The organism is Streptomyces sp. NBC_01304 (assembly GCF_035975855.1).
GTDB lineage: Bacteria > Actinomycetota > Actinomycetes > Streptomycetales > Streptomycetaceae > Streptomyces.
The window spans coordinates 5,559,195-5,789,880 of sequence record NZ_CP109055.1 but is presented as its reverse complement, the minus strand read 5'-3'; the positions used below and the strand labels follow the sequence as shown (position 1 = coordinate 5,789,880).

The 230,686-nt window shown below is 69.7% G+C and carries 206 protein-coding genes and 7 tRNA genes (2 of these 213 only partly in view); 117 read left to right on the top strand and 96 right to left on the bottom strand.

Translation table 11 applies throughout. The features are described from left to right. The 4 genes from OG430_RS25675 to OG430_RS25660 form a co-directional block, all read left to right on the top strand. Positions 1-76 carry the end of a MarR family winged helix-turn-helix transcriptional regulator gene (locus OG430_RS25675; RefSeq protein ID WP_327354953.1) on the top strand. Its footprint begins 431 nt before the window's first position, so the window shows 76 of its 507 coding nt (coding positions 432-507); its start codon lies off the left edge, out of view; it ends in the stop codon at positions 74-76. Positions 77-89: 13 nt separating this feature from the next. Next, complete coding sequence (locus tag OG430_RS25670; protein WP_327354952.1) at positions 90-2,564, top strand: MFS transporter; 2,475 nt, start codon at positions 90-92, stop codon at positions 2,562-2,564. 112 nt (positions 2,565-2,676) lie between these two features. Next, complete coding sequence (locus tag OG430_RS25665; RefSeq protein ID WP_327354951.1) at positions 2,677-3,498, top strand: YceI family protein; 822 nt, start codon at positions 2,677-2,679, stop codon at positions 3,496-3,498. A 9-nt stretch (positions 3,499-3,507) separates the two neighbouring features. Next, positions 3,508-3,975, top strand: coding sequence for a PPOX class F420-dependent oxidoreductase (locus tag OG430_RS25660; RefSeq protein WP_327354950.1), 468 nt, complete (start codon positions 3,508-3,510; stop codon positions 3,973-3,975). A gap of 64 nt (positions 3,976-4,039) precedes the next feature. On the opposite strand, the gene OG430_RS25655 is transcribed toward OG430_RS25660, so the two are convergent. From OG430_RS25655 to OG430_RS25620, 8 genes are all read right to left on the bottom strand, one after another. Beyond that, positions 4,040-4,819: a TetR/AcrR family transcriptional regulator gene (locus OG430_RS25655; RefSeq protein WP_327354949.1), complete on the bottom strand. Its 780-nt coding sequence runs from the start codon at positions 4,817-4,819 to the stop codon at positions 4,040-4,042. A 107-nt stretch (positions 4,820-4,926) separates the two neighbouring features. Then, entirely contained in the window at positions 4,927-6,468 is a 1,542-nt protein-coding gene (locus OG430_RS25650; RefSeq protein WP_327354948.1) for an MFS transporter, read from the bottom strand. Positions 6,469-6,679: 211 nt separating this feature from the next. Next, a complete protein-coding gene (locus tag OG430_RS25645; RefSeq protein ID WP_327354947.1) occupies positions 6,680-8,776 on the bottom strand; it encodes an ArnT family glycosyltransferase in 2,097 nt (698 codons plus the stop codon). Then, complete coding sequence (locus tag OG430_RS25640) at positions 8,773-10,218, bottom strand: bifunctional glycosyltransferase family 2/GtrA family protein (RefSeq protein ID WP_327354946.1); 1,446 nt, start codon at positions 10,216-10,218, stop codon at positions 8,773-8,775. The genes OG430_RS25645 and OG430_RS25640 overlap by 4 nt, the downstream gene beginning before the upstream one ends. A 25-nt stretch (positions 10,219-10,243) precedes the next feature. Continuing rightward, positions 10,244-11,809 (bottom strand): sensor histidine kinase, encoded by a 1,566-nt coding sequence (locus OG430_RS25635; protein WP_327354945.1) that lies wholly within the window; start codon positions 11,807-11,809, stop codon positions 10,244-10,246. Continuing rightward, positions 11,806-12,552, bottom strand: a complete 747-nt coding sequence (locus tag OG430_RS25630; RefSeq protein WP_327354944.1) for a response regulator transcription factor — start codon at positions 12,550-12,552, stop codon at positions 11,806-11,808. The genes OG430_RS25635 and OG430_RS25630 overlap by 4 nt, the downstream gene beginning before the upstream one ends. Positions 12,553-12,651: 99 nt before the next feature. Next, a complete protein-coding gene (locus OG430_RS25625; RefSeq protein ID WP_327354943.1) occupies positions 12,652-13,008 on the bottom strand; it encodes an antibiotic biosynthesis monooxygenase family protein in 357 nt (118 codons plus the stop codon). 131 nt (positions 13,009-13,139) lie between these two features. After that, positions 13,140-14,024: a DUF2797 domain-containing protein gene (locus tag OG430_RS25620; RefSeq protein WP_327354942.1), complete on the bottom strand. Its 885-nt coding sequence runs from the start codon at positions 14,022-14,024 to the stop codon at positions 13,140-13,142. 63 nt (positions 14,025-14,087) lie between these two features. On the opposite strand from OG430_RS25620, the gene OG430_RS25615 reads away from it, so the two are divergent. Next, positions 14,088-14,849, top strand: a complete 762-nt coding sequence (locus tag OG430_RS25615; RefSeq protein ID WP_327359222.1) for a GNAT family N-acetyltransferase — start codon at positions 14,088-14,090, stop codon at positions 14,847-14,849. An 87-nt stretch (positions 14,850-14,936) separates the two neighbouring features. On the opposite strand, the gene OG430_RS25610 is transcribed toward OG430_RS25615, so the two are convergent. Together OG430_RS25610 and OG430_RS25605 are read right to left on the bottom strand one after the other, a co-directional pair. Further along, positions 14,937-15,009 (bottom strand) — tRNA-Arg (locus tag OG430_RS25610). Between the two features lie 190 nt (positions 15,010-15,199). Next, positions 15,200-15,290: transfer RNA gene (locus OG430_RS25605), tRNA-Ser, on the bottom strand. 245 nt (positions 15,291-15,535) lie between these two features. On the opposite strand from OG430_RS25605, the gene OG430_RS25600 reads away from it, so the two are divergent. The 3 genes from OG430_RS25600 to OG430_RS25590 all read left to right on the top strand — a co-directional run bounded on the left by OG430_RS25600 (position 15,536) and on the right by OG430_RS25590 (position 20,997). Continuing rightward, the gene (locus tag OG430_RS25600; protein ID WP_327354941.1) at positions 15,536-16,006 is read left to right on the top strand and encodes an SSI family serine proteinase inhibitor; all 471 of its coding nucleotides are present in this window, start codon (positions 15,536-15,538) and stop codon (positions 16,004-16,006) included. Positions 16,007-16,202: 196 nt separating this feature from the next. Further along, complete coding sequence (locus tag OG430_RS25595) at positions 16,203-20,279, top strand: PAS domain-containing protein (RefSeq protein WP_327354940.1); 4,077 nt, start codon at positions 16,203-16,205, stop codon at positions 20,277-20,279. Between the two features lie 127 nt (positions 20,280-20,406). Continuing rightward, positions 20,407-20,997 (top strand): antibiotic biosynthesis monooxygenase, encoded by a 591-nt coding sequence (locus tag OG430_RS25590; protein WP_327354939.1) that lies wholly within the window; start codon positions 20,407-20,409, stop codon positions 20,995-20,997. Between the two features lie 216 nt (positions 20,998-21,213). Here OG430_RS25590 and OG430_RS25585 read toward each other — a convergent pair whose 3' ends face one another. The 9 genes from OG430_RS25585 to OG430_RS25545 all read right to left on the bottom strand — a co-directional run bounded on the left by OG430_RS25585 (position 21,214) and on the right by OG430_RS25545 (position 30,119). After that, positions 21,214-22,863, bottom strand: coding sequence for a long-chain fatty acid--CoA ligase (locus OG430_RS25585; RefSeq protein ID WP_327354938.1), 1,650 nt, complete (start codon positions 22,861-22,863; stop codon positions 21,214-21,216). 177 nt (positions 22,864-23,040) lie between these two features. After that, positions 23,041-23,649 carry a SigE family RNA polymerase sigma factor gene (locus tag OG430_RS25580; RefSeq protein ID WP_327354937.1) on the bottom strand — a complete coding sequence of 203 codons (609 nt, stop codon included), beginning with the start codon at positions 23,647-23,649 and terminating at the stop codon, positions 23,041-23,043. Positions 23,650-23,783: 134 nt separating this feature from the next. Next, entirely contained in the window at positions 23,784-24,647 is an 864-nt protein-coding gene (locus OG430_RS25575) for a DUF1906 domain-containing protein (protein WP_327354936.1), read from the bottom strand. 105 nt (positions 24,648-24,752) lie between these two features. Then, positions 24,753-25,919, bottom strand: coding sequence for a lipid-transfer protein (locus OG430_RS25570; protein ID WP_327354935.1), 1,167 nt, complete (start codon positions 25,917-25,919; stop codon positions 24,753-24,755). After that, complete coding sequence (locus OG430_RS25565; protein WP_327354934.1) at positions 25,916-26,359, bottom strand: MaoC family dehydratase; 444 nt, start codon at positions 26,357-26,359, stop codon at positions 25,916-25,918. Before OG430_RS25565 ends, OG430_RS25570 begins: the two co-directional genes overlap by 4 nt. Then, complete coding sequence (locus tag OG430_RS25560; RefSeq protein ID WP_327354933.1) at positions 26,356-27,441, bottom strand: acyl-CoA dehydrogenase family protein; 1,086 nt, start codon at positions 27,439-27,441, stop codon at positions 26,356-26,358. Before OG430_RS25560 ends, OG430_RS25565 begins: the two co-directional genes overlap by 4 nt. Continuing rightward, positions 27,441-28,394, bottom strand: coding sequence for a bifunctional MaoC family dehydratase N-terminal/OB-fold nucleic acid binding domain-containing protein (locus OG430_RS25555; RefSeq protein WP_327354932.1), 954 nt, complete (start codon positions 28,392-28,394; stop codon positions 27,441-27,443). Before OG430_RS25555 ends, OG430_RS25560 begins: the two co-directional genes overlap by 1 nt. Continuing rightward, positions 28,391-29,563, bottom strand: a complete 1,173-nt coding sequence (locus tag OG430_RS25550) for an acyl-CoA dehydrogenase family protein (RefSeq protein WP_327354931.1) — start codon at positions 29,561-29,563, stop codon at positions 28,391-28,393. The genes OG430_RS25555 and OG430_RS25550 overlap by 4 nt, the downstream gene beginning before the upstream one ends. Positions 29,564-29,807: 244 nt before the next feature. Next, entirely contained in the window at positions 29,808-30,119 is a 312-nt protein-coding gene (locus tag OG430_RS25545; protein WP_327354930.1) for a hypothetical protein, read from the bottom strand. A gap of 392 nt (positions 30,120-30,511) precedes the next feature. On the opposite strand from OG430_RS25545, the gene OG430_RS25540 reads away from it, so the two are divergent. Further along, positions 30,512-31,375, top strand: coding sequence for a bifunctional DNA primase/polymerase (locus OG430_RS25540; RefSeq protein WP_327354929.1), 864 nt, complete (start codon positions 30,512-30,514; stop codon positions 31,373-31,375). On the opposite strand, the gene OG430_RS25535 is transcribed toward OG430_RS25540, so the two are convergent. After that, positions 31,372-31,875, bottom strand: a complete 504-nt coding sequence (locus tag OG430_RS25535) for a cupin domain-containing protein (RefSeq protein WP_327354928.1) — start codon at positions 31,873-31,875, stop codon at positions 31,372-31,374. The two genes, OG430_RS25540 and OG430_RS25535, sit on opposite strands and share 4 nt — an antisense overlap. 105 nt (positions 31,876-31,980) lie before the next feature. On the opposite strand from OG430_RS25535, the gene OG430_RS25530 reads away from it, so the two are divergent. Next, positions 31,981-32,289, top strand: coding sequence for a hypothetical protein (locus OG430_RS25530; RefSeq protein WP_327354927.1), 309 nt, complete (start codon positions 31,981-31,983; stop codon positions 32,287-32,289). Positions 32,290-32,353: 64 nt separating this feature from the next. Here the strand turns inward: OG430_RS25530 and OG430_RS25525 are convergent. From OG430_RS25525 to OG430_RS25515, 3 genes are all read right to left on the bottom strand, one after another. Further along, positions 32,354-32,438 (bottom strand) — tRNA-Ser (locus OG430_RS25525). A 78-nt stretch (positions 32,439-32,516) separates the two neighbouring features. Beyond that, a complete protein-coding gene (locus tag OG430_RS25520) occupies positions 32,517-33,161 on the bottom strand; it encodes a hypothetical protein (RefSeq protein WP_327354926.1) in 645 nt (214 codons plus the stop codon). A gap of 191 nt (positions 33,162-33,352) precedes the next feature. Then, positions 33,353-34,948, bottom strand: a complete 1,596-nt coding sequence (locus OG430_RS25515; protein ID WP_327354925.1) for a S1C family serine protease — start codon at positions 34,946-34,948, stop codon at positions 33,353-33,355. A 178-nt stretch (positions 34,949-35,126) separates the two neighbouring features. Here OG430_RS25515 and OG430_RS25510 point away from each other — a divergent pair, with 178 nt between their 5' ends. The 3 genes from OG430_RS25510 to OG430_RS25500 all read left to right on the top strand — a co-directional run bounded on the left by OG430_RS25510 (position 35,127) and on the right by OG430_RS25500 (position 37,821). After that, positions 35,127-35,978 (top strand): glycerophosphodiester phosphodiesterase, encoded by an 852-nt coding sequence (locus tag OG430_RS25510; RefSeq protein ID WP_327354924.1) that lies wholly within the window; start codon positions 35,127-35,129, stop codon positions 35,976-35,978. Between the two features lie 116 nt (positions 35,979-36,094). Next, positions 36,095-36,709, top strand: a complete 615-nt coding sequence (locus tag OG430_RS25505) for an ATP-binding protein (protein WP_327354923.1) — start codon at positions 36,095-36,097, stop codon at positions 36,707-36,709. A 137-nt stretch (positions 36,710-36,846) separates the two neighbouring features. Then, positions 36,847-37,821, top strand: a complete 975-nt coding sequence (locus OG430_RS25500; RefSeq protein WP_327354922.1) for a DUF5926 family protein — start codon at positions 36,847-36,849, stop codon at positions 37,819-37,821. Between the two features lie 264 nt (positions 37,822-38,085). Here the strand turns inward: OG430_RS25500 and OG430_RS25495 are convergent, their stop codons facing one another. Both OG430_RS25495 and OG430_RS25490 read right to left on the bottom strand, forming a co-directional pair. Beyond that, entirely contained in the window at positions 38,086-38,706 is a 621-nt protein-coding gene (locus tag OG430_RS25495; RefSeq protein ID WP_327354921.1) for a hypothetical protein, read from the bottom strand. A gap of 139 nt (positions 38,707-38,845) precedes the next feature. Next, on the bottom strand, positions 38,846-39,511 hold the full coding sequence (locus tag OG430_RS25490) for a bifunctional DNA primase/polymerase (protein WP_327354920.1): 666 nt from the start codon (positions 39,509-39,511) through the stop codon (positions 38,846-38,848). A gap of 496 nt (positions 39,512-40,007) precedes the next feature. Between OG430_RS25490 and OG430_RS25485 the strand changes: the two genes are divergently transcribed. The 3 genes from OG430_RS25485 to OG430_RS25475 all read left to right on the top strand — a co-directional run bounded on the left by OG430_RS25485 (position 40,008) and on the right by OG430_RS25475 (position 44,210). After that, on the top strand, positions 40,008-41,504 hold the full coding sequence (locus OG430_RS25485) for a PP2C family protein-serine/threonine phosphatase (RefSeq protein WP_327354919.1): 1,497 nt from the start codon (positions 40,008-40,010) through the stop codon (positions 41,502-41,504). Between the two features lie 101 nt (positions 41,505-41,605). Then, positions 41,606-43,087 (top strand): aminopeptidase P family protein, encoded by a 1,482-nt coding sequence (locus OG430_RS25480; protein ID WP_327354918.1) that lies wholly within the window; start codon positions 41,606-41,608, stop codon positions 43,085-43,087. A gap of 121 nt (positions 43,088-43,208) precedes the next feature. Continuing rightward, a complete protein-coding gene (locus OG430_RS25475) occupies positions 43,209-44,210 on the top strand; it encodes a hypothetical protein (RefSeq protein ID WP_327354917.1) in 1,002 nt (333 codons plus the stop codon). Between the two features lie 42 nt (positions 44,211-44,252). Here OG430_RS25475 and OG430_RS25470 read toward each other — a convergent pair whose 3' ends face one another. Next, entirely contained in the window at positions 44,253-44,720 is a 468-nt protein-coding gene (locus OG430_RS25470) for an ATP-binding protein (RefSeq protein ID WP_327354916.1), read from the bottom strand. Positions 44,721-45,000: 280 nt separating this feature from the next. On the opposite strand from OG430_RS25470, the gene OG430_RS25465 reads away from it, so the two are divergent. The 9 genes from OG430_RS25465 (at position 45,001) to OG430_RS25425 (ending at position 55,023) form a co-directional block, all read left to right on the top strand. Beyond that, entirely contained in the window at positions 45,001-45,855 is an 855-nt protein-coding gene (locus OG430_RS25465; RefSeq protein WP_327354915.1) for a hypothetical protein, read from the top strand. 130 nt (positions 45,856-45,985) lie between these two features. Continuing rightward, positions 45,986-46,750, top strand: a complete 765-nt coding sequence (locus OG430_RS25460; protein ID WP_327354914.1) for a YcnI family copper-binding membrane protein — start codon at positions 45,986-45,988, stop codon at positions 46,748-46,750. A gap of 41 nt (positions 46,751-46,791) precedes the next feature. After that, on the top strand, positions 46,792-47,445 hold the full coding sequence (locus OG430_RS25455) for an SCO family protein (protein ID WP_327354913.1): 654 nt from the start codon (positions 46,792-46,794) through the stop codon (positions 47,443-47,445). Next, complete coding sequence (locus OG430_RS25450; protein WP_327354912.1) at positions 47,442-47,948, top strand: copper chaperone PCu(A)C; 507 nt, start codon at positions 47,442-47,444, stop codon at positions 47,946-47,948. The genes OG430_RS25455 and OG430_RS25450 overlap by 4 nt, the downstream gene beginning before the upstream one ends. Before the next feature lie 14 nt (positions 47,949-47,962). Next, positions 47,963-50,017 carry a copper resistance CopC/CopD family protein gene (locus OG430_RS25445; RefSeq protein WP_327354911.1) on the top strand — a complete coding sequence of 685 codons (2,055 nt, stop codon included), beginning with the start codon at positions 47,963-47,965 and terminating at the stop codon, positions 50,015-50,017. 8 nt (positions 50,018-50,025) lie between these two features. Beyond that, positions 50,026-51,306, top strand: coding sequence for an iron uptake transporter deferrochelatase/peroxidase subunit (gene efeB / locus OG430_RS25440; RefSeq protein ID WP_327354910.1), 1,281 nt, complete (start codon positions 50,026-50,028; stop codon positions 51,304-51,306). A 57-nt stretch (positions 51,307-51,363) separates the two neighbouring features. Beyond that, on the top strand, positions 51,364-52,299 hold the full coding sequence (gene pheA, locus OG430_RS25435) for a prephenate dehydratase (RefSeq protein WP_327354909.1): 936 nt from the start codon (positions 51,364-51,366) through the stop codon (positions 52,297-52,299). A gap of 616 nt (positions 52,300-52,915) precedes the next feature. Then, on the top strand, positions 52,916-54,193 hold the full coding sequence (serS, locus tag OG430_RS25430) for a serine--tRNA ligase (protein ID WP_327354908.1): 1,278 nt from the start codon (positions 52,916-52,918) through the stop codon (positions 54,191-54,193). Further along, positions 54,190-55,023 (top strand): HAD family hydrolase, encoded by an 834-nt coding sequence (locus OG430_RS25425; RefSeq protein ID WP_327354907.1) that lies wholly within the window; start codon positions 54,190-54,192, stop codon positions 55,021-55,023. The genes serS and OG430_RS25425 overlap by 4 nt, the downstream gene beginning before the upstream one ends. A gap of 29 nt (positions 55,024-55,052) precedes the next feature. On the opposite strand, the gene OG430_RS25420 is transcribed toward OG430_RS25425, so the two are convergent. From OG430_RS25420 to OG430_RS25410, 3 genes are all read right to left on the bottom strand, one after another. Then, positions 55,053-55,142: transfer RNA gene (locus OG430_RS25420), tRNA-Ser, on the bottom strand. Between the two features lie 255 nt (positions 55,143-55,397). Continuing rightward, positions 55,398-56,048 carry a rhomboid-like protein gene (locus OG430_RS25415; protein ID WP_327354905.1) on the bottom strand — a complete coding sequence of 217 codons (651 nt, stop codon included), beginning with the start codon at positions 56,046-56,048 and terminating at the stop codon, positions 55,398-55,400. 64 nt (positions 56,049-56,112) lie between these two features. Further along, positions 56,113-56,745: an NADPH-dependent F420 reductase gene (locus tag OG430_RS25410; RefSeq protein WP_327354904.1), complete on the bottom strand. Its 633-nt coding sequence runs from the start codon at positions 56,743-56,745 to the stop codon at positions 56,113-56,115. A 176-nt stretch (positions 56,746-56,921) separates the two neighbouring features. Between OG430_RS25410 and OG430_RS25405 the strand changes: the two genes are divergently transcribed. Further along, positions 56,922-57,602: a FadR/GntR family transcriptional regulator gene (locus OG430_RS25405; RefSeq protein ID WP_327354903.1), complete on the top strand. Its 681-nt coding sequence runs from the start codon at positions 56,922-56,924 to the stop codon at positions 57,600-57,602. A gap of 73 nt (positions 57,603-57,675) precedes the next feature. Next, entirely contained in the window at positions 57,676-58,950 is a 1,275-nt protein-coding gene (locus OG430_RS25400) for a CynX/NimT family MFS transporter (RefSeq protein ID WP_442816552.1), read from the top strand. 105 nt (positions 58,951-59,055) lie between these two features. Here OG430_RS25400 and OG430_RS25395 read toward each other — a convergent pair whose 3' ends face one another. The 5 genes from OG430_RS25395 to OG430_RS25375 form a co-directional block, all read right to left on the bottom strand. Then, complete coding sequence (locus tag OG430_RS25395) at positions 59,056-59,775, bottom strand: ABC transporter permease (RefSeq protein WP_327354902.1); 720 nt, start codon at positions 59,773-59,775, stop codon at positions 59,056-59,058. 15 nt (positions 59,776-59,790) lie between these two features. Further along, on the bottom strand, positions 59,791-60,702 hold the full coding sequence (locus OG430_RS25390) for an ABC transporter ATP-binding protein (RefSeq protein WP_327354901.1): 912 nt from the start codon (positions 60,700-60,702) through the stop codon (positions 59,791-59,793). Then, the gene (locus OG430_RS25385; protein WP_327354900.1) at positions 60,699-61,610 is read right to left on the bottom strand and encodes an ABC transporter permease; all 912 of its coding nucleotides are present in this window, start codon (positions 61,608-61,610) and stop codon (positions 60,699-60,701) included. Before OG430_RS25385 ends, OG430_RS25390 begins: the two co-directional genes overlap by 4 nt. Next, positions 61,610-62,725: an ABC transporter ATP-binding protein gene (locus OG430_RS25380; protein WP_327359220.1), complete on the bottom strand. Its 1,116-nt coding sequence runs from the start codon at positions 62,723-62,725 to the stop codon at positions 61,610-61,612. Before OG430_RS25380 ends, OG430_RS25385 begins: the two co-directional genes overlap by 1 nt. A 130-nt stretch (positions 62,726-62,855) precedes the next feature. Continuing rightward, a complete protein-coding gene (locus OG430_RS25375; protein WP_327354899.1) occupies positions 62,856-63,668 on the bottom strand; it encodes a hypothetical protein in 813 nt (270 codons plus the stop codon). Between the two features lie 238 nt (positions 63,669-63,906). Here OG430_RS25375 and OG430_RS25370 point away from each other — a divergent pair, with 238 nt between their 5' ends. From OG430_RS25370 to OG430_RS25350, 5 genes are all read left to right on the top strand, one after another. Continuing rightward, positions 63,907-64,767 (top strand): M24 family metallopeptidase, encoded by an 861-nt coding sequence (locus OG430_RS25370; protein WP_327354898.1) that lies wholly within the window; start codon positions 63,907-63,909, stop codon positions 64,765-64,767. Continuing rightward, a complete protein-coding gene (locus OG430_RS25365; RefSeq protein ID WP_327354897.1) occupies positions 64,764-66,548 on the top strand; it encodes an SDR family oxidoreductase in 1,785 nt (594 codons plus the stop codon). Before OG430_RS25370 ends, OG430_RS25365 begins: the two co-directional genes overlap by 4 nt. Continuing rightward, positions 66,545-67,492 carry a metal-dependent hydrolase gene (locus OG430_RS25360; RefSeq protein ID WP_327354896.1) on the top strand — a complete coding sequence of 316 codons (948 nt, stop codon included), beginning with the start codon at positions 66,545-66,547 and terminating at the stop codon, positions 67,490-67,492. Before OG430_RS25365 ends, OG430_RS25360 begins: the two co-directional genes overlap by 4 nt. A gap of 62 nt (positions 67,493-67,554) precedes the next feature. Then, entirely contained in the window at positions 67,555-68,490 is a 936-nt protein-coding gene (locus OG430_RS25355; protein ID WP_327354895.1) for a MerR family transcriptional regulator, read from the top strand. A 121-nt stretch (positions 68,491-68,611) separates the two neighbouring features. Further along, on the top strand, positions 68,612-69,154 hold the full coding sequence (locus tag OG430_RS25350; protein ID WP_327354894.1) for an RNA 2'-phosphotransferase: 543 nt from the start codon (positions 68,612-68,614) through the stop codon (positions 69,152-69,154). A 74-nt stretch (positions 69,155-69,228) separates the two neighbouring features. Here OG430_RS25350 and OG430_RS25345 read toward each other — a convergent pair whose 3' ends face one another. Continuing rightward, positions 69,229-69,942, bottom strand: coding sequence for a maleylpyruvate isomerase family mycothiol-dependent enzyme (locus OG430_RS25345; RefSeq protein ID WP_327354893.1), 714 nt, complete (start codon positions 69,940-69,942; stop codon positions 69,229-69,231). Between the two features lie 124 nt (positions 69,943-70,066). Further along, positions 70,067-70,780, bottom strand: coding sequence for an aquaporin (locus OG430_RS25340; protein ID WP_327354892.1), 714 nt, complete (start codon positions 70,778-70,780; stop codon positions 70,067-70,069). Positions 70,781-71,023: 243 nt separating this feature from the next. On the opposite strand from OG430_RS25340, the gene OG430_RS25335 reads away from it, so the two are divergent. The 4 genes from OG430_RS25335 (at position 71,024) to OG430_RS25320 (ending at position 78,113) form a co-directional block, all read left to right on the top strand. Continuing rightward, positions 71,024-72,886, top strand: a complete 1,863-nt coding sequence (locus OG430_RS25335; protein WP_327354891.1) for an HSP90 family protein — start codon at positions 71,024-71,026, stop codon at positions 72,884-72,886. Next, the gene (locus tag OG430_RS25330; RefSeq protein ID WP_327354890.1) at positions 72,883-76,008 is read left to right on the top strand and encodes a tetratricopeptide repeat protein; all 3,126 of its coding nucleotides are present in this window, start codon (positions 72,883-72,885) and stop codon (positions 76,006-76,008) included. Before OG430_RS25335 ends, OG430_RS25330 begins: the two co-directional genes overlap by 4 nt. A gap of 127 nt (positions 76,009-76,135) precedes the next feature. Further along, positions 76,136-77,080 carry an LLM class flavin-dependent oxidoreductase gene (locus OG430_RS25325; RefSeq protein WP_327354889.1) on the top strand — a complete coding sequence of 315 codons (945 nt, stop codon included), beginning with the start codon at positions 76,136-76,138 and terminating at the stop codon, positions 77,078-77,080. Between the two features lie 94 nt (positions 77,081-77,174). Next, positions 77,175-78,113: a Cof-type HAD-IIB family hydrolase gene (locus tag OG430_RS25320; RefSeq protein WP_442816551.1), complete on the top strand. Its 939-nt coding sequence runs from the start codon at positions 77,175-77,177 to the stop codon at positions 78,111-78,113. A 29-nt stretch (positions 78,114-78,142) separates the two neighbouring features. On the opposite strand, the gene OG430_RS25315 is transcribed toward OG430_RS25320, so the two are convergent. The 5 genes from OG430_RS25315 to OG430_RS25295 form a co-directional block, all read right to left on the bottom strand. Beyond that, on the bottom strand, positions 78,143-79,228 hold the full coding sequence (locus OG430_RS25315; protein ID WP_327354887.1) for a murein hydrolase activator EnvC family protein: 1,086 nt from the start codon (positions 79,226-79,228) through the stop codon (positions 78,143-78,145). A 103-nt stretch (positions 79,229-79,331) separates the two neighbouring features. After that, on the bottom strand, positions 79,332-81,071 hold the full coding sequence (locus OG430_RS25310; protein WP_327354886.1) for a GAF domain-containing sensor histidine kinase: 1,740 nt from the start codon (positions 81,069-81,071) through the stop codon (positions 79,332-79,334). Positions 81,072-81,144: 73 nt separating this feature from the next. Next, positions 81,145-84,687: a thiol reductant ABC exporter subunit CydD gene (cydD, locus tag OG430_RS25305; protein WP_327354885.1), complete on the bottom strand. Its 3,543-nt coding sequence runs from the start codon at positions 84,685-84,687 to the stop codon at positions 81,145-81,147. Positions 84,688-84,781: 94 nt separating this feature from the next. Then, positions 84,782-85,786, bottom strand: coding sequence for a cytochrome d ubiquinol oxidase subunit II (gene cydB / locus OG430_RS25300; RefSeq protein ID WP_327354884.1), 1,005 nt, complete (start codon positions 85,784-85,786; stop codon positions 84,782-84,784). A 16-nt stretch (positions 85,787-85,802) separates the two neighbouring features. Further along, positions 85,803-87,311, bottom strand: coding sequence for a cytochrome ubiquinol oxidase subunit I (locus OG430_RS25295; protein WP_327354883.1), 1,509 nt, complete (start codon positions 87,309-87,311; stop codon positions 85,803-85,805). A gap of 288 nt (positions 87,312-87,599) precedes the next feature. Between OG430_RS25295 and OG430_RS25290 the strand changes: the two genes are divergently transcribed. Then, positions 87,600-87,974, top strand: coding sequence for a cyclophilin-like fold protein (locus OG430_RS25290; protein ID WP_327354882.1), 375 nt, complete (start codon positions 87,600-87,602; stop codon positions 87,972-87,974). Between the two features lie 25 nt (positions 87,975-87,999). Here OG430_RS25290 and hisC read toward each other — a convergent pair whose 3' ends face one another. Next, entirely contained in the window at positions 88,000-89,079 is a 1,080-nt protein-coding gene (hisC, locus tag OG430_RS25285; RefSeq protein ID WP_327354881.1) for a histidinol-phosphate transaminase, read from the bottom strand. 384 nt (positions 89,080-89,463) lie between these two features. Between hisC and OG430_RS25280 the strand changes: the two genes are divergently transcribed. From OG430_RS25280 to OG430_RS25270, 3 genes are all read left to right on the top strand, one after another. Further along, positions 89,464-90,570 carry a LacI family DNA-binding transcriptional regulator gene (locus OG430_RS25280; RefSeq protein WP_327354880.1) on the top strand — a complete coding sequence of 369 codons (1,107 nt, stop codon included), beginning with the start codon at positions 89,464-89,466 and terminating at the stop codon, positions 90,568-90,570. A 196-nt stretch (positions 90,571-90,766) separates the two neighbouring features. Beyond that, the gene (locus OG430_RS25275) at positions 90,767-91,804 is read left to right on the top strand and encodes a metallophosphoesterase family protein (protein ID WP_327354879.1); all 1,038 of its coding nucleotides are present in this window, start codon (positions 90,767-90,769) and stop codon (positions 91,802-91,804) included. 183 nt (positions 91,805-91,987) lie between these two features. After that, on the top strand, positions 91,988-92,866 hold the full coding sequence (locus tag OG430_RS25270) for a hypothetical protein (protein WP_327354878.1): 879 nt from the start codon (positions 91,988-91,990) through the stop codon (positions 92,864-92,866). Positions 92,867-92,957: 91 nt separating this feature from the next. Here OG430_RS25270 and thiC read toward each other — a convergent pair whose 3' ends face one another. Further along, positions 92,958-94,760 carry a phosphomethylpyrimidine synthase ThiC gene (gene thiC, locus OG430_RS25265; RefSeq protein WP_327354877.1) on the bottom strand — a complete coding sequence of 601 codons (1,803 nt, stop codon included), beginning with the start codon at positions 94,758-94,760 and terminating at the stop codon, positions 92,958-92,960. 200 nt (positions 94,761-94,960) lie between these two features. Here thiC and OG430_RS25260 point away from each other — a divergent pair, with 200 nt between their 5' ends. Further along, positions 94,961-96,322: a YibE/F family protein gene (locus OG430_RS25260; RefSeq protein WP_327354876.1), complete on the top strand. Its 1,362-nt coding sequence runs from the start codon at positions 94,961-94,963 to the stop codon at positions 96,320-96,322. 65 nt (positions 96,323-96,387) lie between these two features. Here the strand turns inward: OG430_RS25260 and OG430_RS25255 are convergent, their stop codons facing one another. The 4 genes from OG430_RS25255 to OG430_RS25240 all read right to left on the bottom strand — a co-directional run bounded on the left by OG430_RS25255 (position 96,388) and on the right by OG430_RS25240 (position 98,596). Then, positions 96,388-96,825 (bottom strand): SsgA family sporulation/cell division regulator, encoded by a 438-nt coding sequence (locus tag OG430_RS25255; RefSeq protein ID WP_327354875.1) that lies wholly within the window; start codon positions 96,823-96,825, stop codon positions 96,388-96,390. A 101-nt stretch (positions 96,826-96,926) separates the two neighbouring features. Next, positions 96,927-97,640 carry an IclR family transcriptional regulator gene (locus OG430_RS25250; protein ID WP_327359219.1) on the bottom strand — a complete coding sequence of 238 codons (714 nt, stop codon included), beginning with the start codon at positions 97,638-97,640 and terminating at the stop codon, positions 96,927-96,929. 230 nt (positions 97,641-97,870) lie between these two features. After that, entirely contained in the window at positions 97,871-98,086 is a 216-nt protein-coding gene (locus OG430_RS25245; RefSeq protein WP_327354874.1) for a DUF5326 family protein, read from the bottom strand. Positions 98,087-98,278: 192 nt separating this feature from the next. Then, the gene (locus OG430_RS25240) at positions 98,279-98,596 is read right to left on the bottom strand and encodes a cupin domain-containing protein (protein ID WP_327354873.1); all 318 of its coding nucleotides are present in this window, start codon (positions 98,594-98,596) and stop codon (positions 98,279-98,281) included. 102 nt (positions 98,597-98,698) lie between these two features. Here OG430_RS25240 and OG430_RS25235 point away from each other — a divergent pair, with 102 nt between their 5' ends. The 5 genes from OG430_RS25235 (at position 98,699) to OG430_RS25215 (ending at position 102,481) form a co-directional block, all read left to right on the top strand. After that, on the top strand, positions 98,699-99,079 hold the full coding sequence (locus tag OG430_RS25235; protein WP_327354872.1) for a phage holin family protein: 381 nt from the start codon (positions 98,699-98,701) through the stop codon (positions 99,077-99,079). Positions 99,080-99,088: 9 nt separating this feature from the next. Further along, a complete protein-coding gene (locus tag OG430_RS25230; protein ID WP_327354871.1) occupies positions 99,089-99,616 on the top strand; it encodes a low molecular weight protein-tyrosine-phosphatase in 528 nt (175 codons plus the stop codon). Continuing rightward, positions 99,613-100,782: a cystathionine gamma-lyase gene (locus OG430_RS25225; RefSeq protein WP_327354870.1), complete on the top strand. Its 1,170-nt coding sequence runs from the start codon at positions 99,613-99,615 to the stop codon at positions 100,780-100,782. Before OG430_RS25230 ends, OG430_RS25225 begins: the two co-directional genes overlap by 4 nt. Before the next feature lie 237 nt (positions 100,783-101,019). Next, positions 101,020-101,925 carry a LysR family transcriptional regulator gene (locus tag OG430_RS25220; RefSeq protein ID WP_327354869.1) on the top strand — a complete coding sequence of 302 codons (906 nt, stop codon included), beginning with the start codon at positions 101,020-101,022 and terminating at the stop codon, positions 101,923-101,925. A 73-nt stretch (positions 101,926-101,998) separates the two neighbouring features. After that, positions 101,999-102,481: an NUDIX hydrolase gene (locus OG430_RS25215; RefSeq protein ID WP_327359218.1), complete on the top strand. Its 483-nt coding sequence runs from the start codon at positions 101,999-102,001 to the stop codon at positions 102,479-102,481. Between the two features lie 22 nt (positions 102,482-102,503). On the opposite strand, the gene OG430_RS25210 is transcribed toward OG430_RS25215, so the two are convergent. Further along, entirely contained in the window at positions 102,504-104,135 is a 1,632-nt protein-coding gene (locus OG430_RS25210; RefSeq protein ID WP_327354868.1) for a globin domain-containing protein, read from the bottom strand. Positions 104,136-104,526: 391 nt separating this feature from the next. Next, positions 104,527-105,159 (bottom strand): HAD family hydrolase, encoded by a 633-nt coding sequence (locus tag OG430_RS25205; protein ID WP_327354867.1) that lies wholly within the window; start codon positions 105,157-105,159, stop codon positions 104,527-104,529. Positions 105,160-105,283: 124 nt separating this feature from the next. Between OG430_RS25205 and OG430_RS25200 the strand changes: the two genes are divergently transcribed. Together OG430_RS25200 and OG430_RS25195 are read left to right on the top strand one after the other, a co-directional pair. Continuing rightward, a complete protein-coding gene (locus OG430_RS25200) occupies positions 105,284-105,820 on the top strand; it encodes a DUF2269 domain-containing protein (protein ID WP_327354865.1) in 537 nt (178 codons plus the stop codon). Between the two features lie 5 nt (positions 105,821-105,825). Continuing rightward, entirely contained in the window at positions 105,826-106,692 is an 867-nt protein-coding gene (locus tag OG430_RS25195) for a GNAT family N-acetyltransferase (protein WP_327354864.1), read from the top strand. Positions 106,693-106,787: 95 nt separating this feature from the next. Here the strand turns inward: OG430_RS25195 and OG430_RS25190 are convergent, their stop codons facing one another. Both OG430_RS25190 and OG430_RS25185 read right to left on the bottom strand, forming a co-directional pair. Further along, the gene (locus OG430_RS25190; RefSeq protein ID WP_327354863.1) at positions 106,788-107,210 is read right to left on the bottom strand and encodes a GlcG/HbpS family heme-binding protein; all 423 of its coding nucleotides are present in this window, start codon (positions 107,208-107,210) and stop codon (positions 106,788-106,790) included. A gap of 47 nt (positions 107,211-107,257) precedes the next feature. Further along, positions 107,258-108,472: an MFS transporter gene (locus OG430_RS25185; protein ID WP_327354862.1), complete on the bottom strand. Its 1,215-nt coding sequence runs from the start codon at positions 108,470-108,472 to the stop codon at positions 107,258-107,260. 161 nt (positions 108,473-108,633) lie between these two features. Between OG430_RS25185 and OG430_RS25180 the strand changes: the two genes are divergently transcribed. Both OG430_RS25180 and OG430_RS25175 read left to right on the top strand, forming a co-directional pair. Continuing rightward, a complete protein-coding gene (locus tag OG430_RS25180; RefSeq protein ID WP_327354861.1) occupies positions 108,634-109,092 on the top strand; it encodes a MarR family winged helix-turn-helix transcriptional regulator in 459 nt (152 codons plus the stop codon). 66 nt (positions 109,093-109,158) lie between these two features. Continuing rightward, complete coding sequence (locus OG430_RS25175) at positions 109,159-109,611, top strand: GNAT family N-acetyltransferase (RefSeq protein ID WP_327354860.1); 453 nt, start codon at positions 109,159-109,161, stop codon at positions 109,609-109,611. Between the two features lie 177 nt (positions 109,612-109,788). Here OG430_RS25175 and OG430_RS25170 read toward each other — a convergent pair whose 3' ends face one another. Beyond that, the gene (locus OG430_RS25170) at positions 109,789-111,210 is read right to left on the bottom strand and encodes a serine hydrolase domain-containing protein (RefSeq protein WP_327354859.1); all 1,422 of its coding nucleotides are present in this window, start codon (positions 111,208-111,210) and stop codon (positions 109,789-109,791) included. 89 nt (positions 111,211-111,299) lie between these two features. Between OG430_RS25170 and OG430_RS25165 the strand changes: the two genes are divergently transcribed. Together OG430_RS25165 and OG430_RS25160 are read left to right on the top strand one after the other, a co-directional pair. Continuing rightward, positions 111,300-111,971, top strand: coding sequence for a TetR/AcrR family transcriptional regulator (locus OG430_RS25165; protein ID WP_327354858.1), 672 nt, complete (start codon positions 111,300-111,302; stop codon positions 111,969-111,971). A 1-nt stretch (position 111,972) separates the two neighbouring features. Further along, positions 111,973-112,338, top strand: a complete 366-nt coding sequence (locus tag OG430_RS25160; protein ID WP_327354857.1) for a VOC family protein — start codon at positions 111,973-111,975, stop codon at positions 112,336-112,338. Between the two features lie 72 nt (positions 112,339-112,410). Here the strand turns inward: OG430_RS25160 and OG430_RS25155 are convergent, their stop codons facing one another. Both OG430_RS25155 and dnaB read right to left on the bottom strand, forming a co-directional pair. After that, positions 112,411-113,790 carry a GNAT family N-acetyltransferase gene (locus OG430_RS25155; protein WP_442816550.1) on the bottom strand — a complete coding sequence of 460 codons (1,380 nt, stop codon included), beginning with the start codon at positions 113,788-113,790 and terminating at the stop codon, positions 112,411-112,413. A gap of 41 nt (positions 113,791-113,831) precedes the next feature. Beyond that, positions 113,832-115,307 carry a replicative DNA helicase gene (dnaB, locus tag OG430_RS25150; RefSeq protein WP_327354855.1) on the bottom strand — a complete coding sequence of 492 codons (1,476 nt, stop codon included), beginning with the start codon at positions 115,305-115,307 and terminating at the stop codon, positions 113,832-113,834. A gap of 454 nt (positions 115,308-115,761) precedes the next feature. On the opposite strand from dnaB, the gene OG430_RS25145 reads away from it, so the two are divergent. Beyond that, complete coding sequence (locus tag OG430_RS25145; protein ID WP_442816549.1) at positions 115,762-117,117, top strand: MATE family efflux transporter; 1,356 nt, start codon at positions 115,762-115,764, stop codon at positions 117,115-117,117. 141 nt (positions 117,118-117,258) lie between these two features. Here OG430_RS25145 and rplI read toward each other — a convergent pair whose 3' ends face one another. The 4 genes from rplI to rpsF form a co-directional block, all read right to left on the bottom strand. After that, on the bottom strand, positions 117,259-117,705 hold the full coding sequence (rplI, locus tag OG430_RS25140; protein WP_327354853.1) for a 50S ribosomal protein L9: 447 nt from the start codon (positions 117,703-117,705) through the stop codon (positions 117,259-117,261). A gap of 18 nt (positions 117,706-117,723) precedes the next feature. Beyond that, complete coding sequence (gene rpsR, locus OG430_RS25135) at positions 117,724-117,960, bottom strand: 30S ribosomal protein S18 (RefSeq protein ID WP_006381652.1); 237 nt, start codon at positions 117,958-117,960, stop codon at positions 117,724-117,726. A gap of 45 nt (positions 117,961-118,005) precedes the next feature. Then, the gene (locus OG430_RS25130; protein ID WP_327354852.1) at positions 118,006-118,617 is read right to left on the bottom strand and encodes a single-stranded DNA-binding protein; all 612 of its coding nucleotides are present in this window, start codon (positions 118,615-118,617) and stop codon (positions 118,006-118,008) included. Positions 118,618-118,692: 75 nt separating this feature from the next. Next, positions 118,693-118,983 (bottom strand): 30S ribosomal protein S6, encoded by a 291-nt coding sequence (gene rpsF / locus OG430_RS25125; RefSeq protein ID WP_006604399.1) that lies wholly within the window; start codon positions 118,981-118,983, stop codon positions 118,693-118,695. Positions 118,984-119,263: 280 nt separating this feature from the next. Between rpsF and OG430_RS25120 the strand changes: the two genes are divergently transcribed. The 3 genes from OG430_RS25120 (at position 119,264) to OG430_RS25110 (ending at position 121,946) form a co-directional block, all read left to right on the top strand. Then, on the top strand, positions 119,264-119,578 hold the full coding sequence (locus tag OG430_RS25120; protein ID WP_327354851.1) for a hypothetical protein: 315 nt from the start codon (positions 119,264-119,266) through the stop codon (positions 119,576-119,578). A gap of 116 nt (positions 119,579-119,694) precedes the next feature. Next, positions 119,695-120,816, top strand: coding sequence for a lipid II:glycine glycyltransferase FemX (locus OG430_RS25115; RefSeq protein ID WP_327354850.1), 1,122 nt, complete (start codon positions 119,695-119,697; stop codon positions 120,814-120,816). A gap of 98 nt (positions 120,817-120,914) precedes the next feature. After that, positions 120,915-121,946, top strand: a complete 1,032-nt coding sequence (locus tag OG430_RS25110) for an alanine racemase (protein ID WP_327354849.1) — start codon at positions 120,915-120,917, stop codon at positions 121,944-121,946. A gap of 104 nt (positions 121,947-122,050) precedes the next feature. Here OG430_RS25110 and OG430_RS25105 read toward each other — a convergent pair whose 3' ends face one another. After that, entirely contained in the window at positions 122,051-123,556 is a 1,506-nt protein-coding gene (locus OG430_RS25105) for a glycosyltransferase family 87 protein (RefSeq protein WP_327354848.1), read from the bottom strand. Between the two features lie 128 nt (positions 123,557-123,684). After that, complete coding sequence (locus OG430_RS25100) at positions 123,685-126,003, bottom strand: transglycosylase domain-containing protein (RefSeq protein ID WP_327354847.1); 2,319 nt, start codon at positions 126,001-126,003, stop codon at positions 123,685-123,687. Between the two features lie 138 nt (positions 126,004-126,141). On the opposite strand from OG430_RS25100, the gene OG430_RS25095 reads away from it, so the two are divergent. The 5 genes from OG430_RS25095 to OG430_RS25075 all read left to right on the top strand — a co-directional run bounded on the left by OG430_RS25095 (position 126,142) and on the right by OG430_RS25075 (position 130,586). Then, the gene (locus OG430_RS25095; RefSeq protein ID WP_327354846.1) at positions 126,142-126,264 is read left to right on the top strand and encodes a hypothetical protein; all 123 of its coding nucleotides are present in this window, start codon (positions 126,142-126,144) and stop codon (positions 126,262-126,264) included. Positions 126,265-126,783: 519 nt separating this feature from the next. Beyond that, the gene (locus OG430_RS25090; RefSeq protein WP_327354845.1) at positions 126,784-127,464 is read left to right on the top strand and encodes a PadR family transcriptional regulator; all 681 of its coding nucleotides are present in this window, start codon (positions 126,784-126,786) and stop codon (positions 127,462-127,464) included. A gap of 50 nt (positions 127,465-127,514) precedes the next feature. Next, the gene (locus OG430_RS25085; protein ID WP_327354844.1) at positions 127,515-128,597 is read left to right on the top strand and encodes an inositol-3-phosphate synthase; all 1,083 of its coding nucleotides are present in this window, start codon (positions 127,515-127,517) and stop codon (positions 128,595-128,597) included. An 83-nt stretch (positions 128,598-128,680) separates the two neighbouring features. Beyond that, a complete protein-coding gene (locus OG430_RS25080; RefSeq protein ID WP_327354843.1) occupies positions 128,681-129,943 on the top strand; it encodes an MFS transporter in 1,263 nt (420 codons plus the stop codon). Between the two features lie 112 nt (positions 129,944-130,055). Continuing rightward, positions 130,056-130,586, top strand: a complete 531-nt coding sequence (locus OG430_RS25075) for an LppU/SCO3897 family protein (RefSeq protein ID WP_327354842.1) — start codon at positions 130,056-130,058, stop codon at positions 130,584-130,586. Between the two features lie 110 nt (positions 130,587-130,696). Here the strand turns inward: OG430_RS25075 and OG430_RS25070 are convergent, their stop codons facing one another. Beyond that, positions 130,697-132,142 carry a CCA tRNA nucleotidyltransferase gene (locus OG430_RS25070; RefSeq protein ID WP_327354841.1) on the bottom strand — a complete coding sequence of 482 codons (1,446 nt, stop codon included), beginning with the start codon at positions 132,140-132,142 and terminating at the stop codon, positions 130,697-130,699. Positions 132,143-132,325: 183 nt separating this feature from the next. On the opposite strand from OG430_RS25070, the gene OG430_RS25065 reads away from it, so the two are divergent. The 7 genes from OG430_RS25065 (at position 132,326) to trxA (ending at position 141,983) form a co-directional block, all read left to right on the top strand. After that, positions 132,326-134,653 (top strand): DUF6049 family protein, encoded by a 2,328-nt coding sequence (locus OG430_RS25065; RefSeq protein ID WP_327354840.1) that lies wholly within the window; start codon positions 132,326-132,328, stop codon positions 134,651-134,653. 47 nt (positions 134,654-134,700) lie between these two features. Next, entirely contained in the window at positions 134,701-136,866 is a 2,166-nt protein-coding gene (murJ, locus tag OG430_RS25060) for a murein biosynthesis integral membrane protein MurJ (protein ID WP_327354839.1), read from the top strand. Between the two features lie 129 nt (positions 136,867-136,995). After that, complete coding sequence (locus tag OG430_RS25055) at positions 136,996-138,717, top strand: serine/threonine protein kinase (protein WP_327354838.1); 1,722 nt, start codon at positions 136,996-136,998, stop codon at positions 138,715-138,717. A 28-nt stretch (positions 138,718-138,745) separates the two neighbouring features. Further along, positions 138,746-139,495, top strand: coding sequence for an RNA polymerase sigma factor SigM (sigM, locus tag OG430_RS25050; RefSeq protein WP_327354837.1), 750 nt, complete (start codon positions 138,746-138,748; stop codon positions 139,493-139,495). Beyond that, a complete protein-coding gene (locus tag OG430_RS25045) occupies positions 139,492-140,481 on the top strand; it encodes an anti-sigma factor family protein (protein ID WP_327354836.1) in 990 nt (329 codons plus the stop codon). The genes sigM and OG430_RS25045 overlap by 4 nt, the downstream gene beginning before the upstream one ends. 163 nt (positions 140,482-140,644) lie before the next feature. Then, positions 140,645-141,607, top strand: coding sequence for a thioredoxin-disulfide reductase (trxB, locus tag OG430_RS25040; RefSeq protein WP_327354835.1), 963 nt, complete (start codon positions 140,645-140,647; stop codon positions 141,605-141,607). A 43-nt stretch (positions 141,608-141,650) separates the two neighbouring features. Beyond that, on the top strand, positions 141,651-141,983 hold the full coding sequence (gene trxA / locus OG430_RS25035) for a thioredoxin (protein ID WP_327354834.1): 333 nt from the start codon (positions 141,651-141,653) through the stop codon (positions 141,981-141,983). A 108-nt stretch (positions 141,984-142,091) separates the two neighbouring features. Here the strand turns inward: trxA and OG430_RS25030 are convergent, their stop codons facing one another. The 9 genes from OG430_RS25030 to rpmH form a co-directional block, all read right to left on the bottom strand. Further along, on the bottom strand, positions 142,092-142,709 hold the full coding sequence (locus OG430_RS25030; protein ID WP_327354833.1) for a GNAT family N-acetyltransferase: 618 nt from the start codon (positions 142,707-142,709) through the stop codon (positions 142,092-142,094). A 305-nt stretch (positions 142,710-143,014) separates the two neighbouring features. Next, entirely contained in the window at positions 143,015-144,109 is a 1,095-nt protein-coding gene (locus OG430_RS25025; protein ID WP_327354832.1) for a ParB/RepB/Spo0J family partition protein, read from the bottom strand. After that, entirely contained in the window at positions 144,106-145,182 is a 1,077-nt protein-coding gene (locus OG430_RS25020; protein ID WP_327359217.1) for a ParA family protein, read from the bottom strand. The genes OG430_RS25025 and OG430_RS25020 overlap by 4 nt, the downstream gene beginning before the upstream one ends. A 253-nt stretch (positions 145,183-145,435) precedes the next feature. Continuing rightward, positions 145,436-146,152, bottom strand: coding sequence for a 16S rRNA (guanine(527)-N(7))-methyltransferase RsmG (gene rsmG / locus OG430_RS25015; RefSeq protein ID WP_327354831.1), 717 nt, complete (start codon positions 146,150-146,152; stop codon positions 145,436-145,438). 96 nt (positions 146,153-146,248) lie between these two features. After that, entirely contained in the window at positions 146,249-146,764 is a 516-nt protein-coding gene (locus OG430_RS25010) for a Jag family protein (RefSeq protein ID WP_327354830.1), read from the bottom strand. Positions 146,765-146,779: 15 nt separating this feature from the next. Then, the gene (gene yidC / locus OG430_RS25005; RefSeq protein WP_327354829.1) at positions 146,780-148,099 is read right to left on the bottom strand and encodes a membrane protein insertase YidC; all 1,320 of its coding nucleotides are present in this window, start codon (positions 148,097-148,099) and stop codon (positions 146,780-146,782) included. Positions 148,100-148,102: 3 nt separating this feature from the next. Continuing rightward, complete coding sequence (gene yidD, locus OG430_RS25000; protein ID WP_327354828.1) at positions 148,103-148,438, bottom strand: membrane protein insertion efficiency factor YidD; 336 nt, start codon at positions 148,436-148,438, stop codon at positions 148,103-148,105. Then, positions 148,435-148,806, bottom strand: coding sequence for a ribonuclease P protein component (rnpA, locus tag OG430_RS24995; protein WP_327354827.1), 372 nt, complete (start codon positions 148,804-148,806; stop codon positions 148,435-148,437). The genes yidD and rnpA overlap by 4 nt, the downstream gene beginning before the upstream one ends. A gap of 19 nt (positions 148,807-148,825) precedes the next feature. Beyond that, the gene (gene rpmH / locus OG430_RS24990; protein ID WP_052578310.1) at positions 148,826-148,963 is read right to left on the bottom strand and encodes a 50S ribosomal protein L34; all 138 of its coding nucleotides are present in this window, start codon (positions 148,961-148,963) and stop codon (positions 148,826-148,828) included. A 386-nt stretch (positions 148,964-149,349) separates the two neighbouring features. Between rpmH and dnaA the strand changes: the two genes are divergently transcribed. The 9 genes from dnaA to OG430_RS24945 all read left to right on the top strand — a co-directional run bounded on the left by dnaA (position 149,350) and on the right by OG430_RS24945 (position 161,985). Then, positions 149,350-151,296: a chromosomal replication initiator protein DnaA gene (gene dnaA / locus OG430_RS24985; protein ID WP_327354826.1), complete on the top strand. Its 1,947-nt coding sequence runs from the start codon at positions 149,350-149,352 to the stop codon at positions 151,294-151,296. A gap of 998 nt (positions 151,297-152,294) precedes the next feature. Next, positions 152,295-153,425: a DNA polymerase III subunit beta gene (dnaN, locus tag OG430_RS24980; RefSeq protein WP_327354824.1), complete on the top strand. Its 1,131-nt coding sequence runs from the start codon at positions 152,295-152,297 to the stop codon at positions 153,423-153,425. 136 nt (positions 153,426-153,561) lie between these two features. After that, positions 153,562-154,437, top strand: coding sequence for a phosphogluconate dehydrogenase (NAD(+)-dependent, decarboxylating) (gnd, locus tag OG430_RS24975; RefSeq protein WP_327354823.1), 876 nt, complete (start codon positions 153,562-153,564; stop codon positions 154,435-154,437). A 55-nt stretch (positions 154,438-154,492) separates the two neighbouring features. Next, positions 154,493-155,614 (top strand): DNA replication/repair protein RecF, encoded by a 1,122-nt coding sequence (gene recF / locus OG430_RS24970; protein ID WP_327354822.1) that lies wholly within the window; start codon positions 154,493-154,495, stop codon positions 155,612-155,614. Continuing rightward, positions 155,611-156,156, top strand: coding sequence for a DUF721 domain-containing protein (locus OG430_RS24965; RefSeq protein WP_327354820.1), 546 nt, complete (start codon positions 155,611-155,613; stop codon positions 156,154-156,156). Before recF ends, OG430_RS24965 begins: the two co-directional genes overlap by 4 nt. A gap of 287 nt (positions 156,157-156,443) precedes the next feature. Continuing rightward, complete coding sequence (gyrB, locus tag OG430_RS24960; RefSeq protein WP_327354819.1) at positions 156,444-158,507, top strand: DNA topoisomerase (ATP-hydrolyzing) subunit B; 2,064 nt, start codon at positions 156,444-156,446, stop codon at positions 158,505-158,507. A 41-nt stretch (positions 158,508-158,548) separates the two neighbouring features. Further along, positions 158,549-161,137 (top strand): DNA gyrase subunit A, encoded by a 2,589-nt coding sequence (gyrA, locus tag OG430_RS24955; protein WP_327354818.1) that lies wholly within the window; start codon positions 158,549-158,551, stop codon positions 161,135-161,137. Positions 161,138-161,154: 17 nt separating this feature from the next. After that, positions 161,155-161,808: a DUF3566 domain-containing protein gene (locus OG430_RS24950; RefSeq protein ID WP_327354817.1), complete on the top strand. Its 654-nt coding sequence runs from the start codon at positions 161,155-161,157 to the stop codon at positions 161,806-161,808. A 103-nt stretch (positions 161,809-161,911) separates the two neighbouring features. Continuing rightward, positions 161,912-161,985: transfer RNA gene (locus OG430_RS24945), tRNA-Ile, on the top strand. Between the two features lie 17 nt (positions 161,986-162,002). On the opposite strand, the gene OG430_RS24940 is transcribed toward OG430_RS24945, so the two are convergent. Next, on the bottom strand, positions 162,003-162,398 hold the full coding sequence (locus tag OG430_RS24940) for a DUF6344 domain-containing protein (RefSeq protein WP_327354816.1): 396 nt from the start codon (positions 162,396-162,398) through the stop codon (positions 162,003-162,005). Between the two features lie 316 nt (positions 162,399-162,714). On the opposite strand from OG430_RS24940, the gene OG430_RS24935 reads away from it, so the two are divergent. Continuing rightward, positions 162,715-162,843 (top strand): DLW-39 family protein, encoded by a 129-nt coding sequence (locus OG430_RS24935; RefSeq protein ID WP_010467770.1) that lies wholly within the window; start codon positions 162,715-162,717, stop codon positions 162,841-162,843. A 230-nt stretch (positions 162,844-163,073) separates the two neighbouring features. Then, positions 163,074-164,486: a hypothetical protein gene (locus OG430_RS24930; protein ID WP_327354815.1), complete on the top strand. Its 1,413-nt coding sequence runs from the start codon at positions 163,074-163,076 to the stop codon at positions 164,484-164,486. A gap of 15 nt (positions 164,487-164,501) precedes the next feature. Here OG430_RS24930 and OG430_RS24925 read toward each other — a convergent pair whose 3' ends face one another. Together OG430_RS24925 and OG430_RS24920 are read right to left on the bottom strand one after the other, a co-directional pair. Beyond that, a complete protein-coding gene (locus tag OG430_RS24925) occupies positions 164,502-166,049 on the bottom strand; it encodes a protein kinase domain-containing protein (RefSeq protein WP_327354814.1) in 1,548 nt (515 codons plus the stop codon). Positions 166,050-166,174: 125 nt separating this feature from the next. Beyond that, positions 166,175-166,723 (bottom strand): helix-turn-helix domain-containing protein, encoded by a 549-nt coding sequence (locus tag OG430_RS24920; RefSeq protein ID WP_327354813.1) that lies wholly within the window; start codon positions 166,721-166,723, stop codon positions 166,175-166,177. Between the two features lie 158 nt (positions 166,724-166,881). Between OG430_RS24920 and OG430_RS24915 the strand changes: the two genes are divergently transcribed. After that, a tRNA-Ala gene (locus OG430_RS24915) sits at positions 166,882-166,954 on the top strand. A gap of 168 nt (positions 166,955-167,122) precedes the next feature. On the opposite strand, the gene OG430_RS24910 is transcribed toward OG430_RS24915, so the two are convergent. Next, positions 167,123-167,896: a DUF5324 family protein gene (locus OG430_RS24910; protein WP_327354812.1), complete on the bottom strand. Its 774-nt coding sequence runs from the start codon at positions 167,894-167,896 to the stop codon at positions 167,123-167,125. A gap of 300 nt (positions 167,897-168,196) precedes the next feature. Here OG430_RS24910 and OG430_RS24905 point away from each other — a divergent pair, with 300 nt between their 5' ends. Beyond that, the gene (locus OG430_RS24905; RefSeq protein WP_327354811.1) at positions 168,197-168,730 is read left to right on the top strand and encodes a peptidylprolyl isomerase; all 534 of its coding nucleotides are present in this window, start codon (positions 168,197-168,199) and stop codon (positions 168,728-168,730) included. A 97-nt stretch (positions 168,731-168,827) separates the two neighbouring features. Then, positions 168,828-169,727 (top strand): rhomboid family intramembrane serine protease, encoded by a 900-nt coding sequence (locus OG430_RS24900; RefSeq protein ID WP_327354810.1) that lies wholly within the window; start codon positions 168,828-168,830, stop codon positions 169,725-169,727. 358 nt (positions 169,728-170,085) lie between these two features. Here the strand turns inward: OG430_RS24900 and crgA are convergent, their stop codons facing one another. Beyond that, positions 170,086-170,343 carry a cell division protein CrgA gene (crgA, locus tag OG430_RS24895; RefSeq protein WP_327354809.1) on the bottom strand — a complete coding sequence of 86 codons (258 nt, stop codon included), beginning with the start codon at positions 170,341-170,343 and terminating at the stop codon, positions 170,086-170,088. Between the two features lie 144 nt (positions 170,344-170,487). Between crgA and OG430_RS24890 the strand changes: the two genes are divergently transcribed. The 6 genes from OG430_RS24890 to OG430_RS24865 all read left to right on the top strand — a co-directional run bounded on the left by OG430_RS24890 (position 170,488) and on the right by OG430_RS24865 (position 175,042). Continuing rightward, complete coding sequence (locus tag OG430_RS24890) at positions 170,488-171,267, top strand: DUF881 domain-containing protein (RefSeq protein WP_327354808.1); 780 nt, start codon at positions 170,488-170,490, stop codon at positions 171,265-171,267. Positions 171,268-171,297: 30 nt separating this feature from the next. After that, complete coding sequence (locus OG430_RS24885; RefSeq protein WP_327354807.1) at positions 171,298-172,011, top strand: class E sortase; 714 nt, start codon at positions 171,298-171,300, stop codon at positions 172,009-172,011. A 31-nt stretch (positions 172,012-172,042) separates the two neighbouring features. Next, positions 172,043-172,231: a hypothetical protein gene (locus OG430_RS24880; RefSeq protein WP_327354806.1), complete on the top strand. Its 189-nt coding sequence runs from the start codon at positions 172,043-172,045 to the stop codon at positions 172,229-172,231. Next, the gene (locus tag OG430_RS24875; RefSeq protein ID WP_327354805.1) at positions 172,228-172,866 is read left to right on the top strand and encodes an aminodeoxychorismate/anthranilate synthase component II; all 639 of its coding nucleotides are present in this window, start codon (positions 172,228-172,230) and stop codon (positions 172,864-172,866) included. Before OG430_RS24880 ends, OG430_RS24875 begins: the two co-directional genes overlap by 4 nt. After that, positions 172,863-174,242, top strand: a complete 1,380-nt coding sequence (locus tag OG430_RS24870; protein WP_442816548.1) for a class E sortase — start codon at positions 172,863-172,865, stop codon at positions 174,240-174,242. Before OG430_RS24875 ends, OG430_RS24870 begins: the two co-directional genes overlap by 4 nt. A 65-nt stretch (positions 174,243-174,307) precedes the next feature. Continuing rightward, a complete protein-coding gene (locus tag OG430_RS24865; RefSeq protein WP_327354804.1) occupies positions 174,308-175,042 on the top strand; it encodes a class E sortase in 735 nt (244 codons plus the stop codon). A 121-nt stretch (positions 175,043-175,163) separates the two neighbouring features. Here OG430_RS24865 and pknB read toward each other — a convergent pair whose 3' ends face one another. The 6 genes from pknB to OG430_RS24835 form a co-directional block, all read right to left on the bottom strand. Next, positions 175,164-177,140 carry a Stk1 family PASTA domain-containing Ser/Thr kinase gene (gene pknB / locus OG430_RS24860; protein ID WP_327354803.1) on the bottom strand — a complete coding sequence of 659 codons (1,977 nt, stop codon included), beginning with the start codon at positions 177,138-177,140 and terminating at the stop codon, positions 175,164-175,166. A gap of 195 nt (positions 177,141-177,335) precedes the next feature. Then, the gene (locus OG430_RS24855) at positions 177,336-178,802 is read right to left on the bottom strand and encodes a peptidoglycan D,D-transpeptidase FtsI family protein (RefSeq protein WP_327354802.1); all 1,467 of its coding nucleotides are present in this window, start codon (positions 178,800-178,802) and stop codon (positions 177,336-177,338) included. Continuing rightward, positions 178,799-180,244, bottom strand: coding sequence for an FtsW/RodA/SpoVE family cell cycle protein (locus OG430_RS24850; RefSeq protein WP_327354801.1), 1,446 nt, complete (start codon positions 180,242-180,244; stop codon positions 178,799-178,801). The genes OG430_RS24855 and OG430_RS24850 overlap by 4 nt, the downstream gene beginning before the upstream one ends. Positions 180,245-180,266: 22 nt before the next feature. Continuing rightward, positions 180,267-181,763, bottom strand: coding sequence for a Stp1/IreP family PP2C-type Ser/Thr phosphatase (locus OG430_RS24845; protein ID WP_327354800.1), 1,497 nt, complete (start codon positions 181,761-181,763; stop codon positions 180,267-180,269). A gap of 75 nt (positions 181,764-181,838) precedes the next feature. Continuing rightward, positions 181,839-182,357, bottom strand: a complete 519-nt coding sequence (locus OG430_RS24840; protein ID WP_327354799.1) for an FHA domain-containing protein FhaB/FipA — start codon at positions 182,355-182,357, stop codon at positions 181,839-181,841. Positions 182,358-182,367: 10 nt separating this feature from the next. Then, positions 182,368-183,225 (bottom strand): DUF3662 and FHA domain-containing protein, encoded by an 858-nt coding sequence (locus OG430_RS24835; RefSeq protein WP_327354798.1) that lies wholly within the window; start codon positions 183,223-183,225, stop codon positions 182,368-182,370. Between the two features lie 340 nt (positions 183,226-183,565). Between OG430_RS24835 and OG430_RS24830 the strand changes: the two genes are divergently transcribed. The 4 genes from OG430_RS24830 to OG430_RS24815 all read left to right on the top strand — a co-directional run bounded on the left by OG430_RS24830 (position 183,566) and on the right by OG430_RS24815 (position 186,675). After that, positions 183,566-183,648, top strand: a tRNA-Leu gene (locus OG430_RS24830). Between the two features lie 332 nt (positions 183,649-183,980). After that, complete coding sequence (locus OG430_RS24825) at positions 183,981-185,348, top strand: DUF2252 domain-containing protein (protein WP_327359215.1); 1,368 nt, start codon at positions 183,981-183,983, stop codon at positions 185,346-185,348. A gap of 115 nt (positions 185,349-185,463) precedes the next feature. Then, positions 185,464-186,318, top strand: a complete 855-nt coding sequence (locus OG430_RS24820) for a J domain-containing protein (protein WP_327354797.1) — start codon at positions 185,464-185,466, stop codon at positions 186,316-186,318. Between the two features lie 27 nt (positions 186,319-186,345). Continuing rightward, a complete protein-coding gene (locus tag OG430_RS24815; protein WP_327359214.1) occupies positions 186,346-186,675 on the top strand; it encodes a rhodanese-like domain-containing protein in 330 nt (109 codons plus the stop codon). Positions 186,676-186,788: 113 nt separating this feature from the next. On the opposite strand, the gene OG430_RS24810 is transcribed toward OG430_RS24815, so the two are convergent. From OG430_RS24810 to paaA, 6 genes are all read right to left on the bottom strand, one after another. After that, complete coding sequence (locus OG430_RS24810; RefSeq protein WP_327354796.1) at positions 186,789-187,922, bottom strand: acyl-CoA dehydrogenase family protein; 1,134 nt, start codon at positions 187,920-187,922, stop codon at positions 186,789-186,791. A 164-nt stretch (positions 187,923-188,086) separates the two neighbouring features. Further along, the gene (paaE, locus tag OG430_RS24805) at positions 188,087-189,166 is read right to left on the bottom strand and encodes a 1,2-phenylacetyl-CoA epoxidase subunit PaaE (RefSeq protein WP_327354795.1); all 1,080 of its coding nucleotides are present in this window, start codon (positions 189,164-189,166) and stop codon (positions 188,087-188,089) included. A 70-nt stretch (positions 189,167-189,236) separates the two neighbouring features. Continuing rightward, positions 189,237-189,749, bottom strand: a complete 513-nt coding sequence (gene paaD, locus OG430_RS24800) for a 1,2-phenylacetyl-CoA epoxidase subunit PaaD (RefSeq protein WP_327354794.1) — start codon at positions 189,747-189,749, stop codon at positions 189,237-189,239. After that, positions 189,743-190,474: a 1,2-phenylacetyl-CoA epoxidase subunit PaaC gene (gene paaC, locus OG430_RS24795; protein WP_327354793.1), complete on the bottom strand. Its 732-nt coding sequence runs from the start codon at positions 190,472-190,474 to the stop codon at positions 189,743-189,745. The genes paaD and paaC overlap by 7 nt, the downstream gene beginning before the upstream one ends. Next, positions 190,471-190,761: a 1,2-phenylacetyl-CoA epoxidase subunit PaaB gene (gene paaB, locus OG430_RS24790; protein ID WP_327354792.1), complete on the bottom strand. Its 291-nt coding sequence runs from the start codon at positions 190,759-190,761 to the stop codon at positions 190,471-190,473. Before paaB ends, paaC begins: the two co-directional genes overlap by 4 nt. Beyond that, positions 190,758-191,771 (bottom strand): 1,2-phenylacetyl-CoA epoxidase subunit PaaA, encoded by a 1,014-nt coding sequence (gene paaA / locus OG430_RS24785; protein WP_327354791.1) that lies wholly within the window; start codon positions 191,769-191,771, stop codon positions 190,758-190,760. The genes paaB and paaA overlap by 4 nt, the downstream gene beginning before the upstream one ends. 233 nt (positions 191,772-192,004) lie before the next feature. Between paaA and OG430_RS24780 the strand changes: the two genes are divergently transcribed. The 3 genes from OG430_RS24780 to OG430_RS24770 all read left to right on the top strand — a co-directional run bounded on the left by OG430_RS24780 (position 192,005) and on the right by OG430_RS24770 (position 194,903). Further along, a complete protein-coding gene (locus tag OG430_RS24780) occupies positions 192,005-192,760 on the top strand; it encodes a DUF5819 family protein (RefSeq protein ID WP_327354790.1) in 756 nt (251 codons plus the stop codon). A 41-nt stretch (positions 192,761-192,801) separates the two neighbouring features. Beyond that, positions 192,802-194,094 carry an HTTM domain-containing protein gene (locus tag OG430_RS24775; protein ID WP_327359213.1) on the top strand — a complete coding sequence of 431 codons (1,293 nt, stop codon included), beginning with the start codon at positions 192,802-192,804 and terminating at the stop codon, positions 194,092-194,094. 107 nt (positions 194,095-194,201) lie between these two features. Further along, the gene (locus OG430_RS24770) at positions 194,202-194,903 is read left to right on the top strand and encodes a TrmH family RNA methyltransferase (protein ID WP_327359211.1); all 702 of its coding nucleotides are present in this window, start codon (positions 194,202-194,204) and stop codon (positions 194,901-194,903) included. 31 nt (positions 194,904-194,934) lie between these two features. Here the strand turns inward: OG430_RS24770 and paaN are convergent, their stop codons facing one another. Further along, a complete protein-coding gene (paaN, locus tag OG430_RS24765) occupies positions 194,935-196,629 on the bottom strand; it encodes a phenylacetic acid degradation protein PaaN (protein WP_327354789.1) in 1,695 nt (564 codons plus the stop codon). 177 nt (positions 196,630-196,806) lie between these two features. Between paaN and OG430_RS24760 the strand changes: the two genes are divergently transcribed. Both OG430_RS24760 and OG430_RS24755 read left to right on the top strand, forming a co-directional pair. Beyond that, positions 196,807-198,336 carry a 3-hydroxyacyl-CoA dehydrogenase gene (locus tag OG430_RS24760; protein WP_327354788.1) on the top strand — a complete coding sequence of 510 codons (1,530 nt, stop codon included), beginning with the start codon at positions 196,807-196,809 and terminating at the stop codon, positions 198,334-198,336. Next, entirely contained in the window at positions 198,333-198,923 is a 591-nt protein-coding gene (locus OG430_RS24755; RefSeq protein WP_327354787.1) for a TetR/AcrR family transcriptional regulator, read from the top strand. Before OG430_RS24760 ends, OG430_RS24755 begins: the two co-directional genes overlap by 4 nt. Before the next feature lie 28 nt (positions 198,924-198,951). Here OG430_RS24755 and OG430_RS24750 read toward each other — a convergent pair whose 3' ends face one another. Next, positions 198,952-199,494, bottom strand: coding sequence for an Lrp/AsnC family transcriptional regulator (locus OG430_RS24750; protein WP_442816547.1), 543 nt, complete (start codon positions 199,492-199,494; stop codon positions 198,952-198,954). Positions 199,495-199,695: 201 nt separating this feature from the next. On the opposite strand from OG430_RS24750, the gene pdhA (OG430_RS24745) reads away from it, so the two are divergent. The 7 genes from pdhA (OG430_RS24745) (at position 199,696) to OG430_RS24715 (ending at position 207,822) form a co-directional block, all read left to right on the top strand. After that, positions 199,696-200,844, top strand: coding sequence for a pyruvate dehydrogenase (acetyl-transferring) E1 component subunit alpha (pdhA, locus tag OG430_RS24745; RefSeq protein WP_327359210.1), 1,149 nt, complete (start codon positions 199,696-199,698; stop codon positions 200,842-200,844). Positions 200,845-200,897: 53 nt separating this feature from the next. Further along, positions 200,898-201,869: an alpha-ketoacid dehydrogenase subunit beta gene (locus tag OG430_RS24740; RefSeq protein WP_327359209.1), complete on the top strand. Its 972-nt coding sequence runs from the start codon at positions 200,898-200,900 to the stop codon at positions 201,867-201,869. Beyond that, positions 201,869-203,266 carry a dihydrolipoamide acetyltransferase family protein gene (locus OG430_RS24735; RefSeq protein ID WP_327354785.1) on the top strand — a complete coding sequence of 466 codons (1,398 nt, stop codon included), beginning with the start codon at positions 201,869-201,871 and terminating at the stop codon, positions 203,264-203,266. The genes OG430_RS24740 and OG430_RS24735 overlap by 1 nt, the downstream gene beginning before the upstream one ends. 98 nt (positions 203,267-203,364) lie before the next feature. After that, positions 203,365-204,258 (top strand): DUF6457 domain-containing protein, encoded by an 894-nt coding sequence (locus OG430_RS24730; RefSeq protein WP_327354784.1) that lies wholly within the window; start codon positions 203,365-203,367, stop codon positions 204,256-204,258. Beyond that, complete coding sequence (locus OG430_RS24725; protein WP_327354783.1) at positions 204,255-205,688, top strand: molybdopterin molybdotransferase MoeA; 1,434 nt, start codon at positions 204,255-204,257, stop codon at positions 205,686-205,688. Before OG430_RS24730 ends, OG430_RS24725 begins: the two co-directional genes overlap by 4 nt. Beyond that, positions 205,631-206,782: a potassium channel family protein gene (locus tag OG430_RS24720; RefSeq protein ID WP_327354782.1), complete on the top strand. Its 1,152-nt coding sequence runs from the start codon at positions 205,631-205,633 to the stop codon at positions 206,780-206,782. The genes OG430_RS24725 and OG430_RS24720 overlap by 58 nt, the downstream gene beginning before the upstream one ends. A gap of 62 nt (positions 206,783-206,844) precedes the next feature. Continuing rightward, positions 206,845-207,822 carry an NAD(P)H-quinone oxidoreductase gene (locus OG430_RS24715; RefSeq protein WP_327354781.1) on the top strand — a complete coding sequence of 326 codons (978 nt, stop codon included), beginning with the start codon at positions 206,845-206,847 and terminating at the stop codon, positions 207,820-207,822. 85 nt (positions 207,823-207,907) lie between these two features. Here the strand turns inward: OG430_RS24715 and OG430_RS24710 are convergent, their stop codons facing one another. Beyond that, positions 207,908-208,456 (bottom strand): hypothetical protein, encoded by a 549-nt coding sequence (locus tag OG430_RS24710; protein ID WP_327354780.1) that lies wholly within the window; start codon positions 208,454-208,456, stop codon positions 207,908-207,910. A 237-nt stretch (positions 208,457-208,693) separates the two neighbouring features. On the opposite strand from OG430_RS24710, the gene OG430_RS24705 reads away from it, so the two are divergent. Then, positions 208,694-209,239 (top strand): bacterial proteasome activator family protein, encoded by a 546-nt coding sequence (locus tag OG430_RS24705; protein WP_327354779.1) that lies wholly within the window; start codon positions 208,694-208,696, stop codon positions 209,237-209,239. An 85-nt stretch (positions 209,240-209,324) separates the two neighbouring features. On the opposite strand, the gene OG430_RS24700 is transcribed toward OG430_RS24705, so the two are convergent. Then, complete coding sequence (locus OG430_RS24700) at positions 209,325-209,513, bottom strand: helix-turn-helix domain-containing protein (RefSeq protein WP_442816546.1); 189 nt, start codon at positions 209,511-209,513, stop codon at positions 209,325-209,327. Between the two features lie 164 nt (positions 209,514-209,677). Here OG430_RS24700 and OG430_RS24695 point away from each other — a divergent pair, with 164 nt between their 5' ends. Further along, positions 209,678-209,986: a hypothetical protein gene (locus OG430_RS24695; RefSeq protein ID WP_327354778.1), complete on the top strand. Its 309-nt coding sequence runs from the start codon at positions 209,678-209,680 to the stop codon at positions 209,984-209,986. Positions 209,987-210,131: 145 nt separating this feature from the next. Here the strand turns inward: OG430_RS24695 and OG430_RS24690 are convergent, their stop codons facing one another. Beyond that, positions 210,132-211,799: a protein kinase domain-containing protein gene (locus tag OG430_RS24690; RefSeq protein WP_327354777.1), complete on the bottom strand. Its 1,668-nt coding sequence runs from the start codon at positions 211,797-211,799 to the stop codon at positions 210,132-210,134. A 368-nt stretch (positions 211,800-212,167) separates the two neighbouring features. Between OG430_RS24690 and OG430_RS24685 the strand changes: the two genes are divergently transcribed. Next, the gene (locus OG430_RS24685; protein WP_327354776.1) at positions 212,168-213,640 is read left to right on the top strand and encodes a protein kinase domain-containing protein; all 1,473 of its coding nucleotides are present in this window, start codon (positions 212,168-212,170) and stop codon (positions 213,638-213,640) included. A 115-nt stretch (positions 213,641-213,755) separates the two neighbouring features. Here the strand turns inward: OG430_RS24685 and OG430_RS24680 are convergent, their stop codons facing one another. Together OG430_RS24680 and OG430_RS24675 are read right to left on the bottom strand one after the other, a co-directional pair. Further along, positions 213,756-214,184 carry a pyridoxamine 5'-phosphate oxidase family protein gene (locus OG430_RS24680; protein WP_327354775.1) on the bottom strand — a complete coding sequence of 143 codons (429 nt, stop codon included), beginning with the start codon at positions 214,182-214,184 and terminating at the stop codon, positions 213,756-213,758. A 129-nt stretch (positions 214,185-214,313) separates the two neighbouring features. Then, positions 214,314-214,973 (bottom strand): response regulator transcription factor, encoded by a 660-nt coding sequence (locus OG430_RS24675; protein WP_327354774.1) that lies wholly within the window; start codon positions 214,971-214,973, stop codon positions 214,314-214,316. A gap of 324 nt (positions 214,974-215,297) precedes the next feature. Between OG430_RS24675 and pdhA (OG430_RS24670) the strand changes: the two genes are divergently transcribed. The 5 genes from pdhA (OG430_RS24670) (at position 215,298) to OG430_RS24650 (ending at position 221,858) form a co-directional block, all read left to right on the top strand. Beyond that, positions 215,298-216,506 (top strand): pyruvate dehydrogenase (acetyl-transferring) E1 component subunit alpha, encoded by a 1,209-nt coding sequence (pdhA, locus tag OG430_RS24670; protein ID WP_327354773.1) that lies wholly within the window; start codon positions 215,298-215,300, stop codon positions 216,504-216,506. A gap of 2 nt (positions 216,507-216,508) precedes the next feature. Further along, entirely contained in the window at positions 216,509-217,489 is a 981-nt protein-coding gene (locus OG430_RS24665; protein ID WP_327354772.1) for an alpha-ketoacid dehydrogenase subunit beta, read from the top strand. A gap of 10 nt (positions 217,490-217,499) precedes the next feature. Next, on the top strand, positions 217,500-218,990 hold the full coding sequence (locus OG430_RS24660) for a dihydrolipoamide acetyltransferase family protein (RefSeq protein WP_442816545.1): 1,491 nt from the start codon (positions 217,500-217,502) through the stop codon (positions 218,988-218,990). 117 nt (positions 218,991-219,107) lie between these two features. Continuing rightward, positions 219,108-220,103: a DMT family transporter gene (locus OG430_RS24655; RefSeq protein WP_327354771.1), complete on the top strand. Its 996-nt coding sequence runs from the start codon at positions 219,108-219,110 to the stop codon at positions 220,101-220,103. A gap of 36 nt (positions 220,104-220,139) precedes the next feature. Next, positions 220,140-221,858: a pentapeptide repeat-containing protein gene (locus OG430_RS24650; protein ID WP_327354770.1), complete on the top strand. Its 1,719-nt coding sequence runs from the start codon at positions 220,140-220,142 to the stop codon at positions 221,856-221,858. Positions 221,859-221,877: 19 nt separating this feature from the next. On the opposite strand, the gene OG430_RS24645 is transcribed toward OG430_RS24650, so the two are convergent. Beyond that, positions 221,878-222,858 (bottom strand): D-alanyl-D-alanine carboxypeptidase family protein, encoded by a 981-nt coding sequence (locus OG430_RS24645; protein ID WP_442816544.1) that lies wholly within the window; start codon positions 222,856-222,858, stop codon positions 221,878-221,880. Positions 222,859-222,987: 129 nt separating this feature from the next. Here OG430_RS24645 and OG430_RS24640 point away from each other — a divergent pair, with 129 nt between their 5' ends. The 3 genes from OG430_RS24640 (at position 222,988) to OG430_RS24630 (ending at position 226,709) form a co-directional block, all read left to right on the top strand. Further along, on the top strand, positions 222,988-224,436 hold the full coding sequence (locus OG430_RS24640; protein WP_327354767.1) for a M1 family metallopeptidase: 1,449 nt from the start codon (positions 222,988-222,990) through the stop codon (positions 224,434-224,436). Positions 224,437-224,509: 73 nt separating this feature from the next. Further along, complete coding sequence (locus OG430_RS24635) at positions 224,510-225,235, top strand: GntR family transcriptional regulator (RefSeq protein ID WP_327354766.1); 726 nt, start codon at positions 224,510-224,512, stop codon at positions 225,233-225,235. A 214-nt stretch (positions 225,236-225,449) separates the two neighbouring features. Continuing rightward, the gene (locus OG430_RS24630) at positions 225,450-226,709 is read left to right on the top strand and encodes an MFS transporter (RefSeq protein WP_327359207.1); all 1,260 of its coding nucleotides are present in this window, start codon (positions 225,450-225,452) and stop codon (positions 226,707-226,709) included. Positions 226,710-226,761: 52 nt separating this feature from the next. Here the strand turns inward: OG430_RS24630 and OG430_RS24625 are convergent, their stop codons facing one another. Next, positions 226,762-227,586, bottom strand: coding sequence for a maleylpyruvate isomerase family mycothiol-dependent enzyme (locus tag OG430_RS24625; RefSeq protein ID WP_327354765.1), 825 nt, complete (start codon positions 227,584-227,586; stop codon positions 226,762-226,764). A gap of 165 nt (positions 227,587-227,751) precedes the next feature. On the opposite strand from OG430_RS24625, the gene OG430_RS24620 reads away from it, so the two are divergent. Further along, a complete protein-coding gene (locus OG430_RS24620; protein ID WP_327354764.1) occupies positions 227,752-228,525 on the top strand; it encodes a carbon-nitrogen family hydrolase in 774 nt (257 codons plus the stop codon). Between the two features lie 252 nt (positions 228,526-228,777). Beyond that, on the top strand, positions 228,778-230,686 hold the 5' portion of the coding sequence (locus tag OG430_RS24615) for a lectin-like domain-containing protein (protein ID WP_327354763.1). The gene runs 278 nt beyond the window's last position; 1,909 of the gene's 2,187 nt are visible here — the first part of the coding sequence; it begins with the start codon at positions 228,778-228,780; its stop codon lies off the right edge, out of view.

Here is a 230,686-nt window from a genome sequence, read left to right as displayed (position 1 = left end):
GGCCCGCCACCACTCGGCCGCTCCCCACCCGGCGGCCCACCCCGACCCCCACCCGTACACCCGCGTAACGCAGTAAGAAGAGGAAGCCCATGGCAACGACCACACCAACCGGTGTGCGGGGCAGCCACGCCAAGCACGGAGGGCACGGCGGTCAGTCCGACGGCACGCCCATGACGCACCGCCAGATCATGGAGGCCCTCTCCGGCCTCCTGCTCGGCATGTTCGTGGCGATCCTGTCGTCCACCATCGTGTCCAACGCGCTGCCCGAGATCATCACCGACCTCGGCGGCGGACAGTCCGCGTACACCTGGGTCGTCACCGCGGCCCTGCTCTCGATGACGGCGACAACTCCCTTGTGGGGCAAGCTCGCCGACCTCTTCAGCAAGAAGCTGCTCGTCCAGATATCCCTGGTCATCTACGTCCTCGGCTCGGTCGTGGCCGGCCTCTCGCAGAACGCGGGCATGCTGATCGCCTGCCGTGTGGTGCAGGGCGTCGGCGTCGGCGGGCTGTCCGCGCTCGCCCAGATCGTGATGGCGGCGATGATCTCGCCGCGCGAACGTGGGCGCTACAGCGGCTACTTGGGCGCGACCTTCGCCGTCGCGACGGTCGGCGGTCCGCTGCTCGGCGGTGTCATCACCGACACCGACTGGCTGGGCTGGCGCTGGTGCTTCTACGTCGGTGTGCCGTTCGCGATCATCGCGCTGTTCGTACTGCAGAAGACGCTGAAGCTCCCCGTCGTGAAGCGCGAGGTCAAGGTCGACTGGGGCGGCGCGTTCTTCATCTCCGCGGCGGTCTCGCTGCTGCTTGTGTGGGTGACGTTCGCCGGTGACAAGTACGACTGGCTGTCCTGGCAGACGTACGCGATGGTCGGTGGCGCGATCGCGCTCGGCCTGCTCTTCATCCTGACCGAGTCCAAGGCCAAAGAGCCGATCATTCCGCTGCGGCTCTTCCGCAACAAAACGATCACCCTGGCCTCGCTCGCCTCGCTCTTCGTCGGTGTCGCGATGTTCAGCGGCACGGTCTTCTTCTCGCAGTACTTCCAGCTGGCGCGGGACAAGTCGCCCACGATGTCGGGCGTCATGACGATCCCGATGATCGGCGGCCTGTTCATCTCCTCCACCGTCTCCGGGCAGGTCATCACCAAGACCGGCAAGTGGAAGGCCTGGCTGGTCGCGGGCGGTCTGCTCGTCACGGCCGGCATGGGGCTGCTCGGCACCATGCGGTACGACACCGAGTACTGGCACATCGCGATCTTCATGGCCCTGATGGGGCTCGGCATCGGCATGATGATGCAGAACCTCGTGCTCTGCACCCAGAACCAGGTCGACCCCTCCGACCTCGGCGCGGCCAGCTCCGTCGTCACCTTCTTCCGCTCGCTCGGCGGCGCGGTGGGCGTCTCGGCGCTCGGCGCGGTCATGGCCCACCGGGTCACCGACTACGTCAAGGACGGGCTCGCCGACCTCGGTCCGAAGGCCGCGGCGCTCGGGCACGGCGGCACCGGCGGCGGGGGCATCCCCGACCTGGACGCGCTGCCCGCGCCGCTGCGTACGGTCATGGAGAGCGCGTACGGGCACGGTGTAGGCGATGTCTTCCTGTACGCGGCGCCGTGCGCGCTGCTCGCCTTCTTCCTGACGCTGTTCATCAAGGAGGTCCCGCTGCGGACCAAGGGCGGTCTCGCGCAGGCCACTTCGGCGGAGGAGGCCCCGGCCGCGGTTCCGGCTGCGGTCACTGCGGTGGCTGCCACCGTCGAGGCTCCGGCCGTCGCGGTCGCCGAGCCGGTCGCCCAGGAGCCGCCGGTCGTCTCCGGTACGCCGGTACGCGGTGTCGTACGCGGCGCCGAAGGGGCCCCGGTCTCCCGGGCCGCGGTCACCCTGATCTCGCTCGGCGGGCGCCAGTTGGGGCGGACGATCGCCCACGAGGACGGCGCCTACACGGTGGACGCGCCGAGCGCGGGCAGTTACGTCCTCATCGCCTCCGCCGACGGCTTCCAGCCGCAGGCCTCGACCGTCACGGTGGGCGATGCCCCGGTGGCGTACGACATCCTGCTCAGCGGGACCAGCGGTCTTGCGGGTGTGGTGCGGACCGTCGACGGAGCCAAGCCGGTCGTCGGGGCGATGGTCGTCGTCACCGATGTGCGCGGCGATGTGCTGGCCACCGGACAGACCGGTGAGCAGGGCGAGTTCGCGTTCGGCGAGCTGGTCCCGGGCCCGGTGACCGTCGCGGTCAACGCCGAGGCTCACCGTCCGCTCGCGCTGCCGGTCGAGGTGGCGGGGCAGGGCATCACCCGGATCGACGTCGGGCTGCAGGCCGGGGCGCAGGTCCAGGGCACGGTGCTCACCGCGGGCGGGCCGCTGGCCGATGCCCGGGTCACGCTCGTGGACGCGGCCGGCAACGTGGTCGCGACCGCGACGACCGGCACCGACGGGGCGTACGCCTTCACCGATCTCGACAGCGGCGAGTACACGGTCATCGCGACCGGTTACCCGCCGGCCGCGACGGCGCTCACGGTCTCGGGCCGAGGCGTCGACGGGCACGACATCGAACTCGCCCACCCGGACGAGTAGTTGGGACCCGGGGCCGGACCGTAGCGGAACGGCCCCGTAGGGAAAGGGGGCTCGGCGGGCAGGGGACGGCCCGCCGGGCCCCATTCTTTTTGGCCGGCAAGGAGCAGGGAACGTGGGAATTCAGGGCCGGATTCGGACGCGCGACGGCTGGGCCGTGCAGCATGCGGTGGTCACCCTGACCGATATGCGCGGCGCCCAGGTGCTGCGTACCGAGGCGGACGGGGACGGGGCCGTACGGTCCGATGCCGCGCTGCCCGCCGGACCGTACACGGTGATCGTCACCGCGGTCGGCTACGCCCCGCACGCGGCGACCGCGCTGGTCACGGCGAGCGGCAGGGCGCAGATCGGGGCGGTGACGCTGACCCGGCAGGGCGGGGCGGAGCTGCCGCCGCCGGGGGTGTGGACGCTCGACCCGGCGCATTCGTCGGTCGGCGCCGTGGCCCGGCATCTGGGGATCTCCAGTGTGCACGGGCGGTTCACGGAATTCGGCGGACGGATCGAGATCGCCGAGGACGTCGTCAACTCGCGGGTGGACGCGGTGATTTCGGCCTCGTCGATCGACACGGGCAACGGGATGCGCGACAAACACCTGCTGTCGGCGGACTTCCTGGACGTGGAGCGCTTCCCGGAGATCACGTACCGCAGTACGGGGCTGAGCGCGGCCGGGCCCGACCGCTGGACCGTGCACGGGGAGCTGGCGCTGCACGGGGTGGTGCGGCCGGTGGACCTCGATCTGGCCTACCTCGGCACGGGCGCCGATCCGTGGGGCGGGCTGCGGGCGGCCTTCCGTGCGACGGCCGAGCTGCGCCGGGAGGACTTCGCCATGAACTACAACCAGGTGGTGCAGGCGGGGATTTCGGCCATCGGGGCGACGCTCAGGGTGGAGCTGGACATTCAGGCGGTGCAGGGCGCTTCGCTGCCCGGCGCGGAATAGGGTGCCCGTATGGCTCCTCAGACTGCCTCCAACACCTCTGTCTCACTCGACCAGTTGCTGGATTTCGTACGTCCACGCCATCGCGCGATCCTGCTCACCAGGCGCGCCGACGGGAGCCCGCAGGGGTCGCCGCTGACCTGCGGGGTCGACGACTCGGGGCGGATCGTGCTGTCCACCTATCCCGAGCGCGCCAAGACGCGGAACGCGCGGCGCGACGAACGGGTCAGCGTGATCGTGCTGAGCGACGAGTGGAACGGGCCCTGGGTGCAGGTCGACGGGACCGCCGAGGTGATCGACTCCCCCGAGTCGGTGGAGCCGCTCGTCGAGTACTTCCGGAACATCTCGGGGGAGCACCCCGACTGGGACGAGTATCGCGAGGCGATGGTCAAGCAGGGCAAGTCGATCATCCGGATCACGCCGGAGCGGTGGGGGCCGGTGGCGACCGGAGGGTTTCCGGCGCGGCTCGCTCAGGAATGAGCGAGTCAGGTTCTTCAGGGCTGAGCGGGCCAGGTTCGTCCAGGGATGAGCGAGCCAGGTCCGCTCAGGACTGAGCGCCGTAGCGCGCCACCGTCGCGTCGATGCCGGCGATCAGTACGTCGAGGGCGAAGAGGAAGTCCTTCTCCCACATGCTCTGGACCGTGTCGCGCCTGCGCAGCTCCAGGACCTCCTTCATGTCCTCCAGGGTCTCCTCGAACCTGGGCTCCTCGCCGAACGCCGCCATCGCCTGGGTGTAGAACTCGTCCTCACTCATCCCCGACTCGGCGCAGCGCCGCTTGAAGTGCCCCTCGCTCGTGCCGAATCCGTACACGAACTGGAAGACCGCGGAGATCACGCCCGGCTGTCCCTCCGGCGGGATCCCGGTGTCGCGGACGACCCGCTGGACGGCGTGCATGAAGACCATCGCGTGCGGGCCGATGTTCAGGTAGTTGCCCATGATCGACGACACCCAGGGGTGGCGCACCATGATGTCCCGGTAGGAGGCCGCCAGCTGCCGCATCTCCGTACGCCAGTCCGGCGCATCCCCGGCGTCCGCCACCTCGACCTCGCCGAAGACCGCGTCCAGGGCCAGCTCGAAGATGTCGTCCTTGGTGTCGACGTACCAGTAGACAGACATCGCGGTGACGTTGAGCTCGGCCGCGAGTCTGCGCATGGAGAACTTGGCCAGGCCCTCCGTGTCCAGGAGCCGGATCGAGGTCGCCACGATCCGGTCCCGGTCGAGGCCCGCGGGCTGGCCGGCCTTGCGGTCGCGCGTGGCCTTGGCGCTGCCCAGCCAGATGCTGGACTGTGCCGGGTTCTTCGCGCGGTCGGCTGCCCTCACCATGGCGCACCTTCCTCGGATCGGTAGCGATCGGTAGCAGATGGGGTGGACGTACCGGAATATCCCGGTCCGCCCACCCCGATGCTAAGTGGCTCCGCTGAGTGACTTGTCTACGCGGTCTCGCCGGCCGGGGCCGGCTCGACCTCGCTCTTCGCTGAGTCTGCCCTCTCCGCGCGCTTCAGCAACGCGGCCGCGAGCAGGCCTCCGGCGAATACCGCCACGGCCCCGACCAGCTGGCTGGTCTGCAGCCCCGACGCGAAGGCGTCCTGGATCTCCTTCTTCTCGGCCGCGGTCTTCGCCGCCGCGAGGGCGGCGGGCAGCGAGGCCGCCCCGACCGTGACCAGGGCCGCGAAGCGCGCGTTCAGGACGGCGCCGAGGACCGCGACCCCGAGGCCGTTGCCGAACTCGGCGAGCGTGCCGTTGATGCCGCCGCCCACGCCGGCCTTCTCCGGCGGGATGGCGCTCATGATCGCGTTGGCCATGGCCGGCTGGGAGACCCCGATGCCCACGCCGAACAGGACCAGGCCGAGCAGCATGCCCGCGTAGGAGCCGTCCGTGCCGCCGCCGATGACGGCGATCGAGGTGAGGCCGGCCGCCACCGTGGTCATGCCGAGCACGACCGACTTCGGCGTACCGATCTTGACGACGATCTTCGGGCCGATTCCGCTGAGGTTGAGCGCCATGATGCTCAGCGCCAGCGGCACCATGCGCAGGCCCGCCTCCAACGGCTCGTACCCGAGGACGAATTGGAGGTGCTGGGTGAGCAGGAACAGCGAGCCGCCCATGCCGAAGACGACGAGCAGCGAGCCGGAGACGGCTCCGATGAACTTCTGGTTCTGGAAGAAGTGCATGTCGAGCATCGGGTACGGGGTCTTCAGCTCCCAGAACGCGAAGGCCGTGAGGACCACGATGCCGACGGCCGCCGAGACCAGGACCCGGGCGGACGTCCAGCCGTGCTCCGGGCCGCTGATGATCGCGAAGACGACGGACGCCATACCGATCGTGGAGAGGATCGCGCCGGGCACGTCGGGCCGGTCGCCCTCCGGGTTCTTGGACTCGGGGACCAGCTTGATCACCGCGACCAGGCCGATCAGGGCGACCGGGATGTTGATGAGGAAGATCGCGCCCCACCAGTAGTGGTTCAGGATGACGCCGCCGATCACCGGTCCGGCCGCGAAGCCGACCGAGCTGACGGTGACCCAGATCGCGATCGCCTTGACGCGGTTGCTCTCGTCGAAGATCTGCATCACGACGGCGAGCGTGGTGGTCATGAGCAGCGCCCCGCCGACGCCCATGCCCGCGCGGGCGGCGATCAACTGCCCGCTGGTCTGGGCGAGTCCGGCGCACAGCGAACCTATGCCGAAGAGCGCAAGGCCGATGCTGAGCATCTTCTTGCGGCCGTAGCGGTCCGCGGAGTTGCCCGCGGTGAGGAGGAGGCCGGACTGGACGAGCGAGTAGGCGTTGATCATCCACTGGATGTCGGCGGTGGACGCCTTGAGCTCGGTGGTGAGGGAGGGGATGGCGACGCTGAGGACGGTGTTGTCGAGCAGGACGGTGAGCTGGGCCAGGCAGATCACGCCGAGGATCAGCCAGCGCTGCGGGTGGCCTCCGGCGGTGCTTGTGGCTTGGCCTTCGGCGGTCGGCGCCGTCATTTCGCTCCTTGTACGGTGTACGGCTTGTGGTCGTCGTACACCGTACAAGGGTGTGCCATACGCTGTATAGCTGTTTTCTCCCCGCCCCGCCCCTTCCCGTAAGACTGCCGTCGGCTTCAACGACCGTCACTGATGTCCTCAAACGCCGGACGGGCTGACAAAGTCAGCCCGTCCGGCGTTTGAGGACAAGGAGGAAGGGGCGGGGTGGGGATTACTTCTTCTGCGTCAGGTCGTACAGCGTCGTCCCGTCGACAGTGACCTTCTCGAAGTTGGCCTCCACCCACGTGGAGATCGAAGAGTCGCCACCCATGCCCCCACCGCTCCCGGCGATGAAGTAGTGGATCTCCCCCGCGGCAACGTACGCCTTGAACTGCGCCAACGTCGGAGACGGATCGCTTCCGTTGAAGCCGCCGATCGCCATCACCGGCTTCTGAGTCGCCAGCTGATAACTCGCCGAGTTCTGCGAACCGATGGCCGCGGCCACCCAGGTGTAGTCGTCGGCGTCGGCGAGGAGTTTGGCCTTGGCCTTGGAGCCGACGGTGGCGCCGTTGAGGAGACCACTCATGCCTCCGCCGCCCCGCTTGGCCTGGCCCTGCTGCTGGGGCGGCTGCCCCATGCCCTTCGGGGGCCGGCCATTGCCCATACCCTTGCCGCCCTGCGGTGCGTTGCCCTGACCTTGGCCTTGGCCTTGGCCCTGGCCCTGGCCTTGCTGACCGGGCGGCTGCATCCCGCCACCCCCGCCACCGCCACCGGGACCGCCGCCACCGCCAGGCCCGCCCCGGCCCCCGGCCACCGTCGGCCCCGCCGTGACGATCGAGCCGGTGTGGGCCTCGCTCAGGGTCGTCAGGGTGTACGCCGCCGGGCCCGCCAGCGCCGTGAGGATCGCCAACCCCGCCGCGCCGAGGGCCAGTTGGCGGCCGAGCCGCGCCGCCAGCAGCACGCCGAGCGCCGCCACCAGGCCCGCCACGAGCACCGTCCAGCGCAGCCACGGCAGGTAGTCCGAGGACCGCCCGAGCAGGACGTACGACCAGTACGCCGTGCCCGCGACCGTACCGGCGAGGACCGCCGACACGGTGAAGCGCGACCTCTCCTCCCACAGCACCGTCGCCCCCATGCCGACCAGCGCCGCGATGTACGGGGCGAGTGCCACCGTGTAGTACTCGTGGAAGATGCCCTGCATGAAGCTGAAGACCGCGGCGGTCATCAGCAGGCACGAACCCCAGGCCAGGAACGCGGCCCGCGCCGTGTCCGTGCGCTTGGCCTTCCACGTCACCCAGAGCCCCGCGACCAGCAGGATCAGCGCGGCCGGCAGCAGCCAGGCGATCTGACCGCCGATGTTGGCGGACACCAGGCGGTCCCAGCCGGTCTCACCCCAGCCGCCGCCTCCGCGACCGCCGCCTCCGCCCCCTCCGACGCTTCCCGTCTCCTCGCCGTTGATGCGGCCGAGCCCGTTGTAGCCGAAGGTCAGTTCCAGGAAGGAGTTGTTCTGCGAGCCGCCGATGTACGGCCTCGACGACGCGGGCCACAGCTCGACGATCGCCACCCACCAGCCGCCGGCCACGACCATCGCGAGCCCGGAGAGCGCGAGTTGACCGAAGCGCCTCCGTACGGAAGTGGGCGCGCAGACCGCGTACAGGACGGCGAGCGGCGGCAGGATCAGGAACGCCTGCAGCGTCTTGGTGAGGAACGCGAAGCCGACCGCGACACCCGCCCAGAGCAGCCACTTGGTCCGCGCGTCCTCCAGGGCGCGCAGCACGCAGTAGACGGTGACCGTCATGAGGAGGGCGAGCAGGGCGTCCGGGTTGTTGAAGCGGAACATCAGCGCGGCGACCGGCGTGAGCGCGAACGCGGCCACCGTGAGCAGTCCGGCGGCGGCCGAGAAGCGCCGGCGTACGGCCGCGTACAGCACGCCCGCCGTCGCCACGGCCATCAGGACCTCGGGCAGCAGGATCTGCCAGGAGCCGAGGCCGAAGAGCCGTACGGACAGCGCCATCGGCCACAGCGCGGCCGGCGGCTTGTCCACGGTGATGGAGTTCGCGGCGTCGGACGAGCCGAAGAAGAAGGCCTTCCAGCTCTCGCTGCCGGCCTGGACGGCCGCCGAGTAGAAGGAGTTGGCGTAGCCGGAGGAGCTGAGGTCGTAGAGGTAGAGCACGGCCGTGACGAGGAGCAGGCCGAGGAAGGCGGGGCGCGCCCAGCGCGGGTCGTCCGGGCGGCCGCGCCACAGCCGTTGGGCCAGGCCCGACCTGCGGTGGACCGCAGGCGGGGAAGCCGTGGCGGGCGGGGCGGGGAGTGCGGTGGGCGTGGTCATCGTGCGGTCCTTGCGTCGTCGCGGGTGTCGTCGCGGGTGTCCTCGCGGGTGTCCTCGCGGGTGTCCTCGCGGGTGTCCTCGCGAGCCGAGCGGTACGGGCTCGCGGAGTCCTGGTCGTGGTCCTGGAGGAGAGCGGCGGTGGGAGCGGGGCTCTCGGTCCGCCGGTCCGGGAACACCCAGACCCGGAAGAGCAGGAAGCGCAGCACCGTCGCCGCGAGGTTGGCGGCGATCAGCACGGTCAGCTCGGTGGCGTGCGAGGGCGCCCCCGCCGCGGTCCCGAGCGCGGCGAGAGAACCGCTGGTCAGGGCCAGGCCGATGGCGAACACCACGAGCCCCTGCGCCTGATGGCGGACGGCCCGGTCCCGGCCGCGTACCCCGAAGGTGAGCCGGCGGTTGGCGGCCGTGTTCGCCACTGCTGACACCAACAGGGCACCCGCATTGGCCAGTTGGGCGCCGAGCCCCATCCGGAAGAGCGAGTACAGCGCGAGGTAGAAGAGGGTCGACAGGACCCCGACCACACAGAAGCCGACCAGCTGACGCGCCAACCCACCGGGCACACCCGGGAGTTGACGGTCGCGCGGATCGTCCCCGAAGGGCCGGGCGAGCCGGTCCAGGGGGAGGGCTCCGACGGCGAGGGCCTTGCCGACGCGCCACACACCCTTCAGGTCATCGGTCGCCGTCTTCACGATGTGCACGGTCGACTCCGGGTCGTCGACCCAGTCCACCGGCACCTCGTGGATGCGCAGGCCGGCCCGTTCGGCGAGCACGAGCAGCTCCGTGTCGAAGAACCACCCGGTGTCCTCGACCATCGGAAGCAGCCGCTGCGCCACATCGCGCCGGATGGCCTTGAAGCCGCACTGCGCATCGGAGAAGCGGGCGGCGAGCGAGCCGCGCAGGATCAGGTTGTACGTACGCGAGATGAACTCGCGCTTCGGCCCCCGCACCACCCGCGAACTGCGCGCGAGCCGCGAGCCGATGGCCAGGTCCGAGTGCCCGGAGATCAGCGGCGCGACGAGCGGGAGCAGCGCGTTGAGGTCGGTGGACAGATCGACGTCCATGTACGCGAGCACCGGCGCGTCCGACGCGGACCAGACGGTACGCAGCGCGCGGCCGCGCCCCTTCTGCTCCAGGCGGTACGTGGTGACCTCGGGGATCAGCGCGCTCAGCCAGGCGGCGATCTCGGGGGTGCGGTCGGTGCTCGCGTTGTCGGCGATGGTGATGCGGTGGCCGTAGGGGAAGGTGCGGACGAGGTGGTCGTGCAGCCGTCGTACGCACGATTCGAGGTCCTTCTCCTCGTTGTAGACGGGGACGACCACGTCGAGGACGACCGCTCGCGCGGCCTCGACGGGGAGGTGTTCCCGGTTCGGCAGGGACTCCGTGAGGGACTGCGTGAGGGACTCCGTGAAGGGCTCCCCGGTGGACGCAGAGGGTTCGCTTCGCATGGAACGACCCTCGTCAAGTGCCCTGTCACACCCGTGTGGTGAGCCTGTGGCCGTCCTGTGAGTGCCGCTCCGGTTGCTGAGTCGATTGCCGCGCCGGAGCGGACGATGGCAGGGCGACGGTGAAGACCGTACGGCCAGGGACGCTGTGCAGGCCGACGCCACCGCCGTGGGCGGTCACCACTGCCTGCACGATCGCGAGCCCGAGCCCCGTGGAACCGGCTGCTCTTGACCGCGACGCGTCACCGCGCGCGAAGCGTTCGAAGACGTACGGCTGCAGCTCGGCCGGAATGCCCGGCCCGTTGTCCTCGATTTCCAGGAGTACGTTGCCGCCGTCGCGCCGCACCCGGGCGGTGACCGTCGTGCCGGGCGGGGTGTGGGTGCGGGCGTTGGCGAGGAGGTTGGCCAGCACCTGGTGCAGCCGGGCCGCGTCGCCGTGCACCTCGGTGAACTCACCAGCTTCCGCGGGCAGTTCGAGGTGCCAGCGGTGGTCGGGGCCCGCGGCCCGTGCGTCGCTGACCACGTCGACGAGGAGCGGGGCGAGATCGGTGCTCTCGTACGAGAGCGGGCGTCCGGCGTCGAGCCGTGCGAGCAACAGCAGGTCCTCGACCAGGCCGGTCATCCGGTCGGCCTCGGACTCGATGCGGCCCAGCGCGTGCTGGGTCATGGGGCCGACCTCTTCGCGCCCGCGCCGGGTGAGTTCGGCGTAGCCGCGGATCGAGGCGAGGGGGGTGCGCAGCTCGTGGCTGGCGTCGGCGACGAACTGCCGGACGCGCGTCTCGCTCTCCTGGCGGGCGCTGAGCGCGGAGTGGACGTGGTCGAGCATGCGGTTGAGCGCGGCACCGACCTGGCCGACCTCGGTGCGCGGGTCGGCGTCGGGAACGCGTTCGTGGAGGGCGGGTTCGCCGCTGTGGAGGGGGAGTTCGGAGACTCGGGTGGCGGTGGCGGCGACTCGGCGAAGGGGGTGGAGGGCTACGCCGACCATGACGATGCCTGCGATCCCGGCGGCGACGAGTCCGGCGCCTGCGACGCACAGCTCGACCACGATCAGGGTGTTGACCGTATCGTCGGCGGCCTTCGTGGGCAGGCCCACGAGCAGCTGGCCGTCGGCGCCGCCCGGGGTGTACATCACTCGGTACTGACCGAGGCCGGGGAGCTCGACGCTGTGCGCATCACCGTCCTGGGCAACGGAGTTGAGGGCGGCCCGCTGGGCGTCGTCGAGTGGCGTCATCTTGAGCCGCGACCCGTCATCGGCGCGCTCCTCGCTGACCTCGGCCCGGCTCACCTTGCCGTCCGCCACGGTGGCGCCCACCGTGCCGAGCTCCTGCCCCAAGGCTATGAAACGCAAGGGGTCGCGGCCCTCCGACTGCTCGCCGGGCGGGGTCGGCTTCGGTTTCGGGTCGGACACCCTATGGACCACTTCGGACAGCCCGGCGTCCAACTGCCCGTACAAATACGACCGCAGCGCGACCGCCGTAACCGCACCGATCACCGCACAGACGACGGCGATCAGCGTGACGGCACAGACGACAAGCCGGGTCCGCAGCGACCGCGGCCGCCGCAGACCCGGCCGTCGGGTCGCGCGTGCGCTCATACCGCAACCGGCTCCGAAGCCGGCTCCGCGGACCTGATCAAATACCCCGCACCCCGCCGCGTATGGATCATCGGCTCCCGCCCGGCATCGATCTTCCGCCGCAGATACGAGATGTACAGCTCGACCACATTGGCCTTGCCGCCGAAGTCATAGCTCCACACCCGGTCGAGGATCTGCGCCTTGCTGAGCACCCGGCGCGGATTGCGCATGAGGTAGCGCAGGAGCTCGAACTCGGTCGCGGTCAGGTGGATGGAGCGCCCGCCCCGCGTCACCTCGTGGCTGTCCTCGTCGAGGGTCAGGTCCCCGACCACCAGGATGGATTCGCTCCGCTTGGCCGCGGCCCCGGACCGTCGGATCAGGCCGCGCAGCCGGGCCACGACCTCCTCCAGGCTGAACGGCTTCGTCACGTAGTCGTCGCCGCCCGCGGTGAGCCCGGCGATCCGGTCCTCCACGGCGTCCTTGGCCGTGAGGAAGAGAACCGGCACCTCGGGCAGCTCCCGGCGGATCTTGGTGAGCACGGTCAGGCCGTGCATGTCGGGCAGCATCACGTCGAGGAGTACGGCATCCGGCCTGAAGGCCCGCGCCTCCCGCACCCCGGCCGCACCGTCCGGCGCGGACCGCACCTCCCAGCCCTCGTAGCGCAGGGCCATGGACAGGAGCTCGGCGAGGGCTGCCTCGTCGTCCACGACGAGCACGCGGACGGGGGAGCCGTCGGGCCTCAGCAGCGGTTCAGTCGTAGTCATACGCCTCACCCTCGGGCGGAACCGTGAGAGCGAGCTTGCCCGAATCTGTGAATTCCCTGAGAAACGAATTCCCCGGGAAACGTCAGGCGGGGAGAAACGTCAGGCGGCGTCGCCGGGCCGCTCGAAGCCATAGCTCCGCTCCACCTTGCCTATGTGGCACGAGTAGCTCTCGTACCACTCGGCGCGGCCCTTCTTCTGGACGCGCTGGTGCTCCATGTTCTGCCGCCAGTGCCGGATGGCCTCCTCGTCCTTGAAGTAGCCGACGGTGATGCTGATCCCGCCCGGCGTCGTGGCGTTCTCGTGTCCGAGGTAGCCGGGCACGTCCTTGACCAGCTTGTTCATGAGTACGGACGCGTCGCCGTAGCCCCCGCCCTCGTAGGCCCGGGCATTCTTCACGGACGTGAAAACAACGGTGTAGTAGGGCGGTTCGAAGGCCGCCACAGGCTTGATCTCCATGTCCCCCACCCTCCGTGGCGGCCCGTTCACCTGTCCAGATCCCTTGGCCAAAGGGATCCAAGACTTGACCATTCGGTCAGCGAGGCCGGGTACGAGTCCGCGTCCGGGGCCGCGGTGGGCTCAGAACGGGCTCAGAACAACCCGCCCTGCACCGCACTCAGATCCACCACCGGCACACTCACCCCCGCCCCCGGCTGCGCCGCGCTCAACTCCCAGCCGCTCATCAGCCGCGTGTCGACCACCAACTCCCCGCCCCCTACCGGCGCCAGATGCAGATCCGGCCCGGCGGCCGCGAGCAGCCGCCCCGCGACCACCCCGCCGGCCACCAGCTCCCGCACCCCACCGGTCGTACCCCGCAGCGCGCCGAGCCCGAACTCGGCCGCATGGTCGGCCACTTGGAACTCCACGCGCTCCAACGACTCCGGCCACCCCACCAGCCCCGCCGTCCGCGCATGGCAGTCCCGCAGCTCGTCGGCCCACTCCGAGCGGGGCGGCAGCGCGGCCCTGACCTGCCGCTTCCTGGCGTACGGAATCCGGTCGGGCACCTTCAGCACGGCCCCCAGCAACTCCTCGGCCCGCCGGGCCGCCATCAACGGCCCCTGCCCCAGCCACGCGTACGCGACAGCCCCCTGCTCGTACAGCCGCGCCGGCCCCCGCTCCTCCCGCGTGATCCCCACCTTCACCAACCCCGGCCCGAACCACGCCAGATACACCGCGTACGGCCGCGGATCGTCGCCCGTCGTGTCGGCGGCCACGGAGTACTGCCGGTCGATCCGCGCACACTCGCCGCACTGCGCCCGCGTCCCGCGCGCGGGAACGGCCGCCGCCGTCGGACACGGCGTACGCCGTCCGCCCCGCCACACGCCCAGACAGCGCCGCTCCCCCTCGGCGCGAAAGGCCAGCTCAGTCCCGTACGACAGGCCACTGGCCCGCTCCCCGCGCCCGGCCCCCTGCCCGTACCAGCCGAGCTCGGGCCGCCCTTCGCCCCACCGCAACCCTGTGCACCACCACGTCATAAGTCCCAGAGTGGCCCACACCACTGACAACGCCCGTGCTCCAATCGGCACATGCATATGGATCTGGATCTTCAAGCCGTACGTTCCCTCTTCGACGACCAGCTCCGCCGCGATGCACAGGGCGCCGAGCGCACCGGCGATGTCGTGCGCGCCAACGGAGACGGCGGCGCCTGGACCGGCATCCTCTGGTCGGACCTCGACGAGTCCACCGCCGACGCGGCGATCGCGGCACAGCAGGCGCACTTCACGTCCCTGGGCCGCACCTTCGAGTGGAAGACCTACGCCCACGACCGGCCGGCCGACCTGCCCGACCGCCTGCTGGCCGCCGGGTTCGTCCCCGAACCCCCGGAGACCCTGATGGTCACGGACGTCTCGTCCCAGACCGGCACGCCCCAACTCCCGCCCGGCGTGCGCATCGTCGAGGTCGACGACCCGGCCGGCATCGACCTGATGGCGGCCGTCCACGAGGAGGCCTTCGGCACCAGCAGCGCCCGGCTGCGCGAGCAACTGCTTGCCCAGCTCGCCGAGGACCCCGGTTCGGTCCACTTCCTCCTGGCCATGGCGGGCGACAAGCCGGTCTGCTCGGCCCGCATGGACCTGCACACCGGCACGGACTTCGCGAGCCTGTGGGGCGGCGGCACCGCCCCGGCCTGGCGCGGCAAGGGCATCTACCGCGCCCTGATCACCCACCGCGCCGCCCTGGCCGCCGACCTGGGCTACCGCTACCTCCAGGTCGACGCCTCCGACCAGAGCCGCCCGATCCTGGAGAGGCTGGGCTTCGCCGCGCTGACGGTGACAACGCCGTACGTCTACGAGGTCGCGTGAGGGGAGGTCGCGCAGGCAAGTCCGCGTAAGCCGGAGCAGGGCAACGCGAAAGGCCCCCGGATGATCTCCGGGGGCCTTTCTTCGATGTGCACTCGGCAGGATTCGAACCTGCAACCTTCTGATCCGTAGTCAGATGCTCTATCCGTTAAGCTACGAGTGCTTGTCTTGCTGTCCCGCTTCGGTTCTTTCGTCCCGGTCGCGGCGACAGGAAGAACATTACATGACTGCCGCCGCCATGTGAAATCCGTTTGCCGCACCCCTTGTGAGCTGCGAAAACACCCCCTGGCGGCCATGATCACCAAGAACGACGAAGCCCCGGTCCATCAGGACCGGGGCTTCGGATCTTGCTGCGGAGGCGGAGGGATTTGAACCCTCGATGGGATGTAAGTCCCAAACCGCATTAGCAGTGCGGCGCCATAGACCGGACTAGGCGACGCCTCCAGCACACCTGCGCGAGCGCGTGGTGCGTTGCAGATGATGACACAGCCCAGCGGGCTGTCACCAATCGACCCCTACGGTACTAGGCAGGCCGGGGCCAGAGCAAAGCAGCTTTCTGCGGGCGCGCGAAGGCGCAACGTCCGGGCGCGCGGGGCGTTAGAGGCGGTAGGGCCGCGCTGCCATGCCGGGCGGCGGGGCCATCGGGCCACGAGGTCCGACCCGAAGTCGCTGAAGCCGCTGGAGTCGCCATGCTGCGCCGCCTTGCCGTCACCGTCGTCGCGTCCGCCGCCGCGCTGTCCGTCTCGCCGACGGTCGCGCAGGCCATGGACGCTCCGCTGCCCCTGTGGCCGATGGAGCAGCCCGACCACCTCACGGTCACCGCCGCGGAGACGGGCGGCCTCGGCGACGGAACGTACGAGCTGGAATGCGGGACCGACGGGAGCGCCGGCGGGACGCACCCCGATCCGGCGGCGGCCTGCGAGCGGCTCGCGCAGCTGGCGGGCGAGGGGGCCGATCCCTTCGCGCCGATGGGCGCGGACATGTACTGCACGATGCAGTACGGCGGGCCCGGCACCGCACACATCACCGGCAGCTGGCAGGGACAGCACGTCGACGCGACGTACGGCCGGAGCAACGGATGTGAGATCGGCCGGTGGAACACACTGGTCCCCGTGCTGCCCGAGGCCGGGCAGGGGCAGGGCGGGCACCCCGTCTGGTGAGGGCGGTTGCGCCCGGCGCAACGTATCTGTGACCGCGCACGCGCGAGGCGCTCACACCTCCTCCGTGCGACCTCCCTCTCATCCGGCGTCGCGAGCGCAACCCGTGCCCGTAGACTCCCTCCGTGACGCGCCACGGGCCGAGGGGTAACAGGGCCTCGGTGGTGGGCAAGGTGCGGTAAAGGGAGGATCCGTCGTCGTGAGCAGCAGGCCATCCCGAGGCGCTGCTCGCCTCGCAGCCATACTTGATGCCCTTCCGGACGCGCTGGTGCTCGTCAATGCGAACGGGACGGTCGTCAACGCCAACACCATCGCGCTCGAGACTTTCGAGGCACCAGGCACGGCGCTCGTGGGGCGGGGGCTGCTCGACCTGCTGCCCGAATTCGACTCGCGGCTGATCCCCGGCTCGATGCGGCGGCCCGACTCCATGGACGAGTTGGGGCGTACCAAGCCGCGGCGGATGACGGCCCGGCGCACGGACGGCACTGAATTCCCGGTCGAGGTCACCAGCGCGAACCTGGAGAACGGCCGCGACGCGTACGAGAGCCAGGGCTTCTCCGGCGACGAGCTCCTGATGCTCGTCGTACGCGATCTGACCGGGACCATGGACACCGAGGCCGAGCTGGCCCGTTCGCAGCGGCAGACCGAGATGATCCTGCGCGCGGCGGCGGAGGGTGTCGTCGGCACCGACACCGAGGGCCGGGTCGTCCTCGTCAATCCGGCGGCCGCTCAGATACTGGGTTACCGGGCGAGCGATCTCGGCGGCAAGGAGCTGCACCCGCTGGTGCAGCACTCGCGGTCGGACGGTGAGCCCTTCCCGTACGAGGAGAGCGCGCTCGCCGACACCCTGCGCTCGGGGCGCAAGCACCGGGTGCGCGGGCAGGTCCTGTGGGCGAAGAACGGCAGCCAGGTGCAGGTCGACCTGACCACGGCGCCGGTCCGGGACGGGGACCAGCTGGTCGGCGCGGTCCTCGCGTTCACCGACCGGCGGGCCTATGACGCCCTCGTCGAGGAGCACGCCACCGAGCTCGAGCAGCTGCGGGAGCGGCACGCGGCCGAGATCGCCCGCGCCGAGGAGCGGTACGCCGAGGACATCGGGCAGGCGAAGGAGCGGTACGCCGCGCTCGCCGAGCGCGAGACCGACCGGCACGAGGCCCTCGCATCGCGCCATGCCCAGCTGCTCGCCGTGCTCGACCAGTCGCTGCGCGGCCCGCTCGACGAGCTGCGCCGCGAGCTCGGCACGCTCGCCGCCGACCCGGCCGGCCAGCTGTGGCCCGAGGCCAACCAGGTCCTGCACCACCTGGCCGCCGGCTACGCCCGGATGACGACCCTCGTCGACAACGTGCTGAACTTCCAGCTCCTCGACACCGGGGAGCTGCAGCTGGCGAAGCAGCCCGTGCTGCTCGACGGTGTCGTGGCCGCCGGTGTCGACGGTGCGGTCGAGCTGATCGGGCCGGGGCGCGCCCAGTTCGCGGTGCACGCGCCGCCGATAGAGGCCGAGGTGGATGCCGGCCGGCTGGCCACCGCCCTTGCGCACCTGATCGCGGATGTCGCCGGGATCGACGCGACGGGCAACGCACGGGTGCCGGCCGGCGGCGGTTACGTCGACTCGACGATCGTGGTCGCCGCCGCCCAGCGCGGCGACGTCGTACGCATCGAGGTGCGCGGGCCGTACGCGGGCGGGGACCCGGTGCACGAGCCGATCGTGCGCGGGATCGTGCGCGCCCACGGTGGCGTGCTGCAGACGCATGAGGTGCCGGGGATCGGCGGCAGCGCCTATGTCCTGGAGGTGCCGATCGGCGCCGGGGCCGGGGCGGTCGCGGCACCGGCTCCGGGCGGGGCCGAGCTGGCCGTGCCGGAGCAGGGCGGGGCCCAGGGCAACGGACGGCGACGGGCGCGTCGGTCGTCGGTGGATTCGTTCCTGGACAACGAGGTCGGCGCGGGTGCTGCCACGGGCCCGTCCGCGGGTGACTCGTCCGGTGCGGCCGGCGATGCGACGGCCGGTACGTTGCCGGGCCCGGGTTCGTCCGCGGCCGTGGCCCCGGTCGCGCAGGCCGGCCCGGGGACCGATGACGCCGAGCCGCGCGGTCGGCGCAGGCGGCGGGCGGGCGCACCCGCGCAGGAGCCCGTCGAGGCCGCCGCCCCACAGGTGCCCGCCCAGCAGTCGGGCGACACGGACGGCGTCGGCGCCACCCTGGGCGGGGCGGGCGGCACCGGACGCAGGCGCCGCAGGCCCAGCGGCCAGGAGACCGCCGCACGGCAGGAAGGTGCAGATCAGCCGGCGCAGGGCTCGGTGGTGACCGCGGCCGAGCATGCCGCGGGGACCGGCGCGTCCAGCGCGCTCGGCGAGACCGTGCCGCCCCAGGGGATGCCGGTCGACGAGGCCGGTTCGGCGCCCGCCGGGCGCAGGGCGCGGCGCAATGACGGCGGGGCCGCGATGGCGCTGCCCGCGGCGGGGTCGGGCTCTTCCGGTGCCGAGGCCTCGGGCGCCGCCGCCGAGCAGCAGCCCATGGGCCGGCGGGCCCGGCGCGCGCTGGCCGTCGCGGCCGAGCGGGCCGCGGCGGAGGAGCCCCGCGAGGGGCGGACCGCCTTCGCGCTGCCGCCTGCCGAGGCCGATCGTGCCCCGGATGCACCCGACGCACCGGACGCCGCGGGTGCTTCGCATGCGCAGGCCGCCCGACTCGCCGAGCCAGTCGAGGCCCCCGAGCCCACCCGGCACGACGCCGCGTTCCAGGACCCGGCCGCCGATCACACTCCGCCTCAGCCGCACCCTGTGCAGGCCCCGACCGGGCGACGCAGGGCGCGTCCGGCGACCGATCTGGCCGGGCTTCAGGAGCAGGCACCGCAGGCTCAGGCACCCCAGGATCAGGTACCCCAGGATCAAGCACCGCAGGGCCAGGCACCGCAGGAGCCCGCCCCGGCTGCGGCTCCGGAGCAGAGCGGGAGCACCCAGGGCGAGCATCCCCAGACCGGGTCCACCCCCCAACTCCCACGCCCCGACCGCGCCCGTCTCGCCCAGCCGCTCCCCGCCGAGGCCACCACCTCGACGACCGGCGACAGCAGTTCCACGCAGGGCCGGGCGATCAGCGTGCGCACCCTGGGCCAGGGCGTCCCGTTCGCCCAGCACATCGCGGACCAGCAGCGCCGGCAGCCGGGCCCGCTCCCGCTGCAGGAGCGCGCCGCTGGCCACTCGACGTCAGGCGCCGGGATCCCCACCGGGCCCGGCACGAGCGGCGGTTCGGGCCGTCGCCGCAAGCTGGGCACGCGCCCCGGTGCCGATGACGCCGAGACCGCACAGCCCGGCCGGCCCACGCGGCCCGAGGCTCCCTCGGCCGACGCCACCGAGGCTCCGGCCGCCCCGCCGCAGCCGCAACCCCAGTCCCAGCCGCTTCCTCAGCCCCAGCCGCGCCCTGACTCCCCGCACCGCACCGAGGGCCGCTCCTACGCGATCGGCGCCCCGGACGAGGGAGCCGAGGGCCCCGAACCGCTGGACGGCCCGAACGGCGCGGTCGAGGTGGCCAATCGGCCCCAGCCGCGCCCGATGGACGACGAGCTGCCGCCCGAGCCGCTGGACAACCCGCGCCGCCTCCTGGTCTGGCCCGCGCCCGACATCTCCACCCAGCAGGCGCTCAGCGATCGCGGCTACCGCCCGGTGATCGTGCACTCGCGGGACGAGGTCGACGCGCAGATCGCCGCGTTCCCCGCCGCGCTCTTCGTGGACCCGCTGACCGGCCCGATCACGCGCACGGCCCTGCAGTCGCTGCGTCAGGCCGCGGTCGCCGCCGAGGTCCCGGTCCTGGTGACCGCGGGGCTCGGGCAGGCGACGCGCGAGGCGGCGTACGGCGCCGATCCCGCCGTACTCCTCAAGGCACTTGCCCCGCGCGACAGCGAGCAGCACCCGCCGCGGGTCCTGCTCATCGAGGAGCACGAGGAGATCGCGCAGGCGCTGACCGCGACCCTGGAGCGGCGCGGCATGCAGGTCGCGCGGGCCGGGGCGGACACGGACGCGGTGACGCTCGCGACCCAGATGCGGCCGAACCTCGTGGTGATGGATCTGCTGCAGGTACGTCGCCGCCGCGCCGGAATCGTCGACTGGCTGCGTGCCAACGGCCAGCTGAACCGCACCCCGCTGGTCGTCTACACCGCCGCCGTCGACCAGTCGGAGCTGCCGAAGCTGGCCTCCGGCGAGACGGTGCTCTTCCTCGCGGAGCGCTCCACCAGTCCCGAGGTGCAGTCCCGCATCGTGGACCTGCTGGCCAAGATCGGCACGAACTAGCTTTTGTTGTACGCGGGTTGGGGCGATGTTCCACGTGAAACGTCGCCCCCGCCGACGTACGCCCGTACGGACGGGACGTACGCCCGAATCCCACCCCTGCTGTGATCTAGGAGAAGCCTTGAAGGCCTTGTCGCGACCGAACGCCGCCCAGAACCCTGAGCAGGTGACGGTCCCGGCCGACAACGGCGAGGTGACCCTGCTGATCGCGCGGCAGGTGGAGCCGGGGTACGAGAAGGCCTTCGAGAACTGGGCGTACGGCATCCTCAACACCGCGGCGACGTTCCCCGACCACCTGGGGTACGGCCTGTTCCGGCCGTCGTCCGAGGGGGCTCCGTGGTTTCTGGTGCACCGCTTCCGCAATGCGGCCGCGTGTCAGCGCTGGCAGGAGTCGGCGGAGCGCGCGTCGTGGTTCGACCGCTGCGAGGGCCATCAGCACACGGAGATAGCCCGGCGTGAGCTGACCGGCATGGAGACGTGGTTCGCCAAGCCGGGCACGACACGGCCCGCGCCCCCGCGCTGGAAGATGTGCATCAGCTCGGGCATCGCGATCTTCCCGATCTCACTGTTCGGGAACGCGGTGATCGCACCGCATCTGACAGGGCTGCCGCTGGTGCTGCGTACGGCGCCCATCACGGTGCTCTTCAGCGTGCTGATGACGTACGTGGCCATCCCGGCCGTGACCAAGCTGCTGCGGGGCTGGCTGTACGGGAAGAGCTGAGAGCCTGTCTTTGAACCCCCGTCGTCCGCGCGGAGCGCGGGCGCAGCGGCGTTCGGTGCGTGCGATCGGCGTGCGGTGTGGCAGGTCATGTGGCGGAGCCACATGACCTGCCACACCGTGCGGCGAGCGTGCGTGCCGGGCGTCGGGGCGCAGGCGGGGGTTCAAAGACAGGCTCTCAGGCCCGGCTGCTGCACCGGGCCCCAGCCACCCTCGGGCTCAGAGCTCCGTGACGTCCAACTCCCCGTCCGCGTACTGCTTGCGAATGACCTTCTTGTCGAACTTGCCGACGCTGGTCTTCGGGACGGCGGGGATGATCGCCCAGCGCTCGGGCAGCTGCCACTTGGCGATCTTCTCGGCGAGGAAGGCCTTGAGCGTCTCGTAGTCCGCGCTCGCGCCCTCCTTCAGGACGACCGTGGCGAGCGGGCGTTCGCCCCACTTCTTGTCGGGGACGGCGACGACCGCGGCCTCGGCGACCTCGGGGTGCGCCATCAGCGCGTTCTCCAGCTCGACCGAGGAGATCCACTCGCCGCCGGACTTGATGACGTCCTTGGCGCGGTCGGTGAGGGTGAGGAAGCCGTCGGCGCTGATCGTGCCCACGTCGCCGGTCTTGAGCCAGCCGTCCTCGCTGAACTTGTCCTCGGGCTTGAAGTCCTCACCGCCCGCGCCGCCGTAGTAGGAGCCCGCGATCCAGGGGCCGCGAACCTCCAGCTCGCCGGCCGACTCGCCGTCCCAGGCCAGGTGCTCGCCGCCGGGGCCGACCAGGCGGGCCTCGACGCCGGCCGGGAAGCGGCCCTGGGTGAGGCGGTACGCCATCTCCTCGTCCGTGCCGACGACATGGGCCGGCGGCCGGGCGACCGTGCCGAGCGGTGACGTCTCCGTCATGCCCCAGGCGTGGCAGACCGTGGCGCCCAGCTCGTCGAAGGCCGCCATGAGGGCGGGCGGACAGGCCGAGCCGCCGATGGTCACCTGCTTCATGCAGCTGATGTCGCGGGGCTTGGCCCGCAGTTCGCCGAGCAGGCCCTGCCAGATGGTGGGCACGGCGGCGGCGTGCGTGGGGCGCTCGGACTCGATCATCTCGGCGAGCGGCGCGGGCTGCAGGAACCGGTCCGGCATCAGCATGTTGACGCCGGTCATGAAGGCGGCGTGGGGGAGTCCCCAGGCGTTCACATGGAACTGCGGGACGACGACCAGGCTGGTGTCGCCGTCGGTCAGGCCCATCGACTGGGTCATGTTGACCTGCATGCAGTGCAGATAGATGGAGCGGTGCGAGTAGACGACGCCCTTGGGGTCGCCGGTGGTGCCGGAGGTGTAGCACATGGCGGCGGCCTGGCGTTCGTCGATCTCGGGCCAGTCGTACGCCGTCGGCTTTCCGGCGATCAGCTCCTCGTACTCGTGCACCTGTACGTTCGCCCCGTCGAGCAGCGAACGGTCGCCGGGCCCGCTGACCACGACATGCTCGACCGGCGCGAGGTGCGGCAGGAGCGGCGCGAGCAGCGGCAGGAGCGAGCCGTTGGCGATGACCACGCGGTCGGCGGCGTGGTTGACGATCCACGCCAACTGCTCCGGGGGCAGGCGGAGGTTGAGGGTGTGCAGCACGGCCCCCATGGCGGGGATCCCGAAGTACGCCTCCACGTGCTCGGCGTTGTTCCACATCAGGGTGGCGACCCGCTGGTCGCCGACGACGCCGAGGTCCTCGCGCAGGGCGTGGGCGAGCTGGGCCGCGCGGCCGCCGATCTCGGCGTAGCTGCGGCGGTGCGGCTCGCCCTCTCCGGTCCACGTCGTGACCTGCGACGTGCCGTGGATGGTGGACCCGTGCCTGAGCAGGCGGGTCACGGTCAGCGGTACGTCCTGCATCGTGCTCAGCACGGCGTCCTCCCGGTGGGCGCTACGGAGCAGTAAGGGTGCGCCGATTCTCACCGCATACCAGGTGGTATGTCACTAGGCCGGGGCCACAAACCCTGCTTGGCCTCATGCAACGGCCCTGTGAGCCGCCACAAAAGACTCCGATCACAAAGACGCCGCCGAACAGAGTCAGCGCACGGGTCAGCGCACGGGAGTCAGCTCCGGGTCCTCGCGGAGCTTGCCGAGCGCCCGGGACACCGCGCTCTTGACCGTACCGATGGACACCCCGAGCACCTCGGCGGTCTGCGCCTCGCTCAGGTCCTCGTAGTAGCGCAGGACCACCATGGCGCGCTGCCGGGCGGGCAGCTTCATGATCGCTCGCCACATCGCGTCGTGCAGCACCTGCTGCTCGGCGGGGTCGGCGACCGGCACCGGGTCGGGCTCGGGCAGCTCGTCGCAGGCGAACTCGTCGACCTTGCGCTTGCGCCACTGTGAGGTGCGGGTGTTCAGGAGGGCGCGGCGTACGTAGCCGTCGAGCGCCCGGTGGTCCTCGATGCGCTCCCAGGCGACGTACGTCTTGGTGAGCGCGGTCTGCAGCAGGTCCTCGGCGTCGCACTGGTTCGCGGTCAGCGAGCGTGCGGTGCGCAGCAGCACGGGTTGGCGTGCCTGGACGTAGGAGGAGAACGAAGGGAACTTCGCGTGGCCCGTGGACTTGGTGAAGTTCGCGGGCTTCGCGAGGTTCGTGGAGGGGGCGGCCCCCGTGGCCGCCGTCGACGCAGTGGTGCAGACGGCCCCATTGAATCCGGTCATGGCTCAACGCTAGAAGCGGCCCCACCTTCGCGGATCGCCCCCAGGGACCGAACCGGAGTCCCCCTCAGGTTGTAGGAGTGGTGCTGGCCCCACCTCCTGAGGGTGGAGGAGGCGGGGCGCAACCCCTCGGGGGATTACCTGATACGAGCCACCGGGGCGTGCATCAGATTCTGGTCGATCACCAGGGCGCGGCCGCCGTGCGTCTCGCGGACATTGCCCATGAACTGGTGGATCCGGCGCTCCGGCTGCCAGGCGGCGCGGTGCAGCATGGGCTCGGTGTTCAGGTTGGGCTTGGTGCGCCAGCGGGCGAACCAGATGACCGAGGGCAGGTCGCCGAAACCGGCCCGGCGGGCCATTTCCATGTGCCGGATCCCGGAGTTGGCGCTGCTGTAGAAGCCGGGAATGTAGCCGTGCCTGCGCACTTCCCGATTCCAGGCGCGCACGAACCACAGGGTCGTCATGCGGCAGGACCGCTTCGTCAGCCGGTACGCCTCCATGTCCAGGTAGAGCGGGCTGCCGGGCTGGATCGCGAGCTTCTTGGCCTGCAGCACCGCGTCCCGCCCCTCACGGGTGCCCTGCCACCAGGGGTTGCGGCCGATGCGCACGGTCTTCTTGTGCTTGGCCGTGACGCAGGGCGGCTGCGAGCCGACGTAGGTGGGCAGCACCCGCCAGCCCATCTGTTTCACCGAGCGCATCCAGTCCGCGTTGAGCTGGGGCTGGTTCTTGCAGTGCCGGCCGCGGCCCGCGTAATAGACGCCGACGGCGCGGTACTTGCTCGCGCGCCAGGCCGACATGGTGGCGAGCGGCGGGGCCAGACAGGTGTCGAAGGCCCAGCCGTGGAAGGTCTCCGCCGCGGCCCGCGGGCGCTCGGCGGGACGGGCGTCCGCACCGGCGGACCGGGTGTCCGCGTCGGCCGGCTGCGCGATCGAGGGCGCGGCGAAGCTCACCAGGGCGAGCAGGGTCAGGGCGAGTCCAATGATCGGCCTTTTGCTGTACATAGGGTGAGTGAACGGGCCGAATCACCGCAGTCCGCCCAGACACGCCGCCCCGGGAGCCAGTTCAGCCTTCCGCGCCCCGGTCGCGGTCCCGGGCCGGCCCGGGGATCAGCCGTCCGCTCCCAGGATCAGCCCGGACGTGGGCACGCCCGTGCCGGCCGTGACGAGCACGCTGGAGGCCCCGGATATCTGGTTCACCGCGCTCCCGCGCACCTGTCGTACGCCCTCCGCTATGCCGTTCATCCCGTGCAGGTACGCCTCCCCGAGTTGCCCGCCGTGCGTATTGAGCGGCAGCCCCCGCGCGGCCACGAAGTCCGCGGCCTCACCCGGCTTGCAGAACCCGAACTCCTCCAGCTGCATCAGCACGAAAGGCGTGAAGTGGTCATAGAGGATGCCGACGTCGATGTCCGACGGGGAGAGCCCGCTGGTCCGCCACAACTGCCGCGCGACCACGCTCATCTCGGGCAGCCCGGTCAGGTCGTCCCGGTAGAAGCTGGTCATCCCCTCCTGCTTGCGGCCCGCGCCCTGGGCCGCGGCGGTGATCACCGCCGGTGCGTTCGGCAGGTCGCGGGCGCGCTCGACGCTCGTCACCACGATCGCCTGGCCGCCGTCGGTCTCCTGGCAGCAGTCGAGCAGCCGGAGCGGTTCGACGATCCAGCGGGACGCCGCGTGGTCCTCCAGCGTGATGGGCTTCTCGTAGAAGTACGCCGCCGGGTTGGTGGCCGCGTACATCCGGTCGGTGACCGCCACGTGCCCGAACGCCTCGGGCGTGAGGCCGTACGTGTGCAGATAGCGCTGGGCCGCCATCGCCACCCAGGACGCGGGCGTGAGCAGCCCGAACGGCAGCGACCAGCCGAGCGCCGCACCCTCCGCCGACGGCTCGCGGTGCTGCACCCCGGAGCCGAAGCGGCGCCCGGAGCGCTCGTTGAACGCCCGGTAGCAGACGACGACTTCGGCCACTCCGGTGGCCACGGCGAGGGCGGCCTGCTGGACGGTGGCGCAGGCCGCGCCGCCGCCGTAGTGAATGCGGGAGAAGAAGGAGAGGTCTCCGATGCCGGCGGCCTGGGCCACGGTGATCTCGGGGTTGGTGTCCATCGTGAACGTGACCATGCCGTCCACGTCCGCGGGGGTCAGCCCCGCGTCGTCGAGGGCCGACTGCACGGCCTCGACGGCGAGTTTGAGCTCACTGCGCCCCGAGTCCTTGGAGAACTCGGTGGCCCCGATGCCGACGATGGCGGCCTTCCCGCCCAGCGAGTCGCGGGTACGCACACTCATGACGCATCGCCCTCCGGGAGAGTCACCGTCACGGTGCCGGTGACGTGCTTGCCGATGCCGTTGGCCCCGACGACCTTGACCTGTGCGGTGATCCAGCCGGTCCCGGCGTCCCCGTCGACCTCGGTGACCGTGCCGGTCAACACCATGGTGTCGCCCGGGTAGTTGGGGGCGCCGAGGCGTATGGCGACCTTCCGGAGCGTGGCCGCCGGCCCGAAGTGGTCGGTGATGTACCGGCCGACCAGGCCGTTGGTGGTGAGGATGTTCATGAAGATGTCGGGGGAGCCCTTCGCCTTGGCGAGCTCCGCGTCGTGGTGCACGTCCTGGTAGTCGCGCGAGGCGATGGCCCCGGCGACGATCAGGGTGCGGGTGATCGGGACCTCCAGAGCCGGCAGCTCGTCCCCGGTCTGCGGCTTCTTCGTACCGGAACTGCTCACACTCATACGAGCTCCCCCTCCTTGGCGATCAACTGCCCCAGTTCCGCGAGGACTTCGGCGCCGCACCCGAGATAGGCGTCCAGCTGCCGCCCCCACAGGAAGTGCCGGTGCACCGGGTGGTCGAGGTCGGCTCCCATCCCGCCGTGCAGGTGCTGGCCCGCGTGCACCACGCGCTTGCCGGCCTCGGACGCCCACCAGGCGGCGGTGAGTGCCGCCCCGCGATGCCCCAGCCCCTCGTCACGACGCCAGGCGGCCTCGTACGCGGTGACCCGTATCGCCTCGGTGTCCATGTACGCGTCGGCGGCCCGCAGCAGCACCGCCTGCTTGGCTGCCAGGGGTTTGCCGAACTGCTCGCGCGTGGAGGTGTATTCGACGGCCCGGGCCAGCGATCCCGCGCACACCCCGGCCTGCAGTCCGGCGAAGGCGGTCCGGGCATCGGCGAGCACGGAGTCGTACGCCGCCGAGGAGTCCGGCGCCCCGAGCAGTTCGCCCGGCACCGCGTCGAGCACGAGCCGCCCGCCCGACCAGGGCGCCGTCAGCTCGACCGGCTCGATCCGCGCGTCCGCGGCCCGCACCATCCACAGACTGTGGTCGGCGGCCGCCACCAGCACGTGCGTGGCGTCCCGCAGCCAGGGCACCCAGGGCACCGCGCCCGTCAGCCGCGCACGGGAGTCGACCCCCGCGTCAGCCGCCAACTGCCCGCCAGAACCGTCCCGTTCGACCTGCACCGAGGCCCGCGCGGGCAGCGCCCCGGCCGCCACCGCCGTCCCGTCCAGGAACCCCGGCAGAAGCCGCTCCCGCTGCTCGGCCGTGCCGTGCGCGCCGACCGCGAGGATCCCGTACACCGCGTTCGCCGCGAAGGGCACCTGGGCGGTGGTGCGGCCCTGCTCCTCCAGGAGCAGCACGAGCCCGAGCAACCCGATGTCCTCGACGGCCCCCGAAAGCCCGGCCCCGCACAGCGCCTTCCACAGCTCGGCGTCCGTACCGGCCCCGCCTGCCGCGAGCCGCTCGGGCGTCGACAGGTCCCCGAATATCTGAGCAGCCAGCTCCTGCGCGGCGCTCTGCTCCTCAGTGGGGTGGAAGTCCATCAGCTCTCACTCCCCCGGAACACCGGAAGTTCCAACTCTTCGTCCACCCGCAGGAATTCGAGCCGCACCGGCATGCCGATCCGCACCTGGTCGTGCGGCACCCCGACCACATTGCTGATCATCCGCACGCCTTCCGCAAGCTCGATCAGGCCCACCGCATACGGCGGATCGAATGCCGGAAAGGGAGGGTGATGCATGACGACGTACGAGAAGACCGTCCCCTCGCCGCTCGCCTCGACGGTGTCCCACTCCTGCGATCCGCACGCGTTGCACCCCGGCAGCCAGGGCAGGCGCAGCTCGCCGCAGCCGCCGCACTTCTGGATGAGCAGCTTGTGCTGCCCGACGCCCTCCCAGAACCCGGCGTTGTCCCGGTTGATCACCGGACGCGGCCGCTGGGCAGGCTTCTTCCCCGGCCCGCCCGACTTCCCGGGCCCGCCCGACTTCCCGGGCTCGCCCGAGGCTTTCGGTTTCCGTTGCGCGGGCGCGTACTTGAGGATCCGGAACCGATGCGTACCGGCCGGCTCGCCCCCCGCCCTGACATCCATCCGCGTCGTCACGAAGTGCCCGGTCCCGAGCTTGGTCGTCTTCTGCTCCGACACCGACTCGATGACGGCGTCGAAGGTGATCGCGTCCCCGATCCGCAGCGGCCGCAGATACTCCTGCTCGCAGTCGGTCGCGACCACAGAGGTGTACCCGGCGCCTTCGAGCAGCGCGAACAGCTCGTCCTGCGCCTTCGACCGCCCCGCATGCCCGCCGAGCCCGCCCATCGTCCAGGCCTGCAGCATGGTCGGCGGCGCCATCGCCTCCGGTCCGGCGTAGGCGGGGTTGGCATCCCCCATCGCCTCGCACCAGTGCCTGATCATCGCCTCGTTGACCAGGTCCTTGCCCACGCCCGCCTCCGCGGCGGGCAGGCCCTCGAACTCCTTGAGCGCGTCCTGGAAGCCGTCACTCATCGCCGCACCTTCCTCATGCCGAGCCGCATCGTCGCGACGATCTCCCGCTGCACCTCGCTCACCCCGCCCCCGAAGGTGTTGATCTGCGCCGCCCTGTTCATCCGCTCCAGCTCGCCGTCCTCGGCTGTGTTGATTCCGAAGGCCCCCGGCGAACCGGCCCGGACCAGCCCGGCCTCCCCCACGATTTCCTGGCACATTCGATACACCTCGACGGCCGATTCGGTTCCCACGAACTTCACGCCGGAGGCATCGCCGGGGGCCAGCGTCCCGGCCCCCACATCCCCCACCAAACGCCAGTTGAGCAGGCGCGTTGCCGCAAGGCGGGCATGCACTTCGGCCAGCCTGGACTGCACCCAAGGCACGTCAACCGGGCGCTCGCCCGTCACCGGATCGGGTGTACGGGCGTGGGCAAGCGCACTCGCATAGCAGTCCTCGGCCTGCATCCCGATCGCGGCGAGCGCGACCCGCTCGTGGTTGAGCTGGTTGGTGATGAGGCCCCAGCCGCCGTTCTCCTCGCCGACCAGGTTCGAGGCGGGCACCCGGATCGAGTCGTAGTACGTCGCCGTCGTCGTGAGCCCGCCGACCGTCTCGATCGGCGTCCAGGAGAACCCCGGTGCGTCGGTCGGCACCAGGATGATCGAGATGCCCTTGTGCTTGGGCGCCTCCGGGTCCGTGCGGCAGGCAAGCCAGATCCAGTCGGCGTTCTGCGCGTTCGAGGTGAAGATCTTCTGCCCGTCGATCAGCCAGTCGTCGCCCTCGCGTACGGCCTTGGTCCGCAGCGAGGCCAGATCGGTCCCGGCCGACGGCTCGCTGTAGCCGATCGCGAAGACGATCTCGCCGGTCAGGATCCGCGGCAGGAAGTACTCCTTCTGCGCGTCCGTCCCGTACTTCATCAGGGTCGGACCCACGGTGTTCAGCGTGACCATCGACACCGGCGTACCCGCGCGGTACGCCTCGTCGAAGAAGACGAACTGCTCGTCGGGGCCGCGCCCCTGGCCCCCGTACTCGACGGGCCAGCCGAGCCCGAGCCGGCCATCGGCTCCGATGCGGCGGAGCAGCCGGCGCTGCTCGGCCGGATCCTCCACGCGCTCGCTCGGCATCACTTCTCGGAAGTACGCACGGAGTTCGGCACGCAGCTGCTGCTGGCGCTCAGTGGGGGCGAGGTGCACGGCGGCCCTCCCGGGACCTCGTACGAATCAGGGTTTCTGACTGTCCGTCAGATACGTTGCCGATGTCAAGGTCGACGACAGCCTGAAGCCAAGGTCACACGGGCCCGCACGAGATCCCTCGGTCGCGTCCGCGGACGGGCCGCGAACACGCCTGCGCGGCGGCACATTTCGTGCCGCCGCGCAGAGCTTCACCCACCCCTCGGGCCGGCCCCCTGGCTCCCCAAGTCCGGGGGGACCGCCCGGCTCACCAGAGTTCGCTGAAGTTGACCGCGATGTTCTCGTTCGACTGGGTGATGGCGGTGAAGCCGGAGCCGTTCACCTGCGCGTTGTTGTTCTGGTTCGAAGCACCGGAGCCGGTGGCCACGTTCTGGTTGGTGGCGTTGTTGCCGTTGTTGTCGTCGCCGACACCGCTGCCACTGACCGTCGCCACGCTCGTGTTCGAACCGTCGTCCGCGAATCCGCCGTTGTCGGCCTGGGCGACCCCGGCGAAGAGTGCTGCGGCGAGGGGCAGGGCGGAAGCGGCGGCGAGGATGCGGGCGGTACGGATGCTTGCCATGTGAATTCCTCCAGAAGCCCGGCCTTCGGTGCGGAAGGACGGGTAAGTGCGGCTGTTACCAAGGCAGTTGGCCGACCGCCTCGGCGATGTGCACGACGTCGCGAGTCCAGAGTTGCCCACCGAATCCCCGGCGAACCACCCCGGACGCCGCCTTTCCCTCGCAAGCGTGAGGATAAGTCGATAAACCCCCTCACTCGTCCAAAATCCCCAGCTCAGCCGCGTGCGACTCACCTGCGGGCACCAACTCCCAAGCCCCGCAAGGGAGGAAGCGTTCCGCCGCACTTTTCGGCCAAATCCTCTCGGCCACCGACTCGCCGCCGACTCGCCGACCCTTCGTACGGAGGAGGCGATTCCCTCTTCCCTTCTTCGAACATACGTACGAACATAGAGGCATGGCCACCTCCGACCGGCACGCCTCCACCCTGGCGCTCGCCCACGCCCTCTCCGCCGCCGAACGCGGTCTGGCCGTGATCCCGCTCTCCCGCAACAAGCTCCCGGCACTCCGCTCCCCGCACCACGACGACCCCGAGCCCGGCCCGTGCCACGGCGAATGCGGCCGCATGGGCCACGGGGTGTACGACGCCACGACCGACCCCGTCCGGATCCGCGCCCTCTTCGCCGCCACGCCCTGGGCGACCGGGTACGGCATCGCGTGCGGGCTGCCCTCGCACCACCTGATCGGCATCGACCTCGACACCAAGTCGGGGACCGACTCGACGGGCACCCTGCGCGAGCTCGCGCTGCGGCACCTGTTCACGATTCCGGACACGGTGGTCGTGCTCACCCCGAGCGGCGGCCGCCATCTCTGGCTCTCCGGCCCCCCGGACGTCGTCGTCCCCAACTCCGCGAGCCGGCTCGCCCCCGGCATCGACATCCGGGGCGCGGGCGGCTATCTGGTGGGCCCCGGCTCACGCACCGAGCACGGCGTCTACAGCACCGCCCCGGGCACCGCCCACCTGGCGCCCGCCCCCTGCCCCCGCGCCCTGCTCCGCCTCCTGACGCCCCCGCCGCGTCCGCGCAGCCCGGGTGCCGGGGCGGCCCCCCAGGGCGAGGGGCTGGTCCACTTCGTCCTCGGCGCCCGCGTCGGCCAGCGCAACACCCGGCTGTTCTGGGCGGCCTGCCGCGCGTACGAGAACGGCATCGGCGACTCCCTCGCCCCCGACCTGACCGCGGCCGCGGTCCAGACCGGCCTCACCGAACGCGAGGCCCAGTCCACGATCGCCTCGGCGGCACGCCTGACGGCGGGGCGCCCCTAGACCCCGGGCCCAGTCCCCGGGCCCTGGCCCTGGCCCTGGCCGGGCAGGAACGGCCGCAGCTCATCCACGAGTTGCGGCCACGCGGCCAGATCCTTCACCTCGGCGAACTCATGGTCGGCGTAGTCGAACCCGGGCGTGACCACCTCGGCCACCAGCCCCTGCCGGGCGCCCGCCACCAACTGCGAAGCCTTCCAATGCCCGCCGGGCACCAGCAAATACCGCTCGTTCTCCGCCCCGAGCAGCACACGCGTGAGCGCGCCGTCGGCGTCCACGGTGACGTACTCGATCGGCCCGCCGTCGAGCAGAAAGTGCAGGATGTCGCTGCGATTCCGGTGCAGTCGCCCCCGCGGCTGCTCCGCGGTGAGCAGGTACTGAATGGACGTGGCCAACGCCCGCTCCCCGTACGGCGTCCCGACCGCCCCCGACGCGGTGTACATCCGCCGGAAGTAGCCGCCTTCGGGATGCGGCTCTAGCTCCAGTTCGGTCAGCCAGTCGCGCATGGGACGGTGCTCCTCTCGGTGAACCGGGCAGTCGTTGCACACAACCCCACCCGACCGTCGTCGGTCTACGGTGCCGTGATCCGTATCCCCATGGCCCGTATCCCCGTGCCCCGACCCAACACGGACATCGGCCTCGCCGTCGCCGCCGGCGTCATCAACCTCTGGCTGTTCGGCTGGTTCTTCCTGCTCGGCCTCGACGGGGTCTGGGCCATCGACGGGTACTACGGCGGCCCACAGGACCCGCAGGCGGCAACGTACAAGTCAGATGCCCTCACCACTCTGTGGCAGGTAGGCGCCGCGGTCGCCCTGCCGCTGGCGGTGTTCCGCTGCGTCCGTGCGCTGTGCACCCACGCCGTGACACTGCTGCTCGCCCTCGCGGTCATCTCCCAGCTGCGTACGTACGGCACCGGGTGACGCGAACAGGGGTGCCGCGATCTTCGCGACACCCCTGTTGACCTGGCCCTTGCCGGGCCCACTGCGGTGGGTGTGGGATTTGAACCCACGGTGACTCGCGCCACGACGGTTTTCAAGACCGTTCCCTTAGGCCGCTCGGGCAACCCACCCACGCCCCGCTCACCTGCGGCGGAGCGGCTACAGCCTACCGGCCGCAGTCACCAGGGTGCCACGGGCCACAGAACGGCTCAGGCCCTGCGCCGGCGTACCGCCGTGACGACGATCCACAGGATCGAGGTGAAGCGGCCCAGCGGAAGCAGCAGCATGGCCGACTCGGTGGCGAAGGAGACGAGGGACAGCACCGCGAGGGAGGCCGCGACCGTGCCGAGGACCGTGGTCCAGCGCGGTGCCGTCGGGGCCAGCGCGCGGGTGCTCGCGGCGACCATGAGGCCGAGCAGCGGGACGTGCAACTGGCCGCCCGCGAGGAAGGTCAGGTAGTGCAGCGTGTGCAGGGCGCCGCCGGTGGCGTCCAGGGTCGGGATCGCCGCGTTGATCAGGCCCGAGGCGGCCAGCGCGACCGCCGCGGCCCAACCCGCCAGGCGGGCCCGCCGGTTGCCGGTCGATGCGGCGAAGAGCGCCAGCGGGACGGCGGCCAGCGTGTGCAGGATGCCCTGGAGGAGGACGACGCCCTGGTTGTCGGCGAAGTACGTCGCGGCCGCCGACTCGGAGTCGAGCGGCGAGGGGTAGACGCCCGTGCCGAGGAGACCGGCCAGCGCGATCCCGCCGACGAAGAGCGCGGCGAAACCGGCCCCGGCGAGCAGTCCACGACGGCCGGCCGTGGTTCCGGTGCGGGAAGCGGGTGCTGCGTGGGCGGAAGTCGCGGTGGTGTTCATGGCTTGCTCCTCGTCGTCGAGCTCGTCGTCGAGCGGACCAGTGCGTTGCCATGAACACTACGAACGAGGAACGGCCCGATCGTCGTACGGACAGCGGCCGTTGAGCTACTTCCCCGGGAGTACGCGACGTCCCGGGGAGTACGCCGCGCACTCCCCGGGACGACCGTCGCTCATGGGCTCGACCACTCAGTTCAGTTGCTCTCGCCCTTGCTGCCCAGGACCACGTCGACCGTGGTCTCGTCGCCACCGCGCTTGTACGTCAGCTTCACCGTGTCGCCCGGCTTGTGCGTCCAGATCTCGCTGATCAGGGTCGGGCCCGCGTCGATCACGCGGTCGTCGAGTTTGGTGATGACGTCGCCGGGCTTGAGGCCCGCCTTGTCCGCGGGGCCGCCCTTGACGACCGAGTCGGCGCCGGCGTCGTCGGTGATGCGGGCGCCGCCGGTGGTCTTCTCGTCCATGAGGACCGAGGCGCCGATCATCGGGTAGGTCGCCTTGCCCGACTTGATGAGCTCCACGGCGACGTTCTTCGCCTGGTTGATCGGGATCGCGAAGCCCAGGCCGATGGAGCCTGCCTGGGTGCCGCCCATGCCGCTGCCGGCGGACTGGATCGCGGAGTTGATGCCGATGACCGCGCCGCGCGCGTCCAGGAGCGGGCCGCCGGAGTTGCCCGGGTTGATGGACGCGTCGGTCTGCAGCGCGCTCATGTAGGAGCGGTTGGCGGAGGCGCCGTCGCTGGAGGCCACCGGGCGGTTCTTGGCGCTGACGATGCCGGTCGTGACGGTGTTGGACAGGCCGAAGGGGGCGCCGATGGCGATCGTCGAATCGCCGACGGCGACCTTGTCGGAGTTGCCGAGGGAGAGCGGCTGGAGGTTCGACGGGGCGTTCTTCAACTTCAGTACGGCCACGTCGTAGCCCTGGGCCTTGCCGACCACCTGGGCCTCGTACTTCTTGCCGTTCGAGAAGGTCGCCGACAGCTTGCCGCCGTCCGCCGCCGAGGCCACCACGTGGTTGTTGGTGAGGATGTGGCCTTCCTTGTCGTACACGAAGCCGGTGCCCGTACCGCCCTCGCCGCCCTGGCCGCTGCCCTGCGCGTCGATGGTGACGACGCTCGGCAGCGCCTTGGCCGCGATCCCCGCGACCGTGCCGGGCGCACGCTTGAGGTCGCCCGGGGTGTCGCCGGCGGAGACCGTCGTCGAGTCCGTGGAGTTGGCGTCGTTGCGCTCGGCCGCCCAGTAGCCGAGACCGCCGCCGACCCCGCCCGCGACGAGCGCCGCGGCGAGCACGGCCGCGACGAGTCCGCCCTTGCCCTTGCCGCCGCCGGAGCCCGGGCCGGGAGCGGGCTGCTGCTGGTAGGAGGCGCCCCATTCGTGGCCACCGCCCCCGCCGTCCGCGTACGAGGGCACGGCGGGCGGCGCGGGCGGCCAGCCGCCGACTCCCTCGGTCATGGGCGCGTCATGCCCTTCCGCGCCATGAGCGGCTGACGGCGCATCAGCGGCCGCAGGCACGGGCGGCAGCTGTGTGGTCGCATGCTCGCCCGCACTCGGCGCCCCGGCCGGCACGGCAGCCGTCGGGGCCACCGGAGGTGCCGGGGGAACAGGCGCGGGGGGTACAGGCGCCGGGGGTACGGGGGCAGCCGGAACCGCGGGCGCGGCCGGAACGTCGGCCCCGGCGGGGACCTGCGCATCCGGACGGGTCGCGTCGGGAGCGGCCACCGGAGGCACGGAAGGTGCGGACGGGGCAGGAGGAACCTCGGTGCCCTCGTTGGTGCCCTCGTTCTCGGTGCTCACAGCTCTCTCCTCGATCAGCAACTGCTCTGTCACGGTCACGGTGTGTGTGCAGCCAGCTTTTCCCACCGGCCGTCAGGGCACCATAAGCCGCACCTGTGCATCCGTCCGCCATCCTTTATGCCGGGCGAAACGGGCGCATCCGCTGATCCCCCGCAGGGTGGAGTGACACCATGACGCGGTGACCTCCGCACGACAGCACAAGCCGCAGCCCGACCCTGAGCACAAGCCCCGGGTAGTCGCCCACCGAGGGGCCTCGGACGATGCCCCCGAGCACACGCTGGCCGCGTACAAGAAGGCCATCGAGGACGGGGCGGACGCCCTGGAGTGCGACGTACGGCTGACCGCAGACGGCCATCTGGTCTGTGTGCACGACCGTCGCGTCAACCGTACGTCCAACGGCCGGGGCGCCGTCTCCGCCCTGGAGCTCGCCGATCTGGCCGCCCTCGACTTCGGCTCCTGGAAGGCCCGCCCCGAGGGGGAGGAGTCGCCCGACTGGTCCGAGGAGCGCCCGGGCCACCCGTCGGCCGACACCTCCGTCCTCACCCTGGAGCGCCTGCTCGAGCTGGCCGCGGACGCGGGCCGCCCGATCGAGCTGGCCATCGAGACGAAGCATCCGACGCGCTGGGCGGGCCAGGTGGAGGAGCGCCTGTTGCTCCTGCTCAAGCGCTTCGGCCTGGACTCGCCGCCCGCCGAAGGACCCTCGCCGGTCCGGATCATGAGCTTCTCGGCGCGCTCCCTGCACCGGGTGCACGCGGCGGCCCCGACCCTGCCGACGGTCTACCTGATGCAGTTCGTCAACCCGCGCTACCGCGACGGCCGCCTCCCCGAAGGGGTGGGCATCGCGGGACCCGGCATCCGGCTCGTGCGCAACCACCCCGCGTACATCGAGAAGCTGCAACGGGCGGGCAAGCAGGTGCACGTGTGGACGGTGAACGAACCCGAGGACGTCGAGCTCTGCACCCGGCTCGGCATCGACGCGATCATCACCAACCGGCCGCGGGCCGTACTGGATCAGCTCGGCCGCCCCTGAGCACCCCTGAATCGACCCTCGACCGCCGCCGAACCGCCCCTGAACCGCCCCTGAAAGCGCTCACGCCACTCACGCAGAGTGCACCGGCGCGTTCGGTCCGTATTCGATCGTTACGAGTGCGTCACCGCACGCGTGTTGGCCGGTTTCCGGTCCAGTCCATTGGGGCATCCACACCGTGGCGTGGGGCAAAGGAGGTCTCGGGGGTGGCGTTGGTGGTGGCACAGGAGGTGCCCGCGTCTTCGAGCATGGCCGTACCCCATGGCCCTGCGGGCGTGGGACTGGCCAGACATGAGATGCGCGATCAATTGCGTGTCAGCGGGGTATCGGATTCGGTCATTGATGATGCCGTTCTGATTCTTTCCGAACTACTCAGCAATGCCTGCCGCCACGGCAGGCCCTTGGGCAACGGGGCGACGGTCGGCGACGGCGACGTACGGGCCGCCTGGTGCGTGGACACGGCGGGCCGGCTCACGGTCGAAGTGACGGACGGCGGCGGTCCGACCCGTCCGGTTCCGGCCACCCCCTCGGTCACCGCGCGCGGCGGTCGCGGGCTCAACATCATCTCGGCGCTGGCTCAGGACTGGGGCGTACGGGACAGCGCGACCGGTGAAGTCACCGTGTGGGTACTGATCGCGAACGGGCACCACCGCGAGGATTTCGCTACGCGCGTTGCGGGCCCGGCGGCAGTGGCCGAGCTCGAGTTCGCCGATCCCTACGACGACTTGGGCTGAGCAAGACCTCGGGCCGACCACCGCCGAGTACCGGCGAGTGCCGCCCGAATACCGCGATCCTCGGCCTGAACCCCGGTGTACGCACGAGCGGCTAGGCTCGCGCCGTACTAGTGAGCCGTAACCGGGAGACAGCCACCATGGCCAAGAAGCGCCCCCATCCCAAGGCCAACACGGCCAAGAAGGCCCAGCTCGTCGACGGAGAGATCCCGGTCGTCGGCGCCCGCGAGCCCTGCCCCTGCAACTCCGGCCGCCGGTACAAGGCGTGCCACGGCCGCGAGGCCGCGCACGCCGTGACCGCGCTGGTGCACCGCCCCTTCGAGGGCCTGACCGGCGAGTGCGACTGGGTCGCCCTGCGCGAGCTGGTCCCGGCCGCGACCGTCGAACTCACCCTCAAGGACGGCCTGCCCGAGGGCGTGCCCTCCGTGACGCTCGCGACGGTCCTGCCGATGGCCTGGCCCGGCCTGCGCCGCGAGGACGGCGCCGTCCTCATCGGCCTGCAGAACGACACCTCGTCCGGCGACCTCAGCCGCGACCTGGCCGACAACCTGCAGCAGGCCCTGGCCACCGCCCCGGGCAACCCGGTGCAGGGCCGCCGCGCCCCGGCCGACGGCCCGCGCCTGCAGGACCTGCTCGACCCGAAGGCCGCTTTCGAGCCGGTCGTGCACAGCGGCTTCGAGTTCTGGGTGCCGGATTCGGAGAACGCCACGGCGGACGTCTCGGCCTCCCTGGAGCGGGCGAACGCCGCCGCGATCCCGACCGTCAAGCTCACCGGCGTCGACTCCGCCTACTGGTGCGAGACCCCGGACAAGAACCACCTGCGCTGGGTCATGCCGACCCCCGAGGAGGAGCTTCTCGACGCCCTCGCCCGGCTGAGCGCGGCCGGCACCTCGGGCCTCGGTGAAGGAACGCGCCTGGTCGGCTCGTTCCGCGCGCACGGCCTGATGGTTCCGGTCTGGGACCTGCCGAGCGAGATCCAGGCGGCGGACGTGGAAAAGCCGGCCGCCGAATTCGCCGAGCGCCTCGCGGCCGCGCTGGCCACCGACGCCCCGCTCTCCCCGGAGGAGCGTCGCGCCCGCGGCGGTCTCACCAATCGCCAGGTAACCCTGAACTGATCAATAAGGGAGGGGCAGGCGGGTACTTTCGGTCAACAAACGCTGGAGTTCGGACACAGGTCACAGATGGGAACGTATGACTCCGGTCACAACTCCCGGTTCGTGCAGGTAAATCCATGTCCGAATAGGCGAGATCGAATTTGCTAACTGCCGATCTCTTGTTACCGTTCTGGTAGCCCGGTCGCTGGTGCATCCCCCGTCGCCAGCGACCGGGCCCTTCCATTTCCTGGATGATCTTGAATCCGCCTCGGCGGATTTCCGCGCTCAACTCCCGCTCGTACGCACCGAGTTGCTCCCCGAGCGCAGCAGCAGCGCCGGCTCGTCGCCGTCCGCCTCTCCCTCCGCCGCGAACTCCGCCACCGCCGTGTACGCCTCCGCCGCGCCCCGCGAGGGCTCCCTCGGGGTCTCACAGGCGCCGGGCTCGTCGCCGGCCCCCACGACGCAGTACATCTGCACGGTGCGGCCTTCGGGGCCCATCAGGGTCAGCACCGAGCGGAGCTCCTCGCCGGTGGCGTTGCGGTAGTAGGTGCGCGCCCACGTGTCGTGCGCCTGGGACAGCACACAGGTCTGGGCCTCCACGCCGTCGGGCGAGGCGAGTTCCGGCCCGCAGCGCGCCGCGGTGGTCAGCCCGAGCCCGGAGAGCAGACCCGGCTCACGCCCCTCGGCCTTCTCCTCGACGGTCCCGGCAGGCTTGCTTTCGGCCTTGTCGTCGGTGCGTACGTCACCGTCGTCGCGTACGCCGTCGTCCTCGCGTGCGCCGCTTTGTTCGCGTACGCCGCTGTCGATACGCGTGCCGTGCAGCCCGGTGTCCCCCGCCGGCCCCGCGAAGGCTCCGGCCAGCGGGAGGAGGGCGGCGACCGCGACAGCGGTCGCGAGCGCCGTCAAGCGAGCTCGCTCCAAGGGACCCACCTGCTCATCCACCGGAAATCCGGGAAGGCCCGGGAACACCCGGGAGAAACGAAGGAGATGAGCCGAAAGGTTAGCGACGGATCGGGGCCCCAGGAGCGGCGCGCGCCGGGCGCCCCTAGAACTCGGGCGCGCTCACACCCGTACGAGTGAGGGTGTCGACAAGGACATCCACCACGGCCTCGACATCCGGCAGCCACGGCCGGCCCGAACCGGGCAGCGGCGCGCGCTCCCAGCGGACCTGGCCCTTGCCGGTCTCCGAGGGCGGCAGCACCAGATAGCCCCCGGTGCCGTGGAAGCGCAGCGACCCGGGCACCCAGTCCTGGGCGTACAGCAACTCGCCCAACTGCTCCATGGAGTACGGCGCGACGAGGAGGAACCACCGGTCGGGGGTCGCGACGACCGGGCCGAGCCGGACGCCCGCGCGGTCGAGGATCGTCAGTGCCTCCGCGGCGGCGACCGCGGGCAGGCTGATCGCGCACGGGCCCGGGGCGCCGGTGGCCAGGACGATCGGCGCGGTCGGCCGGTTGGTCCACCACCAGCGCACCATGCGGGCGTCGGTGGTCGCCGCGAGGAGACCGGGGTCGAAGGGGTGGGCGCCCGGGACCACGCACTCGGCGTCGGGACAGGCGCAGCCGGGGGAGCCGGTCTGCTTCGGGCCGACGCCGGGGAGTACCGGCCACTGCCAGGTGGTCGCGAAGGTCAGGGCCGCGCCGATCGGTTCAGGCCGCCCACCGAATCGCTTGGACAGGAGCCTGCGTCGCCTTCCGAGGATCTCGCGCATGAGCGCTCGTTCCTTTCCGTTGAAACGCAGAGACACTTCGGACACTTTGGGTCACATCACACCATGCGTGCGTCAGTTCACTGTGCGTACGGCGCTTCGCACCCCTGGCCCTGGACCTCGGGACATGGAAGTCCCCATCGGGCCGAGCACTGGCTGAGCTCCATTAAAGCCTGGCGGAGGGTGGCGCGTACCTGGCGTTTGTGTGCCAAGTGCGTATGCCTCGCGCGCTTGCTCACTGCTTCGCGCTGTCCCCCGTAGTAACCGCCACTGGAGAGCGGGGCGCGGTCGTCGCCGGTTAAGACGCCAGGGCCCGCCGCCAGGTTCCGGGGCTTTCCCAACTGCCCCTGTCCTCATACGACTACGTACCCACCACGACCGCTGTGACGCCGTGTTGAACGATGTCAGTCGACCGCAATAAACCCCTACTGCTGTCAGTTTTCGGCCAAGTCCCAATTCTCTCGGCTAACCCTTGGACACCAGCAATCTCAGCAGGACAATGCTGGACATTCACTCATCAGCCCGTGTAGATGTGGATCCATTGCTGGCGGCGCAGAATGACATGGGGGTTTGCGATGCTATTGGGCAATACGCACCGGCCGGAAAGCCGAACGCCATGAACGCTCCGCACCCAGGGAAAGTGGCCGGAATCGACTCAACGGTTCCCCCACCCGCGCACACTGTCGCGCCTGTCTCCACCCCCTCACCCGCCCCGGGAGCCGTCCTCCAGGACCGGCTCGCGGGCTGGGTCTCGGATCTCACCACCCTGCACGAACTCACCGAGCGGCTCGCCCGCACCGGCGCCCTCGACGACGCCCTGCACGAGCTGCTCCGCGCCGGTGCCGCCCTCGTCGGCGCCCGTCGCGGCCTGGTCGTGCTCGAGCCCGCCGACGGGCACGGGCCCAGCTCCACGGTCGGCCTGGGGCTCGCCCATGCGGATCTCGGGCACCTGGAGACGGTGCCGCGCACGGCCACCTCGTACGGGCAACTCATCGACAATCCGGTCGGACTGCCCGGCAGCGGCGCCGAGATCGCGCACGCCGACCTGCTCGCCGAGGACGGCCTCGACCCCCGCCACCGCGAGGTCGCGGCCCGGCTCGGCTACGCGGCGAGCTATGCGCTGGCCCTGTCCACCGAGTCGGCCGGGCGGCTCGGCGCCGTGGTCTGGCTGTACGACGAGCCGGCCGAGCCCGTCGAGCGCCAGCGCCATCTGGTCGGGCTCTACGCGCGGTACGCCACCGAGCACTTGGCCCGCCTCGTCGAGCTGGAGCGCGGCCGCACCAAGCTGGCCACCATCGCCGAGGAGCTGCTGCCCAGCCGGCTCGCCCGGGTCGCCGGCGTCCAGCTCGCCGCCCGGCACCGCACCGGGCCGCGCGGCGGCGGCGACTGGTACGACGCGCTGCCGCTGCCCGAAGGCGCGCTGGGTCTTGCCGTCGGGTCGGTCACCGGGGCGGGGCCGAGCGCGGTCGCGGCGATGGGACGGCTCAGGGCCTCGCTGCGTGCGTACGCCGTCATGGAGGGCGAGGACCCCGTCGCCGTCCTGTCCGACCTCGAACTCCTGATGCGGCTGACCGAGCCCGCGCGCAGCGCCACCGCCCTGTTCGCGTACTGCGAACCGAAGCAGCGCAAGATCGTGCTCGCCGGGGCCGGGCACGCCCCGCCGCTGGTCATCGGCGAGCGGCGGACCGAGTTCGTGGAGACCTCGCTGTCCGCGCCGCTCGGGATGCTCTCCTGCTGGGAGGCGCCCAGCGTGGAGCTGTCGCCGGAGCCGGGCGAGACGGTGCTGCTCTACACGGACGGCCTGCTGCACCGCACGGGCGATGCGATGGACCGGGCCTTCGGGCGGCTGCACGCGGCCGCCGCGAGCGTGCCGAAGTCGTTGCGCGACGACCCCGGATCGATCGCGGACCATGTGCTGCGGCACGTGCTGCCGGACGGGCTCGACGAGGCGGACAGCCAGGAGGACGTCGTGATTCTCGCGGCCCGCTTCGAGTAGGCGGCTGGGAATGCCGGGTTTCGCGTGACTTTGGCCATAGGTCTTAAGGCTCTGGGCCGCCTTCCGTACGGACATACGATGGAAGGCGGTCCAGTGTCGTTATGAGGAGGCAGACCGTGGCTGAGCAGCTCGAGAACCCGGAGACCCCGGAAGAAGCTGAAGAGCAGGAGCCGATCAAGCAGCGCAAGAACGGCCTGTACCCGGGTGTGTCCGACGAGCTCGCCGCGAGCATGGCCTCCGGCTGGGCCGACACCGAGCTGACCGATCCGCAGCCCATCGCCCAGGCCGAGCACACCGCCGCCCGCCGCGCCGCGCTCTCCGCGCGCTTCCCGGGCGAGCGTCTGGTGATCCCCGCAGGCAATCTCAAGACGCGCTCCAACGACACCGAGTACGACTTCCGCGCCTCCACCGAGTACGCGTACCTCACCGGCAACCAGACGGAGGACGGCGTCCTCGTCCTGGAGCCGGTGAAGGACGGCCACAAGGCCACCATTTACCTACTGCCGCGTTCCAACCGTGAGAACGGCGAGTTCTGGCTGGACGGCCAGGGCGAGCTCTGGGTCGGCCGCCGCCACTCCCTCACCGAGGCCGGGCAGATCTACGGCATCCCCGCCTCCGACGTGCGCGAGCTGCCCGCCGCGCTCGCCGAGTCGACCGGCGACACGCGCGTGGTGCGCGGCCACGACGCCGGCATCGAGAAGGCGCTGGCCGACAAGGTCACCGCCGAGCGCGACGAGGAGCTGCGGGTCTTCCTCTCCGAGGCCCGTCTGGTCAAGGACGCCTTCGAGATCGCCCAGCTGGAGCAGGCCTGCGCCTCCACCGCGCGTGGCTTCGAGGACGTCGTGAAGGTCCTCGACAAGGCCGAGGCGACCTCGGAGCGCTACATCGAGGGCACTTTCTTCCTGCGCGCCCGCGTCGAGGGCAACGACGTCGGCTACGGCTCGATCTGCGCCGCGGGCCCGCACGCCACGACCCTGCACTGGGTGCGCAACAACGGCGAGGTCCGCTCCGGCGACCTGCTGCTGCTCGACGCGGGTGTCGAGACCAATGAGCTGTACACCGCGGACGTGACCCGGACCCTCCCGATCAACGGCCGCTTCAACGAGCTGCAGCGCAAGATCTACGACGCCGTGTACGAGGCCCAGGAGGCCGGTATCGCGGCCGTGAAGCCGGGCGCCTCGTACCGCGACTTCCACGACGCCGCGCAGGCCGTGCTCGCCGCGAAGCTGGTCGAGTGGGGCCTGGTCGAGGGCCCGGTCGAGAAGGTGCTCGAGCTCGGGCTGCAGCGCCGCTGGACGCTGCACGGCACCGGCCACATGCTCGGCATGGACGTCCACGACTGCGCCGCCGCGCGCCGCGAGTCGTACGTCGACGGCACGCTGGAGCCGGGCATGTGCCTGACCGTCGAGCCCGGCCTGTACTTCCAGGCGGACGACGTGACGGTGCCCGAGGAGTACCGGGGCATCGGCGTCCGGATCGAGGACGACATCCTGGTCACCGAGGACGGCAACCGGAACCTCTCCGACCAGCTGCCGCGGCGCTCCGACGAGGTCGAGGCGTGGATGGCGCAGCTCAAGGGCTAGCCGCCGCTCGTACGTTGCCGAAGGCCGGGCTTCTCCCACTGGGGAGGGCCCGGCCTTCGTCATCTGCCCAACTCCCCGTACCCCAGCGGGCGTTGTCAGTGCGGTTGCCTACGGTGTCCGCATGAGCCGAGCGATAGCCGATACGCCGGAAGCCGAGTACGAGCTCCGCAACTGGATCTTCGACATGCCCGAAGTGCTGCGGGAGATGCGCGCCGAAGTACTGGACGAGGACTTCCCGTTCGACTTCGGCGTGGCCACGCTGGACGCGCTCGAGGCTCACATGCTGGACGAGTTCCCGTCGGCGAGCGACACGGTCTCGATGGACTTCCGCCCGACCCGGTGCGCCATGGCCTACCTCGGCGAGGTGCTGCTGAGCATCGCCGGCGGTCAGTGGGGATGGAACCGGCGCGAGGTGCGCGGCTCCGCCCGGGGACGTCCGGGGCATCCGGTGATCTGCCCCGACCCCGCGCTCGGCCTCAAGCCCACTGCCCCACTGCTGCTCATCACTTACGCCCGGGCCCATCGCACCGGGGGCGCTTTCGCCTGGGAGGCAGAGCGGCTGCGCCGAGCCGTCGCGGACTTGAAGGAGCAGGATCCGGACTGGGAGCCGGCCACGGTGCTCCACCCGGCCGAGGCCGAACGCAGGTCCGGGACGGACCATCCGGACCTGCTGCGGTGGCTCGACGAACGGGCACGGGCCTTCCCCGCCTGGGCCGAAGAGGCGGGCGCCCCGAAGCAGTGGGACTTCGGCCCCGACACCCTCGATCTGCTGGAGGACGTCGTCCGCGGCAGATTCGCCGACGACGAGTCGGTCGACGCGGCCAAGGGCAGCCCGTTCGTCCAGGGTGCCGTCTGGTACATCGGGGAGACCGTGCGCCGTCACCGGGACGGTGTGGTGTGGCAGTACCAGCCGGGGACGCCCTATACGAAGGCCGAGGACGCGGTCCTGTTCGGCCCGGGCGAATTCGGCGTCTTCAACACTCCGCTGCTCGGCCAGCCCGGGCTTCGGGAGGGCAACCGGGCGTACCCGCTGGGCATCCTGAACACCCTCTACTGGGAGTTCGACGACATCGACGAGCCCCTCGACGACCACATACGCGATCTCCTCGACGACTGGGCGTGACGCCCGCTCGCCAGGAGCTCGGGTCGTCCGCTCGCAAAGAGCTCAGGCGCTCACCAACGGCGCGTCCACCCGCCACTTGAGGATCTTGTCGAAGCTGACCACCGCTCCACCGCCCGCCGCCCCGGCCCGATTGCCGAACGACGCGTGGTCGGCCAGATCACGGATCAGGCCGAGGCCCCGCCCGTGCTCCGCCTCGTCCTGAGCCACCGGCCGTGCGGGCTGCCGCTCGCGGCCGCCGGGCGGGAAGCCGGGACCGGAATCGGACACCTCGATGCGGCACCGCTCACCCTCCAGGAAGGCGGTGACCCGGTACGCGCCGGACGGTCCGCCCTGCTGCGGGCCGCCGCCGTGCTCCACGGCGTTGGCGCAGGCCTCGGTGAGGGCGAGGGAGAGGTCGAAGGAAATGTCCGGGTCGACGCCCGCGGTCTCCATCGTGCCGAGCAGCAGCCGGCGGGCGAGCGGCACGCTCGCAGCCTCGCGCCGCAAGTGGAGAGACCACCAGATGCTCATGCTCCAGCCCCCCGGCTCTGCTGCATGCGGCTCGACATACCCCTACGTATTGCCGCGATGGGCCTTGCGTAAGCGCACAGTTGACGTGATGCCGCCCATACGGCGGACGCGCGGAGCGGGTCAGGAGAGGTAGAGGGCTCGGCCGTCCCCACCGAAATGTCCGCTGCATCCGCCACCACGTCGCCGGCAAGCCGCTGCCAAGCCGCCATCAACGCGACCTTCTGGACCTTGTGGACCTGCCGTATGGGCGGGGTAAGGCCAGTGCGATGATGACCCGGTCATGGCTGCCCCCCACATGCGAGACAGGCGCGCCGGAGGAGATCTCCGGCTGCTGCGGGCCGCGGTGTTCGCCGCGGTCTGCGTCGTGCTGTCCGCGGGGGGCCATGCCCTCGCCTCCTGCATGGCCGTCCCGCTGTGGACGCTCGGCGCCGGATTCGTCGTCGTCCTCGCCGTCGCCGCGCCGCTCGCCGGGCGGGCCCGGTCGATGCCCGGGATCGCCGGGGGCCTGGCGATCGGCCAGCTCGCGCTGCACGTCCTCTTCGGCCTCGGCCAGCACGGCGGCGCCGCCGCCGGGGGCTCCGCGGCGGACCTCTCCCTGATCGAGCGGGCCGCGCGCCTGCTGTGCGGGGCCGGTCCGGTCACCGTGGACCAGGCGCGGCGGACCCTGGTGGACGCCGGCCTGGAATCGGGCGGCGGCGCGCACGCGATGCACCAGCACGCGGGCATGGCAGGCATGGCGGACATGGCGGACATGGGCACCGGCCAGTCCGGCGACATGGCCGGTGCCCATGTCGCCGGCCAGAACATGGCGCTGCTGCCGGGCCTGCCCATGCTGCTCGGACACCTGCTCGCGGCACTCGCCGCGGGGTGGCTGCTGCGGCGGGGCGATCTGGCGCTGCTGCGGCTGACCGAGCTGTGGGCGTACGGAGTCACCGAGGGGGCGCTCGTACGTTCCCTGCGCGCTGCCCTGTCTCTGGTGCGTGCCTTGCGCGCCGGGCTCCCGTCGGTGCCCGAGCCCGCCCTCTGCACGCCGGGCGCCGCCCAGGGCGCACCGTCGAAGCCGCGTACCACCGTCCTCAAGGACACGGTGATCCGGCGCGGGCCACCCCCGTCCGCGTACGCACTCATCGCCTGACGCGGCGCGCCTCACTCCCCACGCAGTACGGAGACGCGGTGGCCGTGCGGGCCGGCATCCGCGTGCACGTCCCTGTGCACGTCCATCCGTACATCACCGTGTCCCACTGCTGAGAGTGGAGTGTTCTGCCATGTCTGTTTCGCGTACCAAGACCTCGCGCACCAAGGTCCGTCTCGCCGCCGCCGGCGTCGTCGCCGCGTCCTCCGTGCTGCTCCTGTCCGGACCGGCCTTCGCGCACGTCAGCGTCCAGCCGCAGGGTGAGGCCGCCAAGGGCTCGTACGCCACGGTCAACTTCAAGGTGCCGAACGAGAAGGACGACGCCTCGACCACCAAGCTCGAGGTCAACTTCCCGACCGACCACCCGCTCGCCTCCGTGATGCCGCAGCCGGTGCCGGGCTGGGACGTGAAGGTCACCAAGTCCAAGCTGGACAAGCCGATCGAGATGCACGGCGAGAAGATCGACGAGGCCGTCTCCAAGGTCACCTGGACCGCCGACGGCAAGGGCATCGAGTCGGGCACCTTCCAGCAGTTCCCGGTCTCCCTCGGCCAGCTGCCCGAGGACGCCGACCAGATGGTCTTCAAGGCCCTGCAGACGTACTCCGACAAGGAGGTCGTCCGCTGGATCGAGGCCCCCAAGGAGGGCGGCGAGGAGCCCGAGAAGCCCGCGCCCGTCCTGAAGCTCACCGAGCCCACCGAGGGCAGCCACACGCACGGCGCCTCCGACAAGGACGAGGACGCCAAGTCCGGTGAGGGCCACGACTCCGAGAAGACGGAGAAGGCCGCCGACACCAGCGACGGCACCGCCCGTGCGCTCGGCATCGCGGGCATCCTCGTCGGCATCGCCGGTGTGGCCTTCGGCGTCCTGGCCGGCCGCAAGCGCGGCGCCCAGAGCTGACCCGACGGCCACCCATCACCCCATATCTGGGAACATTTCACATGCGCAAGAAGACCCTGTACGCCGCCGCTCTGCTGGCCGCGGCGACCCTTTCCCTGTCCGCCTGCGGCTCCGGTGACGATGCCAAGAAGCCCCTCGCGGACGTCTCGGCCCAGTCCCAGGACAAGGCGGCGACGGTGCTCGACCGGCCGTTCGCGAAGCCGGACATGATCCTGACGGACACGCACGGCAAGAAGTTCGACCTGCTGGAGCAGACCAAGGGCAAGCCGACGCTGATCTACTTCGGCTACACACACTGCCCGGACGTCTGCCCGCTGACGATGAGCAACATCGCGCTCGCCAAGAAGAAGCTGTCCAAGGCGGACCAGGACAAGCTGCAGGTCGTCTTCGTCACCACCGACCCCGAGCGGGACACCCCCGCCGAGCTCGGCAAGTGGCTCAAGGCGCAGGACCCGTCCTTCATCGGCCTGACCGGCGAGTTCGCCACCATCAAGGCCAGCGCCCTCAAGCTCGGCATCAGCATCGAGGCGCCCGTGAAGGAGAAGGACGGCTCCGTCACCTCCATGCACGGCAAGCAGGTCTTCGCGTTCTCACCGAAGACCGACGAAGGCTACGTCTTCTACAACGGCGAAGAGACCACCGCCGACGACTACGCCAAGGACCTGCCGAAGATCATCAAGGGAGAAACCCCGTGAACCGCCGCACCACCCTCGTCGCCGCCATAGCCCTGACCGGGTCCCTGGCGCTGGCGGGCTGCTCCAGCTCCTCCGACGACGCCACCGGCACCAAGTCGAAGGAGACGCCCAAGGCGTCCGACCAGGCCGCCACCAAGCCCCAGTTGAGCGTCTCCGGCGGCTTCATGCCGGAGCCCACCATGCCCGACATGGCCGGCGGCTTCCTCACCATCACCAACAAGGGCGCGGCCGACAAGCTCACCTCCGTCACCGCCGACTTCGCCGGCAAGTCGGAGATCCACGAGACCGTCGACCAGAAGATGAAGAAGGTCGAGTCCTTCGACATCCCGGCCAACGGCGAGCTCAAGCTCCAGCGCGGCGGCAACCACATCATGTTCCTCGACGTGAAGAAGAAGCCGAAGAAGGGCGACAAGGTGACGGTGGAACTCCACTTCGCCAAGTCCGCCCCGATCAAGGCCGAACTCGAGGTCATGGACGCGACCCACAACCCGAAGAGCCACTGAGGGACTGAGAGTTGATGTTGACCACCGCTCCTCACCCCGGACATCCGGCACCGGTCCGCAGACTGCTCGCGCTGCTCCTCGTCGCGGCGGCCGCCCTGGGCGCGCTCCTCATGGGCGCGACTCCCGCGTCCGCGCACGCCGCGCTGACCGGGACCAGTCCGGGCCAGGGAGCGGTGGTCAAGCAGGCTCCCGACGTGGTCACCCTGCAGTTCTCCGAGAAGGTCGCGATGGGCAGCGCCGACTCGGTCCGCGTCCTCGACCCCAAGGGCAAGCGGGCCGACACCGGTGAGCTGCAGGACCTGTGCAGCGGCAACACCATCAAGTACGGGATCACCCTCCACAAGGGCCTCCCGAACGGCACGTTCACCGTGGCCTGGAAGGCCGTCTCGGCGGACAGCCACCCGATCTCGGGCGCCTTCAGCTTCTCCATCGGGGCCCCGTCCAAGACCAGCGTGACGCTGCCGGACCAGGAGGCGGGCGGCGGAGTCGTCGGCGCCCTGTACGGCACCGCGCGCTACCTCTCGTACGCCGGTTTCATCCTGGTGGTCGGCGGCGCGGCCTTCGTCCTCGGCTGCTGGCCGCGCGGCGCGGACGCCCGCCCCGTGCAGCGGCTCGTGGTCCGCGGCTGGCTCGTGCTGACCGGGGCGACCCTCGCGATGCTGCTGCTTCGCGGCCCGTACACGGACTCCGGGAAGCTGGGCGATGTCTTCGACATGGGCCAACTCGGGGACGTACTCGCCACGAAGACCGGAGCGGCCCTCGTCTCGCGACTGCTGCTTCTCGCGGCCGCCGCGCTGTTCATCGCGGTGCTCTTCGGGGCGTACGCGAAGCGCGAGGACCCCAAGGAGAAGAAGGACCTCACCTTCGGTCTGGCGATCGGCGGCGCGGTCGTCGCGGCGGGCATCGCCTCCACCTGGGCGCTGGCCGAGCACGCCTCGACCGGGATCCAGCCGCAGCTCGCGATGCCGGTCGACGTGCTGCATCTGCTGGCCGTGGCGGCCTGGCTGGGCGGTCTGACGGCGCTGCTCGTGGCGCTGTACCGGGTGCCGTCCATCGAGCGTTCGGCCGTACGCCGCTTCTCCCGCGTCGCCTTCTGGTCGGTGGTGGTGCTGGCGGCGACCGGGCTCTACCAGTCGTGGCGGCAGGTCGGCTCGTGGTCGGCACTGACCGGCACGGCGTACGGGCAGCTGCTGCTCGTGAAGATCGGGCTCGTCGCCGTCCTGGTCGGGGTCGCGTGGATCTCGCGGCGCTGGACCGGGCGGCTCACCGAGGAACTGGCGCCCGAGGCCGCTGCCGCCCAGGTGGTCGAGCAGCGTGCGTCGGCGAAGGCGCCGGTGACCGTGCCGGCCGGGGCCGAGAAGAGGTCAAAGGGCTCGAAGGCTTCGGAGGCTTCGGAGGCTTCGGAGGAGTCGAAGGACTCCAAGGGCTCGAAGGGGTCCGATTCCGAGGACGGCGACGGGGACGGGGACGGGGACGGGGACGGGGACGGGAACCCCCGGCGGGCCGCCCAACTCGCCCGCCAGGAAGCCGCACTGGCCAACGCCCGCAAGAAGCGCATTCGCGACGCCGACCCGGAGCGCTCCGGCCTGCGGCGTTCGGTGCTCACCGAGGCGGCCGTCGCAGTCGTCCTGCTCGCCGTCACCACCGTGCTGACCTCGACCGAACCGGGCCGCGCCGAGCAGCAGGAAGCCGGCGCCACCGTGTCCGAGGGCACGGCCGTGCCGAACCGCCCGCTCAGCCTCCAACTGCCCTTCGACACCGGCGGCCAGGACGGCAAGGGCACCGTGCGCATCGACCTCGATCCGGGACGTACGGGCAGCAACACCCTGCACGTCTTCGCCGAACGCCCGAACGGCAAGGGCTTCGACCTGCCCGAGCTCAAGGTCGCCTTCACGCTGAAGGCCAAGGACATCGGCCCGCTGCCGGTCACGCCCGACCACATCGCCACCGGACACTGGAGCGCCAACGGCGTGCAGATCCCGATGGGCGGCGAGTGGCAGATCTCGGTGACCGTGCGCACGTCCGACATCGACCAAGTGACCGTGGACAAGAACGTGAAGATCGGCTGACGCAGACCATGAACGACTCCAGCCCCGACTCCGCCCCGGACTCCAACTCTGTGGAAATCACGCGGCGCCGGCTGCTCGGCACCGTCGGCGCGGCGGGCGCCACCGGCCTCGCGCTCGGCGCGGTGGGCGGCGTCGCCGGGCATGCCGCCGCCTCCTCGCCGGCAGCTTCCGGCGATGCCCTGTCCTCCCTCGGCTCGACCGAGGTCGCCTTCCACGGCAAGCACCAGCCGGGCATCACCACGCCGCTGCACGCCCGCGGCCACCTGATCGCCTTCGACCTCGCGCCGTCGGCCGGCCGCAAGGAGGCCGCCGCCCTGCTGCGCCGCTGGTCGGCGACGGCCCGGCGGCTCATGGAGGGCCAGGTGAGCGCCCATGACACGGCGATCGCCCTGGACGCGGGCCCCTCCTCGCTCACCGTCACCTTCGGCTTCGGGCACAGCTTCTTCGCCCGTACCGGCCTGGAGAAGCAGCGGCCCACGGCCCTCGATCCGCTGCCGCCGTTCTCCTCCGACCACCTCGATGCCAAGCGCAGCAACGGCGATCTCTGGCTGCAGATCGGCGCGGACGACGCCCTCGTCGCCTTCGACGCCTTGCGCGCCCTGCAGAAGGACGCGGGTGAATCGGCCCGGGTGCGCTGGCAGATGAACGGCTTCAACCGCTCCCCCGGCGCGACGAAGCAGCCGATGACCGCCCGCAATCTGATGGGCCAGGTCGACGGCACCAACAACCCCAAGGAGTCCGAGAAGGACTTCAACGAGCGGATCTTCGTGCCGGACAACGTGCCGGACGCCGATCATCCGAAGTGGATGGCGGGCGGTTCGTACGCGGTCGTACGCCGTATCCGCATGCTCCTCGACGACTGGGACGGCCTCTCCCTCACCGACCAGGAGAAGGTCATCGGCCGCAAGAAGTCCGACGGATCCCCGCTCACCGGGGGCACCGAGACGACCGAGCCGGAGCTGGACAAGACGGGTCCCGACGGCAAGCTCGTCATCCCTTCGGACGCCCACGCCCGCATCTCGCGCCCGGACCAGAACGGCGGCGCCGCGATGCTGCGCCGGCCCTTCTCCTTCCACGACGGGATCGGGTCGGACGGGGTCCCCGACGCCGGGCTGCTCTTCGTCTGCTGGCAGGCGGATCCGCTGCGCGGCTTCGTCCCCGTGCAGCGCAAGCTCGACCGGGGCGACGCCCTGTCGAAGTTCATCCGGCACGAGTCGAGCGGCCTTTTCGCGGTGCCGGGCGGGCCGGGGGACGGGCAGTACGTGGGGCAGCGGCTGCTGGAGAGCTGAGGCCGGGGGCGTTTGCTTCGGGCTTCGCGATCACGTACGGCCCATTAGGGTGACGGTATGTCGGCGACGCGTTACACCTATCTCGGCCCCGAGGGCACCTTCACCGAGGCCGCCCTGCGCACGCTCCCGGAGGCGGCCACCCGGGAACTCGTCCCGATGGTGTCCGTGCCGGCGGCGCTCGACGCCGTACGCAACGGAGAAGCGGCGGCCGCGCTCGTACCGATCGAGAACTCGGTGGAGGGCGGCGTCACCGCGACCCTCGACGAACTCGCCACCGGCGAGCCGCTGATGATCTACCGCGAGGTGCTGCTTCCGATCGCCTTCGCGCTGCTCGTACGCCCCGGCACCAAGCTCTCCGACATCAAGACGGTCACCGGCCACCCGGTCGCCCAGCCCCAGGTCCGCAACTGGCTCTCGGCGAACCTGCCCGAGGCCCTGTGGGAGTCGGCCGCGTCGAACGCGGACGGTGCCCGCCTGGTCCAGGAGGGGCGCTACGACGCCGCCTTCGCCGGGGAGTTCGCGGCGGCGACGTACGGCCTTACGGCCCTGGTCACCGAGATCCACGACGCGGAGAACGCCGAGACCCGCTTCGTCCTGGTGGGCCGCCCGGCCCGGCCCGCGGCGCCGACCGGCGTGGACAAGACCTCCGTGGTCATCTGGCTCGGCGACGACCACCCGGGTGCGCTCCTGGAGTTCCTGCAGGAGTTCGCGGTACGCGGGGTCAACCTGGTGCTCATCCAGTCCCGCCCGACCGGCGCGGGCATCGGCAACTACTGCTTCGCGGTGGATGCCGAGGGGCACATCGCCGACCGGCGGGTGGGCGAGGCCTTGATGGGGCTCAAGCGGCTGTCACCGAAGGTGCGCTTCCTCGGGTCCTATCCGCGGGCGGGTGCGACGCAGGCCGATGTGACGCCGCTGCGTCGCGGTGTGCAGGACCAGGAGTTCCTGGCGGCCTCGGACTGGCTGGCGCGCGTTCAGGACGGGCGGATCTGAGCCGTCGTACGAGCCGTCGTACGGGCTCCGTCCAGCTCCCATCTGCAGTCCTACCTGCGGATTTTCACTGTCCACAGAAGTTATCCACAGGGCGACCTCTCGACCTGGGGACAAGTCGACAACAGAGCGCGACATGGTCGACAAATCGCTCTTGAGGCCCAAGTCCGTCCACAGGTGGACACGTCGCCCCTCGTCCACCTAATTCCTTTGATCAACTCTTTAGAGCGAGCCATTTCCACTCGAAAGTGGGTGTGAGATGGGTTTGGCTCGGGAATCCTTCGGCCTGCGCGTCCCATTTCGGAACGATCACTTCCGGCATCCACAGATCTTCCACACAGCCTGTGGATAACTCTCCGGAGCTGTGCATTCCTGTGGACAACAGAGCCCAAGTCCCTTGCCGCGCAAGGGGATGCGGTCAAGCCCGGAAGACGCGAGTGCCCCGATTCAGGGAATAGCGGCTTTAAATTGACGGGCGTACCGGATCGGGATCAGGCGTCCCCAACGGGGGTATTTCGCCGACCTTGATCAGGTTTATCGATTCCGGCAATTTGGACATAACGCCACGCAACGGAATAGTAAGTCGAGGGTCGGAAGCACACACCGGTAGCCTGGAGGGGTGATTGACCTTCGCCAGCTCCGTGAGGACCCCGACCGTGTCCGCGCTTCTCAGCGCGCCCGTGGAGAGGACGTCACGCTCGTCGACTCTCTGCTCTCCGCCGACGAGCGGCGCAGGTCGTCCGGCGTCCGCTTCGACGAGCTCCGCGCCGAGCAGAAGGCGCTCGGCAAGCTCATCCCCAAGGCCCAGGGCGATGAGAAGCAGGAGCTCCTGAAGAAGGCGGGCGAGCTCTCCGCCGCCGTGAAGGCGGCCGACGCCGAGCAGGACGAGGCCAAGGCCGAGACCGACCGGCTCCTCCTTCAGCTCGGCAACCTCGTCCACCCCGAGGTCCCGGTCGGCGGCGAGGAAGACTTCGTCACCCTCGAGAAGCTCGGCACGATCCGTGACTTCGAGGAGGAGGGCTTCAAGCCCAAGGACCACCTCGAGCTCGGCACGATCCTCGGCGCCATCGACGTCGAGCGCGGCGCCAAGGTCTCCGGCTCCCGCTTCTACTTCCTCACCGGCGTCGGCGCGCTCCTCGAGCTCGCCCTCGTCAACGCCGCGATCGCCCAGGCCACGGCGGCCGGCTTCACGCCGATGCTGACGCCGGCCCTGGTCCGCCCGCAGTCGATGGCCGGCACCGGCTTCCTCGGCCAGGCCGCCGCCGACGTCTACCACCTGGACAAGGACGACCTGTACCTGGTCGGCACGTCCGAGGTCCCGCTGGCGGCGTACCACATGGACGAGATCATCGACGCGGACAAGCTGCCGCTGCGCTACGCCGGGTTCTCCCCGTGCTTCCGCCGCGAGGCCGGTTCGCACGGCAAGGACACCCGGGGCATCTTCCGTGTGCACCAGTTCGACAAGGTCGAGATGTTCTCGTACGTCGCCCCGGAGGACGCGCAGGCCGAGCACCAGCGGCTCCTCGAGTGGGAGAAGCAGTGGCTGACCTCGCTGGAGCTGCCGTTCCGCGTGATCGACGTGGCTTCCGGTGACCTCGGTTCGTCCGCGGCCCGCAAGTTCGACTGCGAGGCGTGGATCCCGACCCAGGGCAAGTACCGCGAGCTGACCTCGACCTCGGACTGCACCGAGTTCCAGTCGCGCCGCCTGTCCATCCGGATGCGCGACGAGAAGAAGGTCCGCCCGCTCGCGACGCTGAACGGCACGCTGTGCGCCGTGCCGCGCACGATCGTGGCGATCCTGGAGAACCACCAGCAGGCCGACGGTTCGGTGCGGGTGCCCGAGGTGCTCCGGCCGTTCCTGGGCGGCCGCGAGATCCTGGAGCCGGTCGCCAAGTGACCTCTGCCCCTGCGGAGTCCGCCGCCGCGGAGTTCCCGTACAAGCTCGTCGCGACGGACCTCGACGGGACGCTGCTGCGCTCCGACGACACGGTCTCCTCGCGTACCCGTGACGCGCTCGCCGCCGCCTGTGCGGCGGGCGCGGCCCACATCGTCGTGACCGGCCGGGCGGTGCCCTGGACCCGGCACATCCTCGACGACCTCGGCTACGAGGGCCTCGCGGTGTGCGGGCAGGGCGCGCAGGTCTACCACGCGGGCGAGCACCGGCTGCTCACCTCCGTGACCCTGGACCGGCAGCTCGCGGGCCTGGCCCTGGCCAAGATCGAGGCCGAGGTCGGCCCGCTCGCGCTGGCCGCGAGCCGGGACGGCGTGGACGGCGAGGTCCTGGTCGGCCCCGGCTACCGCGTGCAGGAAGGCCCGCTCCCGGTCGTCGAGTTCGAGGACACGGCCGAGCTGTGGACGGCCCCGCTGAACAAGGTCTACGTCCAGCACCCCGGCCTCTCCGACGACGCCCTCGCCTCGGTCGTGCGCCAAGTGGCGGGCGATCTGGTGGGCGTGACGATGGCGGGCGCGGGCATCGTGGAGCTGCTGCCGCTCGGCCTTTCGAAGGCGACGGGCCTGTCCCTGGCCGCGCGCCGGCTCGGCGTGAAGGCGGCGCAGACGATCGCGTTCGGCGACATGCCCAACGACATCCCGATGTTCGGGTGGGCGGCGCATGGGGTGGCCATGGCCAATGCCCATGACGAGCTGAAGGCGGTCGCGGACGAGGTGACGGCCTCCAACGAGGAGGACGGCATCGCTGTCGTGCTGGAGCGGTTGCTCGCCGGCTGACGGTAGTTCGTGGGGCTGCTTCTCGTACGTGGAGGAGGGTGCGCGGGTCGAACGCGCGCGGGCTGTGACACCCGACCACGGCTTAGCAAGCCGGTGCCTTACCTCTCGGCCAACCCTCCAGGGAGGGGCGGCCCTGCGCGATGCGCATGAAAAGGCCGCCCCGGGCGGACCAAGAGGCGGCTTCGACGGAGTGCAATGACTACTCCGGAGCCTGCCGCCTCGGGCCGCCCTCTCGGGAACTCGACGTACTCTCGATGTCCGCAAAAAGCACGCCTCGCTCCTCTCCCAGTAGGTGGGCGACACACACGCATGACACACACGCATCGGCGTCGCTGACATGACTACTGTGCTCCCGCGCGGCAGCGCTGCGCCACCTATTTTTCGTACGCGCTTGCGCCCGCCTCGCGTGCCCGTCGCCCCCGCGTGAGCGGCCAGCAGGCAAACCCGATGGCAAGGGCGATCGCGTGCCCCAGGTCGGTGAAGGTCCCCCCGGTGGCGAGCGGCAGCCCGAAGAAGGCCACGACGACGGCCGCGTACAGCCACTTCCAGTGCCCGGGGACGAGATAGGTGAGGACCCCGGCCGAGGCGGCGAGGCCGTACGAGACGCCGATGTCGACGACGTGCATCATCCGCCGCGACGCGTCGTGGTTCTCGATCCGCGTCAGCACCACCTTCTGGCTGATGAGGGTCGCCGCGATGTGCGCCGTGGCGACGATCAGCATCCAGCGCAGGGTGCCGAGCCAGCGCTCCACGCGCGCGTGGAAGAACTCGAAGAGGACGATGTAGAGGGGCAGCGAGCCCGGGTTCTCGATCCAGAAGGCGCTGAGCAGCAGGGCTTGGCCGGGGTGCTTGTTGAGCTCGTGGAGGTTGCTGCTGTTGCGGTGCAGCAGATAGTGCTCGAGGCCCTCGCTGGAGAACTGGATGACGAGGCTCGTCACCAAGATGATCAACAGCCACGCGTGCGTGCCCGGCGACGAGCGCACCCAGCTCCGCACGGGCCGGGAGGGTTCGGGTGCGTACGTCACCCATTGATCATGACCCGTGCGGGGCGGGGGCGCCGGTTCAGGTGTGTCAGGTGTGTCAGGTGTGTCAGGCCTGCTCGGGCTTGGGCGGGACGACCTTGAAGTTGAAGTGGTAGCTGCCCAGGCCGTGGCCTACGCCCATGAAGAGCAGCGCCGCATGCTCCTGCCCCCGCGCGGTGCCGATCCCGCCCAGGTCGAGGCGCGTTTCCGGCGGCCAGCCCAGATCGCCCAGCAGCGCGCCGACCGCCTCCTTGGCCGCGGCGTCGTCGCCGGAGAGGAAGACCGTGCCGGGCTCCGGGAGGGTGCGCAGCGGGTCGACCATGACCACGCTGTCCATGGTGCAGAGCGTCTTCACGACCCTCACCCCGGGCATTGCCTTCTGCAGCTTCTCGCCCTGGCTGATGTCGAGGTGGGCGAGGTCCAAATCGGGGGTGAGGTCGATGGCGATGTCGAGGAGCACCTTGCCGGCGAGGGGTTCGGCGAGGGTGGGGAGGAGATCGAGCGAGGCGTTGCCGCCGGTGGCGTTGACGACGATCTCGCCGTGTGCGGCCGCCTCTTCGTGCGGGACCACGGGCAGGTCCAGGGCGTCGGCCCTGCCCTTCGGGTCGCGCGAGCCGAACATCACGTCGTGCCCCGCGGCGGCCGCTCCGGCCGCAACTGCCTTGCCCACATTGCCTGTTCCGAGGATTCCGATACGCATGACGTCGACGCTAGGCGGGTCCGTGCCCTGCGGGATCGGGCTCGGGGACCAGCCGGGGCCCGGTCCGGGGACGTAGGCCCGAGGTCGGTGCGTGCCGAGTTGCCTTGGCCGGAGCTCGGCGCGCACTGAGTTGTAGGATGACTGGGCAACCGGGCGAATCAGGAGTGGGGACACACATGGCGGCACTGCGGGCGGCGGGACGGCAGTCCCTGGTGGACACCGTCGTGGACCAGTTGCGGGACCAGCTCGCCCAGGGCGAATGGGCGGTCGGCGACCGCATCCCGACCGAGCACGCCCTCGCGGAGCAGCTCGGCGTCGGCCGCAACACCGTCCGGGAGGCCGTGCGGGTCCTGGTGCACGCGGGGCTGCTCGAGTCGCGGCAGGGCAATGGCACGTTCGTACGTTCCGTCGCCGATCCCGCGGCCGTGCTGCGCGGCATGCGGCACGCGGGCGCCCGGGACGTGACCGAGCTGCGGGTCGCCCTGGAAGCGGAGGCCGCCCGGCTCGCGGCCGCGCGCCGGGACACCCACGATCTGCTGCGCCTCAGGGCCGCCCTGACGACGCTGCGCGAGAAGGGCGACCGGGACGCGGACGCCGACATGGCGTTCCACCTGGCGGTGGTCGAGGCCACGCACAACGCCGCCTTCATCGAGGTGTACCGGTTCTTCTCGGCGCAGGTGCACGAGGTCCTCGTCAACGCCCTTGGCGACCACGAGATGCCGGCCGTGGACATCGAGGCCCACGAGGCGCTGGTGGCGGCGATCGAGGCGGCGGACCCGGTGGCGGCCGACGCGGCGGTGCGGGAGCTGTTGCGGGTGCCTTTGGAGGCGATCGCGGCGCTGGGCGAGGGGACTTGATGAGTCCCATGAGTCCTGGCCGCTGAACCTGGCCGCTGAACCACCCTCGTACGCACTTGAAAGGCCGCACCCCTTGTCACGCCCCGGCACCACCGACCAGCTGCTCATAGACACCGAGGCCGGCGTCCACGTCACACCCCAAGAGGCAGCTGGGCGGCGGCGGTTGCTCGCCCATCCCGTGCTGCTCTTGGTCGGCATCGTCCTTGCCTCGGTCAATATGCGGGCCGCGCTCGCGAGCGTGTCCCCGTTGGTGGGCGAGATCAGCGAGTCCTTCGGCCTTTCGTCCACCGCGACCAGCCTGGTGACCTCGGTGCCGGTGCTCTTCCTCGGGGTGGGTGCCCTGGTCGCGCCCTGGCTGGGGCGGCGCTTCGGGGTCGAACGGATGCTGCTGTGCGCGCTGTTGCTGCTCGCCGTCGGCATCGTGGTGCGGGTGCTGCCCTCGGCGGCCGCGCTCTACGGCGGCGGGGTCCTTGTCGGCACCGCGATCGCGCTGCTCAATGTGCTGATGCCGGGGCTGATCAAGCGGGACTTCCCGGACAAGGCCGCGGCGATGACCTCGGTCTACACGGGCGCGATGATCGCCGGTGCGACGGTGGTGGCGGCCGCGTCCGTGCCGCTGGAGAAGGCGTTCGGCGGGAGCTGGGAAGCGTCATTGGCCTTCTGGTCGCTGCTTGCCGTGGTGGCGGCGGTGGCGTGGCTGCCGCAGGTGCTGATCGTGCGGGGACGTAAGGGAGTCGCCGCACCTGCTGCTGCCGGGGGCCGGTCCGGGGTCTCCGGGCGGAGCATCTGGCGGTCGCCGCTCGCCTGGCAGGTCACCCTCTTCATGGGGCTGCAGTCGCTGTGGTCGTACGTCCTGATCGCATGGATGCCGACCATCCTCACCGATGGCGGGATGAGCCGTTCCACGGCCGGAGTGGTCTTCGCCTTCAACAACCTCATCCAGGTCGCGGGCGCCTTCGGGGTCCCGCTGCTCGCCGGGCGGATGCGCGGCCAGCGCCCGCTGGTCGCGCTGGTGACGTCGATGGTCGCGGCGGGCTATGTGGGCCTGATGGCCGCCCCGGTGTCCGGTGCCTGGCTGTGGGCGGCGGTGCTCGGGGTCGGGCAGGGCGGGGCGGTGGGACTCGCGCTGACCATGATCGTGCTGCGGTCGGGGGACGCGGTGACGGCGGCGCGGCTGTCCGGGATGGCGCAGACCGTGGGGTATCTCCTCGCTGCGGCAGGGCCGTTGGCGGCCGGCGCCGTCTATCAGGCGACCGGGAACTGGACGGTGCCGATCTCGCTCGTGTTGTGCGTGTGTGCGGCGGCGCTCGCGGTGGGGTTGCTGGCGGCTCGGGATCGTACCGTCTGATCCATCTGACACGTCTGACCCGGCTGCGTACGCACCACGCGCGCGTGCCCGTCGGGGGACAGGCACGCGCGCGTGGGGGTCAATTCGGCTCGGAGAGCCGGTGGTTCACTCGTCGCCGGCGATGGTCAGCGTGCGCAGCTTCTGGCCCGCGTACCAGGTGGCGAGACCCGTGACGGCGGCCAGGAAGATGACGGAAGTCGTCAGTCCGACATCGGACTTGACCAGGTCACCGCCCGCGACCCGCTCGGCGAGCGACAGCGCCCACTGCTGGATGCTGAGCGTCTTGGCGCCGTCGACCAGAGAACCGAACAGCGACTCCCAGATGAGGGCGTAGACCAGGCCGAACACCACGGCGTGCTTGGAGACCGTGCCGAGCAGCAGGAACACCGCGGCGTACGCGATCGAGGCGACCAGGGCCGCGATCGTGTAGGCGACGGCGATCTGCTGGCCGTTGCCGTTGAGGATCATGCCCGCGATGAACGTGGGGATCGCCGAGAAGGCCATGGTCACGGCGATGGCGACGGTCAGCTTGGTGAGGATGATCGTCGGGCGCTTGATGGGCTTGGCGAGCAGATAGACGACGGAGCCGTCGTCGATCTCCGGGCCGATCGCGCCCGTACCGGCGATGACACCGATCAGCGGCACCATCGTGGCGAGCGCGAACCCGCCGAGGACGTCGGCCGCGACCTGGTCGTCGGCGCCGCTGAAGCCGCGTACGGCGGCCGCGATGACGATCAGCAGGACCGGCAGCGTGAAGAGGATCAGCGCGCGGCGGCGGCCGAGCAGGGCCCGGTAGGTGAGCCGGGCGACTGTGGGGTCATACATGGTCGAAGGCTCCTTTCAGGCCGCGACGAGGTACGAGAAGACCGACTCGAGGGACTCGTCCGAGGGCGAGACCGTGAGGAGGCGGATGTGGTGCTCGCGAGCGACCTTCGGAAGGAGCTGCGTGAAGCGTCCGAAATCGACGGCCTGGATGCGCAACGCACCCTCCGCGAGGTCGACTTCGATGCCCGCCGTCGACGGGTCCGCGATCAGCGCGGCCGCGAGCGCGCGGTCGTCGCTGGAGCGGATCAGATAGCGGTGCGGGCGGTCCGTCATCAGGCGGCGGATGCGCCGGAAGTCACCGCTCGCCGCGTGCCGCCCGGCGACGATCACCTCGATGTGGGAGGCGAGTTGCTCGACCTCCTCAAGGATGTGCGAGGAGAAGAGCACCGTGCGGCCCTCGGACCCCATCCGGCGAAGGAGGTCCATGAGGTGCATGCGCTGGCGCGGGTCCATGCCGTTGAAGGGCTCGTCGAGGAGCAGCACCGACGGGTTGTGGACCAGGGCGGACGCCATCTTCACGCGCTGGCGCATGCCCTTGGAGTACGTCGAGATCTTGCGGTCCTGCGCGTACTCCATCTCGACCGTGGCGAGCGCCTCCTGTGCGGACTTCTTGCCCAGGCCCTGCAACTCGGCGTTGGCGACGACGAATTCGCGTCCCGTGAGGAAGTCGTACATCGCCTCCCGCTCGGGGACGAGGCCGATCTCCTTGTAGATCTGCTCGTTCTTCCAGATCGGCTGCCCGTCGAGGGTGACCGAGCCGGTGGAGGGGGCGAGGAAGCCGGCCATCATGTTGATGAGCGTGGACTTCCCCGCGCCGTTCGGGCCGAGCAGGCCGGTCACGCCGGGGGCGATCGTCATCGTGACGTCGTTGACCGCCACCACGTTGCCGAACCAACGCGAGGTGTGGTCGATGTTGATCGTGGTCACAGCCCGACCTTCCGGTAGCGGCGCATCAGTACTCCGTAGGAGCCGGCGATCAGCGCGATGACGACAAGGAGGTAGACGAAGCCGAGTCCGGTACCGGGGCCGTGGGCACCCGGGAAGGACGAGTCGGCGCCGAGGAATGCCGTCTGTACGCCGTCGATCAGCGTGATGGGTGAGAACAGGCCGATCCACGGCACGGCGTCCCAGGAGCCCTGTGCGTCGGCGATCGCCTGGATCGTCGAGACGGCGCCGTACGAGATCGTCATGACGGCGATGACGGCGGCGACCCCGAAGCCGCGGCGCGGCGTGAGCGCGGCCATCACCAGGCCGAGCCCGGCGAACAGCAGGGAGAGCAGAGCCACGGAGACCAACCCCTGAGCGAACCCCTTGGTCTGGTGCCCGAAGTCCATCTTGGCGAGCAGGGAGCCGACGTACAGGATGACCAGCGGCGCGGCGGTCAGCACGAACATGGCGGAGGCCATGGCGGCGAACTTGGCCACCACGTAGTCGACGCGTTCGATCGGCCGCGAGAAGTACAGCGGCACCGACTTGAAGCGCAGATCGCGCGAGACCGACTGCGGGGCCTGGGCCGCGAGGTACAGCCCGATGATCGCCTGGGTGACGATCGCGTAGCGCGTGTAGTCGAGCGGCAGGTCCTTGAGCTTGGTGGTGACGGCCACCGCGACCATGATCGCCGCGGGTACGCACATCACGGCGAAGAGCAGCATCGGCAGCACCTTGGACTTGGCGCTGCGGCCGAGTCCGTAGGAGCCGCGCAGGGACTGCGAGAAGAGCGAGCGACGGGCGTACGCGCGGCCGAGGCGGGGGCCTTCGTAGTCGCGGTAGCCGATGTTGTGGATCTGGGTCTGCGCGGGGCCCCGGCCCTGCGCGGGTGCGGTGTCGGCTGCCATCACCGGCCTCCTCCCTGCTGTGTCGAAGTTGTCGCGGCGGTCGTGGCTGCGTCCTGGGAGGCCGTCGCGGCTGCCTTCTTGGCATTCGCATGGGCCGCGGAGTTCGCGGCCCATGCGGCGGCGCGCTCCTGCGTCTCCCTGGCGGCCTGGCTGTCCTGGATGCCGTCCTGGACGTCGTGCGCCTGGTCGTCCCGGAACACCTCGGCGATGTGGTGCCTGCGCTGTTCCATGCGGACGAGTCCGAGGCCGAGTTCGGCGACGGTGTCGCGTACGACGTCGTACGTCTCCTCGCCGGTGGCCTCGACGAGCAGGATGTGCCCGGCGCCCGGCAGACCGTCCTCCACGCGCGCGTGGAGGGTGAGGCCCGCCTCCGTGAGGTGCTCCCGCAACGCCTGCGTACCGTCCGGATGCTTGTCCGTGTCGGTGACCTCGACCGCGAGGGTGCCCATGGTCTGGGTGAAGTCGCTGGTGGAGCTGGACCTGAGGAGCTTGCCGCCGTCGATGATGACGACGTGGTCGCAGGTGCGCTCCAGCTCGCCGAGCAGGTGCGAGGTGACCAGGACCGAGATCCCGAAGTCGGTGTGGATCCGGCGGATCAGACCGAGCATCTCGTCCCGGCCGACCGGGTCGAGGCCGTTGGTGGGCTCGTCCAGGAAGACCAGCTGGGGGTCGTGGACGAGCGCCTGGGCCAGCTTCACGCGCTGCTTCATGCCGGTCGAGTAGCCGCCCATGGGGCGGTACCGCTCCTCGTAGAGGCCGACGTGGCGCAGGGTGTCCGCGGTGCGCTCCCGCGCGGCGGCCGGCGGCAGCCCCGACATGCGCGCCATGTGGACGACGAACTCGGTGGCGGAGACATCGGGCGGCAGGCAGTCGTGCTCGGGCATGTACCCGACCCGCTCCCGGATGTCGGCGCCCTTGGTCGCCACGTCGAGGCCGAGTACTTCGGCGGTGCCCTCGGTGGCGGGGGACAGACCCAACAGGATCTTGATCAAGGTGGACTTGCCGGCTCCGTTGGCACCCACGAGCCCGGTCACACCCGGGCCGATGTCCACGGAGAGCCGGTCAAGAGCGGTCACCCTCGGGAACCGCTTGCTGAGGCTTTCGGTCGCGATCACAGTCACGTTTCGAAGGTAGTGGCGCGCACCACACCTGACGTCAGACCTGACGCCTGGATCCGCCTCCGACTTGCGGCGTACGGGCCCGTAGGGGTCCTCCTTTGGTCGGGGGTCCGCCCGGGGCCGGTTCTCAGCCGATGCCGACTTCCCAGTGGGGCTCCTCCTCGGCGCCCACGGCCTTCGCGAACTCCTTCATGGGGACGGTCTGCGAGGTGGGTGGCGCCTTCGGGGCGAACGGCTCGTCGAAGCGGTAGTCCAGGGTGTACGGCGCTCCGCTCCAAGTGGTGCGCATCGGGTAGGGCTTGCCGTCGAGGGCCACGTGGACAGTGCTGCGCGCGTCCTTCGTCGTCAGTTCGACCGGCAGCACCCGCACCCCGCGGACCGTGGTCGGCGTCTGCTTGGTGTAGCGGACCGAGTCGGCCTCCTCGGGGTCGCCGAGCAGGCCTTCCGTGTCGCACGGCAGAAGCAGCTTGTAGTAGGTGAAGGCGTCGGTGATCTCGTCGGCGATGTACTTCCCGACAAAGCGTTCGGCGGTGTCGGCGCCGTGGTCGCGCTCCAGCATCGTCCGGTCGGACCGGACCCAGATGCGCCGGTCGGACAGCACCATGGCCTCGGTCCTGCCGCGCTCTCCGAAGTCGTACTTGACCGTGCAGCCGCCGAACCCGGTGGCCATGACGACGTCGGAGGTGTAGGCGGGGGCCTTTTCCGAGGCCGCCTCCTTCGGCGTGTACGTCCGCCGCATCGTCTGCGCCGCGCCGATCGCCTCACGCGCGCGGTCGATCACGGACTTGCCGTCGAGCTTCTCCACACCGTTGGGCTCGTCCTGCGGAGCCTTGGACGCCGACGGAGCCGACTTCGGCTGTGCGCCGCGCTCCACACCGCACCCGGTCACGCCGAGCACAACGGTCAGCGCGGTGGCCGCGGGTATCCATCGAGTCCTCATAGCCAGAATTTAACTGGCCCTTACATCTGCCCGGACAGCCGAAAGCCCTGCGCGGCCGGGGCCAAGGGTCCCGAACTTGTCCACACCGGCCGGGTTTTCCACAGGAGCCTGCACGCCCCTTGACGCAGCCGCCAGGCATTGTCACATTCATCAGTGTCAAGTTACGACCGCGTAGCGCAAGGCCCCACCCGCAGAGCAGCAGAGCACGCAGCAGGCCGATCACGGGACGGACGGTGGCATGACCTCAGCAGTGGACCCATCGGTGGACACTGAACTCAGCGCGGAACTGCGGGGGTTCAGGGAAGTGCAGACCCTCGCGTACGAGTGCGCGGAAGCGGTCGCGGCGCAGCTCAAGCCCGGAGTCACCGAGCGCGAGGCGGCCCGCATGCAGCGCGAGTGGCTGCGCGAGCGCGGCGTGCGCGACTGGTTCCACCTGCCCTTCGCCTGGTTCGGGGACCGGACGGCGTTCGCGGGGTTCAAGGTGCCGCTGCAGTTCTTCCCGACCAACCGGAAGCTGGAGCCGGGGATGCCGTTCATCCTCGACATGGCGCCGGTCTACAAGGGATACACGGCGGACATCGGCTACTCGGGCTGCCTGGGCCTCAACCCCGTGCACGACAAGCTCCTCGCCGACCTGGAAGCACACCGTGAGCTGATCCTGCGCGAGGTGCGCGAGCGCCGGCCGCTGCGGGAGATCTACGAGAACGTCGAACGGCTGATGAACCGGCAGGGGTACGCCAACCGCCACCGCGCCTACCCCTTCGGCGTGATCGCGCACAAGGTCGACCGGGTCAAGCAGCGCCGCTGGTCACCGAATGTCTTCGGGTTCGGCACCCAGTCCCTGAAGGGCCTCGCGAGCGACGCGCTGCACGGCCACCGGGACGGCTGGTCGCCGCTGTGGAGCCCGTACAAATTCTCCGACCACCCGCCCCAGAAGGGGCTCTGGGCGGTCGAACCGCACCTCGGATTCCGGGGCACGGGCGCGAAGTTCGAGGAGATCCTGGTCGTCACCGACTCCAAGGACCCGGAGCAGAGCGCTTTCTGGCTGGACGACGATCTGCCGCATGTGCGGCGCTGGGCCGAGGAGAAGACCGCATGAGCTTGCTGCGAGGGGCGCGCGAGCGCTGGGTGCGTACCGGCGGAGTGGAGCTGTGTGTGGCCGAGTTGGGCGACGACACCCAGCCGACCGTGCTGCTCGTGCACGGCTACCCGGACTCCAAGGAGGTCTGGTCGAAGGTCGCGAACGCACTGGCGGAGCGCTTCCACGTCGTCCTGTACGACGTCCGCGGCCACGGCCGGTCCACGGCGCCCACCCCGCTGCGCGGTGGCTTCACCCTGGAGAAGCTGACCGACGACTTCCTGGCGGTGGCGGACGCGGTCAGCCCGGACAAGCCGGTGCACCTGGTCGGGCACGACTGGGGCTCGGTGCAGGCCTGGGAGTTCGTGACGGTCAGCCGCACGGAGGGGCGGATCGCGTCCTTCACCTCCATGTCGGGGCCGTCCCTCGACCACTTCGGGCACTGGATCAAGAAGCGCATGTCCCGGCCGACCCCGCGCAAGGTGGGCCAACTCCTCGGCCAGGGCGCCAAGTCCTGGTACGTGTACATGCTGCACACGCCCGTGCTGCCCGAGCTCGCCTGGCGCGGCCCGCTCGGCACCCAGTGGCCGAAGATCCTGCAGCGCTTCGAGAAGGTGCCGCGCGACGGCTATCCCACCCCCTCGCTGCCCTCGGACGCCGCGCACGGCGCGTGGCTCTACCGGGACAACGTACGGGCGAGGCTGCGCAAGCCACGGACGGACGCGTACGCGCACGCACCCGTGCAGCTGATCACGCCGACCGGCGACATCTTCCTGTCCCCGAAGCTCTATGACGAACTGGAGCTTTGGGCGCCGCAGTTGACCCGGCGCACCGTGTCCGCCAAGCACTGGGTGCCGCGTACCCGGCCCGACCAGCTGACCGCCTGGATCACGGACTTCGTGACGGCGAACGAAGACCTCGGCGACCGATCCGCGAAGGGGGCCGCAGTGGCCACGAAGAAGGCCGCCGGCAAGCACGCGGACCGGTTCGCCGGCCAGCTCGTCCTCGTCACGGGCGCGGCCAGCGGCATCGGGCGGGCCACCGCCTTCGCCTTCGCCGAGGCCGGGGCGCGGGTCGTGGCCGTCGACCGGGACGCCGAGGGCGTGGCACGTACGGCCGAGATGGCGCAGCTCATCGGCGCCCCACAGGCCTGGGGCGAGACGGTCGACGTGACCGACGAGCAGGCGATGGAGAAGCTCGCCGAGAAGGTCGCCACGGAGTACGGCGTACTGGACGTCCTGGTGAACAACGCAGGGATCGGCATATCCGGCTCCTTCTTCGACACCACCTCGGAGGACTGGAAGAAGGTCCTGGACGTCAATCTGTGGGGCGTCATCCACGGCTGCCGGATCTTCGGCAAGCAGATGGCCGACCGCGGCCAGGGCGGCCACATCGTCAACACGGCCTCGGCGGCCGCGTATCAGCCCTCCAAGGCGCTGCCCGCCTACTCCACCTCCAAGGCCGCCGTCCTGATGCTCAGCGAGTGCCTGCGTGCCGAGCTGGCCGGCCAGGGCATCGGGGTCTCCGCGATCTGCCCGGGCTTCGTCAACACGAACATCACGGCGACCACGCACTTCGCCGGCGTCGACGAGACCGAGGAGAAGCGCCGCCAGAAGAAGACGTCCCGGCTGTACGGCCTGCGCAACTACCCGCCGGAGAAGGTCGCCGACGCGATTCTGGGCGCGGTGGTGAAGAACCAGGCCGTCGTCCCCGTCACCCCGGAGGCCCGCGGCGCCCACCTCATGTCCCGCTTCACGCCCAGGGCCCTGCGAGCGATCGCCCGATTGGAGCCGCCGCTGTGAGCACGGAACCGGACACCACGGCGAACACCGAGGAACAGCACACCGAGGAGCACTACAAGATCACCCCGCGTCGGGTCTCCTTCGACTGGGACGAGACCCCGCTGCACTGGATACCGGACGAGCCCACCGCGACCCACGTGATCAACGTGCTGCATCTGCTGCTTCCGGCGGGGGAGCGCTGGTTCGTGAAGGTCTTCAAGGAGGCCCTGCCGCTCGTCACGGACCCGGTGCTCCTGAAGGACGTCAAGGGCTTCATGGGGCAGGAGGCCACGCACAGCGTGCAGCACGCGTACGTGCTCGACCACCTGGCCGCGCAGCAGCTCGACACGCAGCCGTACACCAAGTACGTCGACTTCCTCTTCGAGAAACTCCTGGGCGAGCAGCCGCCGTTGGGCGCACCGATACCGACGCAGGAGTGGCTGCGCTTCCGTCTGGCGGTCATCGCGGCGATCGAGCAGTTCACGGCGGTGCTCGGCAACTGGGTGCTGCACGCCGAGGGTCTGGACGAGGCCGGCTCGGACGAGGTCATGCTCGATCTGCTGCGCTGGCACGGCGCGGAGGAGGTCGAGCACCGCTCGGTCGCCTTCGACATGTACCAGCACTGCGGGGGCGAGGGCACCCAGCGGTACGCACGCCGGGTGGCCGGCATGGCGGTCACCGGGCCCGTGATGCTCTACCTGTGGGCCTGGGGCGCCGCCTATCTGATCCGGCACGACCCGCAGCTGGCGGGCCGGCTGCGCTACTCGCTGCGGGAGCACAACGCGGCCGTACGCAAGGGCCTGCTGCCCACCTGGAAGGAGATCGGCACGGCCATACCCCGCTATCTGCGGCGGTCGTACCATCCCTCGCAGGAGGGCTCGCTGCGCAAGGCCGTCGAATATCTGGCCCAGTCGCCCGCGGCCCGTGCCGCGGCGGGGGCCATCGGACGCGCGGCCATCGCGTGACGAACACGGCAAGGTGCAGCAGCCGCATGACGCACACGGCAGGGTGACGAAGGGCGGGGAGCGTGGGGTCGGTCACCGAATACCGCATCGAGGATCTGGCGCACAGCAGTGGCGCCACGGTCCGTACGATCCGCGCCTACCAGGACCGCGGGCTGCTCCCCCGCCCGGAGCGGCGCGGCCGGGCCAATGTCTACGGGGACGCGCATCTGGCCCGGCTCCGGCAGATCGCCGACCTGCTCGACCGCGGTTACACCCTGGCCTCCATCAAGGAGCTGCTCGAGGCCTGGGACGCGGGCCGGGGCCTCGGCGGCGTGCTCGGCCTGGTGGCGGAGGTCGACCGGCCGTGGACGGACGAGGAGGCGGACCGGATCACCCGGGCCGACCTGGACGAGAAGTTCGGCGGAAAACCGGATGACGCGGCGGTCGACGAGGCGGTCGAACTCGGCGTACTGGAACGGATTCCGGGCCGGGACGACGAGTTTCTGGTGCCCAGCCCCCAAGAGCTCGCCGTGGCAGTCGAGTTGCACGCGGCAGGGGTGCCGCTGAGCGCGATCTCGGGCCATCTGCGGGAGTTGAGGGTCCAGGTCGAGCACATCGCCTCGCGCTTCCTGGAGTTCACGACCGAGCATGTCTTCGCCCGCTATCTCGGTCACCTGCCGCCCACGGACGACGAGGCGGCCGAGGCGGCCACCTTGGTGCGCAGACTGCGCCCGCTCGCCCAGCAGACGGTGGATGCCGAACTGGCGCGTGCGATGCGGACGTTCGCCACCCGTCACCTCCAACAGCACCTCGGGGCACCGACTCCACCGCAGCCGCCCAGCGAGGAGGTTCCGGTTGCCTTGCCCGCGACAACAATCCAGGCGGTGCACAGGCTGGTTGGTCCGCACAAGGCCGCGGCCTTCATCGCGGCTGCCGCCGAACGGGAGGTGCAGTCACGGACGTTGGACGCACTCACTTCAAGTACGCTAAATGCCTCAAAAGTTGACGAACACCCCTAAATTGCCAAGGAGTTGTCCACAGAGTTTTCAATTAGCCTGTGGATAACCGGGGTTGGCTGTGGATCATGCCTAACTCCATTAAAAAATTGAGGAATTCATTCCTCCCGTGCACTCTGACGGGATGAACGAACAACGAACCGTGAGGGTCTCGAAGTACCTCTCGAAACATCTCCGGCACGAGCCGGAGCGCATCGGCCTCGCCCTCGACGCGGCCGGCTGGATCGGCATCGACACGCTCATCGCGGCGGCGGCCGCACACGGATTCCGCTTCACCCGCGCCGAGCTCGACCACGTGGTCGCCGCGAACGACAAGCAGCGGTTCGCGATCGACGGCGACCGGATCCGCGCCAACCAGGGCCACTCGATCGCGGTCGAGCTCAACCTGCCCCCGGCCACCCCGCCCGCGTACCTCTTCCACGGCACGGTCGCCCGGAACCTGGACGCGATCCGCACCGAAGGCCTCAAGGCCATGAACCGGCACGACGTACACCTCTCGGCCGACCGCGAGACCGCCACCCGGGTCGGCGCCCGCCGCGGCCGCCCCGTGGTGCTGAGCGTCGACGCGGGAGCCATGCACCGCGCCGGCCACGAGTTCCGGGTCAGCGCCAACGGCGTCTGGCTCACCGCCGCCGTACCGCCGAAGTACCTGCGCTTCCAGGCCTGAACCCCACGCGCGCGAGTGCCCGCGCTTCCAGGCCCGAGCCCCACGGACCCGCCCCCGCGGACCCGCCCCGCGGCTCACCGCAGCGTGAGCCACCGCACCCCGGCCCGTCGCGCCGCCACCCGCTCGACTGCGGTCATCGGAAGCCGCCCGGTCGCCTTGCGCAGCAGGGTCGTACGGTCCCAGCCGAGCACCAGCTCACCGGGAAGCAGCTCCCGGCCGAGCAGCAGCCGGCACACCACAGCGGCCGCCTCCCCGCTCGGCCACGGCGCGTGCCCGAGCCCCCACGCCACGTCGAAGCCGTGCACACACACCTCGACGACGCGCGTGAGCAGGAACTCGCCGAGCAGCATCGCCTCACCGGGCCGCGTGACGACCACCCTCGAGGCCGGCTCCCCGGCGCACCGCTCCACCACCGCCCGCCACACCCCGTCGAAGTGCTCGGCCAGCGCACGTCCGTCCCCGAAGCCGGCCGCGTACCGCTGTGGCGCATCGATCCCCACATCAGCGGCAAGCTCCACCGACCGCCCGTCCGGCGTGCAGGTGAAGCGAACGTCCTGCGCGTAGTGGTCGACGGCCGTGCTGAGTTCCCCCACGGCAACCGGAGGCGCCGCATCCAGCATCGCCCCCACCCGCTCCAACCCCGCCGTCAGATGCGCGAACACCTCCCGCACCGACCACGGCGGGCACGGGCTCGGCCGCTCCCACTCCGCCTCCGGCAACCCGCTGACCTGCTCGTACAGCCGCTCCGACTCGGCACGTAAGGCGCCGAGCACCACATCCCCACCCATACGTGGGAGCGTACGCAGCGCACAAGACAGCCGTGTAAAACGAGGCCTCCCCCGAACAACCCGACAGGTCCGACGCGCAGGTCTTACGCGCACAGGTCTTACGCGCAGGTCCTACGCGGAGGTCTTACGCGCTGGGCTCCGCCGCGTCATCCCCCCACGACGGCCCGAACAGCACCGCCGCGAGCCCGAGTCCGATCAGCCCGCCCGCCAGCTGCGCCAGCACGAACCCCGGCAGCGAGGCGGGCGAGATCCCGGTGAAGGAGTCGGTGAAGGCCCGCCCCACCGTGGCCGCCGGATTGGCGAACGAGCCGGACGACGTGAACCAGATCGCCGCCGCGATGTACCCCGCCACCGCGACCGGCACGAGCTGCGGCCGCCCGATCCGCGCCAGACCGTAGATCAACAGCACCAGCCCTGCCGTGGCCACGACCTCGCCGAGCAGCAGCCGTTCGCCGATCCGCTCCTGCGTCGACCACGCCACCTTCGCGCGCCCGAACATCGCCTCGGCGAGCAGCGCCCCGAGGACCGCGCCCGCGAGCTGCGCCCCTACATAGGTGGCCGCCTCCATGGCCCGCGGCCCGTTGCCGGCGCGCCGCCGCGCCCACCAGTCGGCGAGCGTCACCACCGGGTTGAGATGCGCGCCCGAGAGCGGGCCGAACAGCACGATGAGCAGCCCCAGGCCAATCGCGCTGGCAAGGGAGTTGGCGAGCAGCTGAACGCCGACGTCCTGGCTGAGCTTGGCGGCCTGGATTCCGGAACCCACGACGATGGCCACCAAGGACGCGGTTCCGATCAGTTCGGCGGCCGCTCTGCGGACCAACGGGGCAGGGGTGTGCACGGGCTCTCCTCTCGAGGAATCGGGATATGGCGGAAAATGTATTCCGTATCTCGGAATGGCGACAGAGGTGTCCAGGAAACAGTCCGGAAACGGTCCGGTCGGCGGGAACTGGCAGGAATCAGCCCCGGACAAATTTCCGAGGAGATTGTCAGTGCCTCCCCCTACGCTGTTCTCACTCGCGATCTGTGAGGGGGGAACCTCGCGATCGTCAACTGCTGCATGCGAGCCGCGAGGTGACACCCCATGACGTCCTCCGCCCCGTCCGGAACCGACTCCGACGCCACGTCCAACACCTTCCAGGTGGACCTGCGCGGTCTGGTCGACCTGCTCTCCCACCACCTGTACTCGAGCCCGCGTGTCTACGTACGCGAACTCCTGCAGAACGCCGTGGACGCCGTCACCGCCCGCCGCACCCAAGACCCCGAGGCCGTCATCCGCATCCGTCTGGCGGCGACCGGTGCGTCGGTCTCCATAGAGGACACCGGAATCGGCCTGACCGAGGACGAGGTGCACACCCTCCTCGCCACCATCGGCCGCAGCTCCAAGCGCGGCGGCGAGCACGGCCTGGAGAGCGCGCGGCAGGAATTCCTGGGCCAGTTCGGCATCGGCCTGCTCGCCTGCTTCGTGGTCGCCCGCCAGATCCGCGTCGTCACCCGCTCCGCCCGCACCCCTGAAGCGCCGCCGGTCGAATGGCTGGCCTCGGACGACGGTTCGTACACAGTGCGTACGTTGCCGGAGGATGCCAGGACCGAGCCCGGAACCACCGTCCACCTGGAGCCGCGCCCCGGTGCCGAGGAGTGGATGACACCCGCGCGGGTTGCCGAACTTGCCCGTGACTTCGGCTCCTTGCTGCCGTACGACATCACCTTCACCGGGCCGGACGGCAAGGAGGAGCCGGTCACCGACCGCCCCGCCGTCTGGGACCGCGAGCACCCCACCCCGGCCGCCCGCCGTGTCGCCCTGGCCGGGCACTGCGCGCGGACCTTCGGGTTCACCCCGCTCGACACCATCGACTTCGACCTGCCCGTCGCGGGTGTACGCGGCGTCGCGTACGTCCTGCCCGAGCCGACCAGCCCCGCCCACCGCGCGGGTCACCGCGTCTACCTCAAGGGCATGCTGCTCACGGACCACGCGGACAACCTGCTGCCGGACTGGGCGTTCTTCGTCCGCGCGGTGCTCGACACGGACACCCTGCGGCCGACGGCGTCACGGGAGAACCTGTACGACGACGACACCCTGGCAGCCGTACGGGAAGCACTCGGCACGCGCGTGCGGGACTGGCTCGCCGAGCTGGCCGCGGGGGAGCCGGAGCGGCTTGCCGCGTTCCTGCGCGTGCACCACCTGGGCGTGAAGTCCCTCGCGCGGCACGACGCCGAGCTGCTCGACCTGATGCTGCCCTGGCTGCCCTTCGAGACCAGCGACGGCCAGCTCAGCCTGGAGGAGTTCAGCGCCGCGCACCAGGACATCCACTTCACGCGCACCGTCGAGGAGTTCCGGCAGATCGCGCCCATCGCGGCGGCGCACGGCCTCGGGGTGATCAACGCCGGGTACACGTACGACGCCGATCTGCTGGCCCTGCTCCCCGGCATCCGACCCGGGATCAAGGTCAGCGAACTGGACGCGGGCGCCGTCACGGAGCGGCTCGACCCGGTGGACACGGCGGCCGAGTTCGCCCTGGCCGGCTTCCTCGCCACCGCGCGGGCCCGGCTCGACGCACAGGACTGCGACGTCTCGCTGCGCGCCTTCCAGCCGGTCACGGTGCCCGCACTGTTCCTCGACGACCGGCAGGCCAGGCAGGAGCGCGACCGGGCCACCGCGCAGGAGAACGCCGACTCCTTGTGGAGCGACATCCTCGGCTCGCTGCGTGGTTCGGCACCCCGCGCGAGGCTCGTCCTGAACCACAACAACCCGCTGATCAGGCGGATAGCGGCCCTCCCGGACGCCGAACTGACCGGCATGGCGATCGAATCGCTCTACGGCCAGGCCCTGCTGATGTCCCAGCGCCCGCTGCGCCCCGCCGACAGCACCCTGCTCAACCGGGCCTTCCTCGGGCTTCTGGAATGGGCGACCCACCCGACCACGTCCCCCGAGGAGGGCCCCCAGTGAGCACCCTGACCCCGGCCGAGATCCAGGAGGGCCTGGCCGAGAACGGCCAGGCGCCGTACGGCACCGCGCGCAACGTACGGGCGGAGGAACTCACCGCGGCCGCCGAGCGCTCCGGGGAGCCGGAGCTGCTCCGCCGCGCGCTGTTCGCCCAGATCGACGCCTATGAGTGGAGCGCCGAGCGCACCAAGCTGACGGTGCCGTTCGCGCGCCTCCTTCAGGAGTACGACCGCGATCCTGCGGCCTTCCCGGACTGGGAAGTGCACAGCCTGTTCTGGGACTTCAAGTGGGTGACGGGCTCGATCGTCGACACCCCGGACATCCCAGTGGCGGCCGTCGAGCGCTGGCTCGTCGACATGGAGCGTCGCTACCGGATCGCGGGATACAGCGAACGCACGGTGCGTCAGGCCGAGTTCTACCTCGCCGATGCCACGGGCGACCTGGCGCGGGCCGACGTCGCGATGGCCGGCTGGGCCGCCGCCGAGCGCGACCGGATGAGCGACTGCCACGCCTGCGAGATCAACGAGCTCGGCTATTACAAGGCGCTCAAGGGTCAGGACAGCGAGGCCATCGAGGTCTGGGAGCCGGTCCTCGCCGGCCGCAACACCTGCAAGGAGGAGCCGCACCGCGTCCTCGCCCAGTCCCTGCTCCCCCTGGTCCGGCTCGACCGCCTCACCGAGGCCCGCTCCCACCACCTGCGCGGCTACCGCCTGGCCCGGGGCGACGAGAGCCTGCTGCGCCAGATCGGCGAGCACATCGAGTTCTGCGCCCTGACCGGCAATGAGCCGCGCGGCCTGGAGATCCTTGCCGAGCACGCGGCCCATCTGCGGCCTCTCGCCGACGTCCAGGCCCAACTGGAGTTCAGCGGCGGCATCCTGGTCCTCCTGCGCCGCCTCGTCGAACTCGGCCACGGCGACCTGCCCGCCGTCCCGCTGCAGGGGGCGGCGGGGCGCACCGTGCGCGAGCTGTACGACCGGCTGTACGCGGATGCGTCGGCCATCGCGGCACGCTTCGACGCGCGGAACGGCAATGCGCACATCTCGGGTCGCTTCGAGGAGCGGATAGCCCGGCAGCCGCTCCTCGACGCACTGCCTTTGGGGGTACGCAGCTCGCAGTTGCCGTCCTCCGGCGCGCGCGGGGGCTCGGGCGTGCCCGGGCAGAGGCGCGGCACCGGTCTCCTGTCGGGTGCGGAGAAGACGGCGGGCCCGGAGAAGACCTCGGGCGGGGACGCCGGGCGCCTGACGGTTGTCGGTCTTGCCGAACTCACCGTGCGCGCAAGGTCGTTGCGGGACCAGGGCCATCCCGGTGCGCACGCCGTCTGGGAGCAGGTCGCCTCCCTCGCCGGGAGCGGGTCCGAGGCCGACCTCCGCCTCGCCGCCGACCTTCTGGAGCACCGCGCCCTGGCCACCGCACTCGCCGGTGACCCGGAGTGCCGCACCCTGTTCGCCGAGAGCCGGGACGCACACCGGGCGGCGGGGCAGCACGGCCGGGCCGTCCTCGCGGAGCTGCGGATCGCCACTGCCGCCGCCCAGTTCGGGGCCGAGCCCGCGGAGATACGGGCCCTCCTCGCCTCGGCCGTCCGCTCGGCCGAGGCGCTGGACGGGGCGGCCGAGCCGGATCGGGTCCGACGTGTCGCCTCCGCCGAGCTGACCCGTATCCGCTTCGAGGCGTTCCTGCGGGACGGCGAGAGCGCGGAGGGCGGTTCCGGCGCGCTGGAGGGACGGTCCCAACTGGCGGCTGAGCTGGCGGAGTTCATCGCGGCGAAGGACGGCGGCGACCACGCAGGCGACCTGGCCGTCCTGATCGCCGACGCCGAGGGCCTGCTGGCCCAGTGCGCCCTGCGCGAAGGCGACCAGGAGCTGGCCGAGCAGCTCCTGGCCTCCGCGGCGGACCGCACTATCGCCGCCCACCGCCCCTGGGAGGCCGCCGAACCGCTGGCCCGGCGCGCGGGACTGCTGCTCGGCCTGGACCGCAGCCGGGACGCCGAGGTCTCCGCCCGCGCCGCACTCGGCCACGCCGCCGAGCTGACCTCGCCGGACGAGCAGGCCTCGATCCGGCTCACCCTGGCGGAGGTCCTGCTGCGCCGCGCCGAAGAGGCCACGCAGGACGGGGCTGCGGCGGGCGGGGCTGCGGGGGACCAGTCTGCGAGGGACGGCGGGAGCGTCACGAAGGCGGTGGCCGAGGAGGCCGCCGGCCACGCCCTCGACGCCGCCCACTGGTTCGACCAGGCCGGACTCGGCCCGACCGGCGGCGCCCAGGCCCGCTTGGTCCTGGCCAAGGCGTATGCGGCGGCGGACCGTTCGGCCGAGGCCGCCGAGATCCTGCAGTCCGCCCTGCCCGACCTCATCGAGCTCGACGAAGGGCTCGGCGTGCAGGCCCGCGAGCTGCTCGGCGACCTGCTGCGCGGCCTGTACGACCTGCGGGGCGCGGCCGAGCAGTATCTGCTCGCGGCCGAGACCACCAAGAGCTGGGACGACCCCCGCCCGCAGGCGCACTTCGCCCATGGCGCCGCCGAGATACTCGGCCAGTCGGGCCGGACCGACGAGGCCGAGGCGGCCTACTCGCGCGCCCTGGAACTGTGGCGGCAGGCGGGCGACAACCCCGTCGGCGAGGTCCGGGTGCTGCGCTCCCTGGCCTGGCTGCGCACCCGCGACGAGGAGGGCTACCACCCGACCGCCGCCGGCGTGGCCCGGGCCCGCCCCCTGATGCACGAGGCCCTGACCGTCCTGGAAGGCGCCGACGACCCCCGGTTGCGCCATGAGCGGGCGCAGACCTGGGAGCAGCTCGCCGAGATCCTCTACGACTACGACGACGAGGAGGCGTACGACGAGGAGGACGAAGGCGTGGCCCTGGACCGCACGGAGGTGTGCCGCGAAGCGATATCCCTGTTCGACCTGGCGGCCGCCGAGTACGCCACGCTCGGTGAGGCCGGCCTGCAGGACCGTGCCTCCTGCCTGACCCGTGCGGCCTGGCTGGAAGACCAGGTGGGCCTCCGGGATGCCGCGGTTGCCCGCCTGACCGGGGTCATCGAAGAGCTCGAGCCGCACCAGGACGGCGCTGACTACGCCCGTGGCATGGTGCAGCGCCTGCAGTCCACCTTGAAGCACTGGTCCACCGGCAACTGACCCGGAGTCGGCCCGACCCCCACCGGGCCGGGCCGGCTCCGGCGCCCGCCTTCAGCCCGCACGGGCCTCTCCACCTCCTCCAACCTGCTCAAACGCACGGCCCTCACCCGCCACGTACGCTTGCACCATGCGTCTGAGCACCGTGATCCTCCCCATCCACCGCTGGCACGAAGGCGGCCGCGCCCAGTGGCAGCGCGCTGAGGAGCTCGGCTTCCACGCCGCGTACACCTACGACCACCTGGCCTGGCGCACCTTCCGGGACACCACCTGGTTCGGGGCCGTGCCCACGCTCACCGCGGCCGCCGCGGCGACCAGCCGCATCCGCCTCGGCACCCTCGTGACCTCGCCGAACTTCCGGCACCCCGTCACCCTCGCCAAGGACCTGGTCGCGCTCGACGACATCGCGGGCGGCCGGATCACCCTCGGCATCGGCGCGGGTGGCAACGGCTGGGACGCGACGACGCTGCGGGGGGTCGACGAGGCGCCCTGGACCCCGCGCGAACGGGCCGACCGCTTCGGCGAGTTCGTGCCCCTGCTCGACGATCTCCTGACCAAGCCCGAGGGCGTCACGTACGAGGGCGAGTTCTACACGGCGACCGAGTCACGCAACATGCCCGGCTGCGTCCAGCGCCCCCGGCTGCCGTTCGCCGTGGCCGCCACCGGCCCGCGCGGCCTGAGGCTCGCCGCACGGCACGGTCAGGCCTGGGTGACCACGGGCGACCCGAAGCTGTACGAGGCCGGGACCGCCGAGGCGCCCGCGCAGTCCGTCGAGGCCGTCCGCGGCCAGCTCGCCAAGCTGGAGAAGGCCTGCACCGAGGTCGGCCGGGACGTGGCCGACCTCGACAAGATCCTGCTCACCGGCTTCACCCCGGACTTCAACCCGGCCCTCGCCGAGCAGCTGGGCCACCACCCCATGGACTCGCTTGACGCGTTCGTCGACTTCGCGGGCCGGTACGCCGAGCTGGGCTTCACGGAGCTCGTGGTCCACTGGCCGGTCCCGGACCACGAGTTCGCGTCCGATCAGAAGGTCTTCGAGCAGATCGCGACCGAGGCCGCGGGGCAGCTGGGCTAACTGCTGCAGGAGGCGTGCAACCCCTGGGGCGATTGGGTCGGAACGGGCCACACTGCACTCAGATGTGCACCCTCCCGCACGCCCGTGCAGGCATATGCGGGACCATGGTGACGTGACTCGTGACGTGACTCCACAGACCGGACGTTCGGCCTCCGACCGTCCCGCGGCCGACCCCACGGCCCCCGTCGGCCCGGCCCCCGCACGCCCGACCCGGCTGATCGCCACCGACCTCGACGGCACCCTGCTGCGCGACGACAAGTCGGTGTCCGAGCGCACGATCGCCGCGCTCGCCGCAGCCGAGGCCGCCGGGGTCGAGGTCTTCTTCGTCACCGGGCGCCCGGCCCGCTGGATGGACGTCGTCAGCGATCACGTACACGGCCACGGGCTTGCGATCTGCGGGAACGGCGCGGCCGTCGTCGACCTGCACGGCGGCCCCGGCGCCCACCGCTTCGTCAAGGTCCGCCCGATGGAGCGCGAGACGGCCCTGACCGTCGTCGACATCCTGCGCGCGGCCGCCCCCGGCACGGCGTTCGCCGTGGAACGCACCGTCGGCATCGAGCACGAACTCGCCTATCCGCCGCTGATGTTCGACGCCGCGGGCACCATCGCCCCGGCCGAGAAGCTGCTCGCCGCGGACGCGGACCTCACGGACGAGCCGGTACTCAAACTCCTCGCCCACCACCCCGAGTTGACCCCCGACGCCTTCCTCGCCCTGGCCCGGACCGCCATCGGCGACCACGCCTCGGTCACCCGCTCCAGTCCCACCGCACTCCTGGAGATCGCCGGCCCGGGCGTCTCCAAGGCGAGCACCCTGGCCCTGTGCTGCGCGGAACGCGGCATCACGCCTGCCGAGGTGGTGGCCTTCGGCGACATGCCGAACGACGTCGAAATGCTGACCTGGGCGGGGACTTCGTACGCGATGGGCAACGCCCACCCGGACGTGATCGCGGCGGCATCGGGCCGGACCGTGGCGAACAACGAGGACGGGGTCGCGGTGGTGATCGAGCAGATCCTGGCCGGCCTCGAAGGTTGACGCCGCCGCAGCAGCGGCCAGGGCCGGAGCTAGAGCTTCACACCCCGCTCGGCCAGCCACTTCTTCGGATCGACCCCAGACCCCAAATCCGGCGTGAGCCGCATCTCGAAATGCAGATGCGGCCCCGTCGAATTCCCGGTCGTCCCCGCCTGCCCGAGCCACTGCCCGGGGCGCACCTTGTCCCCCTGGTCGACGGTCACGGCCGCGAGGTGCGCGTACTGCGAGTAGTAGACGTCCGCCTCCTTGCCGACGCCCCTCTCCTTGCCGCCCGCGTGCTTGACCACGATCTCGATCCCGAACCCCTGCCCGCAGGTCACCCGCACCACCCGCCCGGCTCCCACCGCCCGCACCGGCGCCCCGATGCCGACCGCGAAGTCCTGCCCGGTGTGCCGGTTGGCCCAGCGCTCGCCGGATCCGCCGAAGCCGGCGGAGAGTTCGTACTCCCCGGGCTCCACCGGCGCGACCCACGGCCCACGCGGCCGCCGTCCGGTCTCCTCGAGGCGTACGGCACCCCGGCACTTCCCCGCGGTGACCTGCCGCTCGGCCTCCCCCTCCAGCGTCCACCGGGCCTCGTCCAGCTTCTGCTCGATGCCCCGCTTCAACCCGGCCAGCTGCTTCTTGCGCTGATCGAGCGCATGCCAGGCGGCGGTCGCCCGCTGTTCGTCGCTGTCGAGCGCCTGGGCGGCCCGCTGGGTCTTGGTGATCGTGTTGTTCAGGGCCAGATCGGCCTGCCAGGCCGCGCGCTGACCTCGCATCAGGTCGTCCGGGTCGTCCGCCATGAGGAGTTGCGCGGTGTACGAGACATCGCCGCCGGTGCGGTATTGGGCGCGGGCGATCCGGCCCAGGTCCTCGTGCAGCGCGAGCAGTTCGCGGCGCTCCTTGGCCAGCAGCCGCTCCAGCTTCCGGGCGCGGGCGTGCTGCCGGGCGGCGGCACGGCGGCCGGCCTCGTACCGTTGCGTCGCCGCCGCGGCGTCCTCGTAAAGGCGAGCCACCTTGGCGCTGGTGCCGGGCCCGTCGGAGGCGGCCACCGGAGGTGCGCCGAGCCCCCCGACGGCGAGCACCGCGCACAGGACCGGCACGAGCGTGAGCAGGGTGTGGCGGGGGGCGCGGCGCATCTACGGATCGTGACCCGCCACCTCCCGCGGCGCCCGCATGCGGCAGGCATCCGGGTGCCCGTTGCCCCGTACGGCGCACGGACGCTGGGCCGAACAGGGGGGCTCAATGAGGGGCTTGCCACACCACCGTCGTACCGCCCTCGTCGTCCCCGATCCCGGGCCCGTACCAGCTGTCCCCGCCCAGCGACTCGGCCCGCCGCTTGAGGTTCTTCAGCCCGCTGCGCCGGCCGCCTTCGGGGATGCCCACACCGTCGTCGGCAACGGTGAGGCGTACGCCCGGTGTGCCGTCCGGCAGCTCGACGGACGCGTCGACCACGACCTCGATCTGCGAGGCCCGGGCGTGCCGGAAGGCATTGGACAGGGCCTCACGCAGGGCCGCGATGAGGTTCTTGCCGGTGAGCTCGCCGACCACGCTGTCGACGGCGCCGAGGAAGCGGTGCGCGGGCTTGAAGCCGAGCGGCACGGCGGCCATGTTGATCTCCCGCAGTACGCGCGTACGCAGCCCGGAAGGCGCCTCCGCCGGTCCCTGCTGGAGCGCGAAGATGGCGGTGCGGATCTCCTGGATGGTGACGTCGAGCTCGTCGACCGCCTTGCCGACGCCGACCTGCACCTCGGGCACGACCGACCGGCGCTGGGCGCTCTCCAGCATCATCCCGGTGGCGAACAGCCGCTGAATGACCAGGTCGTGCAGGTCACGGGCGATCCGGTCGCGGTCCTCGAAGACCGCGAGCCGCTCCCGGTCACGCTGGGCGTCGGCCATCATCAGGGCGAGCGCCGCCTGCGCCGCGAACTGCGAGGCCAGGATCTTCTCGGCCTCCGTGAAGGGCTGCGCGCCACGCGACCGCGGCGTGGCAAGGGCGCCGAGCACCCGGCCCCCGCTGTGCAGGGGCAGCAGCATGCTCGGCCCGAACTGCTGGGCGAGCGCGGTCGTCAGCCGGGGGTCGGTGGCCGAGTCCTCGATGAACACGGGCTCCCCGGCAAGCAGTTGATCCACCGCCGGCGACTCGGGCGGCATCACCATGCCGAGCGAGCGCGGCGGCCCGTCAGCGGCGATCGCCACGATCTCCAGTCCGCCCTCCTCGGCCGGAAGGAGCACCATGCCCACCGCCGAGTCGGCCAGCTTCCGTGCCTGTTCGGCGACGACCGAGAGCGCGTCGTCCGCGTCGGCGCCGGAGAGCAGCGCCGTGGTGACGGCCACCGAGCCGTCGATCCACCGCTCGCGCTGCCGGGTCGCCTCGTACAGCCGGGCGTTGCCGATCTGGATCCCGGCCTCGGTCGCGAGGACCTTCACCATGTGCAGGTCGTAGACGCTGAACCCGCCGCCGCCCTGCTTCTCGGTGAGATAGAGGTTCCCGAAGACCTCGCCACCGACCCGGATCGGCACACCGAGGAACGTACGCATCGGCGGATGGTTCGGCGGAAAGCCCACCGACCGGGCATCGGCCGTCAGATCGTCGAGCCGCAGCGTGACCGGGTCCCGGATGAGCGCGCCGAGCAGCCCGCTGCGCCCGTCGGGCAGATCGCCGATGAGCTCCCGCTCCTGCTCACAGATGCCGTGCGTGACGAAGTCGGAGAGCCCGTCGCCCTTGTCGTTGATCACGCCGATCGCGGCGTACTTGGCGCCCGTGAGGCTGGCGGCGGTCTCCGCGATGCGGTCCAGGGTGGTGTGCAGATGCAGCCCGCTGCCGACCGAGACCATGGCCTCGAGCAGCTGCGGAAGGCGCGCGGCCAGCTCCTCGGGCAGTGCCTGCAGGCTCCGCGCCGCCTGCTCTGCGGCGGCCGAGCCGGTCACGTCCCGCTCCGGGAAGGGGGGCGGGTCCTCGGGTACTGCGGGGGCTGACATGCCCTTGAGCCTAGTTAGTCCGATTTCCTGAGGAAAGTCGGGTACCGGGCAGTACGCCGCTCCTGCCCCCTTGTCAGTGGGTCGCGGCCAGCACCAGGTCCGCCTCCCGCTCCCGCTCGACCATGTCCCGCAGCGCCCCTTCCCGGGCGGCCAGCTCCGCGTACGTCCCGCGCTGCACGACCTTCCCCGCGCCCAGCACGATCACCTCGTCCACGGACTCGAGCCCGGCCATCCGGTGCGTGATCAGCAGCGTCGTCCGGCCTTCGGTCGCGGCCAGCAGGTCCGCGGTCAGCGCGTCCGCGGTGGCCAGGTCGAGGTGCTCGGCGGGTTCGTCCAGTACGAGGACGGGAAAGTCGGCGAGCAGCGCACGGGCCAGCGCGAGCCGCTGCCGCTGCCCGCCGGAGATCCGCGCCCCGTGCTCGCCCACGAGGGTGTCGAGGCCGTCGGGCAGCTCCTCCACCCAGTCGAGCAGCCGGGCCGCGGCGAGCGCCGCGCGCAGTTCACCGTCGCCGGCACCGGTCCTCGCAAGGCGCAGGTTCTCCCGTACGGAGCTGTCGAAAAGGTACGCGTCCTGGGCACAGAGCCCGACCATGCGGCGTACGTCGTCCCCGTCGAGCCGGGTCGCGTCGACGCCGCCCAGCGTATAGCTGCCGCCCTCCGCGTCCAGGAACCGGAGCAGCACCTGGGCGAGCGTGGTCTTGCCGGACCCGCTGGGGCCGACGACGGCGACGCGCCTGCCCGCGGTGAGCGTGAGGTCGACACCGGCGAGCGCCACGCGCTCCTGCCCGGCGTGGCGCGCGGCCAGGCCCCGCACCTGGAGCGGGAAGGGGCTCGCGGGTCCCGGCACGGGCCAGTCCGGCTCGCGTACCGGCTCCGGTGCGTCGAGCACCTCGGACACCCTCTCCATGCTCTTGCGCACCCGCTGCCGGTACTGCACCGCCAGCGGCAGCCCCGCCACCGCCTCGAACGCGGCGAGCGGCGTGAGCACGACGACCGCGAGCGCGACTCCGCTCAGCCGCCCGTCCCGCACGGCCCCGATCCCGACGAGCGCGGCGGCCACCACGGTGAGCCCGGTGACCAGGGCGGTGAGCCCGGCCCCGAGCGCGCTGGCGGTGGCGCTGCGCGAGGCAATCGCGGTGAGCTCCCGGTCCGCCTCCTTCACCTGCTCCGTACGCCGCTTCAGCGCGCCGGCGACCGTCAACTCGGCGGTCCCGGTGAGCAGATCGGTCACCCGGGTGGCGAGTACGCCCCGGGCGGGCGCAAGGCGCCGCTCGGCCCGCCGCGCCAGTGCCCCGCTCAGCAGCGGCACCCCGGCCCCGGCCGCAAGGAGCCCCACGGCAAGCACGGCGCCCGCCTCGGGCACCAGCCAGGCGGTGAACCCGACCGCTCCGGCCCCGACCACGACAGCCGTCCCGGCGGGCAGCATCCAGCGCAGCCAGTAGTCCTGCAGGGCGTCCACATCGCCGACGAGCCGGGCCAGCAGATCCCCCCGCCGCGCCTCCCGCAGCCCTGCGGGCGCAAGCCGCTCGAGCCGCCGATAGACGGCGACCCGCGTATCGGCCAGCATCCGCAGCACGGCGTCATGACTGACAAGCCGCTCGCAGTACCGAAACACGGCCCGCCCGAGCCCGAAGGCCCGCGTCGCGGTGACGGCCATCATCAGATAGAGCACGGGCGGCTCCTCGGAGGCCCGCGAGATGAGCCACCCCGAGGTGGCCATGAGCCCGACGGCACTGCCGAGGGCAAGGCTCCCGAGGAACAAGGCGAGCAGCATCCGCATACTGAGCCCGCCCTGCGCGCTCTTCAGGCGATCTGACGTTCCCTCCAGCCCCTCCGGCCTTCCCTTCAGGCGGTCTGACGTTCCCTCCAGCCCGTCCCGCCTTCCCCCCAGCCCGTCCGGCGTTTGAGGACGAGGCCGAAGGCCGACAGCGGGGTCTGGGGCGCCAGCCCCAGTTTCGGGAAGGGGCGGGACCGGGGCAGAAGAAGAACCCCCACCCACCCGCACCACACGATCAGCCACAGCCAGCAAGGCCGGCCGATGCACCACGAGAAGCACGGTCCGCCCACGCGCCAACCGCCGCACCGCATCCACAATTTCAGCCTCGGTAGCCCCGTCCAACGCAGCCGTAGGCTCATCGAGCAAGAGCACCGGCCGGTCGGCCAAGAAGGCCCGGGCCAACGCGATCCGCTGCCGCTGCCCCGCAGAAAGCCCCGCCCCGTCCTCCCCGAGCAAGGCCTCGACCCCACCCGGCAGAGCCGACACGAACTCCCAGGCCCCCGCCGCGCACAGCGCATCCCGCACCGCCTCGGCAGACGCATCCGGCCGAGCCAGCCGCACATTGTCCGCGATCGACCCGGCGAACAGATGCGCACGCTGCGGCACCCACGCAACGTGCTCGCGCCAGGCTTCCAACGAAACCGACGCCAGATCCACATCCCCGAGGCAAACCCGCCCCGAAGAGGGCCGCACAAACCCCAGCACCGCATTCAGCAGCGTCGACTTGCCCACCCCGCTGGGCCCGACGAGCGCGACGATCTCACCCTGTTCCACGTGAAACGACACATCCGAGACGGCCGCCGCATCCCGCCCGGGATACCGGACCGTCACCCCCTCCACGCTCAGGGCCCCGGCGGGCACGGCGCCTTCCCCACCCGCGGGCACCGGTGCCTCAAGGACCTCGAAGATCTCCTCCGCGGCCGCAAGCCCCTCCGCGGCAGCGTGGTACTGAGCCCCCACCTGGCGCACCGGCAGATAGGCCTCGGGCGCGAGGATGAGGATCACCAGGCCGACGTAGAGATCCAACTCGCCGTGCACGAGCCGCATCCCGATGGTCACCGCCACCAGCGCCACGGACAACGTGGCCAGCAATTCGAGGGCGAACGACGAGAGGAAGGCGATCCGCAGCGTCCGCATGGTCGCCTGCCGGTACTCCCCGGTGATCTTCCGGATCGAATCGGCCTGCGCCTTGGCCCGCCCGAACACCTTCAGCGTCGGCAGCCCGGCCACCACATCGAGGAAGTGCCCCGACAGCCGGGAGAGCAGCTGCCACTGACGGTCCATCCGGGCCTGTGTCGCCCAGCCGATCAGGACCATGAAGACGGGGATCAGCGGCAACGTCCCGGCGATGATCGCCGCCGAGACCCAGTCCTCGGTGATGATCCGTGCGAGCACCGCGACCGGCACGACGATCGCAAGCCCCAACTGCGGGAGATAGCGCGCGAAGTAGTCGTCGAGCGCATCGACACCCTTCGTGGCCAGCGCGACCAGCGACCCGGTCCGTTGACCACTGAGCCAGCCGGGCCCGAGCGCCCCCGCGCGCTCGAGCAACCGCCCCCGAAGCTCCGACTTCACCGCCGCACTCGCCCGGTGCGCCGCCAGCTCGGTGAGCCACGCGACGACACCGCGCCCGGCCGAGACGGCCGCGAGCAGCAGCAGGGGCGTCACCAACGAAGAGGCATCGAGCCCTCGTTGGAATCCCCCCACCACCACCTCGGCGATGAGCATCGCCTGAGCGACGACCAGGCCCGCCCCGGCCAGCCCGAGGACCACCACCGCGATCAGGAAGAAGCGAGTGGCTCGGGCGTACCGGAGCAGGCGCGGGTCGATCGGTTTCACGTGAAACAGCCCCTACCGAAATCGGGAAACGGATTCAGCGAGCACCGGCAGCGATATGACGGACTCAGCGGGCATGAGCAGCGATGTGACGGACTCAGTGAGCATCGGCGGCGATGTGCTGGGTGCCGATCCGCTTGCGGAACACCCAGTACGTCCACGCCTGGTAGAGCAGCACCACCGGAGTGGCGAGGCCTGCGCACCAGGTCATGATCTTCAGCGTGTACGCACTCGACGAGGCGTTGGTGACCGTGAGGTTCCAGTCCGGGTTGAGCGAGGACGGCATGACGTTCGGGAAGAGCGTCAGGAACAGCATGGCCACCGCGGCCGCGATCGTGACCCCGGAGAGCGCGAACGACCAGCCCTCGCGCCCTACCTTGATGGCCCCGATCGCACCGACCAGAGCGAGCACCGTGACGATCATCGCGACCAGGCTCTTGCCGTCGCCCTTGTCCACCTGGGTCCAGATCAGGAAGCCGAGGGCCAGGAACGCCGTGAGCAGCCCCAGGGCGAGCGCCAACTGCCGTGCCCGCACCCGGATGTCGCCCACCGTCTTGAGCGCGGTGAAGACAGCGCCGTGGAAGGTGAACAGGCTCAGCGTGACGAGCCCGCCGAGGATGGCGTACGGGTTGAGCAGGTCCCAGAAGTTGCCGACGTACTCCATGTTCTTGTCGATCTTCACGCCCCGCACGATGTTGGCGAAGGCCACACCCCACAGGACGGCCGGCAGCAGCGAGGTCCAGAAGATCGCGTGCTCCCAGTTGGTCTGCCAGCGCTCCTCGGCCCTCTTGTGCCGGTACTCGAAGGCGACGCCGCGGATGATCAGGCAGATCAGGATGAGCAGCAGCGGCAGATAGAAGCCGGAGAACAACGTCGCGTACCACTCGGGGAAGGCGGCGAAGGTGGCGCCGCCCGCCGTGAGCAGCCAGACCTCGTTGCCGTCCCAGACGGGACCGATGGTGTTGATGAGCACGCGCCGCTCCTGGCGGTCGCGGGCGAGCAGCTTGGTCAGGATGCCGACCCCGAAGTCGAAGCCTTCGAGGAAGAAGTAGCCGATCCACAGGACGGCGATCAGCACGAACCAGACGTCGTGGAGTTCCATATTCGGTCAGCTCCCTTCAGTACGAGAAGGCCATGGGCCGGTCGGGGTCACGGTCGTCGCCGCCGATCTTGGTGGGCGGGTTGAGGTCCGCCTCCGTGAGTTCGGGGGGTCCGGCCTTGACGTACTTGATCATCAGCTTGATCTCGATGACGGCGAGTGCCGCGTAGAGCAGGGTGTAGACCGTCATCGAGGTGATGACCTCGCCCTGGGAGACGCTGGGGGACACGGACTGGGCCGTCGTGAAGACCCCGAACACGGTCCACGGCTGGCGGCCCATCTCGGTGAAGAGCCAGCCCCAGGAGTTGGCGATCAGCGGGAAGAGCATGGTCCACAGGGCCACGATCCAGTACCACTTGGTGAACTTGGGGCTGAGCGCCTTGTTCTTGAAGAGGACCAGGTTCGGCACCTCGTCCTCACCCACCCGCATCGACTCGGGCAGCATGAACTTCTTGCGGGTCAGCCACAGCCCGAGCAGTCCGATGCCGAGCGAGGCCATCCCGAAGCCGATCATCCAGCGGAAGCTCCAGTAGGCGACGGGGATGTTCGGCCGGTAGTCGCCGGGCCCGTACTCCTCCTGCATCTTCTTGTTGAGGTCGTTGATGCCGGGGACGTGCTCGTTGAAGTTGTTGTGGGCGAGGAAGGACAGCAGCCCAGGCACCTCTATGGCGACCTTGTTGTGGCCGGCGGCGACGTCCCCGTACGCGAAGATCGAGAAGGGTGCGGAGTCCTCGCCGTCCCACAGGGCTTCGGCCGCGGCCATCTTCATCGGCTGCTGCTCGAACATGATCTTGCCGAGCGTGTCACCGCTGATCGCGCTGAGCAGTCCGCTGATGACGAGCGTGACGAGCCCGAGCCGCAGCGACGTCTTCATCACCGGCACGTGCTTCTTGCGAGCCAGGTGGTAGGCCGCGATACCGACCATGAACGCGCCACCGACCATGAAGGCGGCCGTCATCGTGTGGAACATCTGCGCCAGCGCGGTGTTCTGCGTCAGCACGTGCCAGAAGTCGGTGAGCTCGGCACGGCCCTTCTTCTCGTTGATCCGGTAGCCGACCGGGTGCTGCATCCAGGAGTTGGCCGCCAGGATGAAGTACGCCGACAGGATCGTGCCGATCGAGACCATCCAGATGCAGGCCAGGTGGATCTTCTTCGGCAGCTTGTCCCAGCCGAAGATCCACAGCCCGATGAAGGTGGACTCGAAGAAGAAGGCGATCAGCGCCTCGAAAGCGAGCGGGGCGCCGAAGATGTCGCCCACGAACCGCGAGTAGTCGGACCAGTTCATGCCGAACTGGAACTCCTGCAGGATGCCGGTCACGACACCCATCGCGATGTTGATCAGGAAGAGCTTGCCCCAGAACTTGGTGGCCCTGAGGTACTTCTCCTTCTCGGTCCGCACCCATGCGGTCTGCAGGCCGGCGGTGAGCGCGGCGAGCGAGATCGTCAGAGGGACGAAGAGGAAGTGATAGACGGTGGTGATGCCGAACTGCCATCGCGCCAGGGTCTCTGGTGCTAGAGCCAGGTCCACGTCGCAGGTCTCCTTACGTCGCCGTGGTCACAGCGGCAGTTTGCCCCTTTAATCCCATGCATCACTGGACCAAATAGGACACGCTTGTGAACGCGTTCACATTCACAAGCATTATGTCGCACACACTGTCGGGAACTTTCAGGGGGGTCCCTCTTTGCCGCTCACCCATAAGACGCACGGCGACGGCGGAATGTGACACCCCGTCCGCCACCCAGGGATCACCGGAGATCATCGAGGATCGCCGGGAACCCCTTCCCAAGAACTTCAACATCTTGTTGAATCCGCGGCATGCAGATCCGAATCTCCTGGCCCGCCGGGCACCTGACCGCGACCCTCGAAGACACCCCCACCACGCAGGCGCTGCGGAAAGCCCTGCCGATCTCCGCCTCCGCCAACACCTGGGGCGAAGAGGTCTACTTCGACACCGGCGTCAGCGTCGAACGCGAGGACGACGCCCAGCAGGTGGTCGAGCCGGGCACCGTCGCCTTCTGGACGGACGGCGACGCCCTTGCCCTCCCGTACGGACCCACCCCGATATCCCGGGGCGACGAGTGCCGCCTCGCAAGCCCGTGCAACCTGCTCGGCGCCCTCGACGGCGACCCGCGTCAGTTGGCCACCGTGCGAAACGGCGACCCGATCCGAGTGGAACTGGTCGCCGAATAGCACCGGTTGAGCCGAGCCCCGAGGGCTACAGCTCCTTGCGGAAGGCCTGGGCCGTCTGCAGGAAGAGGTCATTGGCCTCGGGCTCACCGATCGTGGCCCGCATGCCCTCGCCGGCGAACGGCCGCACGACGACCCCGGCCTTCTCGCAGGCGGCCGCGAAGTCGAGCGTGCGCTCCCCTAGACGCAGCCATACGAAGTTGGCCTGCGTCTCGGGGACCGTCCAGCCCTGCCCCCGCAACGTCTCGACCACCCGCGCCCGCTCGCCGACCAGCGAGCCGACCCGGCCGAGCAGTTCGTCCTCGGCACGCAGCGAGGCGACCGCCGCGTCCTGCGCGAGCTGGCTCACCCCGAACGGCACCGCGGTCTTGCGCAGCGCGGCCGCGACCGGCTCATGGGCCACCGCGAAGCCGACCCGCAGACCCGCGAGGCCGTACGCCTTGGAGAAGGTCCGCAGCACACAGACATTGGGCCGGTCCCGGTAGAGCTCGATCCCGTCCGGCACCTCGGCATCGCGGATGAACTCGCGGTACGCCTCGTCGAGCACCACCAGGACGTCGCCGGGCACCCGGTCCAGGAACCGCTCGAGCTCGGCCTTGCGCACCACCGTGCCGGTCGGGTTGTTGGGGTTGCAGACGAAGATCAGCCGGGTCCGGTCGGTGATCGCGTCGGCCATCGCGTCGAGGTCGTGCACCTCCCCCGGCGTCAGCGGCACCTGCACCGACTTCGCCCCGCTGACCTGCGTGATGATCGGGTACGCCTCGAAGGAACGCCAGGCGTAGATCACCTCGTCGCCCGGCCCCGAGGTCGCCTGGATCAGCTGCTGCGCGACACCGACCGAGCCGGTGCCGGTGGCCAGGTGCGAGAGCGGGACGCCGAAGCGCTCCGCCAGCTCGTTCATCAGGCCCGTGCACGCCATGTCCGGGTAACGGTTGAAGGACCCGGCGGCCGCCGTCACCTGCTCCATCACGCCGGGCAACGGCGGATAGGGGTTCTCGTTGGACGACAGCTTGTACGCCACCGGACCGCCGGCAGCAGCCGGCTTCCCCGGCTTGTACGTCGGAATGCCGTCCAGCTCGGCGCGCAGCTTCGGGCTCTTCTCGCTCACCGCAGGTCCTCCTCGGGCCACCCAGGTTCCGTTCGAATGCTGCTTACCTTATGAGGATTCCGGCCCGCTGCGAATGGCCTGAGGGCCTCGGTCTGCGGATCCAGGAGCGTGGGCGCCCGGGAAGGGGGGAGCGCTCATGAAGGTCCGCGCGCCGGTGGCTCGCGCCGTGGCGCGCATCACCCGTGAAGGTGAGTTGAGACCTCTCCGAAACATCGGGCATTCAGTAGGCACATGCGCGTCGACAAGCGAGGAACCTCGCCGCACTCATCAACTCCCTTATGTTCCATGGTCATTGGTGCCTATACGCCTTGCAGAAACGTGCCTGTCAACGACTGCATATGCACTCCTGCCACCCGCGCTGATGAGCCCTACTATCGGCTCGCCATGACAGCAGCAGGGAAGCACCAGGTGAGCCGGGCGCAGACTCGGGGCAGCCGGCAGGTTCGGGCGGGCATCCGGGACGTGGCCGCCGCAGCCGGGGTCTCCATCACGACCGTCTCCGACGCGCTCAACGGTAAGGGCCGGCTCCCCGACACCACCCGCCAACACGTCCGCGAGGTCGCCGACCGGCTGGGCTACCGCCCATCCGCAGCGGCCCGCACGCTCCGTACCGGCAAGTCCGGCCTCATCGGCCTGACCGTGACGACGTACGGGGATGAACCTTTCACCTTCACCGAGTTCGCGTACTTCGCGGAGATGGCCAGAGCCGCCACCTCCGCTGCGCTCGCCCGGGGCTATGCCCTGGTCATCCTCCCGGCCACCTCGCGCCATGACGTCTGGTCGAACGTCGCCCTCGACGGCACCGTCGTCATCGACCCCTCCGACCAGGACCCCGTGGTGAGCGAGCTCGTCCGCCAGGGTCTGCCGGTGGTCTCGGACGGCCGCCCCGCGGGCGCCCTGCCGGTCACGGCCTGGGTCGACAACGACCACGAGGCCGCCGTGCTCGGCATCCTCGACCACCTGGCCGCGGCCGGCGCCCGCCGGATCGGCCTGCTGACCGGCACCACCACGGACACCTACACCCGGCTCTCCACCACCGCATACCTGCGCTGGTGCACCCGCGTCGGCCAGGACCCGGTGTACGAGGCGTACCCCGCGCACGACCCGTGCGCCGGGGCCGTAGCCGCCGACCGGCTCCTTGCCCGCCCGGACCGGCCCGACGCCGTGTACGGGCTCTTCGACCCGAACGGCACGGATCTGCTCGCGGCGGCCCGGCGCTACGGTCTGCGCGTACCCGACGACCTGCTCCTGGTGTGCTGCAGCGAGTCGACCGTCTACGCCAATACCGAACCGCCCATCACGACGCTCTCCCTCAAACCGCGCCGTATCGGCACCGCCGTCGTCCAGCTCCTCATCGACGCCATCGAGGGGGTCGACACCGGGCGTCCGGTCGAGCAGGTGATACCCACAGAACTCATCGTGCGGACCTCCTCACAGCGCCGACCACCCCGCACCACGGTCAGCCCTCCGCGTACACCGGAGCAGAGCTAGGGCCCGCTCCGGCGCCCGGTTACCCCCAATTCGGGAGAAAACCCCGGCGAACCGCCGGTCCCGTTTCGATTCACCACCCCTGGTGCATCACACAGCGCGAGCCGCATTCCTATGATGGGCGCACGACACCACGGACGGCTCGACCAGGCAGTCCGACCCGGTGGAGAAATGCGGCGCGACGGTGGTGGAGGGGTCGATGACTCAGGGGGCCGGTCAGGGACCCGTGGTGCGCACGGACACCGTGCGCGACTTCCGCGTTCCCGCGTATGTGCACCAGGCCGGCCAGGAGGCCTCGGGGGCTGAGGAACCCGAGGGCTACACGCCGACACAGCGGGACCTTCCGGTCATCAATCGCGGTGACACGGTTCAGGTCACCGTGCAGGTCGAGGAGGACCCCCTGCAGAGCGACTCGGGCCTCGGCCCGCTCTACGTCGTGGGCGATGTGCACGGCTATCTGGACGAGCTGATCGCGGCGCTGCGCGAGCAGGGCCTGATCGACGACGAGGGCGCGTGGGCCGCGGGCAATGCCCGGCTGTGGTTCCTGGGCGACTTCACCGACCGCGGCCCGGACGGCATCGGGGTGATCGACCTCGTGATGCGGCTGTCCGCCGAGGCCGCGGCCGCCGGCGGCTACTGCAAGGCGCTCATGGGCAACCACGAGCTGCTGCTGCTCGGCGCCAAGCGCTTCGGGGACACCCCGGTCAACTCCGGCGCGGGCACCGCCACCTTCCAGGCGGCGTGGCTGCTCAACGGCGGGCAGAAGTCCGACATGGACCGCCTCCAGGACGTCCATCTGCAGTGGATGTCCCGGCTCGACGCCATCGAGCTGGAGGACGGCCATCTCCTGATGCACTCCGACGCGACGTCGTACCTGGACTACGGCGATTCGATCGAGGCGGTCAACGACTCCATCCGCGAGGCGCTCACCCGCAATGACGCCGACGAATGCTGGGATCTCTTCCGCAAGTTCACCAAGCGCTTCGCGTTCCGCGACGAGTCGGGCCCCGAGGCCGTCCGTGAGCTGCTCGACACCTACGGCGGCACCCGCGTCGTGCACGGCCACAGCCCGATTCCGTATCTGCTCGGTGAGGTCGGCTCGGAGGAGGGCGAGGACAGCTCGGGTCCGCAGGTCGAAGGGCCTCATGTGTACGCGGGCGGCCTGGCCATCGCCATGGACGGCGGCGTGACCATGGCCGGAAAGCTGCTGGTCTGCCAACTGCCGTTGGATAACTGAGCGTTGATCGGGCAGGCGTAGAAAACATAGGACGTTGCTGGCCAGGGGGCCAATTTCCGGAAACCCCCTGTCACCGCGTGCCGTAACGGCTCTACCATCGGCTTATCCGTAGCAGGCTCCCCTCCGTTTCTGCCCATCGGCTCGTAACCATGCGAGTCCCCAAGCCCTACGGAGCATCGGGGGATGCACATGAACAGCGCTCCACACCTGCTCAATGAGGACCGCCAGGAATACGAGCGGATCCTCGATGAGGCGCTGCGCTCCGCACCATCTCGCCCTGACCTCGCCGCGGTCGGCGTACGGCTCAACGCCGAACAACTGCGCACAATGGCGCTGAACGCCACGGCACTGATCACCGCGGCCGCCGCGACCGAGTACCAGCATTACGTGAAGGCCCGCGAAGAACTGCGTGAGCCTGCCCGCCCCGCCGCGTCGATGCCCGAATCCTCCACCACCAGCAGCTCCGATTCCGGCGCGGGCTCCGTGAGCGGTCTGGCCGCCACGGTGGGCGAAGTCAGCGAGGCCACCGGCGCGGGACTCGTCGCGGTCGTCGCCGTCCTGGCCCCGGTCCTCGCGGGCGCATCCGCCGCGATCTTCCTGCTCGTCGGGTACATCCTGAAGATGCTCAACCCCGAACCCGCCTTCGCCGACACCCTGCTGAGGGCCGGCTGGCTGTTCGGGGCCCTCACCGCGGTCGGCATCCTGGTCGCCGCGGTCGGCCTGCTGCTCACCGCCCTGCGCAACGGCTCCACGCAGCTCCAGGCGGGCGCACACGGCGAGTTGAGCGAGGAGGTGGCCCGGGCCAGGGAAGTCTGGCGGGTGGCCCTCCTGGAGAACGGCGTACTGCCGTTCCTTCGCGAGGCTCTGGCCGATCCCGGCTCACCGGGCGGACCCGGCCCCCGCCCGGGTTCCTCCCACAACAACCGCATGCCCCAACTCGGCTATAACCGCCCGGGTTTCAGCAGCCCGGATGGAGGACCCGATGCCGGGCCCAAGCCGAGCTATTCCAGCCCCGACTTCTCAAGTCCCGACTTCGGCGGCCCGGAACATCAGCCTGAGTAGCTGAATGATCCGGGCCGTCCGGCATGTGTTTCACGTGAAACACGCGTTCGGGTCCGCGAGTTGATCCAAAGAACCGATACGGGAAAGCCCGTCAGTCCGCGATGGGCAGATACACACGGTTGCCCGCCGCTGCGAACTCCTTCGACTTCTCCGCCATCCCGGCCTCGATCTCGTCCGATCCGAGATCACCGCCGTGCTGTCGGCGGATGTCCTGCGAGATCTTCATGCTGCAGAATTTCGGCCCGCACATCGAGCAGAAGTGCGCCGTCTTGGCGGGTTCGGCCGGCAGCGTCTCGTCGTGGAACTCCCGTGCGGTGTCCGGGTCGAGGGCCAGGTTGAACTGGTCCTCCCAGCGGAACTCGAAGCGCGCGTCCGACAGGGCGTCGTCCCAGTCCTGCGCGCCCGGGTGCCCCTTGGCGAGGTCCGCCGCGTGCGCCGCGATCTTGTACGTGATGACGCCGGTCTTCACGTCGTCGCGGTTGGGCAGGCCCAGGTGCTCCTTGGGCGTGACGTAGCAGAGCATCGCCGTGCCCCACCAGCCGATCATCGCGGCACCGATGCCCGAGGTGATGTGGTCGTACGCGGGCGCGATGTCCGTGGTCAGCGGGCCGAGCGTGTAGAACGGCGCCTCCTCACAGATCTCCTGCTGGAGGTCGATGTTCTCCTTGATCTTGTGCATCGGGACATGGCCCGGGCCCTCGATCATGGTCTGCACGTTGTGCCGCTTGGCGATGGTGTTGAGCTCGCCCAGGGTGCGCAGCTCCGCGAACTGCGCCTCGTCGTTGGCGTCCGCGATGGAGCCGGGGCGCAGGCCGTCACCGAGGGAGTACGTCACGTCGTACGCGGCGAGGATCTCGCAGAGCTCCTCGAAGTTCTCGTACAGGAACGACTCCTTGTGGTGCGCGAGGCACCAGGCGGCCATGATCGAGCCGCCGCGGGAGACGATGCCCGTCTTGCGCCGCGCGGTCAGCGGGACGTACGGCAGCCGCACACCCGCGTGCACGGTCATGTAGTCGACGCCCTGCTCGGCCTGCTCGATGACCGTGTCCTTGTAGATCTCCCAGGTCAGGTCCTCGGCGCGGCCGTCGACCTTCTCGAGCGCCTGGTAGAGCGGCACGGTGCCGATCGGGACAGGGGAGTTGCGCAGGACCCACTCGCGGGTGGTGTGGATGTTGCGGCCGGTGGAGAGGTCCATGACCGTGTCGGCGCCCCACTTGGTGGCCCAGGTCATCTTGTCCACCTCCTCCTCGATGGAGGAGGTGACCGCGGAGTTGCCGATGTTGGCGTTGACCTTCACCAGGAACTTCTTGCCGATGATCATCGGCTCGATCTCGGGGTGATTGACATTCGCCGGGATCACCGCGCGGCCCGCGGCGACCTCCTCGCGCACGATCTCCGGGTCCATGTTCTCGCGGATCCCGATGAACTCCATCTCGGGCGTGATCTCGCCCCGGCGGGCGTACGCGAGCTGTGTGACGGCCTGCCCGTTCCTGCCCCGGCGGGGCTGGCGGGGGCGGCCGGGGAAGACCGCGTCGAGGTTCTTCAGGCCTCCGCCGCGCGGCGAGGTGTGCTTGATGCCGTCGTCCTCGGGGCGGAGCGGGCGGCCCGTGTACTCCTCGGTGTCCCCGCGGGCGATGATCCAGTTCTCCCGGAGCGGGGCCAGGCCCCGGCGGACGTCGGTGTCGGCCGACGGGTCGGTGTACGGCCCGGAGGTGTCGTACAGCGTGACGGCCTTGCCGTTGGTGAGGTGCACCTGGCGGACCGGCACCCGCAGGTCGGGGCGCGAGCCCTCGACGTACGCCTTGTGCCAGCCGATGGACTTCCCGGCCTCCGTGTCGCCCGAATTGTTCTCGTTCGAGTCGGAGGCAGGCGTGCGTGTGTCCTGAATGGTCATGAGACCTACTCCCTACGCCGGCATTACCCGGTAACAGGTTCAGCGGTCGACGCAGCGAATCCGTACGGACATTTCGTACGGTGTCAGCGCCCTCTCAGCCCGGTGCTCCGAGCTCCCGCGTGTGCAAAGGTGCCCCCACGCTAGCGTCATGTCGGCCGCGCTGAACAGAGGGCCCCTGTCGTTCTTGCGATGATCGGTCGGTGACCACGACGCAGCAGCCACCCGTTCCGCCCTCCGAACCGCCGCACGGGCACGGCCACTCGCACAGCCATGGCCCCGCCGCTCCGGTCTCCCAGCACCTGCGCAAGGTCATCGCCGCGGTGCTGATCCCGTTCGCCACGGCCGTCGTCGTCGGCCTGGCCGTGCTCTGGCCCGGCGGTGCGCCGGCCCATGAGCGCTCGGGGGTCGGCTTCGACCGGCAGACCGAGCAGGGCACCGTGACCAAGGTCCTCAAGGTCGACTGCAAGGACGTGAACGCCTCCCAGGTCCCGCCCACCGGTGACACCTCGACCGCCGAGGGCCGCAAGGCGCAGCAGGGACAGGACGGTCAGTGCGCGACGGCGACGATCGAGGTGACCAGCGGCAAGGACAAGGGCCGCACCTTCGTCGAGGTCGTACAGCCCGACGCACCACGGCAGTTGCACGAAGGGCAGAAGGTGGTCGTGGCGTACGCGCCCGACGCACCGAAGGAACTGCAGTACTCGGTGACCGATGTGAACCGCAAGGTCCCGATGACACTCCTTGCCGCGATCTTCGCCGTGGTGGTGATCGCGGTGGGGCGGATGCGCGGCGTGATGGCGTTGGTCGCGCTGGTGGTGAGCTTCGCGGTGCTGACCCTCTTCATCCTGCCCGCGATCCTCCAGGGGTCGAACCCGCTGATCGTGGCGGTGATCGGGTCGAGCGCCATCATGCTGATCGCGCTCTACATGTGTCATGGCCTCAGCGCCCGCACCTCCGTCGCCGTGCTCGGCACGCTGGCCTCGCTGCTCCTCATCGGCCTGCTCGGCTCGCTGTTCATCGGCTGGGCCTCGCTGACCGGCAACACCGACGACAACACCGGCCTGATCCACGGGCTCTACCCGAACATCGACATGAGCGGTCTGCTGCTCGCCAGCGTCATCATCGGCTCGCTCGGTGTGCTCGACGATGTGACGGTGACCCAGACCTCGGCCGTGTGGGAGCTGCACCAGGCCGACCCCAAGCTGGGCGTACGAGGCCTCTACCGGGCCGGCATCCGGATCGGACGCGACCACATCGCCTCGGTCGTGAACACGCTGGTACTGGCGTATGCGGGCGCCGCGCTGCCCCTGTTGCTGCTGTTCTCGGTCGCGCAGAGCAGCGTGGGCACGGTGGCCAACAGTGAGCTGGTCGCCGAGGAGATCGTGCGGACGCTGGTCGGTTCGATCGGCCTGGTCGCCTCGGTGCCGGTGACGACGGTGCTCGCGGCACTGGTGGTCTCGGCCGACAAGTCCGGCACGTCCCGCGGGACCGGCCCTGCCGTAACTCCCGGGCGGGGCGCGGTACTCGGCGGGGGCAGCGGCCGCCGACGCCGCAAGCACTGAGCCCGAGCCCTCGGCACCACGGCGGGACCGCCGCGCCAGGCCCAGAGCCCCGCCGCGCGAGGCCGCTACCCCGCGCTCGGCTCCTCCGCCAGGATCCGCCCGAGCGCCTCGTCCAGATGCGAGTCGAAGTCGGCAAGGGCCCGCTCCTGGCCGAGCGGCACCAGCTTGTCGGTGCGGTCGAGGAAGGCCATGAGAGGGGCGACGGAGGCCCTGAACAGCGCCTGGTCACCGCCGACCTGGAGCCGGATGACGGCCTCGTCGGACGGTTCGGGCTCCTGCGGCGCGATGTGCACATCGCCTTCCCCACAGGGCGTATGCACTCCGTCCACCAGGAGTTCTCTGCTGAAGGCCCAGGTCACCGGGGCATCCCCGGGCAAGTGGAACGTCAGCCGTACGGCATAGGGGTCGCGTGTCTCGTACCGCAGTTCCACCGGAATGCGGAAGGAGAGCTCCTCGGAAACGAGAAAGCTCATCAAGACCTCTGCCTGTACCGACTCGCGCATCGCCTACCCCGTTGTTGTGACGTTGAGTTGGCCAGGAATCATCTTCCCGACACTCATGGCATCTTGCTGAACGTACTCGTCAGATCACAAGGAGTGAGTTTTCAGATACTGATAGAGAAGGCCAGCGAGCCAAGCTTTCGGCCAACGTCGCTCTGCAACTCACGTACGGCGGGCAGCAGCCGGTCGGCCTGATGTACGGGAACCGAAATCGCCAGCGTGGCCGCCGTGGTGCCGGCCGTGATGGGAACGGCGGCGCACACCGTCCCGAGCGCGTACTCCTGGCGTTCCACGACGGGTTGCATCCGGCCCATCGACGCGAGCCGGCGCAGCAGCGTCCGGTTGTCGCGGACGGTGTACGGGGTGATGGACTGCACGCGATAGCGCGAGAGATGGTCCTGCCTGGAGTCCTCGTCGAGCTGCGAGAGCAGGCACTGGCCGATCGCATGGGCGTGCGCGGTCTCCCGGAAGTCGGCCCACTCCTCCACGGCGGGACTGCCCGGGGTGTCCGCGACGCCGACGACCTCGACATCGCCCTCGCGGTAGACCGCGAAGTACACCGGCACCCCGATGGAATCGCGCCAGTGCTCGAGGGCCTCGCCGATCATGCTGCGACGATTCTGCTGCGCTCCGTTGCTGACCAGCCGCTCGGCCGCGGCGCCGAGGACGAACACGCCCTTCTCGCGCCGCAGATAGCCCTCATGGGTCAGAGTGCGCAGCAGGTGGTACGCCGTGGGCAGCGCGAGTCCGGCCTCGCGCGCGAGCTGTTTCGCGGGCGCGCCTTCCTCGTGCGCACCCACCGCTTCCAGCAGGCGCATCGCTCTTTGAACGGAGCCGATGAGCGTGGGGGCGGCGGTGCCGGCTGCCGTGGCCAAGGTTCGCTCCCGAGGCGCGTGGGGGTAGCCCTCGTCCGGAAGCCACGAGGGTGGGCGGTGGACCCTCCCGCGGGGGGCATCCCGCGTCGGTTTCCGGACTTTAGCCGCGCTCCACCGGTCGGCGGAGCTCATGGCCTAAATATTCCCCCGGCCGGGCGAACCGTAGCCAAGGGCTACCAGTCGCTGCGGCTCGACGACGAGGACGAGGTGAACTTCCGTACGACGTAGATGAGTCCGGCGACCAGGGCCGCGAAGACAAGGACCTTGAACAGCAGGCTGACGATGACGCCGACGACCCAGGCGATCATGCCGCCGAAGACCACCAGGGCGATGACCGGCACCGCGACCCACTTCACCCACCAGGGCATTCCCGCGAATATCTGCTGCACGGCCATCGTCTCCTGCTTTCTCCGGATGACACCGGATTTCCGGGGCTCCGAGAGTCCTCTCCGAGCTACTGGTTCGATGTTAGGGCCGCACGGGGTGCGTTCGGGGGCCTGAGATCCCTTGTCCTTCCCTGACTCGACCCTTAGGGAAGACCAGGGTCACCGTCCGCTCCGAGTCGGAGCGGAATGATCCGTTCAGCCCTCCGGTGGCGAGAAGACGACCAGAACCCGCAGGTCCTCGCTGATGTGGTGGAACTTGTGGGGGACCCCTGCGGGTACGTACACGACACTGCCGCGCCCGACCGTCGTGGTCTCCATGCCGACCGTCACCGAGGCGCGGCCGCTCACCACGAAGTAGACCTCGTCCTGGTTGTGCGGCTGCTGTGGATCGGTCTGACCTGCGTCGAGCGCGTACAGGCCGACCGACATGTTCCGCTCCCGCAGAAACTGCAGGTACGCGCCGTCGTTCGCCGCTCGCTCCGCCTCGAGCTCGTCCAGCCGGAATGCCTTCATGCCCTGTCCGCCCTCACTGCCGGTGTACTGCAGCCGGACTGTCGCCGTACTGCTGCCGCACGCCGGTGCCCGGTTCCGATCACGTCTGCCACGATCAGACACATGAAGAATTTCGTAGTCAAGACGATCGCCAACACGGCGGCCCTCGGTGTGGCCATCTGGCTGGTCGACAAGATCTCGCTGACCGGAAGCAGCACCCCGCGCAAGGTGCTCACCCTGGTCCTCGTCGCGCTGCTCTTCGGCGTGGTGAACGTCCTGGTCAAGCCCGTCGTGAAGCTGCTGACCTTCCCGCTGTTCGTGCTGACCCTCGGCCTGTTCACGCTCGTGGTCAACGCACTGATGCTCGGGCTCACCTCATGGCTCGCCGACAAGCTGAACCTGAGCTTCCATGTCGAGGGCTTCTGGACGGCCGTCGTCGGCGGCCTGATCATCAGCGTCGTCTCGTGGGCGATGAACGTGGCCCTGCCCGACGACAAGGACTGAAGCCCGCCCATGACCGACCCGACCGACCCCCTCGACCCCACGACCGTCTTTCGCGTCTGCTTCGTCTGCACGGGCAACATCTGCCGCTCCCCGATGGCCGAAAGCGTCTTCCGCTCCCACATCGAGGAGGCCGGACTCGGCAACCTGGTCGAGGTGGACAGTGCGGGCACCGGAGGCTGGCACGAGGGCGACGGCGCGGACCCGCGCACGGTCTCCGTACTGGAGGCGCATGGGTATGACGGTGAGCATGCGGCACGGCAGTTTCACGCCTCGTGGTTCGGCCGGCTCGACCTGGTGATCGCGCTCGACTCCGGGCATCTGCGGGACTTGCGGCGGCTCGCGCCGACCTCTATGGATGCCCAGAAGGTGCGGCTGTTGCGCGCGTACGACCCCTCCGCGGGCGGCGACACGGATGTGCCGGACCCGTACTACGGGGGCATGGACGGCTTCGAGGAGTGCCTCGACATGGTGGAGGCCGCAAGTCCCGGGCTGCTTGCGGCGGTGCGGGACGCGGTCGCGGAAAGGGGTGCGGCATGACTGGTTTACGTGGCGGGGCCCACGGAGGCGGGGCGTACGACGACAGGACGTACGGCGACGGGACGCGTGCGGTGCGGGCCGGGCTGCCCGAGCCGGCGAAGAACGAACCGACGCTTCCCGGGCCGGTGTTCGCCGCCCATTTCCATCTGCCGGGCGAACCCACGGGCCCGTACACCTACGGCCGTGACGAGAATCCGACCTGGACCCATCTCGAGCGCGCCATAGGCGAGTTGGAGGCCCCCGGCAAGGACGTGCAGACCCTGGTCTTCGCCTCCGGGATGGCCGCGATATCGGCGGTCCTCTTCTCGCAGGTCAGGACCGGTGACGTGGTGGTCCTGCCGGACGACGGCTATCAGGCGCTGCCGCTCGTGCGCGAGCAGCTGACGGCGTACGGCATCGACGTGCGTACGGCGCCGACCGGCGGCAACGCGCAGCTCGACGTGCTCGACGGGGCCCGGCTGCTGTGGATCGAGACGCCGTCGAACCCCGGGCTCGACGTGTGCGACATACGCCACCTGGTGACCGCCGCCCATGCGCAGGGCACCTTGGTGGCGGTCGACAACACCCTGGCCACGCCGCTCGGGCAGCGTCCTCTCGAACTGGGCGCGGACTTCGTCGTGGCCAGCGGGACCAAGCAGCTGACCGGGCACGGTGACATCCTGCTGGGCTACGTGACCTGCGCGGACGCCGGGTTGACCGCTTCCGTCCGGCGCTGGCGGAAGATCGTCGGGGCGATTCCGGGGCCGATGGAGGCCTGGCTCGCGCACCGCTCGCTCGCCACCCTCGAGCTGCGGGCCGACCGCCAGTGCGCCAATGCGCTGGCCGTCGCGGAGGCGCTGCGAGGGCGGGGCGGGGTGTCGGGGCTGCGGTATCCGGGCCTGCCCGACGACCCCTCGTACAAGATCGCTTCCGCACAGATGCGCCGCTTCGGATCGGTGGTCTCCTTTACGTTGCCGACGCGGGCCCGGGCCGAGGGATTCCTGGCCGCGCTTCGCCTGGTGGACGAGGCGACCAGCTTCGGCGGCGTACGCTCCACGGCCGAGCGGCGCGGCAGGTGGGGCGGCGATGCCGTACCGGAGGGCTTCATCCGCTTCTCGGCCGGTGCGGAGAACCCCGCGGATCTCGTGGCGGATGTGCTGCACGCGCTCGATGAGTCGGCTGCGTAGCGAGCTCGACCGGCATTCCTGCCCCGCGCACTACCGGGGCTACGCACAACGGACGTCCCGAGCCTCCCCCCTCGTGGCTCGGGACGTCCTCGGTTCTGCGCGCGAAGAACCGCCTAAACAAGGCTAGTTGACTCTGTGTCAGTGTCCAATCACCCTAGCGACAGAGACCTATCGACTTATTTATAGTTGGGCGCCTGCGGCCACATCGGAGTTGCTCGGGAGGGGAGGGGGCTCGGGATGGATCTGGCCCTCCTGCGCACTTTTGTCACCGTGCACCGCGCCGGTTCGTTCACGCGGGCGGCCGCACTGCTCGGTCTGTCGCAGCCCGCGGTCACCTCGCAGATCCGCACCCTGGAGCGGCAGTTGGGCCGCCCGCTCTTCCTGCGTCAGGCGCGGGGCGTGACGCCCACGACCATCGGGGACGAGCTGGCCCACAAGGCGGCACCGCATCTCGACGCCCTCGTGGAGATCGCGGAGACCGGGGTGGACGAGGACTCGACCGTACGCACCCTGCATCTCGCCGGTCCCCCGGAGTTCACCGCCGAGCGTGCCCTGCCCGCACTGACCACGCTCACCGGTGACGACGGCCGGCGCTTCGCTCTGCGCACCTCCTTCGGCACCGCGGAGGAGGCCCTCGAAGGGCTTGCCGCGGGCCATCACGATCTGGCCATCTCCACGGCACAGCCCCGCGGGGGCCTGCTCACGGCGACGCCGCTGTGCGACGAGGAGCATGTGCTGGTCGCCGGTCCGGGGCTGGCCGCCCGGGTGGGGCCCGGCAAGCTGCGGCGGCGGGGGGCTCCGGCGCTGGAGGGTCTTCCGGTGGTCGAGGTGCACGAGTCGCTGCCGCTGGTCGCGCGCTACTGGGCGGCGGTCTTCGACTCCCGGCCTGCCGCCTCCGCGGCCGTGGTCGTGCCCGATCTGCGGGCCGTGCTCGCCTGCGCGGCGGCAGGGGCGGGGCTCGCGGTGCTGCCGCGCTATCTGTGCGCCGAGGCGTTGGCACGGGGTGAGGTGGCCGCGTTGCTCGAGCCGCCGGTGCCCCCGCTGCGCACATATTTCCTGGTGGTGCGCACCGGCACACTGGCCATGCCGCACATCGCGCGGGCGCACGAGTGGCTGCTGCGCGCTGCCGCGGACTGGAGCTGACAGAGGTCAGGGACTTTCGTCGTGTTTCACGTGGAACATGACGGGCCACATTTCTTCCATGACCGTTCGACCCATGACCGTCCGCCCCGTGGTCAAGCGCACCGCACGAGCCGTCCTCCTCGACGGCGACGACCTGATCCTCATCAAGCGGACCAAGCCCGGCGTGGATCCCTACTGGGTCACGCCCGGCGGGGGAGTCGAGCCCGAGGACGCCACTGTCGTCGACGCCCTCCATCGCGAGGTGTACGAGGAGCTCGGCGCCAAGATCACCGATGTCGTGCCCTGCTTCGTCGACACCGTCGAGCACATCGGCGCCGGCGGCGGCGCGACCGGCGTGAAGGTGCAGCACTTCTTCGTCTGCCACCTCGAGTCCATGGACACCTCGCTGCGGCACGGCCCCGAGGTCGAGGAGCCGCTCGGCGAGTACGAGATCGTCCGCATCCCGTTCACCCGGGTCGGAATCGCCTCGGTCCACCTCGTACCGCTGTCGCTGCGCCACTACCTCGACGGCAACATCGAGGGCGTACGTGCGATGCATGCGCCTGACTTGGGCTGAAGACCCAGGGTGGGGAGCGGCCCTAGTCCCCCGCCGCCACCAGCTCCTCGACGGAGTCGTGCCGGATCCGGTTGGACGGTATGCCGACGTCCCGCAGGGCGTGCACCCCGCTGCGGATCATGCCGGGCGGGCCCGACAGATAGGCGTCGTACTCGTTCCACGGGCCGTACTCGCGCACCGCGTCCGGCAGTTGGACATGCTGCCGGTCCAGCCTGTCGACGATGGGGCGCACCGAGAGCCAGGGGTGGGACTGCTGCAGCCGCAGCATCGTGTCGATGTCGTACAGGTCGTGGTCGGTGCGGGCGCCGTAGAAGACCTCGACCGGGCGCCGCTCGCCGTGCTCGGCCACGTCCTCGACCAGGGCCTTGATGGGCGCTATGCCGGTGCCGCCGCCGAGGCAGAGCATGCCGTTGTCGGTGTTGTGGTCGACGGTCATGCTGCCGGTGGGTGGGCCGAGCCGGATGGTGTCGCCGGGGCGGGCCCGGTGCACCAGGGCGTTGGACACCCAGCCGGCCGGGACGGCCTTCACGTGGAAGGAGAGCAGCCCGTCCGAACGCGGCGCGGAGGCGAACGAGTAGTGCCGCCAGATCCGCGGCCACCACGGGGTCTCCAGGCTGGTGTACTGGCCGGCCAGGAAGGGGTACGGCTGGTCGGGCCGAACCGTGAGCACCGCGATGTCCGGGGTCCGCAGATCGTGCGAGACGACCTCCCCGAACCACCACGCCGGTGCGCGCAGTTCGTCCGCCGAAGCCGCGTCGATCATGACCTGGGAGATCGTGGTGTAGGCCCGCACCCAGGCGGCCTCGGTCTCCTCGTCCCAGGTGTCGGTGGCGTATCTGGTCAGCGCCCCGATGAGGGCTTCACCGACGGCCGGGTAGTGCTCGGGCCGGGTGCCGTACTTGCGGTGGCCGCGGCCGAGGTTCTTCAGGTACGCGACGAGGATCTCGGTGTTGTCGATGTGCTCGGCGGCCGTGAGCAGCGCCTTGAGCAGCCGGTCGCGCTGGGTGTCCATCGCGGCGGGGAAGAGCATGCGCAGGTCGGGGTGGCGCACGAAGAGCAGGGCGTAGAAGTACGAGGTGACCTTGTCGGCGACGGGGCCGACCTCGGCCATCGTGCGGCGGATCAGGATCGCGTCCGGGGAGCCGGATTCGGTCACGGTCGTGGGCTCTGATGCGGGCTCGGGCTCTGTCTCGGTGAGCGCCGGCTCGGTGGGGGCCGATTCCGCGCTGTACTTCTGGGCCTGGCCTGCGTCCCTGACGGGGCTCGCGGGGGCTTCGGGCCGGTTGCCGGCGGGCCAGTTGCTGCCGGAGGGCGGGGAAACCGCCTCGGATATGGGCTCCGGGGCCGCGTGGGCGGTTCGGCCCTGGGCGGGCGCGGAGGAGGTGTCCGGCACGTCCGGCGCCTGGGAGCCTGCGAGTGTTTCAGGTGCTGCGGGCGCTTCAGGCGCTGGGGACGCTGCGGGGGCCGGGGGCGCTGCCGCGGGTGCCTCGGCCGCCGGGGCAGGGGGCCTGGCGGAGCCGACGGGCCTGACGTGTTGCTGCTCGTCGCTCACCGGGCGGCTCTGCGGCGTCTTGCGCGGCGTGAACCAGCCGCCGTCACTGCCGTCGCCGCCGGAAGTGCCGTTGTCGGCCGACGTGGTGGTCGGAGCGTCCATTATGTGCCTCGCCTCGAACATCTTTCGGTCGGTCTGTGCACTTCCCGTGTGGAAGGCGCGCGCTATTCCCCGTTCGGCCTCGGAATCAATTGGGCCACATTGAACCCCGAACACCCGGCCAATACGGACGAGTAGGGTGAGAATGTGATATTGGCCGCAGTACCGTCACCGCAGCATGCCACTCCGCTTCGGCACACCGGACAAATAGCGGGAAGTACAGGTAGTGGATCCCTCCATACCGTTAGGCTGCATTGACCTCCGCGCACACCCATAGGTCGTACGGCCATAGGGCGCCCGGCATGAACCGGAGTCGACCATACCGGTAGGTGCCAGAGGCACAACCCCTCTGATCTCCGCGCGAATTCCGCGGAACTTCCTGCAATTCCGGCAATTACCGGTCTCCGCGCACGATTTCGTACACCTCCCGCAGATCCCGCCCCACATAGCCGTACGTCGCCAGGTCCACCACATGATGGTCGGCGTTGACCGCGACCGATACGGGCACGGCGGCGAACAGTTCCACGTCCGACATCGAGTCGCCGTACGCGACACAGTCGGCCCTGGCCACCTCGAACGCTTCACATAGCCGTTCCATGATCTTCACTTTTGCCGAGGCGTTGAGGATCCCCTCCGGATCGACCGGCTCGGTGAAGGGCAGATCCGGAAATCGCGAACCAAATGCGGCATGCGCGCCCCAGGCTTCAAGCCGCTCCACGAAGAACGACGGCGAGAGCGAGATCACCGCGCAGTAATCACCACGCGACCGGATCTCCGCCCAGGTCTCACGGATTCCCTCGAGCCAGGGCGCCCCCTCGAAGGCCGCTTCGACGTGGGCCGCAGTGAGCTCGGTCCACAGCGTGTGGACCCGCACCGCATACTCCGGCGGGCCGATGCGCCCCGCCGAGATATCCCGCTCGAGCTCCCTGATTTCGGTGTCGAGCCCAAGCTGCCGGGAGATCTCCACGGGCGCCGCCGACCCATGCAACAGGGTCCCGTCCAGGTCAAAGAGGTGAAGTCGTGGCATGGGCGCCGACCTTAGCCTTTTGACGGCGTACGTCGGTCTCCAGTGTCGTACGCCCACGCCAGTAGTCGCGGTTACTCCCGCCGTCAGACGCCACCGCCCCACCCCGGGCGGCACCGTGTTTCACGTGAAACTCAACCGCCCGACTCGCCGGGCCACCCTCGTCGTCCATGTCACCGCCGCCGCCGGCTGGCTCGGGCTCACGCTCGCGCTGCTGGCGCTCGCGCTCACCGCCGTCACCACCGGCTCCGCGGCTGCCACCGAGGCCTCCGTCCGCTCGATGAAGGTCTTCGCGGGCTGGCTGATCATCCCGCTTGCGCTGCTCACACTCCTCAGCGGCCTGGTGCTCTCGCTCGGCACGCCCTGGGGGCTCGCCAGGCACCGCTGGGTCTATACGAAGTTCTGGCTGACCCTCGCCACCACGGCAGCCTCGGTCTTCGCCCTGCGTCCTGGCGTGACCGACGCGGCCGCCGCATCGGCCGCGGGTGAGGCACTCGCCAACCCGACGGATGTGATCGCCGGCCCCATCGTCTCGCTCGTCGCCTACCTCTTCATGACGGCGGTCTCGGTACTCAAGCCGTGGGGCCTGACCAAGCGTGGCCGAAAGCACCGTGCTGCTTCACGTAAAGCGGTAGACGCCACAGCCGTACGTCAGCCAGCCTGACCAGCGTGTCGACACCTTCCCTCTCCACGCTGCCCATCCGCCGCCTGACCATCCGTGATCTGACCGCCTGCGCCGACCTCTCCCAGGACCGCGGCTGGCCGCGCGAGGAACACAAATGGGGCCTGCTGCTCTCGGCAGGCAAGGGATACGGCGTCGACGACCCCGAAGGAGGCCTCGTCACCGCCTGCGTGGTGACGGAGTACGGCGCCCGGAGCGAACCCGAACTCGCCGCGATCGGCATGGTCCTGGTCGCCGAGCGGCACGCACGGCAGGGGATCGGCCGGCATCTGATGAAGCATGTGGTGGCAGAGATGGGCAGCACTCCGCTCACCCTGCACGCCACGAGGTACGGCCAACCGCTGTACGAAGAGCTCGGGTTCAAGACAACCGGCCGCGCAGAGATGGTGCGTGGCCACTTCCGGCCCACCGGACCCGCACCCACGATTCCCACCCGGCCCGGGACCGCCGAGGACCTGCCGGCGCTCCTTCGCCTGGACGCCGAGGTCTTCGGCTCCGACCGGACCCACATGATCACTCGGCTTCCGGCCTTCGCCGATCAGCTCCGGGTCGCCGAGGACGGCGGGGAGATCATCGGATACGGCGCCGCCTGGCCGAACATGGACACCCACGTCATCGGCCCGCTGATCGCCCGGGACACGGAGACGGCGAAGTCCCTGGTCGCCGCGTTGGCAGCAGGCACAGACCGTCCGCTGCGCACCGACATCGACGTACGCCACGAAGAGCTGCTGACGTGGATCAAGGCTCATGGCGTCGCGGCCACGAGCTTCAACGCGGTCATGACGTACGGCATCCCGGACCTGCCCGGCGACTGGACGCGCCGGTTCGCGCCGCTGACGGTGGCAGCAGGCTGAACTGGACGTCAGGGGCCGAGGGGCCCACACACACCACGTCCCCATGGCCACGCAGTAACGCGGCCATGGGGACGGGCAGTTGCGGACCTTCGGTGTCAGGCGATCGCCTCGACGGCCACCGTGGCGAAGCCGTGGTCCTGGTCCGGGGCACCACCCCCGACACCGACCGCGCCGATCAGCCGGCCCTCACGGTGCACCGGCACTCCGCCCGCGATGAACAGCAGCGGGCGGTCGAGAGCGGTCGGCAGCGTATGGAAGAGGCCGTCGGGACGGACCGCGTCCACGAGATCGGCGGTCGGGGCGTTCAACTGCAGCGCGGTGTAGGCCTTGCGCGTGCTGGTCTCGCCGGAGATCAGCACGGCGCGATCGTCGCGCCGGAAGGCCAGCAGGTGACCACCTGCGTCCAGGACCGTGACGCTGACCGGGACTTCGGCCTGTTCGGCGGCCTGCCGGGCGGCGGCCACGAGGAGCTCCGCATCGGTGGTGGTCAGCGGGGCTACGGCAACGGTGGTGCTCATGTGGGGGTGCTCCTTGCTGGGTCTTGCCAAGTCGAGGGTGGCGAAGACTAGTTGGGGACTGCTGCGGTCTCGCGCTGTTCGGTGGGTACGTTGCCCGCGACCACCCGGCTGCTGGAGCCGGAGCGGCGCTCGAGCCCGGCCGACACAACGGCGAGGACGAGTGCGGAACCGGCGAGCAGCGCGCCCACCCAGTTGGGTGCGGTGTAGCCGAGCCCGGCCGCGATCACGACACCGCCGAGCCAGGCGGACAGGGCGTTGCCGAGGTTGAAGGCGCCGATGTTGACGGCCGAGGCCAGCGTGGGCGCACCGGCCGCCTGGTCGAGGACCCGCTTCTGCAGCGGCGGCACGGTCGCGAAGCCCAGGGCGCCGATCAGCGTGATGGTCACGGCCGCCGCGATCTTGTTGTGCGCGGTGAGCGTGAAGAGCCCGAGCACCAGCGCGAGGGCTCCGAGGGAGACGTACAGCATCGGCATCAGCGCGCGGTCCGCGAACTTCCCGCCGACGAGGTTGCCGCCGACCATGCCGAGGCCGAACAGGACGAGCAGCCAGGTCACGGAGGAGCCTGCGAAGCCGGCGACGTCGGTCATCATCGGCGTGATGTAGGTGATCGCCGCGAAGACGCCGCCGAAGCCGAGCACGGTCATCGCCATGGCGAGCAGCACCTGGATGTTCCGGAACGCGGCCAGTTCATGGCGCAGCCTGACGCCCTCGGGCTTGGGCAGATCGGGAACCAGCTTGGCCACGCCGAGCAGACCGACGACACCGAGCGCGGCGACCATCCCGAAGGTGACCCGCCAGCCGACGCTCTGCCCGACCAGCGTGCCGAGCGGAACTCCGACGACGTTGGCCACCGTGAGGCCCGTGAACATCATCGCGATGGCGCCGGCCTTCTTCTCCGGAGCGACCAGCTCGGCCGCGACCACGGAGCCGATCCCGAAGAACGCACCGTGCGCGAGCGAGGCGACGACGCGGCCGATCAGCATCACGCCGAAGGCCGGGGCGAGCGCGGACAGCACGTTGCCGACGATGAACAGGCCCATCAGCAGCATCAGCATCCGCTTGCGCGAGATCTTGGTACCGAGTGCCGTCATCAGCGGGGCCCCGAGCACGACACCGAGCGCGTATCCGGTGACCAGAAAGCCGGCTGTGGGAATCGAGACGCCGAAGTCACCCGCGACCTCGGGGAGCAGCCCCATGATCACGAATTCCGTGGTGCCGATCCCGAAGGCCCCGATCGCCAGGGCGAGGAGCGCGAGAGGCATGGGGATTCACCTTCCAGAAGACTGCCCGGTGCAGAGCTGGTGCTTGCGTGTGGGCTTTACAGGCGTAGACAATACTTGCAGACGCCGACTATTTGCAAGCGAGGGCTATTGCGGTCGTGGGCTATCCTGGGAGCAAGCCGCTCCGGAACGGAGGACCGACCATGGTCGCGACCGACCCCGCCCTGACCGCGCTCGCCCAGGGCTGGTGCGCGCTCTCCCTGCTCCACGGCAAGATCGAGTCCCACATCGAGAAGGCCCTGCAGGCCGAGCACCAGCTGAGCGTGCGCGAGTACTCTCTCCTGGACGTCCTGAGCCGCCAGCACAGTGGCCCGGGCGGCCATCTGCAGATGAAGCAGGTCGCTGACGCGGTGGTCCTCAGCCAGAGCGCGACGACGCGCCTGGTCTCGCGCCTCGAGGACCGCGGGCTGCTGACCCGGTACATCTGCGACACCGACCGCCGCGGCATCTACACGGATGTGACCGAGGCCGGCCAGGAACTGCTCGCCGCCGCCCGGCCCACCAACGACGCCGCCCTGCGCAAGGCGCTCGACGAGGCCGCGCAGGACCCGGAGCTGACGCCACTGGTCAGGACGGTCGAAGGGCTGCGGGTCCCGGCCTAGGGTCTGCCCACGGATCTCCGGGGGCACGGGGCCAGGCCCTCCAACGGCCCGCGTACGCTGCGCCCCATGAGCGATCTTCAGATTCGGCCCGCGACCTCAGCCGACATCGCGGCGATTGTGGCCATGCTGGCTGATGACACGCTGGGTGCCCAGCGCGAGTCCCCCGACGACCTCACCCCGTACGCCGCCGCCTTTGAGCGTCTGGCTGGTGACCCCAACCAACACCTGGTGGTCGCCGAACGCGGGGGTCGCGTCGTGGGCACCCTCCAGCTCACCGTCATTCCGGGCCTGTCCCTGCGGGGCAGTTCACGTGCGCTCATCGAGGCAGTGCGGGTTCACGCCGATGAGCGGGCCAGCGGTCTCGGAACGCAGTTCATCGAGTGGGCCATCGACGAATCCCGGCGCCAGGGCTGCCAGTTGGTACAACTGACGTCCAACGCCTCGCGCACGGATGCCCACCGCTTCTACGAGCGGCTCGGATTCGAGGCTTCGCACGTGGGCTTCAAGCTGCAGCTCTGATACGCCGCACACTGTCCGGTCCGGTATGCGCCAGTGGCGTCCTGTTTCACGTGAAACAGGACGCCACTCAGTCCGACCAGTCACTGCTCAGACCGACCCGTCACTGCTCAGGCTGTTCGGTCACTGCTCAGACCTATCGGTCACTGCTCACGCCAAGCAGCGCAGACCGGCGGTCACTCACCCGAAGGCACGCCAGCCCTCCGGGTCCACACCGCCCGGCACCGGTGCCTCAGCTTCGTACGGCTCACGCGTGAACACGAAGGACCCGAGGTCGAGATGGCTCACCGAGCCGTCCGCACGCCGCACCGCACGCAGCGTCTCTCCCGCGTAGTAGCCGTTGAGCCCGGTCCAGCTGCCGTCGTCCTCGGCCCGGAAGCGCGCGCTGCGGCCGGCTCCGGCCAGCGGGCCGAGTTCCAGGCCGTCGTCCGCGACGAGACGGAGCCCGAAGGCACACGTGCCCCAGTACCAGGACCCAGCCAACTCCAGGACTTCCTGGCGGACTTCGGCCAACGGGCGCCACGGCTCGGGAATCCGCGGCTCGGCCTCGGCCACGATGCCCAGAAGCTCGGCGGCCAGCGTCACGACCCGCGGCCCCGAGGTGGCGTTGGCCAGCGCGACGGCGGCGAGCCCGTCCTCCTCGCTCAGCAGTGCACAGGCGACGAACCCCGGCAGCGATCCCGCGTGCCCGGCCAGGCTCCCCCTGTCCCCACGGAAGAGCTGCACCCCAAGGCCGTAACCACCGTCCCAGTCACCCGACTCGGGCGGCGCGGCCGGCGCCCGCATCTCACGCACCGACTCCGCACTCAGCACCCGCTCGTCCCCCTTGGCCAGGAAGACCATGAAGCGCGCCAGGTCGTGAACCGTCGACCATAGCTGTCCGGCAGGCGCCATCAGCCCCAGGTCCTCCAGGGGCTCGGGCAGCATCACGTCCGCCCAGGGATGCACCGCCCAGCCACCCGCATGGGGTGCCTGAGGCTGCGCCGTGGTGCGATGCAGGCCGAGCGGTTCGAGCACCTCTCGCCGCAGCACCTCGTCCCACGGCGCACCCCGCAGCTTCTCGACCAGCGAGCCGAGCAGCGTATATCCGGGGTTCGAGTAGTGGTGGCGCTGCCCGACCGGATGCCGAAACGGCTTCTCGCCCAATACATCGTCGAGCTCGGGGCGCAGCGCGGCGGGCGTTCGCTCCCACCACTCACCCGGCGTCTCTGCCGCCAACCCCCCGGTGTGCGCGAGCAGTTGTCCGACGGTCACCTCGCCGACGCCCGTGCCGGGCAGGTGCTTGTCCAAGGGATCGCCGAGGTCGAGCAGGCCCTCGTCGCGCAGCCGCATGACCAGAACGGCCGTGAAGGTCTTGGTGATCGACCCGATCCGGTACTGCGTATCGCCGTCCGGCCCATGGCCTTCCACCATGGTCCGGCTCCCGGTCCACACGATCCGGCCGTCGCGGACCACCGCGGCAACGAGTGAGGGGGCTCGCCCATTGGCCTGCTCCGCGGCCGTCCGGTGCAGCAGGGCCCGGCGGGTGCCGGGGAGAAGTTCCGTGAAGGAGTCCTCGTTGTCCGGGAGTTCAGCGGCTTGGTCTGCAAGAGATCGCGTCATGACCACAGTTCATCGGCAGCTGCACGCCATGGCGAGTCAATTTCGCCGAGCGATTGACGGAGTGAGCACTCACTCCGCATTATGGTCGCATGTCGCCACCCACGAAGGGACGCGCTCCCGGCATGAGCCCCGAGCAGCGTCGCAGCATGATCATTCAGTCCACGATTCCGCTGGTCATCACGCATGGCCGCGCCGTCACCACCCGCCAGATCGCCCAGTCCGCGGGCATCGGCGAGGGCACGATCTTCCGGGTCTTCGCCGACAAGGACGAACTCCTCGACGCCTGCGTCGCCGAGGCTCTCAGCCCTGGCACCAGCCTGTCCGCACTCGCGGCCATCGCACTCGAACAGCCTTTGCCCGACCGGCTCGCCGAGGCAGCGGAGACCCTCCGCGCCCACCTCGACCGGATCGGTGCGATCGTCGGCGCCCTGCACACCTCCGGCCGTCCGCCCGCGCGCCGCACACCCGCCGAGGGCTCCGCACCGCCCGACCGCGCCGCGGGCATGGCCGCCACCCGTAGTGCCCTCGCCGAGCTCTTCGCCCCGGAGCGCAATGCCCTGCGACTGTCCCCCGACCAATGCGCCCAGCTCTTCCTCGGCCTGCTCTTCACCGGCGCCCAAGGAACGCCCGGTTCACCCGGCTCCCCCGGATCCCCTGGCGGCCTCAGCACCGCCGAACTCGTCGACGTATTCCTGCACGGAGCCCTGCCCTTGACCGGCACCAGCCCCGCCCCCGGCACAGAAGACACCGGAAAGGCCTGACATGCCCATCAGCCTCAACCACACCATCGTCGAAGCCCATGACAACGAGCACGAGGCCCGCTTCTTCGCCGAGATCATGGGCCTGACCTACGCAGGACCCCAGCGCCACTTCGCCCCGGTCCAGGTCAACGACTCCCTGACCCTCGACTACCTGGCCGTCGCCCAGCCCACCGGCCACCACCTGGCCTTCGACGTCGACCCCGCCACCTTCGACGCGATCCTGCAGCGACTCCAGGCCGCCACCATCCCGTACGGCAACGACCCGGCCACCCCCGACAACGGCCGCATCGATCACCCGCTGTGCGCTCGGGGCCTGTACTTCAGCGACACCGCACGCAATCTCTATGAGGTCATGTCACCTGCGTAGCCGGGCAGTCTCGGTCCCCCAGAAGCTGCGCCCGGTCGGGGTCCCTCACGAGCCGCGGCCAGTCGGGGTCCCTCAGAAGCCGAACGAGTTGTGCGGTTCGGAGTCGGCGCGGAACAACCGCGCCAGCCGCCCGACCGCGCCGTCGGAGTGCGGGGTGATGTGGCCCGCGTACGCCAGATCCTGCGCCGACAGGCCACCGAGGTAGAGCGAGCTGAGCGCCGGAACCGTGAGGGTCAGGTCCGCCACCTGACCGGTAGGAACACAGGTCACCGATCCGCCGTCCGCCCGAAGACGCCAAGTCCCGTTGTTCGCCGGGCACATCCGGTCCCCGGCGATGGTGAAGCTCAGCTCGTCGGCTGTGTCGTACGAGCGTTGAGTCAGAGCACGGGGCACGTCGAGGAGGCGCGCCCACAGGTTGTCTGACTGGCGGGTCACGCGCATCGCACGTGGGTTGGTGAGCATCCACCGCAGAGGTTCGTCGCGCGGACGGCCGGGCGCCACAACAGTCTTGGTGAGATCGAAGTCGATCAGCACACTCCACAAGGCGCGGTAGGACACCGGATTCGTTGCCTCCAAGGCCTCCACGACGAGCGTCCCCGCGTTGCCCGCTGTCGAGGACCAGGGCAGCCGGAAATTGGCGATGCCGTCCACATCACCGCGCCGGTCACGGTGGACGAGATACCGCAGCGGTCCGTTCGTACCGTCCGCGTCGTCGGAAAGCCCGTCCCAGCGCCCGGGGAGAGGGCTGAGCTCACCGACGCGGGATGCGCGTACGACCGCATGCACCATGGGCCAGACCTGCTTCGCCTGTGCGGCAACGACCAGCTCCAGCGACCCTGCTTCGGACCCGGACCCGGACCCGGCCCCGGACGCGTATTCGTATTCGGACCCGGGCTCGGACTCGGACTCGGACTCGATGGTCGCTGCCGGAAGGAGAGCCGCTTCATGACGGGCCAGCTCCCACCGCGTGCGGTAAGTCGCCGGCGAGAACCCGAACCGCCCGTAGATGCTGCCTTCGCTCGCGCTGAGCATCGCCAACGGCTCGCCCCGCTCCAGGGCCGCGTCGAACATGGCCTGCATCATCTGCCGCAGATACCCGCGTCGGCGATGGGTCACGATCACCCCGGTGGCCGTGACGCCGGCCATCCTCACCACACCCCCACCGGGCACCGTCACCTCGAAGGAGAGGGTGGCCGATGCACCGACGCAGGTGCCGTCGACGAAGGTCGCGATCGGGTGGAAGGACTCGTCCTTGAGGTCGGCCTCGGCCCATTTCTCGAGCTGCTCCGCGGACGCGGGGGCGCGCTGCGCCGGCCACGGCTCGGGACCACCGTGCCACGCGGCATCCGCCGGCTCCCAGCTCGGCAGCCCGTTCGCGAACGGCAGTGCCCGGTAGTACGCGGCCATCTCACCCGGTTGTGGCGGGCGAACCTGAGTCACCATGGCGGACATTGCACCCGGCGGCCTCACCGACCGGCAACCCCCGGGGCGGATCAGGTCTGTGCCATGTCCACAAAGCGTGAGTAGTGGCCCTGGAAGGCGACGGTGATGGTGGCCGTCGGACCGTTACGGTGCTTGCCCACGATGATGTCCGCCTCGCCCGCACGAGGGGATTCCTTCTCGTACGCATCCTCGCGGTGCAGCAAGATGACCATGTCCGCGTCCTGCTCGATCGAGCCGGATTCACGCAGGTCGGACACCATCGGCTTCTTGTCGGTGCGCTGCTCGGGGCCACGGTTCAGCTGGGAGAGCGCGATGACCGGTACCTCGAGCTCCTTGGCCAGAAGCTTCAGGTTTCGCGACATGTCCGAGACTTCCTGCTGGCGGCTCTCGGAACGCTTGGAGCCACCGGCCTGCATCAGCTGCAGATAGTCGATGATCACGAGCCGGATGTCGCTGCGCTGCTTGAGGCGGCGGCACTTGGCGCGGATCTCCATCATCGACAGGTTCGGGGAGTCGTCGATGTAGAGCGGAGCCGCCGAGACCTCGGGCATCCGGCGGGCGAGGCGGGTCCAGTCCTCGTCCGTCATCGTGCCGGAGCGCATGTGGTGCAGGGCGACGCGTGCCTCCGCGGACAGCAGACGCATCGCGATCTCGTTCCGCCCCATTTCCAGGGAGAAGATGACGCTGGGCAGGTTGTGCTTGATCGACGCGGCCCGCGCGAAGTCCAGCGCCAGCGTCGACTTACCCATGGCGGGACGGGCCGCGATGACGATCATCTGGCCCGGGTGCAGACCGTTCGTCAGCGAGTCGAAGTCCGTGAATCCGGTGGGTACGCCGGTCATCTCGCCGCTGCGGGAGCCGATCGCCTCGATCTCGTCGAGCGCGCCCTCCATGATGTCGCCGAGCGGAAGATAGTCCTCGCTGGTGCGCTGCTCGGTGACGGCGTAGATCTCGGCCTGCGCGCTGTTGACGATCTCGTCCACATCGCCGTCGGCCGCGTATCCCATCTGCGTGATCTTGGTGCCGGCCTCGACGAGGCGGCGCAGCACGGCGCGCTCGTGGACGATCTCCGCGTAGTACTCGGCGTTCGCCGCGGTCGGGACCGACTGGACGAGCGTGTGCAGATAGGAGGCCCCGCCGACCTTGGTGATCTCGCCGCGCTTGGTGAGCTCGGCGGCGGCGGTGATCGGGTCGGCCGGCTCGCCCTTGGCGTAGAGGTCGAGGATCGCCTGGAAGATCGTCTCGTGCGCGGGACGGTAGAAGTCGTGGCCCTTGATGACCTCGACGACATCCGCGATCGCGTCCTTGGACAGCAGCATGCCGCCGAGCACGGACTGTTCGGCGTCCAGATCCTGCGGCGGTACGCGCTCGAAGGTGGAGGGGCCGCCTTCCCAGGCACCACCGTCGCCACCGCGGGCCTGCTCGTCGCGACCCCGCCCGCCACCCGGACGCTGGCGGGAGACAGGCAGACGGTCACCCGGACCGCTGTCGGCCCAGGGGTCGTCCAAGGGCTCGGAAATACTCACCGGGCCACCTCCTCCCGTCCGCAGCGCGGACCCTAGCCATGCCTTCTTTCTACGGCACGACACTGACAAAACGAGAGGCCCGACTCCGCTTCTGACGCGTCGTTTTTGCGGGGTCTTCCATGTCCGGAAAACGGGGCGGGCGCCGCACCACGGTAGGCCCGTCGGCACCGTCAGCCAATCTGGTTATCCACAGGTGCTGTGGATGACGGACCCGATGCTGTGGAGAACCCGGCCAATCCTGTGCACGGGCCGGTGGACAGTTCTGTGAACAAGCCCTCAGCTGTCCCGGTAAATACCGCCTGACCTGCGACTTCCTTGTCCCCTGGCTGTGCATGGAAAAAACTTCCCCAGTCGGCCCAAGATCGAGACAAACGATCCGGCGCAGAGTGCCACACCAGAGGGATAGTAATAGGCACAAGTGCATTGCATCTCTTACCTGTGGAAGGTTACATTGATGCTCATGGCACTGGCTTCCCCGGCTCAACCCACCGCGCCCAAGAACGCCCGAAGACGACACGACCGCGAGATCATCGCGCTCGCCGTCCCGGCTTTCGGTGCACTCGTCGCCGAGCCCCTCTTCCTCCTGGCCGACACCGCCATCGTCGGCCATCTGGGGACGCAACAGCTGGCCGGCCTCGGCATCGCCTCGGCCCTACTGACAACAGCCGTCAGCATCTTCGTCTTCCTCGCGTACGCCACCACCGCCGCCGTCTCCCGCAGGGTCGGCGCCGGAGACATCCAAGCGGCCATCCGTCAGGGCATGGACGGCATCTGGCTCGCTCTGCTGCTCGGCGCCGCGGTCGTCGCCGTCGTCGTCCCCGCGGCCCCTGCCATCGTCGACCTCTTCGGCGCCTCGCCCACAGCGGCCCCGTACGCCATCACCTATCTGCGCATCTCCGCCCTCGGCATCCCGGCGATGCTGGTCGTCCTGGCCGCCACCGGCGTGCTCCGCGGACTGCAGGACACCAAGACACCGCTCTACGTCGCCATCGCGGGCTTCGCCGTCAACGCCGGGCTCAATGTCGCACTCGTGTACGGCGCCGGCCTCGGCATCGCCGGATCCGCCTGGGGCACCGTGATCGCCCAGGTGGGTATGGCCTTCGCCTACCTCTGGATCGTCGTACGCGGAGCCCGCCGGCACGGTGCCTCGCTGCGGCCCGACGCCGCAGGGATACGCGCCTGCGCCCAGGCCGGTGTGCCACTCCTGGTCCGCACGCTCTCCCTGCGCGCGATCCTGATGATCGCCACCGCCGTGGCGGCCCGCCTCGGCGACGCCGACATCGCGGCCCACCAGATCATCCTGTCCTTGTGGACCCTCATGGCCTTCGCGCTCGACGCCATCGCCATCGCCGGACAGGCCATCATCGGCCGGTATCTGGGCGCGGACGACACCGAGGGAGCACGTGCGGTCTGCAACCGCATGGTGCAGTGGGGGATCGCCTCCGGTGTCGTGCTGGGCCTGCTGATCGTCGCGGCCCGCCCCCTCTTCCTGCCGATGTTCACCGGCGACGACGGAGTGCAGGACGCCGCATTTGTCGCACTCCTCGTCGTGGCCGCTTCCCAGCCGATCTGCGGCATCGTCTTCGTCCTCGACGGGGTCCTGATGGGTGCCGGAGACGGCCCCTATCTCGCCTGGGCGATGCTGGCCACACTGGCCGCCTTCGCTCCGGTGGCCCTGCTCGTCCCAGTGTGGGGCGGCGGCCTGACCGCCCTCTGGGGAGCCATGACGCTCATGATGGCGGTCCGCATGCTCACTCTGTGGCTGCGGGCCCGCTCGGGCCACTGGCTGGTCACGGGCGCCACCCGCTGACCACGGAGCGCTGTTTCACGTGAAACAGCGTGACCCCGACAGCCCCAGAGCCATAGGACCGGAGCCAGACAGTCAGAGACAGACAGAAGGGCCGCACCCCGTGGGGTGCGGCCCTTCTTACGCTCTTACCGAGCGCAGCGCTTACGCAGCGACGACCTCGATGTTGACCTTGGCGGCAACCTCGGGGTGCAGACGCACGGACGCCTCGTGGGCGCCCAGCACCTTGATCGGCGAACCGAGCTCGATGCGGCGCTTGTCGACCTCGGGGCCACCGGACGCCTTGATCGCGGAAGCGATGTCGGCGGCGGTCACGGCACCGAAGAGGCGACCGGAGTCGCCGGAACGGGTCGCAAGGCGAACCTTGACGGCCTCGAGCTGGCCCTTGATCTGGTTGGCCTGCTCGATGGTCTGGATCTCGTGGATCTTGCGAGCGCGGCGGATCTGCGCCACGTCCTGCTCGCCACCCTTGGTCCAGCGGATCGCAAAGCGATTCGGGATCAGGTAGTTGCGCGCGTAGCCGTCCTTGACGTCGACTACGTCGCCGGCGGCACCGAGGCCAGAGACCTCGTGGGTCAGGATGATCTTCATTTTTCGGTCACCCTTCCCTTATCGCGCGGTGGACGTGTAGGGCAGCAGCGCCATCTCACGGCTGTTCTTGACGGCCGTGGCGACGTCACGCTGGTGCTGCGTGCAGTTGCCGGTCACGCGGCGGGCACGGATCTTGCCGCGGTCGGAAATGAACTTCCGCAGCATGTTCGTGTCCTTGTAGTCCACGTACTGGACCTTGTCCTTGCAGAACGCGCAGACCTTCTTCTTAGGCTTGCGCACAGGCGGCTTCGCCATGGTGTTTCTCCTGTGTGATCAAGAAGTGGGGTACGAACCCGGCCCTTAGAAGGGGGGCTCGTCCGAGTAGCCGCCGCCGGAGCCGCCGGAGCTTCCGCCCCAACCGCCACCGCCGCCGCCCTGCTGCTGGCCGCCGCCGGCCGGCGCACCGGTCGCCCAGGGGTCGTCGGCGGGAGCACCGCCGCCACCCTGCTGCTGACCGCCGCCACCGGAGCTTCCGCCCCAGTTGCCGCCGCCCTGCTGGCCACCGCCACCGCCGCCGTAACCACCCTGGCCACCGCTCCGGCCACCGCCACTGGTCTTGGTGACCTTGGCCGTGGCCGTCTTGAGGCTGGCGCCGACTTCCTCGACGTCCAGCTCGTAGACCGTGCGCTTGACGCCCTCACGGTCCTCATAGGACCGCTGCTTCAGTCGACCCTGCACGATGACGCGCATGCCTCGCTGAAGCGACTCCGCGACGTTCTCCGCCGCCTGACGCCAGACCGAGCAGGTGAGGAACAGGCCTTCGCCGTCCTTCCACTCATTGGTCTGCTTGTCGAAGATGCGGGGAGTGGACGCGACACGGAACTTCGCGACCGCCGCACCGGAGGGGGTGAAGCGCAGCTCGGGATCATCGACAAGGTTGCCGACGATCGTGATGACGGTCTCGCCTGCCATTGGGGGAACCTCTCGGCGGGTTGCTGCTGGCTGCTTGCTGCTACTCGATTCCCGAGTACCGCTGAGCTAGGAAGCTCAGTGGGTCTCGGGACGGAGGACCTTGGTCCGGAGGACCGACTCGTTCAGGTTCATCTGTCGGTCGAGCTCCTTGACGACCGCAGGCTCGGCCTGCAGGTCGATGACCGAGTAGATGCCCTCGGGCTTCTTCTTGATCTCGTACGAGAGACGACGACGGCCCCAGGTGTCGACCTTCTCGACCTTTCCGTTGCCCTCGCGGACGACGGAGAGGAAGTTCTCGATCAGCGGCGAGACAGCACGCTCTTCGAGATCGGGGTCGAGGATGACCATCACTTCGTAGTGACGCATGTGTAACCCACCTCCTTTGGACTCAGCGGCCACGGTCGTTCCGTGGCAGGAGGGCTGTTATGCGTAGCAACGGTATCGGCCGCCACTGACAGTCGACTCCCGCGAGGGAGATTCCTGGTCGTGTGACCTGTACTGGCCTGGGCAGACACCGGTGCAGACGGTACAGAGTACCTGCACAGCGGCTTCCGGTTGAAATCCGGTGGCCAGGGGCCGCAATCTGTACACATCGGGTGTCCATGGCGCTACGATGCGCCGCCTTCTCCGCCAGGAGGTGCCTCCTATGGCACAGGCAATGCGACCCAACACCGCCACGTCCCTCTTCGCCACGGATGGCAAGCCCCATCCGCTGCAGGACACGCTGCTGGCCGTGACGCTGATCCTCGGCCTCACCGCGTTCGTCTCGGCGATGTTCCACAACCTCCATCTGCTCAGCTCCTGGACGGGTCTCGTGGGGATCCTCACGGGCGCGTACGGGCAATTCATCTCGGCGACGACCCGCGAGCGCTTCTTCCTGATCCTGGGCCTGGGAGCGGCTGCCATCGGCTTCTTCCTAGGAATGGCGCACGGCGGCCTCTTCGGAGGTGTGGTCGGCTGAGCCCGGGGCCGCCATGGGATGCGGCCATTCGGGGCGCGTCCCCTGGGCAGTAGGCTTCGGCGCGAGAGCCGGAGCCCCTGCCCCATGGGGACACACCTGCCGAGGAGCGCCCCAGAATGAGCCTGACCCTGAGGACCATCAGCCGAGAGCAGCATCTGGCATACATCCAGAGCCTGCCGTCGGCGAGCCACTGCCAGGTCCCGGCGTGGGCTGACGTGAAGAGCGAGTGGCGCTCGGAGAACCTGGGCTGGTTCGACGACAAGACCGGCCAGCTGGTCGGCGCGGGCCTGGTCCTGTACCGGCAGCTGCCCAAGGTGAAGCGTTACCTCGCATATCTCCCCGAGGGCCCGGTCATCAACTGGTACGCCCCGAATCTGGACGAGTGGCTGAAGCCGATGCTCGCCCACCTCAAGCAGCAGGGCGCCTTCTCCGTGAAGATGGGCCCGCCGGTCGTGATCCGGAAGTGGGATGCTCCCGCGATCAAGGCGGGCATCCAGGACCCGGACGTGAAGCGCCTGCGCGACATCGAGGCCACGCACATCGAACCGCGCGCCTTCGAGGTCTCCGACAAGCTGCGCCGCATGGGCTGGCAGCAGGGGGAGGACGGCGGGGCCGGCTTCGGCGACGTACAGCCGCGCTATGTCTTCCAGGTGCCGCTGGCCAACCGCTCCCTGGACGAGGTCCTGAAGGGCTTCAACCAGCTGTGGCGGCGCAACATCAAGAAGGCCGAGAAGGCCGGCGTCGAGGTCGTCCAGGGCGGCTACGAGGACCTTGCCGAGTGGCAGCGGCTGTACGAGATCACGGCGATCCGCGACAAGTTCCGCCCCAGGCCGCTCAGTTACTTCCAGCAGCAGTGGCGGGCCCTCAACTCCGAGGACCCCAACCGCATGCGGCTGTACTTCTCGCGGCACAACGGTGTGAACCTGTCGGCCGCGACGATGCTCGTCGTCGGCGGGCACGTCTGGTACTCCTACGGCGCCTCCGACAACATCGGCCGCGAGGTCCGGCCCTCGAACGCGATGCAGTGGCGGATGCTGCGCGACGCCTACGCGCTCGGCGCGAGCGTCTATGACCTGCGTGGCATCTCCGACTCCCTCGACGAGACGGACCACCTCTTCGGCCTGATCCAGTTCAAGGTCGGCACCGGCGGCGAGGCCGTCGAGTACGTCGGCGAGTGGGACTTCCCGCTCAACAAGATGCTGCACAAGGCGCTCGAGATCTACATGTCGAAGCGCTGAACCACGCCGACCGGCACTCCGAACGCCGACAGACCAAGCACAATTACCTTCCATACCTCTGATACACCGCAGACACGAGAAAGGTTCCGGGACCGGCCATGGCGCTCACGCTTTATGTCGACACCGCGCGCTGGCGGGCACATCACAAGAACGTGCTCGAACAGTTCCCGGGGCTCATCCCCGTGTGCAAGGGGAACGGCTACGGCTTCGGCCACGAGCGGCTCGCCGAGGAGGCGACCCGCTTCGGCTCCGACATGCTCGCGGTGGGAACGACTTACGAAGCCGCCCGCATCAAGGACTGGTTCAGCGGTGACCTGCTGGTCCTGACCCCGTTCCGGCGGGGCGAGGAGCCGGTGCCGCTGCCCGACCGCGTCATCCGCTCCGTGTCCTCCGTGGAGGGCGTGCACGGCCTGGTCGGCGCGCGCGTCGTCATCGAGGTCATGAGCTCGATGAAGCGGCACGGCGTCAGCGAGCAGGAGCTCTCCCAGCTGCACTCGGCCATCGAGGACGTCCGCCTGGAGGGCTTCGGCATCCATCTGCCGCTGGACCGCACCGACGGCTCGGACGCCGTCGAGGAGGTCATCGGCTGGATGGACCGGCTGCGCGCCGCTCGCCTCCCGCTGCACACCATGTTCGTCAGCCACCTCTCCTCAGCGGAACTCGCCCGTCTGCAGCAGCAGTTCCCGCAGACCCGCTTCCGCGCCCGCATCGGTACGCGGCTGTGGCTGGGCGACCACGAGGCGACCCAGTACCGCGGTGCGGTCCTCGACGTCACCCACGTCTCCAAGGGCGACCGCTTCGGCTACCGCCAGCAGAAGGCTGCCTCGGACGGCTATCTGGTGGTCGTCGCGGGCGGTACGTCGCACGGCGTCGGCCTGGAGGCCCCGAAGGCGCTGCACGGTGTCATGCCGAGGGCAAAGGGCGTCGCCCGCGCGGGACTTGCGACCGTCAACCGGAACCTCGCGCCCTTCGTCTGGGCCGGCAAGCAGCGCTGGTTCGCCGAGCCGCCGCACATGCAGGTGTCGATCCTGTTCGTGCCGGGGGATGCTCCCGAGCCGAAGGTCGGCGAGGAGCTGGTGGCCCATCTGCGGCACACGACCACACAGTTCGACCGCCTCGTGGACCACTGAGCCGAGCGCGGGCCGCAACGGATCAAGCCGCAGCAGACAGCTGGAAGGGCCGGTCACGGATTCCGTGACCGGCCCTTCCAGCTCTGCCTCCGAAGGCTGTTCGCTCAGAGCGAACGTTCACCGGCCGTCCCGTTCCGCAGCGTCTCCGCTGTTCCCCATTCGACATACGCCCCCGGGGCCGCCTGTGCCGCTGCCGCATGCCGCGGCGGATGCGCCGCACGGCCTAGCGCGATGACATCGGGCGCCCCGTCGAGGACACCGCCCGACGGGTCGTCCGAACCGTCGCGCCGCACCACGTCCCGCTCCGGCATCAGGATGTCCCGTACCACCACGGCGCACAGATAGAGCGTCCCCAGCATGTGCACGATGATCACCAGCTGGTAGCCCTCCTCCGGAAGCCCGGTGCGCAGCTTGCCGCTCGTCGAGTAGGCGAGGTTCATCCAGATCCCCAGGAAGTACAGGACCTCGCAGGCCTGCCAGATCAGGAAGTCCCGCCAGCGCGGCCGGGCCAGCACGGCGAGGGGGATCAACCACAGGACGTACTGCGGTGAGTAGACCTTGTTGGTGAGGATGAAGGCCGCGACGACCAGCAGCGCGAGCTGCGCGAACCGCGGCCTGCGGGGGGCCGTGAGCGCGAGGGCGCCGATGCCGAGGCAGGACAGGGCCATCAGCACCATGGCGAGGGTGTTCACCGTGTCGACGGTGAATGGGGTGATCATGCGCTGCTGCAGGATGAGCCAGAAGGAGCCGAAGTCGACGCCTCGTTCCTGGCTGAACGTGTAGAACTTCTTCCACCCCTCGGGAGCCAGGAGCATGACCGGCAGATTCACGACCAGCCAGGCGCCGACCGTGCCCGCCGCCGCCAGCCCGAACTCCCGCCACTTCGCGGCTCGCCAGCACAGCAGGAACAGCGCGAACAGCAGGAACACCGGATAGAGCTTGGCAGCGGTCGCAAGGCCGAGCAGCACGCCGAAGGCCAAGGGCCGCGAACGCGACCACATCAGCATCGCCCCGGCCGTGAACGCGATGGCGAGCAGATCCCAGTTGATGGTCGCGGTGAGCGCGAAGGCAGGCGCCAGCGCGACGAGCAGCCCGTCCCAAGGACGGCGGCGGTGTGTCCGGGTGACGCAGACGGCGATGACCACGGCGCAGACCATGAGCATCCCGGAGTTCACGAGCCAGTAGATCTGCTCACGTTCCTGGATGGTGCCGGTGCCCGGCGTGAGCCAGGAGGCAACCTCCATGAACACACCGGTCAGCACGGGGTATTCGAGGTACTGCATGTCGCCGGGCAGCTTGTCGAAGTACGGCACGAGGCCATCGGCGAAGCCGCGCCCCTGGAAGAGATGCGGGATGTCGGAGTAGCAGGCCTTCGTGTACTGCGAACTCGCGCCGTAGAACCACGCGCCGTTGTAGCAGGGCAGCTTCTGCACCATGCCGAGCGCGAACATCCCGATGGCGACAAGTGCGATGACGCGTACGGGAGTCCACCAGGTGGCCCCGAGCAGCGCTCTGCGCCCCACGGGGCCACCGATCAGCTCGCTGCCGGCCGCAGCGACCTCGTCCTGCTGGGTCGGCTGTACGGGCCGGTCCTCGTCCACGCTCGTCATGGGGCTCATCCTGCCGTACGCGCCTGAGAATGCGGCGAGGGCCGCCGCACCATGGGGTGCGACGGCCCTTGTTTCACGTGAAACACGACCCGTGACGGTATGCGACCGGAGCGTGGCAGCGGCCCTGACTAGCCGTCTGTGCCGCCGAACCAGCCTCCGTTGCCGTTGCCACCGCTTCCATTGCCGTTGCCGCCCGATGGTGCGGTGGGAGTGGGTGATGTCCCACCTGTCGCACCACCGTCGGTTGTTCCGGCATCGGTGCCACCGTCGGACGTACCGCCGTTGGCCTGGCAGGCCATGTCCCAGGGCTCACAGCTGGTGCCTGGGCTGGGTTCACCCGTGGGCTGCGAGGGGTCGGGCGTCGGGCTCGCAGGAGTGGTCGGCTCACCGTCGTCCGTCGGGTCCGCGGTCGGGGTGGGACTCGGGGCTTCGCCGATGATGTCGCCGATGTCCGGGGCCTTCGGGAAGTCCTCGGATTTCTCGTTCTTCATGGCCGAGAGCATGTAGTCGGTCCAGATCTCGGCGGGGAACGACGCACCGTGAATCGACTTCTGCCCACCGGTCCCGTACATCTTCAGGAACTTCTGCTTCTCAGCCCTGTCGTCCGCCCGGAACATTCCGATCGCGGTGGAGAGCTGCTTGGTGTAGCCGACGAACCAGGCCGACTTGTTGCCGTCGGTGGTACCGGTCTTTCCGGCCGTGGGCCACTGGGCGTCCACGGCAAGGGCCTTGGTGCCGGTGCCCTTCTGGACGACGGTGCGCAGGACGTCAGTGACGTTGTCAGCGACGTCGGCGGGAATGGGCTGAGTGGTCTCGGCATCGTGCTTCCATTTCACGCCGTCCTTGGTTTCGATGCTCTCCACCGAGTACGGGTCGGCCTGCTTGCCGCTGGCCGCGAAGGTCCCGTACGCACCCGCCAGACGGATGGCGCTCGGTGCGGAGGTGCCGAGGGAGAAGGACGGGCTGTGCCAGTCGGCGAAGCTGTCCTCCTTGATGCCTGCGTCCTCAGCGACTTCCTTCACCTTGTCCGTGCCGACGTCCATGCCCAGCTGGATGTACGGGGTGTTCGTAGACCACTGCATGGCTTCGCGAAGTGAGATGTCGCCCTTCGACTCATTGCCGTCGTTGGTCTGCAGCCACTCCTCGTCCTTCTCGTTCCGCCAGACCGTGCCGTCGTAGTTCTTGACCTTTAGCTTGTTGTCGCCGTCGTAGATGGACTTCGGCGACACCTTGGTGCGGTCTCCGTCGTCTTGCTCCGCATCGAGCTTTGGATCCCGTACGCCGTGTTGCATCGCAGCCGCGAGCACGAACGGCTTGAAGGTCGAACCGACCTGGACACCGGTGTAGTCGGCGTTGTTGGTGAAGTGCTTGACGAAGTCCGCACCGCCATAGATCGCCTTGATCTTGCCGGTGCCCGGCTCGACCGAGGCCCCGCCGAACTGGACGAACTTGTCCGTCTTCGGGCGCTTCTTCGGGTCGATGTTGGCGTCCGTCACCTTCTTGACCGACTTCGCGAGGGCGTTCACCTTCTTCTCCTCGAAGGTGGTGTGGATTTCGTAGCCGCCCTTGTCCAGCTTGCTCTTCGTGATGTCGGTGTTCGCCACGATGTACCGGTCGGCCAGGTCCGTCAGGTAGCCGATCTGGCCGGCCTTGTTGGTGGCCGGTGCGGGGGGCCTCGGCATGGGGAAGTCCTTGGCGACGATCTCGTCCCGCTTAGCTGCATCCAGCTTGCCGGTCTCGACCATGCGCTTGAGCGTCCACTCCCAACGCAACTCGGCCCGCTTGGTGTTCTTCGCCTTGGTCGCGGCGGCACCCTCTCCACCCGCCGGGTCATAGAGGTTCGGACCGTTGAGCGTGGAGGAGAGGAAGGCACACTCACTCGTCGTGAGATCAATGGCCTTCTTGTCGTAGTACGCCCGTGCCGCCGCCTCGATTCCGTACGCACCGCGCCCGTAGTAGGCGGTGTTCAGGTATCCGGCGATGATGGTGTCCTTCTCCTCGGTCGCCCCGACCTTTATGGAGATGAGGAGTTCAGTGGCCTTGCGCTTGAGCGTCTGGTCCTGATTCAGGTAGGTGTTCTTCACATACTGCTGGGTGATCGTGGAGCCACTCTGGGTCTCCCCACCCTTCGCCATGTTGAAGACTGCGCGCGCGATACCCATGGGATCGACGCCTGCGTCGTCCTCGAACGTCGCATTCTCGGCAGCGATCACGGCGTTCCGCATGTCCTCTGGGATGTCCGCGAGGTCAACGATCTGCCGGTTCTTGTCACCACCGCCTGCGACAACCATCTGGTCGCCATTTGCCCAGTAGTAGACGTTCTTCTGCGTCTTCGCGGCGTCCTGCGCGTTGGGCACCTCCACCATCGCCAGCGCGATGCCAACACCCGCCACCATCAGACCGATGAACGCGATGCACGTCCCCACAACCTGCTTCCACGACGGCACCAGCTTCCGCCAGCCGTGCTTGTCCGACCGCGGGTAGTCGATGAAGCGCTTCTTACGAGGCGGCTCATACCCACGCCCGCGACCACGCCCCGGCCCATTGGGTCCGCCACCACCGCGACGTCCGCCACCGCCGCCGCCATGCCCACCACGGCCGGCACCGCCGCCCTCGGGCGCACGCCGCCTACCGCCCCCGGTGGGAGCGCTGCGCTGCGCCGCACGGCGGGCATCGGCGCGGCCGCCGTACGGCCGGTCCTCGCCTGAGCCGTACGAACCGGAAGGTGTCCCCGTGCCGCCCCGCGGGGCGGCACGCCGACCGGAGGACGACCCTGTGACGCCGCGTCTGGCCGCGGCACGTCCGCCGCCCTGGGGCTGCGACGGTTTGCGACGGTGCTCGCTCATCGAACGACTACTCCTCGGGCAGGCGCAGCCATGCGCGCCTGGAAGCGGCAGGTGATTTCCAGTCCCCCCGAAGTACGAATGCGCCCGTCCCAGGGCTCACCCGCACAGCATCCGGGATGCCCAAAGCGCAGACGCCGCTTGGCGTCACGTGGGTCCCGGTGGTCTGCATGGCGCACACACTACGCACCGTCAAAACCCACCTACCGCCGAAGTTCACCCCAAATCAGGCAACTTGCTTCCTACGAATCGGTGATGTGACGCCGTTCACCGTGCCCCCTCTTGTCGCAACCGGAAGGCCGTTCTATCGTCGTGATGTATCGACTCGATACATCAGGTCGGCATAAAGGACCGCGGACAGCGGGTCCAGAGGGGAGGCGAACGATGAGCAGGCGCTCCGGCATCCTCGAGTTCGCCGTTCTCGGACTGCTCCGCGAATCCCCGATGCACGGCTATGAGCTGCGGAAACGGCTCAACACTTCGCTGGGGGTGTTCCGTGCCTTCAGCTACGGGACGCTCTACCCCTGCCTCAAGACGCTGGTCGGCAACGGCTGGTTGATCGAGGAACCGGGCAGCACAACAGAGGACGCCCTCGCGGCGCCACTCACCGGCCGCCGCGCCAAGATCGTCTACAGGTTGACGGCGGAAGGTAAGGAGCGTTTCGAGGAGCTGCTCTCGCAGACCGGCCCGGATGCGTACGAAGACGAGACCTTCGCCGCCCGCTTCGCCTTCTTCGGACAGACGGAACGGGACGTACGCATGCGCGTCCTGGAAGGCCGCCGCAGCCGCCTCGAGGAGCGCCTCGAGAAGATGCGCGCCTCGTTCGCCCGCACCCGCGAGCGCCTGGACGACTACACACTCGAGCTGCAGCGCCACGGCATGGAGTCCGTGGAGCGCGAAGTGCGCTGGCTGAACGAGCTCATCGAGAGCGAGCGAGCGGGACGGGACCAGCAGCGGTCCACTCCCGAGAGCTCCGCTCAGCAGGACACATCTGGAAAGACGGGCGGCCTGCCCCGGCACCGGGACAGTACCCGGCCGGATCCGTCCGATGACACCGACACATGAAGTCACCGCAGTCATGCACGACTTCATCGAGAACACAGGGAGCAACCGGAATGGGTTCGGTTCGCGTAGCCATCGTTGGCGTGGGCAACTGCGCCGCCTCGCTGGTCCAGGGCGTCGAGTTCTACAAGGACGCCGACCCGGACGCCAAGGTCCCGGGCCTGATGCACGTCCAGTTCGGCGAGTACCACGTGGGTGACGTCGAGTTCGTCGCCGCCTTCGACGTCGACGCGAAGAAGGTCGGCCTCGACCTCGCGGACGCGATCGGCGCCAGCGAGAACAACACCATCAAGATCTGCGACGTGCCGAACACCGGCGTCCAGGTCCAGCGTGGTCACACCCTCGACGGCCTGGGTCTGTACTACCGCCAGACCATCGAGGAGTCCGCCGAGGCCCCGGTCGACATCGTCCAGGTCCTCAAGGACAAGCAGGTCGACGTTCTGGTCTGCTACCTGCCCGTCGGTTCCGAGGACGCTGCGAAGTTCTACGCGCAGTGCGCCATCGACGCCAAGGTCGCCTTCGTCAACGCCCTTCCGGTCTTCATCGCCGGCACCAAGGAGTGGGCCGACAAGTTCACCGAGGCCGGTGTCCCGATCGTCGGCGACGACATCAAGTCCCAGGTGGGCGCCACCATCACGCACCGCGTGATGGCGAAGCTCTTCGAGGACCGCGGTGTCCGTCTTGAGCGCACCATGCAGCTCAACGTCGGCGGCAACATGGACTTCAAGAACATGCTCGAGCGCGATCGCCTCGAGTCCAAGAAGATCTCCAAGACGCAGGCCGTCACCTCGCAGATCCCCGACCGGGAGCTCGGCGAGAAGAACGTCCACATCGGCCCGTCGGACTACGTCGCGTGGCTCGACGACCGCAAGTGGGCGTACGTCCGCCTTGAGGGCCGCGCGTTCGGCGAGGTCCCGCTGAACCTGGAGTACAAGCTCGAGGTCTGGGACTCCCCGAACTCCGCGGGTGTCATCATCGACGCCGTGCGCGCCGCGAAGATCGCCAAGGACCGTGGCATCGGTGGCCCGATCCTGTCGGCCTCCAGCTACTTCATGAAGTCCCCGCCGGTCCAGTACTTCGACGACGAGGCCTACGCGAACGTCGAGAAGTTCATCAAGGGCGAGGTCGAGCGCTAAACGCTCCGCTGCTGTACGTCTCTTGATCGCAGGCCCCCGGGAAATCCCTCCGGGGGCCTGCGCGTTGTGTGAGGCTTTGCCCCATGGCCGTCGTACGTGACCTGCGCGTACTCCTCCGCTTCCGGCATTTCCGGCAGCTGCTCGCCGTCCGGCTCCTCTCCCAAGGTGCGGACGGCGTCTACCAAGTCGCGCTCGCCACCTACGTCGTCTTCTCCCCGGAGAAACAGACCTCGGCCACGGCCATCGCCTCGGCCATGGCCGTCCTGCTCCTCCCCTACTCCCTCATCGGCCCCTTCGCCGGCGTGCTCCTGGACCGCTGGCAGCGCCGCCAGGTCTTCCTCTACGGCAACCTGCTGCGTGCCGTGCTCGCCTGCATCACCGCGCTCCTGATCCTGAGCAGCGTCCCGGACTGGCTCTTCTACGTCTCCGCCCTGTGCGTGACAGCCGTCAACCGCTTCGTCCTGGCGGGACTCTCGGCAGCACTGCCCCGCGTGGTCGACGCCGACCGCCTGGTCCTCGCCAACTCCCTGTCCCCGACCGCCGGCACACTCGCCGCGACCGCGGGCGCGGGTCTCGCCTTCGCCGTACGTCTCCTCGTCTCGGACTCCGACGCGGCAGTCGTGCTCCTGGGCGCGGCGCTCTACCTCTGCTCGGCCCTCACCGCACTGCGCATCCCCCGCACCCTGCTCGGACCCGAGCCCGACCTGGTGCCGCCACGACTGCGGTCGGCGCTGGCCTCCACCGCACAGGGCCTTGCTGCAGGCGTACGACACCTCGCCGCCCCCGAACGGCGCGCTGCGGCAAGGGCGTTGGGTGCGATGACGCTGATGCGCTTCTGCTATGGCGGGCTGCTCGTGATGGTGCTGATGCTGTGCCGGTACGCCTGGACGTCACGCGAGTCCGAAGGCCTGGCCCTGCTCGGGCTCGCGGTGGGCGTCTCCGGGGCGGGCTTCTTCGCAGCTGCGGTGGCGACACCCTGGGCGGCCGGCAAGTGGGGGCCGGCCGGCTGGATCACCTTGTGCGCGAGCACCGCCGCCCTCCTCGAACCGGCTCTGGGGCTGTCTTTCGCCCCGGTCCCGACGCTGATCGCCGCGTTCGTGCTGGGCTTCACCACTCAGGGCGCGAAGATCGCCACCGACACGACGGTGCAGTCGCAGGTGGACGACGCCTTCCGTGGCCGGATCTTCTCCGTTTACGACGTGCTGTTCAACGTCGCCTTCGTGGGGGCGGCCGCAGTGACTGCGCTGGTACTGCCTTCTGACGGACGATCGGTCCCTCTGGTGATAACGATTGCTGTCATCTACGCGGCACTTGCTGCCGCTATGTACCGATCTGACGCGCAGTAAGTGTCACATCAACGCCACAGTGGCCCTCTCGACTTCAGAGTTGCCCATAGGTCCCGATAGCTTACGGGCGTCAATTCCGCGCCATCGCGCCAACGTTCGAGGGGGACCTCCAGTGACCACTCCGCCGCCCCAGGGCCAGAACCCGTACGGCCAGCCCCAGGGTGGGAACCCGTACGGTCAGCAGCAGGCCCCTCAGGGCTACCCGCAGCAGGGCTACCCCCAGCAGCCTGGCCAGCCCGGCGTCCCGCAGCAGCCCTCGCCCTACTTCAACCAGGGTCCGGCGCCGCAGCCGCCGCGTTCCCGGGTCAGCTTCAAGACCATCAAGAACATCGGCATCGTGGTCGTCTTCGCCATCGTGGCCATCGTCGGCTACATAGCCAGCCAGGACGACGCGGACACCGCAGCGGTGGGCGACTGCATGCACCAGGGCAGCAGCAGCTCCACCAACCCGGACCTCGAGGTCGTCGACTGCAGCGACTCCAAGGCTCAGTTCGAGGTGGTCGGGAAGGTCTCTGGTACCTACACCAGCGACACCGAAGCCAGCGCCAAGTGCGAGGCCGAGGGCAAGAAGTTCGACACGGTCTACAGCCAGAGCGGCGACGGCGAGGACTTCCTTCTCTGCCTCGCCACCCACAAGCCGTAGTACGGCCCACGCAGCCACACGGGGCGGTGTTTCACGTGAAACACCGCCCCGTACGCGTCCATGGAATGGCGCCATGTTTCACGTGAAACATGGCGCCATTCCATGCCTTCTCAGCTCTGCTGCAAGGCCCACCACTCCTTGAGCGCAGCCACCGCCGCATCCCGCTCCATCGGCCCGTTCTCCAGCCGAAGCTCCAGCAGGAACTTGTAGGCCTGCCCGATCGCCGGCCCCGGGCGAACCCCCAGGACCTCCATGATCTCGTTGCCGTCGAGGTCGGGCCGGATCGAGTCGAGCTCCTCCTGCTCCTGGAGTCGAGCGACGCGCTCCTCCAGGCCGTCGTACGCCCGCGACAGCGCATTGGCCTTGCGCTTGTTCCGGGTCGTGCAGTCCGAGCGGGTCAGCTTGTGCAACCGCGACAGCAGCGGCCCGGCGTCCCGTACGTAGCGACGTACAGCCGAATCCGTCCACTCACCCGTGCCATAGCCGTGGAAGCGCAGATGCAGCTCGACGAGCCGTGACACGTCCTTCACGAGCTCATTGGAGTACTTGAGCGCCAGCATCCGCTTCTTGGTCATCTTGGCGCCCACCACCTCGTGGTGGTGGAAGGAGACCCGGCCGTCCGACTCGAAGCGCCGAGTCTTCGGCTTGCCGATGTCGTGCAGCAGCGCAGCGATCCGCAGGGTGAGGTCCGGTCCGTCCTCCTCCAGCGCGATCGCCTGCTCAAGGACTGTCAGCGAGTGCTCGTACACGTCCTTGTGCCGGTGGTGCTCATCGCTCTCCAGGCGCAATGCCGGAAGCTCCGGCAGTACGTGGTCCGCGAGGCCGGTGTCCACGAGCAGGGCGAGGCCCTTGCGCGGGTGGGCGGAGAGCAGCAGCTTGTTCAGTTCGTCCCGCACACGCTCGGCCGACACGATCTCGATGCGCTCGGCCATCGCCTTCATCGCGGCGACCACCTCGGGCGCCACCTCGAAGTCGAGCTGTGCCGCGAACCGTGCCGCCCGCATCATGCGCAGCGGGTCGTCCGAGAACGACTCCTCCGGCGTGCTGGGCGTGCGCAGGACGCGCTCCGCGAGGTCCTCGAGACCACCGTGCGGGTCGATGAAGTCCTTCTCCGGGAGTGCCACCGCCATCGCGTTGACCGTGAAGTCCCGGCGCACGAGGTCCTGCTCGATGGAGTCGCCGTAGGACACCTCGGGCTTGCGCGAGGTGCGGTCGTACGCCTCCGAGCGGTACGTCGTCACCTCGATCTGGTAGCCGGCCTTCTGGCAGCCGACCGTGCCGAAGGCGATCCCGACCTCCCACACCGAGTCCGCCCACGGCCGGACGATCTTCAGTACGTCGTCGGGGCGGGCGTCGGTCGTGAAGTCCAGGTCGTTGCCGAGCCGGCCGAGCAGCGCGTCGCGAACCGACCCGCCGACCAGCGCCAGCGAGAACCCGGCCTCCTGAAAACGGCGGGCGAGGTCGTCGGCGACAGGGGACACCCGCAGCAGTTCACTGACTGCGCGGCGCTGCACCTGGCTCAGTGCACTGGGGTTGTCTTCATTGGCGTTCGGCACAACAGAAAAGGGTACGTGCCCTGGGCCGCCGAGGCGTCCCTGTTTCCCTCCGGCCCCCTGACACCGCCCCTGACCTGGCTTCCGATCATGTGGAGCAGTCCGCGGCACTTAGCCACAGCCGGTCTCGTTACCATGCGGGGACGCAATTGCGACGACCACTGACGACGAGGGACGGACGAGCGCGTGGCCGAGGCGGCAGACTTCCAGGGGATGACTCCCTCACCTGCCCGCCGGTGGCTGCGGCGCACCGCCGGGCTGCTTGCCGCGGCGCCTCTGCTCGTCGGCCTGATGCAGCTGCCTTCCGCCCCCGCCGCGCACGCCGTCAACGCGGAAGCCACGGGCTCACGCTCGGTCGATGTCTCGGTCAACGAGCTCACTCCCAACGTCCCCACCGAAGACGACACCCTCACCATCTCTGGCAAGGTCACCAACAAGACCAAGCAGACCGTCACCGACGCCCGCGTCGATTTGCGGGTCGGCCCGGTGATGACGGGACGCACCGAGATCGACAACGCCTCGAAACGGGTCGGTACCGCCCAAGGCCTCGAGGGCAGCCCCATCGGCGGCAAGTACGTCGAGAAGTTCGACAAGCTCGCCCCCGACGTGCCGCAGGACTTCACGCTCTCCATCCCCGTCAAGGAGCTCGATCTCTCCTCGGCGGGCATCTACCAGCTGGGCGTGACCCTGACCGGTCGCACGGCTGCCCAGCCTGCGTACGACCAGACGCTGGGCATCCAGCGGACCTTCCTGCCGTGGCAGCCCGAAGCCTCGGAGGAGAAGACCAAGCTCACCTACATGTGGCCGCTCATCTCCCGCGTTCACATGACCGCCGAGACGGGCTCGGACGAGCAGCAGACCCCGGTCTTCACGGACGACGGCCTGGCCGAGGAGATCGCTCCGGGTGGCCGCTTGGACACGATGCTGTCGCTGGGCAGCGACCTGCCCGTCACCTGGGTCATCGACCCGGACCTCCTCGCCTCGGTCGACGCGATGGTCAAGGGCTACCGCATCAAGAACCCCGACGGCAGCATCACCCCCGGGAAGAACAACAAGCTCGCCAAGGACTGGCTCAACCGGCTCGAGCAAGCCGTCAAGGACAAGAAAGTCGTCGCTCTTCCCTACGCCGATCCCGATCTCGCCTCTCTCGCCCACAACAGCGAGGGCTCCCTCGGCTACCTCAAGGACGCCACGGATGCTGCCGTCAGCACCGTGGACACCATCCTCCATGTGACGCCGAGCACCGACTTCTCCTGGCCCGTCGACGGCGCGATCGACCCCAAGATCGTCAACGTAGCCACCTCGGCCGGCGCCCACACGGTGATCGCCCGCAGCGACAGCCTGCGCGAGACGGGCAACCTGCTGTACACGCCCTCCGCGGCCAGGCCGATCGGTGGCGGCACCACCGCAGTGGTCGCCGACGCCCGCCTGTCGACCGCGTTCCAGGGCGACATGAGCAGTGCTGAGAACTCCACGCTCGCCGTGCAGGAGTTCCTGGCCCAGAGCCAGATGATCACGCTGCAGGACCCGGAGAAGCAGCGCAACATCGTCGTCGCCCCTCAGCGCATGCCCTCCACCAGCCAGGCCCAGGCGATGGCCGCGGCCCTGGGCGCCCCTGGCGCCGACCGCTGGTCTCAGTCCGACGACCTGCTCGCGGCCGCCAAGGCCAAGCCCGACCCGAAGGCCACCTCCCAGGTGCCGAGTTCCTACCCCAAGGCGCTGAGCCGTCAGGAGCTGTCGGAGAAGGCCTTCACGGATATTCAGACGACCAAGTCGATGCTGGACAAGTTCAAGGTCATCCTCAGCGAGCCGGATCGCGTCGTCCCGCCCTTCGGCCGGGCGATCGACCGCGAGATGTCCACGTCTTGGCGCGGGCACAAGGACGAGGCCTCCGCGTACCGCTCGGGCGTACAGGATTGGCTCGACAAGCTGACCAGCCAGGTGAAGCTGATCCCGAAGACGGAGGTCAAACTCTCGGGACGCAGCGCAACCATCCCGGTGACGATCCAGAACAACCTGGTCCAGGGCGTCGAGCACCTGACGTTGCGTCTCACCTCGGCGAAGCCGGCCCGCCTCAAGATCGGCGACAAAGCCTACGACGAGGAGCCCGTCAAGGTCTCCGCCGCGCACAGCCAGTCGATCAAGTTCACCACGACGGCCAACGCCAACGGCCCGGTGCCCGTGACCGCGCAGCTCTTCACCGCGGACGGCGAACCGTACGGCGATCCGATCCCGTTCGACGTCAATGTCACCGAGGTCACCCCGACCGTCATGCTCGTGATCGCTGGCGGTGTCCTCCTGCTCGTCCTCGCCGGATTCCGGATGTACACGCAGCGCAAGGCAGCGGCCCGGCGAGCGGCCGAAGAGGCCGACGCCGGCGGGGAGGACGGCCCGGAAGGGGAGTCGGGAAGCAGCTCCGGGGAAGACGATCCCGAGCAGCCGAGTGACCCGACACCGGACACCGCTCCGGAAAGCACCGACCCGTCCGGCACGGGTGAGAGAGTGGACCGTTGAGCAACGATGTGGCCGGTGGGCCGTGGGACCGATGAGGTGGGGTAAGCATGAACGCGCCGTACGACGGTGACCGCGGCCAGGGCGCGGGCGGCAGCGACCCCTCGGGCCAGCAGTTCCCTGCACAGCAGCCCGCCCCGGACATGTACGTCCAGGACGCCTATGACCAGGATCCGTACCGCGCGCAGGATCTGGCCGCCCAGGATCCGGTGACCGAGGCCCTCTACGACCGCGCGGCACACCCGCCGCCACCGCCCGGCACGTATGCCGAGCCGCATCCGCTCTACGCCCAGCCACAGACCCCGCCGTACGCCCCGGACCCGAACGTCTGGGCGCAGACCCCGGCACCCGAGCCGGACGGCCCGTCCCGTCACCTGCCGTACGGCGACGATGCCCGTACGACGCAGTTCGTGGGCGTGGACGATCTGGTCACCCGGGCCGGCGAGGAGCGCCACGAACCGGACGCCTTCGCGCACCTCTTCCGCGACCAGCAGGGCAGCGGCACCCATCCGCCCGCGCAGTCTCCGACGGTGCCGTCCCCGTCCGCGGCGCCGGCCCAGGCGCCCGCACCCGCACCCGCCGCCCAAAAGGGCGGCCGCACCTCCAGCATCCTCAAGTCCAGCGCGGTGATGGCCGCGGGAACCTTCGTGTCCCGCATCACCGGCTTCCTGCGCACCCTCGTGATGGCCGCCGCGATCGGCGTCGGCACCCTCAACGACACGTACCAGGTCGCCAACGTCCTGCCCACGATGATCTACATCTTGGTCGCGGGCGGCGCCATGAACGCGGTCTTCATCCCTCAGCTCGTCCGGGCCATGAAGAACGACGACGACGGTGGCGAGGCGTACGCCAACCGGCTCCTCACCCTGGTCATCGTGCTGCTCGGCGCCGTCACGGTGGTCTGTGTACTGGCCGCCCCACTCTTCGTACGCCTCATGGCGCAGGACTACGAAGGCGCGCAGTTCGATCTCACGGTCACCTTCGCCCGCTACTGCATCCCCACCATGTTCTTCATGGGTGTGCACGTGGTGCTCGGGCAGATCCTCAACGCCCGCGGCCGGTTCGGCGCGATGATGTGGACCCCGGTCCTGAACAACGTCATCATCATCGCCACCTTCGGCGCTTTCATCTGGGCCTTCGGCACCTCCAAGTCCTCCGGCGTCGAGACCTCGACAATCACTCCGGAGGGCGTCCAGCTCCTCGGCATCGGCACCCTGCTCGGCCTCGTCGTCCAGGCCCTTGCGATGCTGCCGTACCTGCGCGAGGCGGGCTTCAAGCCGCAGCTGCGCTTCGACTGGAAGGGCCAGGGGCTCGGCAAGACCGCCGCGCTCGCCAAGTGGACGCTCTTCTTCGTCCTCGCCAACCAGCTCGGCATGGTCGTCGTCACCAACCTCGCCACCGCGGCCGGAGTCTCCGCCGGCAAGGGACATCCCGGCACCGGCATCACGGCGTACAACTACGCGCTGCTGCTCTGGCAGATGCCGCAGGCCATCATCACGGTGTCCGTGATGACCGCGGTGCTTCCCCGTATCTCGCGCTCGGCCAATGACGGTGACGCCGCGGCGGTCCGCGACGATCTCTCGTACGGGCTGAGAACGTCCGCGGTGGCGATCGTCCCGTGCGCCTTCGCCTTCCTCGCCCTCGGCGTCCCGATGGCCACGCTGCTCTACTCGGGCACCGATGGCGCGCAGAACATCGGCTACGTCCTGATGGCGTTCGGTCTCGGCCTCATCCCGTACTCCGTGCAGTACGTGGTGCTGCGTGGCTTCTACGCATACGAGGACACGCGGACCCCCTTCTACAACACGGTCATCGTGGCCGCGGTCAACGCGGCGGCCTCGCTGGTCTCCTTCCTCGTCCTCCCCGCCCGCTGGGCGGTCGTCGGCATGGCAGCCTCCTACGGCCTGGCCTACGTCGTCGGCGTCGGTGTGGCCTGGAGCCGGCTGCGCAAGCGGCTGGGCGGCGACCTGGACGGTGCGCACGTGATGCGTACGTACGCCAGGCTCGTCGGAGCCTCGGTCCCTGCGGCCCTCGCCGGTGGCGCCGTCGGCTTCGCGCTCCTCAAGGCCCTCGGCAGCGGCGCCCTCGGCTCGCTGGCGGCCTTGGTGGTGGGCGGGATCGTGCTGCTCGGTGTCTTCTTCGTCGCCGCACGGAGGATGCGGATCGAGGAGCTCAACGGCATGGTGGGCATGGTGCGTGGACGTCTCGGCCGCTGACCCGGTGATCTAGCCGACGGTCGCGCACAACCATCATCGTCTGCCGCGTGTCGTGCATACCGGCCGACTGTGGGCACAATTGGGTTTGGCGTCGTACAGAGCGCAATGGATGGGGAGGCAGGAACGACGGTGGCGGATCGGAGCACAGCTGCCGTCGACGTGGCAGCAGGAGGCGGCGGGGAGCCGCCGACCGCGAAGGCGGGCCAGGCCACGACCGACGGGGCGGCCCAGGGCCGGGAGACAGCAGCGAACGACGACGGCACGCAGCAGTCCGTCGGCAGTACGGAAGCCGGCAGGCCGCAGGCCACGCCGCCCGAACTGCACAGCGGCCACAAGCTCGCCAGACGCTACCGACTCGAGGAATGCGTCACCCGTCTGGACGGATTCAGCAGCTGGCGGGCGGTGGACGAGAAGCTCCGTCGCGCCGTCGGCGTGCACCTGCTGCCCGCGGACCATCCACGCGCCCGCTCGGTGCTCTCCGCTGCGCGTTCCTCGGCTCTCCTCGGCGACCCGCGCTTTGTACAGGTCCTCGACGCCGTCGAAGAGAACGACCTTGTCTACGTGGTCCATGAGTGGCTGCCTGACGCCACGGAGTTGACCGCGCTCCTCGCGGCGGGCCCGCTGGAGCCGCACGACGCCTATCAGCTCGTCAGCCAGGTTGCCCAGGCCATGGCCGCCGCCCACCGCGAGGGGCTCGCCCACCTCCGGCTCACCCCGAGCGCCGTCCTGCGCACCTCGTCCGGTCAGTACCGCCTTCGGGGCCTCGCGGTGAACGCCGCCCTGCGCGGCATCTCCTCCGACACCCCCCAGCGCACCGACACCGAGGCAATCGGCGCGCTGCTGTACGCCTCGCTGACCCAGCGCTGGCCGTACGAGGACGACGCATACGGTCTGACGGGCCTGCCCAAGGCCGTCGGCCTCATCGCACCCGACCAGGTACGTGCGGGCGTCCACCGCGGGCTGTCCGAGCTCGCCATGCGCGCGCTGGCCAACGACGGGGCGACCGCGTCCCGCCAGGAGCCTGCGTGCACCACGCCCGAGGAGCTGGCCAAGGCCGTCGGCGAGATGCCGCGCATCCGCCCGCCGGAGCCCACGTTCGCCACTCCGCCCGCGTACCAGCGGACCACCTACCAGCAGGGCACGTACGGCCGTCCGCCGATGCCGCCCGGCGTCACCCAGCCCCTTGCCGCCACACCTCCGGCCCCGCTGCAGAGCCGTACCGGCAAGGCCCTCAAGTGGGCCGTGTCGGCCCTCCTGATCGCCGCCCTCGGCCTCGGCAGCTGGCAGCTCGCGGACGCCCTCATGGACCGCGACAAGTCCGGTGACTCCGGCGGGACTTCCCAGACGGACGACAGCGGAGACAAGAACAAGCCTCCCGCCAACGGGCCTCTGAAGATCGAGGGCGCCGAGGAGTACGGCGGCGGAGGCGCGCTTCAGAACCCGGCCGACGTCGGCAAGACGTACGACGGCAACGGCTCCACGTACTGGCGCACCAAGAGCTTCATAGGCGGTCCGAAGCTGGCGCCGTACCGGAAGGGTGTCGGCATCGTCTACGACCTCGGCTCCGAACAGAACGTCTCGGCCGCGTCGATAGCTCTTCGCTACGGTGGCGACCACACCACTGTCGAGCTGTATGCAACGAACTCGCTGTCACCGTCGTCTTCCGTGACGTCAATGAAGCAGATCGCGACAGGCACGACCACAGACACCTCGCTCAAGGCAAAGGGCAAGGAAGCCGTCAAGACCCGCTACGTGCTGGTGTGGCTGACGGATGTCCCGCACGCGCCGAAGGACCAGTTCAGCAGCGCGGGGTACAAGCAGGCGATTACGGACGTGAAGTTCACGAGCTGAGCGGCTGACCGGGGGGAGGGGCTCAACGGTGCACGACGCCACATACGGCGAGGTGAACGACCAGGATCTCCTGGCCCGTCATGTCGACGGCGACCCCGACGCCTTCGGCGAGCTCGTACGCCGGCATCGCGACCGCCTGTGGGCGGTGGCGCTGCGCACCCTGGGAGACCGCGAAGAGGCCGCGGACGCGGTGCAGGACGCGCTGGTCTCCGCCTATCGGGCCGCCCATACGTTCCGTGGGCAGTCCGCGGTCACCACTTGGCTGCACCGGATCACGGTCAACGCCTGCCTCGACCGGGCCCGCAAGGCCGCCTCCCGAAAGACCTCGCCGGTCGACGACACCGAGCGCCTCGAGCAGCTCCTCGAACCGCATGAGTCCGCCTCTGCCCCCGCCGAGCGGCACGACCTCCACCGCGAACTGATCGAGGCACTGGGCACGCTTCCTCCCGACCAGCGGGCGGCCCTCGTCCTCGTGGACATGCAGGGCTATCCGGTGGCGGAGGCCGCAGCCGTCCTCGACGTACCCACGGGCACGGTGAAGAGCCGCTGCGCTCGTGGCAGAGCCCGGTTGCTGCCTCTCCTGCGCCACCTGCGTCCTGACGGCACGGACAGCGGCGGCACAGGCAGAGAAGGAGGGGACGGCAAGAGGCCGGGCGCAGGAAGGAACCGGACGCAGGGGACATCCGTCCCACCGGCAGCAGGGCCAGGGGACACAGGACCTCGGGACACAGGACCAAGCGATTCAGCTGCCGTGAAGGGCGGAGGTGGGCGAGCGTGACATCCACGACCGACACGGCCGAGCACCCGGAAGTATCGGAGCTCTCCGAGCTGGCGGAGGGCCTGCTCTCACCGGCTCGTACCGCGGACGTACGCCGCCACCTGGACGGCTGCGTGCTGTGCGCTGATGTCCACGCTTCCCTCGAGGAGATCCGCAGCCTGCTGGGCACCCTGCCCGGACCACCGCAGATGCCCGCCGACGTGGCGGGTCGAATCGACGCCGCGCTGGCCGCGGAAGCGCTCCTGGATGCCTCACTCCCGGGCATCGACACATCACCGGACGAATCGAATGCCACCGCTCCCACACGGGAGCCGGACATTGCCGACACCGCGCGTGAAGCCAGTGCCGCGCGTGAAACTGATGAACATGTTTCACGTGAAACATCGCCCACGGTGGACCGGCCCGCCGGCCACCCTCGGGCCTCCACCGGCCCTGGCCGCTCCGCTCCCCGGCGTCGGCGTCGCATCGCCGCGGCTGCGCTCGGGACCCTCGCCACGGTGGCTGCCATCGGTCTCGGCACCCTGCTGATCCAGTCCGCCGGCGACAACGGCTCGGAGTCCGGCGGCACAGTGGCGAGCGACCAGTCGGACTCCCGCGCCTTCTCCAAGAAAGAGCTGGGCGATCAGGTGCAATCTCTACTCACGGAGAGCATGTCGACGTCCAAGGCCGACGACCCCTCGCATCGCAGTCCGGGTGCGAACAGCGCGGACGGCGGAGTCAGGACCCCCGAGATGGAGACGGCCCCCACGCTGTTCGGCAAGGAGCCCGATGTGCCGGAATGCGTCAAGCGGGGCATCAGCAGCGAGGCAACTCCTCTCGCTACGGAGAAGGGCACCTATGAGGGCACGGCCGCCTATCTCGTGGTGCTGCCTCATGCGACCGACACCAGCCGCGTCTCGGCGTACGTCGTCGACGCGAGCTGCGTGAACGGACCCGCCTCGGCCAAGGGCGAGGTGCTGTTCACCCATACCTACCCTCGTCGCTGAGCCCGACGGGCGCCTCCTGCGGTAGCCCTGTGCGTACTGACACGCTCGGCTCTCGGTCCAAACGGGAATGCATGCCCCGTAGGATCCGTTGGGTGGGGTGAGAGTCCTGAGACGGGGCTCCGCCCGAGGCAGTAGGCAGTCCGCAGAGACGAGGAAGCAACCCGTGAGCGACGTCCGTAACGTGATCATCATCGGCTCCGGACCCGCCGGCTACACGGCGGCGCTGTACACCGCGCGCGCGTCGCTGAAGCCGCTGGTCTTCGAGGGTGCCGTCACCGCCGGCGGTGCGCTCATGAACACCACCGAGGTGGAGAACTTCCCGGGCTTCCAGGACGGCATCATGGGCCCCGAGCTCATGGACAACATGCGCGGCCAGGCCGAGCGCTTCGGCGCCGAGCTGATCCCGGACGATGTGGTCGCGGTCGACCTCACCGGTGAGATCAAGACCGTCACCGACACGGCCGGCACGGTGCACCGCGCCAAGTCCGTGATCGTCACCACCGGTTCCCAGCACCGCAAGCTCGGTCTGCCCAACGAGGACGCGCTCTCCGGACGCGGCGTCTCCTGGTGCGCCACGTGCGACGGGTTCTTCTTCAAGGACCAGGACATCGCCGTGATCGGCGGTGGCGACACCGCGATGGAGGAGGCGACCTTCCTCTCGCGCTTCGCCAAGTCCGTGACGATCGTCCACCGCCGTGACAGCCTGCGCGCCTCCAAGGCCATGCAGGACCGTGCTTTCGCCGACCCGAAGATCAAGTTCGCCTGGGACAGCGAAGTCGCCGAGATCCACGGCGAGCAGAAGCTCTCCGGTCTGACCCTGCGCAACACCAAGACCGGTGAGACCTCCGAGCTGCCGGTCACCGGCCTCTTCATCGCCGTCGGGCACGACCCTCGCACGGAGCTCTTCAAGGGTCAGCTCGAGCTGGACGGCGAGGGCTACCTCAAGGTCGAGGCCCCCTCCACTCGCACCAACCTGTCCGGCGTCTTCGGTGCCGGCGACGTCGTGGACCACACCTACCGGCAGGCGATCACCGCAGCGGGCACCGGCTGCTCCGCCGCTCTGGACGCCGAGCGCTTCCTTGCAGCGCTCGCCGACAGCGAGACCGCTGCCGCCGCAACTGCCTGATCCTGCTTCCCCCAACGCCCCCTGCAACAAAGGAGAAAGTGCCATGGCCGGTGCCACCATCACCGTGACGGACGCCGACTTCGAGGAGAAGGTCCTCAAGAGCGACAAGCCCGTGCTCGTCGACTTCTGGGCCGCCTGGTGCGGTCCGTGCCGCCAGATCGCCCCCTCGCTCGAGGCGATCGCGGGCGAGCACGACGAGATCATCGTCGCCAAGCTCAACATCGACGAGAACCCGGCCACCGCCGCCAAGTACGGCGTCATGTCGATCCCGACCCTGAACGTCTACCAGGGCGGTGAGGTGGCCAAGACGATCGTCGGCGCCAAGCCGAAGGCGGCCATCGAGCGCGACCTCGAGGGCTTCATCGCTGCGAAGTAGCAGCTGCTGCTTCCGTGCAGCGGATGCGAGCGGACTGTTTCACGTGAAACGGGCCCGCCCCCTGTAGCAGGGGGCGGGCCCGTTTCACGTCTGTCTACCCATGCACCTCTAAAGCGGCCGCAACGCAGGCTCCTTCTGGACTGCACCCAGGAGACGGTCGAGGGCCAACTCGACGTCCTCCTTCCAGGAGAGCGTCGTACGCAACTCGAGCCGCAGCCGCGGATGAACCGGATGCGGTCGTACGGTCTTGAAGCCCACGGCGAGCAGATGGTCCGCCGGCAGCACACACGCGGGCTCCTTCCAGCGGGCATCCCCGAAGGCCTCTATCGCCTTGAAGCCTCTTCGCAGCAGATCCTTCGCCACGGTCTGCACCACCACCCGGCCAAGTCCCTGCCCCTGATAGCCCGGCATGATCCATGCCGTCATCAGCTGTACGGCGTCCGGTGACACCGGGCTCGTGGGAAACGCGGTGGAGCGCGGCACGTACGCCGGCGGGGCGTACAGCACAAAGCCAACCGGGATCTCGTCGACATAGACGACCCGACCGCAGGAACCCCACTCAAGCAGCACCGCGGAGATCCAGGCTTCCTTCTCCAGCTCGGGAGTGCCCGCCTTTACCGCGGCCTGCCCACTGACCGGATCCAGCTCCCAGAAGACACACGCACGGCAGCGCTTGGGAAGGTCCGAGAGGTTGTCCAGCGTGAGCGGTACGAGCCGACGCCCCATGAAGGCAGTTCCTCGCTTCCTACGCCCGCCGCACCACGGGCGGCGGTCAGAGTGCTCCGTTCCTTGAGCAGACTGCCGACGAAACCGCCGACCGCGCCCAGCCCAAGGCCCGCAGTCATCAGCCCGGTGCGGTTCATCGATCGCATGGCCCCCGCCTCCCTCTCCAGAGGTGCCGCCAGGTGGATGCGCCATACCTGAGCGCATCGTATCCACCATGCGATTGCATCGAAACCGCCAGAAAGCAAAGAGCGGGCCGTGTTCCGGTACACACCGGACACCGCCCGCTCTCGCAGTGGCACGAGGCCTCAGCTCTCGTCGTCCTCGTCCTCTGTGAGGCTCTTCTCGAGGACCGGCCCCTCACCCGGGGCGAGCGTGCCCAGGATGCGCTCCAGGTCGTCCATGGAGGCGAACTCCACGACGATCTTGCCCTTCTTCTGTCCCAGGTCCACCTTCACCCGCGTCTCGAACCGGTCCGAGAGGCGAGAGGCGAGATCGGTCAGCGCCGGCGACAGACGACCTCCGGCCCGAGGGCCCTTGTTCCGCGGCGCTGTCTTCGGCCGGGACCCCATCAGGGTCACGATCTCCTCGACCGCACGCACCGACAGCCCTTCGGCCACGATGCGATGAGCGAGCCGCTCCTGTTCCTCGGAGTCCTCGACGGAGAGCAGCGCCCGAGCATGACCCGCGGACAGCACCCCGGCGGCGACCCTGCGCTGCACCGCCGGCGACAGCTTGAGCAGACGCAGGGTGTTGGAGACCTGCGGGCGTGAGCGACCGATCCGGTCCGCCAGCTGGTCGTGCGTGCAGTTGAAGTCCTTCAGCAACTGGTCGTAGGCCGCGGCCTCTTCCAGCGGGTTCAGCTGTGCTCGGTGCAGGTTCTCCAGGAGCGCGTCCAGGAGAAGCTTCTCGTCCTCCGTGGCCCGCACGATCGCGGGAATCCGCTCCAGGCCGGCCTCACGGCAGGCACGCCAGCGGCGCTCGCCCATGATGAGCTCGTACCGGGAAGCACTCAACTGCCGTACGACAACCGGCTGAAGAAGCCCGACCTCCTTGATGGAGGTGATGAGCTCGGCCAGAGCGTCCTCGTCGAAGACCTCGCGCGGCTGTCGCGGGTTGGGGGTGATGAAGTCCAGCGGCAGCTCGGCGAAATGAGCTCCGGCAGAAGGCTCCTCCACCACCACGGCCTCGACGGTGGGCTCTTCCGTTTCACGTGGAACGTTGCCCTGCGGAAGGGTCGCCACCTTCGCGGCGGCCACACCACGCTCGGCGGTGAGCACCGGCACGGCCGAGGGGGAGCTCGTTGCCCCGCCCATGGCCGGCGGTGCCGACTTCTCCGCGGTCGGGGCCGCGGGGATCAGAGCGCCGAGTCCGCGCCCCAGACCTCTACGTCGCTCGCTCACTGGATCCCCTCCGCCATGCTCTGCTGATCGTTCTGTGCGCCTGTCTGGCCGTGCTGTGCGTCATAGCGCACCCCGACCCCGCGCAGCGCCATCTCCCGGGCTGCTTCGAGATAGGAGAGCGCACCGCTTGATCCGGGATCGTAGGTCAGCACGGTCTGCCCGTAGCTGGGCGCCTCCGAGATACGGACCGAACGGGGAATGCTCGTCCTAAGGACTTCTTCACCGAAGTGGTTGCGCACCTCGTCGGCCACCTGGGAGGCGAGCCGGGTCCGGCCGTCGTACATGGTGAGCAGGATGGTCGACACGTGCAGATCGGGGTTGAGGTGACCGCGCACCAGGTCGACATTGCGCAGCAGCTGGCCGAGGCCTTCGAGCGCGTAGTACTCGCACTGGATGGGGATGAGCACCTCTGCGCCCGCCACCAATGCGTTGACCGTCAACAGCCCCAGCGAGGGCGGGCAGTCGATGAGGATGTAGTCGAGGGGCTGCTCATACGCCTGGATCGCACGCTGCAGCCTGCTCTCGCGGGCCACCAGCGACACCAGCTCGATCTCCGCACCGGCGAGATCGATCGTGGCAGGAGCGCAGAAGAGGCCCTCGACATCGGGGACCGGCTGCACGACCTCGGAGAGCGGCTTGCTCTCCACCAACACGTCGTAGATGGAAGGGACTTCGGCGTGATGGTCGATCCCCAGGGCCGTGGAAGCGTTGCCCTGCGGGTCGAGGTCGACCACCAGAACCCGCGCACCGTGCAGCGCGAGTGAGGCGGCCATATTGACCGTGGTGGTGGTCTTGCCGACCCCGCCCTTCTGGTTGGCGACCACCATGACCCGGGTCTGCTCGGGTCGTGGGAGACCCTCGCCGGCTCGACCCAGCGCCTCTACTGCCAGTTGGGCAGCGCGACCGATGGGGGTGTCGTCCATCGGGGGCGGTGTTTCACGTGAAACATCCTCCCCCACCGACTCGGTACGGGGACCGGGGACCGGATCGGTCATCGGTCCCGCGATGTTGGCGTTGGACCGCAAGGCTTCACTCTCCTCGACTTCAGGCTCGGAATGAACAGAGCCTCCCATGCCTTCGGGGTCGTGAACCAGCGAGGCCCGGTCTTCTGTGGAGGAATCCACCTCTGTGGACAACTCTGTCCCCCCTGAGAGGGGTCCGCGATCACGCGAGGACGCGGTGCGACCGCGACTGATGATCCCATGCAGCAGTGAGCGACGTTTCACGTGAAACACGATGCCTAGCCGTCAGCCCCATAACCGCGCGACACTCCGGCGTGGGTACGTTTGGCAGCTTGTGTGGCCTACGGCTGGTCATCAGGACGGATCAGCGACGGCGGCGCACACGTCCCGTTCGTGCCGCCTTCGCGCGCTTGGCCGCGAAGCGCACGCCTCCCGGGCTCTCCCCGACCTCGACCCGTACGACAGTGGACAGCGGGTCGACAATGCCCTCGCCAACATGCAGCACAGAGGTCGTCACAGCACCGAGCTTGCTCAGCGCCGCCCCCGCCCCCTTGATCTCCTCTTCGGCGGTGTCGCCCTTGAGGGCCAGCATCTCGCCGTACGGGCGCAGCAGTGGAACACCCCAGGCCGCCAGGCGGTCCAGCGGTGCCACAGCGCGAGCGGTGACCACGTGGACGGGCGGCAGCTTGCCCAGTACTTCCTCGGCCCGTCCCCGAACGACCGTCACATGGTCGAGGCCAAGGAGTTCCACCACTTCGGTGAGGAAGTTGGTGCGCCTGAGCAGCGGCTCGAGCAGCGTGATCTTGAGGTCCGGACGGACCAGGGCCAGCGGGATGCCGGGCAGACCCGCACCGGAGCCGACGTCGCACACGGTCACCCCCTCAGGGACGACCTCGGACAGCACCGCGCAGTTCAGCAGATGGCGCTCCCACAACCGGGGCACCTCGCGGGGGCCGATCAGCCCACGCCGCACACCGGCATCGGCCAGCAGCTCGGCATACCGGACCGCATCCGCGAAACGCTCGCCGAATACCGTCCGGGCCTGCTCCGGCGCCGGGGGGAGCTCTGCTGCCTCCGTCACGGGGACCGTCCTTCCGTACCGCACTGGGTGCTGACTATCAGGCTGACAAAGATCGGCCCCGCCTGCGAACAGACGGGGCCGGAAAACGCGTGCCGATCAGGCAGGGAGCACGACGACGAAGCGCTGCGGCTCCTCGCCCTCAGACTCGCTGCGCAGCCCGGCGGACTTGACCGCGTCGTGTACGACCTTGCGCTCGAAGGGCGTCATCGGCTGGAGCTTGACCGGCTCGCCGCTGCTCTTCACCTCGGCCGCCGCCTTGGCGCCGATTTCAGAAAGCTCCTGGCGCTTCTTGGCACGGTAGCCCGCGATGTCCAGCATCAGCCGGCTGCGGTCCCCCGTCTCTCGGTGCACCGCGAGACGGGTCAGCTCCTGAAGTGCTTCGAGCACCTCGCCCTCGCGGCCGACCAGCTTCTGCAGGTCGCGGCCGCCGGAGTCGCTGATGATCGAGACAGCGGCCCGATCGGCCTCGACGTCCATGTCGATGTCGCCGTCGAGGTCGGCGATGTCCAGCAGACCCTCGAGGTAGTCCGCCGCGATCTCGCCCTCCTGCTCGAGGCGGGTCAGGGTGTCGCCGGCCTCAGCAGGGGCTTCGGTGGTGGTGCCGTCCGTCACGGGATGGACTCCTTCTTACTTCTTGGACGGGTGCTTGGGCCGCTGCTGGCCCTTGCGCTGTCCGGACTTGGCTTTGCTGCGGGTTCCGGTGCCGGTCTTGCCGGCCGCGGCCTTGGCCTGGGGCTTGGCGTCCTGTGGCTCCTCGGCCTTGGCGTCCTGCGGCTCGTCGGACTTCTCCAGCGAGGTCTTGCCGACCGTCTCGGGAGAGTCCTGCTCGGCCGGGTCGCTCTTGGCCGCGCCGGACTGGCGCTGGGACTTGCTCTGCCGCTTGGGCTGCTGGCGCTTGGCGGGGCCGCCGGCCGGCGCGTCGCCGTCGGCGTCGAGCACCGCGACGGACGAGTCGCTCTTCACCACGAGGCCGTCAGGCTGTACGGCCAGCCCCTCGCCCCGCAGACCGGTGATGAACTTGCGCTCGGCTTCCTTGCGGTCCTTGATGTCCTTGGCAACGATCAGCTTGGCGACGTTCCGCTCGCTGCGTCGCATCTTGCCGCCCTCGTGCCGGACGAGCTTGTCCTTCAGGCGGTCGAGGTAAGCCTCCTGCGCCTTGCTGCCCGGGGTGGGGTTCTGGCGGATGACGTACATCTGCTGGCCCATGGTCCACACGTTGGTGGTCAGCCAGTAGACGAGAACACCGACGGGGAAGTTGATGCCGAACACGGCGAAGATGACCGGGAAGACGTACATCAGCATCTTCTGCTGCTGCATGAACGGCGTCTTCACCGTCATGTCGACGTTCTTCGTCATCAGCTGGCGCTGCGTGTAGAACTGCGAGAACGACATCATCACGATCATGATCGCGGTGACGACGCGGACGTCCATCAGCGTGGCGCCGAGGGCTTCGACCTTCTCCGTGCTGTCCATGAACTTCGCGGCCAGCGGAGCACCGAAGATGTGGGCCTTCTGGGCGCTCGCCAGGAGCGGCCCGTCGATGAAGCCGATCTCCTTGTTCGACGCGATGCCGTTCAGCACGTGGTACAGGGCAAAGAAGAACGGCGACTGCGCCAAGATGGGAAGGCACGAGGAGAGCGGGTTGGTACCCGTCTCCTTGTACAGCTTCATCATCTCTTCGGACTGGCGCTGCTTGTCGTTCTTGTAGCGCTCCTGGATCTTCTTCATCTCGGGCTGCAGCGTCTGCATACCGCGAGTGGCCTTGATCTGCTTCACGAAGAGCGGGATCAGGCAGATCCGGATGAGAACCACCAGGGACACGATGGACAAGCCCCAGGCCCAGCCCGTGTCGGGACCGAAGATCTTCCCGTACAGCGAGTGGAACTGGACGATGACCCAGGAAACGGGTGTGGTGATAAAGCTGAACAGACTGGCAATCGTGTCCACTAATCAGGCTCCTTGAGCGTGGGGCGAGGTCTCGGCGGCAGGGCTGGACTGCTTGTCCTCAGCAGCGGAGTGCCCGCCCTTGGTACGCCAGGCGTTACGCAGCATTTCGTGCCACCGCGGACGCTTTCGCTGCGGCACATGGTCGACACCACCGTGCGACCACGGATTGCACCGCAGGATGCGCCACGCGGTGAGTGCCGTCCCCTTGACCGCGCCATGCCGGTCGATGGCTTGGAAGCCATAGTGGGAGCACGACGGGTAGTACTTGCACACCGGCCCCAGCAACGGGCTGATGGTCCACTGGTAGAGCTTGATCAGTGCAAGCAATGGGTACTTCATCGCGCGCCCCCTCCCAGCAGCCGCTGAAGGGCGGCATCCAGGTCTCGGGCCAGCTGAGCTTGGTCGGCGTCGCCCGCTCCGGGCAGCGCTCGTACGACTACCAGGCTACCGGGGGGCAGCTGGGCCAGTCGTTCTCGCATCAAGTGGCGAAGGCGTCGCTTCACCAGGTTGCGTACGACCGCTACACCCACGGCCTTGCTCACGACGAAACCCGCACGCGTCGGGGGAACGCTCTCCCCAGGCGCGTGCGGGTCCGTGGCACCGCTGCGTAGATGGACGACGAGTAGCGGGCGTCCTGCCCGGCGTCCTCGTCGTACCGCGGTCGCGAAGTCTTCGCGCCGCCTCAGCCGGTTGTCGGTAGGCAGCACGACGTCATGACCTGTTAGATCAGGCGGAAAGGCGGGCGCGACCCTTGCCACGGCGGGACGCCAGGACGGCGCGGCCGGCACGGGTACGCATCCGCAGCCGGAAGCCGTGGGTCTTCGCGCGACGACGGTTGTTCGGCTGGAAGGTGCGCTTGCTCACTCGGGGGCTCCAGAAATGATCGGATGACGGCGGGGCGTCGCTTGGCTGTCACCGTGCGCCCGCGAGGAGCTCGCAATACGCCCGAGTGCACCGCTTTCACGACTCTGAATGATCAGAGACCGCGATCCATGCCCATCGGAGGCAGGCGGCAGCAGCCATCGACAACTCGACCTGGTTACGGTACGCGCGGCTACGCCATCCGGTCAAACCGGCGGTGCGGTGGGGGACACTGTGCACAGCCTGTGGACAACAACTTGAACCGCAGCGGTCGCCCTGACTACCGTGGCTGAACTCCGATTCGTTCCCTTCCCTCCGCGCCATCCGATTTTTATCCCGCCCGTCCCAAGAACCACACCTTCGTGGGACCCCGTGAGAGAGCGTGCCCTGTGGCTGACGTACCTGCCGATCTTGCCGCAGTGTGGCCACGAGTGCTGGAACATCTCCTCGGCGAAGGACGCGGTCAGGGAGTCGAGGCGAAGGACGAGATCTGGATCAAGCGCTGCCAGCCGCTGGCTCTGGTCGCCGACACCGCTCTGCTCGCGGTGCCGAACGAGTTCGCCAAGGGGGTCCTGGAGGGTCGGCTCGCGCCCATCGTCAGCGAGACCCTGAGCCGGGAGTGCGGCCGCCCGATCCGCATCGCCATCACGGTCGACGACTCCGTCGGGGAGCCCGCTCCGACGCCGCCCGCGCCTCCGGTGCCGCGGTACGAGGACCAGGGGCCCCAGGACGGCCTACGGCCGCAGAGCCGCTACGAGGACCAGCCGCGCTACGAGGAGCCCGGCCAGGGCCGCGACAACCGGGACCAGCGGGACCAGTACGAGAGCTACGGCCGCCGCGACGACGGACCCACCGGCCGCCCGGACCAGCACCAGGGCCCGCACGACGACCAGCTCCCGACCGCGCGCCCCGCCTACCCCGATTACCAGCGCCCCGCACCCGGCGCCTGGCCGCGGCCGACACAGGACGACTACGGCTGGCAGCAGCCCCGCCTCGGCTTCCCCGAACGCGACCCGTACGCATCGCCGTCCTCGCAGCAGCCGCAGCACGACTACCGGCAGCAGCCCGAGCGCCCCTCGTACGAGCAGCAGGACCGCTCCCCGTACGAGCAGCAGCGCCCCGAGCGTCGGGACCACTCCGAGCCGCCCGCGGGCCGCGGCGGCCGCAACGGACCGGGCAGCCACCCGGACCACCGGTCCCCCGGCGACCGGAGCGGCCACGGCGCCCCACCGCGCTCCTCCTCGGGCGGCGCCCCCGGCCCGCTGGCCGCACAGCCCGCGCCGGCGACCGGTCCCGGCGAGCCCACCGCGCGCCTGAACCCGAAGTACCTCTTCGACACCTTCGTCATCGGCGCCTCGAACCGCTTCGCGCATGCCGCCGCGGTCGCCGTCGCCGAGGCGCCCGCGAAGGCGTACAACCCCCTCTTCATCTATGGGGAGTCGGGCCTCGGCAAGACGCACCTGCTGCATGCCATCGGCCACTACGCGCGCAGCCTCTACCCCGGCACGCGGGTGCGGTACGTGAGCTCCGAGGAGTTCACCAACGAGTTCATCAACTCGATCCGCGACGGCAAGGGCGACAGCTTCCGCAAGCGGTACCGCGAGATGGACATCCTCCTTGTCGACGACATCCAGTTCCTCGCGGACAAGGAGTCGACGCAGGAGGAGTTCTTCCACACCTTCAATACGCTCCACAACGCCAACAAGCAGATCGTGCTCAGCAGCGACCGACCGCCCAAGCAGCTGGTGACCCTGGAGGACCGGTTGCGCAACCGGTTCGAGTGGGGCCTGATCACCGACGTACAGCCGCCGGAGCTGGAGACGCGTATCGCGATCCTCCGTAAGAAGGCGGTGCAGGAGCAGCTCAACGCCCCGCCGGAGGTGCTCGAGTTCATCGCGTCCCGGATCTCGCGCAACATCCGCGAGCTCGAGGGCGCGCTGATCCGGGTGACGGCCTTCGCGAGCCTCAACCGGCAGCCGGTGGATCTCGGTCTCACCGAGATCGTCCTCAAGGACCTGATCCCGGGCGGCGAGGACGCGGCACCGGAGATCACCGCGACGGCCATCATGGCCGCCACCGCCGACTACTTCGGGCTCACGGTGGACGACCTGTGCGGCTCCTCGCGCAGCCGCGTCCTGGTGACGGCCCGGCAGATCGCGATGTATCTGTGCCGTGAGCTGACCGACCTCTCGCTGCCGAAGATCGGCGCGCAGTTCGGCGGCCGCGACCACACGACCGTCATGCACGCGGACCGCAAGATCCGGGCGCTGATGGCCGAGCGGCGCTCCATCTACAACCAGGTGACCGAGCTGACCAACCGCATCAAGAACGGCTGACAGAAGCGGCGGACAGCAACAGACGGCCGGCTCCGCAGGGCGCTCCGGGACGCGATTCCGGGGCGCCTTTTGCGTGCCCCGACAGCGCGGCAGGTGCTCTTCAACGGCCTCGCACGCGCCCTTCGACGGCCCTGCGGGCACGCTTCGACGGCCCTGCACGCGCGCTTTGACAGCCCGACATGCCCTCGAAGCGTGCCCGCCACACGCTCGGCGCCGGCACCCGGTGTTCGATTCCCTTGTGGATCAGGCCAGTTCTCCACAGATTTGTGCCTGAATCCCCGTCCACACCCTGGGGACTGGGAAGTTGTCCATACTGCGTCCACAGGCAACCCTGTTGACGGGTCATCAACCCAGGTCAGACGCTTGTGGATTCGTGGACAAAAGATCTCCACAGGCTGTGGAAGATGTACGCGCCCGTGATCTCGTCACCGCGTTGTCCACCGGCGGCCCACAGGGATCGAGCAGTTGTCCCCAGCTTCTCCACACGGCTGTCCACTGTTCGGCAACGCAACGCGCCCTCTCACCGGGTCGAGTGAAAGGCGTCACACCGAGGGGCTCGGTTGGGCTGTGGGGAAGCCGGGAAAACCTGGGGACAGCGCTGGGGAGAAGTCGGCCCTGCCTGTGCACCGCCTGTGCAGAACTTTCCGTTCTCCACAGATGCCAGGGGTTTTCCACTGCCTCCACCCACAGGCGCGGTGGACAAAAAAGTGGGTCTGACCTGCGCATACGAGGTTTTCCACCGTTTCCACAGCCCCTACTACTACGACCAAGTAGAGAGAGCTGGGAATTCGCCTCGAAGTGGGGCCTGTGCACAACTCGAGCTCGGAGCTCGCCTGACCGCTCGTCGCGACTTGACCCCGACCCGCACCGAGTGTCGGTGCCGTACGTCAGACTGGTCCCCGGCGTTCTCCCCACCCTGGGGATCCGCCAACCAAGAACAGACAGATCACGAAGACCAGCAGGGCGAGCAGCCAGGCATCAGCAGGAGGCGGCTTACGGTGAAGATCCGGGTAGAGCGCGACGTACTGGCGGAGGCAGTGGCCTGGGCGGCTCGTAGCCTCCCTGCCCGACCGCCGGCGCCTGTCCTGGCCGGCCTGCTCCTGAAGGCGGAGGACGGCGCACTGAGCCTCTCCGGCTTCGACTACGAGGTGTCGGCACGGGTCTCGGTGGAGGCCGAGGTCGAGGAGGACGGCAGCGTTCTCGTCTCCGGGCGGCTGCTCGCGGACATCTGCCGCGCCCTCCCCAACAGGCCGGTCGAGATTTCCACAGACGGTGTACGCGCCACCGTGGTCTGCGGCTCCTCGCGATTCACACTCCACACCCTGCCTGTGGAGGAGTACCCGGCGCTGCCGCAGATGCCGACCGCCACCGGCACCGTGCCCGGTGAGGTCTTCGCCTCCGCCGCCGCCCAGGTGGCCATCGCCGCCGGTCGTGACGACACGCTGCCGGTGCTCACCGGTGTGCGCATCGAGATCGAGGGCGACACGGTCACGCTGGCCTCCACCGACCGCTACCGCTTCGCGGTCCGCGAGTTCCTGTGGAAGCCCGAGGTGCCGGACATCTCCGCGGTCGCCCTGGTGCCCGCGAAGACCCTGCTCGACACCGCCAAGTCGCTGACCAGCGGCGACAGCGTGACTATCGCCCTGTCCAGCTCTGGCGCGGGCGAGGGTCTGATCGGCTTCGAGGGCGCCGGCCGCCGGACGACCACGCGTCTGCTCGAGGGCGACCTGCCCAAGTACAAGACGCTCTTCCCGACGGAGTTCAACTCGGTCGCGGTCATCGAGACCGCCCCGTTCGTCGAGGCCGTGAAGCGCGTGGCCCTGGTGGCCGAGCGGAACACCCCGGTGCGGCTCAGCTTCGAGCAGGGCGTGCTGATCCTGGAGGCCGGCTCCAGCGACGACGCACAGGCTGTGGAAAGGGTCGACGCCCAGCTCGAGGGCGACGACGTCTCGATCGCCTTCAACCCGACGTTCCTGCTCGACGGCCTGAGCGCGATCGACTCCCCGGCCGCGCAGCTGTCCTTCACGACGTCCACCAAACCCGCGCTGCTCAGCGGCCGGCCCGCGGTGGATGCCGAGGCGGACGACGCGTACAAGTACCTGATCATGCCGGTGCGACTCAGCGGCTGAGGCCAGGGGCTGTGCGGCGGTTTCGCCGCACAGCTGAGCGGTACGGGCCGACAGGTGTGCCCGAAGGTCCCGGCGTAGGCTCGGACGTGGGTACGAACGGCCCGAAACCGCACAGTCTCACTAAGGAACAGCACTGATGGAGCTCGGTCTCGTCGGTCTCGGCAAGATGGGCGGCAACATGCGCGAGCGCATCCGCCGCGCAGGCCACACCGTCATCGGATACGACCGCAACCCGGACCTCGCGGATGTCCACAGCCTGCAGGAGCTTGTGGGCAAGCTGAAGGGCCCCCGCGTGGTCTGGGTCATGGTCCCGGCCGGCGAAGCGACGCAGTCCACGATCGACGACCTGGCCTCGATGCTCGAGCCCGGCGACGTCGTCGTGGACGGCGGCAACTCCCGCTGGACGGACGACGAGAAGCACGCGGCGGAGCTCGCCGCCAAGGGCATCGGCTTCGTCGACTGCGGCGTCTCCGGCGGCGTCTGGGGCCTGGAGAACGGCTATGCGCTGATGTACGGCGGCGACAAGGCCGACGTCGCCAAGGTGCAGCCGGTCTTCGACGCCCTCAAGCCCGAGGGCGAGTTCGGCTCCGTGCACGCCGGCAAGGTCGGCGCCGGGCACTTCGCGAAGATGGTCCACAACGGCATCGAGTACGCGATGATGCAGGCCTACGCCGAGGGCTGGGAGCTGCTCGAGGCCGTCGAGTCGGTGACCGACGTCCGTGAGGTGTTCCGCAGCTGGCAGGAGGGCACGGTCATCCGCTCCTGGCTGCTCGACCTCGCGGTCAACGCCCTGGACGATGACGAGCACCTGGCCAAGCTCAAGGGTTATGCACAGGACTCCGGCGAAGGCCGCTGGACTGTGGAAGCCGCCATCGACAACGCCGTGCCGCTGCCCGCGATCACCGCGTCCCTCTTCGCGCGCTTCGCCTCGCGCCAGGAGGACTCGCCGCAGATGAAGATGATCGCGGCGCTGCGCAATCAGTTCGGCGGCCACGCGGTCGAGAAGAACTAGTCCACAGGCTGTGCGCGTCATGTGCACAGCAGCCGGGGGAGGTCGGCGCCCAGAAATGCACGTCACGCATCTGTCGCTCGCCGACTTCCGCTCGTACGGCCGGGTCGAGGTCCCACTCGACCCGGGCGTCACCGCGTTCGTGGGCCCCAACGGTCAGGGCAAGACCAACCTCGTCGAGGCGGTCGGCTATCTCGCCACGCTCGGCAGCCACCGGGTCTCGTCCGACGCTCCGCTCGTCCGCATGGGCGCCGACCGCGCGATCATCCGAGCCGCGGTCCGGCAGGGCGAGCGACAGCAGCTGGTCGAGCTGGAGCTCAACCCGGGGCGCGCCAACCGCGCCCGCATCAACCGGTCTTCGCAGGTCAAGCCACGTGACGTACTGGGAATCGTCCGGACGGTCCTGTTCGCGCCCGAGGACCTCGCCCTGGTCAAGGGCGACCCCGGCGAGCGCCGGCGCTTCCTCGACGAACTGATTACCGCCCGGTCCCCGCGGATGGCGGGCGTGCGTTCCGACTACGAGCGCGTCCTCAAGCAGCGCAACACCCTGCTGAAGTCGGCCGCCATGGCCCGCAGGCACGGCGGCCGCTCGATGGACATGTCCACGCTGGACGTCTGGGACCAGCATCTGGCGCGCGTGGGCGCCGAGTTGCTGGCCCAGCGGCTCGACCTGATCGCCACGCTGCAGCCGCTCGCCGACAAGGCGTACGAGCAACTGGCGCCCGGCGGCGGGCCGATCGCCCTGGAGTACAAGCCGTCGGCACAGGGCCCCGGGCTGACGCGCGAGGAGCTCTACGAGCAGGTCCTGGCCGCACTCGCCGACGTACGCAAACAGGAGATCGAGCGGGGCGTGACCCTGGTCGGGCCGCACCGCGACGATCTGCTCCTGAACCTCGGGCAGTTGCCCGCGAAGGGGTACGCCAGCCATGGCGAGTCCTGGTCGTACGCGCTGGCCCTGCGCCTCGCCTCGTACGACCTGCTGCGGGCCGAGGGCAATGAGCCGGTCCTGGTGCTCGACGACGTCTTCGCCGAGCTGGACGCGCGGCGGCGCGAGCGGCTCGCGGAGCTGGTGGCTCCGGGTGAGCAGGTCCTGGTGACGGCGGCGGTCGACGACGACGTGCCGGGCGTACTGACGGGCACGCGCTATGCCGTGTCCGGAGGCGAGGTGAGCCGCGTATGAGCAGCGACGAGAAGCCGGCCGGGGAGACTCCCAAGCCCGCCGAACCCAGCGGCGTCGATCTCGCACGAGTCGCCCTGCGGGCAGCAAAAGAACAGGCACGCGCGCGTGGCGACGCGGCGCAGCAGAAGAAGCAGGCCAGGCGCGGCGGCGGACTGAGGTCCGGAGCACGGGCCGACGGCCGCGACCCGCTGCCGCTCGGCGCCGCCATCAACCGGCTGATCACCGAGCGCGGCTGGGAGACCCCGGCCGCGGTGGGCGGCGTGATGGGGCGCTGGCCGCAGATCGTCGGCGAGGACCTCGCCAAGCACTGCGTACCGCAGAAGTACGACGAGGACGAGCGGGTCCTGACCGTCCAGTGCGACTCCACGGCCTGGGCCACCCAGCTGCGCCTGCTCGCCCCGCAGCTGGTGGCGCGGCTCAACCAGGACCTCGGCCAGGGCACCGTGAAGCTGATCAAGGTGTACGGCCCGCAGGGGCCCACCCGGCGCTTCGGACCCTTGCGGGCCCCGGGTTCGACGGGGCCCGGCGACACCTACGGATAGGTCCTGAAACGCGTGGGGGACCAGGGGTGTCCCTCACCGTAGTGGAGGGTTGACAGCCCGAAGCGCTGAGTGCCGCTGTGAGCCTCTTTGAGCCCCGGGCCAGATATGGGGAGTCGTCAGCGGCCGGTTCAGGGCGGCACATGCGGACTCAGGTACCGGCAAACCCCCATCACTGTCGGCGCTACCGGTAGACTGGAAGCTAATCCTGCCCCAGATGTGGGGGCCGGTCGTAAAAACCGAGTAGCGAACGTCGCAGCCGCTCCGGCACACCGCCGGGAGCCAGGCCTGTGCTGTGCCAGAAAGGGCGCTTCGTGGCCGATTCCGGCAACCCCAACGAGAACACCCCGTCCACCGCCGCCGGCGTCAACGGCGAGGTCACCGCCTCGTACGACGCCAGCGCGATTACCGTCCTCGAGGGTCTGGACGCGGTCCGCAAGCGGCCCGGCATGTACATCGGCTCGACCGGTGAGCGCGGCCTGCACCACATGGTGCAGGAAGTCGTGGACAACTCCGTCGACGAGGCCCTGGCCGGCCACGCGGACACGATCGACGTCACGATCCTGCCCGACGGCGGCGTACGCGTCGTCGACAACGGCCGTGGCATCCCCGTCGGCATCCACCCCGTCGAGAAGAAGCCGGCCGTCGAGGTCGTGCTCACCGTGCTGCACGCGGGCGGCAAGTTCGGCGGCGGCGGTTACGCCGTCTCCGGTGGTCTGCACGGCGTCGGTGTCTCCGTGGTGAACGCGCTCTCCACCAAGCTCTCCGTCGACATCAAGACCGACGGCTACCGGTGGACGCAGGACTACAAGGGGGGCGCCCCGACCGCCCCGCTTGAGCGGCACGAAGCCACCAAGGACACCGGCACCACGGTCACCTTCTGGGCCGACGGCGACATCTTCGAGACCACCGAGTACTCCTTCGAGACGCTCTCGCGGCGCTTCCAGGAGATGGCCTTCCTCAACAAGGGCCTGACGATCAAGCTCACGGACGAGCGCGAGTCGGCCAAGGCGGTGGCCGGCGCGGACACCGCCGACACCAGCGACGACGAGCAGGCTCGCACGGTCACGTACCACTACGAAGGCGGCATCGTCGACTTCGTGAAGTACCTCAACTCCCGCAAGGGCGACGTCATTCACCCCACGGTGATCGACGTCGAGGCCGAGGACAAGGAGCGGATGCTCTCGGCCGAGATCGCCATGCAGTGGAACACGCAGTTCAGCGAGGGCGTCTACTCCTTCGCGAACACGATCCACACGCATGAGGGCGGTACGCACGAGGAGGGTTTCCGTGCGGCACTCACCGCGCTGGTCAACCGGTACGCGCGTGACAAGAAGATGCTGCGCGAGAAGGACGACAACCTCGCTGGCGAGGACATCCGCGAGGGTCTGACCGCGATCATCTCGGTCAAGCTCGGCGAGCCGCAGTTTGAGGGCCAGACGAAGACCAAGCTGGGCAACACCGAGGCGAAGACCTTCGTGCAGAAGGTCGTGCACGAGCACCTCAACGACTGGTTCGACCGGAACCCGAACGAGGCCGCGGACATCATCCGCAAGTCGATCCAGGCCCAGACCGCGCGCGTCGCGGCCCGCAAGGCCCGCGATCTGACCCGCCGCAAGGGCCTCCTGGAGAGCGCCTCGCTGCCGGGCAAGCTGAGCGACTGCCAGTCCAACGACCCCACCAAGTGCGAGATCTTCATCGTCGAGGGTGACTCCGCCGGTGGTTCGGCGAAGTCCGGTCGTAACCCGCAGTACCAGGCCATCCTGCCCATCCGAGGCAAGATCCTGAACGTCGAGAAGGCCAGGATCGACAAGATCCTGCAGAACACCGAGGTCCAGGCGCTGATCTCGGCCTTCGGCACCGGAGTCCACGAGGACTTCGACATCGAGAAGCTCCGCTATCACAAGATCATCCTGATGGCGGACGCCGACGTCGACGGTCAGCACATCAACACCCTGCTCCTGACCTTCCTGTTCCGCTTCATGCGGCCGCTGGTCGAGGCCGGTCACGTGTATCTCTCCCGCCCGCCGCTGTTCAAGATCAAGTGGTCGCGCGACGACTTCGAGTACGCGTACTCGGACCGCGAGCGCGACGCCCTGGTCGAGCTGGGCAAGCAGGCCGGCAAGCGGTTCCGCGACGACACCATCCAGCGCTTCAAGGGCCTCGGCGAGATGAACGCCGAGGAGCTGCGCGTCACCACGATGGACGTCGAGCACCGCGTGCTCGGCCAGGTCACCCTGGACGACGCCGCACAGGCGGACGACCTCTTCTCGGTGCTGATGGGTGAGGACGTCGAGGCACGTCGCTCGTTCATCCAGCGCAACGCCAAGGACGTCCGGTTCCTCGACATCTGAGTCGGTCTCAGCTGACCGCACCGAAAGGACTTTGACCAGCAATGGCCGACGAGAACACCCCTGCTACGACCACTGAGAACGGCGAGGGCCCCGTCCTGCGCATCGAGCCCGTCGGGCTCGAGACGGAGATGCAGCGCTCGTACCTCGACTACGCGATGTCCGTCATCGTGTCGCGTGCGCTGCCCGACGTACGGGACGGCCTCAAGCCCGTCCACCGCCGCGTCCTGTACGCGATGTACGACGGTGGCTACCGGCCCGAGAAGGGCTTCTACAAGTGCGCCCGCGTCGTCGGTGACGTCATGGGCACGTACCACCCGCACGGCGACTCCTCCATCTACGACGCCCTGGTGCGACTGGCCCAGCACTGGTCCATGCGCCTGCCGCTGGTGGACTCCAACGGCAACTTCGGCTCCCCGGGCAACGACCCGGCGGCCGCCATGCGGTACACCGAGTGCAAGTTGATGCCGCTGGCCATGGAGATGGTCCGGGACATCGACGAGGAGACCGTCGACTTCAAGGACAACTACGACGGCCGCAACCAGGAGCCGACGGTCCTGCCGGCGCGCTTCCCGAACCTGCTGATCAACGGCTCGGCGGGCATCGCGGTCGGCATGGCGACGAACATCCCGCCGCACAACCTGCGCGAGGTCGCCGCCGGTGCGCAGTGGGCGCTGGAGCACCCGGACGCCTCGCACGAGGAGCTCCTGGACGCGCTGATGGAGCGCATCAAGGGCCCCGACTTCCCGACCGGCGCCCTCGTCGTCGGCCGCAAGGGCATCGAGGAGGCATACCGCACGGGCCGTGGCTCGATCACGATGCGCGCGGTCATCGAGGTCGAGGAGATCCAGGGCCGCCAGTGCCTGGTCGTCACCGAGCTGCCCTACCAGACCAACCCCGACAACCTCGCGCAGAAGATCGCGGACCTGGTCAAGGACGGCAAGGTCGGCGGCATCGCCGACGTCCGCGACGAGACCTCTTCCCGTACGGGCCAGCGCCTGGTCATCGTCCTGAAGCGGGACGCGGTCGCCAAGGTCGTCCTGAACAACCTGTACAAGCACACCGACCTGCAGACGAACTTCGGCGCCAACATGCTGGCGCTCGTCGACGGCGTGCCGCGCACCCTCTCCCTGGACGCCTTCATCCGGCACTGGGTGAACCACCAGGTCGAGGTCATCGTCCGGCGTACGAAGTTCCGCCTGCGCAAGGCCGAGGAGCGGGCCCACATCCTGCGCGGCCTGCTCAAGGCGCTGGACGCGATCGACGAGGTCATCGCGCTGATCCGGCGCAGCGAGACGGTCGACGTCGCGCGCACGGGCCTGATGAGCCTGCTCTCGATCGACGAGATCCAGGCCAACGCCATCCTCGAGATGCAGCTGCGCCGACTGGCCGCCCTGGAGCGCCAGAAGATCACGGCTGAGCACGACGAGCTGCAGCTGAAGATCGACGAGTACAACGCGATCCTGGCCTCGCCCGAGAAGCAGCGCTCCATCATCAGCGAGGAGCTCGCGGCGATCGTCGACAAGTTCGGCGACGACCGGCGCTCGAAGCTGGTGCCCTTCGACGGGGACATGTCCATCGAGGACCTGATCGCCGAAGAGGACATCGTCGTCACCATCACCAATGGCGGCTACGTAAAGCGCACCAAGACCGAGGACTACCGCTCGCAGAAGCGCGGCGGCAAGGGCGTACGCGGCACCAAGCTGAAGCAGGACGACATCGTCGACCACTTCTTCGTGTCGACGACGCACCACTGGCTGTTGTTCTTCACCAACAAGGGCCGGGTCTATCGGGCGAAGGCGTACGAACTGCCCGATGCCGGACGTGACGCCCGTGGCCAGCACGTGGCGAATCTGCTGGCCTTCCAGCCGGACGAGCAGATCGCCGAGATCCTCGCGATCCGCGACTACGAGGCGGCGCCGTACCTGATCCTGGCCACCAAGGGCGGCCTGGTGAAGAAGACGGCCCTGAAGGACTACGACTCGCCCCGTTCGGGTGGCGTCATCGCCATCAACCTCCGTGAGACCGCGGATGGTTCGGACGACGAGCTGATCGGGGCCGAGCTGGTCTCGTCCGAGGACGATCTGCTCCTCATCAGCAAGAAGGCCCAGTCCATCAGGTTCACTGCAACGGACGATGCGCTCCGTCCGATGGGCCGTGCGACCTCGGGCGTCAAGGGCATGAGTTTCCGTGAGGGCGATGAACTGCTCTCGATGAATGTCGTCAGGCCCGGTACGTTCGTGTTCACTGCCACCGACGGTGGGTACGCGAAGCGGACCCCCGTCGACGAGTACCGCGTCCAGGGTCGCGGTGGCCTCGGTATCAAGGCCGCCAAGATCGTGGAGGACCGTGGTTCTCTCGTCGGTGCGCTGGTGGTCGAGGCGACCGACGAGATCCTCGCCATCACGCTGGGCGGCGGTGTGATTCGTACGCGAGTCAACGAGGTCAGGGAGACGGGCCGTGACACCATGGGCGTCCAACTGATCAACCTGGGCAAGCGCGATGCCGTGGTCGGCATCGCTCGTAACGCCGAGGCCGGCGCCGAGGCCGAGGAAGTCGACGCAGACGTCGACGAATCGACCGAGGGCGAGGTCGCCGGCACGGCCGAGGGCACTCAGCCCGAGGCCGAGTAGCGCGAGGAGTGTAGGTCGTGAGTGGAGCCACGGGCGCCGGAACGAACGGAACCGGACCGGAAGGCGGCCGTGGCCCCGCCGCTGACCCACACGGGGTGCAGGGGGGAACCGTGACGGATACCCGAGGATCGCAGTCCCAGACATACGACGGCGGTCAGGCGGAGTACACCGCAGGCGCCGGGGCGCTGCCCGGTGAGCGTCAGCCTCAGCCTGCCCAGCCGTATCACCCGCCGCAGGCGTATCCGGAGCCCCCGCAGGGCTCGGTGCGCCGCACTCGGACGGGGGCGCGTACGGCACCGCGTACGCGCAAGGCGAGGCTTCGCGTGGCGAAGGCCGACCCGTGGTCGGTGATGAAGGTCAGCTTCCTGCTCTCCATTGCGCTGGGCATCTGCACGATTGTGGCGTCTGCCGTCCTGTGGATGGTCATGGACGCCATGGGCGTCTTCTCCACGGTCGGCGGGACGATTTCCGAGGCGACCGGGTCGAACGAGTCCAATGGATTCGACCTCCAGTCGTTCCTGTCGTTGCCGCGGGTCCTGATGTTCACGTCGATCATCGCGGTGATCGATGTGGTCCTGGCCACAGCGCTCGCGACGCTGGGGGCCTTCATCTACAACCTGTCCGCCGGTTTTGTGGGCGGTGTGGAGCTCACGCTCGCCGAGGACGAGTAGTCCGTACGTCCCTGATGAGGGGCGTTGCCGGTGGAGCGCGACTATCGATTTTGGGACTGACCGCGTCGTGCGCTAATCTTCAGAGGTCGGCGCGCGAGCGCGAGGGGCTATAGCTCAGTTGGTTAGAGCGCATCCCTGATAAGGATGAGGCCACAGGTTCAAATCCTGTTAGCCCCACAGACGACCTGAGAAGGTCAGAGGCCCGGTAGCTCTTCGGAGTTGCCGGGCCTTTTGTTTTCCCGGTTCACCGCTGTTTCCTGGGCTTCCAGGGCTTCGTCGACGGCGTTGACGTCCGAGAGCGGCGTCGACAGGTTAAGTCCGCGGGCGCTGGGCGAGGAGCCGTGGGCTTCGGCGCGGATGCGCTGCTTCATGGTGGGGGGCCTGGAGAGGTCGTACGGCCGGGCGGCTCTGGCCGCCGGCTGCACCTCCGGGCGGAGCTCCGGGCCGGCCGCCGTGCGGTTGCCGGTGGTGTCCTGCGCCGGTACCGCGGGAGTGGCGGCGGCCGTGGTGATGAGGCCGAGTGAGGCGAAGAAGGCAAGCAGAGCAGTGACGAGGACGGTCCAGATGCGGGTGACCTTGTGGTGAGCCACGGTCCCGCTCCTTTCGGGTCGGACGATTTGCGTACTTCCTCATGATGTGTGTGCGGTCCGAGAAGTGTGGGAGCGGCGGCGCTGATTCGCCGATCTTCAGATGAACACCACCCGGTTGGCGGCATCGGCCGGGAATCCTGTCCGGGGGCGTCGAAGATCACAGTCTGTGGATCGGGAGCGGGCACGCTGTGAGCGGCCTCGATTGCTTTACGGGGGGCGGGAGTTGGGTCGACGGGAGGTCACCGATCGGTATCGATCGGTGTGTATAGTCGGGCGCCAGAAGGTCTCCTACGTCAAGGAAAGACGAGGTAGCGCGGTGAAGAAGCTTCTCCTGGTCGCACTGGCCGCCATCGGCGGGCTCCTCGTGTACCGCCAGATCCAGGCGGATCGCGCCGAGCAGGATCTGTGGACGGAGGCGACTGACTCCGTGCCTGCAGGTTCGTGAGTATCCACAGTCACTTCACTGGCCCCGGTCGCACTGGCGACCGGGGCTTTGTGTTTCCCGCCCCTTCTGCATCCCTCGCTCCTGTTCTGTAGCCCTCGTCGCTGCCGCTACTTCGCTGCAGTGAAGATCTCGCTTGCTTGAGCAAAGTCACGGAGAGTGGATCGTCGGTCGCACCCGCGAGGCAGGATGGTGCTGCCGGGGCGATTCAGCCGGGGGTGAGAAGGGGAGCGGTGCTGATGATGCGGCGCGGCAGGGTGCACAGGGCGGCGGCGATTGCGGGCGCGATGTGTGCGGTGGTGGCACTGCCGGGGCAGGCCCGGGCTGCCGAGGGTGAACCGAACCCCTATCGATTCGCCTCCTCCGCCCAGGACATCGAGGGTGGCGCCGACACCGCTGACGCCACGCAGATCGACGCCGGGGCGACGTACAGGACGTCCATCGGCAAGGGCAAGCAGCTGCACTTCAAGGTGCGGCTCGATGCGGCCAGTCATGCCTATGCCTCGGCGGTGGCGGTGCCGCGGCTCGGCGCGCAGCTGTCGTTCCAGGACGGCATCAAGGTGTCGCTGCGGGACGGTCAGGGTGAGGTCTGCGGTGAGGGCGATGCGCGGTTCGGGCCGGGCGGGATCCCCAAGCCCGTTGCCGCGAATGCGGACCGGACGGTGAGCGCGGGCGGCGAATCGTGCCAGCAGGCGGGGACGTACTACGTCGTCATCGAGCGGAGCAGTAAGGACAGCTCCTCGCCCGGCGACTGGGCTGTCGAGCTGCGGCTGTTCGAGGAACCGCAGCTCAAGAGCGGTGGCAACAGCGTGCCGGTCGAGTCCTGGCCCACCACGATGCCGGAGCTGCCCACCGGTGCGGCGCAGCAGCGGGCGGGCGGGACGGGCTTCAATGACGCCAGGGCGCTGACGCAAGGGGTCTGGCGGGATGAGATCGAGCCCGGTCGGACGCGGTTCTACCGGGTGCCGGTGGACTGGGGGCAACGGCTCTTCGCCAAGGCCGAGCTGGGGAGTTCGCAGAACCGGGGCATGGTCGGCAATGCGCTGTCGATGTCGCTCTACAACCCGGCGCGCGGCTTCGTCCTCCATGACACCGCGAGGTACTTGGGTGAGCCGGTGGGTGTGCAGCTCGACCCGCTGCCGGCTGTGGCCTATGAGAACCGCTGGGGGAAGAACGTCGACCAGAGGGCCATGCGCTTTCCCGGCTGGTACGTCCTCGCGGTCAGCCTGCATCCCAAGACGGACTCGTACGGGCCGGGGGCGCTGCCGGTGACGCTGCGGGTGAAGGTCGACGGGCCGGCCAAGGATCGGGAGTACGCGCGTCCCGCGGGGGTGTTCAGCGTCGCCGAGCAGGACGAGGGCGCCGCGGCCGCCGGGCAGACGGACGGTGAGGCACGGCACAGCGATGTGCTGCGGGTCGTCGGCGTCGTCGCGATCGGGGTGGGGAGCGTGCTGGTGTTCGGGCTCGGGTTGTGGACGGTCGTGGCACGGCGGCGGGATTCGCGAGGGCGAGGGGGAAGGCGGGGGCGGCGTGTGGCGGTTCAGGGGGGTGCGGTGCCGCAGGTGACCGGTGCTTCTGGTTCCTCTGATCCTGCGGATACGCCGACACCCACACCTACGCAGTACGGGCCGCCGCAGGGCTGGTAGTTGGGCCCGGTCGCGTCAGGCCTGGATGAGGGCCCAGATGCCGACCGCGAAACAGAGCAGGGCGAGCAGCAGCACCGGGACCGCGACCTTCGGGGGCGGTCCCGGTCGCTTTTGCCGTACGAGGGTGCCGGTGGGGGTGGCGCTGGTGGGGGTGCTCGCCGGGGCGTGGGCCGGGGATGTGGAGGCGTACGGAACCGGGGGCGCCGGAGTGGGAACCTGCGGGCGCTGAGCGGTGTATGGACGAGTAGGGGCGTACTCGTGCGGGACCGCGGCTGTGAGGGCCTGAGAGGGGTCCTGCAGGGCCGGGTGAGGGGCTTGGAAGGGCTGTTGGGGCACCGGGGCGTGCGCAGGGTGTTGGGGGGAGGGTGGTGGCGTGTGTGGCGTGTGGGAGTGAGGCAACTCGGTTGGGTGGGCCGAGGGGTGGGCCGGCGGGTGTGGGAGCTCCGCGGGGGAGATCTCTGGCTCTGGCCGGCGTGTGGGCTGAACCGGGGCCTGGTGGCCCTGCTGGTCCTGGTGGGCCGGTGCCGCGGGCCGGGGCGGCGGGGCCAGGTGGAAGCCGTCGGTGTCCCAGGCGGGCTGGGGGGTGGGCTGCTGCGGGGTGACGGCTGGGGTCTGGGCCGGGGCCTGGGCCTGCGGTGGTTGAGGGGTCTGTGCGTGAGGCTCGGACCGGGGCGGCTCCGGGGGGCGGGGGCCGGCGGGGTCGAACCCGTCCGGGAGCGGGCCGAGTTGGTCGAAGACCTCGACCAGCTCGTCGTCGGGACCGGGCTCGGGCAGCAGCTCGGCCGCCGCGGCCAGGGCCTTGCGGGCGCCGGTCGCCGTGCGGAAACGGGCCTGCGGGTCCGGCTGCAGCAGGGTCGCGACGACCTGCCAGAGGGGCTCGGGAATGCTCTGCGGGGCGCCCGGGGTGCCGTGGTCGGCGAAGTACTCGATCAGCGCCTTGGCGTCCGGCTTGGCGCCCTCGAGCAGATACAGGGCGACCAGGCCCACGGCGAAGAGATCGGCCGGGAAGTCCGGTTCGGCGCCCAGCATCTGCTCCGGCGCGAAGTAACCCGGCGTTCCCACCACGTAGTTGGTCTCGGTGAGCCGGGGCTCGCCCTTGCGCATCGAGATGCCGAAGTCGGAGAGCCGCAGATGCGGCCGGCGGGTGCCGGTGGCCTCGAGCAGGATGTTGGCCGGCTTGATGTCCCGGTGCACGACCCCTTCGGCATGCACCGCCTGGAGACCGGCCAGGAGCTGGTCGAGCAGGGTGCACACATAGGGGGTCGGCAGCGGACCGTAGTCGCCGATCAGATGAGCCAGGGAGCCGCCGCCGACCAGGTCCATGGTGAACAGGACCTTGTCGTCGTCGGCGGCCCAGCTGGCCGGCGCGAGCACATGGGGATGGTCGATCCGCAGCGCCTGCTCGCGCACGAAGCGGAGCAGGGCATGCGCATCGCTCTGCTGCAGGACCTTGGCCGCCACATAGCGTCGGCGTCGGTGGTCCCAGGCGCGCCAGACCGCACCTGCGCCACCGCGCCCGATCGGATCGACCAGTTCATACCGGCCGGCGAAGACCTCACCCATGCCCTTGCTGCACTCCCAGCCCGGCCGTGACGGCCGCTCGGTGTACTGCTGCTCAGCTCTGGTTGTCCGGTCCTGCAGGGATCGAGACTGCGGGGCTCGGTCCTGCAGGACTCAGCACCAGCTGCTCAGTTCTGATGCGCCTCGTAGTGGGCCACGGCGTCCGCGGTGCGGCCGGCGCCGTAGACCCGGAGGAACTCCGCCAGCTCGGGGTGGGTCGCAGCGAGTGAGTCCGCCGCGTCGATGATGTCGCCGGCTGCTGCGACGGAGCGCAGCAGGGACTGGATCTCCCGGACCACCCGCTTGACGGTCGGAGCTCCCGAACTCGCCGTGTGCTGACCGGTGTTGGTGAGCACGGAGCCGCCCTGGGACTTCTTGATCTCCTCCATCCGCTCGGTCGCCTCACCGGCGCTCACGCTGCCGTCCGAGACCTGACCGGCCAGCTCCTGCAGGTGCTGGACCCGCTGCACCACGGCCGGATTGCCGATCTTGGCCCGCTGGCCGCTCATCAGCTGGGACAGCATGGGTGCCGACAGACCGAGGACTGCGGCCAGCCGGGCCTGGTTCAGGCCCAGGTCGTCTATGAGGCGGCGGAACAGCGCCCCCAATGGCTCCCCGTACCAGCTGCGCTGCAGCTCTCTGGCTCTTGCTGTTGCTTCTTGTTGTGTGGCATCCATGGCGTCTCCCCTTCGCTGCCGCGAACCTCGTCGAGCATCTTACGGAGAGTGGTCGTTCACCGGGACCCCCAATATTTTGCGAGACTCGGGGGGTGACCCGGTACTCTTGTCCTCGGTGACCGCGCCCGCGTGATTCTTGCGGCGCATCCACCGTTTCCGGGGCCTTAGCTCAGTTGGTAGAGCGCTGCCTTTGCAAGGCAGATGTCAGGAGTTCGAATCTCCTAGGCTCCACGCTTGTGACCAGCCAGGATGCCGCTTCTTGCGGCCCTGGCTGGTTTTGCGTTTCCTGGCTCTTGATCCGCGCTCGGCGCCGTTTCACGTGAAACGGGCAGAACGACGGGTGGCGGGAGACCCGAAGGTCTCCCGCCACCCGTTACCTCGTGCTTGTCGCAGCCGTGTTCAGCGCCGGTCTTCGGGGCGCTGCGGGGCCCAGTCGCCCTCGCTGCGATCCGCGGCCTCCGCCTCGGCCTGCTTCGCCTGGACCTCGGGGTCCAGGACGTCCTGGCCGCTGCCGTCGACCGCGCTCAGCGGGGAGCTGTCGGCCACCTCCGTCGGCGCGGGCGGCTCCACCAGCCAATCCGGGTTGGCCTGCTTGTCCCACCACTTCCAAGCGGCGACCGCGGCGAAGCCGAGCAGCCCGAGCGCGCCGAGCCGCTTCACGGCGCGGTTGGCCGCAGCCCTGCGCTCATGGCGCTTCACCAGGCGCTGGATCTCCTTCGGCGACACCTGGCCGCGCAGTGCGGCAAGCGCGGCCACACTGCGGGAAGCCGCCTCGGACGCGGCCGGCTGGGCCGCTGCGACGGCCTGTTCGACGCGCGGCCGGGTGGCTGCCGCAGCGTTCCTGGCCGCCCGGCGGGTGCGGACCGCCGCGCGGTCCACGGTGTCCGGTACATGCGTTCGCGCCTGCTCCAGGCGCGGGGCAACGTGGGCGCCGTACTGCATACGCGCCTGCTCGGCGGCGTCGGACACCTTGGGCGCGAGCCGTACGCGGGCCTCGTGCGCATAGAGCGCCGCCCGGTCCTTGGCCGTGCCGGCGTAGGGCGCAACCACCTCCGCTGCATGGCGCACGCTGTCCTTGGCCGTGTCGGCGTAAGGCGCCACCACCTCCGCGGCGTGACGCACGCTGTCCTTGGCCGAGCTGGCCGCGGCGCGCGCGCTGTCGATGCGGGTCACGGGATCCTCCTCCTCGGTGGCGTACGGTATTTCACCTTTCCACCCTTTCTCGGATCATGCCTGTCGGAGCGATTCGCGGCATGTGCGAGCGGGCATCCGGGCGATCTTCGGGCAATGGGGTGCACTTGCGGTGCAAGGGGAGCTTGCCGTCGACAATGCCACGGATCGGCCGGTTGTGCGCCTGTCCGGCCGCTACTCGTCCCCTTCTCTCCGGCTTGCTTCCGGGTTCTCTACGAGCCCTGCTATCCGTGCGAGGATCGGGGTGTCCAAAGGCAAGGCAAAGGCAACGGAAGGCAGATCGTGGCTGAGCAGCTCTACGCCACCCTGAAGACCAACCACGGTGACATCGAGGTGCGGCTGCTGCCGAACCACGCACCCAAGACGGTCCGGAACTTCTGTGAGCTCGCCCAGGGCGCGCGCGAGTGGACCCACCCCGCGACCGGCGCGAAGACCATGGACAAGTTCTACGACGGCACCACCTTCCACCGGGTGATGAGCGGCTTCATGATCCAGGGCGGCGACCCGCTGGGGAACGGCACGGGCGGGCCCGGCTATGAGTTCAAGGACGAGTTCCACCCGGAGCTGAGCTTCGACCGGCCCTTCCTGCTCGCCATGGCCAACGCGGGACCGGGCACCAACGGCTCCCAGTTCTTCATCACCGTCCAGCCGACCACCTGGCTGAACCGGAAGCACACCATCTTCGGCGAGGTCACGGACGCGGCCAGCCAGAAGGTCGTCAACGCCATCGCGACCGTCGAGGCCAACCCGGCCACCAACCGCCCGGTCCAGGACGTGGTCATCGAGACCGTCGTCGTCGAGACCCGGCAGAGCTGACCACCGCAAGGGAACCATTTCGCCCCGCTCGTCCGTAAGGATGGGCGGGGCGGTGCGTTGAACCGAGCGCGCTGTCGTACGGAGATGAGGGGACGTAATGGACCAGGCGCCAGGCAGTCCGCAGGAGCCGCAGGGCGCAGCGGGCCTGCCCACCTGCTACCGGCATCCGGACCGTGAGACGGGCATCCGCTGCACTCGCTGCGAGCGGCCCATCTGCCCCGAGTGCATGATCAGCGCCTCGGTCGGCTTCCAGTGCCCCGAGTGTGTCCGCACGGGTTCCGGGACCGGGCATGCGCCTACTGCGAATCAGCCTCGGACGATCGCGGGTGGGACCGTTGCGGCGGACCCCCGGCTGCTCACGAAGATCCTGATCGGAATCAACGCGGCGGTGTTCATCGCGGGCCTAGCCATGGGCACACCGCTGTTCCACGACTTGGAGCTGATCGGCAGGGCATTCGACCCGGAGCAGCTTGCCGTGGTCGGTGTGGCCGAGGATCAGTGGTATCGACTGTTCACGTCGATGTTCCTGCATCAGGCGATCTGGCACTTCGCCTTCAACATGCTGGGCCTCTGGTGGTTGGGCGGACCGTTGGAGGCGGCGCTCGGCCGGGCCCGCTATCTCACCCTCTACCTGGTCTCAGGTCTCGCGGGCGGTGCCCTGACCTATCTCCTCGAGGACGCGAACCAGGCCTCGCTCGGCGCGTCCGGAGCGATCTTCGGTCTGATGGGCACCACAGTCGTCCTGATGCGTCGCCTCAACTACGACATGCGTCCGGTTGTCGCTCTCCTGGCAATCAACCTGCTCTTCACGTTCACGCCAGGGCTGCACATCGCTTGGCAAGCTCATGTCGGCGGCCTCGTCGCCGGCCTCGTCATCGGCTACGCCTTCGTCCACGCCCCCCGCGAACGCCGCGCCCTCGTCCAGTACGGCACCTGTGCGCTGGTCCTTCTCGCCGTGCTCGCTGTCGTCCTGATCCGGACCGCGCAGCTCACTTGAGGCCCGTCCAGGTCCACCTCAGGCCAAAGTTGTCCACAGTGTGTGCCGGATCTTGTGCATGCTGTGGGTGACTGTGGGAACGGCTGTGCGGCCTGTCGCCGACCCGTGTTTCCCCAGTAAGGACAAGGCATGGACGGCGGTCCGTATGGTGGACACCAGTCTTACCGGCGTCAACGGCAGAAGAGTTATCCACAGGTGGTCTGTAGATCGTCAGAGTTATCCAGAGGCACCTGTGGATAGCTGTGGATAACTCGCTGGATAGCTTGGGGCAACGCTTCGCACACAGAGGCCCGAAGGCGCGCACCTGCTGCGCCTTCGGGCCTCTGTGAAGAGCTGGGAAGCGTCGTGAAAGAGGCGTCTACTTCCACTGAGTGGAAACGCCGAACCCCGCCGCGATGAAGCCGAACCCGACCACGATGTTCCAGTTGCCGAGTGCCTCGATGGGCAGCCTGGTGTCCGTGACGTAGAAGATCACGATCCAGGCGAGGCCGATGAGGAACATCGCCAGCATCACCGGGGCCACCCAGCTGCGGTTCGTCAGCTTGATGTTGGCCGCCTGCTTCGAGGCGGGCGGCGGCGTGTAATCAGCCTTCTTGCGGATACGTGACTTCGGCACGAGGGGCTCTCCTGTCGATGCGCTGCGTGGCCGCGCAGAACGGTTCGGGCTGGGGCGCCGAGCGGGGCGCGATGGGGGACCGAGGGCGTCCCCGGGCGTCCGTTAGCGTAGTGCTTCCGCGGCGGCGTAAGGAGTAAGGGTACGTTGAGCAATTCTGCCGACTCTCCCACCCAGACCTCAACAGACGGCCGCCCATCCCCCTGGCGGCCGGTCCGGCTGCTCACCGCTGCCGTCTTTGCGCTCGCCGGGCTCATCTTCTTCACCAGTTTCAACACGGCCAAAGGCACCAATATCAGGACGGATGCCTCGCTGTTGAAGCTCTCGGACCTGATCCAGGAGCGCAGCCACAAGAACGGCGAGCTCGACGAGTCCAACGGCGCGTTGCGCGACCAGGTCGACTCACTCGCCGAGCGGGACAACGGAAACACCGCGGCCGAGGACGCCAAGCTCGAAGCGCTGGAGAAGGCGGCCGGCACCAAGAAGCTCAAGGGCGGCGCCGTCAGCGTCACGCTCGCCGACGCCCCGCCGAACGCGACCGTGAAGCTCCCCGGTTACCCCGAGCCGTCCCCGAACGACCTGGTCATCCACCAGCAGGACCTGCAGGCCGTGGTGAACGCCCTGTGGCAGGGCGGCGCCAAGGGCATCAAGGTCATGGACCAGCGCCTCATCTCCACCAGCGCGGTCCGCTGCGTCGGCAACACCCTGATCCTGCAGGGCCGGGTCTACTCACCTCCGTACAAGGTCACCGCCGTCGGAGACCAGGAGAAGCTGAAGCAGGCCCTTGCCGCCTCCCCGCAGATCCAGAACTACATGCTGTACGTGAACGCCTATGGGCTCGGCTGGAAAGTCGACGACCACGAGGCGGTGACTCTTCCCGGCTACTCGGGCACAGTGGATCTCCACTACGCGCAGCCCGTGGAGTAGGTGCCTCGGGCCCAGGGGAGGGACCGGCCGGTGTCGGTGGGAGTGTCGGGGCGAGCGGTCGTCAGGAGCTTCAGCGAACTGTGCATCACCGTCGGCGCTCTGATCGTGCTGTTCGTGGTCTACGTCCTCTTCTGGACCGGCATCAAGGCCGACGCCGCGATGGACAGCCAGATCGATCAGCTGCAGGACCAGTGGGCGCAGGGCTCGGTCCCCGCCGAGGTGGACGACCCGGCGGAAGAAGCCCCCGAGGAGCCGCCTGCCCCAGCCGCGTACAAGGACGGGAAGCCCTTCGCCGTCATGTACATCCCCCGGCTTGGTTCCACGTGGAACAAGCCGGTCCTGGAGAACACCAAGAGCGACACCCTGAAGAAGGGTCTCGGGCACTACGCCTCCACCGCGCGGCTCGGGCAGAAGGGGAACTTCTCCGTCGCAGGTCACCGGCGCACGTACGGCGATCCGTTCAAGGACTTCCCGAAGCTGCAACGCGGTGATGCCGTGGTCCTGACGGACGGGACCACCTGGTTCACGTACCGCATCGACAACAGGCCGTACAAGACGCTGCCCAGCGATGTGAACGTGATCGACCCAGTCCCCCGCAAATCCGGATATGACGGCCCAGGGCGTTACCTCACGCTTACGACCTGTGAGCCAGAGTGGGGCCACAGCCACCGGTTGATCGTCTGGGCGCACCTTGATTCCACCCAGCCTGTGGAGGCCGGGAAACCGGAGGCACTGCGCCGTTAGTCTGGTGCCGTACGTCAACGGAAGGGACAGCATGTACGGCTGGATCTGGCGGCATCTGCCGGGCAACGCGTGGGTGAGGGCACTCCTCTCGCTGGTGCTTGCACTGGGCGTGGTCTATGTCCTGTTCCAGTACGTCTTCCCGTGGGCGGAGCCGCTGCTGCCGTTCAACGACGTGACGGTGGACGAGGGGCTCGACGCTTCGGTGGTGTCCGTCCTGTGAGCGCGCGCATTCTCGTCGTCGACAACTACGACAGCTTCGTCTTCAACCTCGTCCAGTACCTGTACCAGCTGGGCGCCGAGTGTGAAGTGGTGCGGAACGACGAGGTGTCGACCGCGCACGCCCAGGACGGCTTCGACGGCGTGCTCCTGTCGCCCGGGCCGGGCGCTCCCGAGCAGGCCGGCGTCTGCATCGAGATGGTCAAGCACTGTGCGCAGACCGGGGTTCCGGTGTTCGGCGTGTGCCTCGGGATGCAGTCCATGGCGGTGGCGTACGGCGGTGTGGTGGACCGTGCCCCGGAGCTGCTGCACGGCAAGACCTCGCTCGTACGCCATGAGGGCAAGGGCGTCTTCGCGGGTCTTCCCTCGCCCTTCACGGCGACCCGGTACCACTCCCTGGCCGCCGAGCCCGGCACCGTCCCGGACGAGCTCGAGGTCACGGCGCGGACCGAGGACGGCATCATCATGGGAGTCAGGCACCGCGAACTCCCGGTCGAGGGTGTGCAGTTCCACCCCGAGTCGGTGCTCACCGAGCACGGCCATCTGATGCTCGCCAACTGGCTGGTGGAGTGCGGTGATGCGGGGGCGGTGGCCCGGTCGGCCGGGCTCCAGCCGGTCGTCGGCAGGGCCTCGGCGTGACGGCGATCCGCCCCGAACATGAATCCGACGCCTCGTACGGGAGTTATCCGTACGAGGAGTCCGGGACGTTCGAGGCGGCCGGCACCTTCGAGGAGGCCGTCGAGCAGCTCGCCGACCCGCTGAACGATCCGCTTCCGGGGCAGCATCCCTCGCCCTGGTTCCGGGCGGCGGGGGCGGAGCAGCAGCCACAGCAGACGCAGCAGCCACAGCAGTCGTACGAAGCTCAGCAGCGTTACGAGGCCCAGCAAGTCCAACAGCAGGCCCAGCAGCACGCCCAGCACGCTCAGCAAGCCCGGGAACAGGCCTACCAGGGCTACGCCGAGCAAGCCCTGGACCCGATAGCCCAGGCCGCCGACCATCGCCCCGCCATGGACGCGTCGGCCTACGAGGCGATGTACGCCGACCCCGCCGACACGACGTACGGCACCGGCACCTACGCCCCCCGCGACGACGAGACCGTCGGCCTGCGGACCTCCGACACCCGGCGAATAGCCGAGTCGGAAGAGGACGACAGGGACGACGAGGACGGCAGCCGTTCCGAGCCCGCGGGCGAGGGTCGTGCCGCCCGTCGCAGGGCGGCCCAGGAGGGCGCAAGGCGAGGCGGCACCCGCAGGCGTGGCGGCGGCCCCGCGAGCGGCGGCGGCAGCACCGGCTCCGCCCCCATGTCCCGGCTGGAGGCCCGCCGGGCCGAGCGTGCCAAGAAGCCGAGTCCCGCGGTGATCGCGAGCCGGGCCGTCGGGGAGTTGTTCATCAGCATCGGCGTACTGATGCTGCTCTTCGTCACGTACCAACTGTGGTGGACGAACATCCGCGCGGGCCAGCAGGCCGGCGCGGAGGCGAACAAGATCCATGAGAACTGGGCGAACGGCAAGGGCAAGCCCGGTGCCTTCGAGCCGGGCCAGGGCTTCGCCATCATGCACATCCCCCGGCTCGACGTGGTCGTGCCGATCGCCGAGGGCATCGACAAGCAGAAGGTGCTCGACCGCGGCATGGTCGGCCACTACGCCGAGAAGACGCTGAAGACCGCGATGCCCGAGGACAAGAAGGGCAACTTCGCTGTGGCGGGGCACCGTAACACCCACGGTGAGCCGTTCCGGTACATCAACCGCCTCGAGCCCGGCGACGAAATCATCGTCGAGACGCAGGACACGTACTTCGTCTACAAGGTCTCGAAGACCCTTCCGCAGACAAGTCCCAGCAATACGGGCGTCATCGCGCCGGTACCCCCGGGATCGGGTTTCACCGAGCCCGGCCGATACATCACACTGACCACCTGCACCCCGGAATTCACCAGTACCTATCGGCTGATCGTCTGGGGCAAGATGGCTGAGGAACGGCCACGCAGCAAGGGCAAGCCGAAGGCGCTCGTCAGCTGAGTCCGATGAACCGGGGCAGCTGAGCGGCGGACGGCAGGACAGTACGAGGACGGGGCGAGGGACAGGTGTCAGCGACGACCGACCAGGAGGAGCAGGCCGAAGCAGCGGCGCCGGCCCCTCGGCGGCGCACTCGCGGCGGTCGCCTCGCGGCCGCAGTCAGCGTTTTCGGCGAACTCCTCATCACCGCGGGCGTGGTGCTCGCGCTCTTCGTCGCGTACTCGCTGTGGTGGACCAACGTCATGGCGGACCGCGAGGCGAAGAAGCAGGGCGACGCGGTACGCGAGCACTGGGCGGACCAGGGCCCCGGCGACCGTGACCTCAAGGACGGCATCGGCTTCCTGCACGTACCGGCGATGACGAAGGGCGACATACTCGTCAAGAAGGGCACCGACTCCAAGACCCTCAACGACGGTGTCGCCGGCTACTACACCAACCCGGTCAAGTCCGCGCTGCCCGAGGACGAGAAGGGCAACTTCTCGCTCGCCGCGCACCGCGACGGGCACGGCGCGAAGTTCCACAACATCGACAAGCTCAAGGACGGCGACGCGATCGTCTTCGAGTCCGAGGACAACTGGTACGTCTACAAGGTCTACGCGACGCTGCCGTCGACCTCGAAGTTCAATGTGGACGTCCTCGACAAGGCGCCCAAGGAGTCGGGCAAGAAGCAGGCCGGCCGCTACATCACGCTGACGACCTGCACGCCGGTCTACACGTCGAAGTACCGGTACGTGGTGTGGGGCGAGCTGGAGCGGGTCGAGAAGGTGGACAGCGAGCGGACGCCGCCGGCGGAGTTGAGGTAGCCCGGCTCGTACTGGCCGCCCTGCCAAGGGGCCGTGACCAACGGGAAAGCCCCGGGCCTCTCACTGAGAGGACCGGGGCTTTCCCGTTCTGCCTTGTGCCTTCACGGCCGGGGGCTGCGGCTTACGGGAACCAGCCGCCGTCGCCGCCACCGTCATCCTGGCCGCCGTTGTTGCCTCCGCCGCCGGCGGTGGTGATGTTGACGACCGTGCCGGCCGGGGCCGGGGTGCCGCCTGCCGGGTCAGTGCTCATGACCATGGCGTTGTCGTCCTGCGGACCCGTGATCGTGCCCACGCTGAAGCCCGCCGCCTCGAGTTCCTTCTTGGCGTCCTTGAGCTTCTTCGTGGTGAGGATCGGGACAGGGGTCTGCTCGGCCTTCTTGGCAACGGTCAGGGTGATCTTCGAGCCCTTTTCGGCCTTGGTGTTGGCCGGCAGGGACTGCTCTACGACCTGGCCCTCGGGAACGTCGTCCCGCGGGGTTTCCTGCGTGTCGACCTTGAAGCCCAGAGCCTCGAGCTGCTGCTTGGCCGCGTCCACCTGCTGGTTCCGGACGTCCGGAACCGTCGCCATCGCCTTCTCCTTGGAGACGATCAGGGTGACGTCGGAGCCCTTCTCCAGCTTCGTACCCGCATCCGGCTTCTGGCCGAGGACCTCGCCGGGTTCGGTGGAGGTCTCCTTGTAGGTGACCTTGACGTTGAACCCGTACTTCTCGTCCTCGAGAGTGTCCCTGGCCTCGTCCTCGGTGTCCCCGATGACGGTCGGCATCGAGACCTTCTCCGCCCCGGTCGACACCTTGACCGTGACGGTGCCGAACTTCTTGATCTGCCCATTCTGCGGCTTCTGCTCGCAAATCTGGCCCTTGGGCTGATCGTTGCAGGGCCCGCTGGTCTTCTCCAGCGTCACATCGCCGTTCTTCGCCCGCTGCAGCGCGGCGTCGTACGTCTCGCCGATGAAGTTCGGAACCGGAACCTTGCCGTCATCCTTGTTCGTGCTGCTGAACGCCCACTTCCCGATGAGGATCGCGCCCACCAGCACCAGAACCGCCGCAAGCACCAGCAGAGCCGTGGAGGCCCCGCCCTTCTTCTGCTTGCGCCGTCCCGGGCGGTCGTCGTAGTCGTAGCCGCCGTCGTCCGGGTTGACCGGGGGCAGCATCGACGTCCGGTCGCCGCCGCCGTGCTGCGGGCGCAGCATCGCGGTCTGCTGGTCGTCCGGGTGGCCGCCGTAGCCGATCGCGCCCATGGCCGCCGTGGCGGCGACGGGCTGGCCGTCGAGGCAGGCCTCGATGTCGGCGCGCATCTCGTCGGCCGACTGGTAGCGGTAGTCCGGGTCCTTGACCAGCGCGCGCAGGACGATGGCGTCCATCTCGGGCGTGATCTCGGGGTCGTACGTGCTCGGCGGCTGCGCCTCTTCGCGTACGTGCTGGTACGCCACCGCGACCGGGGAGTCCCCGACGAAGGGGGGACGTACGGTCAGCAGCTCGTACAGCAGACAGCCGGTGGAGTACAGGTCGGAACGGGCGTCGACCTGCTCGCCCTTCGCCTGCTCCGGCGACAGATACTGCGCCGTGCCGATGACCGCCGCGGTCTGGGTCATCGTCATGCCGGAGTCGCCCATGGCGCGGGCGATGCCGAAGTCCATGACCTTGACCTGGCCGTTGCGCGTCAGCATGACGTTTGCCGGCTTGATGTCGCGGTGCACGATCTGGTTGCGGTGCGAGTACTCCAGGGCCTGGAGGATGCCTACGGTCATCTCCATGGCCCGCTCGGGCAGCAGCTTGCGCCCGGAGTGCAGCAGCTCGCGCAGCGTGGATCCGTCGACGTACTCCATCACGATGTACGGGATGGAGATGTTGTCGACGTAGTCCTCGCCGGTGTCGTAGACCGCGACGATCGCCGGATGATTGAGCGAGGCGGCGGACTGGGCCTCACGGCGGAACCGGGCCTGGAAAGACGGGTCGCGGGCGAGATCCACCCGGAGCGTCTTCACGGCGACGGTACGGCCGAGGCGGGTGTCATGGGCGAGGTAGACCTCCGCCATGCCGCCGCGGCCGAGCACCTGGCCCAGCTCATACCGGCCGCCGAGGCGACGCGGCTCTTCCATAGCTACCTACCAGCCCTCTCCGTCAGTCCCGACCGCACCCATGTGTGGTCCGGCGGTGTGCTGTCCCGGGATACCGTACCGGCCGCTCGCAGCATGATCTGGCCGTGACCGTCACCTGATACACGACCGGTACCGCAGTGACGGACGTCACGTCGGGGGCGGTAGGTGTGGATATGGCCAAGGTCATGGACGATGTCACTTCTTGCCGTCGAGCACTGCCTGCATCACGTCCTTGGCGATCGGCGCGGCAAGGCCGCCACCGGTGATGTCGCCGACGTTGGCGCTGCTGTCCTCGACGACGACGGCCACCGCGACCGGTGCGCCGCTGTCCGTCTTCGCGTACGAGATGAACCAGGCGTACGGCTTGCCCTTGTTGTCGACGCCGCGCTCGGCGGTGCCGGTCTTGCCGCCGACCCTGACGCCCGGGATCTTGGCGTTGGTGCCGGTGCCCTCGTTGACGACCGTCTCCATCATGTCCTGGAGCTTCTGCGCGTTCGGCTCCGAGAGCGGGCGGCTCATCTCCTTGGGGCTGTGCTTGGAGACGGTGTCCAGGTTGGGCGCCTTGAGCTCGCTGATCATGTACGGCTCCATCAGGGCGCCGTCGTTGGCGATCGCGGCAGTGACCATGGCCATCTGCAGCGGGGTCGCGGCAGTCTCGAACTGGCCGATCGAGGAGAGCGCGGTCTGCGGCTCGTCCATCTTCTCGGGGAAGTTGGAGGCGGAGGCGCGGACCGGGACGAACTGCTCCTCGTTGAAGCCGAACTTCTCCGCGGTCTCCAGCATCTTCTCCTTGCCGAGGTCGGAGCCGACCTTGCCGAAGACGGTGTTGCAGGACACCGCAAGGGCCTGGCGCAGGGAGGCGTTCTCGCACTCGATGGGGCCGTGGTTGGGCAGCCTGGTCCGGGTGCCCGGCAGGTTCCAGGGCTCGGGCGTCTTCGTCTTCTCGTCCGGGTCCTCGTACTTGCCGTGCTCCAGGGCCGCCGCCGCGGTGACCACCTTGAAGGTGGAGCCGGGGGCGTAGGTCTGGCGCAGGGCCCGGTTCAGCATCGGCTCGTCCGGGTTGTGCTTCTTCTGCAGGCCCTTCCAGGCCTCCGCGTCGTCCTTGCCGTTGCCGGCGAAGACCGAGGGGTCGTACGACGGTGTCGAGGCGAGGGCCAGGATCGCGCCGGTGGACGGGTCGATCGCGGCGACGGCACCCTTCTTGTCGCCGAGGCCCTCGAAGGCGGCCTTCTGGGCGGCGCCGTTGAGGGTCGTGACGACGTTGCCGCCGCCCTGCTTCTTGCCGGTGATCATGTCGAGCGTGCGGCGGAAGAAGAGACGGTCGTCGGTGCCGGTGAGGATCTTGTCCTCGATCGACTCGATCTGGGTCGCACCGTAGGACTGCGAGGCGTACCCGGTGACCGGCGACCACATCGGACCGTTCTTGTACGTCCTCTTGTACGCGAAGTCGGTGCCAGAGGTCTTGGCGGAGCCGGTGATGGGCTTGCCGTCGACGATGATGTCGCCGCGCTCCGTGGAGTAGCGCTCGATGAGGACGCGGCGGTTCCTGTCGTCGGAACGCAGCTCGTCGGCCTTGACGTACTGGAGCCAGTTGTCCCGGACCAGCAGGGCGAGCACCAGCAGGGCGCAGAAGATGGCGATGCGGCGCAGGGGCTTGTTCACGGCCGTACCACCTGGGTCATCTCGGCGTCAGGACTGGGCGCGGGGGCCGGGGCGGGGCGGCGGGCGGTGTCGCTGATGCGGAGCAGGATGCCGACCAGGGCCCAGTTGGCGATGACCGACGAGCCGCCGTACGCGACGAACGGCAGGGTCATGCCGGTCAGCGGAATGAGGCCCATGACACCGCCGGCGACGACGAACACCTGGATGGCGAAGGCACCGGACAGGCCGATCGCCAGGAGCTTGCCGAACGGGTCGCGGGCGGCGAGAGCGGTGCGGATGCCGCGCTCGACGATCAGCCCGTAGATGACCAGGATCGCCATCACACCGGTCAGGCCGAGCTCCTCGCCGAACGTGGCGAGGATGAAGTCGGAGTTGGCGGCGAAGCCGATGAGGTCGGAGTTGCCCTGCCCGAGACCGGTGCCCAGGACACCGCCGGAGCCGAAGGCCCACAGGGCCTGCATGGCCTGCTCGGAGTGGATGATGCCGTCCTGGACCCCGGACTGGCTGAGCAGGTACTCACGCATGGGGTCGAGCCAGGCCTGGACACGGGTCTGGATGTGCGGCTCGAAGGAAGCGACCGTGACGGCGCCGACCGCCGACATCAGCAGACCGAACACGATCCAGCTGGTGCGCTCGGTGGCGACGTACAGCATCACGATGAACATGCCGAAGAACAGCAACGAGGTGCCGAGGTCGGTCTCGAAGACCAGGATCAGGATCGACATCGCCCAGACGACGATGATCGGGCCCAGGTCACGGCCGCGCGGCAGGTACAGGCCCATGAAGCGGCGGCTGGCGAGGGCCAGGGCGTCGCGTTTCACCATCAGATAGCCGGCGAAGAAGATCGCGATCACGATCTTCGCGAACTCACCCGGCTGGATGGAGAATCCGGCGACGGAGATCCAGATCTTGGCACCGAAGACGTTCATGCCGAGGCCGGGCACCAGCGGCAGGAGCAGCAGCACCATGGCCGCGACCATCGAGATGTAGGTGTAGCGCTGCAGGATCCGGTGGTCCTTGAGGAGCAGCAGGACGCCGACGAAGAGTGCGATGCCCATCGCCGAGTACATCAGCTGGTTGGGTGCGTCGGGGCTGAAGGAACCGAACTGCCGCTTGGCGAGCTGCTGCAGCCGCTCCGACTGGTCCAGCCGCCAGACGACCACCAGCCCAAGTCCGTTGAGCAGCGTGGCGAGCGGCAGCAGCAGTGGGTCCGCGTACGGCGCGAACCTGCGCACCGCGAGGTGGCCGATGCCGGCGAGCAGACCGAGGCCGAGACCGTACCCGAGCAGCCCGGCCGGGAGCTTGTCGTCGATGGCCAGTCCCACGTTGGCGTACGCGAAAACCGGGATGACGACCGCGAATGCAAGGAGCGCCAGCTCGGTGTTGCGTCGGCTCGGCGCACCGATCGCGCCGATCGTGGACGTATGTGTAGTACTGCTCATGCGGTGACAGGCCCCCCTGGGCCTACTGCTGACCGGCGGTGGTGCTGCCGGGAGTCGTAGACGGTTTCTCGTTGACCTTGCCGGTGTCGTTGTCCTCGGTGGCGTTCGCGTCGCCGCTGGTGCCGCCGGCCTCGCCCTCGCCCGTCTTGGCGTTGTCCGCGTCCTCGGTGCGCTGCTTGCACTCGGCGGTCAGGTCGGCGATCTTCGCGCGGGCGTCCTCGAGACTCGTCGGCTCGAGGCCCTGGTCCTTGAGCTTGTCGCTCTGGAACTTCGGCAGGCAGCTGAGGGCGACGTCGGGGTACTCCTCCTGGAGCTTCGAGGTGTTCACCCACACCACGTCCTTGTTGAGGCCGCGGTACAGCGCGAGATGGCCGTCCTTGGAGCCGACGTAGTACTGCGTCTGAGTCCACTGGTAGCCGCCGTAGAGGCCGCCGCCGATGATGCCGAGACCGAGGACCACCCACAGGGATCTCTTGATCCACTTGCCGCGGCGGCCCGGCTTCACGAAGTCATCGTCGCTGTACGCACCGAAAGTTCCTTCGGGGACGTACGCATCGGGATCGCCGCTGCCGGGCGGGCCGAAACCGGGGCCCTGCATGCCCGCCTGCGGCGGCACGGGACGGCCGAGGCCCGCCGCGCGGCCCGCCGGGGTCTGCATGGCGCCGTTGTCGTTCAGCTGCAGCTGGTTCTCGGCGACCGCGCCGACCACCACGGGGGTGTCGGTGAGCTGGCCGGCGAGGGTGTCGCCGCTGTCGATGTCCAGGACGTCGGCGACGATCACCGTCACGTTGTCCGGGCCGCCGCCGCGCAGGGCGAGCTGGATGAGGTCCTGGACGGTCTCCTGCGGGCCCTGGTAGCTCGCCAGGGTCTCTTCCATCGTCTGGTGCGAGACGACGCCGGACAGGCCGTCGGAGCAGATCAAGTACCGGTCGCCGGCGCGGACTTCACGGATCGAGAGGTCCGGCTCGACGTGGTCGCCGCTGCCCAGCGCACGCATGAGGAGCGACCTCTGCGGGTGCGTGGTCGCCTCTTCCTCGGTGATCCGGCCCTCGTCGACGAGCCGCTGCACCCAGGTGTGGTCCTGCGTGATCTGCGTCAGCACGCCGTCCCGCAGCAGGTACGCACGCGAGTCACCGACGTGTACGAGACCGAGCCGCTGACCCGTCCACAGCAGGGCCGTGAGCGTGGTGCCCATGCCCTCGAGCTGCGGGTCCTCCTCGACCATGACGCGCAACTGGTCGTTGGCCCGCTGCACGGCGTCGCCGAGCGAGGTCAGGATGTCGGAGCCCGGGACGTCGTCGTCGAGCGCGACGATGGTGGAGATCACCTCCGAGGAGGCGACCTCGCCGGCGGCCTGGCCGCCCATTCCGTCGGCAATGGCGAGCAGCCGGGGACCGGCATAGCCGGAGTCCTCGTTGCCCTCCCGGATCATGCCTTTGTGCGATCCGGCGGCGAAGCGCAGCGACAAGCTCATGCGCACCTCGCCCGTCGGCTCCGGGTACATCCGCACGGTGCCCACCCTCCGGTCGGGAGCGCGCTCGGGCCCTTCGGGTGGCCCGCGTCGGCTCGCTCGCTCCGCTCGCTCATTTTCGTACTACTTCCGCAGCTCGATGACGGTCTTGCCGATGCGGATCGGCGCCCCAAGAGGAACGGGCGTCGGGGTGGTCAGGCGGGTCCGGTCCAGATACGTGCCGTTGGTGGACCCGAGATCCTCGACGATCCACTGGCCGTCACGGTCCGGATAGATCCTGGCATGCCTGCTGGACGCGTAGTCGTCGTCCAGCACGATCGTTGAATCGTGCGCGCGGCCCAGGCTGATGGTCTGGCCCTGCAGCGCGACGGTGGTGCCGGTGAGTGTGCCCTCGGAGACGACCAGCTTGGTGGGGGCGCCGCGTCGCTGGCGGCCACCACCGCTCTGCTGGCGCGGAGGAGTTGGTGCGGCCTGTTGCTGGCGGCCCTGCTGCGGGCGCGCGTCGGCATTGCGCCGCGAGCCTCGCTGCGTGACACGAGTGCCGAACAGGTCGCTACGGATGACCTGGACGGCCACGATCACGAACAGCCACAGGACGGCTAGGAAACCCAGCCGCATGACCGTCAGGGTCAGCTCTGACATTGCCCCCGCTTCACCCTTCGGCTTGCCGGTAAACGATGGTGGTTTGGCCCACGACGATCCGCGAGCCGTCGCGGAGCGTAGCGCGGGTGGTGTGCTGCCCGTCTACCACGATGCCGTTGGTAGATCCGAGATCCTGGATCGTCGAGGGCGTTCCGGTCCGGATCTCACAGTGCCGGCGCGATACGCCGGGGTCGTCGATCCGCACATCGGCGTCGGTGCTGCGGCCCAGCACCAGCGTCGGGCGGGAGATCTGGTGGCGCGTGCCGTTGATCTCGATCCAGCGCCGCGTCTGGGTGCTGGGCATGGGGCCCGCGGGTCCTTGCGGACGGGCGGGAGCCGCCTGCGGCCGGCCCGGAGGCGGCGCAGCGGGCATCGGAGGTGCCGCGGCCGGCGGGTAGCCGTAGCCGCCGCCCGGTGCCGCCTGCGGGGGTCTCGCGGGCTGGCCGCCGCGCGGTCCGGCAGCCGGAGCGCCGGCGGGGGCGGCCTGCGAGGTGCTGGACGCGAGGGTCCGGCTGCGCACGCGGTAGAGCCCGGTGTCGAGGTCTTCGGCCTTCTCCAGATGGACCTTGATGGGGCCCATGAAGGTGTAGCGCTGCTGCTTCGCGTAGTCGCGCACCATGCCGGAGAGCTCGTCGCCGAGCTGGCCGGAGTAGGGGCTCAGCCGCTCGTAGTCGGGGGCGCTCAGCTCGACGATGAAGTCATTGGGGACGACAGTCCGCTCGCGGTTCCAGATCGTGGCGTTGTTGTCGCACTCGCGCTGGAGGGCGCCCGCGATCTCGACCGGCTGCACCTCGGACTTGAACACCTTGGCAAAGGTGCCGTTGACCAGACCTTCGAGGCGCTGCTCGAACTTCTTCAGGACTCCCATGGGGCACCTCCTCCGTCGTGCTCTCCGTCGTTCTCAACCAAGTACTGCTTACTGATCGTATCCACGCGCCGGGAAATCGGCTGGTTCCCCTTCTGCGGCCTGAGGATGGGTGTCGCCTCTCACAAGGATCGTAGAGGCGGCCTCCAGCCAGTGTCCCGTACTGAGTCCGGGGCTGGGGAGGCTGCCCTCATGGGCATGCTCACAAGACGCCCGGGCAGGGCATCTCCACAGGCAGGTGCCCGCGGAAACGGATGTGAATCCACCCTGTGCAGCGTGCTAATCTTCTCGATGTCGGCAGGCGCCCACACCACACAGTGAGGGACCGGCGGACGCACTTATTGCGCGAGTGGCGGAACGGCAGACGCGCTGGCTTCAGGTGCCAGTGTCCTTAGGGACGTGGGGGTTCAAATCCCCCCTCGCGCACAATAAGACGAGAGCCCCACAGTCTTCGGACTGTGGGGCTTTTGCGTGCTCCGGGGCGGGCGCCGCGGGGTCGCGTGAGGACAATCACGTGCCTGTGAGGCGCCTGTGGGTGAGGCGGATTCGCCGTTGGCGACGGTTGTCCACAGGCTCTGACGCGCTTCCGCATCCGGCGGTACGGTCTTGCCAGTTGATGTCCGCGCCGGTGGGCGCGGGGAAGCCGGGGGAGGCGGTCCGCGGTGGCCGAGCGGGATCTGGATGTGGTGGGCGCTGTTGCCGGCTCCGGCACTGTTCCCGGGCAGCGGGACGGGGCGGACGCCTCGCGGCTGCCCGTGATGCCGGGGTTCGCCCGGTGGCCGGAGCAGGAGCCGCCCAAGCGTGCGGGCAAGGCACTTCGCGAGCAGGTGCCGCGCAGCTCGCACGACCGGTTCGCGGTGGCCGAGGGACGGCCGGACGCGGTCGCCGCGGTCAAGGAATCCAGCCGGGGCCGGATACCCGAACTCATTCCGATGCGCGTCGGCAAGATGGCCGCCTCGCCCTTCTCCTTCCTGCGCGGTGCCGCCGGACTGATGGCGTACGACCTCGCGCGGACGCCGGTCACCGGGATAGGCGCCCAGATATGCGGGGACGCGCACGCGGCCAACTTCGGGCTGTACGCCGATGCGCGCGGCGGACTCGTCATCGACCTCAACGACTTCGACGAGACCGTGCACGGCCCCTGGGAGTGGGACCTCAAGCGCCTCGCGGCCTCCCTGGTGCTCGCCGGGCGCGAGGCGGGAGCGAGCGAGGACGACTGCCGTCAGGCGGCGCACGACGCGGTGGGGGCGTACCGGCGCACCATGCGGCTCCTCGCGAAGCTGCCGGTCCTCGACGCGTGGAACGCCATCGCGGACGAGGAGTTGGTCTCGCACACCGACGCCCACGATTTGCTCGGCACCCTGGAAAAGGTCTCGGAGAAGGCTCGGAACAATACGAGCGGGCGGTTCGCGGCCAAGTCGACCGAGGTCCTGGACGACGGCAGCCGGCGCTTCGTGGACGCGCCGCCGGTGCTGCGTCGCATACCCGACGCGGAGGCGGCCGCCGTCGCCTCGTCGCTCGGGGAGTACCTGGACACGCTCTCCGAGGACCGGCTGCCGCTGCTCGCGCGGTACGCGATCCAGGACGTGGCCTTCCGGGTGGTGGGCACGGGCAGCGTCGGGACGCGCTCCTACGTGGTGCTGCTGCAGGACCACCAGGGCGAGCCGCTGGTGCTGCAGGTGAAGGAGGCACGGGCCTCGGCACTCCTTCCGCACCTTCCCGCGGCGGGCTTCAAGGTGGGCGAGGTGCTGCACGAGGGGCGCCGGGTCGTGCTCGGACAGAAGCGGATGCAGGTCGTCAGCGACATCCTGCTCGGCTGGACGTCCGCTGCCGGGCGGCCGTTCCAGGTACGCCAGTTCAGGAACCGCAAGGGCAGCGTGGACCCGGCCGCACTGGCCGCCGACCAGCTCGACGACTACGGCCGGATGACCGGGGCGCTCCTCGCCCGCGCCCATGCGCACACCGCCGATCCCCGGCTGATCTCCGGGTACTGCGGCAAGAACGAGGAGCTGGACGAGTCGGTGGCGTCGTTCGCGGTGGCGTATGCGGACCGGACCGAGGCGGATCATGCGGTGTTGGTGGCCGGGGTTCGGGAGGGGCGGATCGAGGCTGAGTCGGGGGTGTGACGGAGGGGGCGGGGGGAGGGAGGGGGGGGCGGGGGCCCCACCCCCCGGTTCTCACCGGTTGGGGCCTTCCGCCGTGCGGTGCTCCGGGCATTGCGCAGGGCCGTAGGCTGGACGGGTGACGAGCCCGGAAGCTGATGAATCGCCTGTTGCCGACGAGCCGCGTACCGCTGCGGGTGGTGCGGGTGGTGCCTCCGACGAGCGTCCCGAGGCCAGGCTCGAGCGGGCCGTGCGGGCTGCGGAGCAGGCCCTGATCGAGTTCGAGATCGCGGTGGAGACCTTCCGGGTGGAGGTCGAGAACTTTTCCCGGCTCCATCATCAGAAGCTCGGCCCGATGTATGCGCGGCTCGAGGAGCTGGACGCCCAGATCGCCGAGGCGCAGGCCGCGAGCAGTGGTGACGCGGAGGATCTGCGGCGGGCTCAGGAGCTGCGGGGCAGGGTGCTGCCGATGCCGGACGTCGAGGAGCTGTTCCACGGCTGGATGGACTCGGACGGCCTGTCGCCCGAGGCTTCGGCGATGCTCAACGAGCTGCCGGTGCGGGCCCCGCAGCGGGTGCGGCCCAGTGACGAGGCGCGGCGGCTGTACCGCGAGCTCGTCCGCAAGGCGCACCCGGACCTCGCGCAGGACGACAAGGAGCGGGCGCGGAGGGACGAGTTCATGGTGCGCGTCAACGCGGCGTACGGGCTCGGGGACGAGGCGCGGTTGCGGGAGCTCGGTGCCGAGTGGGCCGCGGGGCCGGTGCCTCAGGAGCTCGGGGCGAGCGAGAGCGAGGAGCTCTATGCGCGGCTCGAGTGGCTGGCCCGGCGCAAGGAGATGCTCACTCTGGTCGCCCGTGAGCTGGAGGAGAGTGCGATCGGGTCGATGCTGACGATGGCGCCGGACGATCCGGACCGGCTGCTCGAGGAGATCGCGGAGCAGCTGCTGGCGCAGGTTTCCGAGCGTGAGGCTCAGCTGGCCGGGATGGTCCGGTAGCGTCGGGGCATGTCTTTTGGATCTCATGTGCCCACGGTCGGCGTCGATGAACTGTCGGACGGCGACTTCCTGCTCGACGTCCGTGAGGACGATGAATGGCAGGCGGGCCATGCGGCGGGTGCGTTGCACCTGCCGATGAGTGAATTCGTGGCCCGTTACGGGGAGTTGACCGAGGCCGCGCCGCAGGACGGGCGGGTCAATGTGATCTGCCGGTCGGGTGGGCGCTCGGCCCAGGTCACCATGTACCTCGGGCAGCAGGGCATCGACGCGGTGAACGTCGCGGGCGGTATGGAGGCGTGGGCGGCTTCGGGCCGCCCCGTCGTGGATGGTGCGGGGCAGCCCGGAGCTGTGGTCTAGCCGTCGGTCTTTCTGGCCCAGGGCGGGCGGCTCTGGCCCAGGGCGGGCGGCTCTGGCCCAGGGTGTGTGGCACTGGCCCAGGGTGTGTGGCTCTGGCCCGGGCGTGTGTGGCTCTAGCCCAGGGTGTGTGCGGCGAGCAGTTCGCCGAGGGCTTCCTCGTGGGCCGCGGCCGGGCCGAGTGAGAGTTCCAGTTGCTTGGCCCAGGCGTGATAGCGGTGCAGCGGGTAGTCGGTGTCCGAGCCGAAGCCGCCGTGCAGGTGCTGGGCGGTCTGGACGACTCGGCGGACCCCGTCGGACGCCCAGATCTTTGCGACGGCGACATCCCCGGACGCGGGCAGTGCGCCGCTCGCGCCGGTGGCGATCCGCCAGGCCGCCTGCCAGAGGGTGACCTCCATCGCGCGCAGGTCGATGTAGCGGTCCGCGGACTGTACGGCCACGGCTTGGAATGTGGCGACCGGGAAGCCGAACTGTTCGCGCTTGCTGGTGTATTCGCTGGTCATGCCGAGTACGCCCTCGCCGAGGCCGAGCGCGAGGGCGCAGGTTCCGGTGGCGAGGAGGTTACGCAGCCACTCCCAGGCTCCGTCGGCGTCGATGAGGTCGCCGGCCGGGACGCGTACTGCGTAGAGGTGGAGTTCGGCGAGGCGTTCGCCGCTGGTGGAGTACTGGTCGGCGAGGCTCAGGCCCTCTGTGACGCGGGGGACCAGGGCGAGCACGGTGCCGCCTGCGGCGGTGTGGGCGGGGACGACGATCAGGTCGGCGTTCTGTGCCCAGGGCACTCCGGTCTGGGCGCCGTCGAGCAGCCAGTCCGTGCCGTCCTGGCGGGCGGTGACGGCGAGTTCGGCTCCGTCGTGCCCGGTGCGGCCGTTCGCGGCGACCGTGAGGACGAGCTCGCCCTTGGCGGCTCGCGGCAGGATGCGCTGCTTCAACTCGGCGCCGCCATAGGTTCCTACGGCGTACGCGGCCGCGCTGCTCTCCAGGAGTGGCACGCGGGCCAGGACCTTCGCGGATTCGCGCAGCACCAGGCAGAGGGCGATCGCGTCGAGGCCCGCCCCTTCGTATTCGCTGTCCAGGAGCAGGCTCAGCAGATCGGCCTCGGCCAGCTTGCCCCACAGGGCCCGGTCGAAGTCGTCGGCCACGGCGCCGGGGGTGAGGGCGGGGCTGGGTACCCCGTCCGCCGCCACGTCGGCGAAGACCGCCTTCGCCGCCTCGACGGCCGCCTGCTGTTCCTCGGTGAAGGTGAAGTCCACTGCCTGTCCTCCCGCGCGCACCGGCTCTGATCTGACGGACCGTCAAGATAGAACAGGTTCTAGAGGAAGGGAATGGCGGCGCCCGGCCCAGTGTCGGTTGCCGGACGGACGCGTGGGCGGTCGCCGGGTCCGGGCGGATGTCAGGTCCGGGCAGGCGCCAGGTCTCAGCGGTCGAAGTCCAACTCCACCTGGTCCGTGGTCGGATGGGACTGGCAGGCCAGGACGTAGCCCGCCTCGGTCTCCTCCGGCTCGAGCGCGAAGTTCCGGTCCATCCGTACCTCTCCCCCGACCAGGAAGGCCCGGCAGGTTCCGCACACGCCGCCCTTGCAGGCGTACGGGGCGTCGGCGCGGTTGCGCAGGACCGTCTCGAGCAGGGACTCGCCGTCCTGCACGGGCCAGCTGCCGGAGCGGCCGTCCAGGGTCGCGGTCACCGTGCTGTGCGCGGGCGCCGGTGCCGAGGGTGCGGCGGCCGTCGCGCCGTCGTCCACATGGAAGATCTCCTGGTGGATCCGGGCCCGCGCCACCCCGAGCGCGCCCAGCGCCCGCTCGGCTCCCTGCACCAGGCCGAAGGGTCCGCACAGGAACCAGCCGTCGATGTCCGCCAGGGGGAGCAGCGCCGGAAGGAGTGCGGTCAGACGCTCCTCGTCGAGGCGGCCCGAGGGCAGGCCGGCCTGCTGTTCCTCCCGGGAGAGCACGGTGACCAGCTGGAACCGTTGCGGGAAGCGGTCCTTGAGGTCGGCGACCTCCTCCAGGAACATCGTCGAGGCGGCACTTCGGTCGCTGCGTATCAGGCAGAACCGGGCGTCCGGCTCCCGTGCCAGGAGGGTCGAGACGATCGACAGGACCGGGGTGATGCCGCTGCCGCCGACCACGGCCGCATAGTGCCCGGGGCGCGGTGCGAGGGTGAAGCGGCCGGCGGGGGTCATCACCTCGAGCTCGTCCCCGACCGAGATCTCCTTGTGGGCGTACGTGGAGAACTCGCCGCCTTCCACCAGGCGTACGCCGACCCGCAGTTGGTCCGGCCCCGTGGCACCGTCGGGTGCCGGGGAGCAGACCGAGTAGGTGCGTCGGATCTCGGTGCCGTCCACGATGCGGCGTACGGCGAGGTGCTGGCCCGGCAGATACCGGTACTCCTCGCGCAGCGGTGCGGGGACGTCGAAGGTCAGGGCCACGGAGTCGTCCGTGAGCCGGTCGACCGCGGCGACGCGGAGCCGGTGGAAGCGTGCCGACTTGGCGGCCGCCATCAGAATCCACCTGCCGGGAGGGGACCTTGGATCATCCCCTGGGCCATGGTGCGGGCCATCCCTTGGATCATCACAGTTCCTTGAAGTGGTCGAAGGGTTCCCGGCAGGACACGCAGCGGCGCAGGGCCTTGCACGCCGTGGAGGAGAAGCGGCTGAGCAGCTCGGTGTCGGTGGATCCGCAGTGCGGGCAGCGGATGGAGAGGCCGATCGGTACAGGTCCGTCGGCCGCGTGCGCACGGGGCGGTGCGATGCCGAACTCCGCCAGCTTGCGGCGCCCTTCGGCGCTGATGTCGTCCGTCGACCAGGCGGGGGAGAGCGTGGTGCGGACGGTGACTTCGGCCATCCCGTGTTCGTGCAGCACCTGCTCTATGTCCGCGGACATGGCCTCTATCGCGGGGCAGCCGGTGTAGGTGGGGGTCAGTTCGACCTCGACCCGGCCGGGCGCGAGGACCCGCACGCCTCGCATGACGCCGAGGTCCGCCAGGGTCAGCACGGGCAGCTCGGGGTCGGGGACCGAGCCGGCCAGGGCGAGCAGTTCCTCTTCGAGCGGGGTGGGTTCACCCTTGAGGTGGGCGGTCACCATGTCGCCCCCGGGTGGCTGCGGTGCAGGTGCTGCATCTCGGCGAGCATCCGGCCGAAGGACTCGGTGTGCAGGCCCTGCCGGCCCGCGCCCGCCGCCCAGGCGCCGAGCCGGGGTCCGTCCGGGACGGTGAGCGTCGCGCGCTCGACGACCTCGGTCACCGACGTGAGCCAACTCGCCTCCAGGGACGACCGGTCGACGCCGTCGAGTCCGTCGACAGCCTGGAACATCTCGCCGGTGAACCGCCACAGCGCGTCGAGCGCGCGCTGCATCCGCTCATGGCTCTCGGCAGTCCCGTCCCCGAGCCGCAGCGTCCACTGCTCGGCGTGGTCCTGGTGGTAGGCCACCTCCTTGACGGCCTTGGCCGCCAGCGGGGCGAACTCACCGGATCCGGAGGCCAGTTGTGCGTACAGCAGCCGCTGGTAGGTGGAGAAGTACAGCTGGCGGGCGATGGTGTGCGCGAAGTCGCCGTTCGGCTGTTCGACCAGTTGGAGGTTGCGGAACGCACGCTCCTCGCGGAGATACGCCAGCTCGTCCTCGTCCCCCACGAGGGACAGCAGTATGCGGGCCTGGCCGAGGAGGTCGAGCGCGATGTTCGCCAGCGCCACCTCTTCCTCGAGGACCGGGGCGTGCCCGGCCCACTCCCCCAGGCGGTGCGAGAGCACCAGGGCGTCGTCGCCCAGGGCGAGGGCGGCCGCGTGGGCATGGGCGGGGACGGTGGCGGTCACAGGTGCTTCACCCCGTCCGGGATCTCGTAGAACGTCGGATGCCGGTACGGCTTGTCGCCGGCCGGCTCGAAGAACTCGTCCTTCTCGTCCGGCGAGGAGGCCGTGATCGCGGCGGACGGCACCACCCACAGGGAGACGCCCTCGCCGCGGCGCGTGTACAGGTCCCGCGCATTGCGCAGGGCGAGTTCCGCGTCCGGGGCGTGCAGGCTGCCCGCGTGGGTGTGGGCGAGCCCGCGGCGGGAGCGTACGAAGACCTCCCACAGTGGCCATTCGGTCGAGCTGCTCATGCCGTCGTCGCCTCTCCGTGCTGCCCGGTCGTGGTGTGGGCGGTGTGCTGCCCGGCTGTGGTGCCGGCGGTGTGCTTTGCCGCATACGCGGTCGCCGCGTCCCGGACCCAGGCGCCCTCGTCGTGGGCGCGTTTGCGCTGGGTGATGCGCTGTTCGTTGCACGGGCCGTTCCCCTTGAGGACGTCCCAGAACTCGGTCCAGTCGATGGCTCCGAAGTCGTGCTGGCCCCGCTCCTCGTTCCACCTCAAGTCCGGGTCGGGGAGCGTCAGTCCGAGGGACTCGGCCTGGGGGACGCAGATGTCCACGAAGCGCTGGCGCAGCTCGTCGTTCGAGTGGCGCTTGATCTTCCAGGCCATGGACTGCGCGGAGTGCGAGGACTCGTCGTCCGGCGGGCCGAACATCATCAAGGACGGCCACCACCAGCGGTCGACCGCGTCCTGTGCCATCGCGTGCTGGGCCTCGGTGCCGCGGCTGAGCGCGAGCAGTGACTCGTACCCCTGCCGCTGGTGGAAGGACTCCTCCTTGCAGACACGCACCATCGCGCGTGCGTACGGGCCGTACGAACAGCGGCACAGGGGCACTTGGTTGGTGATGGCCGCGCCGTCCACCAGCCAGCCGATCGCGCCGACGTCGGCCCAGGTCAGGGTGGGGTAGTTGAAGATCGAGGAGTACTTCTGGCGGCCGGAGTGCAGCTTGTCGAGGAGCTCGTCCCGGCTGGTGCCCAGGGTTTCCGCGGCGCTGTAGAGGTAGAGCCCGTGCCCCGCCTCGTCCTGGACCTTGGCCATCAGGATCGCCTTGCGGCGCAGGGACGGTGCGCGCGTGATCCAGTTCGCCTCGGGCTGCATGCCGATGATCTCGGAGTGGGCGTGCTGCGCGATCTGGCGCACCAGCGTCGCGCGGTAGGCGTCGGGCATCCAGTCGCGCGGTTCGATGCGCTCGTCGGCCGCCACGGCGGCGTCGAATGCCGTCGTGCGGGTCGCCTCGTCGACGTCTGCGGCCACCGTAGCCATGCGGGCCCCCTCGCCCTCGGGTGTTCAGGTCGTCGCCGGGTCCCGGCGGTGCTGACCTTGATCACTCTACCGACCGATCGTTCGGTTCGCTGGTTTCCATGGTGGGACCGGCGTCCGTAACGTGTCAACCCTGTGGATAACCTCACGGACGCTGTGCGCGGACAGCGGGGGTGAGTACCGTTCCGGTGCGAAGCTGCAGGCCGAGGGGACAGGCTGAAGGGGATCGGGGCGAAATGGACGCGAACGACAGGGGTGACGGCACCACGCCGTCCCTCGAAGCCCCGCCACCACCTGCCCCGCAAGGCCCTCCGCGCGACCGTCCGCAAGACCCCCCGCAAGGCCCTGTGCCGCCGGGTGGCATCGCCGCGCTCTCGCCCCGCTACCAGGTCGCAGCCGCCCTCGTCCTCGCCCTGGTCGCCGTCGTCGCCGGCGTCCATCTCTCGATGGTCTTCCTGCACGTCGCGCCCCCGAACACCATGACCAAGCAGCACGGCCAGGCGGTCGATGACTGGGTCTACCCCGAGTTCGAGCAGAACTGGAAGCTCTTCGCGCCCAACCCGCTGCAGCAGAACGTCGCGGTCCAGGTCCGAGCCCAGGTGCGTACCGACGAAGGAAGAATCGTCACGACCGGCTGGTACGACCTCTCCGCCCAGGACGGCAGGGCCATAGACGGCAATCTGCTCCCCAGCCACACGCAGCAGAACGAACTGCGCCGCGGCTGGGACTTCTTCGTCGCCTCGCACGACAGCGAGAACCGTCCGAACGGCCTGCGCGGCGAACTCTCCGAGCGCTACATCCGCCGCATCGTGGCGCTGCGGCTGTCCGGCGAGGAGCTCGGCGGCACGCTCGACCGTGTGCAGCTCCGCTCGGTGACCACCAATGTGCGGCCGCCGTCGTGGAGCAAGGAGACGGTGGACACCAAGCCCGTTCGCCGCACGCTTCCGTGGTGGCCGATCACGTCCCAGGACACGGAGGTGAGCGCCCGGTGAGCCGCCTCGACCACGTCCCGGGACAGGGAGAAGAGCGCGCGGTGGGCCGCCTCGACCGCACGGCCGCGTCGATCTCGCGCGGCCTGGGCAGGGTCACCGGCTCGGTGCTCGGCCCGTACCAGAGCGCCGTGATCCGCATCGGATTCTCCGCGACCTGGCTGCTCTTCCTGCTGCGCGAACTCCCCCACCGCCATGAGCTGTACGGGCCCGACGGGCCCTGGAACTGGGACATGGCCCGGCAGCTGATCGACGACAACCACGCATTCACCGTGCTGATGTGGTTCGACGGGCGCGGCTGGTTCGAGTGCGTGTACGTCCTGTCGATGGTGGCCAGTGCCCTGCTGCTGCTCGGCTGGCGCACCCGCACCATGTCCGTGCTCTTCATGGTCGGCGTGCTCTCGCTGCAGAACCGCAGCGTGTTCATGGGCGACGGCGGGGACAACGTCATCCATCTGATGGCGATCTATCTGGTCCTCACCCGCTGCGGGCAGGTCTGGTCCCTGGACGCCCGGCGCCGGGCCCGCGCGCGTGGCGACCAATACGCATCACGCGCGCGTGGCGACCATGACCCATCACGCGCGCGTGGAGACCGATTCGGGCCGGTCCTGTGGGTCGTGCTCGGGGTGGCCCTCATCGTGTTCCAGTTGGCGGGCAAGGTGGAGTGGGAATGGGACGCCTCGCGCCCGTTCGATCTTCTCGTCGGCCCGCTGCTGCTGTGGGGGGTGTGGTTGGGGTGCGGCGTGCACTGGCTCGTCCAGCAGTACGCGCGTGAGGACGAGCCGCGCGTCCTGGTCGACGTCCTCGGCAACATCCTGCACAACGCCGCCCTGTTCGTGATCATGGCCGAGGCCTGTCTGATCTACGCGACAGCCGGCTGGTACAAGATCCAGGGCGGTCGCTGGCAGGACGGCACCGCGGTCTACTACCCGCTCCACCTCGACTACTTCTCGCCCTGGCCGGCCCTGTCCGAACTGCTTGCCTCCAGCGGCCTGATGCTGATGCTGGTCACCTACGGCACGGTTGCCGTGCAGGTCGCCTTCCCCTTCACGCTCTTCAACCGGCGTGTGAAGAACGTGCTGTTGGTGGCCATGATCACCGAGCATGCGGTGATCGCCGTCGTCCTCGGGCTGCCCTTCTTCTCGCTCGCGATGATCGCCGCCGACGCGGTCTTCCTGCCGACGTCGTTCCTGCGCCGGGTGGGCGGCTGGGCGGAGCGGTTGCGAGGGCGCCTTGTGACCGGGGCGAAGGGGCGGCTGCCCGGACCGCGACAGCACCCGAGCGAAGAGCACGACACGGAGGCCGCGGAGCACGCGCGCGTAGGCTTCACTCCGTGAACGATCAGGGTGACCAGGGTGGTCAGGGCGGCGGGCCGAGTTCCGATCGGGGCAGTCACGGCACTGACGACGCGGTACGTCGCTGGCGCGGGCTCTTCGACGAGTCCGTGCTGCTCGACGGCTTCCACGCCCTGAAGCACGCCCTGCGTTTCGGTGCCGTCGTCCCGGTGGCCGTGACCGGCGACAAGGCGGCAGCCCTGGGGCTGGCCTCGGAGCTCGCCCCGGATGTCCTGGCGGAGCTGGACGCCCTGCTGGTGGAGGTGCCGGCCCAGGTGTTCGGCGACCTCGTGCCACGGGTGCACCCGACCGGGGTCTCGGCCCTGGCGGTACGTCCCGAGCGCGCGGCCCAGCTCGCAGCGCTGGCCCGGACGCCGCGCAGCGCTCCCGTGGTCGTCCTCGACAATCCGCGCAACCTGGGCAACGCCGGGGCGGTGATCCGTCTCGCCGCCGGTTTCGGGGCCACCGGGGTCGTCACCACGGGCACGATCGACCCCTGGCACCCCAACGTCGTACGGGGCGCCGCCGGGCTGCACTTCGCGACCGCGGTGGAGCGGCTGGGCGTGGCCGAGCTGCCGCCGGGCCCGGTGTTCGCCCTCGACCCCGAGGGCAAGGACATCCGCTCCCTCGCCCTGCCCGACGACGCGCTCCTCGCCTTCGGTTCGGAGCGCAGCGGCATCTCCGACGAACTGCGCGCGCGTGCCGATGAATTGGTGTCCCTGCCGATGCGGCCGCAGGTGTCGAGCTACAACCTGGCGACCAGCGTGGGGATGACGCTGTTCCACTGGTCGGCGGGTTCCGCCCGGCCCTGAGGTTCCTTCGGGCCGGGCGCAACCGCTTGTCTCACGCCTCCCGGCGCACCTCGACCACCCGGAAGCGGTTGGCCACGAACGCGCCGTCGCACAGCGCGGCGTTCGCCGCCGGGTTGCCGCCCGAGCCGTGGAAGTCCGAGAACGCCGCGGTCTGGTTGACGTACACCCCGCCCGTGAGGTTCAGCGAGAGCTGGGCGCACTCGTCGAGGCAGGCCTCTTCGAGGGCGCGCTCGGTGTCCGGCGAGGTGGTGTAGGCGCCGACGGTCATCGCGCCCTTGTCGCGGATCGTGCGGCGAAGCAGCTCCACCGCGTCGGCCGCCGAGTCCACGGAGACCGCGAACGAGACGGGGCCGAAGCACTCGCTGAGATAGGCGGCGTCAGGGTCGGGCTTGGTGCCGTCCAGCTTCACGATGACCGGCGTACGCACCACCGCGCCCGGGAACTCCGGGTTGCTGATCTCCCTTGAGGGCAGGGCGACTTCGCCGAGTCCGGGAGCGGCCTCGACCCGCGCCTTCACATCAGGGTTGACCAGCGCGCCGAGCAGCGCGTTCGCCCGCGCGTCGTCGCCGAGCAGGCCCGACACCGCGCCCGCGAGGTCGCTCACCACCTCGTCGTACGACTTGGGTCCTGCGTCGGTGCTGATGCCGTCGCGGGGGATCAGCAGGTTCTGCGGGGTGGTGCACATCTGGCCGCTGTAGAGCGACAGCGAGAAGGCCAGGTTGGACAGCATGCCCTTGTAGTTGTCGGTCGAGTCGATGACGACCGTGTTGACCCCGGCCTTCTCCGTGTAGACCTGCGCCTGGCGGGCGTGGGTCTCCAGCCAGTCGCCGAAGGCGGTGGAGCCGGTGTAGTCGATGATCCGGATCTCGGGGCGTACCGCCAGGGTCTTGGCGATGCCCTCGCCGGGCTGCTCGGCGGCCAGACACACGAGGTTGGGGTCGAAGCCCGCCTCGGTGAGCACCTCGCGGGCCACCTGGACGGTGAGGGCGAGGGGGAGCACCGCGCGCGGGTGCGGCTTGACCAGGACGGGGTTGCCGGTGGCGAGCGAGGCGAACAGGCCCGGATAGCCGTTCCACGTCGGGAAGGTGTTGCAGCCGATCATGAGCGAGATCCCGCGCGGAACCGGCGTGAACGCCTTGCGCAGATTGAGCGGGTCGCGCTTGCCCTGCGGCTTGCTCCAGTCCGCGGCGTCCGGGGTGCGCACCTGCTCCACGTACGCGTACGACACCGCCTCCAGGCCGCGGTCCTGCGCGTGCGGCCCGCCCGCCTGGAACGCCATCATGAAGGCCTGGCCGCTGGTGTGCATGACCGCGTGCGCGAACTCGTGCGTACGCGCGCTGATGCGGGCCAGGATCTCCAGGCAGACCATCGCCCGGATCTCGGCGCCCGCGTCTCGCCAGGAGGGGATCGCCGCGCGCATGGCGGGCAGCAGGACGTCGAGGTCGGCGTGCGGGTACTCGACGCCCAACTCGATGCCGTACGGCGACACTTCGCCGCCGACCCAGCCGTCGGTGCCCGGCTGGCCGAGGTCGAGGCGGCCGGCGAGCAGGGCGTCGAAGGCGGCCTTGCCGTCCTCCGCGCTCAGGCTGCCGTGCTCGCCGTACGCCTTGGGGTGCTCGGGGTGCGGGGACCAGTACGCGCGCGTGCGGATCGTCTCGAGTGCCTGGTCGAGGGTGGGCCGGTGCTTTTCGATCAGCTGTTGGGCGGTGAGCTCGGCGGCGGCCATTGCGGACCAACTCCTCCTGGCGCCGACTCTTCGTCGAGTCGGCGAGCTGGGCAGGGACTGGGCTGGGACATGAAGAGGGACAGAATCAGCGGAACAACGTTAGAGTAACCGAACGATCGGTCGGGACAAGGGGGTCCGCCGAAGCTGTGGAAAACCTGGTGCGGGAGGATCGCGAGCATGACATTTGGGACCGGCCTCGACCGCAGCACTCCTGTCGCCGTCGTGGGCACCGGCACCATGGGCCAGGGAATCGCCCAGGTCGCCCTCGTCGCAGGTCACCCCGTGCGGCTGTACGACGCCGTGGCCGGGCGGGCCAAGACGGCCGCCGACGCGATCGGGGCGCGGCTCGACCGGCTCGTCGAGAAGGGGCGCCTCCCGGACGCCGATCGCGATGCCGCGCGGGCTCGACTCACGCCCGCCGAGAGCCTGGCCGAGCTTGCCGACTGCGGGCTCGTCGTCGAGGCGATCCTCGAGGAACTCGGCGTGAAGCAGAGCCTGTTCGGTGAGCTGGAGGGCGTCGTCGCCGACGACTGTCTGCTGGCCACGAACACCTCCTCCCTGTCCGTCACGGCGATCGGCGGCGCCCTGCGGGTGCCCGGTCGCTTCGTGGGCCTGCACTTCTTCAACCCCGCGCCGTTGCTGCCCCTCGTGGAGGTCGTCAGCGGCTTCGCCACGGACGAATCGGCCGCCACGCGCGCGTACGAGACGGCCCGGGCCTGGGGCAAGACGCCGGTCCGCAGCGCGGACACCCCTGGCTTCATCGTCAATCGCATTGCCCGGCCCTTCTATGCCGAAGCGTTTCGCCTCTACGAGGAGCGGGCGGCCGACCCCGCCACCATCGACGCGGTGCTGCGCGAGTGCGGCGGCTTCAAGATGGGCCCCTTCGAGCTGACCGACCTGATCGGGCAGGACGTCAACGAGGCGGTCACGCGGTCCGTTTGGGAGTCCTTCTTCCAGGACGCCAAGTTCACGCCGTCGCTGGCGCAGCGCAGGCTGGTGGAGTCTGGTCGGCTGGGGCGGAAGTCGGGGCACGGGTGGTTCTCGTACGCGGACGGGGCCGAGCGGCCGCAGCCGCAGACCGCCGAGCCCTGTGACGCCCCCGAGGCGGTGGCCGTCCAGGGCAGCCTCGGACCCGCCGCGGAACTGCTTCCGATGATCGAGGAAGCGGGCATCCAGCTGCGCGAGTTCGAGCTGGAGCTGTCGGACGACGCGATAGAGCTGCCGCACGGCACGGCGCTGATGCCGGTCTACGGCGCCCTGGTCAGCGATGCCTACGTCGCACCGTGCATCACCTTCGACCTGGCCCTCGACTACCGCGCCTGTACGCGGATCGTGCTCGCCGCCCCTGAGGACGTCGACCAGCGTGATCTGCGAGCGGCAATCGGACTGTTCCAGCGCCTCGGCAAGCAGGTCACGGTCATCGGGGACGTCCCAGGCATGATCGTGGCCCGTACGGTCGCCATGCTGATCGACTTCGCCGTGGACGCGGCCGACCGCGCGGTGGCCGGTCCGGAGGACATCGACATCGCCATGCGCCTCGGCGTCAACTACCCCGTCGGGCCACTGGAATGGTGCGGGCGGCTCGGTCCCGACTGGGCGCAGACGCTCCTTGAGGCCATGAGTGAAGTCAGCCCCGACACCCGCTATGCCCCTTCGCTCGCGCTCCGGCGCCGAGCCCTCCTCCATGAGAACCGGTCCAGATCATGACCACTGCCAAGCGCGACACCTACACCCCCGAGACCCTCCTCGCCGTCGCCGTCCAGGTCTTCAACGACCGCGGCTACGACGGCACCTCCATGGAGCACCTCTCCAAGGCCGCCGGCATCTCCAAGTCGTCGATCTACCACCACGTGGCGGGCAAGGAGGAGCTCCTCAAGCGGGCCGTCAGCCGGGCCCTCGACGAACTCTTCGGCATCCTCAACGAGGAGCACGCGCGCGTGGGGCGCGCCGTGGACCGCCTGGAGTACGTCACGCGCCGCATGGTCGGGGTCCTGACGACCGAGCTGCCGTACGTCACGCTGCTCCTGCGCGTCCGCGGCAACACCGCGACCGAGCAATGGGCGATGGAGCGGCGCAGGGAGTTCGACCACCAGGTGGCCGAGCTGCTCAAGGCGGCCGTCGCCGAGGGCGATCTGCGGGCCGACGTCGAGGTCCGGCTGGCCACCCGGCTGCTCTTCGGCATGATCAACTCGCTGGTGGAGTGGTACAAGCCCGACAGCAGGGGCGCCGACGGCGCCGAAATCGCCGACGCGGTGGTGCAGTTGGCGTTCGCCGGGCTGCGCGTCGAAGCCTGAGGCCCGACCGGCCCGCCCCCGGAAGCCGTCAGCCCTCCGGCTCCAGATCCGTCTCCTCGAACACCAGCAGCGTCCGCGTGCTGAGCACCTCCGGTATGGCCTGCAGCCGGGTCAGCACCAGCTCCCGCAGCGTCCGGTTGTCCGGCGTGTGCACGAGCAGCAGGACGTCGAAATCGCCGCTGACCAGCGCGATGTGCGCCGCCCCCGGAAGGGCCCGCAGCTGCTCCCGCACCGTCCGCCAGGAGTTCTGCACGATCTTCAGCGTGATGTACGCGGAGGCGCCCTGCCCGGCGCGTTCGTGATTGACGCGCGCCCCGAAGCCGCGGATCACGCGGTCCTCGATGAGCCGGTTGATGCGCGCGTACGCATTGGCCCGTGACACATGGACATGCTCGGCCACGGAGCGTATCGACGCGCGACCGTCCGTCTGCAGCATCCGCAGGATGTCGCGGTCGATGGCGTCGAGCGGACGGGGCGGTTCCTCGCCGAGGCCTTCCTTCGCCGCGTACTCGGCCCCAGAGGCCCCCGCAGCGCCCGTGGGACCGTCGTCGGCCATTCGTTCAGATGCCATGTCCCCCCGCCTCCCTACCATGGACGTAATGCATCTATCCCAGGCTGTGGAGAACCGTTTGTCCACAGCCTGAAGGTGCCTGTAGCCAAAATGTGCCGACGACCGAACAATCGGTAGGTGAGACGCCTCACACATCGCGTCTCTCTCTGGTCGCTCCCACGAGGAGGTGTGCACGCGGTGAAGAACCACAGCACGACGGTCATGGAGCAGCGGGAGGCCTACCAGCCGACCCCGCCTCCCGCCTGGAAGCCCCGCACGGATCCCGCGCCTTTGCTGCCCGACGCCGAGCCCCATCGCGTCCTCGGTACCGAGGCGGCCGGCAAGGTCGATCAAGGGCTGCTGCTGAGGCTGTACGAGGAGCTGGTCCGGGGCCGTCGCTACAACGCGCAGGCGACGGCACTCACCAAGCAGGGACGGCTCGCCGTCTACCCCTCCAGCACCGGCCAGGAGGCCGCCGAGGTGGCCGCCGCTCTGGTCCTTCAGGAGCAGGACTGGCTCTTCCCCAGCTACCGCGACACCCTCGCCGCAGTCGCCCGCGGCCTCGACCCCGTCCAGGCGCTCACGCTCCTGCGCGGCGACTGGCACACCGGGTACGACCCGCGCGAGCACCGGGTCGCCCCCCTGAGCACGCCTCTCGCGACCCAACTCCCGCACGCCGTGGGCCTCGCGCACGCCGCCCGCCTCAAGGGCGACGACGTGGTGGCGCTTGCCATGGTCGGCGACGGCGGCACCAGCGAGGGCGACTTCCACGAGGCGCTGAACTTCGCCGCCGTGTGGAAGGCCCCGGTGGTCTTCCTCGTGCAGAACAACGGCTTCGCCATCTCGGTGCCGCTCGCCAAGCAGACCGCCGCCCCCTCACTGGCCCACAAGGCCGTCGGGTACGGAATGCCGGGCCGGCTCGTCGACGGCAACGACGCCGCGGCCATGCATGAAGTACTGAGCAAGGCCGTGCAGCACGCGCGCGCCGGCAGCGGTCCGGTCCTCGTGGAGGCCGTGACGTACCGCCTGGAGGCCCACACCAACGCCGACGACGCGACCCGCTACCGGGGCGACGCCGAGGTCGAGGCCTGGCGCGCGCACGACCCGATCAAGCTCCTGGAGCGGGAGTTGACCGAGCGCGGCCTCCTGGACGAGGACCGCATACAGAGAGCGCACGACGCGGCCGAGGAGATGGCCGCCGACCTGCGCGCCCGCATGAACCAGGACCCGGTCCTCGACCCGATGGACCTCTTCACGCACGTGTACGCCGAGCAGACCACGCAACTGCGCGAGCAGGCAGCCCTGTTGCGTGCCGAACTCGACGCCGAGAACGCCGAGCACGCCGAGAACGACGCGGAGGCCGAGCAGTGACCACCGCCCTTGACCGCCCCGGAGCCAAGACCGGCGCGCGGAAGCCCGCGAGCATGGCGCAGGCCCTGCAGCGCGCCCTGCACGACTCCCTCGCCGACGACCCGTCCGTGCACATCATGGGCGAGGACGTTGGCGCGCTCGGCGGCGTCTTCCGGATCACCGACGGCCTGGTGAAGGAGTTCGGCGAGGACCGCGTCACCGACACCCCGCTCGCCGAGGCCGGCATCCTCGGCACGGCGGTCGGCATGGCCATGTACGGCCTGCGGCCGGTCGTCGAGATGCAGTTCGACGCGTTCGCCTACCCGGCCTTCGAGCAGCTGATCTCGCACGTCGCGAAGATGCGCAACCGCACGCGCGGCGCGATGCCGCTCCCGCTCACCATCCGTGTCCCGTACGGCGGCGGGATCGGCGGCGTCGAGCACCACAGCGACTCCTCCGAGGCGTACTACATGGCGACCCCCGGTCTCCATGTCGTCACTCCGGCCACGGTCGCCGACGCGTACGGCCTACTTCGCGCGTCCATCGCCTCCGACGACCCGGTGGTCTTCCTCGAACCCAAGCGCCTCTACTGGGCGAAGGATTCCTGGAACCCCGCGGAGCCGATGGCCGTTGACCCCATAGGCAAGGCGGTGGTGCGGCGCACCGGCCGCAGCGCCACGCTCATCACGTACGGCCCGTCCGTGCCCGTCTGCATGGAGGCGGCCGAGGCCGCGCAGGCGGAGGGGTGGGAGCTCGAAGTGGTCGATCTGCGTTCCCTGGTGCCGTTCGACGACGAGACGGTCGCCGCGTCCGTACGCAGGACCGGACGCGCCGTGGTCGTGCACGAGTCCGGCGGCTTCGGCGGGCCCGGCGGCGAGATCGCCGCGCGCGTCACCGAGCGGTGCTTCCACCACCTGGAGGCGCCCGTGCTCCGGGTCGCCGGGTTCGACATCCCCTACCCGCCGCCCATGCTGGAGCGGCACCACCTGCCGGGCGTGGACCGGATCCTGGACGCGGTGGCGCGGCTGCAGTGGGAGGCGAGCTGATGGCTCAGGTCATGGAGTTCAAGCTGCCGGACCTCGGCGAAGGCCTCACCGAGGCCGAGGTCGTGCGCTGGCTGGTGGCCGTCGGCGATGTCGTCGTGGTCGACCAGCCGGTGGTCGAGGTGGAGACGGCCAAGGCGATGGTCGAGGTGCCGTGCCCGTACGCGGGCGTGGTGACCGCGCGCTTCGGTGAGGAAGGGGCCGAAGTGCCCGTCGGCGCGCCGCTGTTGACGGTCGCCGTGGGTGGCTCGGAGACGAACGGAGAGGCACCGGCCAAGGAGTCGGACTCCGCGGAGGGCTCCGGCAATGTGCTGGTCGGCTACGGCACGGGCGCGCCTCCCGCGCGCAGGCGCCGGGTGCGGCCGGGCATGGCCACCGTGTCGGCGGTCCCGGCCCCTGCGAACCCGGCCCCCGCACCGGCTGTTGAAGCCCCGGCTCCGGCCTCGGTTACGGCTCCGTCCCCGGCCACGTCCCTGGCGCCGGACCAGTCCGGCCCGGTTCCGGTGATCTCACCGCTGGTCCGCAGGCTGGCCCGGGACCACGGCCTGGACCTGCGTGAACTGGTCGGCTCGGGCCCCGACGGACTGATCCTGCGCGCCGACGTCGAGACGGCGCTGCGCGCCGGCGCCGGGCAGGCGACCGCCCCCGCAGCCCCCGAGCAGCCTCGGGAGCGTACGGCCGTCGCATCCCCCGAACCGGCCGCTGTGGCAGGCGAGTTGCGCATCCCGCTGCGCGGCGTCCGCGGGGCCGTCGCCGACAAGCTGTCCCGCAGCCGGCGCGAGATACCCGATGCCACCTGCTGGGTGGACGCGGACGCGACCGAGCTGATGGCGGCCCGCGCGGCGATGAACGCGGCGGGTGGGCCGAAGATCTCGCTCCTCGCGCTGCTCGCCCGCATCTGCACGGCGGCCCTCGACCGGTTCCCCGAGCTCAACTCCACCGTCGACCTGGCCGCCCGCGAGGTCGTCCGGCTCGACCGGGTGCACATCGGCTTCGCCGCGCAGACCGAGCGGGGCCTCGTCGTGCCCGTCGTGAAGGACGCGCACACGCGGGACGCCGAGTCGCTGAGCGCCGAGTTCGGGCGCCTCACCGAGGCGGCGCGGGCCGGGAAACTGACGCCCTCCGACCTGACGGGTGGCACGTTCACGCTGAACAACTACGGCGTGTTCGGCGTCGACGGCTCCACGCCGATCATCAACCACCCCGAGGCGGCCATGCTCGGCGTCGGCCGCATCGTGCCCAAGCCCTGGGTGCATCAGGGGGAGTTGGCGGTACGCCAGGTGGTGCAGCTCTCGCTCACCTTCGACCACCGGGTGTGCGACGGCGGTACGGCGGGCGGCTTCCTGCGGTACGTGGCCGACTGTGTGGAACAGCCGGCGGTACTCCTGCGCACGCTGTGACCGAGCCCCACCGGGCCGGCGGCTTGTGACCGAAGTCCCCTCGTACACAGGCCGTTCGCAGGGGTGGCAATGATCCTTCGTATGCCCATACTCGGGGGATGACCTCGTATGACGCCGTAGTCCTCGCCGGCGGCTCCGCCAAGCGGCTCGGCGGCGCGGACAAACCCGGGGTGCGGGTGGGCGGTCGGGCCCTGCTCGACCGCGTGCTCGCCGCCTGCGCCACGGCCACGACGACCGTCGTCGTGGCCGAACCCAGGCCGACCGCCCGGCCCGTGCGCTTCACGCACGAGGACCCGCCGGGCGGCGGCCCGCTCGCCGCGCTCGACGCCGGGCTGCGCGCCACCACGGCCGGGATCGTCGTCGTACTCTCCGCCGATCTGCCCTTCCTGGGCGAGCAGACGGTACGCACCCTCCTCGCCGCCCTCGACGACGCCGCCCTCGACACGGAGCAGGCCGAGGGCGCCCTGCTCACCGACGCCGGAGGCCGTGACCAACCCCTGGTCGCCGCCTACCGGAGCGCCGCGCTGCGCCGCGAGCTCGCGCTCATCTCCACCGCGCACGGCGGCCTCACCGGGCTGCCCCTGCGCCTGCTCACCGCCGAGCTCGCCCTCACCCGGGTCACCGAGCCGGACCACTCCCTTGCCGCGTTCGACTGCGACACCTGGGAGGACATCGCCCAAGCCCGGTCAAGGATCAGGGAGCATGAGCACGTGCTGGATGAATGGATCACCGCAGTCAAGGATGAACTCGGTCTCGACCTCGACGTCGACACGGGTCTGCTGCTCGACCTCGCGCGCGACGCCGCGCACGGGGTCGCCCGGCCGGCCGCGCCCCTGACCACCTTCCTCGTCGGATACGCCGCCGCGCAGGCGAAGGACGGCGGCCCCGAAGCCGTCGCCGAGGCCTGCCGCAAGGCCACCGCGCTCGCCACCCGATGGGCCGACGAGGACCGCCCCGACGACGGCGCCGCCCCCCGGCCGGACGCCGGATGACCGGGCATCGCACCACCGGGCAGGAAGCGGCCGACCGGGCCGACCTGGACGTCGACGAGGCGCTCGCCCTGGCCAACAGCGGGGTGGCGGCCCCCGAACTGCCCGGCCAGGACGGCCCGCCCCGCGCGCACGAGGCCGGGGCCGGGCGCACGGCGCACGCCAAGGGCGCCCACCCGCACGCCACCCCCTGGCCCGAGGCCCGCGCAGTCGCCGAGCGCGCCGCCCGCGCCATGGCCCCGCCCACTCCCGCCGAGACCCCCCTCGACCAGGCCCTCGGCCTGATCCTGGCGGCACCCCTCACCGCCCTCACCGACCTGCCCTCCTTCGACACCTCGGCCATGGACGGCTGGGCGGTGGCGGGCCCCGGCCCCTGGGCGGTACGCGCCGACCCCGTCCTCGCCGGACACGCACCCCCCGCCCCGCTCACCGACGGTGAGGCCATCCGCATCGCCACCGGCGCCCGGATCCCGCACGAGGCCACCGCGGTCATCCGCAGCGAACACGGCCTCACCGACGAGAAGGGCCGGCTGCACGCCCGGCGCGAGGTGCTGCACGGCCAGGACATCCGCCCGCGCGGCCAGGAGTGCCGCAGCGGCGACCAACTCCTGCCCGCCCGGACCCTGGTGACCCCGGCCGTCCTCGGCCTCGCCGCCGCCGCGGGCTACGACGCGCTGCCCACCGTTCCCCGCCCCCGCGTCGAAGTCCTCGTCCTGGGCGACGAGTTGCTCACCGACGGCCTCCCCCACGACGGCCTCATCCGCGACGCCCTCGGCCCGATGCTGCCGCCCTGGCTGCGTGCACTGGGCGCCGAGGTCATCGGGGTCCGCCGGCTCGGCGACGACGCCAAGGCCCTGCACACGGCCATCACCAAGTCCACCGCCGACCTGGTCGTCACCACGGGCGGCACCGCCGCGGGCCCCGTCGACCACGTCCACCCGACGCTCCACCGCATCGGCGCCGACCTCCTGGTCGACGGCGTCAAGGTGCGCCCCGGCCACCCCATGCTGCTCGCCCGCATCGACGAGGGCCGCCACCTCGTGGGCCTCCCCGGCAACCCCCTCGCCGCCGTCTCCGGCCTGCTCACGCTCGCCGAACCGCTGCTGCGTACCCGCGCCGGACGCATCGCCCCAGAGCCGTACCTCGCCCCCACCAGGGACGAGATCCACGGCCATCCGTACGACACCCGCCTGGTCCCCGTCATACTGCGCGGCGACGCACTGCCCACGGCCGTGCCCCTGCACTACAACGGCCCGGCCATGCTGCGCGGCATCGCGGCCGCCGAAGGCCTCGCGGTGGTGCCGCCCGGCGGGGCCAAGCCCGGGCAGGAGCTGGAGATCCTCGATCTGCCCTGGGTCTCCGACGGAGGCCTGCCATGGCTGTCCACGGCGGGCCCGGACGACGCAGCGGGCCCGGAAGGGTGTTTCACGTGAAACTGCCCGGCCATGACGCGATGGCCCGGCAGGCCGACGAGCACCTGGTCACCAGCCGGATCAAGCTCCCCAAGCGGGTCGTGCAACGCCCCCTGCAGCAGGTCACCAAGCGCATCGTGATGGCGCTGAGCATCCTGGTGGCCACCGCGCTGATCGTCTACGTCGACAGCGGGGGCTACAACGACAACGTCGACGGCGAGGTCGACCTGCTCGACGCCTTCTACTACGCGACCGTCACCCTCTCCACCACCGGATACGGCGACATCGCCCCGGCCAGCGACGGCGCCAGGCTTGCCAACATCCTCATCATTACGCCCCTGCGCGTGCTGTTCCTGATCATCCTGGTCGGAACCACCCTCGAAGTGCTCACCGAGCGCACCCGCGAGGAGTTCCGGCTGAACCGCTGGAGGTCCACCTTGCGCGACCACACCGTCGTCGTCGGCTTCGGCACCAAGGGCCGCTCGGCGATCCAGACCCTGTGCGCGACGGGCCTGAAGAAGGAACAGATCGTCATCGTCGACCCCAGCGCCAAGGTCATCGACGCCGCGACCGCCGAGGGCTTCGTCGGTGTGGTGGGCGATGCGACACGCAGCGACGTCCTGCTGCGGGCCGAGGCCCAGCGGGCCCGGCAGGTCGTCATCGCCACCCAGCGGGACGACACGGCGGTCCTGGTCACGCTCACCGCGCGCCAGCTCAACCGGGGCGCGAAGATCGTCGCCGCGGTCCGCGAGGAGGAGAACGCGCCGTTGCTGCGCCAGTCCGGGGCCGACGCTGTGATCACCAGCGCCAGCGCGGCGGGCCGTCTGCTCGGTCTGTCGGTGCTCAGCCCCAGCGCGGGCACGGTGATGGAGGACCTGATCCAGCAGGGCAGCGGGCTCGACCTCGTCGAACGCACGGTGACCAAGGCCGAGGCGGGGCGGGGCGTGCGGGAGACCGAGGACCTGGTGGTCAGTGTCGTACGCGGTCATCGGCTGCTCGGATACGACGATCCGGCGGCCAGCCCACTGCAGTTGACGGACCGTCTGATCACGATCGTTCGGGCGACTCCGCAGGCCCCGGCGGCGCCGGACACCCGGCCGCTGCCCAAGGACTGACGGCTCCGGCTCCAGGGGCCGGGGGCTCCTGCGGGCCGGGGCGAGCGAGTAGCCTCGCGGCCATGCATGCGATCACCATCCCCGAACCCGGCGGACCCGAGGCGCTCGTATGGGCCGAGGTCCCCGATCCCGTACCCGGCGAGGGCGAGGTCCTGGTCGAGGTGGCGGCGAGCGCCGTCAACCGCGCCGACCTGCTGCAGCGTCAGGGCTTCTACGACCCGCCACCCGGCTCGTCCCCGTACCCCGGCCTCGAATGCTCGGGGCGGATCGTCGCGCTCGGGCCCTCGGTGAGCGGCTGGTCGGTCGGCGACGAGGTGTGCGCGCTGCTCGCGGGCGGCGGCTACGCCGAGAAAGTCGCCGTACCCGTCGGGCAGTTGCTGCCCGTGCCGGACGGCGTGGACCTCGTGACGGCGGCCGCGCTGCCCGAGGTCACCTGCACCGTGTGGTCCAACGTCTTCATGATCGCCCATCTGCACCCGAGCGAGACGCTGCTCGTGCACGGTGGCTCCAGCGGGATCGGCACCATGGCGATCCAGCTCGCCAAGGCGATCGGGGCGAAGGTCGCGGTCACCGCGGGGAGCAAGGAGAAGCTTGCGCAGTGCGCCGAGTTGGGCGCGGATGTGCTGATCGACTACCGGGAGCAGGACTTCCTGGAGGAGGTCCGGGCTGCGACCGGTGGGGCCGGGGTCGATGTCATTCTCGACATCATCGGGGCGAAGTACCTGGAGCGGAATGTGAAGGTGCTCGCGGTGAACGGGCGCCTCGCGATCATCGGGCTGCAGGGTGGGGTCAAGGGTGAGGTGAACCTCGGGGCGTTGCTGGCGAAGCGGGGGGCGATTACGGCCACGTCTTTGCGGGGGCGGCCGTTGGGTGAGAAGGCTGCGATCGTCTCGGCTGTTCGGGAGCATGTGTGGCCCCTCATCGGGGCCGGGCGGGTTCGGCCTGTGGTGGATCGTCAGGTGCCGCTTCGTGAGGCCGCCGAGGGGCATCGGGTTGTGGAGGGGTCCGGGCACGTGGGCAAGGTGCTGCTTGTTCGTTGATTTTTGCCCCTCCCCGCCCCTTCCCTAAAGGCTGCCGCCGGCTCGGCACGCTGCAAAGACTGTCCTCGAACGCCGGACGGGCCGGCTATCTGAAGCGGAGCCGTAGCGCCAGGAACGCCAGCCCCAAGCCGATCAGGACCAGGCCCGTGCCCAGCGGCAGGACGTGCAGGACCAGGTCCTCGCCCTGGGTGGCGGAGGCCTGTTCGGGGGCGTCCGCCACCAGGCCCGCGTCCACCGGGGGTGGGCTGGTCGGCGGTGCGGTGGGCGGCCGGGGTGAGGGGGACTCCGGCGCGATCGCTTCGGGGGCCGGCTCCGCGCGGCCGGGGCGCGGTCGGCCCTCGCCTGCGTGGCTGCCGGCCCGGGCCGTCGCCGACCTCTCCGATGCCGGCGACGGATCCGCGTACGCCACCGAGGCTTCGGGTTCCGGTGAAGGATTCGCGTACGCCGCCGACGTTTCGGGTTCCGGCGCTGGATTCGCGTACGACGTCGACAGCTCGGGTTCCGGCGCTGGATTCGCGTACGCCGTCGACGTCTCAGGTTCCGGTGACGGATCCGCGTACGCCGTCGGGATCTGCCACAGGGGCAGAAGCAGCAGGAGTACGACGATGCAGAGTGGGCGGATCCGTGCAGTCACGCCGGTGAACCCCCTCCCGGTGACGGGTCGCCAAGGTCGGTTGGAGCACTGGAGTCAGCGTCACACGGGGTGACAATTCCGGCATCTCGGCCATAAGGAGGGCTGCCCGCGCCCGGCGGGCGAAATGCGGCCGCGAAAGACACGGTGTGGACACGGCGTACGCCCCCGTACACGGTGGATCACCGCCAAACGGGGGCACCAACGTTGTGTGATGCACGTGTGCGAGAGAATGGCGGCATGGAGATGCCGAGGAACGACAGGTCGCAGGAGAGTCCCCAGGTCCTGGTTGTGGGCCAGGACGGAATGGCCCTCGGCGGAGGCGGCGGGGACGACGAGCCCCGTGAGATCCCGGTGACGGAGATGGTCGAGCAGCCGGCCAAGGTGATGCGCATCGGCAGCATGATCAAGCAGCTGCTCGAGGAGGTCAGGGCGGCTCCTCTGGACGAGGCGAGCCGGGCCCGGCTCAAGGAGATCCACCACAGTTCGGTGCGTGAGCTCGAGGACGGTCTGGCCCCCGAGCTGGTAGAGGAGTTGGAGCGGCTTTCGCTCCCCTTCATGGACGAGTCCATCCCGAGCGATGCCGAACTGCGCATCGCGCAGGCTCAGTTGGTCGGCTGGCTGGAGGGCCTTTTCCACGGCATCCAGACCACGCTGTTCGCGCAGCAGATGGCGGCGCGGGCCCAGCTGGAGCAGATGCGCCGGGCGCTGCCGCCGGGCGTGGGACACGACGAGGACGACGACGATCACGGGGTCGCGGGCCGCACCGGGGGCCCGTACCTGTAGGCGCCCACGCACCTGCAGGAAGCCCCGCGCAGAGGAAGCCCTGAGGCCCCGCTTCGGCGGGGCCTCAGCGCGCGGAGCAGAAGCCTCAGATCCAGCCCTGCTCCTTCGCCAGCAACCCCGCCTGGAAGCGGTTCGCCGCTCCGAGGCGCAGCATGATGTCGGCGACGTACCGGCGGAACGTCCGCAGGGAGACGCCCATTTCGCGGGCCGCCGCCTCGTCCTTGTCCGTGCGGGTCAGGATGTCGAGGACCTGGCGCTCGGTGTCCGACAGCAAAGGCGCGGCGGTGGTGCCGAGGTCGGTACGTCCTGGCCGCCGCGGGTCCCGGCGTTCCGTCCGCGGCTGCCGAGGCGGTACGCGACCGGGTTCCGGGTGCCGTCGCGACGGAGGTCGTACGCACCACCGTCCGGGTCGGCCAGGACAAGTTCCCGGCCCAGGGGGTGAGCGGGCCGCACCTGGCCCGCACCCTCGACCCGCAGGTCACCTCGGGCTCGCTCGCCGCACTCGACGACACCGCGGTGGCACTGAGCGACCTGGCGGCCCGTACGAGGAACGCGGAGGTCGGCGACCGTGTCACGGTCACCCTTGGCGACGGCGTGAAGAAGGACCTGACGGTGGCCGCGATCTACGAACGCGGCCTGGGCTTCGGTGACTTGCTGCTCCCGCACAAGGTGGCGGCCGCCCATGTGGACAACCCGCTGGCCTCCTCGGTCCTGGTGGCCGGGGCGACCGACCGCGCCCGCGAGTAACCCCGCGCGGACACAGCGGACAGAGGACACAGCGGACAGAGGACACAGCGGACAGAGGACGCAGCGGACAGAGGACGCAGCGGACAGCACGACGCCCGGCCGGGAATCCCCCGGCCGGGCGTCTGCGTGAAACGAACTGCTCGTCCTAGGCCGGATCGCCCGTCGAGACCTGCAGCGTGAACTTCGCGTTCTCCGGGTCGATCTCGTCGCCCGGCTGCGGGAACTGCTCCATCACGGTGTCCTCGCCGTACGCGTTCTCGTTGAGGGACTTCTCCTGGATGCGCCAGCCGGCCGCGCTCGCGCACTCCTTGACCGAGTCGAGGTTGAAGTACGTGAAGTTGGGCGCCTGGACCTTCGCGGGGTCGTCGTAGCCCTCCCGGGCCTCCGTGCAGGCGGTCTTCTCGATCTTCTTCGTCTCGTCCGGGCCCTTGTGCCCCGCGACCTCTTCCTTCTGCGACGGCTTGTTGCCGCCCCCGCCCTCCGGTTCGTCCCCCTTGTTGTTGAGGGTGATGGCGGTGATCAGGCCGCCGATCGCCAGGAGCGCGACGACGATCGAGCCGACGATCACCGGCATGTTGCTCTTGCGACCGGTACCGGAACCGGAGCCGCCGGTACCGCCCGTGCCGGCACCGGCCGCCTGCGGATTGAGGTTGTACGGCGGCGGGGTGCCCGGCCCCTGCTGGTGCGGCGCCGGAGTGTTGTGGAACGTGCCGGGGGCGGGCGTCGGATAGACGCCCTGCTGCTGCGGGTAGCCGTACCCGGGAGCCGGAGTGGCCGGCGGCGGGGTGCCGTACGGGCTCGGCTGGTACGGGGTCTGCACCGAGCCCGCCTGGCCCGGCATGGACTGGTCGACCGGCGGGAAGACCGCCGCGCCGACGCCCGCACCGCTCGAGGTCTGCGAGCCCGGCACGATGCTCGGGGCCGCGCCCTGCAGCGACTGGGCGACCCGCAGACACTCGTCGCGCATCGCCTCGGCGGTCGGGAAGCGCTCGTTCGGGTTCTTCTTCAGCGCGCGGGCGACCAGCGCGTCCACGGCCGGCGGCAGCGCCCGGTTGATGGAGGACGGCGCGACCGGCTCCTCCTGGACATGCGCGTACGCGATCGCGAGCGGCGAGTCCGCCTCGAACGGGAGGCGGCCGGTGACCAGCTGGAACAGCATGATCCCGACCGAGTAGAGGTCGGAGCGGGCGTCCACACCGCGGCCGAGGGCCTGCTCGGGCGAGAGGTACTGCGGGGTGCCGACGACCATGCCGGTCTGCGTCATCGAGGTGACACCGGACTGCATCGCGCGGGCGATGCCGAAGTCCATGACCTTGACCACGTTGCGCTTGGTCATCATCACGTTGCCCGGCTTGATGTCCCGGTGGACCAGGCCCATCTCGTGGCTGATCTCGAGCGCCGCGAGCACATCCGCGGTGATCTTCAGCGCCTTGTCGCCGGGCATCGCACCGAACTGCGCGACGTCCGCGTCGAGCACCGAGCCGAGCGGCTGGCCCTCGACGTACTCCATGACGATGTACGGCATCGTCGCGCCGTCGAGCGCGTCCTCGCCGGTGTCGAAGACGGAGACGATGTTGGTGTGGGTGAGCTTGGCCACCGACTGGGCCTCGCGCCGGAAGCGCTCACGGAAGGACTGTTCGCGGCCCAGTTCCGTGTGCAGCGTCTTGATGGCGACCTGCCGGTCGAGGACGGCGTCGTACGCCAGGTGGACGGAGGCCATGCCGCCCTCGCCGAGGAGGTCCTGCAGCTGATACCGGCCACCCGCCAGGGCCCGCCCCGCGTACCGGCCGCCCTGTGCGCCGTCCTGGCTCATGTTCTGCGTCCCCCATCGGCGCGATGAATGCGCGAAGATCCCTTGTATTTCCGGGCCTAGTCTGCCGGAGGGCACTGAGGCGTCAAGCCGGGTGCCCGTTCCGTGACCGTACGCGCAAGAACCGTCTCGCAAGCGTTACCGATATGCGCACGTACCCCACACGATTTGCCGGTCACCCGCGGTAACAGGTTTGATGGCCGGTCACTCTCAAACCGATGGGCTGCGCCAAGGCTGTAGCGTGGCACGGCGGGAGACCGCACCCACTGACCCGGAACGACCCAACCCGGCTACTACAGGAACGACGGCGAGGACTGATGGACCAGCAGCGCGCTCAGGGCCCGTCCGACCCCGAGGCGACTGGCGGCGGTATGTCAGATGCGCCTGAGTTGTGGGGGAACGGCGGACTTGTCGGAGACGGCCGTTATCGGCTGACGCACAGACTCGGCCGCGGCGGCATGGCCGAGGTCTTCGCCGCGGAGGACGTACGTCTCGGACGTACGGTCGCCGTCAAGCTGCTGCGGACCGATCTCGCCGAGGACCCCATCTCCAAGGCCCGCTTCACCCGTGAGGCCCAGTCGGTCGCGGGCCTCAACCACCATGCGGTGGTGGCCGTCTACGACTCCGGCGAGGACGTCGTCGGCGCCAACACCATCCCGTACATCGTGATGGAGATCGTCGAAGGCCGCACCATCCGCGACCTGCTGCTCAACGCGGAGGCCCCGGGCCCCGAGCAGGCGCTGATCATCGTCTCCGGTGTCCTCGAGGCGCTCGCGTACTCACATCAGCACGGCATCGTGCACCGCGACATCAAGCCGGCGAACGTGATCATCACCAACACCGGTGCGGTCAAGGTGATGGACTTCGGCATCGCCCGCGCCCTGCACGGCGCCTCGAACACGATGACCCAGACCGGCATGGTCATGGGCACCCCGCAGTACCTCTCGCCGGAGCAGGCGCTCGGCAAGGCGGTCGACCACCGCTCCGACCTCTACGCCACCGGCTGCCTGCTGTACGAACTCCTCGCGCTGCGCCCGCCGTTCACCGGTGAGACGCCGCTGTCGGTGGTCTACCAGCACGTCCAGGACATGCCGGTGCCGCCGTCCGAGGTCTCCGACGGGGTGCCGCCGGAGCTGGACGGCATGGTGATGCGCTCCCTCGCGAAGGACCCGGACGACCGGTTCCAGAGCGCCGAGGAGATGCGCGGCCTCATCCAGTACAGCCTGCAGATGCTGCAGGAGCAGGGCGGCCACACCGGCACCTGGAACACCGGCCCGGTAGAGCTGCACGAGGGTGGCAACACCCCGGCGATGGGCGTCGCGGGCGCCGGCGTGATGGGGCACCCGGGCGACAGCGGCACCGCGCAGATCCCGCAGACCATGATCCGGCCGCCCGGTGACGACGACGGCGGCTTCGACGGCGGACAGCGTGGCGGCAAGGGCGGCCGCGGCAAGATGTGGATCCTCGCGATGCTCGCGGTGATCGCGATCGGGGTGGGCATCGCGTTCGCGCTGCAGCCGGACAAGAAGGGGGGCGGGGGCACCGACGAGTCGCCGAACCCGTCCGTGTCCCAGTCGCAGGAGTCCAAGGACTCCTCGGACGAGCCGTCCTCGGACGAGTCCACGGAGCCGGGCGGCTCCGGCGGCAATACGCAGACGTCGGAGCCGAGCACCTCGCCCAGCACCTCGCCGAGCACCTCGCCGAGCCACAGCGAGGGCCCGACGGACCCGCCGACCAAGGACCCGACCACGGAGCCCCCGACGGAGGACCCGACCACGGAGCCGCCCACGGAGGACCCGACCACGGAGCCGGAGGAGTCCCCGCAGGGGGATTCGGCGGGCTGACGGCGGTAGCACTTACGACACGACGAGGGCCGGTCCACAGATCATCTGTGGACCGGCCCTCGTCGTCGTACGGGATCGGTACGGGAACCGTGAGCCGAAGTCGTACGGGAAGCCTCTAGAGGACGTGCTGCAGCTGCTGCCGCGTGTGCCCGCCGTCCAGGCTGTGCACGCGGACGAAGTTCGGCTCTATGCGGAGGTAGACCGGGTCGAAGAGGTCGCCGTCGACATAGTGCGGGGCGGGCCCGAACAGCTCCAGCTCGGTGGTGGTCGGCTCGACCATCTCGCAGGTGCCGACGAACTGGACGGACCACAGGGCCCGCCTGCCGTCCTCGCCGGTGTTGAAGTTGTCGGCGCCGTACGCGACCACGCTGCCCTGACAGGCCTGGTGGTAGCCGAAGCCCCGGTGCATGCGCAGGAGCACGCGGCCGTCCACCACGATGTGGCGGGCGGCGGCCAGGAAGGGCAGCGCTCGCATGCTCGTCGCCACTCGGCCGTAGTTGACGCGGCTGAGCAGCTCGATGGCGCGGAGTTCATCGGTGGACATGTCTCCACCTTCCGGCACCGACACCGTGCCGGAAAAGAGGAACCCGCCCCTCAGGATGAGGACGTAAGTCCTGAATAAATCCTGAATAAAGGGCGGGTCAAAAGCAGGTTTGTGCAGGTCAGCGACGGGTCAGCGCTTTTCGGCCTGCATTCGGGCCACATACGCGGCCGCCTGCGAACGGCGCTCCATGCCGAGCTTCGAGAGCAGGCTGGAGACGTAGTTCTTGATGGTCTTCTCGGCCAGGTGCAGGCGCTCGCCGATCGCGCGGTTGGTCAGGCCCTCGCCGATCAGGTCGAGGATCTTGCGCTCCTGCTCGGTGAGGTTCGAGAGGCGGTCGTCGCCCTTGCCCTTGTTGCCGTCGCGCAGCCGCTCGAGCACGCGGGCCGTGGCGACCGGGTCGAGCAGCGACTTGCCGGCGGCCACGTCGCGCACGGCCGTGAGCAGCTCATTGCCGCGGATCGCCTTCAGGACATAGCCGGAGGCGCCCGCCATGATCGCGTCGAAGAGCGCCTCGTCGTCGGCGAAGGACGTCAGCATCAGGCACTTGATGTCCTCGTTCTGCGAACGGATCTCGCGACAGACCTCCACACCGCTGCCGTCGGGCAGCCTGACGTCGAGTACGGCCACGTCTGGACGGGTCGCGGGGATCCTGACCAGGGCGTCTGCCGCTGTGCCCGCTTCTCCGACGACCTCGATGTCGGACTCTACGGACAGCAACTCATGGACTCCGCGCCGTACGACTTCGTGGTCGTCGAGCAGAAATACGTGGATTTTTCCATCTTCGCGCACGGGGTCAGTGTCACATACTCACTCTTCCCGCGCCTGGGGTGACCGGGATAACGTGCCCCTGTTCCGGCCCCCTGCAGGGCGCTGACCAGTAGTTGTTCCCTCTTTCTCGGATTTACTTGGAAATCCAAGCAAAATCGCAGGTCAGATGGGGTTTCGCAGATATGCGAGGCACTGGGTAACGTGGCAATCGCAGGGTGTTCGCCGGGACACCTGTCACGCCTGTCCCCGGCCGAAACGCACCCACCCCGTGCGCGGGTACGGATACAGGCGAGCCGCACTGGCTTCCCGGCCGATCCCGGGGGCCGGACCGACGGAGGAGCACACGTGACCGTGGAGAGCACCGCCGCGCGCAAACCTCGCCGCACCAGCGGCAGCAAGCGTGCAAGCGCCACCACCGCCACCGCCAAGAAGGCGGCGAAGGCCGGGGCGCAGAACGTAACTCCGGAGCAGGTTCAGCTGCTGACGCCCGAGGGCAAGCGCGTCGAGCACCCTGACTACTCCATCGACCTCAGCCCCGAAGAGCTGCGCGGTCTCTACCGCGACATGGTGCTGACGCGCCGCTTCGACGCCGAGGGGACGACCCTGCAGCGCCAGGGCGAGCTGGGCCTGTGGGCCTCGCTGCTCGGCCAGGAGGCCGCCCAGATCGGCTCCGGACGGGCCACGCGCGAGGACGACTACGTCTTCCCGACCTACCGCGAACACGGCGTCGCCTGGACGCGCGGGGTCGACCCGGTGAACCTGCTCGGGATGTTCCGCGGGGTGAACCACGGCGGATGGGACCCGAACAGCAACAACTTCCACCTGTACACGATCGTCATCGGCTCGCAGACCCTGCACGCCACCGGCTACGCCATGGGCGTCGCCAAGGACGGCGCGGACTCCGCGGTCATCGCGTACTTCGGTGACGGCGCCTCCAGCCAGGGCGATGTCATGGAGGCCTTCAACTTCGGCGCGGTCTACAACGCCCCCGTGGTGTTCTTCTGCCAGAACAACCAGTGGGCGATCTCCGAGCCCACCGAGAAGCAGATGCGAGTCCCGCTCTACCAGCGCGCGCAGGGCTTCGGCTTCCCCGGTGTCCGGGTCGACGGAAACGACGTACTGGCGTGCCTGGCCGTGACCAAGGCCGCCCTGGAGCGGGCCCGTCGCGGCGAAGGCCCCACCCTGATCGAGGCGTTCACGTACCGCATGGCCGCCCACACCACCACGGACGACCCGACCCGGTACCGCCAGGACGAGGAGCGCGAGGCCTGGGAGGCCAAGGACCCGATCCTGCGTCTTCGTACGTACCTGGAGGCCGAGGGTCTCGCGGACGAGGCCTTCTTCCAGGAGCTCGAGGAAGAGGGCGAGAAGCTCGGCAAGCACGTCCGCGAGGCGGTACGCGCGATGCCGGACCCCGATGTGATGGCGATCTTCGAGAACGTCTACGCGGACGGCAGCGCACTCGTCGACGAGGAGCGCGCCCAGTTCGCCGCCTACCAGGCGTCCTTCTCGACCGTGTCTGACAGCGGCTCCGCCGCGGGGGAGGCCAAGTAACCATGGCTGCACAGAACCTGCCCCTCGCGAAGGCGCTCAACGAGTCCCTGCGCAAGGCCCTGGAGACCGACCCCAAGGTCGTGCTCATGGGCGAGGACATCGGCAAGCTCGGCGGTGTCTTCCGCATCACGGACGGCCTGCAGAAGGACTTCGGCGAGGAGCGCGTCATCGACACGCCGCTCGCCGAGTCCGGCATCGTCGGCACGGCCATCGGCCTCGCGCTGCGCGGCTACCGGCCCGTCGTGGAGATCCAGTTCGACGGCTTCGTCTTTCCCGCGTACGACCAGATCGTCACGCAGCTCGCGAAGATGCACGCCCGTGCGCTCGGCAAGATCAAGATGCCGGTCGTCATCCGCATTCCCTACGGCGGCGGCATCGGCGCGGTCGAGCACCACTCGGAGTCGCCCGAGGCCCTGTTCGCCCACGTCCCAGGCCTGAAGGTCGTCTCGCCGTCCAACTCCTCGGACGCGTACTGGATGCTGCAGCAGGCCATCCAGAGCGACGACCCGGTGATCTTCTTCGAGCCGAAGCGGCGCTACTGGGACAAGGGCGAGGTCGACACCGAAGCCTTCCCCGGCCCGCTGCACAAGGCGCGCACGGTCCGCGAGGGCACCGACCTCACGCTGGTCGCCTACGGCCCGATGGTGAAGGTCTGTGTCGAGGCCGCCGCGGCCGCCGCCGAGGAGGGCAAGTCGATCGAGGTCCTCGACCTCCGCTCGATGTCGCCCATCGACTTCGACGCCATCCAGGCCTCGGTCGAAAAGACCAGGCGCCTGGTGGTGGTCCATGAGGCTCCGGTCTTCTATGGTTCCGGCGCGGAGATCGCCGCTCGGATCACCGAGCGGTGCTTCTACCACCTCGAATCCCCCGTGCTGCGGGTCGGTGGCTTCCATGCCCCGTACCCGCCGGCGCGGCTGGAGGAGGAGTACCTGCCGGGCCTTGACCGGGTGCTCGACGCCGTCGACCGCTCGCTTGCGTACTGAGGAGAGGGTCGTGACGACTATGACTGCATCCCAGTCGACTGGATCCCAGTCCCGTTTCCGTGAGTTCAAGATGCCGGACGTCGGCGAAGGACTCACCGAGGCCGAGATCCTCAAGTGGTACGTGGCCCCCGGCGACACCGTCACCGACGGCCAGGTCGTCTGCGAGGTCGAGACGGCGAAGGCGGCCGTGGAGCTGCCGATCCCGTTCGACGGGGTCGTGCACGAGCTGCGCTTCGGCGAGGGCACCACGGTCGACGTCGGCCAGGTGATCATCTCGGTGGACGTCCAGCCGGGCGCGGCCGACGAGCCCGCTCCGGCGGCCGCCCCCGCAGTGGAGGCCGCCGAAGAAGCCGAGCCACAGGGCCGCCAGCCCGTCCTGGTCGGCTACGGCGTGTCCCAGGCCTCGACCAAGCGCCGCCCCCGCAAGGGCGCGAGCGCCGACGAGGCCGCCCCGGCCGGCACGTACTACGCCCAGCCGGAGCCGAACCCTGCCGCCGCCGCGGTCCAGGCCGAGCTCAACGGGCACACGGCGGCGCCGGCCCCCACGGTCCCGGCCCCCGCGGTCCCGGCCCCCGCCACCCCGGGCAGCCGCCCGCTGGCCAAGCCGCCCGTCCGCAAGCTCGCCAAGGACCTCGGCGTCGACCTCGCCACGGTCGCCCCGTCCGGCCCCGGCGGGATCATCACCCGCGAGGACGTCCACGCGGCCGTGGCCCCGGCTCCGGTGGTGGAGCAGGCGCCTGTTTCACGTGAAACAACTCCCGCTCCGGCGGCTTCCGTTGAGGCCACTGTGGCGGATGGTGCCCGCGAGACCCGGATCCCCATCAAGGGCGTCCGCAAGGCCACCGCGAACGCGATGATCGGCTCGGCCTTCACCGCGCCGCACGTCACCGAGTTCGTGACGGTCGACGTCACGCGCACGATGAAGCTGGTCGAGGAGCTCAAGGGCGACAAGGAGATGGCGGGCCTGCGGGTCAACCCGCTCCTGCTCATCGCCAAGGCGCTGCTCGTCGCGATCAAGCGCAACCCGGACGTCAACGCCGCCTGGGACGAGGCCAACCAGGAGATCGTGCTCAAGCACTACGTCAACCTGGGCATCGCGGCCGCGACCCCGCGCGGACTGATCGTGCCGAACATCAAGGACGCGCACGCCCAGACCCTGCCGCAACTGGCGCAGTCGCTCGGCGAGTTGGTGGCCACGGCGCGCGAGGGCAAGACGTCCCCCGCCGCCATGCAGAACGGCACGGTCACCATCACCAACGTCGGCGTCTTCGGCGTCGACACCGGCACGCCGATTCTCAACCCCGGTGAGTCGGCGATCCTCGCGATCGGAGCGATCAAGCTCCAGCCGTGGGTGCACAAGGGCAAGGTCAAGCCGCGTCAGGTGACGACCCTCGCGCTCTCCTTCGACCACCGCCTGGTCGACGGCGAGCTCGGCTCCAAGGTCCTCGCGGATGTCGCGGCGATCCTGGAGCAGCCGAAGCGTCTCATTACCTGGGCCTGATCCGCTTCGATCGGCCCTTTCCGTTAGACAGACGGCGAGCCCGGACCCCACGGTCCGGGCTCGCCGCCGTCTGTCCACCCGCGTCTTTTGCCGCCGCATCAACGAGGTCGTACGCACATGCCTGCCGCCGCACCCTGGGTGCTCCTAGCCGTCTTCTCCGGGACCCTGATATCCCTGCAGGCCCGCATCACGGGCGAGCTCGCCGCGGGCCTCGGCGGGGACGGCTTCGCGGCGGCGGTGCTCTCCTTCGGCTCCGGCTTCGTGGTCCTCACGCTCGGCCTGCTCGTGCTCGGCGGGCCGCGCCGTGGCGTCGGGGTGGTGGTCCGTGAGGTACGGGCACGTCGGCTCAAGTGGTGGCAGGTGCTCGGTGGTTTCGGCGGGGCGGCGTTCCTCCTCGCCCAGGGCCTGACGGTCACCGCGCTCGGGGTCGCCCTGTTCACCGTGGCGATCGTGGCGGGGCAGGTCGCGGGCGGTCTGCTCTTCGACCGGATGGGGCTCGGCCCGGCGGGCCCGCAGCGGCCGACCCGGCGGCGGATGGTGGGCGCCGCGCTGGTGCTCGCGGCGGTGGGGCTCTCGATGGCGGACAAGGTGGGCGGGGACTTCCCGTACTGGATGCTGCTGCTTCCGCTGGTCGCGGGGGTCTGCGTGAGCTGGCAGCAGGCGGTGAACGGGCATGTACGCCAGGCCTCCGGCTCGGCGTACACGGGGACCTTCTTCAACTTCGTCGCGGGTACGGCCGCGCTGCTCGTGATCTTCCTGGTCCACACGGCGGTTTCGGGCCTGCCGGCCGGGCTGCCGTCCTCGCCGTATCTGTATCTGGGCGGGCTCGTCGGCATCTCCTTCATCTCCATCGCGGTGGCGACCGTGCAGAAGCTGGGCGTGCTGGTCCTCGGGCTCTGCACGATCACCGGCCAGCTGATCGGGTCCCTCGCACTGGACGTGTTCCTGCCGCACGGCGAGGCATCGGTGACGGTGGCGACCGTGGCGGGGGCGGGGCTCGCGCTCGGGGCCGTGGTGCTCGCGGGGGTTTCGGGGCGGCGGGCTTCCGGGCGTGTTGTTGCCTCAAGTGGCAAGCGGGGAGAGCGGGTTGAGGGCGGCGTGCCTGTGGAATGATCGGGGGTCGCGTTTGACTGGGGGGAGGACGCGAGGGTGTTTCGGTTGTGGGAGGCGCTGTCCCGGGTCGAGCTGGGGGGCGTGCTGCTGAGCGCCGTGGTGGTCGGGGCGCTGTGGGTGTGGGGCTGGAGCCGGGCCGTCGTGGCGGTGGACGCGGCGGTGGGGCGGGTGCTTCCCGTTCGACCACGGGCGGCGATCCGGCTCCATCGTGCGGCTCTCGCAGTACGTCGTTCCTACGCTGCCGGGGATGTGCCCGACCGGGCGGTTCTGGCTGGTCAGCGGGATGCGCTTGTCAGGGCGGTCCAGGTGCGTCGGGTGATGCGGGTGTCGCGGTGGGTCGGGGCCGTGGTGGTGCTCGGGGTGGGTCCGGTGCTGGTCGAATGGGGTCCTTGGACCGACACGGATGCGCGGCAGAGCAATGACGAGAGCGTGGTCGTCAGCCAGTTCGTCTCGGACTCCGGTGTGCTGCAGGCCGAGGTCGGCGCACAGCTGGGCATGCTGGTCGGCGGCCTGGTGGCCGCGGTGTGGACGGTACGGGCGGGGGCCCGGCTCCTCGGCAGACAGGTGCCGCTGCCCGAGTGCGCGTCGGCACTGGCCGCGTGCCCCGGCGGCAACGCGGCACAACTGGACGACGCCTTGCACGAGTTGCGCACCCAGCTGGAAGCACACGCACGACACGGGCACCGTACGCCGCCCAAGCGCACGGCCGAACTCGTTCTGCATGCCAGGGCGGTCGGGGACGCGCTGCATCACAGGGGCGGCGCGTTCTGGCACGACTCTGCCGCCGCCACCCCCGAGCTGGTCCGGCTGCTCGGCACCGTGCAGGACCGGGCGCATGCGGGTAGTTGGCTCAACCTCGTCGATCCCGTCGACCTGCCCGCTGAAGACCCCGAGCCGTTGCCCGCCCGGCCCTCCGCGCGTGAGCGCTGGTCCGGCTTCGTGCATCAGGCCGGTGTGCTGCTGCCCGCGCTCGCGGCGGTGGGGGCGCTGGTCTTCTCGGCGATCACGGTGAAGCAGAGCAGTAGTGACCGGCGCGTCGCCGAAGAAGCTGCTGTGACGGGCCGATTCAGCACGGCCACAAGCCAGTTGGACGACGAGTCGGTCGACATACGCCTCGGCGGGCTGCTCGCCCTGGAGCGTCTCATCGAGGACTCGCCGCGTGATCATCAGGCCATAGCGCGGCTGTTGTGCGCGTACGTACGCGTGCACGCGTCGACGGAGCGGGAGGGCGATGATGCGCCTGAGGACGTGGTGGCGGCACTGCGGATCCTTGGGGAGCGGCAGAGCCTGTCGGAGTTCGTGGAGACCCCGTACGACCTTCACGCCGTACGGATCCGCCAACTGGTCCTGGAAGGAGTCAACTTCTCGGAAGCCGACTTCACCGAAGCTGAACTTCCTGAACTGTTCCTCGAAGGCCAGGACTTGATGAGCGTCAAACTCGATCGCGCGGTCCTCACCGATGCGGAATTGGTCAACGCGGATCTGAGAGAAGCCGAACTCGACGCCGCCCAGCTGACGCGGGCCGACCTGTCTGAAGCAGTCCTTGAGGGAGCCAGCATGGTCGGCACCCAACTTGAGGAAGCCGACCTGCAGGGAGCCGAGCTCCGATATGCGGACCTCTCCGGCGCCGACCTGTCGGGTGCGGACCTCTCGGACGCCAACCTGTCCGGCGCCGACCTGACCGGCATCTTCCACACCAAGGAAACCCGCTGGCCCAAAGGCTTCCGGCCCCCAGCCTCGGCTGAGGGCCGGTAGCCCCGGAACCCGGACGGGATCAGTCCCGCTGAGCCCCCGCCGGCAACGACCGAAGCTGCATCGTCGAAGCCGTGCGCGTGCCGAAGCCGTAATCCAGCATCTTGGCCGCGTCCTTGTACCGGTCGGTGCCGTTCAGGACGACGCCCGCCACCGTCTTGCCGCCGCGCGTCGCCGCGAACACCAGGCAGGGGCCGGCCGCCGTGCCGGTACCGGTCTTGATGCCGATGGCGCCGTTGTAGGAGCCGAGCAGCTTGTTGGTGTTGTACCAGGTGTACGTGCGCGTGCCACCCGTCGAAGTGGTCGCCTTGCGGACGGTCTTGGTGGACTTCACGACGTCACGGAACGTCGTCTTCTTCATGGCGGCCTGGGCGAGCTTCGCCAGGTCCTTGGGCGTCGAGTAGTTGTTGCCCGTCGGCGAGATGCCGTCGAAGGAGTCGAACTTCGTGTTCGTCATCCCCAGCGTGGACGCCTTCTTGTTCATCTTCGAGATGAACGACTTGGTGCGCGCGGACTGCGTGCTGCCCGAACCGAAGGTGTCCGCGAGCGCGAACGCGGCGTCGCAGCCGGACGGCAGCATCAGGCCGTAGAGCAGCTGGCGCACGGTCATCTTGTCGCCGGTCCGCAGGTCGGCCGTGCTGGCGCCGTTGCGGGACACGTAGTCGCGGTACGACTGCTTGACCGTGACCTTGCGGTCCAGGTTGAGGTTCGGGGTGTCGAGCACCACCGCAGCCGTCATGATCTTGGTGGTGGAGGCCATCTGGCGCTTGGTGTCGGGCGCCTTGCTGTAGAGCTTGGCGCCGCTCGCCGTGTTGAGCAGGTACGCGCCCTTGGCGCTGACGGTGGGCGCGGTCGCGGCCTGCGCGGGTGCGGCGGCCAGCGGCGAGACGGTGAGCGCCAGGCCGGTGGTCAGGACGACGGCAGCGCTTCTGCGGGCGCGCGTGGCGCCCTTTATGGCGGATATCAAGTGAGTTGCTCCGAAAAGTGTGTTCCCCTGGGGCATCTCAGGGCAGGGATGCCTGCACAGAAGACGTACGAACGGGCCACAGGGATGTACGCGGGGCGGATGTCTCACATCACGATCCGGTGGAGCTCCTGTACGCGGGCCCCGCCTCCCGTGTCTGATGCCCGCATGCGTATGCCTCAAAGGTCAGTGCTGGCCTGTTTGTTGACCCTGGCCCTGGCCACGATCGCCGGCTCCTGCGGGGAGCAGGACCCGAGGGACCTCGCCGCCGACGACAAGCCGCCGCATGTCGACCGGGACTCGATCGGCGCTCCGGGGGTGTCCGACTCCCTCTTCCCCGGTGCGGGCAACGGCGGCTACGACGCGCTCCACTATGACCTGGACCTCACCGTCGTCCCCGGGTCCGCCAAGGGGGCCAAGGCGGACCGGGTGCTGTCCGGCTCGGCGGCGATGACGGCGAAGGCGACCCAGAAGCTCTCCCGCTTCAACCTCGATCTGTCCGGCCTCGAGGTCCACAAGGTCACGGTCGACGGGAGGCCGGCCTGGTATCGCCACAAAGGCACCGAACTCGTCATCACACCCCGCAAGCGCCTCGCGAAAGGCGCCGAGTTCAAGGTCGTCGTCGCCTACGACGGGAACCCCAAGGCCCTCCCCGGCAAGGGCGCCCCCGACGACGGCTGGCGCTCCACGGACGACGGTGCCTTCGTGATGGGCGAGCCGCGCGGCGCGATGACCTGGTACCCGGTGAACAACACGCTGCGCGACCCGGCGACGTACGACATCGACATCACCGTGCCGGGCGGGCTGACCGGCGTATCGAACGGAACGTACGCGGGCAAGAAGGCGGCGGGCGACGGCAAGCAGACCTTCAGCTGGCGCAACAAGGACCAGACCCTGCCCTATCTGACCGCCCTCGCCGTCGGGAAGTTCGAGCTCAAGCAGGGCAAGACCGCCTCCGGGGTGCCCGTGGTCACCGCGATCGATCCCCGGCAGGCGGCCAAGGGCCGGCAACTGGCCGAGCGCATCCCGGAGTTCGTGGAGTGGGGCGAGCGGCACTTCGGGCCGTATCCGGTGAGTTCGGCGGGCGCGATCCTCGACCACGACCCCGGCAACCAGGTCGCCCTGGAGACCATCGGGCGGCCCGTCTACGGGGAGGTCCCCGAGGACACGGTGTTCGCGCACGAGTACGCGCACATGTGGTTCGGGGACTCGGTGCGGCTGACCGACTGGTCGGAGATCTGGCTGAACGAGGGCTTCGCCACGTACGCGATGTGGATGTGGGACGACGAGCACGACGTCGCGACCATGGAGGACCAGATCGCCGCCTACTCCGACATGCCCGCCGTCTGGGAGTACCCGCCGGGCAAGGTCACCAGGCCGGACCGGGTCTTCGGGGCGCCGGTCTACATCCGGGGTGCGCTGGCCCTCCATCAGCTGCGGCTCACGGTCGGCGACAAGACCTTCACCAAGATCCTCAAGGCGTGGACCTCGCGGTACGCGGGCAAGGCGGCCACGGTCAAGGACTTCATCGCGCTCGCGGAGGAGGAGTCCGGCAAGTCGCTGACGAAGCTCTTCGACGAGTGGCTCTTCCAGCCGGGCAGGCCGAGCGGCTTCTGACGTCCACGGACAGCCCCGTCCGAGATTCGGACGGGGCTTTCTGATGCACCTCTGTTGTATCTAAGCTGTGCGCATGCCAGCCGCCCCCGCCCCCGCAACTGCCTCCACCTCCACAACCGCCCCCGCCTCCACAACCGCCCCCGCCTCCGCAACCGCCCCCGCCAAGCAGCCGCCCGCCGCCGAGCGCGTCTACCAGCACGTGAAGCAGGCCGTACTGGAGCGCCGTTACGAGGGCGGCACGCTGCTCACCGAGGGCGAGCTGGCCGCCGATGTCGGGGTGTCCCGCACCCCGGTCCGGGAGGCACTGCTCAAGTTGGAAGTGGAAGGGCTGATCAAGCTCTACCCGAAGAAGGGCGCGCTGGTCCTGCCGGTGTCGGCGCAGGAGATCGCGGACGTCGTCGAGACCCGCCTCCTCGTCGAGGAGCACGCCGCGCGCAAGGCCGTACCGGCCACGCCCCAGCTGATCGCCCGCCTGGAGGAGCTCCTGCGCGAGCAGAAGGCGCAGGCCGAGGCGGGGGACCTGGCGGGCGCGGCGACGACCGACCGCTGTTTCCACGCGGAGATCGTGCGCAGCGGGGGCAACGCGATCCTGTCGCGCCTCTACGACCAGCTCCGCGACCGGCAGCTGCGTATGGGGGTGGCCGTGATGCACTCGCACCCCGACCGGATCGCCAAGAACATCGCGGAGCATGGCGAGATCCTGGAGGCGTTGCGCGCCGGCAATGCGGATGAGGCTGCCGCGATCGTGCACCGGCACGTGGGCTGGTTCCAGACGCTGGCCCGCGGGGAGGCGCGGTGAGCGAGGCCAGGAAGGTGGGCCTCTGCCGTGAGGTTGAGGTCGACCGCCGCATCGTCACGGGGCTCCGCCCCGGACCCCGCTCCTCAAACGCCGGAGGGGCTGGATTTGCCCGAGCGGCGCTTCTTGTCGGCCGTACCGAGGTGAGCCGGTGAGTTCCCTCAGCAGCGCCGACCAGACCCGGCTCCCCGGTGACCCACCCGGCGGTCGCAAGGCCATGGCCATCTGGTCCGTAGGCGTCTCCGTCTACTTCGTCGCCGTCATCTTCCGGACCTCCCTCGGCGTCGCCGGCCTGGACGCCGCCGATCGCTTCCAGGTCAACGCCTCCGCCCTGTCGACCTTCTCGATCCTCCAGCTCCTGGTCTACGCGGGCATGCAGATCCCCGTCGGCCTCATGGTCGACCGGCTCGGCACCAAGCGCGTCCTGACCATCGGCGCCGTCCTGTTCACCCTCGGCCAGCTCGGCTTCGCGCTCTCCCCTTCGTACGGCATGGCCCTCGCGTCCCGCGCCCTGCTCGGCTGCGGTGACGCCATGACCTTCATCAGCGTGCTGCGCCTGGGCAACCGCTGGTTCCCGGCCCGGCGCGGACCGCTGGTCGCGCAGCTCGCGGGGCTGATCGGGATGGGCGGCAACCTCGTCTCGACCCTGGTCCTGGCCCGGCTGCTTCACGGGGTCGGCTGGACCGCGGCGTTCGTCGGGAGTTCTGCGGCCGGCGTCGTCGTACTCGTCCTGATGCTGCTGTTCCTCAAGGACCAGCCCGAGGGCGACGGCGCCCACGCTCCGGCCCCGACGCCGAAGCCGGCCCGCGGAACGGGCTACGTACGCAAGCAGATAGCCGAGTCCTGGCGCGAGCCCGGCACCCGGCTGGGCCTGTGGGTGCACTTCACCACGCAGTTCCCGATGATGGTGTTCACCCTGCTGTGGGGCATGCCGTTCCTGGTCGAGGCGCAGGGCCTGTCCCGCACCACGGCCGGTGAACTGCTCACGCTGACCGTCCTGTCGAGCATGACGATCGGCCTGGTCTACGGCCAGATCATCGCCCGCCACCACCAGGCCCGCACCCCCCTGGCCCTCGGCAGCATCGGCGCGACCGCGCTCGTGTGGGCCGCGGTCCTCGTCCACCCGGGCGAGGCCCCGATGTGGCTGCTCGTGGCCCTCTGCCTGGTGCTCGGCACCTGTGGGCCCGCCTCGATGATCGGCTTCGACTTCTCCCGGCCCGCCAACCCGCCGGAACGCCAGGGGACGGCCTCGGGCCTCACGAACATGGGCGGCTTCATCGCCTCGATGACGACCCTGCTCGCGGTCGGCGTCCTCCTCGACGCGACCGGCGACAACTACCGGATCGCCTTCTGCTCGATCTTCGTCCTCGAGGCGCTGGGCGTCACCCAGATCGTCCGGCTGCGGCATCGCGCCGTACGCCGGGAACGGGAACGCCTCGTGGCCAGCAGGGTCGAGGCCGTTCACGTACCGGCGTAGCGGTTGATCAAGGAGCGATCGGGTTGGTCACGGCGTGATCGCGAACCCCCGGCTACGGCGTGATCGCGAACCCCGCCAGAATCGCCGCCCCCAACTCCTGGTCCCCCTCGACCTTCACGCGGTCCGCGACCGCCGCCGCCTTCGTCCGCCCGCAGCCCAGCTTGTAGAACGTCTCCCAGTCCAGGATGAGCGTCGCCGCCGGGCCCAGCGAGGGTGCGCCGTCGATCGTGCCCTGGCCGTCCGCGTCGATCCGGACCGTGCGCAGGAAGTCGACCGGGCCGTGCACGTCGAAGACCACGGCCGAGTTGGCGGGGGCGCTCGCTCGCTTGGCGACGACCCTCGGCAGCGTCGAGAGCAGTACGTCGCGGGTGACGAGGGCACCGGGCGAGTCCAGGTTTCCGGGCTTCTTCAGGGTCGTACGCAGATCCTGCTCGTGCACCCAGACGTCGAACGCCCGCTTCCGCGTGGCCTCTTCGAGGGTTTCCTCGGTGCCGAGCGGGCCGCGCACCTTGAACGACGGGTCCCGCGACTCGTTCCGCAGCTGACGGGAGCGCCGGATGATCGTGTACTCCAGCTCGGAGGTCATCTCGGGCGCGGTGTGGTGCCGGCGGACGTCGACCTGCATCTCCATGTACCGCTGGAGTTCGGTCTGTACGTGATAGAGGTCGCGCGGCAGCGTGTGGATCGGCCGGGGGTCGCCGAGCATCTCGCAGTCGAGGCCTATGACATGGGAGACGATGTCGCGGATCGACCAGCCGGGGCAGGGGGTGGCCCAGTTCCACTCACCCTCGACGAGCGGCGTGACCAGCTCGGATATCGCTTCGACGGAGTGGGTCCAGGCATCGGCGTAGGTCTGAAGGCTGGGATGGAGACTCACAGGACGGGACCCCTCGGGCGGTTCGCGGGCGGTTCGAGTGCGCGGGCTGACGGCGGCGTGGGAGGTTCGTAGCCTTAAGTTACGCTGCCCACCAGGCCCCCTGCAGTGCTTTCGTGTGACGATCGTAGGCCGTGTCAGCGGCTCGAATGCCAGGACGGTGGTAGTGTGCGCGCCTCGCTCATCCAAATCGCAGTAGACCCCGACGAATCGGTCAATTCCCGTAGGGCGCGGGCGGCTTCGCTGGTGCGGGCGCAGTCCGGGGCCGATCTGGTGGTGCTGCCGGAGCTGTGGACCACGGGCGCGTTCGCGTACGAACTCTTCGACGCCGAAGCGGAATCCCTGGCCGGACCGACGCACGACGTGATGGCGAAGGCCGCGTGCGACGCCGGGGTCTGGCTGCACGCGGGGTCGATCGTCGAGCGCGACCCGGACGGCACGCTCTACAACACCGCGCTCGTCTTCTCCCCGGCCGGCGAGCTCGTCCGCACCTACCGCAAGATCCACCGCTTCGGCTTCGACAAGGGCGAGGCGGTCATGATGGGCGCGGGCCGCGAGCTCGCCACGGTGGTCCTGCCGGACACGACGGTGGGGCTTGCCACTTGCTACGACCTGCGGTTCCCGGAGCTCTTCCGGGGCTTGGTCGACGCGGGCGCCGAGACCCTGGTCGTCTCGGCCGGCTGGCCCGAGCGACGCAGGGCGCACTGGACGTTGCTCGCGCAGGCGCGGGCGGTGGAGAACCAGGCGTACGTGCTCGCGTGTGCGACGGCGGGTACGCACGCGGGGGTCCCGCAGTCGGGGCACAGCATCGTGGTCGACCCGTGGGGTGAGGTTCTCGGCGAGGCCGGGGCGGGTGAGGAGGTACTCATGGTCGAGCTCGACCCGGGCAAGGTGGGCGAGACTCGGGAGCAGTTCCCGGCTCTGAAGGACCGTGTGCTCTGAGCGGTCCTCGGGTGCGTATTCGGCCGCGGGTCCGTCGTGGCTGGGCGCGCAGTTCCCCGCGCCCCTAAAAGGGGCGCCACCTCGTGCGGAAGTGTGAAGTGTTCCGTCACCCTCTTGGTCTTGGGCGATAGCGGCAACCCCTGGCCAGTGTTCTGATGATCGAAAATTGGTCACCGTACGCAGTCATGCGTATACGTGCCGTAATCATCCGGATACGTGGCAGGGCGTGGTGCGCCCGAGGAGGCACCTCTCATGACGGACATCGGACACAGGCGCGGCCGAGGGGCGGGGAGAGCACGAGCCCGCCTCGCCGCGCCGCTCGGAATCGCCACGGTCGTGGCGCTCGGCCTGTCCCTCGTCGCGCCGCAGTCGGCCGTGGCGGACGAGATCGCCAGTGAAGCGTTCACCGGTACGTCGGTGAACGAGGCCAAGTGGTACGGCGGGCCCTACACGAAGGGTGACCCGACCGGCTTCGCCTGCCTCACGGCGGCCACCGGGGACGAGGGTCCGCTCAAGAAGTGCCAGAAGCCCGTCGGTGACGCCGCGGGCAAGGGCGCCCTGCGGCTCACGACCAACGACAAGCTGCAGAACGGCTACGCCATCTCCAAGCAGCCGATCCCGGCCACGGAGGGCATGAAGTTCAGCATCGACTTCGGTGTCTACAGCCCGGGCCAGGCGGGCGACCCGGCCGACGGCATCGCGCTGATGCTGCTCGACGGCAGCGCCGAGATGCCGAAGAAGTCCGGCAAGAACGGCTCGGGCCTCGGCTACGTCGACATCGAGGGCGGCTACCTCGGTGTGGGCCTGGACGTCTACGGCAACTTCACCGTCGAGGGCAAGGGTGCCGCGGGCGGGCTGCCCGACCGCACTCCCAACTCGATCACCGTGCGCGGCGCGAAGAGCGTGAACAACCCGCTGATCGCCACGTACAAGTCGGGCCGAAAGCTGGCCGCGGACGGTGCCACCAACCGCACCGAGGCCCGACGCACCGCCATCGTGGAGCTCTCCAAGACCGGTGTCCTGAAGGTCTCCATCGACTTCCACGACGGACAGCCGATCCGTGAGGTCATCGAGCCCGTCGACCTCGACGAGATCAAGGGCCAGCCGCCGGTCCCGGAGACCTTCCGTATCGGTGTCTCCGCCTCGACCGGCAACTCCACCGCGGTCCACGAGGTGTGGAACGGCAAGTTCGAGACCCTCGACCCGAGCCTGTCCACGAGCGTCGTGCCCAAGGGCCCGGTGAACGCGGGCGCGCCGGCCGAGTTCGAGATGACCACCACCAACGACAAGCTGGCGGGCCCCACCAGCGGCGAGGTCGTCACCACCCAGACCTTCCCCGAGGGCGTCAAGCCCGTCTCGGCCTCCGGTGACGGCTGGACCTGCACCGTCGACGGCCAGAAGGTCACCTGCAAGCGCCCCGGCACGGGCGCCGACGCGCTGAAGCCGGGCGAGTCCTACCCGCCGGTCTCGGTGAAGACCGAGGTGGCCAAGGACGCCAAGGGCGACAAGGAAGTCACCTCGCAGGTGACCACGCCCGGTGGCAAGGAGTCCCAGCCCACCAGCAGTTCCTTCACGGTCACCCCGGCCAAGGGCCCGGACCTGACCGTCACCACCAAGCCGACCGGCGACGTGGTGGGCGGCAAGCCCGCCTCGTACACGATCGACGTGGCGAACAAGCCGACGGCCGGACCGACCAACGGCGAGGTCAAGGTCGTCCGCACCTTCCCCGAGGGCATCAAGCCGATCTCCGCGGTCGGTGACGGCTGGAAGTGCGAGATCGCGGGCCAGAAGGTCACCTGCACCCGCCCCGGCACCGGCGCCGACGTGCTCAACCCGGGCAAGAACTACCCGCCCATCAGCATCGGCACCCAGGTCGACGACGGCGCCAAGGGCACGCTCGAAGGCAGCACGGAGGTGACCACGCCGGAGCAGCAGACCACCGGCCCGGTCAAGGACACCACCACCGTCAAGCCCGCCCCGGCCAAGGACCCGGAGCTGTCCGTGGTCACCAAGCCCAAGGGCGATGTGATCCAGGGCAAGCCGGCCGCCTTCACGATCGACGTCTCGAACGCCGCCGACGCGGGCCCGACCCACAGCGCCACCAAGGTGATCCGCACCTTCCCGGACGGAGTCACCCCGACGAAGGCGTCCGGCGACGGCT

Coding starts and splice junctions, on each gene's coding strand:
- OG430_RS24850 (WP_327354801.1), bottom strand. CDS start 180,244: ATGAGCAGTACTACACATACGTCCACGATCGGCGCGATCGGTGCGCCG.
- OG430_RS24655 (WP_327354771.1), top strand. CDS start 219,108: ATGCCTGCCGCCGCACCCTGGGTGCTCCTAGCCGTCTTCTCCGGGACC.
- OG430_RS25580 (WP_327354937.1), bottom strand. CDS start 23,649: ATGACCGGATTCAATGGGGCCGTCTGCACCACTGCGTCGACGGCGGCC.
- OG430_RS25370 (WP_327354898.1), top strand. CDS start 63,907: ATGACCTCAGCAGTGGACCCATCGGTGGACACTGAACTCAGCGCGGAA.
- OG430_RS25475 (WP_327354917.1), top strand. CDS start 43,209: ATGAGCCGAGCGATAGCCGATACGCCGGAAGCCGAGTACGAGCTCCGC.
- OG430_RS25375 (WP_327354899.1), bottom strand. CDS start 63,668: ATGAGGACTCGATGGATACCCGCGGCCACCGCGCTGACCGTTGTGCTC.
- OG430_RS25230 (WP_327354871.1), top strand. CDS start 99,089: ATGACCGACCCGACCGACCCCCTCGACCCCACGACCGTCTTTCGCGTC.
- OG430_RS25080 (WP_327354843.1), top strand. CDS start 128,681: ATGGCCGTCGTACGTGACCTGCGCGTACTCCTCCGCTTCCGGCATTTC.
- OG430_RS25540 (WP_327354929.1), top strand. CDS start 30,512: ATGGCCACCTCCGACCGGCACGCCTCCACCCTGGCGCTCGCCCACGCC.
- OG430_RS24630 (WP_327359207.1), top strand. CDS start 225,450: ATGGCCATCTGGTCCGTAGGCGTCTCCGTCTACTTCGTCGCCGTCATC.
- paaB (WP_327354792.1), bottom strand. CDS start 190,761: ATGAGCAGCTCGACCGAATGGCCACTGTGGGAGGTCTTCGTACGCTCC.
- OG430_RS25670 (WP_327354952.1), top strand. CDS start 90: ATGGCAACGACCACACCAACCGGTGTGCGGGGCAGCCACGCCAAGCAC.
- OG430_RS24735 (WP_327354785.1), top strand. CDS start 201,869: ATGGCTCAGGTCATGGAGTTCAAGCTGCCGGACCTCGGCGAAGGCCTC.
- OG430_RS25650 (WP_327354948.1), bottom strand. CDS start 6,468: ATGACGGCGCCGACCGCCGAAGGCCAAGCCACAAGCACCGCCGGAGGC.
- rpsR (WP_006381652.1), bottom strand. CDS start 117,960: ATGGCGAAGCCGCCTGTGCGCAAGCCTAAGAAGAAGGTCTGCGCGTTC.
- OG430_RS25575 (WP_327354936.1), bottom strand. CDS start 24,647: ATGTACAGCAAAAGGCCGATCATTGGACTCGCCCTGACCCTGCTCGCC.
- OG430_RS25630 (WP_327354944.1), bottom strand. CDS start 12,552: ATGACTACGACTGAACCGCTGCTGAGGCCCGACGGCTCCCCCGTCCGC.
- paaE (WP_327354795.1), bottom strand. CDS start 189,166: ATGGCGGCCGCCAAGTCGGCACGCTTCCACCGGCTCCGCGTCGCCGCG.
- OG430_RS24720 (WP_327354782.1), top strand. CDS start 205,631: ATGGCTGTCCACGGCGGGCCCGGACGACGCAGCGGGCCCGGAAGGGTG.
- OG430_RS25500 (WP_327354922.1), top strand. CDS start 36,847: ATGGCCAAGAAGCGCCCCCATCCCAAGGCCAACACGGCCAAGAAGGCC.
- OG430_RS25145 (WP_442816549.1), top strand. CDS start 115,762: ATGCTCATGGCACTGGCTTCCCCGGCTCAACCCACCGCGCCCAAGAAC.
- OG430_RS25385 (WP_327354900.1), bottom strand. CDS start 61,610: ATGGCAGCCGACACCGCACCCGCGCAGGGCCGGGGCCCCGCGCAGACC.
- OG430_RS25310 (WP_327354886.1), bottom strand. CDS start 81,071: ATGTCAGCCCCCGCAGTACCCGAGGACCCGCCCCCCTTCCCGGAGCGG.
- OG430_RS25160 (WP_327354857.1), top strand. CDS start 111,973: ATGCCCATCAGCCTCAACCACACCATCGTCGAAGCCCATGACAACGAG.
- OG430_RS25335 (WP_327354891.1), top strand. CDS start 71,024: ATGACGTCCTCCGCCCCGTCCGGAACCGACTCCGACGCCACGTCCAAC.
- OG430_RS25350 (WP_327354894.1), top strand. CDS start 68,612: ATGAACGAACAACGAACCGTGAGGGTCTCGAAGTACCTCTCGAAACAT.
- OG430_RS24925 (WP_327354814.1), bottom strand. CDS start 166,049: ATGGGTGAGGTCTTCGCCGGCCGGTATGAACTGGTCGATCCGATCGGG.
- OG430_RS24705 (WP_327354779.1), top strand. CDS start 208,694: ATGGAGATGCCGAGGAACGACAGGTCGCAGGAGAGTCCCCAGGTCCTG.
- OG430_RS25180 (WP_327354861.1), top strand. CDS start 108,634: ATGGTCGCGACCGACCCCGCCCTGACCGCGCTCGCCCAGGGCTGGTGC.
- OG430_RS24725 (WP_327354783.1), top strand. CDS start 204,255: ATGACCGGGCATCGCACCACCGGGCAGGAAGCGGCCGACCGGGCCGAC.
- murJ (WP_327354839.1), top strand. CDS start 134,701: ATGAACGCGCCGTACGACGGTGACCGCGGCCAGGGCGCGGGCGGCAGC.
- paaD (WP_327354794.1), bottom strand. CDS start 189,749: ATGGTGACCGCCCACCTCAAGGGTGAACCCACCCCGCTCGAAGAGGAA.
- OG430_RS25470 (WP_327354916.1), bottom strand. CDS start 44,720: ATGAGCATCTGGTGGTCTCTCCACTTGCGGCGCGAGGCTGCGAGCGTG.
- OG430_RS25455 (WP_327354913.1), top strand. CDS start 46,792: ATGCGCAAGAAGACCCTGTACGCCGCCGCTCTGCTGGCCGCGGCGACC.
- OG430_RS25320 (WP_442816551.1), top strand. CDS start 77,175: ATGCGGGACCATGGTGACGTGACTCGTGACGTGACTCCACAGACCGGA.
- OG430_RS25225 (WP_327354870.1), top strand. CDS start 99,613: ATGACTGGTTTACGTGGCGGGGCCCACGGAGGCGGGGCGTACGACGAC.
- OG430_RS25165 (WP_327354858.1), top strand. CDS start 111,300: ATGTCGCCACCCACGAAGGGACGCGCTCCCGGCATGAGCCCCGAGCAG.
- OG430_RS25220 (WP_327354869.1), top strand. CDS start 101,020: ATGGATCTGGCCCTCCTGCGCACTTTTGTCACCGTGCACCGCGCCGGT.
- OG430_RS25625 (WP_327354943.1), bottom strand. CDS start 13,008: ATGGAGATCAAGCCTGTGGCGGCCTTCGAACCGCCCTACTACACCGTT.
- OG430_RS25465 (WP_327354915.1), top strand. CDS start 45,001: ATGGCTGCCCCCCACATGCGAGACAGGCGCGCCGGAGGAGATCTCCGG.
- OG430_RS25240 (WP_327354873.1), bottom strand. CDS start 98,596: ATGAAGGCATTCCGGCTGGACGAGCTCGAGGCGGAGCGAGCGGCGAAC.
- OG430_RS25535 (WP_327354928.1), bottom strand. CDS start 31,875: ATGCGCGACTGGCTGACCGAACTGGAGCTAGAGCCGCATCCCGAAGGC.
- OG430_RS24920 (WP_327354813.1), bottom strand. CDS start 166,723: ATGGATGCCACACAACAAGAAGCAACAGCAAGAGCCAGAGAGCTGCAG.
- paaN (WP_327354789.1), bottom strand. CDS start 196,629: ATGGCCGCCGCCGAGCTCACCGCCCAACAGCTGATCGAAAAGCACCGG.
- OG430_RS25325 (WP_327354889.1), top strand. CDS start 76,136: ATGCGTCTGAGCACCGTGATCCTCCCCATCCACCGCTGGCACGAAGGC.
- OG430_RS24640 (WP_327354767.1), top strand. CDS start 222,988: ATGCGTATGCCTCAAAGGTCAGTGCTGGCCTGTTTGTTGACCCTGGCC.
- OG430_RS25660 (WP_327354950.1), top strand. CDS start 3,508: ATGGCTCCTCAGACTGCCTCCAACACCTCTGTCTCACTCGACCAGTTG.
- OG430_RS24760 (WP_327354788.1), top strand. CDS start 196,807: ATGACATTTGGGACCGGCCTCGACCGCAGCACTCCTGTCGCCGTCGTG.
- OG430_RS25020 (WP_327359217.1), bottom strand. CDS start 145,182: ATGGGAGGCTCTGTTCATTCCGAGCCTGAAGTCGAGGAGAGTGAAGCC.
- OG430_RS25620 (WP_327354942.1), bottom strand. CDS start 14,024: ATGACGTGGTGGTGCACAGGGTTGCGGTGGGGCGAAGGGCGGCCCGAG.
- OG430_RS25635 (WP_327354945.1), bottom strand. CDS start 11,809: ATGAGCGCACGCGCGACCCGACGGCCGGGTCTGCGGCGGCCGCGGTCG.
- OG430_RS25555 (WP_327354932.1), bottom strand. CDS start 28,394: ATGAGTGACGGCTTCCAGGACGCGCTCAAGGAGTTCGAGGGCCTGCCC.
- OG430_RS25175 (WP_327354860.1), top strand. CDS start 109,159: ATGAGCGATCTTCAGATTCGGCCCGCGACCTCAGCCGACATCGCGGCG.
- OG430_RS25210 (WP_327354868.1), bottom strand. CDS start 104,135: ATGGACGCTCCGACCACCACGTCGGCCGACAACGGCACTTCCGGCGGC.
- OG430_RS25085 (WP_327354844.1), top strand. CDS start 127,515: ATGGGTTCGGTTCGCGTAGCCATCGTTGGCGTGGGCAACTGCGCCGCC.
- OG430_RS24755 (WP_327354787.1), top strand. CDS start 198,333: ATGACCACTGCCAAGCGCGACACCTACACCCCCGAGACCCTCCTCGCC.
- OG430_RS24715 (WP_327354781.1), top strand. CDS start 206,845: ATGCATGCGATCACCATCCCCGAACCCGGCGGACCCGAGGCGCTCGTA.
- pdhA (WP_327359210.1), top strand. CDS start 199,696: ATGGAGCAGCGGGAGGCCTACCAGCCGACCCCGCCTCCCGCCTGGAAG.
- cydB (WP_327354884.1), bottom strand. CDS start 85,786: ATGGAACTCCACGACGTCTGGTTCGTGCTGATCGCCGTCCTGTGGATC.
- OG430_RS25105 (WP_327354848.1), bottom strand. CDS start 123,556: ATGACGAGCGTGGACGAGGACCGGCCCGTACAGCCGACCCAGCAGGAC.
- OG430_RS25365 (WP_327354897.1), top strand. CDS start 64,764: ATGAGCTTGCTGCGAGGGGCGCGCGAGCGCTGGGTGCGTACCGGCGGA.
- OG430_RS25095 (WP_327354846.1), top strand. CDS start 126,142: ATGCCCACCACGGCCGGCACCGCCGCCCTCGGGCGCACGCCGCCTACC.
- OG430_RS24665 (WP_327354772.1), top strand. CDS start 216,509: ATGGCTGCACAGAACCTGCCCCTCGCGAAGGCGCTCAACGAGTCCCTG.
- gyrA (WP_327354818.1), top strand. CDS start 158,549: ATGGCCGACGAGAACACCCCTGCTACGACCACTGAGAACGGCGAGGGC.
- OG430_RS25110 (WP_327354849.1), top strand. CDS start 120,915: ATGGCGCTCACGCTTTATGTCGACACCGCGCGCTGGCGGGCACATCAC.
- OG430_RS25190 (WP_327354863.1), bottom strand. CDS start 107,210: ATGAGCACCACCGTTGCCGTAGCCCCGCTGACCACCACCGATGCGGAG.
- OG430_RS25120 (WP_327354851.1), top strand. CDS start 119,264: ATGGCACAGGCAATGCGACCCAACACCGCCACGTCCCTCTTCGCCACG.
- OG430_RS24835 (WP_327354798.1), bottom strand. CDS start 183,225: ATGGGAGTCCTGAAGAAGTTCGAGCAGCGCCTCGAAGGTCTGGTCAAC.
- OG430_RS25130 (WP_327354852.1), bottom strand. CDS start 118,617: ATGGCAGGCGAGACCGTCATCACGATCGTCGGCAACCTTGTCGATGAT.
- OG430_RS24840 (WP_327354799.1), bottom strand. CDS start 182,357: ATGTCAGAGCTGACCCTGACGGTCATGCGGCTGGGTTTCCTAGCCGTC.
- OG430_RS24690 (WP_327354777.1), bottom strand. CDS start 211,799: ATGAGCCAGGACGGCGCACAGGGCGGCCGGTACGCGGGGCGGGCCCTG.
- OG430_RS25520 (WP_327354926.1), bottom strand. CDS start 33,161: ATGAACACCACCGCGACTTCCGCCCACGCAGCACCCGCTTCCCGCACC.
- OG430_RS25185 (WP_327354862.1), bottom strand. CDS start 108,472: ATGCCTCTCGCGCTCCTCGCCCTGGCGATCGGGGCCTTCGGGATCGGC.
- OG430_RS25255 (WP_327354875.1), bottom strand. CDS start 96,825: ATGCGCGAGTCGGTACAGGCAGAGGTCTTGATGAGCTTTCTCGTTTCC.
- OG430_RS25280 (WP_327354880.1), top strand. CDS start 89,464: ATGACAGCAGCAGGGAAGCACCAGGTGAGCCGGGCGCAGACTCGGGGC.
- rplI (WP_327354853.1), bottom strand. CDS start 117,705: ATGAAGATCATCCTGACCCACGAGGTCTCTGGCCTCGGTGCCGCCGGC.
- OG430_RS25315 (WP_327354887.1), bottom strand. CDS start 79,228: ATGCGCCGCGCCCCCCGCCACACCCTGCTCACGCTCGTGCCGGTCCTG.
- OG430_RS25030 (WP_327354833.1), bottom strand. CDS start 142,709: ATGGGGCGTCGGCTCGTACCGCTCACGCTGGACAACCTCTCGGACCTT.
- OG430_RS25600 (WP_327354941.1), top strand. CDS start 15,536: ATGCTGCGCCGCCTTGCCGTCACCGTCGTCGCGTCCGCCGCCGCGCTG.
- OG430_RS24680 (WP_327354775.1), bottom strand. CDS start 214,184: ATGTCCACCGATGAACTCCGCGCCATCGAGCTGCTCAGCCGCGTCAAC.
- OG430_RS25480 (WP_327354918.1), top strand. CDS start 41,606: ATGAGGAGGCAGACCGTGGCTGAGCAGCTCGAGAACCCGGAGACCCCG.
- OG430_RS24645 (WP_442816544.1), bottom strand. CDS start 222,858: ATGCCCCAGGGGAACACACTTTTCGGAGCAACTCACTTGATATCCGCC.
- OG430_RS24900 (WP_327354810.1), top strand. CDS start 168,828: ATGGACCAGGCGCCAGGCAGTCCGCAGGAGCCGCAGGGCGCAGCGGGC.
- OG430_RS25290 (WP_327354882.1), top strand. CDS start 87,600: ATGCAGATCCGAATCTCCTGGCCCGCCGGGCACCTGACCGCGACCCTC.
- rpsF (WP_006604399.1), bottom strand. CDS start 118,983: ATGCGTCACTACGAAGTGATGGTCATCCTCGACCCCGATCTCGAAGAG.
- OG430_RS24780 (WP_327354790.1), top strand. CDS start 192,005: ATGGACGCGAACGACAGGGGTGACGGCACCACGCCGTCCCTCGAAGCC.
- trxA (WP_327354834.1), top strand. CDS start 141,651: ATGGCCGGTGCCACCATCACCGTGACGGACGCCGACTTCGAGGAGAAG.
- OG430_RS24825 (WP_327359215.1), top strand. CDS start 183,981: ATGCCGGGGTTCGCCCGGTGGCCGGAGCAGGAGCCGCCCAAGCGTGCG.
- OG430_RS25205 (WP_327354867.1), bottom strand. CDS start 105,159: ATGCCACGACTTCACCTCTTTGACCTGGACGGGACCCTGTTGCATGGG.
- paaA (WP_327354791.1), bottom strand. CDS start 191,771: ATGGCTACGGTGGCCGCAGACGTCGACGAGGCGACCCGCACGACGGCA.
- OG430_RS25170 (WP_327354859.1), bottom strand. CDS start 111,210: ATGACGCGATCTCTTGCAGACCAAGCCGCTGAACTCCCGGACAACGAG.
- OG430_RS24750 (WP_442816547.1), bottom strand. CDS start 199,494: ATGGCATCTGAACGAATGGCCGACGACGGTCCCACGGGCGCTGCGGGG.
- OG430_RS25645 (WP_327354947.1), bottom strand. CDS start 8,776: ATGACCACGCCCACCGCACTCCCCGCCCCGCCCGCCACGGCTTCCCCG.
- OG430_RS25410 (WP_327354904.1), bottom strand. CDS start 56,745: ATGCGTATCGGAATCCTCGGAACAGGCAATGTGGGCAAGGCAGTTGCG.
- OG430_RS25235 (WP_327354872.1), top strand. CDS start 98,699: ATGAAGAATTTCGTAGTCAAGACGATCGCCAACACGGCGGCCCTCGGT.
- OG430_RS25545 (WP_327354930.1), bottom strand. CDS start 30,119: ATGGCAAGCATCCGTACCGCCCGCATCCTCGCCGCCGCTTCCGCCCTG.
- OG430_RS25215 (WP_327359218.1), top strand. CDS start 101,999: ATGACCGTCCGCCCCGTGGTCAAGCGCACCGCACGAGCCGTCCTCCTC.
- OG430_RS25270 (WP_327354878.1), top strand. CDS start 91,988: ATGCACATGAACAGCGCTCCACACCTGCTCAATGAGGACCGCCAGGAA.
- OG430_RS25155 (WP_442816550.1), bottom strand. CDS start 113,790: ATGTCCGCCATGGTGACTCAGGTTCGCCCGCCACAACCGGGTGAGATG.
- yidD (WP_327354828.1), bottom strand. CDS start 148,438: ATGAAGTACCCATTGCTTGCACTGATCAAGCTCTACCAGTGGACCATC.
- OG430_RS25445 (WP_327354911.1), top strand. CDS start 47,963: ATGTTGACCACCGCTCCTCACCCCGGACATCCGGCACCGGTCCGCAGA.
- OG430_RS24685 (WP_327354776.1), top strand. CDS start 212,168: ATGTCAGATGCGCCTGAGTTGTGGGGGAACGGCGGACTTGTCGGAGAC.
- OG430_RS25405 (WP_327354903.1), top strand. CDS start 56,922: ATGGCGGCACTGCGGGCGGCGGGACGGCAGTCCCTGGTGGACACCGTC.
- OG430_RS24965 (WP_327354820.1), top strand. CDS start 155,611: ATGAGCAGCGACGAGAAGCCGGCCGGGGAGACTCCCAAGCCCGCCGAA.
- recF (WP_327354822.1), top strand. CDS start 154,493: ATGCACGTCACGCATCTGTCGCTCGCCGACTTCCGCTCGTACGGCCGG.
- OG430_RS25250 (WP_327359219.1), bottom strand. CDS start 97,640: ATGCGCCTGCTGGAAGCGGTGGGTGCGCACGAGGAAGGCGCGCCCGCG.
- pheA (WP_327354909.1), top strand. CDS start 51,364: ATGTCGGCGACGCGTTACACCTATCTCGGCCCCGAGGGCACCTTCACC.
- OG430_RS24740 (WP_327359209.1), top strand. CDS start 200,898: ATGGCGCAGGCCCTGCAGCGCGCCCTGCACGACTCCCTCGCCGACGAC.
- OG430_RS25490 (WP_327354920.1), bottom strand. CDS start 39,511: ATGCGCGAGATCCTCGGAAGGCGACGCAGGCTCCTGTCCAAGCGATTC.
- gnd (WP_327354823.1), top strand. CDS start 153,562: ATGGAGCTCGGTCTCGTCGGTCTCGGCAAGATGGGCGGCAACATGCGC.
- pknB (WP_327354803.1), bottom strand. CDS start 177,140: ATGGAAGAGCCGCGTCGCCTCGGCGGCCGGTATGAGCTGGGCCAGGTG.
- OG430_RS25395 (WP_327354902.1), bottom strand. CDS start 59,775: ATGTATGACCCCACAGTCGCCCGGCTCACCTACCGGGCCCTGCTCGGC.
- OG430_RS25485 (WP_327354919.1), top strand. CDS start 40,008: ATGCTGGACATTCACTCATCAGCCCGTGTAGATGTGGATCCATTGCTG.
- OG430_RS25570 (WP_327354935.1), bottom strand. CDS start 25,919: ATGAGTGTGCGTACCCGCGACTCGCTGGGCGGGAAGGCCGCCATCGTC.
- OG430_RS25640 (WP_327354946.1), bottom strand. CDS start 10,218: ATGCGAAGCGAACCCTCTGCGTCCACCGGGGAGCCCTTCACGGAGTCC.
- OG430_RS24880 (WP_327354806.1), top strand. CDS start 172,043: ATGTACGGCTGGATCTGGCGGCATCTGCCGGGCAACGCGTGGGTGAGG.
- OG430_RS25460 (WP_327354914.1), top strand. CDS start 45,986: ATGTCTGTTTCGCGTACCAAGACCTCGCGCACCAAGGTCCGTCTCGCC.
- OG430_RS25115 (WP_327354850.1), top strand. CDS start 119,695: ATGAGCCTGACCCTGAGGACCATCAGCCGAGAGCAGCATCTGGCATAC.
- thiC (WP_327354877.1), bottom strand. CDS start 94,760: ATGACCATTCAGGACACACGCACGCCTGCCTCCGACTCGAACGAGAAC.
- efeB (WP_327354910.1), top strand. CDS start 50,026: ATGAACGACTCCAGCCCCGACTCCGCCCCGGACTCCAACTCTGTGGAA.
- OG430_RS25560 (WP_327354933.1), bottom strand. CDS start 27,441: ATGGACTTCCACCCCACTGAGGAGCAGAGCGCCGCGCAGGAGCTGGCT.
- OG430_RS25275 (WP_327354879.1), top strand. CDS start 90,767: ATGACTCAGGGGGCCGGTCAGGGACCCGTGGTGCGCACGGACACCGTG.
- OG430_RS25655 (WP_327354949.1), bottom strand. CDS start 4,819: ATGGTGAGGGCAGCCGACCGCGCGAAGAACCCGGCACAGTCCAGCATC.
- OG430_RS24635 (WP_327354766.1), top strand. CDS start 224,510: ATGCCAGCCGCCCCCGCCCCCGCAACTGCCTCCACCTCCACAACCGCC.
- OG430_RS24730 (WP_327354784.1), top strand. CDS start 203,365: ATGACCTCGTATGACGCCGTAGTCCTCGCCGGCGGCTCCGCCAAGCGG.
- OG430_RS25565 (WP_327354934.1), bottom strand. CDS start 26,359: ATGAGTGTGAGCAGTTCCGGTACGAAGAAGCCGCAGACCGGGGACGAG.
- OG430_RS25090 (WP_327354845.1), top strand. CDS start 126,784: ATGAGCAGGCGCTCCGGCATCCTCGAGTTCGCCGTTCTCGGACTGCTC.
- OG430_RS25345 (WP_327354893.1), bottom strand. CDS start 69,942: ATGGGTGGGGATGTGGTGCTCGGCGCCTTACGTGCCGAGTCGGAGCGG.